Below are 230,686 nucleotides of genomic sequence, written 5' to 3' on the forward strand. Positions count from 1 at the left end.
ATCCGTTTGATGTTGCAGAAGCCCTGCGCGATGGCACCTTCCAGACACCGATCGGTACCGTCGAGTACGACAGCAAGGGCGATATGGAATCGTTTGAGTTTGTTGTCTACGAATGGCATTCAGATGGCAGCAAAACTCCGGTAAACTGAGCCGAAATCGTTAACAAACGGTAATCATGAGAACACCTTCTCACCGCGATCCGGGAGAAGGTGTTTTTCTAGGCTCCTGTTGATCCTGTAGTCAGAGCGCCCGGCACACCGGGGCCATGCCTGAATGCAGTGTAGGGAGCAGGCTATCGGAGTCCCACACAGATGCAAGATCTCCTTTATTTTATTCAGCAGCTCATTAACGGGCTGACGATCGGGAGCACCTACGCCCTGATCGCCATCGGTTACACGATGGTTTACGGCATCATCGGCATGATCAACTTTGCCCATGGTGAGATTTACATGATTGGCGCCTATACAGCGCTGATCGCCATTACCGGCCTCGCTGCCCTGGGGATAGCGTGGCTGCCACTGGTCCTGATCGTGGCCCTCATCTGCGCGATGTTGGTGTCCAGTTCCATGGGCTGGGCTGTGGAACGAGTGGCCTACCGGCCCGTGCGCGGAAAGCACCGTCTGATTCCGTTGATCTCGGCGATCGGCATGTCCATCTTTCTGCAGAACTATGTTCACCTTGCACAGGGCTCCCGTAACGTGGGCTTCCCTGCGCTGATTGAGGGCGGCTTTCAGTTTGGCGCCACGGATTCATTCCAGACCTCCATTTCCTACATGCAGATCACCATATTCATTACCACTCTGGTGTGCATGACGATTCTTTCCCTGTTCATATCCCGGTCGCGTATCGGTCGCGCCTGCCGCGCCGTTTCCCAGGACCTGGGGATGGCCAACCTGCTGGGCATCGACACCAACCGCATAATCTCGGCAACGTTTGTGATCGGTGCCGCGCTGGCTGCGGTTGCGGGCCTGTTGTTGGGGATGTATTACGGCTCCATTGACCCGCTGTTCGGATTTATTGCCGGGCTCAAGGCCTTTACGGCCGCCGTGCTTGGAGGCATCGGAAGTATCCCCGGGGCTATGCTCGGAGGACTCATTCTGGGCGTTGCCGAGAGCATGACCTCCGGTTATCTCAGTGGTGAGTACAAGGACGTGGTGTCCTTCGGGCTGCTGATTCTGATCCTGCTGTTCAAACCCACCGGCCTGCTTGGCAAACCGGAGGTTGAAAAGATCTGATGGCTGCTCATAACCTGAAACATGCGCTTTTCTGCGCTTTCATCACTTTGATCATCTCCTATCCGATTCTCGGTTTTGACCTGACGAGCAGAGGCACAACAGTCGTCCTGGAGGGTGTTAATACCACCACCAGCATTGGCGTACTGGCGGCCGTGATTATTGTGTTTCTGTTCCAGTATTTCCGCGACTCCGTTATGGGCTCGCTGCGCCAGCTACCGGCAATCAACCCGTTGGCGAACCGCGAACCCATGGAGCAAAGCAAGCGCCTGAAACTGGAATCCATCCTGCTTACGCTGATGATCATAGGGGCACTTATCTGGCCCTTTATTGCGTCCCGTGGCGCAGTTGACCTGGCAACGCTGGTACTGATCTATATCATGCTGGCCCTGGGCCTGAACGTGGTAGTGGGGCTGGCGGGCCTGCTGGATCTGGGCTATGTGGCTTTCTACGCTGTCGGTGCGTACACCTTCGCCCTGCTGTCCCAGTACTACGGCATTTCCTTCTGGTTCGCACTGCCCATCGGTGCCGGGCTTGCCGCCCTGTTCGGCTTGGTACTTGGCTTTCCGGTACTGCGATTGCGGGGCGACTACCTGGCGATCGTGACACTGGGCTTCGGTGAGATCATCCGTATCCTGCTGAACAATATGACCAGCCTGACCGGTGGCCCCAACGGCATTGGGGGCATTCCTGACCCGACGCTGTTCGGCATGGAATTCGGCCGCCGGGTAAAGGAAGAAGGCAACACGTCGTTTCATGAGACCTTCGGCATTGCCTATAGCGGTGAGCACAAGGTGATCTTTCTCTACTTGATCGCCCTGGTGCTGGCCGTGATCACGGCTATCGCCATCCGGCGCCTGATGCGCATGCCGGTGGGCCGCGCCTGGGAAGCACTGCGGGAAGATGAAATTGCCGCCAAGTCCCTGGGCCTGAGCCGCACCGCCGTAAAGTTGTCGGCATTTACGATTGGCGCCTTCTTTGCCGGCTTTGCAGGCACCGTGTTTGCCTCCAAGCAGGGTTTTATCAGCCCTGAGTCGTTCGTGTTCCTGGAGTCCGCCATTATTCTGGCGATTGTGGTCCTCGGTGGCATGGGGTCCCAGATGGGAGTCATCCTCGCCGCAATCGCGGTGACCATCCTGCCGGAACTGGCGCGGGAGTTCTCCGAGTACCGGATGCTCATATTCGGTGCCGCCATGGTGTTGATGATGGTCTGGCGCCCCCAGGGCCTGATGCCCATGCGACGCATCCACATCGAACTGAAACGGCAGGAGTGACGGGTAATGCTTGAAGTACAGAATCTGTCAATGCGCTTCGGCGGCCTCCTGGCGGTGGATCAGGTGTCGCTGGACGTACAGGAACATGAAATTGTGGCGATTATCGGCCCCAACGGGGCCGGTAAAACCACCGTCTTTAACTGCATGAGCGGGTTCTACAAGCCATCAGGTGGCAAGATCCTGTTCGAGGGTCGCGACATCCAGGGCAAACCGGATTACAAGATTTCCCGTCTTGGCCTGGTCAGAACCTTCCAGCATGTTCGGCTTTTCAGCCGCATGACGGTGGTGGAGAACCTCCTGGTGGCCCAGCATCGCCATCTCAACACCAACCTGCTCTCAGGTATTCTCAAGACACCGAACTACCGTGAGAAGGAGCAGAAATCTCTCGACCGGGCGGCCTACTGGCTGGACCGGGTGGGCCTGATGGATATGGCCAACCGGGACGCTGGCAACCTCGCCTATGGCCAGCAGCGACGGCTGGAAATTGCCCGCTGCATGGTCACCGAGCCCAAGCTGCTGATGCTGGACGAGCCGGCTGCCGGCCTCAACCCGGCCGAAACCAAGGACCTCAACCAATTGATCATCAGCCTGAAGGAAGACTACAACGTTTCCGTGGTGTTGATTGAGCATGACATGAGCCTGGTGATGGATATCTCCGACCGTATCAACGTGATCAACCAGGGCCGCCCCCTGGCCAGTGGTACGCCGGATGAGATTCGCCGGAATGACGATGTTATCAAAGCCTATCTGGGTGAGGCCTGAGGAATAACCATGCTTGTACTAGAAGATGTCCATACCCATTACGGCAAGATTGAGGCGCTCCATGGCGTCTCTGTAGAAGTAAAGAAAGGCGAAATTGTGTCCCTGATCGGCGCCAATGGCGCCGGCAAAACCACGCTCTTGATGACTGTCTGCGGTAACCCGCAGGCAACCTCCGGCCGCGTGCTTTTCCAGGGCCGCGAGATCACCCGGGACCTGACGTCGAATATCATGCGTTCAGGCATTGCCATTGTGCCCGAAGGCAGGCGTGTCTTTTCCGGCCTGACCGTGGAAGAAAACCTCCACATGGGCGGTTTTTTCAATACCAAGTCGGAAATCCGCAAAAGCCAGGAACACGTCTACGAGCTGTTTCCACGCCTGAAAGAGCGCGAGCACCAACGTGCCGGTACCATGTCTGGTGGTGAGCAGCAGATGCTGGCCATCGGACGGGCACTGATGAGCAAACCGAACATGATCATCCTGGACGAGCCCTCCCTGGGGCTGGCACCGCTGGTGATCAAACAGATCTTCGAGATCATCGGTAAGTTGAGGGAAGAAGGCATTACCGTCTTCCTGGTAGAGCAGAATGCTCACCAGGCCCTGAATCTGGCAGATCGGGGTTATGTTTTGGAAACCGGACGCATCCGCTTGCACGATACAGGGAAGAACCTGTTGGCCAACCCGGATGTTCAGAATGCCTACCTTGGTGGCTAAACAGAACAAGGCCTGATCATCAATCGGGCCTCTGGACGCAAAAAGCCGGAACATGGGAGCATGTTCCGGCTTTTTTGTACCACCTGGCATCAGCCAAACACTTACTGAACGCTCTTGATGGTGCCCTTGTAACCTTCAACGGTCACGTTGATGGTTCCGAATACCACATAGTCGTCCTTCTGGACGGTATAGCGCGGAGCGACAATGACGTCCGCACCAGATTCCTGAATCGCATTGTAGGCAGCAGCGGCCTTTACGGACTCAACCGGGTCAGGCAGTGCAAATGGCAGCGCGCTTCCACCGTTGCCACCGGCTGAATAGGCAACGCCATCGGCGTATTCGCTCTCGGCACCCAGGGTAAAGAACAGAACCTTGGTGGCAGAGGATTGACCGGTGATTTTCTCGCCTACTTCGATGTCGGCCTTGACGTCGGTAGACACGGCACCTGACAGGGGCAGGGAGGGAGCACTGGTGTTCAGTGAGCTACAGCCAGTCAGTGCGCCAGCGAAAATCAGGGATGATGCGACAAGAACTTTTTTCAAAACGTTATCTCCATGTGTTGTGTATCGGCCTTCATGGCCGCGCGCACTATACCCAAACCGCCCAGATATAACAAGAATGTTATTTTTGTTTATTTTTTAGACCATATAGAAATATGAACACGTGATCACACTTTGACTTTGTGGGCCAAATCAATCACTCAGCGAGTTTGTAATTTGCCTTCCTGATATATGAACTATACTCAGATTCAACGGTCGACCTGTCTCCACGGGAAATCAGTCAGGGCCGTTAGCGTGTCGCCTTCCGGGGACCCCTCAGGCGGAGGTGGCGCGTTTGCGACGACAGCTAAAACCAAACAAGGAGTGGATAATGAAAAAACTGATCGCAGGTGCACTGCTTATGGGTGCGTCTACCCTCGCTTTCGCCCAGCCCGGCTGTGGCGTTGGTGCCATGATCTGGAAAGGCCAGTCTGGCATTGCGCCCCACGTTCTGGCAGCAACCACCAACGGTACTTTCGGTAACCAGACCTTTGGTATGACCACCGGCACCCTCGGTTGTCAGACCAATCAGTCTGTTCAATCCATGGCCATGTACATGGAGAGCAACATTGATAAGGTAGCTCGTGACATGTCTCGCGGCTCGGGTGAAAACCTGGATACCCTTGCAGTGCTGCTGGGTGTTGACGAAACTGATCGAGACGCCTTCCGTAATGCCCTTCAGGACAACTTTGCAACCATCTTCCCGTCGTCTGACACTACGTCTGGCGAGGCGGTTGATGCGATCGTAGCCCTGCTGGAAAAGGATGAAACTCTAAGCAAGTATGTAGCTGCCTGATCCTTCAGTTCGAGAAAGGATTTTGCGCGCCAGGGACGGCGCACCGGTTTGCAGACCATCCACCCGACGTTTAACCCGGAATTGACTGACCATTCATGCGCACTTCGCTTCGGTTTGCGCTGGCCCTCCTCTGGCTGGCATCAGGTTTCAATGTACTCGCCGCACCGCTTCCCGACACTGGGAACCTCCATGAACACCCCGCCTGGCTGACACTGGTTCATTACCAGCCCGACCGTTTCGGTGACGACTATTCCAGCCAGGCAGACGATAACGATTTTTTTCTTGCTGAGAACGGTAAAAACTCCCCGAAGGCAGAGCTTGACGCCACACTGGCGGCCATCACCCGCCCCGGAGGTGGAGACGACCACGCCCGCTGCCGATTCCCGGCCAGAGATCGTTGGCTGCGGGAACAACTGGATCTGTCACAGCAACCGGCAGACTGTCCCGGTTACGACGAGTGGGTCGAAGAGCTCAATACTGAAACCGTGACACTGGTGTTTGCAGCCTCGTACCTGAATAGCCCGTCGTCGATGTTCGGCCACACCTTCCTTCGTCTCGACCCACCGCAGGAAGACGAGGAAACCAACCTTATCCTGGCCAACACCATTTCCTACGCAGCCGATGCTGCCGCCCATGACAGCGAGCTCCTCTTCGCCTACAAGGGTATCTTCGGCGGCTACCCGGGCATCACCTCCATCCAGCCCTACTACGAGAAGATTCGGCTTTACTCGGACATCGAGCATCGGGACCTGTGGGAATACCAGCTCAACCTGACCCAGCCGGAAGTGGACATGATGTTGGCCCATACCTGGGAGATCCGTGACCGGAATTTCGACTATTACTTCTTTGACGAGAACTGCGCCTACCGGTTGCTGGCCCTGATCGACGTAGCCCGCCCCGGCACCGACCTGCTGGATGAGGTCAGCACTCACGCCATACCTTCCGATACCGTGCGTTGGGTGGTGGACCGGGGACTGGTGGAAGATGTTTATTACCGCCCCTCAGCGGCCACCAGTGTCAGCCATCGCATTGATTCGCTGCCCGACGACCACCAGATACTGGCCGCCGCCATCGCCAACGGCTACGTGAACGCGGATGCCCCGGAAGTGCAGGCATTAAGTGATGAGCAACGGGCCCGGGTGCTGGACACCACCTATGACTATGTCCGTTACCAGAGCGAGGCAGACGGCTGGCCCCGGGAACATGCTGCCCCACTCTCCCACGACCTGTTGCGGGAACGCAGCCAGATCCGTGGTGTAGCCGCTCAGGACGGCGCCCCCGAACCTGCCATCCGGGACGACCAGGGGCACGACACCTTCCGCGGCAGCCTCAGCGGAGGCCGAATGGGCGACCGCAACTTCACTGAACTGACACTGCGCCCGGCCTACCATGACATACTAGACCCACCCGCCGGTTACCGTACCGGCGCCCAGCTTCAGTTCCTGCGCCTTGACGCGCGCCTGTATACCGACAATGACGAATTACAGATTGAGCAGCTGACCGGCGTTGAGATCCGCTCCCTCTCACCCCGCAACCAGTTCTTCTCGCCGCTTTCCTGGCAGGTGGGCTTCGGCGGCCGCCGTACAGATACCGGGACCAATCGTGTCTTTGCCCCCTACCTGGAAGGTGGCGCAGGAGGCAGCTGGCAACTGGCCACCGACACACAGGCCTTCGCCATTGCCACAGCCGACCTGGAAATCGACGACGACTTGCGCCGCGGCTACGATGCCGCCCCCGGCGCCGACCTTGGCATACTCCACCAGAACAACCAGTTCAGCCTTCTCGGGGGCGTGAAAACAAAGGCCTGGATCGTCAGCAGCCAGCATCGCCAGGACCAGGCCTACCTTGAGGGCAACTGGCACTTCGGGCGGGACTTCAGCCTGTTCGGAAAATTCAGCCGTGAAGACCACTACGACAGGTACCGCAGCACATGGCAACTCGGACTCCACGCGTACTTTTAAGCGCCCTGAGAACACTGGCCGGCATCATCGCCGCCCTCGCCCTGATACTTCAGACCGGCTGCAGCAGCGTGTTTTTCTACCCCGACGACGTCACCTACGTCACCCCGGACCGCCTGAACCTGGAATACGAAGACGTTTTCCTGGACACCCCGAACGGTGAAACCCTCCACGGCTGGTGGCTACCGGCAAAAAATGACCCCAAAGGTACCGTCTACTTCCTCCACGGCAATGCCCAGAACATCAGCAGCCACATCATGAACGTCGCCTGGCTGCCTGAGAGACGCTACAACGTCTTCCTGATCGACTACCGGGGATACGGCCGCTCAACCGGCGCACCGGACATAGAGGGCACCCTGCACGACGCAGAAGCCGGCCTGCGATGGCTGATCGATCAACCGGACGTCGAGAACCAACCCCTGTTCCTGCTGGGCCAGAGCCTTGGCGGCGCACTGGGAACCGCACTCGCCAGTGAATGGGTAACCCGGAACGAACAGCCACCCTTGGACGGCGTCATCCTCGACGGCACCTTCAACGGATTCCGCTCTATCGCTCGGGAAAAACTCGGCGATTTCTGGCTCACCTGGCCCTTCCAGATCCCCCTGAGCTGGACTATCACCGATGAATACGAAACCCACGAACGTATCGGCGACATCAGCCCGGTGCCAGTGATGGTGATTCACAGTAAACGGGACGGGATAATTCCGTTCCATCACGGTGAGCAGTTGTTTGAAGCGGCGAAGGAACCCAAACGTTTTTTAAGAACAGATACGGGCCACGGGGCCACGTTTGTGATTCCGGCGTATCAGGCGGCGGTTTTGGGATTCATGGATGCGAGTGGGGAGTAAAAAAATCCGGCGGCCAGCAAAAAGTCTGAAGAGTGCGCCGGGCAGGGCTATTCAAAACCGTGCGGAGCCATGGATGGCGGAGCCCGAGCCTACATGGACGTACTTGTTGGCGTGTTTTGAATAGCCCTGCCCGGCGTGCTCAGGCTACAGAACTTGCAGGCCTGAAAACAAAAAACCCGCCAGACTCCGAAGAGTGGCGGGTTTTTTACCGGGTTCAGCTTACAGCGCGGAAAGGTCCGTCGGCTGCTCACCTTCCTTCACTTCCTTCATGGACAGCTTGACCCGCCCACGGTTGTCCACATCCAGCACCTTCACCAGAACTTCCTGACCTTCGCTCAACTCGTCAGTCACGTTCTCGATGCGACGGTCAGAAATCTGGGAAATGTGTACCAGACCATCCTTGCCAGGCAGGATGTTAACGAAGGCACCAAAGTCCACAATGCGCTCAACGCGACCGCTATAGATAGCACCCACTTCGATTTCAGCAGTGATTTCCATCACCCGCTTCATCGCAGCATTGGCTGCATCCTGGTTGTCGGCGTAGATCTTCACGTTGCCATCGTCATCCAGATCGATGGAAGCACCGGTTTCGTCACAGATAGAACGGATGGTGGAACCACCCTTGCCGATGACGTCGCGGATTTTCTCGGGATTGATCTTGATGGTGGTAATGCTCGGCGCACGGCTTGAAAGCTCCTTGCGCGGCGCGGAAATCACCTTCGCCATTTCACCCAGGATGTGCAGACGGGCTGCGTTGGCCTGGTCGAGGGCGATTTCCATGATCTCGTCGGTGATGCCCTGGATCTTGATATCCATCTGCAGAGCAGTGATGCCTTCGGCGGTACCCGCTACCTTGAAGTCCATATCGCCGAGATGATCCTCGTCACCCAGGATGTCGGTCAGAACCGCGAACTGGTCGCCTTCCTTGACCAGACCCATGGCGATACCGGCAACCGGGGCCTTGATGGGTACACCCGCATCCATCAGTGCCAGGCTGGAACCACAGACAGACGCCATGGAGCTGGAACCGTTGGACTCGGTGATTTCGGAAACCGCACGGATAGTGTACGGGAACTCTTCCATTGTGGGCATAACCGCAGCCACACCACGCTTGGCGAGACGGCCGTGGCCGACTTCACGACGACCCGGTGTACCAACACGGCCGGCTTCGCCGACGGAGTACGGAGGGAAGTTGTAGTGGAACAGGAACGGATCCTTGCGCTCACCTTCCAGCGCATCGATGATCTGCATGTCACGGGCAGTGCCCAGCGTGGTCGTCACGATAGCCTGGGTCTCACCACGGGTGAACAGGGCCGAGCCGTGAGTGCTGGGCAGTACGCCGACTTCCACTTCGATCGGACGGACCGTCTTGTTGTCACGGCCGTCAATACGCGGCTTGCCGTCGATGACCTGCTTGCGAACGATGGTCTTCTCGACTTTGCCGAAGTATTTCTTGACGTCGTCCGCGGAAGGCTGGCCTTCCTCTTCGCCCGCCAGTTTCTCCACCAGAGCGGTCTTGATCTCGCCCAGGCGTGCATAGCGCTCCATCTTGTCGCGGATGCTGTAGGCTTCCTCGATGGCCGCGGCTGCTTCGGCGTTAACAGCATTCAGCAGCTCTGTGTTCTCCGGCTCAGGCTGCCAGTCCCAGCGCGGCTTGCCCACTTCAGCGGCAAGTTCCTTAATAGCGGTAATGGCACTCTGCATTTCCTGGTGGCCATACAACACGGCGCCCAGCATCTGATCTTCGACCAGGCCCTTGGCTTCGGACTCAACCATCAGAACTGCGTCTTCAGTACCGGCAACCACCATGTCCAGCAGGGAGGTTTCCAGTTCTTCGAACGTGGGGTTCAGGAAATAGCCGCGCTCGTTGGTGTAAGCCACCCGTGATGCGCCAATCGGTCCGTCAAACGGGATACCGGAGATAGCCAGCGCTGCAGAGGCAGCCAGCATGGCAGCAATATCCGGGTCCTGGTTCTTGCTGGATGACATCACCGTGGTGATCACCTGGGTCTCGTTCATGAACCCTTTGGGGAACAGCGGACGAATCGGGCGATCGATCAGGCGGGATGTCAGGGTTTCTTTCTCGGACGGACGGCCTTCACGCTTGAAGAAGCCACCGGGGATTTTGCCCACGGCGTAGGTCTTCTCGAAGTAGTTGACGGTCAGCGGAAAGAATGGCTGGCCAGGCTTGGCTTCTTTGGCAGCCACTACGGTGCCCAATACCGAAATGTCATCTACGGTAACCAGTACGGAGCCGGTAGCCTGACGTGCAATACGACCGGTCTCAATCGTGACGGTCTTGCCGCCGAGTTCAAACGATTTTTTTACGGGTGTGAGATTCACTGTAACTCCTGAATTCATCTTTTCAATTTGACTCAGACCATCCGCCCCTGCGGACAATCCGTTATAACTGCATCAAGGCCTGAACTGATGAACTGAAGAGCAACCCGTCTGAAAGCTAACAGGCTGTTGGAAACACCGGGCCGGAGCGCGCTTCGGAGGCCGGGGTTTTCAACAACCTGCTATCAATTTCAACTTTCCAATACGACAGGGAGTTTCTTCAGGCTTCACTGACAGACACGATGCAGGGGAGAAGCACAACCGGCGAGGCAAACGCCCCGCCGGCCGTTAAATACAACCGGGCCAATACTAGCGACGCAGGTTCAGACGCTGGATCAGTTCCAGATAGCGGTCTGCGTTCTTGCGCTTCAGGTAGTCCAGCAGCTTACGACGCTGGTTAACCATCCGGATAAGACCGCGGCGGGAATGGTGATCCTGCTTGTTGGTCTTGAAGTGATCCTGCAGCTTGTTGATGTTGTGGCTCAACAGTGCAACCTGCACTTCAGGAGAACCGGTATCGCCATCACCCTGCTGAAAATCCTTAACGATCTGTGCTTTCTCGTTGGCAGAAAGTGCCATAACTCACCTCTATTGTTGCGATGCTATCGAATTCGGCCGAACCATGCATCTCTACAGCCCGGCTAATCAGCTACAACCATTAAAAAACGGTTGTCAGCCACTCTTCACCAGACGGCGAGGCACCAGTTTGGTGACCTCCCCTTCCGGGAATCCTTCTGCCAGTCCTACGAAGCGCCCGTTGCCGTAGAGGCGAACGTAACCTTCGGCTGGCTGACCAGACATTCTAACCGGTTGTCCGTTCAATATCGATACCAGTGCGCTGCGTTCCAGTTCCTGCTCCGGGAACATGGACAGCGCGGCATCCGGGGCCACCAGCAGGCCATCCAGACTTTCGCCCTGTTCACGCATGGATTCCAGGGTGGTGACCTCAACAGCATCCGCCAGAGTGAACCCCGAAGCCATTGTGCGGCGCAGGGCCGTTACGTGGGCACCGCAGCCCAGGGCCTCACCGATATCTTCCACCAGCGAACGGATATAGGTGCCCTTTGTGCAACTGACCGCAATGTCGATCTCGGCCTCACGCACTTCCAGGAGTTTCAGTTCGTAGATAGTGACCGGGCGTGACGGGCGCTCCACTTCGATGCCTTCCCGTGCATACTCGTACAGCGGCCGGCCCTTGTGCTTGAGCGCGGAATACATGGAGGGAACCTGCTGGATTTCACCACGGAACTGGTCAAGGACCGGCTCCAGGGTTTCAGCATCCAGCCCGGCTGGTACCGGCTTTTCAGCCACCACCGCACCCTCACTGTCACCGGTTTCAGTGCGCACACCCAAACGCGCCGTAGCGATGTAAGCCTTATCGCTGTCCAGCATCATCTGGGAAAACTTTGTCGCTTCGCCGAAACACAGCGGCAACACCCCGGTAGCCAGCGGGTCCAGTGCGCCGGTATGGCCGGCCTTGGCCGCGCCAAACAGACGCTTCACCTGCTGGAGAATACCATTGGACGTAATATCCATCGGCTTGTCGATCACCAGGATACCGTTTACGTCACGGCCTTTACGGCGACGACTCAAACGTCTCGCTCCTGATCATCGGAAGAACGCTCGTCACCAGCTTCAGCATCCCGATCAACCGCAGGCTTGTCGCCAACAGCTTCGCGAATCAGGTTGTCCATGTGGCGGCTGTGCCCAAGCAGCGAGTCGAAGTGAAAACGCAGCTGGGGCGTCACCCGCAACTTCATGGCGCGGCCGATCTGCCCACGCAGAAAGCCGGAAGCCTTGTTCAGTACTGCCAGGGAGTCGCGCACTTCCGGCGACTCCTCGGTCAGCTCTTCGGTGGTGAGCAGGGACACGTAGATATCAGCGTAACCCAGGTCACGGCTTACCTTGACGGCATTGACCGTGACCATACCCACCCGCGGGTCTTTGACCTCCCGCTGGATGAGTTGGGCCAGCTCACGCTGCATCTGATCGCCAATGCGATCAATCCGGCTGAACTCTCTTGGCATCAGGCCCCCGTAGACTCAAGCTTGCGCTCGACGCGGACTCGGTCAAACACCTCAATCTGGTCGCCGACCTTCACATCGTATCCCTTAACACCGATACCGCATTCCATGCCGTTCCGGACTTCGGGTACGTCATCCTTGAAGCGACGCAGGGACTCCAGCTCGCCTTCGAAGATAACCACATTGTCACGCAGAACGCGGATCGGCTTGTTACGGTATACCGTGCCCTCAATCACCATGCAGCCGGCCACCTGACCAAACTTCGGTGAGCGGAAGACGTCACGCACATCGGCGATACCCACAATATCCTCGCGGAATTCCGGTGCAAGCATGCCGGTCAGGGCCGCTTTCACATCATCAATCAGGTTGTAGATGATGCTGTAGTAACGCAGATCCAGACCTTCCTGTTCCACCAGACGCTTGGAAGCCGTATCGGCACGCACGTTGAAGCCGAAGATGACCGCATTGGTTGCCATGGCCAGACTCACGTCTGTTTCGGCTATACCACCAACGCCTGAGGATACAATCTTGACCTGCACCTCGTCGTTACCCAGGTCCTGGAGAGATTTGGTGATAGCTTCGAGGGAACCACGAACGTCGGTCTTGAGAACCACGTTGAGGGTCTTGACCTCGTCCTTGCCCATATTCTCGAACAGGTTCTCCAGCTTGGCCGCCTGCTGTCTGTGCAGACGCTGCTCCCGCTCGCGGGCCTGGCGGAATTCCGCCAGTTCCTTCGCCTTCTTCTCGTCGGCGACAGCAAAGAACTCGTCGCCGGCGTTCGGCGTGCCGTTCAGACCGAGGATTTCCACCGGAATGGAGGGCCCGGCTTCCTTGACCTGCTTACCGGCTTCATCGGTCATGGCGCGAACCTTACCGAAGAAAGAACCGGCAACAACCATCTCGCCCTGACGCAGCGTTCCGTTCTGTACCAGCACGGTGGCTACAGAGCCACGACCGCGTTCCAGGCTGGACTCGACAACCACACCCTTGGCAGGTGCATCCGGAGAAGCTTCCAACTCAAGGATTTCGGCCTGGAGCAACAGCGCTTCAAGCAGATCATCAATACCATCGCCGGTGTGAGCGGATACCGGAATAAACTGGACGTCGCCGCCCCAGTCTTCCGGAATCACTTCCATACCAGCAAGTTCGGTCTTGATACGGTCAGGATCCGCTTCTTCCTTGTCCATCTTATTTATGGCAACAACAATGGGCACGCCGGCGGAGCGGGCGTGCTGTACCGCTTCCTTGGTCTGGGGCATCACGCCGTCATCGGCCGCCACCACCAGGATAACGATATCAGTACACTGGGCGCCGCGGGCACGCATGGCCGTGAAGGCGGCGTGACCAGGGGTATCCAGGAAAGAGACCATGCCGTGATCGGTTTCCACATGATAGGCGCCGATGTGTTGGGTAATACCACCGGACTCGCCTGACGCCACCTTGGTGCGACGGATATAGTCCAGAAGCGAGGTCTTGCCGTGGTCGACGTGACCCATCACGCTGACGACCGGGGCACGCTTGGTCTTTTGCTTGCCTTCGAAGGCAAATTCGCTCAGAACCTCTTCCTCGAACGCGTCCTCGCTGACCGTCTTGGCCTTGTGACCGAGCTCTTCGGTGACCAGAACTGCAGTTTCCTGATCCAGGGCCTGGTTGATGGTCGCCATTACCCCCATGCCCATCAGTTTCTTGATGACGTCGGCTGACTTGACGGCCATTCGCTGGGCAAGTTCACCCACGGTGATCGTCTCGGGAATATCGACTTCTCTTACCATTGGCTTGGTCGGCCTCTCGAAAGCGTGACGCTTCTCTTTGGGTTTCTTTTTCGCGCGAAGTGGCTTGCGCAGCGTGGTGTCTTCCTCTTCCTCATTAATAACAAGAGGTTCCTCAACCGGACGATTACGCGGGCCGCGATGCCCTGCAGACTTCTTCTTGGGCTTGCCCTCGTCCGGCTCGTCGCCGCGCTCACGGGCTTTTTCTTTCTTTTTCTTCGGCTTGCGATCCTTGCCTTCGCCCTCTTCAGGCGGCGGGATCGGCATATCTTCCGGCGCGGGAACCGGCTCCGGCTCGGCAGCCACTTCAGGCTGACCTTTTTCTTCCGGTTTCACTTCGTCCGACTCGCCCGACGACTCTACCGCGGGAGCCTCTGCAACCGGCGTTTCCGGCTTCGGCGTGTCCGCCGGCACAGCCTGCTCAGCCGTTACTGCAATTGTTTCTTCCGGGGCCGGGGCCGCAGCTGCCTGCTCGGCGGCCTCTTCCTGCTTGACCGCTTCCGGCTCCAGCTCGGCGCGTTTGATATACGTACGGCGCTTGCGAACCTCAACATTGACCGTTTTTGCACGGCCCGCTTTCAGCGTGGTTGTTGTCTTGCGCTTGAGAGTGATTTTATTCGGTTCCACTTCACTCTCACCGTGATTTTTTCTCAGATAGGTCAGCAACTGTTGCTTCTCATCGCTGGTGACAGAGTCCTCTTCGGAGCGGGCTTTCAGGCCAGCCTCCACGATCTGTCGCAGCAAACGATCCACGGGAGCGCCTACATCTGCGGCCAGTTGTTTTACCGTTACATCAGCCATACTGGTCCTCCTCCCGATTAAGCCTGGTCTTCAAACCAGGGGGCGCGTGCAGCCATAATCAACTGGCCGGCACGCTCTTCTTCCATACCTTCAATGTCGATCAGGTCATCAACCGACTGCTCTGCAAGATCTTCCATGGTACGGATACCCATACCGGCCAGCTTGAACGCCAGGCCCCGGTCCATCCCGTCCATTGCCAGAAGATCTTCTGCGGGTTCCGCGCCTTCAAGTGCCTCTTCGCTGGCCAGGGCCTGGTTCAGCAGGGCGTCCTTGGCGCGGCGACGCAATTCCGTGACAGTTTCTTCGTCGAACCCTTCAATTGCGAGCATCTCCTCCATGGGGATGTACGCCACTTCCTCAATAGAAGTAAACCCTTCCTCGATGAGAACGCCGGCAAACTCCTCGTCCACATCCAGATTGCCGGTAAAATGCTCCAGCAAGGTGTTGTATTCCTGTTCCTGACGCTGCCCGGCCTCTTCCTCGGTCATCACGTTCAGTGTCCAGCCTGTCAACTCGGTCGCCAGACGCACATTCTGCCCGTTACGGCCGATGGCCTGCGCCAGATTATCCTCGGCGACAGCCACTTCCATCGTGTGCCGGTCCTCGTCCATTACGATGGACGCTACTTCTGCAGGCGCCATGGCGTTGATAACCAGCTGCGCGGGATTGTCGTCCCAGAGCACGATATCAACACGCTCACCACCCAGCTCATTGGACACTGCCTGCACGCGCGAACCACGCATGCCGACACAGGCACCTACCGGGTCAATCCGGCGATCGTTGGTTTTCACCGCGATCTTGGCGCGGGAACCCGGGTCCCGTGCAGCACCACGGATTTCAATCAGTTCTTCGGCAATTTCCGGAACCTCGATACGGAACAACTCGATCAGCATCTGCGGATCGGTACGGCTCAGGATCAACTGCGGGCCGCGATGATCGGTGCGAATTTCCTGCAGCAGGGAACGAACCCGGTCACCCATGCGGAAAGTCTCGCGCGCAATCAGATGTTCCCGGGGCAGCAGGGCTTCAGCGTTGGCACCCAGATCCACGATGACGTTGTCCCGTGTCACTTTCTTTACGGTACCGGAAACCAGCTCACCCACCCGGTCACGGTAGCTGTCGACGATCTTGCTGCGCTCGGCTTCCCGCACTTTCTGGAAAATAATCTGTTTGGCTGCCTGGGCGCCAATACGTCCGAAAGCAACAGACTCCACTTTTTCTTCGTGAATATCGCCCGGCCGCAGGTTCTCGTCGATCTCCTCGGCTTCCTGCATGGTCAGCTCAGTGCCAAGAGCAGGAACGGCGTCGTTATCAACTACCAGCCAGCGGCGGAAAGTCTCGTATTCACCGGTGCGCCGATCAATGGACACCCGGATATCGGCTTCCTCGTCGTCATAACGTTTTTTGGCAGCGGTGGCGAGCGCCAGCTCGATTGCTTCAAAGATCACATCCTTCTCGACACCCTTTTCGTTCGAGACGGATTCAACCACCAGCAAGATCTCTTTACTCATTGGATTGCCCTGCCCTTAAAATAAACTTTGCGTCCACTGACTTATTCAAATGCCGGAACGATGTTGGCTTTCTCGATGCTATCGAATGGCAACAGGTACTCGTGATCATCTACAACCACGACAACGTCCTCGCCCTCAACACCCTTGATCAGGCCCTGAAACTTGCGACGCCCCTCGAATGCCATCCGTAATTTGATCTGGACCTGATGGCCGGCGAATGCCTCATACTGCTCCAGTCGGAACAACGGCCGATCCATGCCCGGAGAGGAAACCTCCAGGGTATATTCTGTCTGAATGGGGTCTTCCACATCCATCACGCCGCTCGCCTGGCGACTGACTTTTTCACAGTCTTCAATGCCGATGCCATTCTCGGCATCGTCAATAAATATTCTTAACAGGGAATGGTGTCCCTGGGAGCGGAATTCAATGCCCCAGAATTCGTAGCCCAGACCTTCCACAATCGGCCTGAGTATTTCTTCCAGCTGCTTCAACTTGGCTGACAAGGTTATTCGGTCTCCGTTACTCGTTTTTTCGACCCCAAAAACAAAAAAAGGGCTGTTGATCAGCCCTTTTTATGCACCAGGGCCTGATGCGCCAGGCCCCTTAATCAAAAAGCCCCTGACAATTTGGGGCCCTTTGTTGCAAGAACTCGCAGAGGATAACCAAAAACTGAAAACTCCCCTGCTGACAGACACCTGGCCTGCCTGGAACCGACTGGACAACCTGTGCCCGGAGCCTGCTCCAATATCCGCCGGAGTATAGAGACGCCGGCCTTACTGGTCAAGGACTGACCAAAAAAAACGGCCTGGTAATTCCAAGCCGTTTTTCTTCTAGTATGGTGCCCGGGGCCGGACTCGAACCGGCACGGCTTTCGCCACTACCCCCTCAAGATAGCGTGTCTACCAGTTTCACCACCCGGGCAACACTCTTACTCGAGCTCGGGGAGTTCATTTTCATCCCCGCGCCCGGCTTCGCCTTCATCTGCCGACTCACCCTCAGCATGCCCGGCATCGGAACGGGATTCCTGAACTACAGGAATACCTGCCTCCCCTGCCACTTCGGCACGCTGCTTGGCGAATACAGCCAGCGAAAAACTTGTTACAAAAAATACAATGGCGAGCAAGGTAGTCGCACGAACCAGAAAGCTGCTGCTACCTTCGCTACCGAATACCGTCTGGGAGGCGCCGCCACCAAACGCAGCGCCTGCATTGGCGCCCTTGCCGTGCTGAATCAGCACAAGACCCACCAGCGCCACCGCGATGACCACGTGGATAACGACAACCAGTGTTTCGACCCAATCCATAATGTCTCTCTAATAACCAGATGACTCGCGCCAATGGCTTTCGCGAATCTTTATCTTTCAGGATTTGCCCGGCATTGCCCGGCAAATACTCACAAAATCTTTTGCGTTTAACGATGCTCCGCCAATCAGGCCACCGTCGATGTCCGGCTGAGCAAAAAGTGCGGCCGCATTATCCGCTTTTACACTGCCGCCGTAAAGCAGGGATATCTCTTCTGCCGGAGCCCCGAGGGACTTCAACTCGGCCCTGACCGCAGCATGCATGGCCTGGGCATCTTCAGCGGTGGCAGTTTTCCCGGTCCCTATGGCCCATACCGGCTCATAGGCGATCACAACTTGCTGCCACTGCCCGGACCCGACATTCGCAACCGCTCCTCGAACCTGAGCCGCGACAACTTCCACGGCAGCACCGGCTTCGCGCTCCTCCAGGGTCTCGCCGACGCATATTACTGCATCCAACCCTGACGCCAATGCCCTGGCGACTTTGACCGCTACTTGTTCGTCGGTTTCGCCGAACAGTTGCCTGCGCTCTGAATGCCCCACAAGGGTAAAATCACATCCGGCATCCTTGGCCATCCCCGCGGATATTTCCCCGGTGTAGGCGCCTGAATCCCAGCAAGCAACATTCTGGAGGCCAACGGCAATCTCTCCGCCAGACTGCCTGATAACATCGCCAACAAACAGGGCGGGAGGAATAATAACAGCCTCCACACCATTATCAAGCGATGCCAGCTCTGACCAGACCTGGCCAACCAGACTACTCACAAGGTCTTTCGACCCGTTCATCTTCCAGTTTCCGGCGACGATCTTACGGCGCATAAAAAACCCCTGATTCGGCCCTGACTCGAGGGAGGGCGAACTATACAGCAGTCTTTTGCGGCAGACAACTGCACCCGGGCACAAAGTCAGGCCCGGGAATTCTCCACAACAACAGCAAGTTCCTCGGCAATCTTTACAATTTCCGACTCATCCTGCCCTTCGGTCATTACCCGGATCAGCGGCTCAGTACCGGAGGCCCGCAACAGCACCCGGCCACCACCGCCAAGACGCGCTTCGGCCGCTGTCACAGCGCTCACGATATCCTCGCGCCCCAGCGGATCAAAGCGCTTGTCTACCCGCACATTGATCATTTTCTGGGGCAACTTGCTCATACCCTCGCGAACCTCAGCCAGCGAAGTGCCGGCACGGCTGATCGCGAGGAGCACCTGCAACGCTGAAACGATGCCATCGCCTGTGCCGGTGCAGTCACGGATCACCATGTGGCCGGAACCTTCACCGCCCAGCAGCCAGCCCCGCTCGATCAGCCTTTCCATCACGTAACGGTCGCCCACCTTGGCGCGTTCGAAATCGATACCCTGCTCCCTCAGGGCCAGTTCAACGCCCAGATTGGTCATCAACGTGCCCACAACGCCGCCTTTTAGCGTACCGGCGGCATGGCGCTGGGTGGCAATCACGTACAGCAACTCATCGCCATCGACTTCCGAACCGTCGGAATCCACCATCAATACCCGGTCGCCGTCGCCATCAAAGGCGATTCCCAAGTCCGCCTTTTTCTCCAGGACGGTCTTGCTAAGGGTATCCAGGTGCGTCGAGCCGACATTGAGGTTGATGTTCAGCCCGTCCGGATCGGCGCCAACCACCGAAACTTTCGCGCCCAGTTCGCGGAACACCTTGGGGGCTACGTGATAGGTCGCCCCATGAGCACAATCCAGTACAATATGCAGGCCTTCAAGGGAAAATTCGTTTGGCACCGTGCTCTTGCAGAACTCCACGTAGCGACCCGGCGCATCATCCACGCGGAAAGCCTTGCCCAACTCCTTGGCATCACATACTTCAATCGGCCGGTCCAGCCAGCGTTCGATCTCGGCCTCAAGGGCATCATCGAGCTTGGTACCCTCAGGCGAAAAGAACTTGATGCCATTGTCGTGGTGCGGGTTGTGGGAAGCGCTGATTACAATGCCCGCGGAGGCTCGGAATGTGCGCGTCAGGTAGGCAATAGCCGGCGTTGGCATGGGGCCAAGCAGTTTCACATCCACCCCGGCCGCTGACAGGCCTGACTCCAGGGCAGATTCAAACATGTAGCCCGAAAGGCGGGTATCCTTGCCGATCAGTACACTGTTGCGCTGACCGTCACGCTTGAATGCCTGGCCTGCAGCCCAGCCCAGGTGCAGCATGAATTCCGGTGTAATCGGGTATTCACCCACACGGCCCCGTATACCATCCGTGCCGAAGTATTTTCTCTCACTCATCGCCCAGCTTCCTCCATTGCCATTACTACTTTAACGGCATCAACTGTTTCCCTGACATCATGGACACGGATAATCGACGCGCCCTTCATCGCAGCTATTGTCGCGGCAGCAAGGCTTGCGGGCAAGCGCTCGCTGACGTCACGACCGGTAATATGCCCCAGCATACTCTTGCGGGACATGCCCACCAGCACCGGATGCCCCAGCAGTTGCAGCTGCTCCAGCGAGGCCAGAAGCTGCAGATTATGCTGGGGGGATTTACCAAAACCAAAACCGGGATCCAGGATAATGTTCTCAGGCAGCACCCCGGCCTTCTCCACAACCCGCATTCGCTCGGTCAGAAACGAACTGACCTCTCGCCGTACATTGCGATAGCGCGGATCGACCTGCATGGTATCGGGCTCTCCCTGGATATGCATCACACAGACCGGAATCCCGGACCGGGCTACCGCCTCGGGCGCCCCTTCTCGCTGCAGCGCCCTGACGTCATTGATCATACCTGCGCCCAGCTTGGCCACCTCGGCCATCACCTGGGGTGAACTGGTATCCACCGAGACGATAACATCAAGTTCGCTGGTGATGGCCTCTACCACCGGGCAAACCCGCTCCAGCTCTTCTTCCACGGACACAGGTGTTGCCCCGGGCCGCGTGGATTCACCACCGACATCTATAAAAACCGCGCCGTGTTCCGCCATGTCGCGGGCCCTGGCCAGGGCGGCATCTACCTTGTTAAAACGACCGCCGTCGGAAAAGGAGTCCGGCGTCACGTTGAGTATGCCCATAACGTGGCAGCCGCACATATCCAGTATTCGGCCCGCGAAGTTCATTTGCATAAGCGACCTTTAGTGCGTCCTGCAAAAACAAACGCCGCCCCGGCCGGGGCGGCGTAATTGGATTAGTGATCGTTGCCGCGGCATTACGCCGGGTCAGTGTTCACCGGCCGGGCGGCCAACGCCGGGCTGACGCCCATCGTCAGCGCCTTTGGGAGCAGACTCCTGCTCCGGCTCATCGGCCGGTACGCCCCCGGATGGACCGCTATCACCCCAGCCTTTCGGCGGACGGGGCTCGCGCCCTTCCATTATGTCGTCAATCTGGTGACGATCAATGGTTTCGTACTTCATCAGGGCATCGGCCATCATGTCGAGCTTTTCGCGGTTATCGATCAGCAACTGACGCGCTTTCTCGTAGCAGCTGTCAATGATGTTGCGAACTTCCTCGTCAATCCGTTGCGCCGTTTCCGGAGAGTACACCGTTTGCGCCTGACCGGCGGAGCGGCCCAGGAATGGCTCTTCGCTATCCGTATCGTACTGCAGCGGGCCGAGCTTTTCAGACAGCCCCCAACGTGTAACCATGTTGCGAGCCAGGCTCGTTGCCCGCTCGATGTCGTTGGAAGCTCCGGTGGTGACACCATCGAAACCGAGAGTCAGCTCTTCGGCGATACGGCCACCGAACAGACTGCAGATAGAACTGATCAGGAAGCGCTTGCTGTGGCTGTACTTGTCCTCCTCCGGGAGGAACATGGTGACACCCAGTGCCCTGCCGCGGGGAATAATACTGACCTTATAAACCGGATCATGCTCAGGCACCAAACGCCCTACAATGGCGTGACCTGATTCGTGATAGGCGGTGTTACGCTTCTCTTTCTCGCTCATGACCATGGATTTGCGCTCGGCACCCATCATGATCTTGTCTTTGGCGAGCTCAAATTCTTCCATTGAAACCAGGCGCTGGTTGCGGCGGGCCGCGAACAGAGCTGCCTCGTTGACCAGGTTAGCCAGATCGGCACCAGAGAAGCCGGGTGTGCCACGGGCGATCAGCTTCGGCTCGACGCCATCAGATAGCGGCACTTTCTTCATGTGCACTTTCAGAATCTGTTCACGGCCGATAATATCCGGCAGACCAACCACCACCTGGCGGTCAAAGCGACCCGGGCGCAGCAGCGCCGGATCCAGAACGTCCGGACGGTTGGTGGCAGCAATTACGATTACGCCCTCATTGCCCTCAAAGCCGTCCATCTCAACCAGCAACTGGTTCAGGGTCTGCTCACGCTCGTCGTGACCACCACCCATGCCGGCACCACGATGGCGACCGACCGCATCAATCTCATCGATGAAGATAATACAGGGGCTCTGCTTCTTGGCCTGTTCAAACATGTCACGGACACGGGAAGCACCCACGCCCACGAACATTTCCACGAAGTCCGAACCGGAAATCGAGAAGAACGGTACCTTGGCCTCGCCGGCAATCGCTTTGGCCAGTAACGTCTTACCGGTACCCGGCTGCCCTACCATCAGTACGCCCTTGGGGATGCTGCCGCCAAGACGCTGGAACTTGCTGGGATCCCGCAGGAAATCCACCAGCTCCTTGACGTCTTCCTTGGCCTCATCCACACCGGCAACATCGCCGAAGGTAGTCTTGATCTGATCCTCGCTCATCAGGCGGGCCTTGCTCTTGCCAAAGGACATGGGCCCTTTGCCGCCGCCACCCCCTTGCATCTGTCGCATGAAGAATACGAACAGCGCGATAATAATGAGGATCGGGAAAGCAGCCACCAGCAACTGGGTCCAGAGGCTTTGGCGCTCTGGCTCCTTGCCGATAACTTCCACTTGGTTGGCCAGCAGATCGTCCATCAGCTTTTCATCAGCCAGCTGGGGCCTGATGGTCTGGAACTGGGATCCGTCACCACGGACACCCTGAACCTGCAAGCCGTCGATGGTTACCTGACGGACCTGCCCGTCCTGCACCATTTCCACGAACTGCGAATAATTGACCTGTTGGCCGCTGGTGGTGGGAGTGAAATTCTGAAACACCATCAGCAGTACGGCGGCTATAATAAGCCAGAGAACCAGATTTTTTGCCATATCGTTCAAGGATCATCACCTGTGAATTGAAGGATCGCCCCGTCAGGAGAAAGCCTTTTCTGACACCTTACACCAATTGTACGCCCGTCCACCAGAAACGGCCTATCCGTATCGACCACTGCCTGGGCATCAGTCCCACGGCCATTTCCGTTCTGCGGGCGGGTCAGCCCTTAAATCCTTTACACACCTGATAAATCTCCCTCGATCGTGCACGGGAGGAGTCAGGCTTCCTGCTGACCACGGTGGCAAAACTTTTACGCATTTCGGCCAGCAGAGTATCAAATCCCTCTCCCTGAAAGACCTTGGCGACAAACACGCCACCCGGCTTCAACACCTGCTGCGCCATATCCAGCGCCAGTTCCACCAGGCCCATGGCGTTAGGGATATCCACTGCCGCCATACCACTCATATTGGGTGCCATATCCGAAATTACAACGTCAGCCCGCCGGTCACCCATTAATTCCAGCAATTCATCCAGCACTGACTGTTCCGTAAAATCCCCATGGACAAACTCCACACCGGCCAGCGGGCTCATTTCCAGAATATCGCTGGCAATAACCACGCCCTTATCGCCAACCCGCTCCACAGCCACCTGTGACCAGCCACCAGGGGCCGCACCCAGATCCACAACAATCTGACCGGGCCGGAACAGCCGATCCTTTTCATCAAGCTCAATCAGCTTATAACTGGCACGGGAGCGATAACCGTCTTCCCGGGACTTTTTGACCCAGACGTCGTCGAAATGTTCCTTCAGCCAGCGATCACTGGTTTTCGAACGGGCCAAAACCTACCTCCGATAAACATTCTGCCTCTGCACCTGGATACGTGGTAACTGCCATTTCACCGGCCGGGCGATCTGTTACAATCCAGCAATTATACGGAATCGTCCGCTATTTCGCCGCTGACGATTTGTTAATTGCATCCATAAAGAGATTACATAATGAGTCTTTCGCCAGAACAGCGCCGGGAGTACCGGGGCATCGCCCACAACCTGAAGCCAGTCATCATTGTTGGCGACAAGGGCCTGACAGAAGGGCTTCAGGAAGAGCTTGAGCGCGCCCTGAACGATCACGAACTGATCAAGATCAAGGTAGCCAGCCAGGACCGGGAAGCCCGCCAGGAAGCGGTAGCCGCCCTGTGCGAGGCCTCAGGCGCCGAACTGGTACAGACCATCGGCAAGATAGCCGTCATCATGCGCCGGGCGAAGAAGCCCAACCCGAAGCTTTCCAACCTCCTGCGCCAGAAGCACTGAGCCACTGGAACCACAGGCAGACAAAGCAAAAAGCCGGCGGGGTCAGCCCCGCCGGCTTTTTTGTGCCCGAAGGCATCCCTGGCTTCAGATGTGTTCTACCTGCTCGATCTCGTACTCAACCGTCCCTGAGGGCACACGAATCGCCACCACGTCGCCCTCGCTCTTGCCCACCAGGGCCCGGGCAATGGGCGAGGAAATCGACAGCTTGCCGGCTTTGATATCAGCCTCGTCTTCACCAACGATCTGGTAGGTTACCTGCTCATCGGTATCCACGTTGAGCAGACGCACCGTAGTTCCGAAAATCACCTTGCCGGTGTTTTCGATGGTGTTGACGTCGATGACCTGAGCTGCGGACAGCTTGCCCTCGATTTCCTGGATGCGGCCTTCGATAAAGCTCTGCTGTTCGCGGGCCGCATGATATTCCGCGTTTTCTTTCAGGTCGCCGTGTTCACGGGCGTCGGAAATAGCAGCGATCACCCGGGGACGATCTTCGGACTTCAGTTTCTTAAGCTCGTCACGGAGGCGGATTTCACCCGCCTTTGTCATGGGTACTCTGTCAGCCATAGTCTTACTTTCCTGCGTGTAGATCCTGAAGACGGCGCACAGTGCGCTCAGGGCCAAACATGATTGCCCTGCAGAACGCTTCTCCGCCCGCCAGGGTCGTTGTATAGGTTACCTTGGACTGCAAGGCAGACTGGCGAATCTGGGCCGAATCTGAAATGGCCTTGCGCCCTTCGGTGGTGTTGATAATCAGTTGAACCTGACCATTCTTGATGGCATCCACAATGTGCGGACGCCCTTCCCGCACCTTGTTCACCCGGTCAACAGTAATACCGGCTTCTTTCAGAGCCTTGGCGGTACCGGTGGTGGCGATCACTTTGAACCCGGCGTCGACCAGATCCTGCGCCACTTTGGCGGCACCGGGCTTATCGACGTCACGAACTGACATAAAGGCCGTTCCTTTTATCGGCAGGCGCTCACCAGAGGCCAGAGCCGCCTTGGCAAAAGCTTCGTCAAAGCTGTCACCAATGCCCATTACCTCACCGGTAGATTTCATTTCCGGCCCCAGAATGGGGTCCACAGCCGGGAACTTGTTGAACGGGAATACCGATTCCTTGACGGAATAATAAGCCGGGACGATTTCCTGGGTGAAGCCCTGCTCGGCAAGTGATTTGCCAGCCATGACCCGCGCGGCCACCTTGGCCAGCGACACACCAATGGCCTTGGACACGAACGGCACAGTGCGGGAAGCCCTGGGATTCACTTCAATAACGTAAATCCGTCCGTCCTGCCAGGCCAACTGGACGTTCATCAGGCCAATGACCTCCAGTTCGATGGCCATCTTGCGCACAGCTTCGCGCATCTCGTCCTGCACGTCTTTCGGCAGCGTGTAAGGTGGCAGAGAACACGCGGAGTCACCGGAGTGAACGCCGGCCTGCTCGATATGCTGCATGATACCGCCGATGACCACATCCTTGCCGTCACTGATGGCATCAATATCCACCTCAATGGCCGCATTCAGGAAGTGGTCCAGCAATACCGGGCTGTCGTTGGAGACCAGTACCGCATTGCGCATGTAGCGGACCAGCTCTTCTTCGTCGTAAACGATCTCCATGGCACGACCACCCAATACGTAGGACGGGCGAACCACCAGTGGATAACCAATCTCACGGGCCGCCACGATGCCTTCCTCGTGGCTGCGCACAGTCGCGTTTTCCGGCTGAAGGAGACCAAGGCGGCCAATCATCTGCTGGAACCGCTCCCGATCTTCTGCGCGGTCAATGGCATCCGGGCTGGTACCGATAATGGGCACGCCGGCCGCCTCCAGGCCTCGGGCCAGTTTCAGCGGGGTCTGGCCGCCGTACTGGACGATTACACCCTTTGGTTTTTCGACATTGATGATTTCCAGCACGTCTTCCAGGGTGATCGGCTCAAAGTAGAGGCGGTCCGAGGTGTCGTAATCAGTAGACACCGTTTCCGGGTTGCAGTTGATCATGATGGTTTCGTAACCATCGTCACGCATCGCAAGCGCGGCATGAACACAACAGTAGTCGAATTCAATGCCCTGGCCGATGCGGTTGGGGCCGCCACCGATGACCACGATTTTCTCACGGTCAGAGGCATCCGCCTCACACTCTTCCTCATAGGACGAATACATATAGGCGGTAGAGGAGGCAAACTCTGCGGCACAGGTGTCCACCCGCTTGTACACCGGGCGGATGTTCATGTCATGCCGCAGCTTACGCAGGCTGGCCTCAGAAAGGCCCAGCAACGAAGCCAACCGAGCATCCGAGAAGCCCTTGCGCTTGAGGCGGAACAGGGTGTCGCGATCTATATCGGCCTTGCCTGCGGACTTGAGAGCGTTCTCCTCCTTGATCAGATCCTCGATCTGAACCAGGTACCACGGGTCCACGTGAGTGTTGCGGAACACATCGTCCACGGACATACCGGCACGGAAGGCATCACCGATGTACCACAGACGCTCGGCGCCCGGCACATTGAGCTCCTGAGTGAGCGTTTCCTGACCATCTGTGGTGCTCAGATCCACTTGCTCTTCAAAGCCGTCAGAACCCACCTCCAGGCCACGCATGGCTTTCTGGAGGGACTCCTGGAAGGTACGGCCAATTGCCATCACCTCACCCACGGACTTCATCTGGGTGGTCAGACGGGCATCCGCCTGAGGGAACTTTTCGAAGGTGAACCGCGGAATCTTGGTAACGACATAGTCGATACTGGGCTCGAAGGAGGCCGGCGTAACACCGCCGGTGATCTCGTTACGCAACTCATCCAGTGTATAACCCACCGCCAGCTTCGCCGCCACTTTGGCGATCGGGAAGCCGGTGGCTTTCGAAGCCAGCGCGGAAGAGCGGGAGACCCGGGGATTCATTTCAATGACCACGACGCGGCCGTTATCCGGGTTCACCCCGAACTGCACGTTGGAACCGCCGGTTTCCACACCGATTTCACGCAGCACCGCCAGCGAGGCGTTGCGCATGATCTGGTATTCCTTGTCGGTGAGGGTCTGGGCCGGCGCCACGGTAATGGAGTCGCCCGTGTGCACACCCATGGCATCGAAGTTCTCGATGGCGCAGACGATGATGCAGTTGTCGTTTTTGTCGCGGACAACTTCCATCTCGTATTCTTTCCAGCCAATCAGGGACTCGTCGATCAACAGCTCGTTGGTCGGCGACAGATCCAGACCACGGGTACAGATCTCCTCGAATTCATCACGGTTGTACGCGATACCGCCGCCCGATCCGCCCATGGTAAACGACGGGCGGATGATGCAGGGGAAACCGATATCGTCGGCCACTTCCCAGGCTTCCGCCATGGAATGGGCAATGGTGGCACGCGGGCATTCCAGGCCGATCTTTTTCATGGCCTTGTCGAAACGGTCGCGGTCCTCAGCCTTGTCGATGGTGTCAGCATTGGCGCCAATCATCTCAACGCCGTGCTTATCCAGCACGCCATGTTTTTCCAGATCCAGCGCGCAGTTCAGTGCAGTCTGGCCGCCCATGGTGGGCAACAGTGCATCCGGCTTCTCTTTTTCGATGATCTTCTCGACGGTTTTCCAGGTGATGGGCTCGATGTAAGTGGCATCGGCCATGACCGGGTCCGTCATGATGGTGGCCGGGTTAGAGTTAACCAGGATAACCCGGTACCCCTCTTCCCGAAGAGCCTTGCAGGCCTGGGCTCCAGAGTAGTCAAACTCGCACGCTTGGCCGATCACGATGGGGCCGGCACCCAGGATCAGAATGCTTTTAATGTCGGTACGCTTCGGCATTAACGTGCCTCCATCAGGCGAATAAATTCATCAAACAGCGGCGCCACGTCGTGGGGGCCCGGACTGGCTTCCGGATGGCCCTGAAAACTGAAGGCTGGCTTGTCGGTACGACGAATTCCCTGCAGGGAATCATCAAACAGGGATTTATGGGTGGCCTCCAGATTGTCTGGCAGGCTGGCCTCATCCACCGCGAAGCCGTGGTTCTGGCTGGTAATCATCACGGTACCATCTTTCAGGTTCTGGACGGGATGGTTGGCGCCGTGGTGGCCGTGCCCCATCTTGACGGACTTCGCACCACTGGCCAGAGCCAGTAACTGATGACCAAGGCAGATGCCGAATACCGGAATCTCGGTTTCCAGCACTTCGCGGATGGCGGTGATAGCGTAGTCACAGGGCTCCGGGTCCCCGGGGCCGTTGGACAGGAATATGCCGTCCGGATTCATCGCCAAGACTTCTGACGCCGGGGTCTGAGCCGGCACCACCGTGATATCGCAGCCCCGGCCGGCCAGCATGCGCAGGATGTTGAGCTTTACGCCGTAGTCCCAGGCGACGACCTTGAACTTCGATTCGGTGCGCTCACCGTAGCCACTTTCGATGCTCCACTCGCTCTGGCTCCAGGTCCAGGTTTTCTCTGAGGTCACTTCTTTTGCCAGGTCCATACCCTTCAGCCCGGGAAAGGCGTTGGCCAGTTCCAGTGCACGCTCGGCTGTTGCGTTCGTGCCCGCAACCACCGCGCCGTTCTGGGAACCCTTGTCCCTCAGAATACGGGTAAGACGGCGGGTATCGATATCGGCAATGCCAACGATGTTGTTGTCTCGCAGGTAATCCTGAAGCGAGCCGGTGCTCCGCCAGTTGCTCACCAGCAGAGGCAGATCGCGAATAATCAGGCCGGCAACCTGTACGCGATCGGATTCGATGTCTTCTTCGTTCACACCGGTGTTGCCGATGTGGGGGTAGGTGAGGGTTACAATCTGGCGGGAGTAGGACGGGTCGGTCAGGATTTCCTGGTAACCGGTCATAGCGGTGTTGAACACCACTTCTCCGCTGGTTTCCCCTTCAGCGCCAATGGCGGTGCCGCAAAACAGGCTTCCGTCTGCGAGTGCAAGGATGGCTGGTGTACTCAAGGCTTGTATCCTCATCGAGTGGCGTACAGGTTCGTCACGAACAGGAACGCAAGCGCAAATTCAGGTCGCAAAAAAGCGAGAGGGAGTTGAACTCCGTCCCGCTTTTTCTATAGAGCGTTGTCAAAGCTACGCTTGGTGCAGTTAAACCGCCCTATTGTAAGAAATCTGGGGCTTTGTGTCCATGCGAAATCTTGCTTGTCGCTATATGCAACACCGGCTATTGGCTGGAGCTCCTTCCCCGGGAAACGCTACGAGCACATCCTTGTGCGCTTGACTTCGGCCCTCCATGGCCGAAGACATTCCCGGGGAAGGAGCTCCAGCCAATAGCCTCAGAGTTTGCCTGCAACCTTACTTCAACCCCAACACATCCTGCATGTCATACAATCCGGCAGGCTTGCCTTCCAACCACAGTGCTGCCCGCATCGCCCCCTTGGCAAACGTCATTCGACTGCTCGCCTTATGGGTAATTTCGATGCGTTCACCCTCGGTGGCGAACATGACGGTGTGATCACCCACTACATCCCCGGCACGGATGGTTTCAAACCCGATTTCCTTGCGGGTACGCTCGCCGGTGAAACCTTCGCGGCCATAGACGGCGCATTCTTTCAGGTCACGACCCAGGGCATCAGCAACCACTTCACCCATGCGCAAAGCGGTACCGGACGGGGCGTCCTTCTTGTGGCGATGGTGGGCTTCTATGATTTCCACGTCGTAGTCGTCACCTAACGCAGCTGCGGCGGTGCGCAGCAGGTTGAGGGTGACGTTGACGCCTACGCTCATGTTGGGGGCGAAGACCACGGGAGCCTGTTCGGCGGCCAGGGCAAGCTGTTCTTTTTCGGCGTCGGTCAGGCCGGTGGTACCGATAACGATCATCTTGCCGTTGGCTTTACAAAACTCGACGTTCTCAAGAGTCAGATCCGGGAAGGTGAAGTCGACAAGTACATCAAAATCGCCTTTCACCTCAGCCAGGCTGCCCGCCATTTTGATGCCGGTTTTGCCGATGCCGGTCATTTCGCCGGCGTCCGCGCCTATGAGACTACTGTCTGGCTCGACAATGGCCGCGCCAAGCTGAAGACCTTCAGTGCCGTCAACGGCTTCGATCAGTACTTTGCCCATCCGTCCTGCGGCGCCGATGACGGCTACCCTTATGTCGCCCATGTCACCTGTCCTCAGAATTTCATTTCGTCGAAGAAACTTTTCACACCTTCAAACCAGGAGCTCTTCCGCGGTCCGTGCTGGTTACCACCGCCGCTATCCAGAGTTGCCTGGAATTCTTCCAACAACTCTTTCTGGCGCTTGGTGAGATTAACCGGTGTTTCTACCTGAACCCGACACAAAAGATCGCCGGACGGTCCGCCACGAACGGGGCTGACGCCTTTGTTACGCAGGCGGAACAGTTTTCCGGTCTGGGTTTCCGGTGGAATCTTCAGTTTCACGCGGCCATCAAGGGTGGGCACTTCCAGCTCGCCACCAAGGGCTGCGTCGACAATGCTGATGGGGACTTCGCAGTACAGGTTGCGGCCATCACGGGTGAAGATGGAGTGCTCGCGAACGGCAATCTGTACATACAGATCCCCGGGCGGACCGCCATCAACACCCATCTCGCCTTCGCCAGACAGACGAATGCGATCACCAGTGTCCACTCCTGGCGGCACCTTGACCGAGAGCGTTTTCTCTTCCTGAACACGGCCAGCGCCGTGACAGGTCTTGCACGGATTCTTGATAACCTTGCCAGAGCCGCGGCAGGTGGGACATGCCTGCTGCACCGTAAAGAAGCCCTGCTGCATGCGGACCTGACCCATACCGTTACAGGTGCCACAGGCTTCCGGGCGGGAACCTTTTTCCGCACCGCTGCCATCGCAGGTTTCGCACTCGGAATGACCGGGAATACGGATCTGAACGGTTTTGCCTTTCACGGCTTCTTCAAGATCCAGCTCCAGGGTGTAGCGCAGGTCCGCACCTCGGCTGGTGCGCCCCCGGCCACCGCCACCAAAGATGTCACCAAACACATCACCAAAAATGTCGGAGAAGCTGGCACCACCGCCGCCCCCGAATCCACCACCGGCCGAGCCATCCACGCCGGCGTGGCCAAACTGGTCGTAAGCCGCACGCTTGGAGGAATCCGACAGTATCTCGTAAGCCTCACTGGCTTCCTTGAACTTGTGATCGGCGTCCTCATCATCCGGATTCCGGTCAGGATGATACTTCATCGCGAGCTTGCGGTAGGCTCGCTTGATCTCTTTTTCATCCGCTTCCCGGGACAACCCGAGAATCTCGTAATAATCGCGCTTGGCCATGCTCTAAAACCCTGTTGGTAAAACGAGGAAAACGCGGGAGAGCTCCCGCGTTTTCCAACTGCCTGATGATCTTAAGTTTTATCGCTTGTCGTCATCTTTGACTTCTTCAAACTCGGCATCCACAGCGTCGTCGCTGGAGCCGGACTGAGCAGTTTCTTCGCCCCCGGCCTGCTGCGCCTGCTCTGCCTGTTCCGCGTACATCTTCTGGGCCATTTCAGAAGATGCTTCTGTCAGCTTCTGGGTCTTGGCCTCAATATCGTCCTTGTCGGATCCGGCCAGAGCTTCTTCCAGCTCCTTGATAGAGGCTTCAATAGACTCCTTCTCGCTGTCGGACACCTTGTCACCGGCATCGGCCAGGGTCTTGCGTACGGTGTGAACCATCGCGTCACCCTGGTTACGTGCCTGGACCAGCTCTTCGAACTTGCGGTCTTCGTCGGCATTGGCTTCCGCGTCGCGGACCATCTTCTCGATCTCGTCGTCATTCAGACCAGAAGACGCCTTAATCACGATGGACTGCTCCTTGCCGGTCGCCTTGTCTTTGGCCGACACATTCAGGATACCGTTGGCATCAATGTCGAAGGTGACTTCGATCTGCGGTGCGCCACGAGGTGCCGGCGGGATGTCGGCCAAGTCGAAACGGCCCAGTGACTTGTTCTGTGCAGCCTGCTTACGCTCACCCTGAACCACGTGAATAGTCACGGCAGTCTGGTTGTCATCCGCAGTGGAGAAGGTCTGCGACTTCTTGGTCGGGATCGTGGTGTTCTTGTCGATCAGCGGCGTAGCCACACCACCCATGGTTTCGATACCCAGGGTCAGCGGGGTTACGTCCAGAAGCAGAACGTCCTTCACGTCACCGGAAAGCACGGCCGCCTGGATGGCAGCACCCATGGCTACGGCTTCGTCCGGGTTCACGTCTTTACGCGCTTCCTTACCGAAGAAATTCTTCACCTTCTCCTGAACCATCGGCATGCGAGTCTGACCACCGACCAGGATTACCTCGTCGATTTCGCCGATCTTGGCACCGGAATCTTCCAACGCAGTGCGGCATGGAGCGAGACTGCGCTCAACCAGTTCTTCAACCAGTGACTCCAGTTTGGCGCGGGTCACTTTCACATTCATGTGCTTGGGACCGCTGGCATCTGCCGTAACGTATGGCAGGTTAACGTCGGTCTGCTGGCTGCTGGACAGCTCGATCTTGGCTTTCTCGGCCGCTTCTTTCAGACGCTGCATGGCCAGTGAGTCACCGCGCAGGTCAATGCCGCTGTCTTTCTTGAACTGATCGGCAAGGTATTCGATCAGCTTCATGTCGAAGTCTTCACCACCGAGGAAGGTGTCGCCGTTAGTGGCCAGCACTTCAAACTGGTGCTCACCGTCCACGTCGGCAATCTCGATGATGGAAATATCGAAGGTACCACCACCCAGGTCATAAACGGCCACGGTGCGATCGCCGCTCTTCTTGTCCAGCCCATAGGCCAAGGCAGCAGCGGTCGGCTCGTTGATGATCCGCTTCACATCCAGACCGGCGATCTTGCCGGCGTCTTTGGTGGCCTGACGCTGGCTGTCGTTAAAGTAGGCCGGTACGGTAATAACCGCTTCGGTTACTTTCTCGCCCAAGTAGTCTTCGGCGGTCTTCTTCATCTTCTTGATAATTTCCGCAGATACCTGCGGCGGCGCCATCTTCTCACCCTTCACTTCAACCCAGGCGTCGCCGTTGTCTGCCTTGGCGATCTTGTAGGGCACCATCTTGATGTCTTTCTGGACCACGTCGTCTTCGAAACGACGGCCGATCAGCCGCTTGATGGCGTACAGGGTGTTATTCGGGTTGGTAACCGCCTGACGCTTGGCAGACTGACCTACCAGCGTTTCACCGTCTTCGGTGTACGCAACGATAGACGGGGTGGTGCGATCACCCTCGGCGTTCTCGATAACCTTGACCTTGTCGCCATCCATGATGGCCACACAGGAGTTCGTGGTTCCCAGGTCGATACCAATAATCTTGCTCATGTAAACACTCCAATTCGATTGTTCAATTCAGTTCCGGCTACCTTTAAACCAGTACCGGCAAAGCTTTCGGGAAACCCGTTGCGCTGCCTGTTTACTGGCTATATTGGCGCGTTAATCTGCTTTTCAAGCCTGTTCGTCGATTTTTGGTGCATCCTCGGCCTTGGCAACCACCACCATCGCGGGGCGGACCAGCCGCTCATTCAACATGTAGCCTTTCTGTACTACGGCCACTACGCTGTTGGGCTCGGCGTTGGGCGCCGGCACCATGGACATCGCCTCGTGTTGCTGAGGGTCAAATGGTTCACCGATCGGATTGAGCTGCTCAACGTTGAACTTCCTGAGGCTGTTCATAAACAGGTTCAGGGTCATCTCGACCCCCTCCCGGATAGAAGCCACAAGCTCTCCGGAATCCTCATGCCCTTCAGTGCTTTCCACAGCCTTCTCGAGGCTGTCAGCAACCGGCAGCAGCTCCTTCACAAACTTCTCCAGCGCAAACTTATGCGCTTTCTCGACGTCAATTTCGGCGCGCCGGCGGACGTTCTGCATCTCGGCCTGGGAGCGCAACATCTGCTCCTGGAACTCCTGGGCCTGCGCCTTCAGTGCATCAACATCGCTTTCGGGAAAGCTCTCTTCGGCCTCCTCAGCGGCAGCTTTACCTTGGTCGGCCGTTTCAGTGGCAGCTTTACCCTGGTCGGCCGCTTCAGCGGCATACCTAAGCTCTTCCTCAGCCCGGTCGTAATGCTTCTCGTCAGCGCTCATGGCTACTCCTGCTTGGTCGTCTACGGCCCAATCAACGGCCGGTTAACTATTGCTCCCGGCCTTACCCAGCCAGGAAAATTGTGTTTGCGAACCGATATGGGGCCCTTAACAAATGTTTCAACCGTTGAGCACGCCATTCCTTCACAAATTCTCCAGCCGATGTTTGCAAACAGCAAAAACCCTGTATATATTCACAGTCACTGTATGTAATCACAGTATTCAGGAATCGAGCGGAGGATATCTGCATGCTCACACAGCTCACCGTCTCCAATTACGCTATTGCCGAGCGGGTTGAACTTCAGTTTGGAAAAGGCATGACAGCCCTTACCGGGGAAACCGGCGCGGGCAAGTCCATCGTACTGGATGCCCTGGGCCTGGCCATGGGGGGCCGTGCGGATGCCGGTGCCGTACGGCATGGTGCCAAACGCGCAGATATCACCGCCACCTTTGATGTCTCCGCAATCGCCGAAGCCAGGCAATGGCTGGAAGAACACGAGCTGGATGACGAGAACGAATGCATCCTGCGCCGGGTTATCAGCAAGGATGGCCGCTCCCGCGCCTACATCAATGGTCAGCCCTGCCCCCTCGCGCACCTGAAAGATCTGGGCAGCGCCCTGATGGACATCCACAGCCAGCACCAACACCAGTCACTGCTCCGTAAGGAAACCCACCGCAAACTGCTGGACGAATTTGCTGCTGCTGAAACCCTTGCGGACGAGACCAAAGAGGCCTGGAAAATCTGGCACAAAACTCACCAGCGGCTGACCGAGCGCCGGCAGAACGCGGACGAAGCCGAAGCCCGCCTGCAATTACTGCGGTACCAGGTGGAAGAACTTGACCGGCTGGCCCTGGAAGAAGGAGAGCAGGAGCTGCTGGAGAAGGAACAGGAACAGCTGAGCCACGCAGACGCCGTTCTGCATGGCAGCCACCAGGCCACCCTGCTGTGCACCGAAGATGACAATAGCGCCGCGAACCTTGTTCGGCAGGCGCTACAGCAACTGGAACAATTGCCGGTGGAAGTACCGGCATTGGCAGAAACCATCCAGATGCTGAATGAAGCCCAGATCCAGATTACCGAGGCCGGCGATAACCTGCGCCACTTCGTAGAAGATTACGACGCAGATCCCGCCAGGCTGACCGAAGTAGAGGAGCGCCTGAGCGCCATTTACCAGATGGCCCGTAAACACCGGATCGCTCCCGAGGCTCTGCCTGAATTCCACCAGACTCTCAGTGCAGAACTGGCCTCACTGGATGATGGCGAAGGCAGCGTTGAAAAGCTGGAAGCGGAACTGGAAGCACAGCTTGGCCAGTTCAACGAGCTGGCCAGACAACTGTCAGGAGCGCGCCAGCAGGGCGCCGCGAATCTGGACCAGCGGATTGCCGAAGAGCTGGCCCAGTTGAGCATGCCGGCCGTGCAGTTTGTCACCCACCTGAATCGCAACAAGGGCGACGAACCGGCACCCCATGGCCTGGAGGACATCGAATTCCTGGTCAGCGCCAACCCCGGTCAGCCAGCGCGACCCTTGGCCAAGGTAGCCTCGGGTGGCGAACTGTCGCGCATCAGTCTGGCTATCCAGGTAGTGGTTGCTCAAACCTCTACCACGCCCACCTTGGTATTCGACGAGGTTGATGTGGGCATTGGCGGGGGTACGGCGGAAGTGGTGGGGCGCTTACTGAGAAGCCTTGGCGACAACGGGCAGGTTCTGTGCGTAACGCATCTTGCCCAGGTAGCCGCCCAATGCCACCAGCACCTGTTCGTCAGTAAGTTTACGGAAGCTGACGCCACCTACTCGAAAATCGAATCGCTGGATGACAATGGCAGGGTAAGCGAAGTGGCGCGGATGCTGGGCGGGGTTGATATGACCGAACACACCATTGCCCACGCCCACGAAATGTTCACGAAGGGCCAGGCCACTCATCACTGAAGACATGCAGAAATCAGGCGCATTCCCCTCTCGATCCTGAGAGTTGTTGGGGCGGGTTAACACCCGCCCCTTTTTTAATTCGAATTCAGCCCTGGCCAGCTCCCGGCAATCAGGACTTGATAGGCTTTACGTACAGAATCAGGCTATGGTCGACGATCTCATAGCCGCGCTCCCTGGCAATCTTCTGTTGCCGCTCCTCGATAACTTCGTCGACGAACTCAATAACTTCACCGGTCTGCGTGCAGACCATATGGTCGTGGTGGTCGTCACCAGCCATCTCGAAGACCGCATGACCACCCTCGAAGTTATGGCGTAGAACCAGGCCCGCAGCCTCAAACTGGGTCAGCACCCGGTACACCGTCGCCAGGCCCACGTCATCGCCCTGTTCCAGCAGTTTTTTGTAGACATCCTCGGCACTGAGGTGATGTTCCTCGGAGTTTTCCAGAATATTGAAGATTTTCACTCTCGGAAGAGTGACTTTCAGCCCGACTTTTCGCAATTCGGTGTTTTCGGATGACATGTTACGATTCACTCTTTGGTGTGCTTCACGGCTTCCGGTATGATGGAGCCGCATGTTAACGGTCAGACCGTGTCACACCTGCCCCTGGCAGGCGATTTCAAGATAGAGGATTTCCCCCGGCGATGCAAAAGATCACAGCTCTCATTCTCACTCTCATCATGACTGGCTGTGCGTTCCCAGGCGTGTACAAGATAAATGTACAACAGGGAAACATACTCACTGACGAAGAGCTGACTTCACTGACCGAAGGCATGTCCCGCAGCCAGGTTCATTCCGTGCTGGGAACACCGCTGATGACCAATCCGGCCGATCCTTCCCGTGAATACTACGTTTACACGTTCCAGCGCCGCGGAGGCGACATCAAGGAACAGCGGGTTATTGTGTACTACGAAAACGAGCAGTATTCGTATTACGAAGCACAACTGCAGGATGAAACACCAGCGTACTGAGCCGGCCTCAAGCCTTCTTCTTTGCCCGGTTCAGCCGGGCCTGCTTGGGATCGATTTTCAGCGGCCGGTAGATCTCCACCCGGTCGCCATCCCGCAACTCATGATCAGACGGATTCTTGATCACCTTCCCAAAGATACCCATATCGTCCTTGTCCGGATCAATTTCCGGAAACACAGCGGCAATACCTGAACGCTTCACCGCCTCTACCGCAGATGTGCCCTGCTCCACCTGTAGATGGATGATTTCCTGTTTGTCTGGCCGGGCGAACGCTACTTCCACGTTGATCACGCCCCACCCCCTTTATAAAGCTCGTCTGCTCGCCGACAAAAAGCGTCCACCATTGTAGTGGCAGCCTGATTGAATACCGGCCCGAACGTCATCCGCGAAAGGGAGCCGGAAAACTCAAATTCCAGGGTGAGGATAACCTTGCAGGCATTGTCATCAAGAGATTTGAAGTGCCAGCGTCCACTCAGATTCCGAAACGGCCCGTCCACCAGATTCATTTCGATGGTATCCGGCATTAAAAGCTGGTTACGAGTGGTCAGACGATGGCGAATTCCACCCTTGGCGATATCCATGGAAGCCACGATCTGATTACCCGTCTCTTCATGAATTTCGGTGTCGGCGCACCAGGGGAGAAATTCGGGGTAACGGGCTACGTCGTTGACCAGGTGAAACATGCGGTCTGCCGGGTGCATAACCAGCGCGGTTTTATCGATCTGATGGGGCATTGGAGGCGAACGTCCTGCTTTTGCAAACTTTAATAGATGACACTGCGGGAGTCTTACCAGCGAAGTCAGCCTTGATCAGACGCTATGATAAAGGATCTCGCCGTCGTTGGGACCACCCTCGCCCCCATTTGCGCCATCCTCTTCACTGCCACCTTCCTTTTCCGAAGGCTCGGTGCCGTCCTCCTGATCAGCGTCGCTCTCCTTTTTTTCAGGGGTATCTGCCCCCTGTGCTTCCGGAGGAGCGGCCCCGGAGTCTTCCCCGCCCGCCGGCTCTCGAGCTATTGCCTCTGCCGGACCACACCAGAGCGCCACACTTCCACTATTGCACATAGCCGCCAGGGAGACAGCCGTGTATTGAATACCGATATATGCAACGACCAGGGGCAGCACCAGCCGCATTACCCAGAACCATATACCCCGGAACAGCCCGGGCGCCCTGCCCAGAATGGTGAAGGTCAGGTTACGGGTAAGGCACCAGCCGGTAAAAGCCGCCACCAGGACACTCACCAACGGAATCAACAGGCCACCGGTAGCCAGCTCCAGCCACCGGAAAACGGTTCCGCCAGCGAAACGGACTTCTGACCAGATATTGAAGGACAGCAAAGACCCGAGCCCGACCAGCCAGACCAGCACCCCCATCAAAAATACCGACCATCCCCGCGGAGCCCCTGTCCATTCACGAAACCACCCCACCACCGGCTCCAACAGGGCAAGCGAGGTGGTCCATACAATCATCACCACAACCAGGAACACGGTCGCAATCAGGAACTGACTGCCTGGCAGGTCCGATAGTGCCACCGGCAGCGAAAGGAAAAGCAGGCCAAAACCGCGCTCTCCTTCCATGGAGTGCCCTCCCGGCACCAGCGAATAGATCGCCAGGCCGGCAACAATGGCGATCAGGGTATCCATCAGGACCACTGCGACCACTGAGCGCTTCAGGTGCGTGCCAGCCGGCGTATAGGCACCAAACAGCGTCCACACCCCCATACCCAGCCCCAGCGTAAAAAACGCATGAAACAGGGCAGCCTGCAGGCTCTCCGTCGTTACATCATCAGGGTGGAAACTGAGCATGAAGTTGGACGCACTGCGAAACTCACCCGTCCATACTGCCAGGCCACAGAGCACCAGCAGCATCAGTAACATCGCCGGAGCCACTACCCGCACAGCGCGTTCAACTCCGTCAACAACACCCTGCATCGAGACCCAGATAACCAGCAGCAGGAAGAACCCGTGCCATGCCATGAAGATCCGATAGTCCTTCGGATCAGACACCAGCGCAGACAGCAGACCGGCTGCCTCCGCCTCCCCGGTACCCATAAAACGTCCCATGGCGCCATAAAACACGTATGCCAGGGCAATGGCACCAAAAACGGCGGTAAAGGAAAGCACCAGAAATGCAGCCAGAATGCCGAACCGGCCTGCCCAGACCCACCCACGGGAACACCGGGCTCTGCGCACATACCCATCCATAGCCAGCACCAGACCATGGCGGGAATGGCGCCCCATGGCCGACTCGGTGACCATCAGAGGCAGGGTTACCAGCACCAGACAGAGCAGATAGAGCAGAATGAACAGCCCGCCGCCATGGTTGCCGGCCAGATAGGGAAACTGCCATACATTAGCCAGACCAAAGGTCGCCCCTGTTGCAGCCCAGAAAAAGGTAGTTGGCCGGGTCCAGGACCCGATTGGAGTTTCGTATGGAGTAGGCATTCCATTCCCTGACGACATCTGAGGGGACATTGTAGCGGAGGAATTACGCCCCATACGACTATCAATGCAGCCAATCACGCCGATTTCGTGACCAGTCTGGCACTACTGAGCTACAATGCGCGCTTTTCCGGCATGAATACGCCCGGTAAATTCCTTGTCCGACTCCGGATCACCGATTCATGAGCAAGAAGAAACCCGGCGCGCCAAGCGCCACTATTGCCCTGAACAAAAAGGCAAAACACGAATACCACATCGAGGAACGCTTCGAGGCCGGTCTGGCACTGCTGGGCTGGGAAGTGAAATCCCTGCGGGCCGGTAAGGCGCAGCTGACCGATGCCTACGTACTGCTGAAGGACGGCGAAGCCTGGCTGCTCGGCTCCCACATCACACCGCTGATTACCGCGTCCACCCACGTGATTGCGGACCCGACCCGCACCCGCAAGCTGCTACTGCACGCCAAGGAAATCGGCAAGATCGTTGGCAAGGTGAACCAGGCGGGTTACACCTGCATTCCGCTGGCACTCTACTGGAAGAAGAACAAGGTAAAGTGCGAAATTGCCCTGGTGAAAGGCAAGAAGCTGTTCGACAAACGCGCCACCGAGAAAGAGCGGGACTGGAATCGCCAGAAACAGCGCATCCTGCGCGATACCAACCTCTGAGCACGAAGCCGCACATAACGCGAAATTTCTGACACCGGTCATGGGCGCGCCTGGCCGGTGTGTCGCATACTCACTCTCTTTGTTCAGATTTCCAACAGACCTATACTCGGAAATTCCGGTGCATGGCAGAGGGAGAGCTTATGTCACCTAAACAGACACCCATGTCCGCCGTTGACCACGCGTGGCTGAGAATGGACACGCCTCAGAATCACATGGTGATCTGCGGAGTGTGGATGCTTGACCGCCCCGTTTCCATGAGCCGCCTCAGGCACACGATTGAGGAGCGCTTCCTCTGCTTCGACCGCTTCCGGCAACGAGTTGTCGATGTTGGAGACCGGGCCTGCTGGCAGGATGACCCCCTGTTTGACCTGGATAACCACCTCCACCAGATCGCGCTGCCGGGCAAAGCTGATAAAGCCGAGCTACAGAAACTGGTCAGCGACCTAAACAGCACTTCTCTGGATTTTCGGCAGCCGCTCTGGCAAATGCATTACATCGACAATTATGAAGGTGGCAGCGCACTGTTGATTCGTGTCCACCATTGTATTGCCGACGGCATCTCGCTGGTTCGGGTCATGCTGTCACTGACTGATAAAACGCCAGAACCAAAACTCAGCAAAGTGGTGTCAAAGCGCCATTCAAGACCGCGCAAGCGATCCGCATTCCAGCAACTACTCCACCGCACGGTGGACAACCTCCAGACCGCCACAAACCAGGGGAGGCTGTTCATTCAGTCCGTTCGTGAAGAGCCTAATTACCCCCTTAAACTGGCCTCGACCGCCAGCGCCGTGGCCCTGGACATTATCAAACTCGGCCTGGCCCCCATTGAACCCAAAACCGGGTTGAAAGAACCTCTTTCCGGACGCAAACAGGTTGCCTGGGCAGACCCTCTGGAGCTGGCCGACGTAAAAGCCTGCGCCAAGGCACTGGGTGGCACCATTAATGATGTACTGCTGTGTACAGTCACCGGTGCTCTGCATCGGCATTTTGCAGCGCATCAGGAAGCCATCCCGGAATGCGGAATTCGCGTTGCCGTTCCTTTTAACTTGCGGCCTCTTGACCAACCCATCGAAACCCTCGGCAACAAGTTCGGACTGGTGTTGGTTACCCTGCCGGTGGAAGTCGAGGACCCAATCATGTGTTTCCGGCAGGTACAGGAGAATATGAACCGGCTTAAGCGGTCTTACCAGGCCCAGGTTACCTACAGCCTGCTGGATTTATTTGGCCGCGGCCCTGATGTTATTGAACGGCGGGCCCTGGACCTGCTAAGCAACAAAGCCTCCGCAGTACTGACCAACGTGCCTGGACCCAAATATGCCCTGTACCTGGCGGGCAGCAAGCTGACACAACCCATGTTCTGGGTGCCTCAGAGCGGCAATATCGGCATCGGCATGAGCATTCTCAGCTACGACGGCACTGTGCAGTTCGGCATTACCGTCGATAAAGCCATCCACGCCGACCCGGATGCAGTAATGAACTACTTCCTGCAAAGCTTTCAAGCTCTGAATCATGCGGCCCTTGCGGGCCGCCAGGGCGCCCCCAAACGCAGGAAAGAGAAAGTGGCGTAGGTACAACTACAGGCCAAAAGCACAAAACAACAACAAACAACCCTTGAAGTCCGGCAAATCGGACACATATACTGAGCATAAGGGGACGACATGGCTTCGACGCTGGTGGCGAACCCTTGGGTGCATGTCGAGATGGCAGCCAATCTCGTTAATCCAAAGCTGCAACGCAATAGTCGCAAACGACGAAAACTACGCACTAGCAGCGTAAGCTGCTAGTCGTCCTGACTGGGTCGCCCGTAGCCCAGAGCTACATCTCAGGACGTCATCGCTTACGGGATGCTCCGTTATCCAGAGTTCACTGGCTAACGGCTAAGATTCAAAGAACTCGGTTCTTGCACCCTGGCTCTCGGGTCGCTTGAACTTAAATCAATAGAGAGACGCTAAGCATGTAGATCTCAAGGCTGAGTACTGGCGGACGCGGGTTCAATTCCCGCCGTCTCCACCAACCAACCGAAAAGGCCCCTGAAACGGGGCCTTTTTTTATGCTTCATTTTGACGTTTTGACGCGCATACCATCCGCAGCAATCTCTTCACCCTCCCCCACCTTCTCCAAGCTCGCCGGTGACTTTATCGGCTCCACCAACAACGGTTCCCTGATGCTGGTTTTCAACAGGTTTTGGAGTGGATCTGTGTTTGTCAGGTGTGGGTCCAGCCACATATCGAAGTCTTCCGGTTTGAGCATCAGTGGAATGCTCTTCGGATGGATGTGGCTGAACCTGGGGTGTGGCGGCAGGGTGATGATGGTGTATGAGGGAACTATATCCCCCTCGAAATCCCAGAGTTCATACAGGCCTGCGAAGGCTATAGCACTCTTAACGGGATGGATGTTGTAGCACTGCTTATGCCCTTTCTCTCCGGCCCATTCGTGGAAACCGCTGGCCGGGATGATGGCCCTCTGGGAGTGAAACCGTTTTTTCCAGAGCGGACTGGTTCCCAGGCTTCCCGATCGGGCGTTGAAGGTGCTGTATTTTGGTGAGGGACGATAGCCGGAGCGATCTGGCTTGCGTTCTATTAGCAGTGACCAGAGAGCGTCTTGCAGCGTTCGCCCCTGATTGGTTTCGTAGACGATCTGGCCTTTGGCACCTGGTGCTATATTGAGTCGGGTTTGGGCGCGAATGGGGATGCCCAGTATTTCAAGGAGATCCTGGACCAGAGGGTCGTCGATAACGTTGTATCGGCCGCACATATTTCACCTCGACTATTCCTGGTCTCCTCAGTTAAGGCCTGCGCGCTTAAGAGCGCAAGAGGCATCGCGATAATTACCGCGTTGGTCTTTCGTTCAGTGCGCCCCTTACCACCAGCTAGCCCGGCTCCGCCCTCTCAATCGGCGGTTGCGCGAACGGCTGGACTGGCCAACCACTCATGTCCTTTCAGCATTCCATGCCAATAGAGAGTGGGCAGTTGCTTCGCTTTAAGCCACCAGGCCGCTTTCGTGGCTTTGGTGCCGTCGTTAATCCACTTTGGAAAGCTCGGCTGCAGAACACCGCCGTAACCGAATTCCGCCAGCACAATCTTGCCATTCTCCACCGTGAGGGGGCAGGAGCCATAGCCCAGGTACGCTGCGCGCAGCGGTTCATTACGCAGGCTGGCAATCAGGTTTTCAGCCACAACCGGTGCCTGCTTGCGAACCGCGGCGGCGGTTTTGGCATTGCCGGTACCGCTGACGTCACCTAGGCCGAAGATATCGGGATAGGTTTTGTGGCGCAGGGTGTCATCTTCCAGATCCAGCCAGCCGCCTTCGTTGGCCAACGCGGATTCCCGGATGAACCTGGGCGCGCGCTGGGGTGGCACCGCGTGCAGCATATCAAATTCCACTTCCCGCTCCTGGCTGCTGCCATCCCCATCGGTATTGCGGAACACGGCGGTTCTGGCAGGGCCGTTTACCGCCACCAGAGTACTCTGGAAATTCAGATCAATACCGTACTTTTCAATATAGGCTTCCAGCGCGGGCACGTAATCCGGGACCCCAAACAGCACCGCACCGGCATTGTGGAACTGGATATCCAGATCATTCAGCACACCATGCCTTAGCCAGTAGTCGGAAGACAGGTACATGGCTTTCTGGGGGGCACCGGCACACTTGATCGGCATGGGGGGCTGGCTGAACAGTGCGCGGCCTTGCTTGAGATTCTGCACCATCTCCCAGGTGTAACTGGCCATGCCTTCGCGATAGTTGGATGTGACGCCGTTCGAACCCAACGCCGTTTCAAGGCCCTCGATACCGCCCCAGTTGAGCTCCAGCCCCGGCGCCAGAACCAGCGCCTTGTAACCAATGGACGAGCCGTCATCCAGTTCCACCTGATGGAGATCCTGATTAACGGCGGTTACTCCCTTCTGATACCAGGACACAAAGCTGGGCATCACTTCTGACATGGCTTTGGAGGTCACTTCCGGCCGGAAAACGCCACCTCCGACCATCGTCCAGCCCGGCTGATAGTGGTGCCTTGTAGCCGGTTCGATGATGGCAATATCAAGATTCCGGTCCCTTTTTTGAATGCTGGCCGCGACCGAAATGCCAGCGGCGCCACCGCCGACGATCAATACCGTATGGGTTTTGAACTCGCCCCTGGGTGTTGTTGTGTTACTGATCATGCATCGAACCTCTTGTCTTTGTGTGGTGCTCATGACGCTTGAGATAAGTCAAAGCCTACCAAACAAACGGTTCTATCGTTAGATTTTTTATTTATATGCGAGCCCTGGTCACTGCTTCGCATTCATATAATTAGTCATTACCAATCAAGTTTTATTGTCCGATTGTTTTTAAGCATTACATGCATTGCCTTGGGCAATTGGAAAGATAAACCTAATAGCTATAACCTAATAACCATAGAGCAAAACCCAAGCGCTTTCAGACGAGGAGGACGCGCTCATGAACATTTTCCAGAATTCCCCTGCAACCAGACCAGGCACTCCTGATGTGGCGGGTTTTTTCGATCCCCGCACCTTCAGCGTTCAGTACGTGGTCAGCGACCCCGATACAAAACAATGTGTCATTATCGATCCGGTTCTGGACTACGACGAAAAATCCGGCGCCACAGCAACCCACCATGCGTATGAGTTGTTGGCGTACGTTCGCAGGCAGGGCTTTTCAGTGCAGTGGGTGCTGGACACACATCCCCACGCCGATCACTTCTCGGCGGCTCAGTATCTGAAGGAACAGACCGGCGCTCCAACGGCCATCGGCGGCTATGTGACCGGTGTTCAGGAGCTGTGGAAAGGTATCTATAACTGGCCGGACTTCCCCGCCGACGGGTCCCAGTGGGATCATCTGTTCCGTGCCGGCGATGAGTTCCGGGTGGGTGAACTGAAGGGCCGTGTAATGTTTTCCCCGGGCCACACCCTGGCCTCTGTCACCTATGTGATTGGTGATGCGGCATTCGTGCACGACACTATTTTCCAGCCGGATTTCGGAACCGCCCGTGCCGATTTCCCGGGTGGCGATGCCCATCAGTTGTGGGAGTCCATTCAGGGCATTCTCGCGCTGCCGGACGATACCCGCCTATTCACTGGCCACGATTACATGCCCGGTGGCCGCGAGCCCCAGTGGGAGAGCACTGTGCGGGAACAGAAGCAGGCCAACAAGCACCTGGCCGGCACCACGGAAGAACAGTATGTGCACCTGCGCAATGAGCGCGACAGCGAGTTGCCCATGCCCAAGCTGATTCTCCATGCCCTTCAGGTAAATACCCGGGGTGGGCGGCTGCCGGAACCTGAGGCCAACGGCAAGCGTTATCTGAAGATTCCTTTGAATGCCCTGGAGGGCGCTGCCTGGGAGTAATGATGTGCAGTAACCGGAAACAACCCCTTTTTGCCGGGCTTCATAGCCCGGCTTTTTTTTAGCCAGATCCGGATAAGGGGCGCGAAAGTGACTTTGTCACTGAAGAGGACGCTGAGGCCACGTAGTCTGGGCATGACATCTATCGATCAACTGAAGAAGGAGTCTTTGCCATGATCAAATCTTTCAAGGCCCTGGCGGCCGCCGCTCTGATTGCGCTTGTACCGATCAGCGTTCATGCTGATAACCACAAAGAGGCTATTGAAGAAGTACTGGTCATCCTCTCCAGCGATTCCCTGCAGACCCAGGGTATGGCCATGGTGTTATCCAATACCATGGCCGAGCAGGGTGCTAAAGTTAATGTACTGCTGTGTGATAAGGCGGGAGACCTGGCACTGAAATCCTATGAAGCGCCAGCGCTGAAACCAAAAGATCTCACGCCTGGCCAGATGCTTCGCGGATTGCTCAAGAAAGGCGGTGAAGCAAAAGTTTGTGCCTTGTACCTGCCCAACAGCGACAACGGCAAGGAAGACCTGATTGACGGTGTTGGTGTTGCGATGCCCCCGGAGATGACTGGACAGATGCTGAATCCGAAGATGCGAACATTCACATTCTGATCCTGCTTGTCGGAATGCCCGGGCAAACCACCCGGGCATTCCTCGTTTAATCAAGAGCCAGAGGTAACCAGATGACTGAGGTGCGCTCCTCCCGATTACAGAATTTTCCGATTTCCTGGTTCGCTGTGATCATGGGGATGAGCGGATTCAGCATTGCCTGGCACCAGGCGGAAGACTTACTGGGACTTTCTGTGAGTCCCAGCCCGATTCTGCTTGGGCTCACCATCACCGCATTTTTGGTGCTGCTACTGTGCTACCTGGCCAAGGCTGTTAAATATCCGGATCAGGTAAAAGCGGAGTTTACCCATCCCATTAAGCTCAACTTCTTCCCGACCATATCCATCGGCCTTATCCTGTTAAGTGTCGCGCTTCTGCCCTACAGTAACGGTCTCTCCCTGACCTGCTGGGCCATCGGGGCTGCATTGCACCTTTGCTTTACCCTTTATGTACTGTCGGCCTGGATACACCAGACCCACTTCGAGGTTGCTCACATCAACCCGGCCTGGTTTATCCCCATCGTTGGTAACATTCTGGTACCCATTGCGGGTGTCGGGCATGCCTCTCCCGAGATCTCCTGGTTTTTCTTCAGCATCGGGCTGGTTTTCTGGCTGGTGTTGCTGACCATTATTTTCTACCGGATGTTCTTTCACCAGCCACTGCCGGCCAAGTTGCTACCCACTCTGTTTATCCTGATCGCACCACCTGCTGCAGGCTTTGTTTCATGGTTCCAGCTGGTTGGCGAGATCAACGCGTTTGGCCGCGTGCTCTACTACGTTGCGATCTTCCTGACACTCATGCTGCTGACCCAGGTAACCCGATTCCTGCGGCTGGAGTTCTTCCTGTCGTGGTGGGCCTACTCGTTCCCGATGGCCGCCATCACTATTGCGACCTTCCTGATGTACGAACAGCTGCAGCTACCCTTTTTCAAATGGTTGGGTGTGGCTCTGCTGGCGTTACTGACGGTTCTGATTGCGGTTTTGATAAGCAAGACAGCCCAGGCCGTGCGGCACCGGGCGATCTGCATAGAGGACTAGCGGGAATCTTCCAGATCCTCATAACCCGTGACCATGGGTTTGATCAGGCTGGTCAGCTTCGGGCCCATGGTTGCCATGTACACATGGGCAATAATGAATATCAGCATCGCGAAGGCGGCTGCGGTATGAATCAAAGCTACCGTCTCCAGCGCCAGCACGCCCGAAAGTGTTGCCGGCCAGTCACTGTAGAACAGGTAAAGCAGACCGCTGAGCCAGATGACCGGTGTAATCATCAGCTTGAAAAACAAATAGGCCAGCCGTTGCAGCGGGTTGTGCTTGGCCCGCGTGGTTTTACGGTACGGATGCGCTTCACCGGTAAAGGTACCGATCAGGTAGTAGCGCATGACCGCGAACAATCCGTTTTTCGTGGGGATGTATTGTCGCCATTCTCCCGTGGTGATGTGCCAGAAAATGGCAAACAGCCACAGGATGATCAATGCCCAGGCGGCAAGGGTATGCAGCCGGGCTGCCTCTCCAAAGCCAAGCACCGAATAGCTGCCGTGAATCTCGAAACCGGTAAACAGCAGTGAGAATATCAGCAGTGCCTGGAACCAGTGCCAGAACCGCTCGAAACGCTTGTAGATCATTACCCGGCTCATGACGACTTCCTCCCCTTGAGCACAATCCTTGCCAGACCATGAAGCACCACGCCCGCCAGAGTCAGAGCCACCAGCAACCAGCCGACGCGATCCAGCCAGCGGTTACCGTTATGCCCCGGCATATAGATTCCTGGAAGACCCGCCAGGCGGCTGTTACTGGCATGGCAGGAGGCGCAATCCAGTGCCTGTTCCGCCGGTGGCACCATATGGGTGACAGGCCAGTGCATGGTGGTTTCGATGAAGTCGTAATTGCCGCTGAAAGGCATACCGGACATTTCGCTTCCCGCCATCAAGGCTTTTGGCCAACTGAAGTTGCTCCACAGTGACGTGTCGTCGGCGCCGAACACATGGGTAGCCAGCAGAGTTTCCCGTTCGGTGTCATAGGGCTGCTTGCCCTCCATCACCTTGAACGGCCAGATGCGCGAGCCGGGATCGTCCGGGCTCCCCTCTACCCGGTTGATGGCGACAGGCGGGTGCTCCACATCCAGCCGCTCGTCCACCAGGGTATATTTCACCGTGCCGTCGAACCAGGCGTAGGTGGGCACCACATTTTCCCCGTGGCGGAAGTTCCCTTTTTCACTCAGATAACTGGGGTGGCCGTGCTCATCGTACTCGGTAATCGGGCCCCCGTTTTCATCCAGCCTGCCGGCGGTGGACCAGTCCCACCAGGTCTTGGTGGGAACTCCGCCGCGGGCGAATTCCGGCACATGACAGGTCTGGCAGGCCAGGGTATCGACATGGTCGTTGAGTTTCTGTTGCGGATGGGGCGAATCGCCATGGCAGGACTGGCAACTGGCGCGGCTGAAATCCGTGTGCCCGGGCACATCAATGCCCAGGGTATCGGCGGCAGTGGCCTGGTATCGGCTACCGGCCACCTGATGGCCCCAGCTGGTGTGGCAGTCGGCACAGGCAAAATCCAACCCGTCTGGTGACATGTGAACATCCAGCGTCCGCGGTGGGTCCACCAGAGAGGAGTCCAGGTCTCCGTGTTTTACGCCATCACCGCCGCCACCATAGAAGTGACAGCTTCCACAGTTGGCGCGGCCACTGGCGCCGACGTTCTGCGCTATGTTTTCCAGGTCCGGCGGTTGAACCATTATCCCACTGCCCTTGGGCCATTCCCGGGGCTTGTCAGTGGGATAACCCGCCAGGGTGGGAAACTTCCAGTAATCACCGGTGGTGTCATGGCACACGAGGCAATCGACAGCGTTGTCTGCGGTGGGCGGTGGCTGCCCCATGTCTTGCCAGCCGTAACCCACATGGCATGAGGTACAACGTGGCTCATTAGTGATTGCCATTCCGCAAAAGCTGTTTATGACCTCGCTTTTGCCGAGCGTCTGCCCGGTTTCAGGGTGTTCATAGGTCCAGGTCCAGTGCGTGGTTTCCCGGATCTGTTCACCGGCCTCGGTATGACAGCCAAGGCAGGCTTCCGTGACGTCCCGGGCGTTCTGGAACGGCCCTTCTAGCGCCTCGAATTTGCTGTGATCAGCAGTGGCGGGCGGACGCTCGGCCCCAGAAACAGCAAAGCCGGAGCAAATCAATGCTCCGGCCAGCACTATTCGGGCACCAGGCCTGCCAAAACGAACCAGATATTTCCAGCCCGGTATTTTCACGTGTTCTCCTCCATGATCCCGGCCCCGGGACCACCAGAAGTATCGACAAACCCCCTGTTACTGCGGCTTCAGAGTCGTTAACCTACAGACCGCCATTATGGGCGATAAATTTTCTGTGGATTGAGTGTCATGGACCATGGCAGGCCCTCGTTCTGCCAGCCGTTGACGATTCTCATGCCTTTTTTCTTGCCGTCTTTGGCGCCACTGCCCTGGAAACCATGATCGATGTATTTCACGTTGGTGAAGCCACGCTCCAACAGATAATCAGCGCTTGGCTTCCCGCGGGTAGCCCCGGAGCGACACATGGTGATGATCAGGGCATCCTTGTCCAGGCCCTTTTCCTCCAGGGCCTTTTCCACATCAGCCACGAAATCCGGATTGGTGTTCATGGCAAACCGGCCCTTGTCGGCAAGAAACTCAGAGCGGTCGACCAGCTTGAAGGGAATGTTCTTGTCGATCACATCGGTATAGCCGATAAACATGATCTCCACCGGGTCCCGGACATCCACAAACAGAATCTCGTCACCCTGCTCCTGAACCATGTCATAGGTCTGCTGGGGTGTGAGAGAAAGGGCGTCCTCGGCGTGGGCATTGAAGCTGAGAACCAGTGCCAATAAAAAGCCGAACATTAAGCGTGTCATTTCATTTCTCCTGAATCGGACTTTCCCGACCGTTTATTCAACATACTCCCGAGATACAGGACTTCTCAAGCACGGTAATAAGCTTATAACCCCGAGCTTGACCCTGATCAAAAAGGCAAAGGGCGTGTGCCAACCGGCAGGCGCCCTTTGTATCCGTCAAACCAATCAGAGCCTGGTTGTGCGGAGGTAGGGACGGATCTCGTTCCAGCCATTAGGGAACAGGTCCTTGGCGTCCTCGTTGGAGATGGAGGGCGGAATGATCACGTCGTCACCCTTGCGCCAGTCGGCGGGCAGGGCACAGTTGTTCGCGTCGCCGGTCTGGAGCGCATCAATCACCCGCAGGATCTCATCGAAGTTCCGGCCCACAGCCATCGGATAGGTCATGGTCAGGCGGATCTTCTTGTTCGGGTCGATAATGAATACGCTGCGTACGGCTGCCGTCTCGCTCTCACCGGCATGAATCATCTCGTACAGCTCGGCCACTTTATGGTCGGCATCAGCGACGATCGGGAACTGCAGGTCGCAGTTCTGGGTATCGTTGACGTCTTCGATCCACTTGACGTGTTCTTCAACGGTGTCAGTGGACAAACCCAGCGGCTTCACGTTGCGGGCCTCAAATTCCTTCGCCAGTTGGGCGGTGCGGCCCATTTCGGTGGTGCACACCGGCGTGAAATCGGCCGGGTGGCTGAAGAAGAATACCCAGGAATCCCCTGCCCAGTCGTGGAAATTGATCTGGCCTGCGGTGCTGTCAATGGTAAAGTTCGGTGCGGTATCGCCAAGTCTTAAAGTCACGGTGAATCTCCTCGGGTTTTGCTGGTGGAGGCGGGGGTGCCCCTCAAGTCAGAATAACCATACCTTGTTTACTCTCACTTATGCATCATAGTTATATCTATAGATCAAATAGATTTATCAAATCACCTGTCACACCGTAAAGGCCCAATGAATCCATCGCAATGCGCTCCAGGTCGATCAGGGCAGGCCTGTGTCGCTATAATTCAAGGCGACCCGGATGGATTAGCGGTATACAGCATGTATAGAGACCACAATGAAGCGACGAATATGGAACAGCTTCTGGACCAGATCCGTGAGTCGACGACGGGAGCTGACCAGGTGACGGTGCGCGACATCCTCAATGGTGTGGGAGAACGCTCATTCGGGCCGGTCGTGTTGTTTGCAGGGCTGATTACCATCGCACCCTTGATCGGGGATATTCCGGGTGTTCCGACAATTCTGGGCCTGGTGGTTTTGCTGACACTCGGGCAACTGCTGTTCCAGAGGAATTCCATCTGGCTGCCATCCTGGATAGCGCGGCGCTCGGTTCCACAGGACAAACTACTGAAAGGGCTGGACTGGCTGCAAAAGCCGGCACGGTTTCTCGACAGGTGGACCGGCCCACGGCTGGTTTTTCTCGTTGACGGGCCGGGGCTCTATGTCATGGCGATCATTTGCATGGCCGTAGCCATGGGCATGCCCCTGATGGAGGTGGTGCCCTTCAGTGCCAATGGCGCTGGCGCAGCGCTCATAGCGTTCGGTCTGGCTATTGTGGCACGGGACGGAGTGCTGGCTATTCTGGCGACATCATTCACGCTGGTGACCGGTTGGGTCGTGGTCACCAGCCTCGCGGCTTAGCCCGCCGACTATTGGGCGCTGTCTTTCAGGTCTTCAAAAAACCTGTTGGTGCGCCCACTGATTTCATCCAGTTTGGCAGACCACGTTTGCTGGTAGCTGTTGAAGGACTCGTCACTCAACTGCGAAAAACGTGCGCCGGCCTCGGCCAGTGCCCGGGAGCTGTCGGCGAAAGCGTCAAAATCCGGTTCGTCGAGTCTGTTGCTGCTCTGGTTGAGGTCTGCAGCGGTTTGCTGCAAGGCACTCCGATCGCGGGCGGGGGCCTGTTGGTTCTCTTCCAGGGCTTCTTCGACGGACTTTTCAAGCTCTTCCATAAACTCCTGCAAGGCACGGCCATAGCTTTCGATGACCTGTTCGGCCTTGCGGCTTGCTTCGTCCGAGTAGGCGCGGAATTCGCGGGCCATTGCGTCCATCTGGAGGGTCAGGTCGTCAGAGGACTGGCTGAAGGTCGCCGACAGACGCTCACCCAGCCTGTTGATCTCACCCATCAGGCCATCCAGCGGTGACGGGTTCATGATGGCCTTTCCGGTACGATCATAATCGACCAGCCATTCACCGTTCTGTTGCACAAGATAGGTCATCACTTCCAGGCGCTCACCAGAAGCACCGTTCTCGGACGGAAGGCGGGTAACAATGGAGGCTTCGCGCTCTTCGATAATAACCCGTCCGAAGTCCGGCACGGTTTCAAACCAGTCGCGGCCATAACGGTCGAAGGCAGAGGGGTCGGCAAGCGTGGACAGATCGACGACGGCATCGGCGTCGTCTTCGGCCATGGCCTGCCAGAACTCCGCGGCCACTTCCTGGGGTGTTTCCGGTTTACTGCACCCGGCGGCAATAGCCATCACCAGCGACAGTAACGCCACCTTCAACCACGCGTAAGTCATCCAATCGCCCTCAACCTGATGTCAGTTCAGAGCGAATAATACTACATCGGCTACAGGTTGCAGGTCAGTTTTACCAATTCTTCATCAAACACGCGGCGGTTTTCACTGTAGTCCACAGGCACATTGATCAGGTGCACGCCGCCTGCAGCAAGGGCCTTCTTCAAGGTGGGCTGCAGGTCTTCGGTGCGCGCGATGTTATGGCCAGCGGCGCCATAGGCATCGGCGTACTTCACGAAATCCGGATTGTTGTAATCCAGCCCGAAATTCGCGAAGCCTTCCTGGGACTGTTTCCACTTGATCATGCCGTAGGCATTGTCGTTGATGATCAGTATGACCAGGTTGAGTTTCAGCCGCACGGCGGTTTCCAGTTCCTGGCTATTCATCATGAAACCGCCGTCGCCGCACACCGCCATGACTTTCAGGTGCGGGTACAGCATGGCAGCCATCATGGCACTGGGCAGACCGGCCCCCATGGAGGCCAGGGCGTTATCCAGCAACACGGTGTTGTTGTCGTATGCCGGATAATTGCGGGCAAACCAGAGTTTGTACATACCGTTGTCCAGCGCAATGATGCCATCCTCCGGCATGACCTGGCGTACGTCGTGAACAATGCGCTGGGGGATGACAGGGAAGCGGCTGTCATCAATTTTTTTCGCCAGATGGCTGTCCACAGAGGCTTTTACTTCCATAAACCGGCTGAAATCATGGGACGAGCATTGGCCGCATTGCTCCGCGAGGTATTCGACGCTGTTGGCGATATCCCCCACTACTTCGTGCTGCGGGAAGTAGACCGGGTCTACATCGGCCCCGCTGAAGTTCACGTGGATAACCTGCTTGCCGCCCGGCTGCATGAAGAAGGGCGGCTTCTCGACGACGTCATGCCCCACATTGATCACCAGGTCGGCGTGGTCGATGGCACAGTGCACGAAGTCGCCGGCAGAGAGCGCAGCGTTGCCCAGATAGCGGGGATGACGCTCGTCCACCACGCCCTTGCCCATCTGGGTGGTGAAAAACGGAATACCGGTGACATTCACCAGATGGATCAGTGCCTGGGACACCCGTTTCCGGTTAGCGCCGGCACCTATCATGATCAGGGGGTGCCTGGATTTTCTGATCATGTCGCAGGCGGTATCCAGGCTCTTGGTACTGGCCGACGGCCGGCGAGCGTCACTGGGCTCGAAGATATGGGTATCGGCGTCCGCCATTTCCGAGGCGATGTCCTCCGGCAGTTCCAGGTGAACTGCACCCGGGCGCTCTTCAGAAGCCAGGCGGAAGGCTTCCCGTACTTTCGCGGGAATGGTGTTGGCGTTGCTGATCTGGCGGGTGTATTTGGTGAGGGGACGCATGAGGTCCACCACATCCAGAATCTGGAATAACCCCTGTTTGGATGACTTGATGGGCTTCTGCCCGGAAATCATCATCATGGGCATACCGCCAAGCTGGGCGTAGGCAGCCGCCGTTACCAGGTTGGTGGCGCCGGGGCCGAGGGTCGACAGGCAAACACCCACCCGTCCGGTCAGCCGCCCATAGGTGGCGGCCATAAAACCGGCTGCCTGTTCGTGGCGGTTGAGTATCAGCTCAATGCTGGATTCGCGCAGGGCCTCCAGAAGGTCCAGGTTTTCCTCCCCCGGTACCGCGAAGATATAGCGAACACCTTCGTTTTCCAGGGCATGAACAAACAACTCTGCACCGTTGCGGCGGTTATCGGCCTGTGCGGTCATCCTCTCTCCTGTTCTGGATAGTGAGTCTGGAGTCACGCTCCCCGCAGCGGTTCAGCCTGGAGCGCGTCAGCCGGGAGCCTGTCACGGCCCCAGCTGCGGTGCACGCGGCCGATCACCCGTTCCAGCTCATCCTCGCCAACCTCTGCAGGCTCTCCCCGCTCAAGAGGGTCGAAGTGGAAAATGTACAGCCGTGATGCGAACTGTTCAAAAGGCAGGGAGGCCTCACCAAACCGCTCGCCTTTGCCCGCCGTGCTGACCACCACCTCGTCACCCCAGTTCTGCCCACTGTCGTTATTCGGGTTGAAGAAATACACCCGCATAATGTCGTCCGGGTCCAGGGTGACACGGAGTATGGTAATTGCGTGCCAGCCGATAAACCTGGCTGCACTGTCAGTAACTGCTACGCCAGCAGGCTGCGGGTGGATCAATGGCTGGTTGCCGTTGTAGTACGGGTGGTAGCTGGCGTAGAAATACCGCAGGAAGGTTTCCAGGTCCTCCAGTTGCCCCGTTGCCACGTCCACATTGATTCGAAACCCCCGCCCGGCCGACCAGCCATGGAATTCGGGGTTTACCCACTGGTGAGGGTCGCCCTGCCGGCCGATGCACATGCGGCCCATTTCCGCATAGATCCTGTCCAGATGTGGCACTACAACCAGCGATACCGGGTCCAGATCCAGTGTTACTTCCGAGGCAACGCCACCCTTGCTGGCTGCCGAGGAGACCGGCTGCCCCTCGAAGTGCATCATGATCTCGTTGTCCCGCGCGGCCCAGGCGACCATCTGCAGCAGGTAGTCCGGATCGTTGTAGGCCCACATGGACAAGGCACGGGCAGACTGACACGTCGGGTTATTGCCCTGCCCCACCCCAAGGGGCTGGCCCAGCATGTTCAGCACACCCTGTATCAGCCAGGCCTTGGGCTGGGGCTGGTATCCGTAGGCCAGCTGGATGCGGTCACGCGCCTCCGGACATATGGACAGGCGCGCCTGCCGCCAGAGCGCGGGGGCCAATGGCGGCTGGTAGAGAATGCCCCGTTCCAGCATCAGTGCCAGACCATAAAGGCCCTGCGCCGTTTCCGGATACACGCCTTCGCTGACCAGTTCGTTCACCAGGTCCTTGTAGCACAACAGACAGTCGCGGCCGGTACTGGACAGGCCCAGCGCTTCTGTCAGCATGGAATCCTGTTTTTCCAGAATGTAGCGCACAAATGCAGCGTGATAGGGCGACACCAGGCCGGTGTCATGCATGGAGCGGGCAAATCCGGTGGCCTCACTCTGCAGGGCACCCGAATCCATGGATTGCAGGCGCTCCTCGTAAACCGGGATACCCGGGTCTTCCCGGCAAGCCTGGGTTGGCCCATAAAGGCTTGAAATCAGGCGCTCTGCACCCTGGCCGGCGCCACCCAGGTCGACATTGGGGTCCACCCGGCACAGTGCAATCTGGGTAATCATCTGCCGCACACTGGTCACCTGGATGGGCCGTTGTTGCAGTATTCGCCAGATCTCCTCGATGAGCCGGTCGATCACATGCTCATAGCCGATCTGCTCGGCAACATGCTGCACGACCGCGCGACTGATCAGTGCAAGCTTGCCCTGCTCCCGCTCAGCCTCACCGGACTCACCAAACAGCATATTCAGGTTGATCGCCAGCACCTGGGTCAGGTAGTGGTGCGCCTGCTCTGCCGATACCGACTCATGCAGATAATCGCCATGAGCCACCGCCAGCAACCTCAGTTCACTGAGGGCTTCGATGATAACCGTATCGGCATGGGGGCTTTGCAGGGAGTAGGTTGTCAGCGAGGGCAAAAGAATGGAGGGGTCTGCCCAGTCGGTGCCCCAGAAAACGCCGGCTTTTTCAATTCGCTCGGCGCGCTCCTGGACCGCAAGGCAGCCCCCGGGCTGAAGCAGCACCCGGCGAACGATATCGAACAGCCGGGGCAGCTTGCCCGCCTTCGCGAAGCTACGGCTCTCCTCGAGAGCCGTGATTGCATCATCCAGTCGCTGCACCAGCTTATCGAAATTGACGACAGGTGCCGGATTTCCAGCGTCGGAGTTGCTCAAACTGTCTTCCTCAGAGTCTGGACCAGACCCGTTGTTGTTAATTCCTTGTGGAATTATACATAGAAATCCAGTTCTTCCTGATGTTTCAGCAAATCTCTCATCACATAGGGGTCTTCACCAAAGAAGTAAATCAGGCCCCAGTGTGTACCAAACGCGGTACGCTTGGTGACGGTTTCTTCCATCGGCGGTGTCAGTTCGTGAGACTCGAAATACTCGTGGTTCTCGGTCTCTTCCGGCATTTCCAGCTTACTGACAACACGGCGACGCGGATAGACGCCGAAACAGCCGGCATAGCCCGAGGCATCCACCACCTCTTTCGGGAAGAAGGCTTTCACTTCCTCGTCGGTGGTTTTCGGGTCAAAGGTCATGATCAATGCCTGGTAGGCATTGAAGCCATAGGCGCGCTCAAGCAGCTCGAATACTTTGAAACCCGGCGGCCGATACGCGACCTCACCAAAGTACATGGTGCTGTCGCTGGTCACGAAGTACTCCGGGTGAATAAACCCGAATTCGATGTCGAACGTCTTGATCAGTTTTTCGATCTCACGGGTAATCTGTTCACGATACTTCTCCAGATCCGGAGTAGCCGGTACAAATACAGAATAACCCAGAGTGACGTACTCGGAGATGTTCAGAAAGGCGACCTTGCCCTTGTGAATCCAGGCCTCAACCGCGAATTCCCACCCGTCCAGGTGCGACTCCATCAACACCGGGAACTCTTCGTCGGGGATGGTATCCACCTCATCAGGTGTGCGGATAACCCGGTGGCCCAGGCAACCGGCCTTGTCGAACGCCTTCAGGTGAATCGGGTCGTTGGGGTCACCGTCGAGTTTCAGCAGCGTCTGGTTTACGCGCTTTAGGAAGCGGATAACGTCTTCCCGATCATGGGCTTCCTCGAAAATACCCACCCGGATTCCGCCCAACTGGGCGCGGCGCTTCATCAACGCTTTGTCCCGCAGCAACAGGGACTGGCCAAACAGTTTGGGTTGGTCCATCAGTACCGAGTTGATGGCACCGGCCCATTCCACGGTTTCCTCGAATAGCGGGATCGCCACGTTCACGCCCATCTCTTTGAGTGTCTGGGCTATTTCAACAGAACGATCGTTCAGGCGCTCGAAATTCCATGGAATATAGGGAATGTCGTGTTCTTTGCAGTAGGCCTCGGCCCAATCGGGGGCGACGACGACATAACGGCGGTCAAACTTGTCCGCGGCTTCTATCGCGTTCAGGCTCCAGCCCAGGAGTGCAACATAACCTTTATTCGGATCGAACTTGTGCTCGCTCATATGCCTTCTCCTTTGGGTGTGTATTTATAACGTAACGATTTAGTTACAAATCGCAACCGAATCGCCCCCCTGAAACGCAAAAAGCGCTGACCGTACGGGCGGTTAAGCCAGTGCTGCCAGCGCTTCTGAGTTTTTTAGATCGTTTGGTAATATCACCCCAATTTCAGGGTTGAAAGGGTCCGCTCCCTCACTTTGTTGAGTAATTGCTCATCATCTACCAGCGACTGACCGTACGAAGGCACCAGGACTTTCATGCGCTCCTGCCATTCGGCTGTTTTCATTCGCTCCGGAAAACAACGTTCGATCACATCGATCATGGCATGGGCTGCCGTTGAAGCTCCGGGAGAAGCACCCAACAGGGCTGCCAGGCTGCCATCTTTCGCCGCGACAATCTCGGTGCCAAATTCCAGCTTACCGCCACCATCCGGAGACTTCTTGATGATCTGCACCCTCTGGCCGGCATCCTGCAAACGCCAGTCGTCTTCCTCTGCGTCCGGAAAATAGTTGCGCAGTGATGCCACGCGGTCACTGTGAGACTGAAATACTTCTCCTATGAGGTAGCGGGTCAGGTCCATGTTGGTCCGGCTCACAGACAGCATGGGAAACAGGTTGGTGGAGCTGACCGAACCGAACAGGTCAAACACCGAGCCCTGCTTCAGAAAACGCGTGGTGAAACCCGCGAAGGGGCCAAACAGCAAGGCCGGCTCACCATTGATGATGCGTGTATCCAGGTGCGGCACGGACATCGGCGGAGCGCCGATCGGCGCCTTTCCGTAAACCTTGGAGTGGTGTTGTTCAACGATTTCCGGCTTTTGACATACCAGCCACTGGCCACTGACCGGGAATCCGCCATAACCTTTGGATTCATCAATGTTGGACTTCTGCAGCATCGGCAATGCGCCACCACCAGCCCCCAGAAAGACAAACCCCGCCTCCAGCTTGGTCAGTTCACCGGTTTTCTGGTTCTTCACCCGCACCTTCCAGCGTCCGTTGTCCCGCTTGGCAAGGAAATGTACCGGGCTACTGAGCATCAGTTCGAAATTCGGCGTGCTCTGCAGGTGCTCCACCATGCTGCGGGTCAGGGAGCCGAAATCCACGTCCGAACCGTGGTTGATTCTGGTTGCGGCCACCTTCTGCATCGGATCACGGTTGTTCACTACCAATGGCATCCACTCTTCCAGATCCCGCGGGGATTCGGTGTATTCCATTTCACGGAACAGGTGGTGGGCACTGAGCTTTTCGTAACGACGCCTGAGAAATTTCACCCCGTCTTCGCCCCAGACAAAACTCTGGTGGGGTGTACGGTTGATGAAGGTTTTGGGCTCCGGCACTATGCCCTGCTCAACCATGTACGACCAGAACTGCAGCGAGACTTCGAACGACGCATTGATTTTCAGGGCGCGGTCGATCGTGACGTCGCCCTCTTCGGTTTCCGGCGTATAATTGAGTTCACAGTAGCCGGCGTGCCCGGTACCTGCGTTGTTCCATCCGTCGGTGCTTTCATGGGCCACGTGATCAAGACGCTCCACCATGACGATGTCCAGGGAAGGATCAAGCTGCCTGAGCATCATGCCGAGGGTAGCGCTCATGACGCCACCGCCGACCAGCACTACATCTGCCTGTCTAACGGCCATTGGTTATCACCCTAGCTAGTTTAAAAGCCTGTAGCCCATCCACGATCAGCAGAAGAACTTTCTGAATTTGTGGCGCGATTATCCCGTTTTTTCAACGGATAATAAATTGCGATTATCAATCGCAGGCCAAACGTATAAAATGCGCGCGCCCGGCGCCCATTCTTACGCCTGAGGTTGACGATATCACCGCCACTTTAGTCTCATACCGGGCGGCTTTCATTATCAGGACTACTTTATGTTACTGGCATTTGCAGCAATCATTGCTGGTCTGGTTCTTCTTGTGTGGAGTGCTGACCGGTTTATTGAAGGTGCGGCAGCAACCGCCAAACACCTTGGCATGCCATCTTTACTGATAGGCATGGTGATCATTGGCTTTGGCACCTCGGCGCCAGAGCTGGCGGTGTCTGCCATGGCTGCTCTGGATGGCAACCCGGGGCTGGCTCTGGGTAACGCCTATGGCTCGAATATCACCAATATTGCCGTAATCGTGGGCCTTACCGCCGTCATCGCGCCCATCGCCGTGCATTCACAGGTCATACGGAAAGAACTGCCGCTGCTGCTGATACTGACCCTTATCGCCGGCTACCAGTTGATCGATGGCGAACTGACCCGGCTTGATGGCTGGGTGCTTCTGGGGGTGTTTGCCATCGTAATGGGCTGGTCCATCTACCAGGGCATCCGGGGTAAAGGGGACTCGTTGACAGGCGAGACCGAGGCAGAGCTTGTCGCCCACCCGATGCCGCTGAAAATTGCACTGATCTGGCTGGCAGTTGGTCTGGTACTGCTACTGGTGAGCTCACGTATGTTGGTATGGGGAGCGGTATACATCGCCCAGAGCCTCGGCGTCAGCGACCTGATCATTGGCCTGACGATTGTCGCCATTGGCACCTCACTTCCGGAACTGGCGTCGGCTCTGGCTGCGGTAAAGAAAAACGAGCATGACCTGATACTCGGCAACATTGTCGGGTCGGGTATTTTCAACACCCTGGCTGTGGTCGGACTGGCTGCGAGCATCGAGCCGCTGACTGTGGACATGGAAGTGCTGTACCGCGACTGGACCCTGATGACAGCCCTCACCATCGGCCTTCTGGTGATGAGTTTTGGCTTTGCTGGTAAATCCAGGCTCATCACTCGGCCCGAAGGCCTAATACTTCTGCTGGTGTACGTTGGCTACGCCAGTTATCTGGTGTCTACCGTAATTCGCTGAGCCACGGCAAACCAGAACCGATCTGGTTTGCCCGCCAGCACGCTAGTCCTGGTTTTCCCGGAATACCATGGCAATGGAATTCAGGCAGTAACGCTGCCCTGTGGGTGGTGGCCCATCGGGAAAGACGTGCCCCAGATGGCTATCGCAGCGAGGACAGCGGATTTCTGTGCGGGTCATGCCCATGCTGCTGTCTTCAAGGTAGCGGATATGATCCGTATCGAAAGGCTGGAAGAAGCTGGGCCAGCCAGTGCCTGAATCAAACTTGGAATCCGAGCTGAACAACGGCAACTCACACAGCCGACAGTAATATACGCCCGGGTTCTTGTTATCCAGCAACGTGCCACAAAAGGGCCGTTCGGTGCCATGGTCCAGCAACACCCGGCGCTCTTCTTCCGAGAGGCCGGCAGCCTTCTCATTGATTTGTTCCGGTGTCAGCGGTGTCAGGTCGTAACCTGCAGCAGAAACGCCCATAGCAGCCTCCTCAGGCAATGTCATTGCCGGTATAACCGGGTTTGAGCCGGTCACCGAATGTGTCCACAAGCTTTTCCATCTTTGGCGCCGCAACTGCCATTATGTACGGCTGATAGGGATTGCGGGCCGCAAAGTTCTGGTGGTATGACTCGGCAGGGTAAAATGCCTCCAGTGGTTCCAGGCGGGTCACCACAGGGTCCTCGTAGATGCCGGCTGCATCCAGTTGACGGAGGTACGCTTCCGCCACCCGTTTCTGGTCTTCAGTCTCGTAGAAGATCGCGGAACGGTACTGAGTGCCCCGGTCGTTCCCCTGCCGATCAAGTTGAGTCGGATCGTGAGCCACTGACAGGAAGACCTTGAGGAGTTCCCCGAAGCTGACCGTTTGCGGATCATACCGCACGTCAACCACTTCCGCGTGGCCTGTCTGGCCACTGCAGACCGCCTCATAATTCGCCGTATCAGGGCTGCCGCCCGCATATCCTGACTCGACACCGGTAACACCATTCACCGCCAGGAAAACCGCCTCGACACACCAGAAACAGCCACCACCAAGCACGACGTGTTGCTCGCGGGACTCTCCCGGTGGCAAGTCGTGTTCTGGGTCGGGAAAACGGCTTTTCGGAACGTTCAGGCCCGGAATATTGCAGGATGTCGACATATCAGTGTCTGCCTCAGAGTCATTACCGTTTGTGCACTTACATTACGCTCAAGTGTGGCCTTAGTGATCCGGTTTATCTACCCCTGCAAAGCTGATCAGAAAAGCAGCAGCCCCACCAGAGCACTTCCGGGTGCCAGAATCCAGACGGGCACCCGCCAGACAGCCAGGCTCACCCAGGCCAGCAATACAAAAGCCAATGCGCCGGAACTATCTACGGCAGAAGTCCATACCGGATCATAAAGCGCTGCCAGCAACAATCCGACAACACCTGCATTCACGCCCGCGAGTGCAGCGCGGACCAGCTCATGCTTGCGAATATAGGACCACAATGGCAGACCGGCAAATACCAACAAGGTTCCAGGCAGAAAGACCGCAATAACTGCCACGACAGCACCGGCCAAACCATTTTCGATACCGCCAAGAAACGCCGAGAAGGAAAATAGCGGCCCCGGCATAGCCTGAGCCACCCCGTAACCGGCCAGAAAGGTGTCCGCCGGCATATTTCCAGTAGCAACAAAGCCTTCCTGCAGCCAGGGCAATACCACGTGGCCACCACCGAACACCAGTGCGCCGGCACGATAGAGTTCTGCCCAGACCCAGCCCAGGGAACCCTGGGCCATGGGAAGAAATGCCAAAACCAACAGCACAACAAACACCGCAAAGAAAACCATGGGACGGCGTGTCTGCACCGGTATGGTCAGCGCCTCCGCAGACTGCTTCTGCGGCAGTTTCAGTGCCGCACCAGCAACCCCGGCGATCAGCAGGGCCAGAATCTGCATCCAGGTTGCGCCCACGGTCAACAAAAGGACAGCCACCAACACTGCAATGGATAACCGGGGGCCGTCCGGGCACAGGTTCCGGCCCATCTGCCACACAGCCTGGGCCACAACCGCCACCACAAACAGTTTGAGACCGGTGACCCAGCCCCCAGCACCTGCGTCCGGCCAAAGGCCGAGCCCGAGGGCTAACAGTGTCATCAGCATGGCCGATGGCAATGTGAAACCAAGCCAGGCCGCTGCCGCGCCAGTGTAGCCTCGTTGCAGGAAGCCGATCGTCAGCCCCACCTGGCTGGAGGCAGGGCCGGGCAATAACTGGCACAGGGCCACCACTTCGCCATAGGCGGAATCCGACAACCAGCGACGGCGTTTTACAAATTCTTCATGGAAGAACCCCAGGTGAGCGGCCGGCCCCCCGAACGAGGTCAGGCCAAGCCGCAGAAACAGCAAAAATATGTGCCAGGCCGGTAACGCCCCGGCATATTCTTTTTTTGCGCTGACATCCCTGGACATGGAACTATCTGTGTTTAACAGCGTGAATTAAGATGAGGGAACATTATGACGTTCCGGTTGCATCACTCCCATACCCATCCATAATGAGGAGACGGGTTGACCGGATCGTGACAGAACCAATTTCAATAACCAACAGGATCGACAATGACCGCCCGGGCCCATACACCAGAAAATCAGGATGAGCTGCTGGAGTATCGGCTGAGCCTCCGGCTTGGTCCTGTTCACGCACGACAACGCCTGGGAATCGAACAGGAAGCAGAATCAAAGGTGTTCGGTCCTGACCGGCATTCCTTCCATCTCGAGAATATCACCTCCGCGCCCCGGTTTATCAGTACCTGCCTGAAACTGGCTGGGCTGTTCCGGCGTGGACAGGCCAACAGTCGCCGTCTGGACACGGTCCACAACCGCTTCCACATCGAGGGCCTTCCCGCCGCTTTCGAAGGTTACCGTATTCTACAACTGACCGACCTCCATGTGGACATGGACGAAGCCAATCTGGAGGCGGTGATTAACCGTATCGCGCCATTGGAGTACGACCTGTGCGTACTGACAGGTGACTACAGACGCCGGACCTGGGGGCCGATCGAGGACGCAATGGAAGGCATGGCAAAACTACGGGGAGCCATTCAGGGGAAGGCCTACGCCGTATTGGGAAATCACGACAGTGTGCGCATGGTGCCCGGCCTTGAAGACATGGGGTATCACCTGTTAATGAACGAGCACGCCATACTGCAACGAGGGGATGACAAACTGTATCTGGCTGGCGTGGATGATGCGCACTTCTACAAGGTCCACAACCTGCACAAGGCCGGCGACGAAATCCCCGCCGGCGGCATCAGCGTGTTGCTCAGCCACACCCCCGAAATCTGGCGGGAAGCGGCCCATGCCGGCTACGACGTTTTTCTGTGTGGCCATACCCATGGCGGACAGATCTGCCTGCCCGGCCGGATCCCCGTCACCCTGGACTCCGACTGTCCACGAGAACTGGGCCGGGGTTACTGGCGCCGTAACGGCATGCAGGGCTATACCTCCCCCGGCACCGGCACGTCGGTAGTCAATGTGCGCCTGAACTGCCCGCCCGAGGTCACCTTGCATACGCTTACAGGCGGGCCGGAGTAGCAATGCGTCTCAGTGGGGCTGATGACGAATGCCCAGCCGGAACAGCAGCGGTGACAGCACTATATTGGAGACGGTAAAAAGCACTACAACACCGAGGACAACCAGCCCACTCAACTCCAGCCAGTACCAGGCCAGAATCATCGGCAACAACGCCTCGGGAACCTGGTCCAGCCCCATGGCCCGGGCACTCGAAGCCAACCCGGCACGGCGCTTGGTAAAGCTGCTCATCATATCGCCGATCAGCCCCAGCAATCCGAACAACAAGCCAAATAGCAGTTCTATGCCGGTCACCAGGGCGAACAGGCCGCAGGCGAGCGTACCGGAAATAATACCTCGCCAGGTTTTGCTGGCCCCCAGCAACGGACGACCGTCCCGCCACAGCCTGCCCCCGTCAACGGGAGCAGACCAGCGTCGGCCGAGTATCCGCGCGGCAACCACCGGTGCCCCGTTCGCCAGCACCAGCATCACGAAGAGCTCGAGAAAGATCAGCAAACTGCTCAGCCTCTGTCAGATGTCGCCCGGGAACGTCGCCTTTTCAGGACACGCCGCCTTTGGTCAGTTTCAGCGGGTCCATCAACTCTTCCAGCCTGTCGCGGCCAAGACCACTGCGCTCTTCCGCAACGTCAATCACCGGCCGGCCGCTTTGATAGGCTTCCTTGGCAATATCAGAGGCAAGGCTGTAACCGATCTCGGGATTCAGCGCCGTTACCAGCACCGGATTCTTGCCAACTGCAGAGTTCAGATGCTCAACATTCACTGTGAAATCGCGGATAGCCTTCTCGCCGAGGATGGTGGAGGCGTTAGTCAGCAGTTCAATCATGTCCAGCAGGTTGGCGCCCACCAGGGGCAACATCACATTCAGCTGGAAGTTGCCGGATTGCCCCGCAATGGCAATGCTGCTGTCCATGCCCATAACCTGGGCACCCACCATGGCCACCGACTCCGGTATCACCGGGTTAACCTTTCCGGGCATGATGCTGCTGCCTGGCTGCAGCGCCGGCAGGCTGATTTCTGCCAGGCCATGGATAGGCCCGCTGTTCATCCAGCGCAGATCATTGGCAATTTTGGTGAGCACAATCGCCAGGCCCCTGAGCTGGGACGACAGCGCCACGGGCGCATCAACCGCACTCTGGCCGACAAACTTGTGCTCCAGCGAGTGGAAATGGTAGCTGGTGTTGGATTTCAGAAACTTGACGAACTGTTCCGGAAACTCGTGCAACGCGTTCACACCGGTGCCTACCGCGGTTCCACCCTGGGGAACCAGAAGCAAATCGTCAGCTGCAGCGGCCAGTCGCTTCTCTGTAGCCAGCAACTGCTCCCGCCAGGTTCGCAATTCCTGGCCCAGAGTGACCGGCATGGCATCCATCAGGTGGGTACGGCCGGTTTTGACCTGCTCTGAAAACATCGCCTCCCGCTCATAGATAATACCGCACAGATGGCTTAGTACCGGCAGCAGCCGTTCGTGAACACCGGTAAGTGCACTGATATGGATGGCAGTCGGGATGACGTCATTGGAGCTCTGGCTCATGTTGACGTGATCGTTGGGGTGGATTTCGACACCTTCCTGTGCCGCCAGCGCCGCGATCACCTCGTTCACATTCATATTGGTGCTGGTGCCAGACCCGGTCTGGTAACGATCAATGGGGAACTGGTCGGCGCAGTCGCCATTCAGTATGCGGTTGCCTGCCGCCACGATAGCGTCACGCACCTCGTTGTCCAGAAGCCCGAGGCTGGCATTGGCATCGGCGGCCGCCTGCTTTACCCGAACAACAGCGGCGATGAACGCCGGGGGCATCGGCAGGCCACTGACCGGGAAGTTTTCCACGGCTCTCTGGGTCTGGGCGCCCCACAGGGCCTCTTCGGGAACACGGACTTCGCCCAGGCTGTCTTTTTCCGTCCTGAATATGGTCATGACACTCTCCTTATGAACCAGACTAGACTATTCGTTGATCGGGGACTTCAACCTCACATGGTCGCAAATGCCGGTAACCTGATCAAAATTCAGAATCAGCGTGTGGACCGTATTGGTGTAGGTGTCGTGAAGGTAAAACTTGAAACGATGCTGCTTTTCTCCCTGCAGGTAGCCGTCATACTCCCGTACGAGCTCTCGTACGTCGCCCCCCTCATCCCTGGACCAGGTGGCATTGAACGGTCCAAGTACAGCGCCACCGGAGAGGCAAACGGTCACTTCGTGGTTGGTAAGGGCATTTTCGGGAACAGACATAACTCTCTCTCCTGACAAAACAAGCGTTGACAGAATAGAGTGTAGACCGTCATTTCCGATCGGGGTTCAGAGATGTGGCCAGGCTGGTTACCAGGGCCCTCAGGCGGTTGGGCTTAACCGGCTTGTTAAGAATGGGCAGATATTGGGAAGTGATCAGACGCCGGGTATCATCACTGCGGTCGGCGGTAATGACCGCAGCGGGAATATCCCGGTCAAAGTGCCGCCGAACCGCATAAATCGCTTCACATCCTGTGAGATTGTTATCCAGGTGGAAATCCGCAAGGATGATGTCGGCGTCGTGGCCCTGGTCAATGGCTTCGGTCGCGCTTCCCGCGGTCGCCACCCGGCACCCCCAACGTTCCAGTACCGCCCGCATGCTTTCCCGCACCGGCTCTTCATTATCGATTACCAGAACACGCAGCCGATCAAAGGAGAGGGTGGCGGGTACCGGCACTTCCGTTTTACGTTGCCCGGCCGGCGCTTCCAGAACAGTGCTCACAGGCAGCAGGACGCTGAAACAGGAGCCCTTTCCATAGCTGGACTCCACCCGGATGTCGCAACCAAGCACTCTCGCCATGCGATCAACAATCGCCAATCCCAGGCCAACGCCCTGACGGCCGCCCCCTTTGGGCAATATCTGGTGGAACTCCCGGAAAATGTCCTCGAGCTTTTCCTGTTCGATTCCCACACCCGTGTCCCACACTCCGATTTCCAGGTTTGGGCCCCGCTTGCGGGCAGCAAACAGGATCCCGCCCTCGGTGGTGTAACGAAAGGCGTTGCTCAACAGGTTCCTGAGAATACGTGTCAGCATTCGCGGATCGGTGCAGACGCTGCCGGCGCCTGCCCGCAGTCGAAAATTCAGGTCTGCGTTCTCGGCCAGGGGCTCGAATTCCTGGGCCAGGCCACGCATCAGTTCACCAATGTCTGTGTGGACATAATCCGGCTGCATGGCTTTCTGATCCAGCTTGGAGATGTCCAGCAGATCCGCCAGCAGGTCTTCGGCGCTTTCCAGTGAGCGCTGGACCCGGTGCACCAGCCGGTTTTCGTCCTCCGGCAGGTTACTGTCCATCAGGGCGGAGACCAGCAAGCGGGCGGCATTCAGGGGCTGGAGCAGGTCGTGGCTGGCCGCCGCCAGATACTTGTCCTTGCTTTCATTGGCCTGCCGCGCGGCATCTATCGCGACCACCAGCTCCTGCTCTACTTTTTCCCGCTGCTCAATCTGGTAGCGCAAGACCACGTTGGCGTTCTGCAGTTCGTCGGTGCGTTCCTCGACCCGGCGTTCCAGATCGGCATTAAGCTGGCGCAGCTTTTCCCTGGCCTGATGGCGTTCGGTTATGTCTGCAACAAATGCTTCCACCACTTCCGGACCAAGATCGGGGCGCCTCAGCAACGTAATGGCAACATGCACGGGTGTGTTGTCAGAGCGCCTTAACCTGGTTTCCCTGGCGCTGAGGCTGCCGTGGTCCAGCAACTCCTGACGGATATCATCAAAATCCCCGGAACTGCAGAACAGCTGTTCCCGCAGACGGATGACACGCGCAATCAGGTCTTCGGCACTGTCATAACCGCAAATACGGGCCATCGCAGGATTGGCAGCTACAAAGCCGCCCCGGAGGTTGGCCTGAAAGATACCGTGCAGGGCATTTTCGAAGAGCCATTTGTACCGGTTGCGCTCCTTCTCAAGTTCCTCTATCCGATCCTGGAGCGCCGGGTAATAGTTCTTGCGCACCGACTGGCTGCCTAGACCCAGCAGGTCACCAATATCGTATTCGGCGTCACTGGAATCAGAGGGCTTCTTCATAAACAACTTCGACATCGCGGCGCGAGGACTTGCGAGGGTTGGTCAGGATGCAGGGATCCTGCAGAGCGAAACCGGACAGATAGGGAATATCGGATGTAGTCACGCCCAGCTTTGCCAGCTTGGCTTCCAGCCCAACCGTGCGCTTCAGGGTGATGATCCGCTCCATCAGGCGCTGTTTGATCACCGGTTTCGACATGCCGCGGGTATCAATATCCATGGCCTCGGCGACCCGTTTGAAGCGGTCCTCGGCAGAGGTGTAGTTGTAGGCCACCACGTGTTCCAACAGTAACGCGTTACAAAGTCCGTGGGGCAAATCAAGGAAGCCACCCAGGCTGTGGGACATTGCATGGACGGCTCCCAGAATGGCATTCGAAAACGCCAGCCCGGCCTGCATGGACGCCAGCATGATCTGCTCCCGCAGATGGACGTCAGCGGTGTTGCGCACCAGCGGTTCCAGATTGCGGTTAATCAGTCGGATTGCCTCCAGTGCGTTGGTGTCGGTAAGCGGCCCGCTTCCGGTGGAGACGAAAGCCTCGATGGCATGCACCAGGGCATCGACACCGGTGCACGCAGTCAGGTAGGCGTCCATGGTTTCCGTCACTTCCGGGTCAATCAACGACACATCCGGCACCACTGCCTTGCTGATAATAGAGAATTTGAAGCGCCGATTGGGGTCGGAAATGATCGCAAACTGGGACACATCAGCGGATGTACCGGCCGTAGTCGGAATCAGGATCATCGGTGGAGACGGCGAGGTGATGGTATCGACACCCTCGAACTCAAGGATATTCCGGCCGTGGGCGCTGACAATACCGATACCCTTGGCGCAATCCATGGGGCTGCCACCACCAATGGCGACGATCACGTCACACTCGCTGGACCGGTATAGCTCCGCGCCTGCCATCACTTCATCCACTTTGGGATTGGGCGACACCCCGGTAAACACGGTAACGCGAATGCCCGCTGCCACCAGGATATCCACGATTTCCGCAACCCAGCCGGCTTTTTCCACGCCGGGGTCTGACACCAGGAACACATGGCGGGCGCCGAAGTTGCTGGCAAAGTTGGCCACCGCCTTGCGTGAGCCGGCACCAAAGACGATCTCGGGGGAAACAAACTTGCGCAGAGCAGATATGTCGTAGCTCATGAGCCTTCTCTTCAGCGATGCTGTCTGTTGTTGTTATATCAAGTTCAAGTTTACCTGAACTGCTCACCGCCATCATCGCACTTTCGGCCATACTTCTGATAGAACGCCAGCAGGTTCTCCAGCAACGAGATCTGATTGTCCCGGTGGCGGAAACCATGCCCTTCTTCCTCGAACCACCAGAGCTCAACGCACTGCCGGTTTTGCTCAAGCACACGTACCATGGCCCGGGTCTGTTCCGGCACCACCACCCTGTCCTGCCCGCCCTGGAAAAAGATCATTGGCCGGCGAATCCGATGGGCCTGCAGTATAGGTGTACGCGCCTGCCAGCGTTCGGGAAAATCCCGCGGGGACCCCAGCAGCCAGTCCAGGTAGCCCGACTCAAAGCGGTGTGTCACCTCCCGCAGGTGGGCAGGATCGCTCACCCCGAACAGACTGGCCCCGGCCCGGAAGCGCGCACTGCGGGTCATGGCCATCAGTGCGGTATATCCTCCGGAGCTACGGCCCTGGATAAACAACCGACTGGCATCAGCCTGGGCAGTGGCCACCAGATGATCTGCCGCCCGTTCCATATCCTCCACGTCAGCCCGGCCCCAGTGGCCGGCCAGTGCCAGACGGAAATCCCGGCCGAACCCCGCGCTGCCGCGATAATTGACCTCCGCTACGGCAAACCCGTGATGGCACCAGAACTGGATCTGGGGATTGAATACCGGCCATGCAGTCGATGTGGGGCCACCATGGGCGATCAGGATTAATGGCGGAGGCTCTGCTTCCGACCAGCCCTCGATGGGCGGGTACCAGAACCCTGTTACCTCGTCATGCACATCCTTCGATGGCGGAATCTGAAAGATGTCAGGGGTGACGATGGGTGAATCAGGGAACGGGGCTTCGCCCCCGGCCAGCGTGCGGGCATGGCCGGTTTGAAGATTCACTGCCAGTACTGAATCGAGCCGGGAAGCCGAGCGGGCGATGCAATAAAGCTTGTCGTCGAAGGCCGTAAGGTGGCGAAAGTCGGTGTAGCCCGTGGCGACCCTAACCGCTGGGGAGTCAGCAGACAGCGTTAGCCATAGCTCCCCCCTTCCGGAAACGTAGCGCACCCGGGCCCAGCCTCCCTGCCCCAGCGGCCAGTGATGACGCTCACCCAACTGCCAGGGAGCACTGGCGTGATCCGCAGCTGTCGCGTCGAGACAGGTCCATCTGAACTGTCCTGTTGTGAGTGACACCAGCCAGGGCTGCCACCAGCCTTCGTGATCTGACAGCACGTGCAGCACCTCGCCATCGAACACAGGCTGCTGGACGCTGCCGCCTGTGGGCGTCGGCAAACAACGAGCCCCGACCAGTGTGCCATCGACATCCACATCCGCCGTCCACAAAACAGAACTCACCCACGGCATGTCCGGCAGCGACCAGGATACCCACGCAATGCGCGCACTACTGGCGGATATTGCCGGGGCGCTGTAAAAATCCTCACTCTCATGCAGACGCAGAACTTTGTTGTCGCCCTGTACGGCCACCAGTTGCTGGCGCCCCGCACTTTCTCTTACCGCCAGAACACGGTGATGGGCGTCATCCCACACCAGTCCGCCGAAGCTGGCATCCGGGTCCCGGGTCAAGGCGTCGGAGGCCCCTGTGCGCGGGTCAATTCGGTGGATCTGCTGCCCTGAAGCGGCCACCGCAAACAGGGCGTCCGGCCCGGCACATAATGCACCGCCACCGTAACCATTAACCTCGCTGCGAAGACCGAACTCCGGGCGCGTTACCGGGTGAGCGGCCTCTCCGTTTACCTTTCTGAGCAGGTTGTTGCCGGTGGCAGGGTCAAACTCCAGCCAGAAAACACCCGCCCGGGAGACAGTCAGCGCTCCCCGCTGGACAAACGCAGTAGAGGCCTGCTCTGCAGAAAGCGGCGAGAAGATATTTTCGTCTGGCGTATCAGCCCCGGAAGAACAACCGGGAGTTGTCGGCGTTGCGATAGGTCAGCTCCTCCAGCCCGGCGGTGGCGTGGTCCGCCGCCTTGCGGGCGGCGAGGATGCGGTCGTGGTGGGGCGATTTGCCGCATACCGGGTCGGCGTTGTCGGCATTGCCGGTCAGCAGGTAGGCCTGGCAGCGGCAGCCGCCGAAGTCCTTGTCCTTTTCATCGCAGGAACGGCAGGGCTCCGGCATCCAGCTATCGCCCCGGTAATGGTTGAAGCCCGGGCTGTCGTACCAGATGGAGTGTAGCGAGGATTCGCGGATATTGGGAAATTCGATGGGCAGCAGCCTTGCGCTATGGCAGGGCAAGGCGGTGCCATCCGGGGCCACGGTCAGGAACAGGCTGCCCCAGCCGTTCATACAGGCCTTGGGGCGTTCTTCGTAATAATCCGGGGTGACAAAGATCAGCTTCATAGCCGAGCCGCTGGACGTGAGGCGTTTGCGGTAACTGTTCACTTCCGCTTCGGCCTTCTCAAGTTGCGCCTTGGACGGCATCAGCCCTTCCCGGTTTTCAAAAGCCCAGCCGTAATACTGGCAGGTGGCCAGTTCCACATAATCCGCACCCAGCCGTTCGCAGAGGCTGATAATATCCTCCATCTGGTGGATGTTGTGGCGGTGGATGACGAAGTTGAGCACCATGGGATAGCCCGCTTCTTTCACCGCCCGAGCCATGGCCAGCTTCTGGTCATAAGCCTTGCGGGAACCGGCAACCGCGTTGTTCAGCTCCGGGTCCGAAGCCTGGAAACTCACCTGAATGTGGTCCAGCCCGGCATCCCGGAAGGCGTTCACCTTGGTTGCCGTCAGTCCAAGCCCCGAGGTGATCAGGTTAGTGTAGTACCCCAGTTGCCGTGCCTCGGCAATCAGTTCGGGCAGGTCCTGACGCACCAGCGGCTCGCCACCGGAGAAGCCCAACTGGGCCGCGCCCATCTCACGCCCCTGGCGCAGTACCCGCACCCACTCCTCGGTGGTCAGTTCCTGCTGAGTCTGGGCAAAATCCAGGGGGTTGGAGCAGTAGGGGCACTGCAGCGGACATCGGTAGGTCAGCTCCGCCAGCAGCCACAGTGGCGGGCCGATACCGGGGCGATCACCGGCAGGCATGGCGTGGTGGCCGCTCACGTGAACAGTATCCAGTGTTGCTGTTCGGCATCTTTGAGGAAGTCGCTGACGTCCTCCGACAGAGAGCCTGCATCGGGAAACTGCTGCTCCAGGAGTGCCACGATGTCTGCCACATTGCGTTGACCGTCCACCTCTTTGAGCACGGCGCCGGCGCTGTCATTCAACCGCACCATCCCCTCCGGATACAGCAAGACATATGCATTTTGGGCAGGCTCCCACTGAAAGCGGAAACCCGGGCGCAGTTTCGGTATCCGCTTCATGCCCACCGCCATCACAGCCCCCGGTGCCACACTGGCTGGTCGGTGACGGTATGATACGGTGGCGTCTGGTGCTGATAAGCCATAGTCAGGGCATCCAACATCGACCATAAGATATCCAGTTTGAATTGCAGAATTTCCAGCGCACGGGCCTGCTGTGCCGCTGTCGTGAAATGATCCAGCGTAATGCTGAGGCCGTGCTCTACATCCCGGCGGGCCTCTGCCAGCCGCTTGCGGAAATAGGAGTAACCGTCGGCCTTGATCCAGGGATAATGCTGCGGCCAGCTGTCCAGTCGGGACTGGTGAATCTCCGGCGCGAACAGTTCCGTCAGTGACGAACAGGCCGCTTCCTGCCAGGTAGCCCGTCGGGCGAAGTTCAGGTAGGCGTCCACCGCAAAGCGCACACCGGGCAGCACATGGCGCTGGTCGATCACTTCCTCGCGGGTAAGTCCTACCGCTTCCGCCAGGCAGAGCCAGGCTTCGATACCGCCCTCGTCGTCACTGTGGCCATCATGGTCGAGAACCCGCTGCAACCATAACCTGCGCACGGCCGCATCCGGGCAGTTGGCCATGATGGCGGCGTCCTTGCGGGGAATGTTGATCTGGTAGTAGTAACGATTGGCCACCCAGCCACGGATCTGCTCCGGCGTACAGTCACCGCCATACATGGCTTTATGGTACGGATGGTGTATGTGGTAATACCGGCCTTTGGCCCGCAGGGCCTGCTCGAAATCCTGCCGGTTCATCACCGGGGTTGCGATAGCATTCATGAGTGCACCGCCCTATCCAGGTGCATTCCGTCGAAGGACACTTCGATACCGTGCTTTGCCAGCACAGCCCGTTCCGGCGAGTCCTCGTTCAGAATGGGGTTGGTGTTGTTGATGTGGATCAGAATCTTCCGCTTTGCCGGCATGGTATCGAGCACGTCGATCATGCCACCGGGGCCACTCTGGGCCAGGTGCCCCATTTCCTGGCCGGTACGGGTGCCCACTTCGCAACGCAGCATTTCATCGTCGTGCCACACGGTACCGTCCACCAGCAGGGTGTCGGCCTTACGCATCCATTGCAGAATCTGCTTATCGGGCTGACCCAGCCCCGGAGCGTACATTACGGTTTCACCACTGCGGGTGTCTTCGATAAACAGCCCAATGTTGTCACCGGGATGCGGGTTGTTCCGGCGTGGCGAATACGGTGGCGCGTTACTGAGCAGCGGAATGGCCGTCAGACGCAGAGAGGGTGCGCAGGGTATGGTAAAGGACTGCTGATCGGTGCACGGCACTTCACGCCATTGCGGGCCACCGTTCCAGTGCTGAAGCATGCGGAATAGTGGAAACCCGCTGCTGAGATCTTCATGCACCTGCCCGGTACACCACACGTCCAGTGGCAGGCCCTCCCGCAGCATCAGCAAGCCGGTGGTGTGATCCACCTGGCTGTCTATCAACAGCACCGCCCCGATACCGGTGTCCCGCAAGGCACGGGCCGGCTGCATGGCGTCGAAAGAGGCCAGTTGGGCACGGATATCCGGGGAGGCGTTGCAAAGAATCCAGCTGACACCGTCCTCGCTGATGGCGATGGACGACTGGGTACGGGCTCTGGCGTTCAGAGTTCCCTTGCGGAAACCATCACAATTGGCGCAGTTGCAGTTCCACTGGGGGAAGCCACCTCCGGCTGCGGAACCAAGGATACGAATCTGCATGGTGGGAACTCCGGAAGCAAAACGGCCAGCGCGTATCGGCTGGCCATCCTATTTAACGGTTGGCGAAGTACATGGTGACTTCGAAACCGATCCGCAGGTCTTCATAAGCTGGTTTGGTCCACATGATGCTTTCCTCTTGTGATGATTGTTGTGGCATTCAGGATCCGTTAGCCGGCTTTCCGGTAACTCACACTCAATCCTACCCAGTCTAAGGAGGAGCAAATATGGTACTTTGGCACTGATTTTCGACTGGTGCGGGGGCAGCAATTCATCCTTTCGGACCATCTTTAAAAGTGCAGCAGCTAAAACAAAAAAAGGCCCTGGGAAGGGCCAAAGCAATGGCAGGAAAACCCACGTACCCCCAGCCAGTCACCGGGGAAGAAAATGCACATCCTTATGCGGACTCGCTACCGGGCCTGTGTGGAGAGGCCCGGGCACAACAGTCATTGGTTTGCCAGGCTCAGAAGAAGCCAAGCGGGTTGATGTCGTAGCTGACCAGCAAGTTCTTGGTCTGCTGGTAATGATCCAGCGCCATCTTGTGATTCTCACGGCCAACACCGGACTTCTTGTAACCACCAAAAGCTGCGTGGGCAGGATACTGGTGGTAGCAGTTGGTCCATACACGGCCCGCCTGGATGGCACGGCCCATGCGATAGGCTCGGTTGATGTCACGGGTCCACAGGCCGGCCCCAAGACCAAACTCGGTGTCGTTGGCAATAGCCAGGGCTTCTTCTTCGTCCTTGAAGGTGGTCACACCCACCACCGGGCCGAAGATTTCTTCCTGGAACACACGCATGTCGTTCTTGCCTTTCAGCAGCGTAGGCTGAACATAGAAGCCGTTGTTGTACTCGCCTTCCATCTCTTCGCGGCCACCACCGGTCAGCACTTCCGCACCTTCCTGTTTGCCGATTTCCAGATAGGACATGATCTTGTCGAACTGTTCTTTACTGGCCTGGGCACCTACCTGCACATCGGTATCCAGCGGATTACCACGCTTGATAGCCTTGGTGCGTTCAATAACCTTGGCCATGAATTCGTCGTACATGTCTTCCTGGATCAGGGCGCGGGATGGACATGTGCACACCTCACCCTGGTTGAAGAATGCCAGTACCAGGCCTTCCACGCACTTGTCGATGAATTCCGGCTCGGCCTGCATGACATCGGAGAAGTAGATGTTGGGGGACTTGCCGCCCAGCTCCACTGTGGAGGGAATGATGTTCTCGGCGGCACACTTGAGGATATGGGCACCCACAGGGGTTGAGCCGGTAAACGCAATCTTGGCGATGCGCTTGCTGGTGGCCAGTGCCTGACCGGCTTCGATGCCATAACCGTTGACGATGTTGACCACGCCCGGTGGCAACAGGTCGCCAATAAGGTCCATCAGGATCAGGATACTGGCTGGCGTCTGCTCGGCAGGCTTCATCACGGTGCAGTTACCCGCCGCCAGACAGGGCGCCAGTTTCCAGACCGCCATCAACAGCGGGAAGTTCCAGGGGATGATCTGGCCCACAACGCCCAGGGGCTCGTTGTAATGATACGCCACGGTGTTGTTGTCGATGGCACTGGAGGTGTCTTCCTGGGCACGGATACACCCGGCGAAATAGCGGAAGTGATCCACTGCCAGCGGCAGGTCGGCGTTAACAGTTTCACGCACTGCCTTACCGTTGTCCCAGGTTTCAGCAACCGCGAGCATCTCGATGTTCTGCTCAATGCGGTCGGCAATTTTCAGCAGAATGTTGGAACGCTCGGTGGTAGACGTTTTGCCCCAGGCCGGCGCGGCCTTATGGGCGGCGTCCAGCGCCAGCTCGATATCTTCGGCAGTGGAACGCGGAATCTCACAGATCACGTCACCGGTAACCGGGGTGATGTTTTCAAAATACTGGCCCTTGGCGGGAGCGACCCACTCACCACCAATAAAATTTTCATAACGGGGTTTGAAGGAGACGACGGAGCCTTCCTTTCCTGGTTGTGCGTAGATCATGGTCTCGACCTCTTGTTGTGTTTGTCGAAGGGCAACGCGGCCTTTCGCGTTTACCCAATCAATGTAGACCCCAGCGCCGGATAGGTGAATGATTCGATGGAGGTGAAAAACTCGTTCCTTAGTAGTAGATGACATCAAAGCCGCGCCACTACTGGCCAAACCTCCCTGATTAAATTCTGCACCGTAAAATCCCTCACTGGCGCACAGAAACAGTGCGTATGCCCTGACAGGAAGCAAGCATGTTTAGCCGCCAACATAAAACATCAACGAAACCAGACGGTTAATAATTGGCATAGTCTCTGCAGTACCCGTATTACGCAGCGAGAAGTCGGTTACTGAAACCACCATCAAAGCGCGACAATCTGACAAATAGTTCAACTAGGGTTCCGGCCTGTTCCTCGTAGTGATGCAAAGCGAGACAAAACAGGTGACTGGTCCGAGAGTTGACGACCTTTTCCAAGGTTACACGGCGGGACAAAAGCCCGGGAGGATCGTTCAGTGACTGACGTCTCTCGTTTCTTTGAACCCCGTACCAGAAGGAAAAGGCGATGCTCGACTCTCTCAATAGCACAGCCCCCCTATACGACGATCTGATTCCCGGCGGATCCCACTGGTCTTTCATCATGCGCCGTGGCCATGTGCTGCGTCTGATTGATGAAACCGGCGGCGCCAACGTCGGCATGTTGATGTACAACCCCGAGAATCCTCTCGAGCGGTACAACATGCCGGACACCCTGAAAAACCAGCATACCTTCAAGCTTACCCGGGGCCATGTACTGCTTTCGGATATGGGCCGGGTGTTTGCCTCCATCGTGCGTGACGACATGGGCTGGCACGATACCGTTGGCGGCACCTGCAATGCCGAACTTGTCGAGAAGCGGTGGGGTAAAAAGACCTATCAGCAAGCCCACAACCACTACCATCGAAACGGGTTCAGCAGCTTTCTGAATGAGCTGGCCAAGTATGGCCTGGGCAAGAAAGACCTGACTGCCAACCTGAACTGGTTCAGCAAGGTAAAGACTGATGACGAGGGCAACATGTCTCTTGTCAGCGATGCGTCCCACGCCGGCGCCACCGTTGACCTGCGTTTCGAGATGGACACCATTGTGGTGCTCCACACCTGCCCGCACCCGATGAACCCGGCCAGCGAGTATCCTAGCCATCCCGTGAGGTACCAGCTTTTCAGGGCCACTCCCGTTACCGATGCCGATCCTTGCAAGCTCTCGTCACCGGAGGCCACTCGCGCCTTTGCCAACACCGCCCTGTATCACCTGTTCCAGTAACGGAGGCCGGACATGATCAAGCAAAGCACATTGAAACCCGACAACGCCGCCTCCCGCGAAATCGTGCCGGCAGGCGAGTATTTCCTGAAAGTGGTGAAGGCCGGCGAGACCGTCCGCATCCTGGATCTGGAAGGCAACCAGGCCGCCGACACCCTGTTCTACAACGCCCACAACCCCACCGAGCGTTACAGCGCCGTGGACACCATCCGCGAGCAAGGCAACGTGTACCTGACCGCCGGCTCCAGGCTGATGTCGTCGGAAAATAACGTGATGCTGGAGATCACTGCCGATACCTGCGGTCGCCACGACACCCTGGGTGGCGCCTGCGCGGCAGAAAGCAACACCACCCGTTATGCCCTTGAGAAAAAATGCATGCACGCCTGCCGGGACAGCTGGCTGGTGGCGGTGACCGAGAATGAAGAGCTGGGCATGACGAAGCGGGACATCACCCACAACATCAACTTCTTTATGAACGTGCCGGTCACCGCTGACGGCGGTTTGACCTTCGCCGATGGCATTTCCGATGCCGGCAAATACGTGGAGCTGGAGGCGAAGATGGACGTGCTGGTGATGATCTCCAACTGCCCGCAGCTGAATAACCCGTGCAACGGCTGGAACCCCACACCGATCGAGGTGCTGGTATGGAACTGAGCGGCACTCTCAACACTTTCAACACGATCGACAAAGTCCTGATCGCCAATCGCGGGGCCATTGCCTGCCGGGTGATCCGTACCCTGCGCGAGATGGACATCACTTCTGTGGCGGTCTACGCCGAAGCCGACGCAGACTCGTTGCATGTGCGACAGGCCGACGAATCTTACTCCCTGGGTGAGGGCTCAGCCGCAGCCACCTACCTGGATCAGGACAAGCTGTTCGAGATAGTCCGCAAAAGCGGGGCAGGCGCCATCCATCCGGGCTATGGCTTTCTCAGCGAGAACGCGGATTTTGCCCGCCGCTGCGATGCCGAAGGTGTGGTGTTTCTTGGCCCCACACCGGAACAGATGGAACAGTTCGGTCTCAAACACACCGCCCGGGCCCTGGCCGAGGAAGCTGGCGTACCACTGTTACCCGGCACCGGCCTGCTGACGGGTCTGGACGAAGCGATACAGGCAGCTGAGTCAATCGGCTATCCGGTAATGCTGAAAAGCACTGCCGGCGGTGGTGGCATTGGCATGTCCCGCTGTTACAGCGCCGAGGATCTGGGCAAGACCTTCGAATCGGTGCAGCGGCTGAGCCAGAACAACTTCAGCAACGATGGCGTGTTTCTCGAGAAATTCGTGGAGCATGCCCGCCATATTGAAGTGCAGCTTTTCGGCGACGGCAAAGGCCGCGTCGCTGCCCTGGGCGAGCGGGATTGTTCCGCCCAGCGCCGCAACCAGAAGGTCATTGAAGAAGCGCCCGCACCGGGTCTGACCGACGATGTGCGCACCCGCATGCATGCCACCGCCCGCCAGCTGGGTGAAAGCATCGCCTACCGCAGTGCCGGCACCGTGGAATTCATCTACGACCCGGACACCACCGAGTTCTACTTCCTGGAAGTAAATACCCGCTTACAGGTGGAGCACGGCGTGACTGAAAAGGTTTACGGCGTGGACCTGGTGCGCTGGATGGTGGAACTCGGGGCCGGCACCCTGCCGGATCTGAAAGGGCTGAGTGACAACCTCACTGCTTCCGGACATGCCATTCAGGCGCGGATCTATGCCGAGGATCCCAACAAGGATTTCCAGCCCGGGGCCGGCCTGCTCACCAACGTGGCATGGCCGGACGAAGACGGCCTTCGCATCGACACCTGGATTCAGCCCGGCACGGAAGTGTCGCCCCTGTACGACCCTATGCTCGCCAAAGTGATTGTGCACCAGCCCGATCGGGAATCGGCCCGTCAGCGGCTGATGCAAGCCCTCAACGACAGCCAGCTCTATGGCATCGAGACCAACCTCAAGTACGTGCGCCAGGTGCTGGATGACCCGCGTTTCGTGGAAGGCCGCCTGTTCACCCACACCCTCAATGAATTCGATTACCAGCCAGCCACCGTGGACGTGCTCAGTGGCGGCACGATGACCACCATCCAGGATTACCCCGGGCGGATCGGCTATTGGGACATCGGTGTGCCGCCCTCCGGCCCTTTCGACAGCTACTCGTTCCGGCTCGGTAACCGGCTGCTGGGCAACCCGGAAAAAGCACCGGGCCTGGAAATCACCCTCAAGGGGCCGGTGCTCAGCTTTAATCGGGCCACCCAGATTGTGCTCACCGGCGCACCGCTGAACGCCACCCTGAACGATGAGCCGGTGGGTTTCTGGCAGGTGATTGACGTGCCCGCCGGCGCCACCCTGAAGCTCGGCGCCACCACCGGCGATGGTGCCCGGGCCTATGTGCTGTTCGGTGGTGGACTGGACTGCCCGGAATACCTCACCTCCTGCAGCACGTTTACCCTGGGGCAGTTCGGGGGCCACTGCGGCCGCGCTCTACGGGCCGGGGATGTGCTGGCGTTGGGCGACGCCAGACCGGTTACTGCCACTACCCTGCCCAACGAACTGAAACCGGCCATTGGCAGAACCTGGAAGCTCCACGTGACCTATGGCCCCCACGGGGCGCCGGACTATTTCACCGGTCAGGACATCGATACTTTCTTCGCCAGCGAATGGGAGATCCACTACAACTCCAGCCGCACCGGCGTTCGACTGATTGGCCCGAAACCGGAATGGGCCCGCAGTGATGGCGGCGAGGCCGGCATGCACCCTTCCAACATTCACGACAACGCTTATGCGGTAGGCACCGTGGATTTCACTGGTGATATGCCGGTGATTCTCGGCCCCGATGGCCCCAGTCTTGGGGGCTTCGTCTGCCCGGTCACAGTCATCAGCGCCGATCTCTGGAAACTGGGCCAGCTCAAAGCCGGTGACAAGGTGCGGTTTGTACCGGTCAGCCAGGATCAGGCGGTTGCCCTGCGGGAAGCGCTGGACGACTCCGTGGCGACGCTGACGCCTGCCACCGCCCGTATCACGCCCATCAAACCGGAAACCCCGATTCTTGATTCGCTCAGCAACACAGAACATGAAACCCGCGTGGTCTACCGTGCCGCCGGCGACAACTACGTGCTGGTGGAATACGGCCCCATGGAACTGGATATCCGCCTGCGCTTCCGCGCCCACGCCCTGATGCTGTGGCTGCGGGAACGGAACCACGACGCCATTCTGGAACTGACACCGGGCATTCGCTCCCTGCAGATGCATTACGACAGCCAGAAGCTCAGCCAGCGCACCCTGCTGGACCTGCTGATCAGTGCCGAAAAGGAACTTGAAAAGCAGCCCGAATGGGACGTGCCAGCACGCATCGTACACCTGCCCCTGTCCTGGGACGATGAGGCCTGCCAGACCGCCATTGCCAAATACATGCAGTCGGTGCGCAAGGACGCCCCCTGGTGCCCGAGCAACCTGGAATTCATCCGTCGCATCAACGGGCTGGACAGCATCGAAGAGGTGAAAAAGATCGTCTTCGACGCGAGCTATCTGGTAATGGGCCTTGGTGACGTCTACCTCGGCGCCCCGGTGGCCACGCCGCTCGACCCCCGCCACCGGCTGGTCACCACCAAGTACAACCCTGCCCGCACCTGGACCGCGGAAAACTCCGTGGGCATCGGCGGCGCCTATCTGTGCATCTATGGCATGGAAGGCCCAGGCGGCTACCAGTTTGTCGGTCGCACCCTGCAGATGTGGAACCGTTACCGCACCACCGACTTCTTCGAGCCAGGCAAGCCCTGGCTGCTGAGGTTCTTCGACCAGGTGCGTTTCTACGAGGTGAGCGCGGAAGAGCTGCAGCAGATTCGTCGGGACTTTCCCAACGGTGACTACCCGATCAAGGTCGAGCAAACCCGCTTCAACCTGAAGGACTACGAGCGGTTTCTTTCGGAAAACAACGATGAGATCCAGACCTTCACTGATAAACGAAAGCAGGCTTTCGATGAGGAGCTGCAGCGCTGGATCGAATCCGGCCAGATCAATTTCAGTTCCGAAGCGCTCATCCAGGACACCGGTGACGATGACATCGCCAACCTACCTGACGGCCAGCACGCAGTGGAAAGCCACGTGGCAGGCAACCTTTGGGAATGCCTGGTGAAACCAGGCGACACCATCGAGGCCCAGCGACCGGTGGCGGTGATTGAGTCCATGAAAATGGAAATAGAACTTCTCAGCCCGGTTACCGGCCGCGTGGTGGATGTGCGCCGGGAAGCGGGCCAGGCGGTTTCACCGGGCACCCCGGTGGTGATCGTGGAAGAGATCAGCCAATGATTGCCAACAATCCTGATACCAAAAATCCAAATCTACCAACACGGGCACGGCCCGAGGAGAGACACCATGAAAACATCTGACCTGAGCAAACGTCTGGCAGCCGGCCTGCTAACCGCCTCCCTGTCCATGGGCGCACTCGCCGAGGAAAAAGATGCCTTCAGCATTGCCTGGACTATCTACGCCGGCTGGGTGCCCTGGCAGTACGCCGAAGACAGCGGCATCATGAAAAAGTGGGCGGACAAGTACGATATTGAAGTGGATATCGTGCAGGTGAACGACTACATCGAATCCATCAACCAGTACACCGCCGGCCAGTTCGATGGCGTGGTGGCCACCAGCATGGACGGCCTGTCGATTCCGGCAGCGTCAGGCCTGGATACCACCGCGCTGATCGTGGGCGACTATTCCAACGCCAACGACGGACTGGTCTCGAAAGACGCAGAGTCCATCGAGGATCTGGAGGGCGAAACCGTGCACCTGGTTGAGCTGTCGGTATCCCATTACCTGCTGGTGCGGGCGCTCGACACCGTTGGTCTGGAAGAACGGGATATCAGCGTGGTGAACATTTCCGACGCCGATCTGGTCTCTGCCTTCCAAACCGACGATGTGCGCCATGTGGCCACCTGGAACCCGCTGCTGACGGAAGTGTCTGCCATGCCGGGTACCACACCGCTGTTTGATTCCAGCCAGATTCCCGGCCACATCAAGGACCTGACACTGGTAAACACCGAGACTCTGGAAGACAATCCGAAACTGGGCAAGGCTTTGGTGGGCGCCTGGTATGAAACCATGAGCATCCTCAAGTCTGACAGCGAGGAGGGCCAGGAAGCCCGAGCTATGCTGGGCGAGATCTCCGGCACGGACCAGAAAGGTTATGAAATGCAGCTGGCGGGTATGAAGATGTTCTGGGAGCCGGCCAATTCGGTGGAGTTCATCCGCAGTGACGAGGCCCGGGAGGCGATGGACAGCGTTCGCCAGTTCTCGTTCGACAAGGGCTTGCTTGGCCAGGGTGCCCAGAGTCCAGACTTTGTCGGCATCGAATTCCCCGATGGTTCCGTTATGGGTGACTCGGACAATGTGAAGCTTCGGTTTAACGACAGCTACATGCAGATGGCTGCTGACGAAGAGATCTGAGTCTGGTCATTGCTTGCCTTGATGGATAGCTGAGGGCACGATTACTCGTGCCCTTTTTTGTTGGCTTTGGAGCATGGTTGGGGGCGGATGGTCTCTCCAAAACACGCTCCTTCGGCACATCCGTGTGACGCTTGGACTCCGCCATCCATGGCTCCGTACAGTTTTGGAGAGACCATCCGCCCCCAACCCCGAACGCAAGTGCAAACCGGAGAGAATTCTACCAATGCGTCGTACCAAGGAAGATGCTGAGAAGACCCGCCAGACAGTTCTGGAAGCTGCGTTAACACTGTTCAGTCGGGATGGTTATTCCCTCACTACGCTGAGCCGTATTGCCAAAGAAGCTGGTTGCAGCCGTGGGCCGATTTACTGGCATTTTCAGAATAAGGATGACCTCTACGAAGCGGTACTAGCCTATTCCCAGGAACCGTTGGAAGCGTTGGTAGCTGAATGCGCAGGTATGCGGGAGACGCCAATTGCGGCAATGGACCGGTTTATCGAACAATGGCTGGGTTTGCTGGCTAATAACAGGCAATACCGACAGTCCTTCGAGATTCTGTTGAACAAGACCGAACTGACCGATGCCATGAGCCGCACGCTGAAGCGGGAGCGGGCGCTGACGAAGTCGATTATCGGGTTGTTCCGGGATTTGGTGGGGCAGGCGGTTGAGCAAGGTTTGATCACAACGGAAGAAGACCCCAAAGACCTGGGCTTGCTAAGTTACACCTATTTAATGGGCATTACCCAGACGTGGCTGTTTGCGCCAAAACTGTTTTCACTTAAACGGGAAACCCCGTTTTTTCAGCGGCAGTTCTGGGCATTGCTCGGGAAGAAGTAGCGAAAGAGAGCGTTGCAGGCAACTGCATGGTAGCGCTGGCGGATGTGAACCCTTTCAGGGGATGTCGAAAACAGGGATGTTTTCGTCAAGCGTACACGGACGTATTCACAGCGTGCCCCTGAAAGGGTTCCCATCCGCCGGCGCGGTCGGCAAACACAGGCATTAATGGATCAGATGCTCAGAACATCTTCAGATAACGCTCCACCTCCCACTCAGACACGTGGTTCTGATAGCTCTCCCACTCTCCTTTCTTGTACTCCACAAAGCTGTTGAACATTGCCTCGCCAAACACCTCTTTGGCCAGCGGATCTGTCTCGAAAGCCTCCACCGCCTCACCCAGGTTACGCGGCAGGTATTCAATGCCGCGCTCGGCGATTTCCGCGTCGCTGTAGTTGTACATGTTTTCGTGGTGGGGAGCGCCCGCATCGAGGCCCTCACGGATGCCTTCCAGGCCGGCGGCCAGGATCAGGGCGCTGCCGAGGTAGGGGTTGCAGGCGATATCGGCGGCGCGGCACTCAATGCGGCCGCCCATACCGGGGATGCGGATCATGTTGGTGCGATTGTTGGAGCCGTAGCACATGAACACGGGTGCCCAGGTAGAGCCAGACATGCTGCCCTGGCGCACCAGACGCTTATAGCTGTTAACCGTCGGGGCAATCACCGCACTGATGGCCGCACCATGTTTCAACACACCGGCCGTGAAATGGTAGGCGATCTTGCTGATGCCACAGTCATGCAGGTCATCGCCGTCAGGCTCGAACAGGTTCTTGCCGGTTTTGATGTCTGCCAAAGACATATTGTAGTGGGCGCCGCTGCCGGTTCGGTCACCAAATGGTTTGGGCATGAAACTGGCAAAGGCCCCGTGCTTGCGGGCGATTTCGTTGGCCATCATGCGGAAGAACACCAGGCGGTCGGCCATGGTCAGACCGTCGGCGTACTTGAAGTCGGTTTCGAACTGGCCGTTGGCGTCTTCGTGGTCGAAGGAATAGACATCCCACCCCAGTTCATTCATGGCGTCCACCAACTCATCCACAATGGGCAGGTTATCCATCAGAGTGCGTGGGTCGTAGCAGGGCTTGCCCAGGTTGTCGCGATCACTCAGCGGGGCGAAACCACCATCCTCGGTCTCACGGAGCAGGAAGAACTCCGTTTCAATGCCCAGATTGAAGCGGTAGCCCATGCCCGCAGCCGAATCCAGTTGGCGACGGAAAATATTGCGGGAACAGGCTTCAAATGGTTTTCCGTTGAGGTAGAGGTTTCCAGGAAACCACGCTAGCTTTCGGTTCCAGGGGCAGATGGCGACGCCACCGGCATCCGGCATCGCTGCCACTTCGTCGTCGGAGATGTCCTGGGGAACGCCGTCCAGGGCAGCCCCGGTGTATAACTCGGAGCCTTCCATCATCTGGCCAAGGTGGGCAACGGGTACAAACTTGCCTTTGCTGATGCCATGAATATCCACGTAACTGGCCATGGCGTACTTGACGCCGGCATCTTCGAGCTTCTGTTTCAGGGCCTGGGTATTGGTCAGGTCAGTCATCTTGTTTCCTCTTTTCTGGCACGTTTCTTTCTACAGCTTTGCCATTCAACATACATGCCAGCGTGTATGTATAATTTCGCAGCAAGGGTTTCTGAGCCTGAAGACGGCATGAGCAGAGGGGCTATAAATGAATGATAAACAATGGCTTGAAGATGATTTTGAAGCAGGAGACCTGCTCCTTTCGAGCGGGGCAACACTGAACTCGGCTCGCCTGCATTACCATCAGATCGGGAAGTTGAATGCACCAAAAGACAACCTCATCCTGCTGCCCACGTACTATGGTGGTGCAGCCGCAGGCAATCATCCCTGGGTTGGCAGTGATAGCCCGCTGAATCCGGACAAATACTGCATTGTCATTCCCTCAATGCTGGGGGCAGGGGAATCTTCATCTCCATCGAATACCCAGGGCCAACAGGCCGGGCCCGGTTTTCCTGAGATCAGTCTTTACGACAATGTGATGCTGCAGAAGCTGCTCGTGGACGAAGTCTTCGGTGGCGCCGGCATTGCCCTGGTGATGGGGTGGTCCATGGGCGGCATGCAGGCGCTGCAATGGGGTTGCCTGTTTCCTGAGCAGGTTCGGGGAGTGCTGGCCACCTGCTGCACGGCCCGCTGCTACCCCCACAACCAGGTTTTTCTGGAGGGTGTTAAAGCCGCCCTCACCTGCGACCAGAACTTCCAGGAAGGCCATTACCAGAGTCCACCACGGCGCGGGCTCAGGGCATTTGGCCGGGTATACGCGGGCTGGGCTTATTCCCAGGCGTTCTTCCGTAGCGAGCTCTGGCGATGCCTGGGATTCGATTCCAGCGAGGCTCTGTTGCGCTTCTGGGAGGATGACCATTTGGGCCAGGATGCCAATAACCTGCTGTCGGCGCTGAGCACTTGGCAGCGTGGCGACATCAGTGACAACCCAATGTTTGAGGGCGACTACCAGACCGCACTCGCTTCGCTCACCATGCCGACCCGGGTGATGCCAGGCAGCACCGACCTCTACTTCACAGTTGAGGATGCCCTGCAGGATGCCCGGCAAATGCCGGGAGCAACCTTTGACCCCCTGACTTCTGATTGGGGGCATATTGCCGGTGGCCCCGGGAGGGAGACCCAAAGTCACCAGAAGATTCTTGGCGCTGCACAATCGCTTCTCAGCACGAAGGGCCCATGACTGTGCACCCACACCTGCCATGCACATTAATGGTGCGTCGTTTCGCTCCCGATCAGTCCGGATCGCCCCAATTATGCCCCTTTTACGAAGCTGGCACGCCACCTGCACTGATCCGGACAGACGAGTTTAATAACCCCGATCCGTTCACAGCAACACCGCAAACCACGCGGCGAACACAGCGGACAAAATGGGTGACTAGGGTTCCGGTCCGGGCATGCATGTAGAAGGTGCGCGGATGACTGGTCCGAGAGTCACCGACCTCTGGGAGGTTACACGGCGGGACAAAAGCCCGGGAGACTGAATCGCAAGGGAGGCTGTTGCCCGCGATGAACGTGCCGTGTTGTGTGACCAGAGGAGACAACCTATGCGAATGATCAACCGCCACCCAGGACGGGTTTCCGCCACTCTGCTCGGCCTGCTGCCCTTTCTGTTGATCATGCTGATCTACAGCCTTGCGTCCCAGGAGCGCCTGGCGGAGAACCCCAACGACAAACTGTTGCCCGGCCTGGAACAGATGACAGCGGCGGTCGATCGCATGGCCTTTCAGGAAGACCGGCGCAGCGGTGACTATCTGATGTGGCAGGATACAACCGCCAGCCTGCAGCGCCTGGGCATCGGAGTGACTATCGCCGCGTCTCTGGCATTGGTGATCGGCATCCTGAATGGCGCCCTGCCCCTGATCCGTGCCAACCTCGCGCCACTGGTATCGGCACTCTCCATGGTTCCTCCCCTGGCGATATTACCCATCCTGTTTATCGTATTCGGCCTTGGAGAGCTCTCCAAGGTCATGCTGATTGTGATCGGCACGGCACCGATCATGATGCGCGATGTGGCGCAGCGGGTGCGGGAGTTGCCCGGTGAGCAGCTGATCAAGATCCAGACCCTCGGGGCCAATACCTGGCAGGTCATTACCCGCATGGTGCTGCCTCAGGTACTACCCCGCCTGATCGACTCCGTGCGCCTCAGCCTGGGCCCGGCCTGGCTGTTCCTGATCGCCGCGGAAGCCATCGCCTCCACCGAAGGCCTGGGTTACCGAATCTTCCTGGTGCGGCGCTATCTCGCCATGGATGTGATCCTGCCCTATGTCATCTGGATTACCATTCTTGCCATCGTTATCGACCAGTGTCTGCGGCTGGCCAACCGCAGGCTGTTCCCTTGGTACAACGCAGGAGGCCACTGATGAGCTTTATAACAGTTAATAACCTCTGGAAAGAATATGGCGATCTGGTGGTACTGGAAAACCTGAACCTGAGCGTGAAACAGGGCGAATTCTGTACTCTGGTAGGAGCTTCAGGATGCGGTAAATCCACCTTCCTGAAAATGCTCCTGGGGCAGGAAACACCGAGCCGTGGCCAGTTACTGCTTGAGGGCGAAGCCTTTCCAGGGGAGCCCGACCGCAACCGGGGCATCGTGTTCCAGCGCTACTCGGTCTTCCCGCACCTGACCGTGCGCCAGAATGTGCTGATGGCCCTGGAGCTGGAGCAGAAGCCGTGGCTTGGCAAGCTTTTTGGCCGCGCCCGGCGCTCAGCTCTGGAAAAGGTGGACGCGATGCTGACATCGGTTGGTCTGGAGGCCTCCGCCAACAAGTGGCCCCACGAACTTTCTGGCGGCATGCAACAACGCCTGGCCATTGCCCAGTCCCTGATCATGCGCCCGCGAGTATTGCTGCTGGACGAACCCTTTGGCGCGCTCGACCCGGGTATCCGCAAGGACATGCACGATCTGCTGCTTAAGCTTTGGCGGGAGACGGGCACCACTATTTTCATGGTTACCCATGATCTCAAGGAAGGCTTCTACCTGGGCACCCGGTTATTGGTGTTCGACAAGGTTCGGCGGGACCCACATGACCCCGAAGCCTTTGGCGCGACAATCACCTACGACCTGCCCATTGGCCAGGCCGACAGCAAACTGTTCGAGGACATCAACGAGTCGGTTGCCGAGACTGCCCGCCATCAGGCAGCCTGATCAACCAGGGAACAGCTCCAACAAAAAAGGGGCTGCCCAAAGGCAGCCCCGAAAACCCCGATAAAAACGGGTACTACACTCGCTCAGTTACTGGCAACCCGATCGCTCGGCAGCCTGAAGGTCCAGACTGTTCCACCCTGGTTGAAGTCCTTGACCACCCTGGCCACTTCACCACCCCAGAGAGGCACCGCCCCGCCCCAACCCGTGGAGATGGACACGTACTGTTCCCCGTCCATTTCCCAGGTCACGGGCGTACCCACAACACCGGTACCGGTATTGAACTTGTAGAGCTCTTCACCGGTTTTTGCGTCAAACGCTTTCAGGTAGCCTTCCGGCGTGCCGGTAAAGACCAGGTTGCCTGCTGTTGCCAGCACCCCACCCCACAGCGGAGCCGGGTTGTTGTAGCGCCAGACTTCTTCACCGGTCTTCGGATCCATGGCGCGCAGAACACCAATGAATTCATCATTTGCCGGCTTGATGGTAAAACCGGCACCCAGGTAGGCGGCACCTTTCTTGTAGGAAACCGGCTCGTTCCAGATATCCATGGACCATTCGTTGGAAGGCACATAGAACAGGCCAGTGTCCTTGCTGTAGGCCATGGGCATCCAGTTCTTGCCACCCAGGAAGGCCGGGAAGGCCACAACCGTTTCACCTTTTTCGCCGTCGGCATCCGCCGGATTACCCGGGCGACCGTTCTCGGTGTTGTAGATGGGGCTGCCATCGTCATTCAGGCCTTCGGCCCAGGTGATCTTGTCAACAAACGGAAAGCCGCGGATAAAGTCGCCGTTCTCACGGTTCAGCACGTAGAAGAAGCCGTTACGGTCCGCAGTAGCAGCGGCCTTGACGGTCTTGCCGTTATCTTCGTAATCAAACGAGATCAGCTCGTTGACACCGTCGTAATCCCAGCCATCGTTGGGCGTGGTCTGGAAGTGCCACTTGATGCTGCCATCATCCGGGTCAATGGCCACGCGAGAGGAGGAGAACAGGTTGTCACCAGGGCGCAGGTGCGAATTCCATGGTGCCGGGTTACCGGTGCCGAAGAACAGCGAGTCGGTATCGGGATCATAGGTGCCACCCAGCCATGTCGCTGCGCCACCGGTTTTCCACATGTCGCCAGGCCAGGTCTTGCCGGCTTCGCCACCGGAGATACCGTTTTCAATTTCCTTGCCGTCCTTGTAGACGTAACCCATGTGGCCTTCCACCGTCGGCCGCATCCACAACAGGTCGCCGGTGTTCGGGTCGCGGGCTTCAACCTTGCCGACAATGCCAAATTCGCCGCCGGACACACCAGTAATCAGCTTGCCCTTGACGATCAGCGGGGCTGCCGTCATGGAATAGCCAGCCTGGTAATCGGCCACTTTCTTGATCCAGACAACCTTGCCGGTGTCCTTGTTCAGGGCCACAAGCTTGGCGTCCAGGGTACCGAAGATGACTTTGTCGTCGTACAGAGCGGCGCCACGGTTGACTACGTCACAACAGGGCATGATGCCATCCGGCAGGCGAGCGTCGTACTGCCAGATTTCTTCGCCGGTACGCGCCTCAATGGCGTAGATACGGGAGTAGGAGGCAGTCACGTACATGACGCCGTCCTTGACCAGCGGCTGAGACTCCTGGCCCCGCTGCTTCTCGCCACCAAATGAGAACGCCCATGCTGGCTGCAGATACTGGACGTTGTCTGTGTTAAGGGCCGTCATCGGGCTGAAACGCTGGCCCTGAACGCCCATACCATAGCTTACGATGTCATCCACAGTGTCCTGGTCATTCAGGATGTCTTCATCGGTGACCGCATGGGCCCCCAGGGATACAGCCAGCGCCAGGGCACTCGCAGTAAACTGTTTACCGAACGAATTCGATCTCATGGTTGCGCTCTCCAAAGTCTCTTGTTGTCAGTATTTCCAGTGAACCGGGAATTCTTCCCGCCTCTAAACCCCATTCTTGGCCTCACACGCAATCCCAACAATTAATCGCCAGAACAGGTTTTCTCATCACTTGGTAGTAAGACCCCCACAAAAAAAGCCCGCACTTGGCGGGCTCAGCGGGCCGTAACGGTTTATTCCCCGCTCTCTTCGGGGCCAAGAATTTCGTCGTAATATCCGGGGCGACTGTAGGAAAGCCCATGGGTGGCATAGAGCTCGACCATTTCTCCGGATCTGACCATGCCATCTACAATAGCCCCGATGGCATAGCCTAGGGCCCTGTGGGTATGGCGCACCGCCAGGCCTACGTCCCACACCTGTTTGGTCATGCCGGGAAAGCCATTCCCTGCCTTGGTGAAACCCTTGCCCTCATGGGCCCCTAGTTGGTGTTCGATTTCCGCGCGCATACCCATAACGCCGGCAATCTCGCCCTGCTCCATGGCATCGAACGCTACACTGACGTTCTTATAATGATGAACCTGGTTTCTCAGCCGGCCACCAAACGCGGACGTCAGATAGGTGGCCGGAAGCGTATCGATCTCTACACCGATCGGGTGGTACTGAAACACCGCAACGGTTTCAACGCCGTCCAGGCGGTTTGTATCAAAGGCAATCTGCCAGCGCTCCTGCTGATAGGGGCCGAAAAACACCACCTGTTCGTTGATCATCTCGCCGGTGGAATCCCGCATATACTTGAAGGTGCTGTCGTAGGGCACGCGCATCATAATGTCCGCAATGCGGGTTTTTGCCAGGTAATGCCCCTTCCAGATATGGTTACGCAGGTCGTCCCCCAGGTTTTCATCCGGAATAATCCAGTAAGGGCGAAACTCCACACCCAGACCCTCCGCGATACGTCGGCCGAGGTCAGCATCCACACCACGAACCTCCCCGTCCTCCTCGTAGGAGTAGGGTGGGAAATCTTTATACATGCCGACATTCAGATAACCTGAATCCTGCACAATATCCAGGGTCCGGTCCGGAATCAGGCTGCGGGATTGTTGAGCCTGCACCTGGCTGATTCCCACAAGCAAAAGCACCAGCATCAAGGCATGACAAGCTGACTTCATAAACTCACCTCCCGGAAATTCCAACCTTGAAGAACGCACCTCGCCCTTTATTCAGGCTGGGAAACCGATTCAATGTAGGTCTTGATAGCCCAGATGGCAGTCTGATCCAGATTTTCCTTGAACGACGGCATGCCCCGCCCGGTGCCGTTCATGACACGACCGATAAAGTATTCGTCATCCCATTCGGTCAATTCCCTCAGGTCAGGAGTCAGCCCGCCGGACATGGCTTCAATGCCGTGACAGACGGCGCAATTACCTGCGTAACCGCTCTTACCTACCTTGACGGCCTCGGTATGCTTATCGCTGTGCTCATTCCCTTCTCTGAATGGATTTTCCGTCAGCGCTTCCTTGCCAAGATTGGGTAAGTCCCCGGTGTCCACTTCCTGAGGCGTAACGTCCCCATGAGACATGGCGAAACCTGCACTCGCCAGCAGGCCGGCGGCAACCAGGGCCTTTAATGAAAAAGAAACTGACATGTTGTTATACCTCTGTTTTGAATCCCCGTGCGCTGGCTGTTTGTTGTAAATGCATTGCCAGCTACCTCATCCAAGTCTAGGAACACGCCATAGCGATCAGAATGCCACTTTGGCGCCTTCGTTCTAGTTCCTTGGTAGTAGGTTCAAGAGGCATTACCGCAAGAGGGCCAGAAGAATAGTTCTTTAGTACCGCCAGTTTCCTACTTTCTGAATATTTCGACGGCTATCTCCGTTCTCTAAGCTGGAGGCAAGAACAAAAATACATACACAGAGGACGGCACAATGGGTTTCAAAGGCAGGCTACTGATAACCTCGGTGTTCTGTAGCTGGCTACTGGCACCGGCTTCAGCAGCAGCTCTCGACGTGAAGGTCGGCTACATCCACTGGCTGCCCGACCAGGGGCCCGTGCTCTCCAATGTCACCCCCGAACCGGAAGATGCCGGCCTTCGGGGCGCTGAGCTGGGCATCGCCGATAACAACGCCACGGGCAAATTCCTCGACCAGAACTATGCCCTGGAGTCCGTCATGGCCAGCGATGAAGAGGGCGCTATGGCCGCTCTCGAAGAGATGCTGAAGAACGGCATTGATCTGCTTGTGACTCGCGTTCCTGCGGATACACTGCAGGCAATGGCAAAGCGGGCGGGCGACAAGGCACTGCTGTTCAACGCCGGTGCCTCTGATGATGCTCTGCGAATCGGCGAGTGTCAGCCCAACGTCCTGCACACCATCCCCTCCTACGCCATGCTGACCGATGCCCTTGCCCAGTGGCTTAACATGCGGCGCTGGAAGGAAGTGTTCCTGATTACCGGCCCCACTGACCAGGACAAAGCCTGGGCCGATGCCTTCCGCCGCGCCAGCAAACGCTTTGGCCTGGAAATAGTTGCGGACAAGCCCTGGACCTTCGATTCAGATTTGCGTCGCACTGCCTCAAAGGAGCTGCCCGCGTTCACCCAGGCCAGCGATTACGACGCCGTGGTGGTCGCCGATGTGCGTGGTGACTTCGGCGAATACGTGCCCTTCAACACCTGGCTGCCGCGCCCGGTGGTGGGCACCCAGGGCATGGGCCCGGAAGCCTGGCACCGGGTGGTTGAGGCCTGGGGCGCTGCGCAGCTGCAGAACCGTTTCCGGGAACTGGCGGATCGTGACATGTACAGCGAGGATTATGCCGCCTGGGCCGCCATCCGCTCCATTGGCACCACAGTGACCGGGCTCAGTGAAGCGGGTCACTCAAACATCCGCGAGTACTTGTTTTCCGACGATTTCCAGCTCGCGGCCTTCAAGGGCCGCAAGCTGACTTACCGCCCATGGAACGGCCAGCTCCGCCAGCCAATCCCACTGGTTCATCCGCAGGGCCTAGTTGCGACACCGCCACTGGAAGGCTTCTTACACCGTGATTCCGAACTGGACACCCTTGGCTACGACAGGCCGGAGAGCGACTGCCGGATCAATTGACCCTACTGAAAAACAAGAAGGAACACTGACCATGAAAAATACCTTCAAGATTGCAACGCTGGCGGCCGCCATCGGGCTTTCCGGCCAGGCGCTGGCAAGCCTGGCCTATGTGTCTAACGAGAAGGACAACACTCTCTCGATAATCGACACCGCCACCCAGGAAGTGGTGGATACCATTGATGTCGGGGCCCGACCAAGAGGCATCCTGCTATCCAAAGATCACACCAAACTGTATATCTGCGCCAGTGATGACGACACCGTTCAGGTACTGGACCTCGCCACCCGCAAGATCATCGACACCCTGCCCTCCGGCGAGGACCCCGAGCAGTTTGCCCTGCACCCCAACAACCGCCACCTCTACATCGCCAATGAAGACGATGCCATCGTCACCGTGGTGGATGTGGAAACCAAGGACGTTCTGGCCCAGATTGATGTCGGCGTGGAACCTGAGGGCATGGCCGTCAGCCCGGACGGCAAGTGGGCGGTGAACACCAGCGAAACCTCCAGCATGCTGCACTGGATCAACACCGAAACCTTCGAGATCGAGAAGAACACCGTGGTGGGCCAGCGCCCGCGCCACGTCGAGTTCAACAAAGACAGCAAGATTGCCTGGGCCTCAGCGGAGATCGGCGGCACTGTGCACATCTTCGATGTGGATACCATTGAAGAGATCAAGCAGATCGATTTCAAGATCAAGGGTGTGCCCCAGGATCGGGTGCAGCCGGTTGGCATCGAGCTCACCTCTGATGGCAAGTACGCTTTTGTGGCTCTCGGCCCCTCCAACCACGTCGCAGTGGTTGATGCCCAGACCTACGAAGTCCTGGATTACCTGCTGGTGGGCGCAAGGGTCTGGCAGCTGGATCTGGATAAGGACGAGAAGTTTCTCTACACCACCAACGGCGTATCCAGTGACGTATCCGTCATCGATGTCGAAGGCCTGAAGGTGATCAAATCCATCAAGGTGGGCCGCTTCCCATGGGGTGTGGTCATCGATCCCACTTCATGACCATTGAAGCCCGCAACCTCAGCTTTCGCTACGGCGACAAGCCAGTGCTCAGGGAGGTCAGCTTCGCGCTAACCTCTGGCGGTTTTCATGCGCTGCTGGGCCCCAACGGCGCCGGCAAGTCCACGCTGTTCGGGTTACTGACGCGGCTACTCGCCCTGCAGCAGGGGGATGTGCTGATGGCCGGGCAGTCTTTGAAGAAACAACCCGCCGGGGCCATGCGCCAGATCGGCGTGGTGTTCCAGCAGAATGCCCTGGACCTGGACCTGACCGTACGCCAGAACCTGCTCTATCACGCCGCGCTTCATGGCCTTTCACACAAAGAGGCCCGGCTGCGGGGCGACCGGGAGCTGACACGTTTCCAACTGCTTGAACGGGCGAACGAACCGGTGCGAAAACTCAACGGCGGCCACCGCCGGCGGGTGGAGATCGCCCGCGCCCTGCTCCACGAACCTTCCCTGTTGCTGCTGGATGAACCCACGGTCGGGCTGGATGTGGCCAGCCGCCGGGGGCTCAACGATCATGTACGCATGCTCTGTGAAGCCGATGGCCTGACGGTGCTCTGGGCCACGCACCTGATCGAAGAGGTGCGTCCGGAAGACCGGGTGCTGATCCTCCATGAAGGAAAACTGCTGGCCGACGGCGCGGGGAATGACATCTGCGAAGCCGAAGGCACCCGTGACCTGGCGGAAACCTTTCACACCCTGACAGGAGCCGGCTGATATGAAAGCGGCCCATTACTGGCACTGCTTCGTGGGTATCCAGACCCGGGAATGGCTGCGCTTCTGGCAGCAACGTACCCGCTTCGCCAGCGCGCTGGTGCGACCGCTGCTATGGCTGGTGGTGTTTGCCGCCGGCTTCCGGGCGGTGCTGGGCATTTCCATTATTCCGCCCTACCAGACCTACATCACCTATGAGACCTACATCGCCCCCGGGCTGTGCGGAATGATCATCCTGTTTAACAGCATGCAGGGAGCCCTCTCCATGGTGTACGACCGGGAACTGGGCAGTATGCGGGTATTGCTGATGAGCCCGCTGCCGCGGCCCTTTCTACTGGTGACGAAGTTGCTGGCGATGGGCGCAGTGTCGGTGGGGCAGGTGTATGTATTCCTGGTGCTGGCGTTGCTGGTAGATGTGGAACCGCCACTGTGGGGCTATCTCGCAGTACTGCCCGCCCTTATCCTGACCAGTCTGATGCTCGGCGCCCTGGGCCTGCTGATTGCCACCTGGATCAAACAGCTGGAGAACTTTGCCGGGGTAATGAACTTTGTCATCTTCCCGATGTTCTTTATGTCATCCGCCCTGTATCCGCTATGGCGTATGAACGAAGCCAGCCCCTGGCTCTACTGGATCTGCCAGTTCAACCCATTTACCCATGCGGTGGAGGCCATCCGGTTTTCGCTCTATCTGGAGTGGAACCCGATGGCCTTTGGCCTCACCGCTGGTGTGACTATCGTTCTTGCATTACTGGCCACAGCCGGGTTCCGGCCCCAGCGGACGAAGATACTGGGGACCAACCCCGCCTGACCGGGGTGTCCTCAGCAGGCGGGTAGCCGCTCTCTCTTGTAGTGAGTGGTTGGCAAACTACCAACCATCCGTTGGTATGCCGTGTTCTTCTAGGTAGTCGCCATGCTCCGCCAGGTAGTTTCGGGTTCCCACCTCGAAATCGTCCGGATCACCCGGGACCTCAGTCGCCTTCATGCGCATGACTTCTACCTCGTTGCCGATCTGGTTCATAATCCAGACCACCACCGTACCTCCGGGGGCCAGGCCAACAGCCATGGTGTGACGAGGTCCTGACCTAACATCCACTTGGGTCTTATAAATTGCCGGCTTTCGCATTCGCTCTTGTAGATCAGGCGGCACTTCGATCAATTTGGAGTAGTACTTCTGCTCAGCGAACGAAAACCAGTGAATGAGGATCAATTCCGGAAAAGGGTCAAGCCTGTGGCGCGAGCCACTTGGGCCGCGCGGACCTTTCCAGCAACAACTTACATAACCGACAGGCGCACGCCAGCTCCGCTCCCCGGTCTTCTCAAGGAACATGTTTATACCCCAAATATCATAGTGCTCAGGGGCTACTATTTTTATACCCCAAGGGATTTCCTCCTTTGGCGAGGTAGCGCACCCGCTGACAAGTAACGCTAAAACAGCAATAGCCAATACTCTGCGAATCATCATTCCCCCTCCTTCTGAGGATATACGAGGCGCTTCCGGGAAGACGCGGGCGCATTAGGAAACACCACGCCTAACTTTGCAGGCCATTCCGCTATCTGGGCCTCAATGCTGTTGTAGTTTGCCGAGTGATGAATATAGCGCTGGAGCAATACGTCCAGGTCTTTGGCGCCGAGAGAGGGCGCATCATTGCCTTCGGAAACCTGCTCCCGGATTTGCGAAAAGATCGGTTCCAGTTCTTCGGGCAGGCTATTGCCAGCTTTCCTCGTGTCAACGTCTCTTAGCGGTACGTTGTTGCTCGTGGCCATATGATGCATCAACATCATAGCCACTCGAGAATACTCTCCACGAACCTGTCGCAGCATCCGCAACACCAGCTCTATCCGGCCATCCGGTGCCGGATGATCATAGCGCTGGGTAACAATATCCAGTCGTGCGGGACCTTCAGAACCCAGATCCCTCGGCCATGCCTGCAATTGATCCGACTGCCTGACCTGCAGATTATAGGGACCGATCCAACCCTGGGCCGCTACCTGTTGCCGCTGGGCATTGAGGTTATCCCATTGCGCAGTTTTTTCCGGCCACCGCATGCGATTCCGAGGCACTTCCAGCATAGGGCTTAGTAGTACTTCCTCCCTCTGGCTGTCGCCATACCCACCACCAATATCGGAATGGACACCCGGCAGAGTGATCTCCCGAAAGTTGGCTGGAAGGGAGCCGTCTTGGCTTCTTACACTGTTAAGTGCAAAGTTTTCACGGTGCTCATGGGCCGCGGTTAGATGCACCACTTTGCCAACCTTACCCGGCTCCAGATAGAGCTTAACGGGGTGGTTTCGGTCGTTGTGAGCAAACAGGTCACCAGCCGCCGGATTAACTACGGCGGCGACAGAGTCAAATAATCCCACGAAGCGGATCTCCACCTGCGCTGGCCAGAGGATACCGTTCTCCACAAATCGCCTGCCCAGTAGACCATCCTCTCCCTGGTTGATCTCGTGGACCGCATGGCGTGCCGCCGCAGCTCCTCGACTGAAGCCGAAAAGGTCAACGGTCAACTTGTCAATAACCTGACCTTGCATGTCCTCTTGCACCAAAAAAATCAGCTCAGAAAAGGCATAATTAACCTGCTGGATGATGCCCGCCTCACCCATACCTGTGGCTGCGCCATACCATTTATCGCTATCTCCAGTTTTTGTCCCCGCGCCTGGGGCGTAGACCTGTCGCTGGTAGATTATCTTTTCGTTGAACTCAACCTCGCCCTCTATGTACAGGTCTCGCAGCTTCGCCACATTGGTAACTGCATTCGCATAACTGCCGCCCATCAACATCGAGAGGCGCCACTCACACTCCTCCCGACCAATCTCGTCATTTTCGTAGGGTGCCAGGCAATCCTGCTCCAACTGTTCCGCAAAAGACCGAACATTGGCGGCGTTGTTCATGGTTCCGTCAGTGAATATCCCCACTTCCAGGTGTACTTTGCGAGAGGAGGTTTCGGCAGAATCTCTTTGATTTTCAGTGCCAGGTGCAGCCTTCAGCGGAGCCACCGAGACGGCTGCCCCAAGGGGCAAGCTCAGGCGGTGATCCGCCGGTCCACTTTGCGACGCCTGCTCGGACCGCTCCCACTGGCGGTAGTTTGCCGAAAACAGGCCCACCCCCAACCCACCAATGCCATGGGGATGATACTGCCGCAGTTTTTCCGGGGTAATGTCGCAAGCATTGAGTTCTTCAACGGCCTTTCTGATTCCGTAGGGGGAACTGATTCCGCTACCGTTTATCCGCCAGCGACCGCCAGCAGGCAGGCTCTCGTCCGTCTGCCAGGCAACCATGGGCGATAAGGGTCGGTCCGAACCGGTATGAACAAGCATCAGCCGACAGTCGGCGACTGCCTGGTAAACGATATCAGCCAGGTGGTTGCGGTCACTGGAACCAGCACGAATCGTCGATGCCACGTTTGAGGGGACGATACTGCCATCGGCTTGCACAAGACGCCTGGCCATACTGGCGCTAATAAAGGGGGATTCAATACGGGGAAGGTGGTAGGCCTTCAAGTCCCAGACCGGGACCAGGTCCATAAAGCCCATCGTCAGCACTCCTTGTTGACGGTAAGAGACAAGCCGGCCATGTTAGCCGATGTTTTGCATACGCAACAATTCGAGTGTCACGATTCTGCAATCAAACCAGACCAAACCCCTCTGGATCTCGCAGCTTGCCAAGGAGGGCGTTGAGCAGCCGAGGCTCTCCAACCACATCATCCCACTGCAATTGGGCCGGCTTGCCATCCAGATACCACAACCGATTGGCCAGAATTTCCGCATCCCCACCGTCGTGCGTCACGCAGATCATCGCCATGCCCGGATTGGCGTCGAGAAGCCCGGCTATCAGCACTTTCAATTCACCGGCCATTACCGGATCAAGCGAGGCAAAAGGCTCGTCCAGCAGTAACAAGTCGGGTTTTACAGCGAGGCAACGCGCAAGCGCAGCTCTCCGCGCCATCCCCAGGGAAAGCTGGTCCGGCAGGTAATGGCCATATCCCTCCAGCCCTACACTGGCAAGATGGACTTCCGCTTCCCGGGGCGTGGCACCGGCCAACTGGAGGTTGGCGCTCAGTGTGCGCCAGGGCAGCAGTCGATGCTCCTGGAACAGGTAACCCACCTTCAGTTTTTCTTGACCAATAATGGCTTCCGCCGGAATGGTTTTATCAAGCCCCGCAATCGCATTCAGCAGAGTCGTTTTACCAATACCAGACGGCCCCAGCAGACAGATTCGATCCCCCCGCTCGATGGTCGCAAACACCTCCCCCAGCACCGGTTGACCATAGCTGCGCCCTGCGATCCGCAATTCAAGCATGGGTAGCCTCCGGCTGGCGCCAGCGGCTGGAACGATGTTCAAGAGGCTGGAGGATGATCAGCTCGATGAGCTGGACCACGGCAATAAATGTCAGGCTGTAGGCGAGAATGGCGGCTACGTCGAATATCTGGAAAGCCAGGTGCAGCTGGAAGCCAATGCCATCCGAGCGGCCCAGCAACTCCACCACCAGCACGATTTTCCAGATCAGGGCGAGCCCGCCGCGAGTGGCGGCCATCAAATAGGGAAAGAGTTGCGGCACCCATACGTCACGAAAGCGCTGCCAGCGGGTGAAGTCGTAAACTGTTGCCATTTCTTCGAGCCGGTAATCGAGGCTTCGCGCGCCCTCACGGACGGTCACCGCTACATTGGGCACCTTGTTGATCACCACGGCCATCACCGCAGCCACTTCCACCAGGCCGAACCAGACGTACATCAGGATGATGGTAACCAGCGCCGGCAGGTTGAGCAGCAGCACCAGCATGGGGTCAAACAATGCATTGGCGGTTTTTGAGCGGCCCATGACAACACCTATCGCAGTACCAAGAAGCATGGACAGGATAAACGCCACGATAACGCGACCGAGAGTGGCACTCAGATGATGCCAGAGTTCGCCAGAGGCAGATTCCCGGATAAGGGTATCGAGAACGTGGAGAGGTGTGGGTAACAAAGGGGTTTTGAGGAACGAGGCAACCAGCGCCCAGAGCAGGACAAACGACGGCAGGACCACCCAGTAGCTCCAGACCGGCGGGCGGCTGGAAAGGTTGCTCACAGCGGCCTCCGGTGGAACAGGTCCGCCGTCATCAGCCTGTTCGCATCGGCACCGGTGAGTTCGAGTAGCCGATGCAGATCGGCAATCCGCTGATCAGTCTGGGGTGCAGGGGTACCGGCAATAAAACCCTCACGCAGGGCTTCAAACACTCCGTCTTCCGGGTTGCCCATTCTTGGCCGCAACCGCTGCCAGTGTGATTCGTCTTGCGCCAGTTCCGCCTTCGCCTGATGCAGGGAAGCTGCAAAGCGATCAATCAGTGGGCTATGCTCTTGGGCCCAATCCGCCGGGAACACATAGCCCAACACGGGCAGGGCCCGGTCCAGATCCAGGGCGGTCAGCAAGTCTGCCATGCCAAAGGCGGAGCGCCAGCCTCCCTCCCCTCTCAGGCGGGCGGCAAAATGCCAGTAGGTAACAATCACGTCCACCTGCTTCCGTTTCAGGGCCTGGCTCAGTAGTGGCGGGGCCGCGAACTGGACGTCGGCGGATAGATTCAGGCTGATGCCCTGTTGGTCAGCCACTTTCTGAAGCAGTATCCAGCCCTTGCTGTCGGGGCCGCCCGCAACGCCAATGCGCTTGCCGGCAAGATCGGACACGGAGTGAATGTCAGAGCCCTCTGGTACCACGATGTCGCCAATCCGGGATGAGAAGGGCACATACCGGTAGGGCGTTCCCGCCTGGAAACGTGCCTGCGCCCACAGCAGGTCAGCGACAGCACCGTTTACCGATCCGCTGGTCACGGCCAGGCGGGAAGCAGGAAGATTGGCCACCAGCTTCAGTTCGAGGCGATAGCCGTTTTTCTGGTCCAGCCCCTGGTGCAGTATGTGGTCCAGTTCCCAGTGTGCAGTGCCGAATTGCAACACGCTGACGGACAGCACTGGCAGTGGCGCCGGGGCTCTGTCACTGGCGTGGGCGAAGCCTGCCAGCAGAAAGACGAACAACAGGGCCGACACTGCCAGCAGGACGGAGCGCGCGCTGGCAGCGACTAGCTCGGGAACAGACGTTGTTATTGGTTGTAGGTTCATCCTTCCACGATACGAAGCCCGCCGCCGTGCAAGAATAGTACTTTGGTGCCTGTTTTTTGGTGCGATGGTCGCATTCAACCTGAGGCGCAGATAGCGTGTAATGAAACCATCACAATAATAACCAGAGGATGGATTCCGATTCCGGAGATTCTTTGAACAGGAGGCCGCTATGCTTAATGAGCTCGATGCCGCACTCTCTTCCGAAAAGCGTTATCATGCATCGGAAACAACCCCACATAACGACAATAAACCGGTGGAGCCATCGATGGAACCCGCCTACAAGATCCTGATCGCCGACGATCACCCGCTTTTCCGTGAAGCCATCAGCAGCGTGATCTCATCAGGCTTCAGCGGCAGTGAAATCATCGAAACGGCGGACCTGGACAGTGCCCTGGAGATTACCCGCGAGAATGACGATCTCGATCTTATCCTGCTGGATCTGAACATGCCCGGCATGCATGGCCTGAACGGTCTGATATCCCTGCGTAACGAGGCCCCCACCATTCCGGTGGTGATTGTGTCTGCGGAGGAAGACAAACAGGTGGTGCTCCAGGCCATCACCTACGGCGCCTGCGGATTCATTACCAAATCGTCGCCCCGCGCCCAGATGACTGAAGCCATCCAGCAGATCCTCAACGGCAACGTCTACCTGCCCTCGGATATCATCCGTACCGGTAAGGAAAGCACCAGCAATCGCCGCAGTCGCCACGAGGACAACCCGATTTCACCGGAACTGCTGAACTCCCTCACCCGCCGCCAGTTGCTGGTGCTGGAACGCATGTCCAAGGGCGAGTCCAACAAGCAGATTGCCTACAACCTGAACATCGCCGAGACCACGGTGAAAGCCCATGTGTCGGCGATATTGCGCAAGCTCGGGGTTCATAACCGGGTGCAGGCGATTCTATCCGCCAGTGATGTGGATTTCAGTCAGTATCTGAAGCGGTAGGAGGTCACCCCCTCAGCAGGTGATTCAACGCACTCCGCAACTTCAACGGTTTGACCGGCTTGTTCATCAGCACATACCCCAACTCACGAATATGCTGCTTCAACTCGTTGGTGTAATTGGCGGTAATCATCACCACAGGTGCAGGGCAATGCCGGCGACCGTTGATATTGGCTACAACGTCCACGCCGTTCTCGTCGTTATCCAGGTGGTAGTCCGCCAGAATCAGGTCCACCGGGCTTTCGGCCGGGTCCAGCTGGCGTTCCAGATCTTCCAGGGAAACGGCAGAAATCACCTGGCAATCCCAGCCTTCCAGCAGCGTCTGCATTCCCTGGCAGATGGCGTGATCGTTATCAATGACCCAGATTCTGGCGCCACCCAGGCCGCTGTGGGTTGAAACAGCCCGCTCACTATCCGGCGTCGGTCGTTTGGGCAGTAACTTCCCTGTCGGCACCTTTACACTGAAGACCGAGCCTTTGCCCTCCACCGAAGACACCGTCACTTCGTGGCCCAGCATTCGGGAAATCTTGTCCACTATCGCCAGTCCCAGGCCGAGCCCCTTGTCCGGTTGCGCTCCGGCAGGGCGGATGCGTTTGAACTCCTGGAATATCTCGGTGAGTTTGTCCGCCGGAATACCCGGCCCGGTGTCCCACACTTGCAGCAGTATATGATCAGCACGCCGGCGACAGCCCAACAGGATTCGCCCTTCACCGGTGTAACGGATGGCATTGGTCAGGAAGTTACGGAGAATTCGCGCCAGCAACTGCGAATCGGACTCCACGATCGCTGATGAAGCCACAAAGTCGAGCGTCAGCCCTTCTGCCATGGCCATCTGACGAAACTCCCGCGCAATATTGTTGAGCAGATCCCGCAGGTCAAACGCCATTATATCCGGCTTGATCACGCCGGCGTCCAGCTTGGAAATATCCACCAGGGTGCCCAGCAGGTTTTCCACATCGTCCAGGGACGTACTGACCGAGCGAACAAGCCCCTCAGCCTTGGGGCCGAACGAGTGTTCCAGCAAGGCACTGGTGAACAGACGGGCAGCGTTCAGAGGCTGCAACAGGTCGTGGCTCACTGCAGCCAGGAACTTCGTCTTGGAAAGATTCGCACGCTCGGCATCCATCTTGGCATCCCGCAGCCTGGCCTCTACCGCCGCCCGTTCGTCTATTTCCTGCCGCAGCTGGTTGTTCAGCCCGGTCAGTGCCGCAGTGCGCTCCTTTACCCGCCGCTCCAGGTCGTCGTAGGCCTGCTCCAGCGCCAGGGCGGTTTTGCGGCGCTCTGTGATATCCCGGATCAGCACAAAGAAACCAGTCACCTGGCCTTCCGTGTCCACATTGGGCACGTACGCACGGAGCATGTAGCGTGACTCCCCGGTGTCGTTGGTTTCCTCGAACTCAAAATTGACGCTGCTGCCCTCCAGAACTTTCTCGACGTGGGGCAGAAGCCGCTGATAAAGCTCAGACTGGTGAACCTCCTGCAGGTGCTTGCCCAGCGGGGATTCGCCTTGTCGGACGTACCAGGCTTCGTAGACCTTATTACAGAACTGCACGGTCATGTCGGCGCCGACATAGGCAATCAGCGCAGGTACATGATCGGTAACCACCCGTATCCAGCGCTCACTTTCCTCGAGCGCCTTGATGCGGCGCGCCATTTCGCTGTTCTTGACGTCGGTGATATCCGAATAAAGTACCACCAGGCCCCCTTCCCGGGTCGGCCGTTCGGTCATCTGGACCCACCGATCATTGGCCAGAAGGAAAACCACACCCTCTGACGAGGCGTTGACATGCTCTTCCACAACCAGCCCGGACCTGATTGCCTGCTCCTTCACTTCAGCGATGGAGGCACCAGTGGGCGGCACTTCCACACCAGAGTGTTGCCAGTAGCTGCGGAACCGGCTATTACACTGAACCAGGCGGTGCTGATGATCAAAGAGAACAAAGCCGTCGGCGATGCTTTCGATGGCATCCACCAGGCGCTGGCGGGTTGTTTCAGCCTCTTCACGGGCACGACTCAGGGCCTTGTTGCTGCCCTTGAGCTCGTCCATGGTCTGGTTGAGGGCTTCAGTACGTTCGCGCACCTGCTCCGCCAGCACCACCGAATGCTCGAACACCGCATAGGGCTCCGGCTTATGAGCTGAACCGGATTCCACCCGCACAATCAGGGCATCCCGGATTTTCCGCAGGCGTTCGTTCTCCGCCTCCAGTTCAGCAATACGCTGCTCCCTGCTGCTTTCAGCGTCAGCCTCAGTTATGACCGTATCCGACATCAGGCTGGCCAATCACCACCCCCGTGAACGTTTGATTTATGTGCATACCATCGAACTGCTCACCATAGGTATTGAAGCCGATGACCTTGTGGTGCCGTAGGAACCCAGACACCTCATCCGCCACACCGGTCAGTTCCGCCTCCAGGCGTCGTAGGAAACAGTCACAACCGATGGTGACCAGGGGTGGCCCCACCACTCGCTCAGAGGCTTCAATCTGGGTGCGTACACTGTCCAGCAATGACCCGGGCTCCATGGCCGTCATGACAATGCCGGTTTCCACAGCACAGTAGAACGTCAGGCTCTTGTCGGCATTCACCCGCTGCACCGAGCGGACAAAGTAATGGCCACCAATCCGTACCCCCATGGGCCGCAGTGCAAAAACCTTACGGTCCAGTTCTTCTACGCTCACACCTACTGCCCGGGCATAGGCTTCCGCTGCCGGCTCCGCATTCAACTCATAAACCGTGCGGCTCTTGGCATCAGCATCGGTGACCACCAGCTTTTCGCTTCGGGCCTCCATGTGGTGAGTGGAAAACACCCGGAAATCCAGCGGCGTGTTCACCAGCATCACAGTGGCTGCACCGGTGTGAAACCGGCCATCGAAGAAAACGTGGGTATTGGCCAGGCGCTCATCGTCCCCGGCCGAGCCGCCAAACTGGGGAATGGTGCCCAGGGCGGCATTAAGAGTAGCCAACACCAGTTCTTCGCGGCTCGACAATCCGTCCAGGAGGGTGATAGCAAACGTGTTGCCCTTTATGGGCGCCAGGCGAGCATCCCGGCAGGTGGCCAGAAGACCATCGATCACGCTTTGAGCGTCCTGTAGGGTAAAGCTGTCCAGTTCACTGATCAGCGCATAATCGATCGAAAAGTAACGACGATCAAACCCTATGGCAGTAATGCAGCCCCGGCCATAACCCTCCGGGGTGATTTCACCGGCGGACGTACAACCGCTGACCCGGATCCCCGAAAACACCTGCTCCAGCGCCATACCCAGGCGTTCAAGATCGTATTCAGCAGAGCAAAAAAACAGGACACAACCAAGATGATCGTGGCTGAGCTGGCTGGCAAGGTAAGTGGCCGCCAGCATGGGGTCACGTGCGTCGGAACTGGCTACCCTGACTGCAGGCAACGTGGTGGCTGGCTTCATGAAGGCGCGCTCCGCAACCGTATGGCTTTGTACCGATTCTACGGCTTCTGCAAACGGAGCCAATGCGACTTCAGTGCTTTTAATGGGTGCGCCAAAATGATCGTAAGCCATTGATTTAATAACCTCCCTGATCAATGCCTGTCAGCGCTGCCGGTTTGCAGGGAAGCAAACCGGCACTTTAGTCTTAGAAGTGGCCTCCGCACGCCAGGAATCCGTCCCAGCGTTTGAGAGAGACTACCCCATCAAATGACGCTTAGAACGTGATGACAGCACCCAGCGCCAGGGTATCGAATTCTGCGGCATCACCACCGGTGGACTTTACGGTCTGCTCAAACATGTTGTATTCGCCCACCAGCTTGAAGTTGCTGTTCACGTCATGAAATACCGCAAAGGAGGTGTTTTCGGTCTCAAAATCGCCCTGATCAGAGTCTGTTTCGCCATAGGAGACCACGAAACGATTGGCGCCCAGAGTGTAGGAACCCTGCACCAGATACCCGTCAGCATCCTCTTCCGATGCAAGGGCCGCATCTGTAATCAATACCGGAACATCACCTTCGGAAGTAAAGCCCGATGCGGTTAGCGAAAGACCCGCCACCGAGGCTTTGAGACCGTAGCCCACGCCCTGGCTGTCCACTTCAGTGGTCGCATTCTCTGAACTCTGATGACGGCCGTTGACCCAACCGGTCAGCGCGACGCCACCAAGATCGGCAGCATAGGTCAGCTCCGCTTCAAAACGGGGTGCCGACTGCTCGGACTGCGCACCCGGCGTGGTATCGGCAGGTTCAAAAATACCCGCAGCGACCTTCAGGCCACCCATATCCGGAGTCCGGTAGGTGATCTGCGCAGAGGGATTCGGATAGGGGTAACCGGTACGGATATTGCCGAAAGAAACACCGGTTGCCGCGCCCGGGGAACCGAAGCCCATGAGAATTTCGTCCAGGAAAATATTGGACCGGGCATACAAACCAAAATCCTTACCAATCAGAACCTGGCCGAACGACCCGTCCACGGTGGCGTAGAGCTGGCGTACGTCGATCGCGGTGTCGGTGGGTGACTGCAGGCTGTCGTTGATGGTGGACCAGAAAGAAGACCTGCCACCCAGGGTAAGATCACCCATCTCTTTGCTGAAGTTGAAACCGATGGTGTTGGGCAGGAAACCCATCTTGACGTCCGAATTGCGTACGTCATTCAGCTTGTCGTCACGGTTCACATAGAACGCGTTGAAATAGCCGTCCACCGAGAAGCTGGTACCGTCTTCGCTGTAAACTTCGATCGCTGCATTGGCGCCTGCGCTGGCCCCCATGGCGGCAGCCATTGCTAAAGCGAGCCCTGACTTTCTGAAATTGTTGTTGTTCATATTTCCCCCGGTTTTTGTTGAATCTGGGTGTGGAGCAACGGGTGATGACCCGTGCCTCAGGCGTACTCTCTCGCCTGAATTCAATGGTCGATGAAGCAGCGGGAGTGGGAAATGCGCCAAGGGGGCAGGTTTTCTGATCTTTTAGGAGGCTGTGAAAACAGAACTTTGGGATTACTACCTGTCAGGAAGGGAAGAGATCGAGCTCTTGCAGGCAGTCGTCCAGGAACCTTTCGGGGTGGGCCAGAACGGCCTCGTCAGCCACGACACCGAACTGGACCTGGCCGGCGTAGCTGACAATGCTGACTCCAAGCCCGATATCGCCGGCCTGGGGTACCCAGAACATCTGTTCCAGGATGCGGCAACCAGCCAGGTAGCGTTCATCCCGTGTACCCGGCACGTTCGACACCACCGCGCTGGCCTTGCGGTAAAACAGGTCTGCTACGGGCTGGCGCCAGGCTTCAGGAATAAGCGAGGCACTGCCGGTCAGTGCCCAGGAGAGGCCCGGTTGCCAGCTTTTCTTGAGTTTTCGGGTTTCATGCTTGATGCGAAAAAGCCGTTCCAGCGAACTCTCACCATCCACGGGCAAAGGCACGAAAACGGTGCCGAAGTAATTACCCAATGTGCCGGGTTCCGGCTTGACGTCCTCCGGCAGGCGGCTGCGGATATCCACCGGCACTGCGGCGTGTAGCACCGCTTCATCCATGTCGGTGTCATCGGCCACAAGCCGCTTGCGGACGGCTGAAGCCACACAACTGAGCAGCACATCGTTGATGGTAACGCCGGTAACTCGTGCGATGTAGCGGAAGCGCTCAAGTGACACCGGAGGCGACCAGCGGCACTGGCGCCGCCCCAGCAGCGACCGTTTCAGGGACGAAGCCGTATCCTCCGGTTCAACCAGGAACTGGCTGAGTTCGTTCACCAGTTTCAGGCTTTTCCAGGTCGCCCGTTCCAGAGCGTTGCGGCCCGCGGTGCCGCCATTGCCGGGGATGCCCCCTTCCTGTGCCACCTCGAGTTCTGGGGTCTCACTGGCAGCCAGTTCGCGCAACCAGGCGTTGGCCGCACGCCCCCACCGCCCCATATCTGCCTGTTCCGGCGCGCCATAAAGCACAGGTGCCTGCTGTGGTGAGGGTGGGCAAAGGCGCTCGAAAATACCCAGTAACGAGAGCCCGTCGGCGTAACAGTGGTGCATTCGCAGCAACAGGGCAGCGCCGCCATCGGTATCCGGTAGCAGCCAGAACTTCCAGAGGGGCCGGTAGTCTGGCAGGGGCTGGTTCAGGCGGGCAGATACCCAGTCCTGTAGTGCCTGAGGGTCAAACTCCCCATGCACTACTTCTAGATGATGGTGTAGCGAGAACACCGGGTCCTCTTCCCACCACCAGGCCGGGGCGCGGCGCACGGGCATGAAGCGAAAACGGGCCCAGGCCAGCCAGTAGATCTGAAGGAACTCCTGGAAACGCGCTTCCGTCAGCCCTTCCACCCGCAGCATGACGGTGATGGTCATGGGGTTTTCCGGGCGCTCCAGGGCCAGCCATGCTGAATCCACAGGCAACAGCAGATGCGATTCCTTTTGACTCAAACCTGACTGTCCCCGGGTAAATTCAGCAAGAAATGGTTAAACGACCCTGCATTGTGCCAGACAAGCACTGACGGCTCCATATAAGGGCAGGCTCCAGGTGATTACAAAACGTTACACTGCTACAACCTATCACTTCTATACTGGGAATAAGGATTAATGAAATGGTTATGAGGCACCCGACGTGCCTTTACGCCCCCTTAGACAAACGTCTATTGGCCGCAACTGGGCGTAAAAATGGTAACCAGTGCCAATATATGTCGCAGCATAAAGCGGTACAACTGAATTACCAGCACCGATCGAGACCAACAACAGGCAAACACCGGGTGCTGGAGGAGAGCAGTTATGAAAGCGAGCCACGTACGCAAACTGATCAAACCCATTGAGAGCGCCTATTCCGAGATGTTCTCGGGCCGCGTCTACCGTGTGGGCACCGGGGCGGTCTCCGTCCGCAACCACAGCGGCAAGGCGGAGCAGACTGTTATTGGCGTACACGGCTTTCTGGAAAACCACTGTTACTTCACCCAGGCCTACGAGGCGCCCACTACCGAACTGATCCTGCTCACCTGCAGCAACTACCATATTCCGGTCAATGGCGTAACACCCGAATCACCGGACTGGGAAGTGCCCATCAAGTACCTGGATGGGACTGTCGAGTACGACGCCTGCATTCTCAACCAGGCGCTGGCAAATCTGCCAGCGACCGATAACATTCGCGTACACGGCCACTCCCGCGGCGGAGCAGTCATCCTTGAGGCCATCCAGCAATGGCCGGAACTGTACGAAAATGTCGAAGTGGTCCTGGAAGCGCCGGTACTGCCCGATGGCCGGCTTTCCGCCCTGGTAACAGCCATCCTGGAACCGGTGAGTCACGGTATGTGGCCCTGGCTGATCCGCCTGATCAACAGCGCGCCGTCGTCCGCTTATGGCCAGACCTTTTTCGGCAAGATGAATCCCCGCAAGAAGCAGCTACTGGCCAAACTGTTCTCCGCCACCAAGGACCACCTGACCATCGTCCGCAACATTGAGGACCTCATGGCGTGGATGGAGCGCACAGACGCCAGTGTCTATAGCAAGATCCGCTATGGCACCTTCCTGATTCCCGCAGTGGATCGCATCCTTGATCGCCAGGCCATGCTGGCCAGTGCGCGCCAGAGCCCGACCACCATGCGTATCGTTGAAACCGAGGCCCCCAGCCACTTCATCATCCTCGACAGCAAGGAATGGGTACCCGGGTTTGAGACCCTGCCCACCGCAGCCCAGGGCTGAGGTTGCTGCACAAAGGCTTTGGCTCCGCTAAACTGGCCCGCTTCCAATCCAGGTTCAGTGGAGCGTCACCCCCATGTATCGAGAGCGCCTTGTCGCCACCAGCGTCCAGTCCGACAGCGCCCGCCGCTTACAGCAAATATTGCTGGACTACCATGATTTTCGCCAGCACAAGGTCGCCCACCCTCTGCTGGAACACACGTTCCTGATCGCCGACTGGCAGGCGGAACGGCTGAAGGCCACTCACGAGGACCTGTACCGGCACCCCGGTTACCACACCGGCCTCGAATTCCTGCTCACCGACCTGTACGCACCTGCCGGCATGACCCGGCGCGACGACAACATCGACCGGGTCTTCCCGAAAATGGTGAAGTGGTTGCCGGACAATCTGCTGGATACCTTTGCCGGACTGGTGGAGCTGAACCTGATCACCCAGCAACTGGACCTGGAGCTGGCGGAACTCTGCCATAACCATGGCCTCGCCCCTGCGTCTCTGAGCACGGACGACTATTGCCGGCTCTTTCGCTCCAGCCAACGCCTGGAGCAACGTGAACGCCAGATTACCCTGGTGGCAAAGGTTGGACGGCAACTGGATCGATACGTCCGCAACCGAACCCTCGGCTGGTTGCTGACCATGAGCCGTACACCTGCGGAAATGGCGGACCTGAGTGACCTGCACAGTTTCCTGCATCGGGGCTATTCTGCTTTCCGCAAAATGGACGATGTGGAACGACTGATCGACCGCCTGGTTACGCGGGAGAGAAAGGTGCTGGAGAACATCCTGAAGGGTCACCCGGAGCCTTTCGACCTACCGCGCGACCTTTAAGGGCACCCGCCCAGTTCAAACCTTCAGTATCTGATCCAGCTGGGAATGGATCTCCTGCTCAATGCGGGATTTGAACGGCCGCAACATCATCCCCAGCTCCAGATGAACATGGAGGTCGGTGTCGGTAATGTTCAGATGGCCCTTCACGCCGCTGCGCTTGAACCTGAGATGATCCCCTTCCCATTGATAATTTACATCGAACTGCTTCGACAGATCCTCGGCCAGGGTTTCCGCCGCCTGACGGGCATGATCTTTATCAAGGGAATGGGCGCGATGGACATCGATAACAGACATGGATCGGGTTTCTCCGCAAATTAAGGGACGTTTTACAGTGTAAGGCGGCATTAAACTTGTAGCCACCCCCGCAGGCGTTAGAATACGGGGTTCAGATTCTGACAGGATATTGCCATGAGCGAGCAACAACCGTCTGCAAACCAGCCGCAGCCAGAGGCGCCAAAAGACGACGTCACCCACTTTGGCTTCCGCAACGTGCCGAAAAGCCAGAAGGCGGGCCAGGTAGCGGAAGTGTTCCACTCTGTGGCGGGCAAGTACGACCTGATGAACGACCTCATGTCCATGGGGATTCACCGCCTCTGGAAGCGTTTCACCATCGAACTCTCCGGCGTGCGCAAGGGCCACCAGGTGCTCGACATTGCCGGTGGCACCGGCGACCTGACCATGAAATTCTCTGATCTGGTTGGCCCCGCCGGTAAGGTAGTGCTCGCCGACATAAACGCCTCCATGCTGCAGGTTGGTCGCGGCCGGTTAACGGACCGCGGCTACGCCGGCAACATTGAATACGTCCAGGCGGATGCCGAACACCTGCCGTTCCCGGACAACAGCTTCAATGCTGTCAGTATTGCCTTCGGTCTGCGCAACGTGACGGACAAGGACCAGGCACTGCGGGACATGACCCGTGTGCTGAAACCGGGCGGCAAGGTAATGGTGCTGGAGTTCTCCAAACCCACCAACCCTTTACTCAGCAAGGCCTATGACGTTTACTCGTTTAACGCCCTGCCGCTGATGGGCCAGCTGATCGCCGGCGATTCCAACAGTTATCAATACCTGGCCGAGTCCATCCGCATGCACCCGGATCAGGACACCCTGAAAACCATGATGGAAGAAGCCGGCCTCGTGAACTGCAAGTACTACAACATGACCGGTGGCGTGGTCGCCCTGCACGTGGGAATCAAGCCCTGATGTTTCCCGGCCCTACCCTGATGTCCGCCATTACTGCCATCATCGAGAACGCCCTCAACCGCGCTCTCGAACTGGACCCGGCCGGAAAACAGGCGCTGATGTCGGCGCTCACAGGGCCGGTACAGTTTTCCCTTGAATCCCTTGACCTCACGCTGGTGCTGCAACAGGCGGCGGGACGGGTCCAGGTGGCCAGCCAGCCTGCGGAATCGCCGGCGCTGGTGCTGTCCGGGCGCCCGGTGGCTTTCGCAGCCCTGGCAACCGGTGATGACCGGGTATTCAGCGAAGGACGCATTCAGGTGACGGGCGACACCGCACTGGCGCACCAGTTCCAGCGTGCCATCGACCAGCTCGACCCCGATTGGGAAGCTGCCATGGCAGCCCATATTGGCGATGTGCCCGCGCACTTTATTGGCCAGCGCCTTCGTGGAGCTGTGCGCTGGAGCCGGCAGGCCTTTGGCTCCCTGAATGCCAACATTGAAGAATACATTCACGAGGAAAGCCGCAGCCTGCCCGGGCGCCGGGAGCTGGAAGCCACCTTCACCGATATCGACCACCTGAACCTGCAGACAGAACGTCTGGAAGCCAGGGTCGAGCGGCTGGAAAAGTCCAATCAAAAAGACCGACCGGAGACGCCGTGACGCGCCTGCAACGCCTGTTCCGCATTGCCTGGGTCTTCTGCCGCTACCGGCTGGATACCTTCTTGCCCCTGGCGGAGCTGCCACTACCGCTGAAGCTGTTCTTCCTGCTGGCCCCCTGGCATCTGTTTCCGAACCCGAAGCTCGACAGGGGAGATCGCCTGCGACTGGCCTTTGAGGAACTGGGGCCGGTTTTCGTGAAGTTTGGCCAGATTCTCTCAACTCGCCGGGACCTGCTTCCGGACGATATGGCACTCTCCCTCAAGAACCTGCAGGATCGGGTCCCCCCTTTTCCCGGTGAAGTGGCCCAGAGCATTATAGAGAAGTCACTCGGCGCGCCGGTGGCAGAGCTGTTTGCGGAGTTTTCCCGGGAGCCCATGGCCTCCGCCTCGGTGGCTCAGGTGCATGCCGCCACCTTGCGGGATGGCCGGGAGGTCGTCGTCAAGGTCATACGCCCCGGCATTGAACGGGTTATCCGCCAGGACCTGGCGCTTCTGTATATGATGGCCCGCCTGCTCGAGCGCTACTGGTCCGAAGGCCGGCGGCTGCATCCGGTGGAAGTGGTGGCGGATTACGATTCCACCATTCACGACGAACTGGACCAGCAGCGAGAAGCTGCCAATGCCAGCCAGTTGCGTCGCAACTTCGAGAACTCCTCGCTCATATACATTCCCTCCATCGACTGGGATTACACCCGCAAGTCGGTGCTGGTGATGGAGCGTATTCACGGTATCCCCATCGCCGATATTCCGGCCCTCAGGGAAGCCGGTGTGGACCTGAAAGTGCTGGCGGAAAAAGGCGTTGAAATTTTCTTCACACAGGTTTTCCGCGACAGTTTCTTCCACGCCGACATGCACCCGGGCAATATTTTCGTGGACGTGAGCAACCCGGCGGACCCAAAATACATCGCCATTGATTTCGGCATCGTCGGCACCCTCGCCCCGGATGACCAGAGCTACCTGGCTCGCAACCTGCTGGCGTTTTTCCGCCGTGACTACCGCCAGGTGGCGGAGTTACACATTCAGTCCGGCTGGGTGCCGCCGGATACCCGGGTCAATGAATTCGAGGCTGCCATACGCACCGTCTGCGAGCCGATTTTTGAAAAGCCGCTGAAGGACATTTCCTTTGGCCACTTCCTGTTGCGGCTGTTCCAGACCGCCCGACGCTTCAATATGGAGGTGCAGCCACAACTGGTTCTGCTACAGAAAACCCTGCTGAATGTGGAAGGCCTGGGGCGCCAGCTCTATCCGGACCTGGACCTGTGGAGCACGGCACAACCTTTCCTGGAAACCTGGATGCGCAAGCGCATCGGTCCGTCAGGGTTGATCAAGTCACTGCAGTCACATCTGCCGGCCTGGCTTGAACAGTCACCCGAGATGCCCCAGCTGGTTCACGATGCTCTGGTCCAGCTGCGCAAATCGGGCTCCAACGAGCAGTCCAGCCACGCTACACTGGAACTCATTCGCGAGAACCGTGCCCGTGCCGACCGCCGCTGGCGCAGAGGGCTGGCGGCAGCGGCCCTGGCGGGGGTCGCCTGGCTGAGCATCGACCACGACCTCGCTGCCCTCGCCCAGACCATGCCGGCCCATGGCTGGGCACTGTTGGCCGCAGCTACCTGGCTGATTGCCGGCGGCAGACGAAAAAACTGAGGGAAGTCATATAAATGCAAGAATCACAAGCTACAGTCGAAACGCCTGAATGGTTAAACGACATCCGCTGGAATGCGGATGGACTGGTGCCGGCCATTGCCCAGGATGCCACCACGGGCGATATCCTGATGATGGCCTGGATGAACGCCGAGTCCCTCAGGCTAACGGCCGAGGAAGGCCAGGCGGTGTATTGGTCCCGGTCACGGGGAAAGTTGTGGCGCAAGGGTGAAACGTCCGGCCACCAGCAGCTGGTGGCGGAGATCCGCCTGGACTGCGATGACGATGTCATTCTTCTCAAGGTGGAACAGAAAGGCGGTATCGCCTGTCACACGGGACGTCGTAGCTGTTTCTATCGCCGGTTGGAAAACGGCGAGTGGGCAAGTGTGGACCCGGTACTCCGTGATCCCGCCGCAATATATGGCAACAAGCAGGGAGATAGCAGCAATGAGTGACGTTCTGGAACAACTGGCACAGGTGCTGGAAGCCCGCAAGGATGCCGACCCGGAAACCTCCTACGTTGCCAGCCTGCACCAGAAAGGGCTCAACAAGATTCTGGAGAAAGTAGGGGAAGAATGCACCGAGACACTGCTTGCCGCCAAGGATGCGGAGCAGTCCGGCGAAACCCGGGATGTGGTGTACGAAACCGCAGACCTGTGGTTTCACAGCATGGTTATGCTGTCGCGGCTTGGACTGGGGCCAAAAGATGTCCTGGACGAGCTGGCCAGCCGCTTTGACCTGTCAGGCCTGGAAGAAAAAGCCTCCCGGGGACAATAACCTGGCCACTCACCTGGCCAGTACCGGTGATACCTCTGAAGAGGGTTTCCGGATGCCCCCGGATGTGGCGTACAATCAACGGTAACAGAAACATTGAAACGAGGGTCCCGTCATGGGCATCAGTATCTGGCAACTCCTAATCGTACTCGGCATTGTTATTCTTTTGTTCGGAACCAAGAAACTCCGCAACATCGGTAGCGACCTGGGCGGTGCCATTCGTGGCTTCAAGAAATCCATGAACGACGAGGACAAAAAGGACGAAAACCAGGACGCTATTGAAGAGAATGCCGACGCCAGGCCCCATGAGGCCAGCGCCGAAGAAAAGCCACGGGACAAGTCCCACAGCTGAGACTGGCTGAATGTTTGATATCGGCTTTGTCGAGCTGCTGATCTGCGGCATCATCGCGTTACTGGTCCTCGGCCCCGAGCGCCTGCCTACTGCTGCGCGGGCGGCTGGGCGCTGGATTGGTGGCGCGCGGCGCATGGTCAGTCAGTTTTCCTCGGAGCTTGACCGCCAGCTGAAAGCGGAAGAGCTGCGGGAAGAATTGCGCAAAGCAGGCGATGTCGGCCTGGAGGATGTCCAGAAATCGGTCCGTGGCGCTCTGGATGAGGCCAGGAAGTACGAGCATCTGGTTCTCTCGGACGACGAGAAACCCAGGCACCGGCCCGCACCCGCCACCCGGCGCGTCACCGAACCAGCAAAACCAGAGATTGAGCCAAAGGAAGATCCGGCCTCAGCCAATACCTCCGCTTCCGCGGATGAAGACACCCAGAAACAACAGGGCAGCACGCCGGAACATCGTTCATGACTACCCAGCCAGACGGCAGAAACACACAGGGCACCGACGAAGCCCAACCGGAAATGCCGCTGATAGAGCATTTGCTGGAACTGCGTAATCGCCTGCTGAAAATGGTTCTGGCGGTGATCATCTGTTTCGCCATCATCTACCCGTTCGCCAATGAACTCTACCTGCTGATATCACAGCCCCTGCGGGATCTGCTGCCGGTCGGGCAGACCATGATCGCCACGGACATTACATCGCCTTTCTTCGCACCGCTGAAGCTCGCTCTGGTACTGGCCGTGTTTGCGGCAATACCGGTGATTCTCTACCAGCTGTGGAGTTTCATCGCCCCGGGGCTTTACGCCCATGAGAAGAAACTGGCATTTCCGCTGCTGTTCACGTCGGTGATACTGTTCTATATGGGTGCGTCTTTCGCCTATTTCGTGGTGTTTCCGCTGGTATTCGGCTTTTTCACCGCTATCGGCCCGGAAGGCATCGTTGAGTTACCGGATATCGCCAGCTACCTGAATTTCGTGCTGAAGATGTTTTTTGCCTTCGGCGTTGCCTTCGAGATACCCATTGCCACCATCCTGCTGATCCTTACCGGCGCCACCACGCCCGAAGACCTGGCGGCGAAACGCCCTTATATTGTGGTGGGCTGCTTCGTGATCGGCATGCTGCTGACCCCGCCGGACATCATCTCCCAGACGCTGCTGGCCGTGCCCATGTGGCTGCTGTTCGAGCTGGGCATTCTGTTTGGCCGTCTGGCCAGGCGCGAAGTGAAGGACCCGGACGCCTCGGAAGCCTCCGGCGAATGAATCTGGCGTTACTGTTCGCAGAGGACTTTACCGCTGATAACCGGGCGGTGCTGACCGGGCGCCGGCTGGCCCACCTGAATTCTGTACTGAAGGCTGCCGAGGGGGATCTGGTGCCGGTGGGCCTGGTAAACGGCGATATCGGCACCGGCCGCGTGTTGCAGCTCACCGACACCGTGGCAACTCTTCAGGTAGAGCTGGCCGAACCACCGCCCCCGCCACTCCCCCTGACCCTGGTTCTGGCGATGCCAAGGCCGAAAATGTTTCGCCGGGTGTTGCAGACCTGCGCCTCGCTCGGCGCCAAGGACATCTGGCTGATCAACAGCTACAAGGTGGAAAAAAGCTTCTGGCAGACGCCCTGGCTGTCAGAAGAAAACCTGCGGGAGAACATGACCCTTGGCCTGGAGCAGGCGCGGGATACTATTATGCCCCGGGTTCACATCCGTAAGCTGTTCAAGCCGTTCGTGGAAGATGAGCTGCCGGCGTTGCTGAAAAACACCCGCGCACTGGTGGCCCATCCCGGTACCGACACCCCCTGCCCGGCTCATATCAATGAGCCGGCTACCCTGTGCATCGGCCCGGAAGGAGGCTTCATTCCCTACGAAGTGGAGAAGCTGGTTGAGGCTGGCTGCGAAGCGGTACACCTCGGCAGGCGTATTCTGAGAGTGGAAACAGCGGTACCGGTGCTGATCAGCCGTCTGTTCGACGCCTGTGGCTAGGTCAGGCTCAACGCTCCTTCCAGAACTTCACAGCAGGCGTGATCACCGCCACCAGCACAGCGCCCACCACAACACCGAACAGTCCGTCAGCAATAACAGGCACTATGGCCTGGGCATATCCACCAAAGCCCTCGGCAAAGCGATGAATGGCATCATACACTGGAGGCAAGCCGTGGGTCAGAATGCCACCGCCTACCAGAAACATGGCGATGGTGCCTAATACAGACAGGGTTTTCATCATCCATGGCGCCAGCCAGAGAATACCCTCGCCCACCCGCTGAGCGACCGCGCTTTCTTTTTTGCTCAGGTACAGGCCACCATCATCCAGTTTCACAATACCCGCCACCAGGCCGTAGACGCCGACGGTTACCATTACGGCCACTACCGTCAGCACCAGAAACTGTGTGCCGAAAGCCTGGCTACTGACGGTGCCCAGGGTGATTGCAATAATTTCAGCGGAAAGAATAAAGTCTGTACGAATGGCGCCCTTGATCTTGTCTTTTTCAACAGACTTCAGGTCTGCATCAGGATCTTTCAGGGCTTCGTGCAGTTCGGCTTTATGTTTCTCAACCTCCTGCTTGTGCAGGAATCGGTGGGCGAGTTTCTCAAAGCCCTCAAAGCACAGGAAGGCGCCGCCCAACATCAACAGGGGGACAACCAGCCAGGGCACAAAGAAACTGATGGCCAGCGCCCCGGGGACCAGGATGGCCTTGTTGATCATGGAACCCTTGGCCACTGCCCAAACCACGGGCAGTTCCCGGGCAGGCTTCACACCGGTCACCTGCTGGGCATTAAGCGCAAGGTCATCTCCCAGCACGCCTGCGGTTTTCTTGGTGGCGGCCTTGGTCATCAACGCAACGTCATCCAGAACCGTTGCAATGTCATCAATCAATACGAGCAGACTGCTGCCAGCCATAGTTCATTCCTTTGTGGTTAAACTGCTCCGGTGATAACCGTGCAATCCCTTATCAGGTGTCCAATCCCATGGCCTCAGCCGCAATGCGGTTCTTGATGGGGCCAAGCTGGTTCAGCCAGTGCATTCCGGTATTGCGCAGCCAACGCACGGAGAGCTCATCGCGGCCAAACAGCTGCTTGAAACCCTCCATGGCCGCCATCATCGTGAGGTTTTCACCTTTCCGGCGACGCTGGTAACGAGCCAGCACCAGATCATTGTCAGGGTCGATGCCCGCCTTTCTTGCCCGCAGCAGCTCATCCAGCAAGGCCCGCACATCGCCATAACCCAGATTGGCCCCCTGCCCCGCAAGGGGATGGATGGTATGGGCCGCGTCGCCCACCAACGCAAATCCGCTGGCGATGTAATCCTTGGCGTGGCGCTGGCGCAGCGGGAACGCGTAACGGCGCGAGACCACCTCAACCGATCCCAGTTCGCGCTCAATGGCGATTTCAAGCTCCGCCCTGAAGGCGTCGTCATCCAGCGCCATCAGGCGTCGCGCTTCTTCGGTATCCTGAGACCACACAATCGAGCAGAAATGCTCGTCACCGGATTCTGTCAGCAACGGCAGGAACGCCAGCGGTCCGGTGGGAGAAAACCGTTGCCAGGCGGTAAACTGGTGGCTTTGAGCGGTTCGTGCCGTGCACACAATCGCCTGCTGGCCATAATCCCATTCCCGGGTTGGTAACCCCACCCACTGGCGCAGACGGGAATGGGCGCCATCGGCGGCCACCACCAGACTCGCTGTCAACGTACGGCCATCCTCAAGATGAATGCCGCGTTCGCTACCGCCCTGCCACCAGCCGGTTACCTTGACGCCATCGATCAGCTCAACACTGCTGGAATCGAGGGCTGTAAACAGCGCCCGCACAATGCGACGATTCTCGATGATGGTGCCCAATGCCGGAGCCCTGAGTTCGGCAGCTTCAAACTGAATACGGCCGGTGCCGTCTCCGTCCCACACGGTCATCGTCTGGTAAGGGCAATGGCGACCGGCGGTGATGTCGGACCAAACGTCCAGCTGTTGGAGCAGGCGCTGACTGGCGACTGAAATGGCGCTGACCCGGGGATCAAAACCGTCCACATCTGAGGCTGGCGCTGATTCCTGCAGCAATGTCTTGCGGTCGCTCCCTTCCACCAGCCCGACTTTCCAACCCTGCCGTGACAGCCCCAGCGCCAGGGCGGAACCGACCATGCCCCCGCCAACCACCAGGATATTGAAGTGCGTCTGATCACTCATGATTGTTGCGTTCCGTCGAGGCGTTTCCGGGCGCGCGGATTTCGGCACGGCGACCGCCCAGGCCCATGGCCTGGCGGGCAAACCAGCGTTTTGCGCCAGGTAAAAGATCCAGCCCCATCAGGCCGGCATCGCGGGCGGTGGTCACCAAAGGCAAGTGAGTACCGAACAGCTGTATCAGGGAATCAGAAAACCGGACCGTCTGCTGCCAGTCCTGGCGATGGCGGTTCTGATAGCCCTTCAGTACTGGCAGACTGCCCAGGGCCTGTCCCCGCTCAGTTGCCACCCGGAACTGCTCCACCAGGGCCATAAGCCCGCGCAGGGCGAGGTTAAAGCCCTGCCCCGCCACCGGATGCAGGGTATGGGCTGCATTGCCCACCAATACAACGCCAGGGCGAACGGACTCATCCACGGTTTTCAGGGTCAGCGGGTAATGGCTGCACTCACCGATGCGAGTGAACCGCCCCAGCCGCCAACCAAACCGTTGTTGCAGGCGGCGGCACTTGTCCTCATCACTGAGGTCTAGCAGATCATCAAGGGCTTCGCTGTCCAGTGTCCATACCAGGGCCGCCATATTTCCCGCGCGTGTGGGGGAACCGTGGGGCAGCAGTGCCATGGGGCCGGCATCGGTAAAACGCTCGTAGGCGGTGTAGTCGTGGCTGTTGGCCGTGGTGACATTGGCAATCAGGGCATACTGGTCGTAGGCTTGCTCATCCACCCGGAAACCGAGCTTTTCCCTCAGCCCGGATCGACCGCCGTCGGCCACTACCAGGCATTGTGCGGTCAGCTCGCGTCCGCCCTCTTTCGAATCCAGCGTGACCCTGACACCCTCTGGCAAAGGTTGCATGCCTGTCACTTCTGCAGGAGCTTCCCATACCACGCTGGTCTGAAGCAGTTCCCGCATCAAACACAAGCCCATCCAGCGGTTGTCTGCCACGTAGCCCAGAGCTTCCTGATGATGGTCCGCTGCATTAAGCCGGGTGGCACCAAAGTGGCCACGGTCCGACACATGGATATGGCGAATGGGGGTGGCATGCTCCGAAAGCCGTTGCCATAGCCCGAGCTCCTCGAAAATCAGCCGCGAGCCCCAGGCCAGTGCTGTGGATCGGGCGTCATAGCTGGGCTGATAACTGTCCGGCAACGCCTCAGGCGACAATGGAAACGTTTCCACCACTGTTACCCGCAGTTGCGGCAGGACTCGCGCCAGCGCCAGTGCCAACGTAGCGCCAGCCAGCCCCCCGCCGGCGATGATGATATCGGTATCATGCTGTTTCACGGTCAGTCGGCCATTAGCGCTTCAATCTCGGGGATGGTTTTGGGAACAGTATCGGTCAGTACCCGGCAGCCTTCTTTCGTCACAACCACATCATCTTCGATACGGATGCCGATGCCGCGCCATTTTTCATCCACGTCGGTGTTGTCCGGTGCAACGTAAAGCCCCGGCTCAACCGTCAGCGCCATACCCGGTTCCAGCTGACGCCAGGCATCGCCTACCTTGTAATCCCCTACGTCGTGCACGTCCATCCCCAGCCAGTGACCGGTGCGGTGCATGAAGAAGGGCTTGAACGCCTGCTCCTCGATGGCCTGCTCCACGGTGGTGTCTTTCAGCAGGCCGAGATCAATCAACCCCTGGGTGAGCACTTTCAGTGCGGCCTGATGAGGATGGTCCCAGTGATTGCCGGGACGCACTTCATCGATAGCCGCGTACTGGGCTGCCAGTACCACCTCGTAAAGGGCCCTCTGTTCATCACTGAACTTGCCACTGACCGGGAAGGTGCGGGTAATATCGGAGGCGTAGCACTCCAGCTCGCACCCGGCATCGATCAGTACCAGGTCGCCTTCCTTCAGCGGGGCACTGTTTTCTATGTAATGCAGGATGCAGGCGTTCTGGCCGCCGCCAACGATGGATGGGTAAGCCGTAGAGCGGGCCCCGTTTTCCATGAAGGTGTGGATCAGCTCTGCCTCAAGGTTGTACTCGAAACCGCCCCTGCGGGCGCGTTTCATGGCCCGCTTGTGGGCCTCGCAACTGATTTCACCCGCCCTGGCCATCACTTTTATTTCTGCCGCACTCTTGTAGAGTCGCAAGTCATGAAGCAGGTGTTCCAGGGCAACAAACTCGCCGGGAGGGTGGGCGCCCGAGCGGACCTTGCTGCGGATAACCTTGACCCAGTCCATAACCTTGGCGTCAAAGTTGTGGTCTTTGCCCAGCGGGTAATAAACCCGGCTGCGGCCTTCAATCATGCCCGGCAGGATGTCATCAATATCGGAGACCGGGAAGGCGTCGTCGAGGCCGAAGGTTTCAATGGCGCCTTCGGGGCCGGCCAGGAAACCGTCCCACAGTTCTTTCTCGGGGTTGCGCTCCTTGCAGAACAGCACCGACTCGCCATGCTCGCGGCCCGGAATCAGCACCAGAACCGCATCCGGCTCATCAAACCCGGTCAGGTAATGAAAATCGCTATCCTGCCGGAACGGATGCAGCACATCCCGGTTGCGCACCCGCTCAGGTGCAGCGGGCAGAATGGCAATGCTGTCCGAGGCCATCCGCTCCATCAGCCGGCGACGACGATCGTTGAATTCCTTGACGGGTATCAGTGAGGCCATGGTCTCTCCCACAATTCGTAGCGTTCTCAGTGCAGTGTTGGCGTTTTCGGCGACGGCTTTTCGGGCGGATTGAACTCGGTAAATACCGCCAGCGCACCCAGCCGTACGTATTCCACAATCTCCATCAACTGTTGTTCGCTTTCGTCATCCGGCTCATCATCGTCAGCGACCTGGCTGATAGCCACCATATCTTCAATCAGCTCGCGAATTTCATCCGGTGCTTCCCCCAGGGATTCGCCGGCTGAAAGGGCCATCCCTTCCAGAAAACCTCTCACCCAGGAGGTCAACGCTTCCAGGCGTTGCTCAATGGCGTAGTCGTCATCGGGCAGCAATGGTTGAAAGCTCATATCGGTGGCTTTCATAAGCTCCAGAGTCTGGTCGTAGGCCGAGGCCATGAACTCGCGGAGCTCGTCTGACTCATCCGTTGCGGTGACAGGCAGACCCATGTGCTCACAGACCATTGCCAGCCACTCTCCTTCATCTATACGCGAGCCGGCCGCCAGTCGGCCACAAAGAGCACCATGAAGTTCCGAGGGGTGGCTGAAGGCCTTGTGCACAGTGAACACGTTTGCCCAGCGCTCGAAGGCCACAGCACGGGCATTGGAGGTGTCGGTTTCGGACATGAATCGGGACGATCCTGTATCAATGAATGAAGGCCCTATCCTAGCATTCAGGCCGTATTAAGGCACTTGCCCTCTTGATTCCCGGCGTGGATAGCGTAAATTATGTTATAACATATCACTATATCGTCGGAGTGCCTTTGATGTCCGTGCAGATGCCCACCCCCCGCAGAGAAAGATCAAACTGGCCGCAGCCATATCTGGCGCTGGGCTACTTGCTTGCAGCCTGCAGCCTCCCTGGTTATGGCTATGCCGCTGATAATCCAGATGCCCACGAACATGGCCATGCCCGGCTGCAGATTGCAGTTGAGAACAACAGCATTGACCTGATGTTCACTTCCCCCGCTTATAACCTGGCAGGATTCGAACACGAAGCTCGCACGGATGAGGAAAAAAGGCGCCTATCTAAAATCAATCATTGGCTGAACAACACCCCTCTAGTGGATACGGAAGCTGCCAGTTGCCGGGTAACCGCTGCTGTCGTTGAACTTGGCGGAGAGACCGACCACGACGATCATGGCCATCACGAAGAGCACCGTCATGAGGAGCACCATAATGAAGAACACCATCACGACCACGAGGAGGGCCATGAGAAAGCAGCCCATCGTGAGTACGATGTGTCGCAACAACTGCAGTGTGATGACCTGGGTGCGGGGCTGACGCTGACTTCCGCGTTGTTGGAGGAATTCGGCAATCTGGAGGAGCTCGCCGTCGAATGGGTGACCCAGTCCGGGCAGGGCAGTGCCCGGCTCACATCAGTCAACCGGGCGTTCACGATCAACAACTGATCAGTAGTCGCCCTCGTCTTCGTAGGGCGTTACGCTTTCCGCAATAATGGAATAGGACGAAGAGGCAACATCGTTCTCGGTTTTCTCGATTTGCAACGTGCCCTCAATCCAAACCGGATCGTACAAGGCTTCAAGTTTGAAGCCTTCCTTGTATTTGACATGGATAATCTGGTTCGGGGGCGGGGGCGGCACATGAATACAGGCGCCGTAATAAGGCACCAGGAAAAATTCGAGAATGCGCATATCCTGGGTGGTTTTCAACGGCACCACGAAGCCGGGAATACGGCCGGACCTGCCTTCCATTTCCGGGACTACACGGCCGGTCATGATTTCGTCCGGCAATGCGGCAGGGCCATCACCTTCGTGGGTGACTTCCGGCATATTTTCAAGCAGATTGAGATCCTCCGCCGGCATCAGTTCGAGCCAGTCAATCTCCGCTGCGGCTTCTTTCGCACTGGCCGTGGTGACGATACTCAGCGCCGTAGCGAACACCAGAGCGGCTAGTACAGACAGCGGAACCGCAAGTCGCTTACGCTGTCCATCAGTCTTCAAATTATGAACCATGAAATGGAATACTCCCGAGACAATGCAGGAATCATACACCGGATGACCAATGCCTGACATGACCAGCAAGACAGACTTGCCGCCCGATAGTTCCGCAACCACCCGGCAGGTACTTCATCTCAGCAACCTGACCTTTCACTGGGATCAGACCCAGGCCCCACTGAGCTACCCGGACATCACGCTGAACACCGGTGAGCATCTGTTTGTTCGCGGGCCCAGTGGCAGCGGCAAGAGCACACTCCTGAGCCTGATGGGCGGTCTGATTGTACCGGCTTCGGGCACGCTGAGCTTGCTGGGTACAGAGCTGACCCGCCTGACAAGTGGTCAACGGGACCGCTTCAGGGCCGATCACATGGGCGTGATTTTCCAGCAGTTCAACCTGGTTCCCTACCTGACAACCCTCGACAACGTAATGCTGCCCTGCCGGCTTTCCTGCAAGCGTCGCAACCGCGCCTTGCCCACACCCGAGAAAGAAGCGGAATCCCTGCTGACCGCCCTTGGCATTCCCCCGGTTCACTGGAAGCGCAGAGTGACCGGCCTGAGCGTTGGCCAGCAGCAACGGGTGGCCGCAGCACGGGCACTTACCGGTGGCCCTGAACTGATTCTGGCGGATGAGCCCACCTCCGCCCTGGACAGCGACAACCGCGACCGCTTTATCGAACTGCTACTCGGGCTGGCGGCGGAAAAACACTCATCCGTGGTCTTTGTCAGCCATGACCAGAGCCTGGCAGGGCTATTTGATTACCAGCTCTCCCTGGAGGTGACCCAATGAATCTCCGGCTGGCATTCTCCCTGGCAATGGCAAGTCTCTGGTACCGGCGCAAGGTGCTGGCCCTGGTCACCCTTACCCTGACGCTGAGCATCACCCTTCTGCTGGGCGTTCAATATCTGCGCACCGAGGTCAAACAGTCCTTTACCAACACCATCTCGGGTACCGACCTGATCGTGGGCGCCCGCAGCGGCCAGCTGAACCTGCTGCTGTACACCATTTTTCACATCGGCGATGCCACCAATAACATTCGCTGGAGCACCTACCAGAAACTGCAGGACGACCAACGCATCAACTGGCTGGTGCCCATTTCCCTGGGTGACAGTTATCGCGGACACCGGGTGGTCGGAACCAACGAGGAGTTTCCGAAGTATTTCCGTTATGGTCGCGACCAGCGCCCTGAACTGCAGGAAGGCTCGTGGTTCAGCGAGGTGTTCGAAGTAGTACTTGGGGCTCAGGTCGCACGCAAGCATGGTCACCAGCTGGGGGACGACATCATCCTTTCGCATGGGGGCGGACGAACCAGTTTCTCAAATCACAAGGACACCCCGTTCACCGTCACCGGTGTGCTCGCCCCTACCGGCACGCCGGTGGACCAGGCAGTTTATGTCAGCCTGGAAGGACTGGAAGCCATCCACATCGGATGGGAATCGGGTGTCGCCATCCCCGGCCGCACAGTAACTCCCGAACAGGCTTTGGAGCGGGACCTGACGCCAGACAGCATTACTGCGGCACTGGTCGGCATCGAACGCAAGGTGCTGACATTCCAGGTGCAGCGCGAAATCAACGAATTCCGCGATGAACCGCTTTCCGCTGTTCTGCCGGGCGTGGCACTCAGCGAACTATGGCGAATCATGGGGCAGTTCGAGAACGCCCTGCTGGGCATTACCGGTTTTGTGGTGGTTACCAGCCTGATCGGGCTTATTGCAGTATTGCTGACACTTCAGGTGCAGCGGCGCCAGGAAGTTGCCATACTCCGGGCCACCGGCGCCTCCCCCATGCTGATTGCGACTCTTCACGTGATCGAGTGCGTGGTTCTGGCGGTCTCAGCCTGCGTCATTGCCGTGTTCGCCGGCGCTGCCTGTATTTCCGGGCTCAGCCCCTGGCTGCTGGAAACCTGGGGCGTCCAGATTGGCTTGCGGCCGCTCAATGGGATGGAGTGGCTGATGATTGCCAGTGTTCCCTTCGCTGCATTTGTTGTAGGGCTGATTCCCGCCCTCCAGGCGTGGCGCGGGAGCCGCAAACAAGGGCTGGGGCATGTGATGCCGGAGTGACGGACGTCACGCATAACGGGCTATGACATCCCTGTAAATTGACCAGCTTGCAGTCCACACTTATAGTTAGTTCACTTCTTTGATACAGGCGTTGGACGACTCATGGAACAGTCCGAACTACAGGCATTGGCGGACAAACTCGACAGACTGATCGAACACTGTCGCAAACTGGAGCGTGACAACGCGATGCTGCGCGAGCTGCAGGACGACTGGAACCGCGAGCGGGCGCAGCTTATGCACAAGAATGATCTTGCCAAAAACAAGATCGAAGCCATGATAGGACGCCTCCGGGCCCTGGAGCACCACTGATGCCACAGCAGCCGACAACCGTCGAAGTCAAGATTCTCGACAAGGAATACCTGGTCGCCTGCCCTGAGGAAGAGCAGGACGCCCTCTTACAGGCCGCCAGACACCTGGACGTAAAAATGCGGGAAATCCGCTCCAGCGGAAAAGTCTTCGGCACCGAGCGCATCGCGGTAATGGCAGCGCTGAACATCACCCATGATTTGCTGGAACGGGACACCATGTCCAGCGCCGCCAGCTCGATTCTCAGTGCCATGGACGAGAAACTGGATACCGCGCTGGGTGAAACCTCCGGTAACTAAGCATTACACACGGATCCGAATCAGGTGTTGCAATCAGCCCCGCCAATGCCCGTATAATGAGAATAACTTCCTGGGCTGTTCGCTGGTCGGATTCGTCCTCGAGCCGATGCGCACTACCCAGGTGGCTACTCTAGGGCATTGTGAGCACGTCCCCTCACGGGGAAAGCCTAATATGTCACAGCGGCCACCGACCTTGAACTTTGGGTTCAAGGGCCACATCCGATAACGGCAGCCCGGGAAGCTTATTTTGACCAACGTTATCTCCCCCCACCCTTTTGAAGATCACCCGGATTCACGCTCACGCAGTAAACTCCGCAAGACTCTCAGGCAAAAACGAAGGGCTCTTTCTGCGGAAGAACAACAGATTGCGGCCGACCAGCTCGCCCTGAACCTGTTGCGACACCCCGATCTCTACCGTGCACGCCATGTGGCAATCTACCTGCCCAACGACGGAGAAATCGACCCCCGGATCTATGCCCACATCGCCCGCCAACGCGGCGTCCGGTTCTATCTTCCGGTTTTGCACCCGGTTCATCACGGCAGACTGGTTTTCAGCCGCTTCACTGACAACACAAGGCTCACAGCCAACCGATTTGGCATCCCGGAACCGGCCTTCCAAAACGGGCTAAAACGGCCACCCTGGGCGCTGGATGCGGTTCTGTTTCCATTGGTAGGTTTCGATGAATTCGGAGGCAGGCTTGGAATGGGTGGAGGTTTTTATGACCGCACCTTCGCGTTCACACGCATACGGCCACGGCTGGCGCCCAAGCTCATCGGGCTGGCCCACGAATGTCAGAAGGTATCGGAGTTACCGCTGGAGCCTTGGGATATTCCGCTGCACAGCGTGGTTACCGACAGGGGATATTACCGGGTGAGAGCCGGAAAACAGGCTTGAGGCAATTCAGTCCCGGACAGCAGGAACCATAACTATTTCGCTGCCATCAGCACTGTAAGTGGCCTTTGGCTCATCCTGGGAAGCCTGAAGCGAGGTGAAGCCGGTAATCACTAGACCAACAGCAAAAATCAGCACAATCGACCGAATAATATCGGGCTTGCGGGCCATGGTGAGGATCTCCGGTATTCGAAAGGGTAAAATCTATCTAAATCAGGTGACTATTCTTGTTTTCAAGAATTAGACGAAAGACTAACACCTATCCCGTATTTTACAATTTTTCACAGGTTAAAATTTTGTAAGAATAGAGTTAGCCTGCCAGATTGGGTGCGGGAGGCCGTCCAAAACACGCTCAAGCACATCCCTGTGGCGCTTGAGCTCCGCCATCCATGGCTCCGCACAGTTTTGGACGGCCTCCCGCACCCAATCCTAATCCGCGTTATTCAGACCTGTTATTACCTGCGCCCAAAAACAACTGGTAAGCCTCGTTATCAGTCATGTTTTCGTAGCGGAAACCGACCTTGTCGAGCATCTTCTCGAAGTCTTTTACCTCGTCATCTTCCACCTGAGCTCCAAGCAGCACACGGCTGTAGGCCGCACCGTGGTTGCGGTAGTGGAACATGGAGATATTCCAGCGGGTGCCCAGTGACATCAGGAATTTTAGCAAGGCGCCTGGGCGTTCCGGAAACTCAAACTGGAACACCTTTTCGTTGGTAATGGTCGGGGCATGGCCGCCCACCATATGACGGATATGCTGTTTCGCCAGGTCACTGTCGGTCAGGTCGATCACCGAATAGCCGGTTTCCCGGAGGTCCTGAATCAGCTCTTCGCGGCCGTGGCCGCCGGCCTGGATCTGGATGCCGACGAAGATGGTGGCATTGGTGGCATCCGCGTAGCGGTAGTTGAACTCGGTGATGCTGCGCTTGTGCAGGGCGTTGATAAAGGTCTTGAACGCGCCCGGCTTCTCCGGAATGGTCACCGCGAGAATAGCTTCGCGCTTCTCGCCAACTTCCGTGCGCTCGGAGATATATCTCAGGCGGTCGAAGTTCATGTTGGCGCCGCTCAGGGTGGCGATCAGGTTTTCGTTCTCGATCTGCTCCCTCTCGACGTACTTCTTGATGCCAGCTACACCCAGCGCCCCGGCCGGTTCAGCGATGGAACGGGTGTCCTCGAACACGTCCTTGATGGCGGCGCAGATTTCGTCGGTGGAGACGGTGATCACTTCGTCCACGTAGTCCTTGCAGATTTCCCACGGGTACTTGCCGATCTGCTTGACGGCGACGCCATCAGCGAAAATGCCGACTTCATCCAGCACTACCCGCTTGCCGGCTTTCATGGCGGCCTGCAGGCAGTTGGAGTCTTCCGGTTCAACGCCGATCACCTTGATTTCAGGTCTCAGGTACTTGATGTAGGCAGCCATGCCGGCAATCAGCCCGCCGCCGCCAACACAGATAAAGATGGCATGGATAGGCTTGCTGAACTGCCACATGATTTCCATGGCCACTGTGCCCTGCCCGGCGATAACGTCGGGGTCGTCGTAAGGCGGAATGTAGGTGTAGCCGTGCTTCTGGATCAGTTCCTGGGCGTGGGCGGCGGCTTCGTCAAAGGCATCGCCTTTGAGCACCACTTTGGCGCCGTGGTCCCGTACCGAGCGCACCTTGATTTCCGGGGTGGTCTGGGGCATCACGATCACGGCCTTGATACCCAGCTTCTTCGCAGCCAGGGCCACACCCTGGGCATGGTTGCCGGCGGAGGCACAAATCACGCCCTTGGCTTTTTGCTCCTCCGAGAGCTGCGCAATGCGGTTATAGGCGCCACGAATCTTGAAAGAAAATACCGGCTGAAGGTCTTCGCGCTTGAGCATAATGTTGTTACCAAAGCGCTTGGAGAGGCTGCGGGCCTCAGTCAGCGGGGTCTCGATGGCCACGTCGTAGACACGGGCATCAAGAATTTTCTTTATGTAGCGTTGCGGCATGGTTCCGTCCGGAGGTTGATGTTTCGTTGGGAAAACGAACAGTGTAGAAACTTTGCCGGGGTTCCGTCTATAAGCAGGCCGCCCGGAAGAGCTATAATGACAGCCACTGTGACCATTTCCCGCAAAAACCGGAGTTCCTTCGATGAATCAGGACGAACTGAAGAAAGCCGTCGCCCAGGCTGCGCTGGACTACATCAAGCCCCATCTGGACCAGGACAGCATTATCGGCGTGGGCACCGGGAGCACTGCCAACTGCTTTATCGACCTGCTTGCGAGCATTCGGAACGACTTTGACGGTGCTGTCGCCAGTTCCGACGCCACGGCAGAGAGGCTGAAGAGTCACGGCATTCCGGTGTATGACCTGAACAGTGCCGCGCCGCTTGAGTTTTATGTAGATGGCGCCGACGAGACCAATGAGCACCTGGAGCTCATCAAGGGCGGCGGTGGTGCCCTCACCCGCGAGAAAATTGTGGCGGCGGTATCCAAGACGTTTATCTGTATCGCCGACGAGTCCAAGAAGGTGGACATCCTGGGCGAGTTTCCGCTTCCGGTGGAAGTGGTGCCCATGGCTCGCAGCTATGTTGGCCGCGAAATTGTGAAGCTGGGCGGCGATCCGGTTTACCGTGAGGGTTTCATTACGGACAACGGCAATATCATTATCGATATCCATAACCTGGATATTTCCCGGCCGCTTCAGATTGAGGAGAAGCTGAACAATATCGTGGGCATTGTTACCAACGGGCTGTTTGCTCGTCGGCCTGCGGATTTGTTGTTGCTCGGTACCAAGGATGGCGTCAAGAGTATTTCCCGCGAGGACGGGTGACTTACCGGGAGGACTGTGAACTCGGGGGAAGCCGCAAGGAGGTGGGCTCATCAGGGGCACGCTGTGAATACGTCCATGTACGCTCGACAAAAACATCCATGTTTTTGACGTCCCCTGATGAGCCCACCTCCTTGCGGCCCAAACTCTTTTCGGGTCTTCATTGAACCAAGCGCTTGCTTGGTTTTTTGATTTGAGTGAGACTGCTCCTATGATTTCCGATCACAGGGAGGCTTACCGTGTCCGATTATTTCAATGATACCCATGAGCAGGTTCGTCAGACTGCGCGCAAATTTGTTACCACGCATGTTCTGCCTCACATAGACGACTGGGAGGAAGCGGGCGAGTTTCCCCGGGAACTTTATAAACAGGCTGGAGATGCAGGGCTTCTTGGGGTTGGGTTCCCGGAAAGTCTCGGCGGCATTGGCGAAGACGATGTGTTTATGAAGGTCGCCGTTTCAGAGGAACTGATGCGCTCCACCTCTGGCGGCCTGGTGGCCGGGCTTGGATCGTTGGATATCGGCCTCCCGCCAGTAGCGAAATGGGCGCGACCAGAAGTGAAGGAGTCGATCGTACCGCCGGTGCTGCGCGGCGAGAAGATCGCAGCACTGGCGATCACCGAACCCGGTGGTGGTTCCGATGTGGCGAGCCTCAAGACGAAGGCAGTGAGGGACGGCGATCATTACATCGTCAACGGTAGCAAGACTTTTATCACCAGCGGCATTCGTGCCGATCACTACACAGTTGCGGTGCGCACCGGGGGCGAAGGTCACGGGGGTGTCAGCCTGCTGCTCATAGACCGCGACACGCCGGGCTTCTCTACGGGCAAGAAACTTCGCAAAATGGGCTGGTGGGCCAGTGATACGGCCGAATTGTTTTTCGAAGACTGCCGGGTTCCCGCCAACCGTCTGATCGGCGCAGAAAACGCCGGGTTCATTGCCATCATGAGCAATTTTCTGGCGGAGCGCCTGAGCCTGTCGATTATGGCGTACATGACCGCCGAAATAGCCCTGGAAGCGGCCATGGCCTGGGCCGGGCATCGGGAGGCCTTTGGTCGCCCGGTCAAAGGCTTCCAGGTAACGCGCCATAAACTGGTGGACATGGCTACCCAGGTGGATGTGGCGCGGGAATACACCTATCGCTGTGCTGCACTTATGCAGGCTGGCAAGAACCCGATCAAACAGGTGGCGATGGCGAAAAACTTTGCGGTGGAGGTCTGCGAAAAGGTCACCCGCGAAGCGGTACAGATTCATGGCGGTATGGGGTTTATGCGGGAGTCGGTTGTTGAGCGGTTGTACCGCGATGCGAAGATACTGTCGATCGGTGGTGGCACCGACGAGATCATGAAGGAACTGATAGCCAAGCAGATGAGGCTGTAGCAAGACCAACGTTTAGTTTCGATTCACACCATAGTCCCGTATAATTGCGCCCACTTTTTCCACGCAGTTAAACGCACTTCAGGAAGGATCGCTCATGAACTTTGACAATATCCCGGTTGGCAAGAACCCACCAGAAGACATCTACGTTGCCATCGAAATCCCGGCGAACAGCTCGCCGGTCAAGTACGAGCTGGACAAGGACATGGGCGCGCTGCTGGTAGACCGCTTCATGGCCACTCCCATGTTCTATCCGGCCAACTACGGCTTTATCCCCCACACTCTGGCCGACGATGGCGACCCCATTGATGTGCTGGTAGTCACCCCCTACCCGGTGCAGGCAGGTTCGGTTATTCGCTGCCGTCCCGTTGGCGTGCTGAACATGGAAGACGAAGCCGGCGGCGACGCCAAGCTGGTGGCGGTTCCCCACGACAAACTGACCACTTCCTACCACAATGTGAAGGAAATTGACGATCTGCCGGAACTGCTGCGGGACCAGATCCACCACTTCTTCGAGAACTACAAGACTCTCGAGCCGGGCAAGTGGGTCAAGGTTCAGGGCTGGGGCAATGCCGCCGAGGCCAAGAAAGCCATTGAAGCCGCCGTTAATGCTTACAAGGGCTGACACAAACCCTTTCAGGCGAACATAAAAAAACCGGGCTCAAATGGCCCGGTTTTTTTATGTCATCAGGTTTCCCGTCATCAGCCCCGGGTCAGCAAGTCGCGCATGTCGCTGATTGCAGCACTGGCGCGTGATAGATACGCCGCCATAGTCAGGGAATGGTTGGCCAGCACACCAAAACCGCTGCCGTTCAGAATCACCGGACTCCACATTTCTCCCTGGGTACCTTCCAGTTCGATAATGATCTGCTTGGCGCTGGCCAGAGCATTCTTGTCGCTCAGCACCTTGCGGAAGTCCACCTCGATGGCGCGGAAGATGTGCAACAGGGCCCAGGCACTGCCCCTGGCTTCATAAAACACATCGTCTATTTCGGTCCATGGAGTTTTGACATCCTCGCCCGTTACATCTTCGGAAAGAGGATCGTCCGGATTAATGTTGGACACGGAATCAGACACCGAGGCCTTGCCGACACTTTCCCCCAGGGTACGGGAGAGACTGCCCAGCCGGGTTTCCAGATCCCCCAGCCAGTTGGCCAGGTTGTCGGCCCTCGCGAAGAACTGGGCATCAGGCCGCTCAGGGCGCGACAGGCGGTCGAGATAGCTGTACAGCGCCTTGATACCCCGGCGGTATTCCGCCTCGGTGGATGGGAGCGCCCAGCTGCCGCTATCGAAGTGCAACTGCGGTTCGGCGATAACCAGGTCCCGATCTTCAGCAGACTGGCTCTGGGAACGACTGATGTCCCTGCGCATGGCGCGGGAGAAGTCGCGAAGCTGCACCAGCACACCAAATTCCCAGTTGGGCATGTTGTCCAGCCAGAGCCCCGGCGGTGCAACATCGTTGGTGATATAGCCTCCAGGCTTGTCGAGCAACGTCTCTGCCACACGAATCATGGTCACTGTGGTCGCGAAACCAGTAACGGGCTCACGTTGCATATCGCCGGCAACTTTCCGTGTATGCTCCCGAACCGAGAACACATCCGGCTCGCTGCTCCAGATCATCCCCAGCACCAGGGCAACCAGCAAATAGACGACAAGGACAGCCAGGATGAATTTGCCGACAACCCCGCCACCGCCGGAAAAATCCCGGAAGTCGTCTTTGCGATCACTGAAGTACCGTCTGATTTTTCCTGACATTGGTTGTTTTTTCCCCTGATCTGTCGTTGTATCTGGCCTGCCCACCCGGGAGCTTCAGTTACCATGACGCATGGGCGGGCCATATGCAATTTGCGGCGGCGATGCCGCCTTACTGTCCCGCCTCGAATGGGCGACCCAGATGATACCCCATTGCGCCATCAATACCGATGCCGCCCAGCGCCGAGTACTCACTCTCCGTCTCCACACCGGTAACATACACCCTCACGCCCCTGCTGCGCGCTATGGTGGCCACGGATTCAAGATAGAACCGATTGTCTTCGTGCGTGTCGATGTCGTGGATGAAGCTGCTATCAATACGCAGAGCCTGGAATCTCAGATTTCTCAGGTAACTGAAGGGTACGCCGCCAACCCCGAAGCGGTCGACGATCACCGGCACTTCCAGGCGGTTCAGGGCACGGACCAGAAGCCCAACCTGAACACGGTGATGGTGCACAGCCTGTTCGGACACGCCAATCTGCAACCGCTGGCGTTCCGGCCCCGCCTTCGCCAATTCCTCCAGAAGCGCCTTCCGGAAGCCCTCGCTGGTCACCGACACCACGCCCAGCGTCATTGCCAGTCGCTCATCCGGCTGCTCCCGCAACAACGCGAGCGAGCGTGTCAGAACCCAACGGTCTATATCAGGGGTCAGACCAAACCGCTCTGCCATGGGCACAAAGATGTTTGCCTTCACCCAGCCATCGGGCGTCTTCATGCGGGAGAATACCTGATGGAACAGTACGCTGCCGTCGTCCTTGCGAACCATTGGCTGCAGCCAGAGCGACAACCAGCCATCCCGGACAGCCTGCTTGATGATCGCACGCCAGGTCTCACTGTTGTAGTGTTCAAGCCGGTCGGTATCTGCGGCGTGGCACGCGGAGGCCTCTTCCGCCTGGGCCTGACGAAGCGCCTCGTCGGCAGCGGCCATCAGGTCACGAACCTTCTGATTCCCCGCAGCCTGGGCAATACCCGCGTGAATAGAAACGCCGCTCTGCGCCGAGAAATCTGCATAGATGCCGTCGAGTTCGTCCAACAACTGGCGACACCATATGACACCGTCGGCCCGGGAAACGCCGGGCAGAAAGACCGCAAACCCGGCACCACTCAGCCGCCCGGCAAAGGAGTCACTGTGACGGCGGGTAAAAACGCTAAGGGCGTCACCAATGCGGACGAGCAGGCGATCCGCCTCTTCGCGGCCATAGCTCTGGTTATATTGGGCAAAACCCGCCAACTGGAGCAGAAACAGAACGCCTGGCGCGGCGCGCTCCTCGGATTCCACCTCCACCTTGAGCCTTTGCTCGAAGGCGCGGCGGCTGGCCAGCCCGGTCACACTGTCTTCGTTATTGACCTTGCGCAGATGCTGAATGAGCTTGGCCTGACCCTCGAACAACTGGCCAAGATCATCCGCCATCTGGTTCATGGCACGGGTAACCTGATTAAGCTCACGGGTAGATGTGATATCCACCCTGCGGCGGAAATCACGCCGTCCTAGGGCCCTGGCCTGTATTTCCACAGCCCTGAGCGGCCGCAGCAGGCGTGTCATCATCCAGAACAGGCCTACCAGGCCGGCTCCGGCGACCAGCACAGAACCGGCCACCGTACCGAGAGTCACCCTCCAAAGATCCTCATAGGCCCGGCCGGGATGGCTGACCACCCTGACCTTACCCAGTCGGCTCCAGCCTCGCACCACCTCCGCCTCCCCGGTGGGCAGGGGCAAGTCGGCCAGAGAGACAAACCAGCCTGGTGCACGGACGTCATTAAGGGTGGCCTCCCTGCCGGCAATTTCCTCGCCTTCGTTATCGAGGTAAACCACGGACAGGTAACGACCACTGTCAAACACGGCGTCAACCAGGGACGAAGCGGCCACAGGATCGCGACCGTCGATAGCATTGGAAAGGGAAAGACCGATAGCGGTGGCGCCATCCTGGGAGTGCCCGCGAAGCTGATCGGTCATGTAATCCCGGAAACGATCGAAGCTCACACTCACTGCAGCGACCAGTAACAGCAGCAGCAGCCCGCCGGTAAACAGCAAAAGCAGGCTGCGCAGGGTGATCACTCCCCGCTGCCGGGCAAATTGTACTGTTTTCTGCATCCGTGCCATAAGAGGCAACCCCTGCCTGGAAGAACGGTTACCGGGGAACTGATGTGACCTGAACCGCATAGTTGACAAACATTTACATAGAGTCACCTACGCCGACAACATTAAACACTATAGACTCTGCAAAACGACTAATGTTGAAAATATCTGCCTGTAATGGAGACGGGCGGCCAGGAACGAAAAAATACAGGCCGGAGCACAATGAACGACGAAAGCCAGAAAGACAAACTCAGGCAGCATTTTGCCCGCCGGGTCACAACCCAGGCGCGCGTTGTCCTGGATACTTGGCAGAAAGTCCACGAAGATATCAGCGAGTCTGCCGCGTTCAGGGCTGACTTTGCCAGAGCGGCCGACAAGCTGGTTCGCTACGCCAAACGATTCGAAATGGCGAGCCATGCTGAGTCAGGGCAGAAAGTGTTCGAGCTTATTAGCGAGTGGCCCGAAGGCGAGGCCCTGCCAGAGGGCCTTGACCGCAAACTGCAGGATGCCATTGAACAGCTCTCCCGGTGCACCCTCCGGCGCACAGACCAGACCGCCAGCGAAGCTCCCCAGCAGTACCGTCGCACCCCGGTCTATATAGCGCTGTCGAGCGAGGAAATGGCCGGCCGGCTCATTCGCCAGCTCGAGTTTTTCGGTTTCCGCGCGTCCGCATTCCACACGTCGGAAAAACTCATAGAAGCCTGCGCCCTCCACAAGCCAGAAACCATCCTGATGGACGTCAACTACGGCGGCGAACCACTCAGTGGCATTGCCACGATCGAGCGACTGCAGGAGCGTCACGACACCCCCATTCCCATTATTTTCATGAGCGATGAGGATGGCACCATTGAAACCCGGTTGCGGGCTTCCCGCTGTGGTGGCGAGGAGTTTTTCTATCCGGCCGTAGACCCGGGCCAGCTGATCGAGAAGATCGAAACGTACACACACGGCAACACGGTAGAACCCTACAAGGTACTGGTGCTGGATGACTCTCGCGCCCAGGCCAAGTTCATGGAAACGGTGCTCAAAAAAGCCGGCATGAATGCCCATATCATCACCAACCCCATGGACATCATCCACGCACTGGAATCTTTCTCACCAGAGATCATTATTCTGGACATGTACATGCCCGGCTGCACCGGCATGGAGATTGCGCGGGTCATTCGCCAGCAGGACCGCTTCCACAGCGTCCCCATCATTTACCTGTCTGCCGAGGAGGATGTCAGCAAGCAACTCCATGCCATGAGCCTGGGAGGTGACGACTTCCTCACCAAACCTATCGATCCGAAACACCTGATTGCCACCATCCATAACCGGGGCCGGCGGGCCCGCTCGTTGCTGGCATTGATGATCCGCGACAGCCTGACCGGCCTGTTCAACCACACCCACACCCTGCATCTGCTGGATCAGGAGATCGTGAAGTGCCGACAGAAAGACCAGCCGCTCTGCTTTGCGATGATCGACATTGATTACTTCAAAAAAGTGAATGACACCTTCGGGCACCCCATTGGCGACCGTGTGCTCCGCAGCCTGTCCATGTTCCTCAAGCAGCGCCTGCGCAAGACCGATCACATAGGCCGGTATGGGGGCGAGGAATTCGCCATCATCCTTCCGGACACCCGGGAAAGCGATGCCCGCAACGTACTGAATGAAATCCGTGAACGCTTCTCTGAACTGCTTCAGCCCGCGGGCGACCGTGAGTTCAACGTCACTTTCAGTTGCGGTGTTGCCGCCTGGAAAGGCGACACGTCCCAGGCGTTGTGTGAACGGGCAGACAGGGCGCTTTACCGCTCGAAGGAGCAGGGACGGAACTGCGTTACGGCTGCCGGCGACTAAGCCCTTCCAGCTCAGTCGTCATGTTCGACGGTGAGAAAAACAGCGGTCTGGTTCAACAGTTGATACGCCACCTCGCCAAAGGTGATCGGCCCCGTCAGCTGCGCTGTTTTCCTGCCCTCGAGACCGGAATGAAGGTAGTTCAGGATGCAATTGCAGCCAAATACCAGATTACCCGGGTAGGTAGGCATCGCAGCCATAAACTTGGCGGGATAATCAGCCACCGGCCTGGCGAAGTGGTAACGGACACCTTCAAACACTGGCGCATAGAGTTTTACCCTGCCTTGCGCTTCGTCTACTGACTGAATACTCACATTGACCATCGTCCCACAGTAGTCCGCCACCAGGGGCAGCCTATGGTCGCTTTCATGGGCGGTAATAACGTCCGCCAGGTTGCCAACCGCACCGTCCACACTGCACTCACTGAGAGAGTCGCTGGTAGCCCCGAATGTCAGCTCCGGCCCAAACCCGGGTTCGAACAGGTTGACCGCATGCACCACGGCTGAACTGCCCTCAGGAAGCCGCGCGTGCAGTACCACTGCCTTATCGGTATGGAGCTCCCCACTCCGCCCATCAATGACCGCTGCGCTGCTTTGCCCCAGTTCATCAAGGTGGACACCTGAAACCCACCCCACAATTGGTTTGATGAACATATCGGGGAAGTCTGGTGCGTGGTGAGCGTAAACTTCCAGCACCGGACTTCCTGCCGGCAGGATAATGATCGAGTACCCATTCTCAGGCGCATCTTCCAGTACATTCGCGAGGGTATCCTTGCCATAACTGGCAACCGATACCTCCTCAGTATCCAGGCACTGTACGAAAACCGCGTCCCTCCGGCACTGGCCACCATCAGCGGTCATGAAATACGGCGTGGTGCCACCGATCCACAGCCCCCGGGGCAATTGGCCGAGAAGCGACGCCTCACCGGCGATCGTTAGCGCCATTCCCCGTTCAATCAGTTCCGCGGCACCTGCCACAGACATCAGCCCTCCGTTTGCCCGGGTGTTCATGATTCAGCTCCTGCCTGGCTACCGCGCCTCATCTCCAGCAACTGGGATATTTCATGGTCGAGCTGCTTTTCATGCTTGATGAAGAATCGGCGCACCGTATTAACCCTCATGATTTTCGCGTCGTTGCTGGACAGTGCCGGAAACTCCTGACGGCACCGTGCCAGCAGCAATCGAAGCCCCAGCAAATGAATGTCTATGGCTTCTTCCGATTCCAGCAGGCGAAACCAGACCGGGTCACCGGTTGGCGGAATCTGGCGTGGCGAAGACTCATTCGTGCCCTGATCCAGCAGCTTGCCTTCTTCACTCAACTGTCCTTCACCGATCGCATGACGTATCTGCCAGGCCAGGTAGACATCTATTTCCAGCAGATTGCAGACCTGTCGATAGCCCAGCCCGGCCCTCAGGCATTCGACGACACGCTGCGCCAGGCCGTGGGTAAAGTCGCTGTCTACCTGACCCAGAAATGGCGATTCCGGACGCTGTTCCGGATCATCCGGGAGCGTCGCGTGAATGAAGGTCTTGAAGGCGCCGACGTTGGCGTGGCGCCACCGCATTTTGGGACGTCCAAAGGAAGGCCGGCCAAACCAGGACTTGCCAGCCACCAGATAGGCATGGAGCTCCCTGGCCTGAACATCGACCTTCACCCGGTCAACATTCCACGGCTCCTCCAGTTGCAGTAATTTTCGGCAGATCTCGGTATCTCGCATGACTCCTCCCTGGGCGTGCAGGCCTCTGAGTTCACCATTGTGTGCCGCCTGGCGCAGCTTCGACAGGCCACCATGGCGTTGATCAGGTTGAACTTAGGGAGTAAATCCGGCGTACCGGAGAGGTATAACTCCGGCCGTGTTCGCATACGGCAAAAACCGAACATGAAACCAACGTCTTATAGCGCTCTCTCTTATCGTTCACGACAATGGGCGGGCAGTAGGAAAAGATCGCGCTCTTGTTGCCAAGATACTTTTCGACACAAAGCGGAATGTCAAAAAGTGTTGATCTGAAGGCCTCAAGCACGCACCATTGACTGAAAATGTCGCTAAAGTCGGCGATCCTGTAAATAAGTCAGCAAGGCAGATGCAATCATGGCGACTATACTCGTCCTCCATGGACCCAACCTGAACATGCTCGGAACCCGCGAGCCGGAGGTCTATGGCCAAGAGACACTGGCCGACATTGATGAACGATTACACCGGAAAGCCGCCGAAAGTGGCCATCACCTGCTACATTTACAGTCAAACGCGGAATATGAGCTGATTGAGCGGATTCATGAAGCCAGATCGGAAGGGGTGGATTTTATCATTATCAACCCGGCGGCATTCACTCACACCAGTGTTGCACTGCGGGATGCCATGCTGGCATCGGGCATTTCGTTTATTGAAGTACATCTTTCCAACGTGCATGCGCGGGAAGCTTTCCGCCATCACTCCTATTTTTCTGATATCGCCGAAGGCGTTATCTGCGGGCTGGGCAGCCAGGGGTACGACCTCGCACTCGAAGCTGCCCTGCAACGAATTCATCGATAGAACTGATTAAACGGGATCGGACTGACTATGGACATTCGCAAGATCAAGAAACTTATCGAGCTGCTGGAGGAATCCGACGTCGAGGAGCTGGAAATTCACGAGGGTGATGATTCCGTTCGCATTTCTCGCCGTCGTGAACAATTGGCTGCGCCGCAGTACATGGCCCAGTACCCATCTCCGGCACCCCAACCCGCGGCGTACCCGCAGCCGTCCACACAGGCCACCGATGAGCCCGCCAAGTCTGCGGAGCCCTCCGGCCATGCTGTGAAGTCGCCGATGGTGGGCACCTTCTACCGTTCGCCCTCGCCCACGGCCAAGTCGTTCGTGGAAGTCGGGCAGTCCGTGAAGGCCGGTGATGTGGTGTGCATTGTGGAAGCCATGAAGATGATGAACCAGATTGAGGCGGACAAGAGCGGTACCATCGCCGAGATCCTGGTAGAGAACGGGCAGCCGGTCGAATTCGACCAGCCACTGATCATCATTTCCTGAACCCGGTGATACCCTCATGGCTATGTTAGAAAAAGTTCTGATCGCAAACCGCGGCGAGATCGCCCTGCGCATCCTGCGAGCCTGCAAGGAGCTGGGCATCAAGACCGTCGCTGTCCACTCGCAGATTGACCGCGAGCTGATGCATGTGCGCCTGGCGGATGAATCTGTCTGCATCGGCCCCAACAGCGCTACTGAAAGCTACCTGAACATCCCAGCGATTATCAGTGCGGCAGAAGTGACGGATTCCGTCGGCATTCATCCCGGTTATGGCTTCCTGGCGGAGAACGCGGACTTTGCCGAACAGGTTGAGAAAAGCGGATTTCGCTTCATCGGCCCCAGGGCTGAAACCATTCGCCTGATGGGCAACAAGGTCTCGGCCATCAATTCCATGATCGAAGCCGGCGTTCCCACTGTTCCGGGCTCCGACGGCCCGATCACCGATGATGACGAGCGCACTCTGGAAGTGGCGAGGCGAATCGGCTACCCGGTGATCATCAAGGCAGCATCCGGTGGCGGTGGCCGTGGCATGCAGGTCGTCCACTCCGAAGCAGCGCTGCTGAAAAGCGTGCAGATCACACAGAGCGAAGCCAAGAATACCTTTGGCGATGCCACGGTGTATCTCGAAAAATACCTGGAGCGGCCCCGCCACGTGGAGGTTCAGGTACTGGCAGACACCCACGGCAACGTGATTCACCTGGGAGACCGGGACTGCTCCATGCAGCGCCGGCACCAGAAGGTTCTGGAAGAAGCGCCTGCGCCCAACATTGATCCGGAAGCCAGGGAAGTTACCCTGAAAGCCTGTGTCGATGCCTGTAAGAAAATCGGCTATGTGGGAGCGGGCACGTTCGAGTTCCTGTACCAGGACGGTGCGTTCTACTTCATCGAGATGAATACCCGGGTTCAGGTGGAGCACCCTGTGTCGGAGATGGTGACCGGCGTGGACATCGTTCGTGAGCAGTTGCGCATTGCCAGCGGCCTGCCTCTGCAATACACCCAGGACGACATCAAGATTTCCGGCCACGCGCTGGAATGCCGCATCAACGCCGAAGACCCGAAAACCTTCGTGCCCAGCCCGGGCACGGTCAAGCACTTCCATGCCCCTGGAGGCAACGGCATCCGGGTAGACTCGCACCTCTACAGCGGCTACACCGTACCACCGTTCTACGACTCCATGGTGGCCAAGCTGATCACCTGGGGTGATGATCGGGAAATTGCCCGTCGCCGCATGAAGAACGCGCTGGACGAACTGCTTGTCGAGGGCATCAAGACCAATCAGGCGCTACACCGGAAACTGATACGCGATGGTGGCTTCAAACAGGTAGACTTCACCATTCACTACCTGGAAAAGCTGATACGGGACTGACCCGTACAGTTGACTCGTCTACCCGACAGGACACCAACATGCCCTGGATACAATTACAGATCCCTGCTGATCCCGACAACGCGGATCAGCTTGAGGATCTGCTTATGGAGATGGGCGCCGAAGCCGTCTCCATGGAAGATGCCGCCGACCAGCCACTTTATGAGCCCGACCCCGGCACGACTCCGCTATGGCACCAGACCAACGTGACCGGACTGTTCGGCTCGGAACGGGACATCGAAGAGCTTTGCGCCGCGGTCAAGGATGCCTGGCACCAGCAGACACAACAATCACTGCCAGACATCGACGTCACCCTGGTGGAAGACAAGGACTGGGAACGGGAGTGGATGGAGGACTTCAAGCCACTCCGTTTCGGCGAGCGACTATGGATCGTGCCCAGCTGGCACGACGCTCCCGATCCTCACGCGGCCAATCTGCTGCTGGATCCGGGGCTGGCCTTTGGCACTGGCACCCACCCCACCACGGCCCTTTGCCTGGAATGGCTGGACGGCCACGACGTTTCCTCATGTCAGGTGATCGACTACGGTTGTGGCTCGGGCATTCTCGGCCTTGCCGCCCTGTTGCTTGGTGCTGACCACGTCATCGGCGTGGACACCGATCCCCAGGCACTGGAAGCCAGCCGCGAGAATGCACGCCGCAACCGGGTTGAAGAAGACCGGCTTGATCTGTTCCTGCCTGCGGATGAACCCGACGCGATGGCAGATATCATGCTGGCCAACATTCTTGCCCAGCCCCTGATCGGCCTGGCACCCAGGCTGGCTGCGATGATCAGGCCCGGTGGCGATATCGTGTTATCCGGCATACTCTCCAACCAGGCCAGGGAAGTCATGGAAGCTTACGAACCCTGGTTTGTCATGGACGAACCGGAACAGCGTGAAGAGTGGATACGGCTCACAGGACGGCGCAACGAGAGGTGACGGAAACGGCTGAACCTACTAAACTCCGTGACTCGTAGCGACGTCGCTTACAGGAATGAAGCATGACCCAAAGCAGCCTGCAGACACGATGCCCGAAATGCGAAACCCGCTTTCGGGTAACCGACGCCCAGCTTAGCGTAGCCGGCGGCAAAGTGCGCTGCGGCAACTGCATGGCGGTGTTCAATGCGGTGGAACACCAGGTCAAAGGTGGTACATCCGGCGCAGAAACCACGCCCCCTTCCCCAGTTGCAGAAAAACAGGCGCCCCAATCAGAACAGAACTTCACCGCAGATGACGACCTGATTTTCGCCGATAATCCGGAAGAAGATGCCGCTGAAGGCCCCTACGCCGGTACCAAACTGACGTTTTCCGATGACGAACTGAGCGACAGTTTCCGTACCGTCAATGAAGCCAGGACCGGCAGCTTCGAGAGCGAAGACGACGACAACCAGGAAACAATAGACGAAAGCTGGGCGGAGGCGATGCTCTCCGACGATACCCCGGCGCGCAAACCCGAGCCTGCCCCACAGCCAGTTGAGGACCAGCCAGAGAAGCAGCCTGAGGAGCCGCCAGAGCCTCAGATATCGGGTTTTTCAGCCGAGAAGAAGGAAGAAGAACCCACGGAAGAGCACACACCATCGCAGCCCCACCCTGCCAAGGCGCCCCCAGAACGGGAAGAACTGAGCCTGAAACAGGCCGACGAGCCAGAAGAATTCTTCGTTGACGAACCCATGACTGCGGCAAGCTCCCCGTACACCAATCTTCGCAGAGAACCTGTTTCCGTTGGTGGCAACGGCGGCGGGCGCCTCAGAACAGCGCTCTGGACTCTGGTGGTGCTGGCCCTGATCGGCGCTCTGGTGGCACAGGTCACCTGGTTCCAGTTTGATCGCCTTTCTTCAATTCCTGAACTGCGCCCCTTCTATGAGAAAGGCTGCGAGATCGCTGGTTGCGAGCTGAAGCCCCTGGTGAATGTTGACGCCATCCAGAGCCGCAAACTGGTGGTCAGAACAAACCCCGACAACCGCAGCCAGTTGGTAGTCGATGCCGTCATCATCAACCGGGCAGCCTTCGAACAACCTTTTCCGGCCATAGCCCTGACCTTCTCGAACCTGAATGGTGATGTGGTTGCCCAGAGCGTCTTCACACCGGACGAATACCTTGCGGGGGAAGGCCGGGAACTGGAGGCCATGCCAACGGATACGCCGGTCAGAATCGTCATTAATATCCGCGACCCGGGCAGAGATGCGGTGAACTACAATATCGCCTTTCGCGCCAATTCCGAGTAAGCAAGTCCTCACTTGCCAAAGAGTGGGGACCGCCATCGAATTGCCTGAAAGTCAACCAGAAAGAACGAAAAATAATCAACTTTTTCATGACTTCGCCCCTTCAATAGCATCTCTCCCGGCGGTATCATTACCGCCCTCCGGATCATAATCGGTTACTTATTGAGCAACCATTCAGATCCGGCGTTCGCTTAACCCGCTGCGACACGGACTCAGACCATGCTGCCAACGGCAAAAATCGGGCCGTACACCCTGCCCAACCCGTTGATCGTTGCGCCCATGGCCGGTGTAACTGATCGCCCCTTTCGCCTGCTCTGTCGGCGTATGGGTGCCGGGCTGGCAGTCTCTGAAATGGTCATTGCGGACAGCAAACTCTGGAAAACACGCAAGTCACGAACACGGATGAACCATCAGGGTGAGCCCGAACCCCGGTCGGTGCAGATTGCCGGCGGCGACCCTGACATGCTGGCCAATGCCGCCAGACTGAATGCCGAGTTTGGCGCTCAGATCATCGATATCAATATGGGCTGCCCGGCCAAGAAGGTGTGCAACAAGGCCGCCGGCTCCGCGCTGATGAAGGATGAAGCGTTGGTGCGGGAGATTCTGGAAGCCGTTGTGGCCGCAGTGGACATACCGGTAACCCTGAAGATGCGAACCGGATGGGACCGGGAGCACCGGAACGCACCACTGATTGCCCGTATGGCGGAAGATGCCGGTATTCAGGCCCTGGCAATCCATGGACGCACCCGTGCGGATGCGTACAAGGGCGAGGCGGAGTACGACACCATCGCCGAGGTTAAATCCCGGGTCGGAATTCCGGTGTTTGCCAACGGTGATATCACCTCGCCGGAGCAGGCGAGGCATGTACTGAGCCACACCGGTGCCGATGGCTTGCTGATTGGGCGCGGCGCCCAGGGCAGGCCCTGGATTTTCCGGGAGATTCTGCATTTTCTGGAAACCGGCAGGCATCTGGCAGAACCTCCGATAGACGAGGTGGAACAGGTGCTCAGCGAACACCTTGAAGCGCTGCACGGCTTTTATGGCGAACTCATGGGCGTACGCATCGCCCGTAAACATGTGGGCTGGTACCTGCAGTCCCACGACGAAGACAAACGATTCCGCAAACGCTTCAACGCCATCGACTGCGCGCTGGAGCAGAAAGACAGCATTCAACAGTACTTTGCAGGCTTACGAAATGGAGAGGTATTCGCAGCATGACGGCTGAGACTTTGGTTAATGACAATCTGACAGCACCCGCCAACGATGACATTCATCAGTTGCAGACGGTGAACAGCAGCGGCAACACCGTTACTCTGCGTGACAGCGTGGAAGTTGCCCTGAAAAACTATTTCGCGCAGCTTGATGGCGCCCCGGTTACCGAGGTCTACCAGCTGGTGCTGTCCGAAGTAGAGGCACCGCTGCTGGAGCAGGTGATGAAGTACACCCGTAACAACCAGACCAAGGCGTCGACCATGCTCGGCCTGAACCGCGGTACCCTGCGCAAGAAGCTTAAGCAGTACGGTCTGCTATAATCCAGCTACCCGATTGAAACGAGGGCCTCCCGGACAACATTCGCGAGGCCTTCATTCGTTCATACCCAGCAGAAAAAAGTGACCCATGGCAAATCAGGCTAATACCCCCGTCCGTCGCGCGCTGATCAGCGTGTCCGATAAAACCGGCATCGTAGAATTTGGTCGGGCATTGACCGATCGCGGCATCGAACTGCTCTCCACCGGCGGCACCTTCCGGTTGTTGAAAGAAAACCAGGTCCCTGTCACCGAGGTCAGTGACCATACTGGCTTCCCGGAGATGATGGATGGTCGCGTCAAAACCCTCCACCCGAAAATCCATGGCGGCATTCTGGGCCGGCGCGGCACTGATGACGCGGTGATGGCAGAGCACGGCATTGCCCCTATCGACATGGTCATTGTGAACCTCTATCCCTTTGAAGAAACCGTAGCGAAACCCGATTGCGACCTGGCAACGGCGATTGAAAACATCGATATCGGCGGGCCCACCATGGTTCGTGCAGCGGCAAAGAACCACAATGATGTCGCTATTGTGGTGAACACGGCGGATTACAGCCGGGTATTGAAAGAGCTGGAGTCCAACGATGGCCAACTGACCCACAAGACCCGTTTCGACCTCGCTGTGAAGGCCTTCGAACATACTGCCGGCTACGACGGCGCGATTGCTAATTACCTCGGTGGACGCACCGCCGACAACGACAACGCGGATTTCCCCCGCACCTTCAACAGCCAGTTCGTGAAGGTTCAGGACATGCGCTATGGCGAAAACCCGCACCAGCGAGCAGCTTTCTACACCGAGCGGCATCCCCGCGAAGCCTGTATTGCCACCGCCAAACAGCTACAGGGCAAGGAACTGTCCTACAACAACGTGGCGGATACCGATGCGGCCCTTGAGTGCGTCAAGCCGTTCGCCGACCCCGCCTGCGTTATCGTAAAGCACGCCAATCCCTGCGGTGTGGCCATTGGCGCGGATATCCGTCAGGCCTATGATCTGGCCTTTGCCACTGACCCGACATCAGCCTTCGGCGGGATCATTGCCTTCAACCGTGAGCTGGACGCGGAAACCGCAAAAGCCATTATCGACCGCCAGTTCGTGGAAGTAATCATCGCCCCGACCGTAGCGCCGGAAGCACTGGAACTTGTGGCTGCCAAAAAGAACGTGCGCCTGCTGGCCTGCGGCGAATTCGATGGCGAGCGCGCCAGATCCATGGATTACAAACGCGTAACCGGCGGTCTGCTGGTGCAGGACCGGGATCTGGGTATGGTCGCCATGGAAGACGTGAAGGTCGTTACCGAGCGCCAGCCGTCCGAGCAGGAACTGAATGACCTGCTGTTCGCCTGGGAAGTAGCCAAGTATGTGAAATCCAATGCCATCGTGTATGCCAGGGCCGGCCGCACCATTGGTGTAGGCGCTGGCCAGATGAGCCGGGTCTACAGCGCAAAAATTGCCGGCATCAAGGCCGCCGACGAAGGCCTTGAGGTGAAGGGCTCGGTCATGGCTTCCGATGCGTTCTTCCCGTTCCGGGATGGCATCGACGCCGCCGCTGAAGCGGGCATCACTGCCGTGATCCAGCCAGGTGGTTCCATGCGCGATCAGGAAGTGATCGACGCGGCGAATGAACATGGCATTGCCATGGTCTTTACCGGTATGCGTCATTTCAGGCACTAATCCGACAGACAGGAACCGACCATGAACATTCTAGTTATAGGCTCCGGCGGCCGCGAACACGCCCTCGCCTGGAAAGCCGCCCAGTCCCCGGATGCAGACCGGGTGTTTGTCGCACCTGGCAATGCCGGCACCGCTCGCGAGCCAGGCCTGGAAAACATCAACATCGACGTGATGGACCTCAAGGGCCTGGCGGATTTTGCCGCCGCCAACAACGTTGGGCTTACGATTGTAGGGCCGGAGGCCCCCCTGGTGGCCGGCATTGTGGACCTGTTTGAGGAGCGTGGCCTGAGGGTGTTCGGCCCCAGTGCCGGCGCAGCTCAACTGGAGGGTTCCAAGGCCTTCACCAAGGACTTCCTGGAACGTCAGAAAATTCCCACAGCGGCTTACGGCAACTTCACGGATGTCGATGAGGCACTGGAGTACGTGCGCAAGCAAGGTGCCCCTATCGTCGTCAAAGCCGACGGCCTGGCCGCCGGTAAGGGCGTCATCGTAGCGATGACCCTGGAGGAGGCAGAGGACGCCATTCGCGATATGCTGGCCGGAAATGCATTTGGTGATGCGGGCAGCCGGGTGGTCGTCGAAGAGTTCCTGGAAGGCGAGGAAGCCAGCTTCATCGTGATGGTAGATGGTAAGCACGTGTTGCCAATGGCCACCTCCCAGGACCACAAGCGCGTAGGCGACGGTGATACCGGTCCCAATACCGGCGGCATGGGCGCCTACTCTCCGGCCCCTGTCGTCACCGCAGATGTCCACAAGCGCATCATGGATGAAGTCATCTATCCGACGGTTCGCGGCATGGCCGCAGAAGGCCATCCTTATAAAGGCTTTCTCTACGCCGGCCTGATGATCGACGCGCAGGGCGCCCCCAAGGTGATCGAGTTCAACTGCCGCTTTGGTGATCCGGAAACCCAGCCCATCATGCTGAGGATGAAATCCGATCTGGTTGAGCTCTGCGGCGCAGCTATCGATGGCAAACTCGACCAGTGCAGCTCAGACTGGGACGACCGCCCGGCCGTCGGTATTGTGCTGGCAGCGGGTGGCTATCCCGGCAGCTACAACAAGGGAGATGCTATTACCGGGCTTCCCGAGGCGGAATCCGACGGTGAGAAAGTATTCCATGCGGGTACCCGGCTTAACGGCGAGCAGGTTCTTACCAACGGTGGCCGCGTACTTTGCGCAACAGCGCTCGGAACGACCGTTACTGAAGCCCAGCAGCGCGCCTACAGGGTCGCCGCCGGCATCCAGTGGGAAGGGGCTTTCTTCCGTAAGGACATAGCCTATCGGGCTATCGCCCGGGAAAGCTCTGGCAGAACCTGATGCCAGAACAACCCTAGAAAAAGCCCGGTCTCGCCGGGCTTTTTTGATCAATGAACGCAGGCAGCGAGTCAGGTAACCAGAATACGCTCAAGCGCCTCGCGAATACGCTCGGGAAGCGCAACCGCGCGATCCTGTTCACGGTCAACAAACACGTGGACCACCTCACCTAGCGCCACCGGGTCCGCCTCGTCGTTCCTGAACAGCCCCAGCTCGTAGGTTACCGAGCTGTTTCCAATCCTGACCACCCTGAGCCCGGCGTCCAGGGCATCCGGATAGGCCACCGGTTTTTTGAACTGACAGCTGGAACTGACCACGTATCCCACCACCGGCGAATTATTGATATCCAGCCCACCAACCTCAATCAGGTACCGGTTAATGGTTGTATCAAAGTAGGAGTAGTAGGTCACGTTGTTCACGTGGCCGTAGATATCGTTATCCATCCATCGGGTAGTGATGGGGTACAGAACACCAAATTCATGTCGTTGCACAGACTTCTCCGTTACCAGCTTCGTTGCACCAAGACCTACTCGAACAGCACCACCTGACGGACGGCTTTGCCGGAAGCCAGTTTCTCAAACCCTTCATTGATCTCATTCAGCGTCAGGGTATCGCTAAGCAATTTATCCACCGGCAGCTTGCCCTGACGGAACAGGGTGACATAGCGGGCAAGATCACGAACGGGCACACAACTGCCCACATAGCTGCCCTTCAGGGTGCGCTCCTCTGCCACCAGACTCACCTGCTGGATGGACACTTTCTTTTCAGGATGTGCAAGGCCGCCGGTGACCGTGGTGCCGCCACGGCGAGTGATCTGATAGGCAAATTCCAGCGCCTTTTCAGATCCGGCCATCTCGATTGCACAATCAACCCCGCCATTGGTCAGTGCCCTGACTTTTTCGACGCAGCCCTCCTCCCTTGAGTTGAAAGCGTGGGTGGCGCCGAGCTCTCTGGCCAGGGCCAGTTTGCTGTCATCCAGATCAATGGCAATCACCTCGCCGGCGCCGGCCACCAGGGCTCCCAGCACACTATTCAGCCCGACACCACCCAGGCCGATGACGGCGACGGTCTGGCCGGCCTTGATATCGGCGGAGTTGATCGCCGCACCCACGCCGGTCAATACCGCGCAACCAAACAGGGCCGCGTGGTGAAAAGGCAGATCGGCATCAACCTTGACCAGCGAATCCCGCGAAACTACCGCGTGGTCTGCAAACGCAGAGACCCCGAGATGGTGGTTGATCGGGGTGCCGTCCGCCCGATGAAGCCGATGCTCACCACTGACCAGGGTACCGGCGTTATTGGTTTTTGCGGCCGGCTCGCACAGGGCCGGACGTCCTTCTGCGCAAGGTGCGCAGTGGCCACAGCTGGGTACGAACACTGCAACCACATGATCCCCCGGCTTCAGGTCGCGAACGCCGTTGCCAACAGCCTGAACGATGCCTGCGGCTTCGTGGCCCAGAGCCATAGGTACCGGCCGGGGGCGGTTTCCATCAATAACTGAGAGATCGGAATGACAAAGGCCCGCGGCTTTGATCTGCACCAGCACTTCATTGTCACCGGGTGGAGACAGTTCCAGCTCTTCAATTACCAGGGGGCGGGTCTCCTGGTATGGACGTTGCGCCCCGATGGCTCGCAAAACTGCGGCTCTAATTTTCATAACGACAACCTCATGATGGTTACTGAGAAACGCTAAATAGAGTAGATGCTTTGATGCGTTTCACAAAGCGGCCCAGCGGGATCCTTGACCGGGTCCGTTTTTGGGGTAGTGTAAGCGCTTTCGCAAACAGACGTTTGAAACCCGTCCGCAAGGAGCACGCCCTGAATGAAAACAAGTCCCGCTCTACCCGTTATTGTGCTGCTGATGAGCACACTGCTGATCAGCGCCTGTTCCCGCCAGACCCTTTATGACAACGCTATCGGCTGGGAGCGTTCCGGAGCAGGTCTTGAAATGTCTCGTATTCAGGTGGACGACATGACCATAGCGTACCTGAGCAATGAAGAGCCAGTGGAGGGGGAAACCATCGTGCTCGTCCACGGGTTTGGCGCCAACAAGGACAACTGGACCCGGCTGGCGCGGGAGCTGACCGATGAATTCAACGTCTACGCCATTGACCTGCCTGGTCATGGCGACAGCAGCAAGGCCCTGGACCTGGGTTACCGATTCGAGGATCAGGTGGCACACCTGTCGGAAATCCTTGCAGCACTGGGTATTGAGCAGGCCCATATGATGGGGAATTCCATGGGCGGTGCCATTACTGCACTTTATGCAGCCACCTATCCGGACCAGATTCAGTCTGCGGTGTTGTTCGACCCGGCCGGAATCTTCGAATACGACAGCGAACTGGTAGCCCTCGTGGTGGAAGGCGACAACCCCCTTATCCCTTCAAAGGAAGGGGATTTCAGGCGCCTGGTTGACTTTGCCCTGGAGAAAAAACCCTTTGTGCCCTGGCCCATCTACGACGTGATGGAAGAAAAGGCCATCGCCAACCGTGAGATCAACCAGGTGATCTTCGCTGCCATCCGCGATACCGGCTACGAGCCGGATTTCCGCAATGCCATTACCCGTATCGATGCGCCCGTTCTGGTTATCTGGGGTAAGGAAGACCGGGTTATCAACTACCGCAATGCAGATGTGTTTATTGAACAGATACCCGATGCCCGGAAGGTACTTCTCGAAGGTGTCGGGCATGCACCCATGGTGGAGGTGCCGGAGGAATCAGCTCAACTCTTCCGTGAGTTTCTGGCAGAAACGAGGTAGCCTTTCCCTAGCCCTGACTTTCAACCGTGAAGTAGTCCATGCCTGAAGCCATCTGGATATCATTTGCCTTTGCCCTGGGCCTGCTGGTCAAGGCCATCGGCCTGCCCCCGCTGGTAGGCTACCTTGCCGCCGGGTTTGTGCTCAGTGGCATTTCCGCCGCCACCGACATCGCCGTTGAGGCCACCGATGTACTTGCGCATATCGCCCACTTGGGCGTGCTGCTGCTTCTGTTTACTGTCGGCCTGAAGCTGAAACTCCGTTCCATTGTCAGCGCTGAGGTTATTGGCGGAAGCTTGCTGCACTTCGGTATCACCTGTGTAGTCTTCACTCCCGGTCTTTACCTGCTCATGGATCTGGACTGGCAAACGGCCTTCATACTGGCCATTGCCCTCTCTTTTTCCAGCACGGTGCTGGCCGCGAAGGTACTGGAAACCAAACGGGAGCTGCGGGCCTTTCATGGCCGCGTCGCCATCGGCATCCTGATCATGCAGGACTTGCTCGCGCTGGTAGTGATGAGCCTTGCCGCTGGCCAGACGCCTTCCCAGTGGGCGTTGATCGTATTTGGCCTGCCGCTGCTAAGGCCCTTGCTGTTCAGGCTATTAGACGCCAGTGGCCACGATGAGCTACTGGTTCTGCTGGGGTTGTTGCTGGCCCTTGTGGTCGGAGGCCTTGGCTTCGAGGCGGTAGGGCTGAGCTCGGAACTGGGCGCCCTGGTGTTCGGTGCCATGTTGGCCAATCATCCCCGCTCCCAGGAACTCGCCAAGTCTCTCTGGAGTGTAAAGGAAGTTTTCCTGGTAGGCTTTTTCCTGCAAATCGGTATTGGCGGCCTCCCGGATGGAGAGGCATTGGTGTTTGCTGCAGTCGCCGCAATCGTTCTGCCGCTAAAAGGGCTGCTGTTTTTTTTGCTGCTGTTACTGTTCCGGCTGCGTGCCCGAAGCGGCTTCCTCAGCGCCCTATCGTTGACCAATTACAGTGAGTTCGGCCTGATTGTCGCCAGTGTTGCACTACCTGAATGGCTTATTCCCCTGGCGATTACGGTGTCCTTGTCTTTCGTGATTTCCGCCCCGGTTAACCGCTATGCTCACGCTCTGTATGAACGTTGGTCTGGTACTCTGGTAAAGTTTGAAAGCCAGACCCATCATCCGGATGAGCAGCCCATTTCTCTCGGCGACACCAAGGTTCTGGTCATGGGCATGGGGAGAACCGGCACGGCTGCTTACGACTGGTTGCGGGAATCAGAATCTGAGGTAATAGGGCTGGACTCAGACCCGGCAAAAACACAGAAACACCAGGCAGAAGGTCGTAATGTGGTATTTGCTGACGCCGAAGATAATACCTTCTGGCAGGGATTGCATATGCCTGAAGTGGAGGCAGTCATCCTTGCCATGAATGACATCGAGGGTAAACTGATCGCGGCCCGGATGCTGCGCCGCAGAGGGTTTACCGGCTACGTGGTCGCCCACACCATGTATGCCGATGAAGCCAAAAAAATCCGGGAGGCAGGCGCCGACGAAGCCTATCTCACCATGAGCGAAACCGGTGTGGCACTGGCGAGCCACATCCGGGATCACCGGCCTGCCCTACCACCACAAACTGCGGGAACATCCTGATGCATGAGCCCATGGGCTCCAACGAACACACGATGACGCAGATGACTTCACTGCATGAAGAGCGTCTGAATTTCGTGTTCCGCACATTAAAGGCGACAGGCGCGACGCGGGTGCTGGACCTGGGCTGCGGCTCGGGCTCGCTGCTCTACCGCCTGCTGGCCGATCGTCAGTTCGAGACGGTTACCGGGCTGGAGGACTCCGGCATTTCCCTGCGCCAGGCCCGGTCAGTACTGGCAGACTACCTTAACGAAGAGCCTGCCAGAGTCCACCTGATCCGGGGGTCCTACGCTGAAAGCAATGCGGCTCTGGCAGGCTATGATGCGGCGGCAATGGTCGAAACCATTGAGCATGTCCACCCGGAGCAGCTTTCACGGGTTGAGAGGGCTGTGTTCGGGGAATACCGCCCGGGCTGCCTGTTCATGACCACTCCGAACCGGGAGTACAACCCGCTGTTCGATCTGGCGCCGGGAGAGTTCCGCGAGGAAGACCACAAGTTCGAATGGGACCGGCTCAAGTTCCAGCGCTGGGCCCGGGGCGTAGCCGACCGCAATGGCTACGAGGTTCGTTTCGGTGGCATCGGCGAGTTTGTTCCCGATATCGGTCACCCCTCCCAGACCGCCTTTTTCACTCGCAGGGATTGATCGCCACCATCTCAACGATCCACCACCCTGGCGTTAGCGAATTCTGCGCCAGGCGCTCAGTTCAGCGATGGTATGCTGGAACTTTCGCCGGGTTTCCCGGATCACAAACGGCACATCCTGTGGCGGCTGTATTTCTTCAAAGTGGTGAGACAGTATTTCCCGCATGCCAGCAAGCACCGTTCGCGGCTCGCCGTTACGCTCAAAACCGCCTATCCAGTTACCGCGGGGCGTAAACTCCTCCATCAAGGTGTAGGGAGAGCTGACGACCAATGTGCCACCCTCGGCGAGACGCTGATGAATATCCGCGAGGAATGCGCCGGGGTCCTGCAGCCGGTCTATCAGGTTACCGGCGAAAATCAGGTCATAGTCCCGATACTCTTCCCCAAGGTGGCAGGCGTCACCTGTGGCAAAAGAGACGCGCTCGGCGGCCCTCGCCAGGCCATGTTCTTCAAGACTTATGGTGATTCGCGTTCCCAGTTCGCCTTCGTCCCGGCGAAAATAATCGATCTCTCCGTCTTGCCGGAGGTTGTGCGCCGCATCTACGAAGCGTCGGGACAAATCCACGCCCACCACTTGCTCAAACACCCTGCCGAGCTCGAAGGTCGTACGGCCAACAGCACACCCCAGGTCCAGAGCCTTGCGCTTCTCCCGGCCGGCCATCAGTTCCTGGCAGATGCCGGCACAACGGGCCGGATAATTGCCAACCCCGAAGTAACTCTCCCCGAAGTGGAATCCCAGATACTGACCGAGCAGTTCGTCGGTTTCATACACGTTCATGGCTGATCCTCAGCGGTTATCCGGTCCGGCTTGCGGGAGCGCACAGGTGCGGAACCCGGTGTAGACATCATTTCTCTGCGGCAGATAGGCCTGGCGATAGGTTCCACGGATGAGGTTTGGCGAGGTAGCGCAACTGCCACCACGGGTAACCTTGTGATCCCCGAACTGCAGCGTCGACATAAAGGGATACACATCAATCCGGAAGCCGTCGTAAGGGAAAAACTGGCTACTGGTCCACTCCCAGATACCGCCGATCATCTGGCGGCACCCGAAGGTGCTGTCACCGGCCGGAAAATCCCGGACCGGGTTCCGCGCCATGGCCCGGCCACCCATATCAGCATGCTGCGACCCTACCGGATCGTTGCCCCAGGGGAAGCGTCTGAACGGCTCACCCATCCGGTTACCCAGAGCAGCTACCTCCCATTCATATTCGGTCGGCAAGCGCCGCCCTGCCCAGTTGCACCAGGCTTCTGCTTCCCAATAGGAGATATGGCACGCCGGCGCATCGGGATTCAGTGGTTGCCATCGATCGAAAAACCGCTCCTGCCATTGGGCGTCGTGCCAGCGCCAGTAAAGCGGGTGCTTCGGAGTATGCAAAACAGGTTCAGAGCGACCGTGAACGAGGGAGATATCGGTTTCGGTCTGCAGCCATTTACGGCCACCAAACGACCAGAATTCCGGCCGCTGGTAGCCCCCGTCTTCCACAAATGCCAGAAACTCTGCATTAGAGACTGGCAAACGGGAAATGGCGAACGACTCCAGCTCCACTTCAAACCCTGGCTTCTCGTTATCGAAGGCAAAGTCCGACGTCGCATAGTCCCCGGATTCGCCGGGCATGCCAATCCGCCACTTGCCGGCCGGTATCACTGCATCTCCGCCGATCAGGTCTCCGGGAGCAATCCGTTCATCGGTGTAATCCGGGGCGGGCGGGTAACCCACGGTCTGCCGGCACCAGATCAGGGACTCAATGTGCATGTTCTGGTGGAAGATGGCATAGCGATAGAGATAAAGCTCTTGATCGGTAAGCGGTTTGTCGCGGATTCTCCCGGCCACGCGGTCATAGATGGTATCGAAATACGCCAGTGTTTCCTCTCGCCCGGGAAACAGGTCCCGGCACCAGCGATCGCGGTGGTCCACGTGGAAGGAGTCCCAGAGATCATCCATGGCAGGGTTGTAACTGGGCGTGCCATCCAGCAGGTTGAACACAAACACTTCATAGAAGAAGGCCGCGTGGCCCATTTCCCACAACGGCGGATTGACCCCCGGGTGGTAGGGCACGTCCAGCCTTTCCTCCGGCAACGACGTTATCAACGCCCGGGTTCTTTGCCGGGCGGTTTCCAGTTCTGCCAACAGGATTGTCTTGTCCAAGCTAGTCTTCTCCAAATACGCCGGTGTCGGCAACCGCCTTACCAACCTGCCGGAATGCTTTTTCCGAGGCTGCCAGGTCTGCAGTGTGGCGGCCACATGCGGCGATGATGACGCCTGGGTGGTCCTTTACAGTAGCCAGGCCTATGTTACAGGCTCTTCTGTGCTGCGTGCCGGTTTTGTGGGCAAACCTGACATGCTCAGGCAGACCAGCCTTGACGCGGTTATCACCCGTTTCAATCCTCTCCAACACCGACAACAGATAGTCGCGACTGCTCTTGCCAAGCACCTGGTTCTTGGCCAGGGCCTCAAACAGAATACTGAAATCATCCAGCCTGCCAGAGTTAAGACCTGAGCCATAGTAGCTATCAAATGCGGAATCCAGATCCGACAACAGGAACTCGTCCGGCGTTACGCCCAGCACTTTGGCCAGAGCCTGGACACGGTTGCGTCCGGTACCCGCCTTCTTGATAGCAAACATGTCAGCACTGGAAAGACCCATCGCCCCCTCGTGAAAATGGCTGTAGGCGTGGCGGCGAACATCTGCCAGCGTAGTTACCTTTCCGATTCCACCGTCGGTGTTCACGGCTACCAGTTCATTGACGGCCTCCATGCCCACCAACCGGATCAACACATCCGTTGCGGTGTTGTCGCTGTGAATCAGCATCTGCTCAAGCAGGTATTGCACCGTGACCTTGTCACCGGGAGACTTCCAGTTGGTTTCGCCCGCTCCGTCCACGAAGTCAGTCGGTTCCAGCGTTACTGTGGTGCCCAGCGTCATGTCTTTACGATCAATCGTCTCCATGACAGCCATTGCAACCGGTACCTTGACGGTGGAGGCCAGGTACCAGGGCTCGTCTGCCCGCAGACTTGCTTTCTCATCATTCTTGAGGTTATGGACAAACACTCCGAGTTCACCGGGGTAGTCTTCGTCTATCTCACCCAAACGCTGTTCAAGATCTGTTTTCCAATCTGCTGAAACGGATACCGCAAACACCGATAGCAGTAGCGCCAGGATAGTCACGACCCAGGGCGGGGTTCTCATCGAACAGTGCGCGTCCACGCAGTCAGTTTGATCCATAAGGCAGTTCCGATGACCAGTCCGAAAGTAAGTGTAAGGGCATACTCGTAGGAGATACTTTGCCAGTATCCGAGCAGGTAACGGAAGACCACAAAGATGACGGAAATGTGAAATATGAACGCGGCCTTGGCGTCAGTACCGATAATGGTCACTGGCTTCAACACTCGCGCCAGAGTACCTCCACCAGCGATAGCCAGGCCGAGTATCGCCAGGGCGCCGGCCATGCTGAACACCATGAAGGTAAATTCAGGTGGGTGCTTGCCATCATTCATGGCAATGGCATACAGCGTATCGTGAAGGTCCGGTAAACCCACCCAGAGAAACACACCGAACAGCAGGATAGACAACCCTGCCAAGCCTCCGGCAAGGGTCATCCGCCGTTTCAGGTGTGAATGGCAGAAGAGGACAAGCTCACCTACCAGCAGCCCCAGCAGGATCAGCGGCCCGCGCGACAGTTGGCCCCAGGTATACAGTTCATCGTGCTCGACCAGGATCGCCCGTACGGAGGCGTTGCCCCAGAAATCAAAACGTGCGGCCAGCAGCTCGGCGATCACTACCAGCAGAACCGGGCTCAAAACCCGCAGCCACAGTGGCATACGGACCCACAATGATAGGAAGAACGGCACCCACATCAGTGCAATGGCATAAAACCCAAGTATTTCAACAAAAGAAGGGAATGTCTGGTACAGCAAGGCATCAATGACCTGTTCCGGCTCGGCGATCTGGAACATCTCCACTACAGTGAGCACCTTGTACCAGAAGAAAATGATAACGCCGTTCATTAGCAGTTTGAGCCGCTTCCGCGGCCAGGAATCTTTGCCCACATGGGGCAGGAATGCTACCGCCAGGGCGATGCCGAATACCATGATGAACAGGGTGGAAGAGAACTTGGTAAGAGCATGAATCGGCACCATGCCCCAGTCCGGGATCTGCTCGAAATCAAGCAGGCCCTTGACGCCGTGACTCAGGATCATAAGCGTGACGGCGACACCCCTGGCGAAGTCGATGGCCTCAACCCGGCCATCCACAGAGGTTACCGACGGTTTGCGACGCCACCAATGGTTTCCGTTCCCTGCTAATGCCACATTAACTCCCTACCTTCGGCGGGCAGCCATTGCCCACCGTTCTCCATGTACGTTCACACTCCGCCGGTTGGATGATTCCACGGCCGCTTTTTCGGTTGCCAGCCTATCCCCATACCAGCAGAATCATTGGCACTGCGACAACGGTCACCAGTATTGACAACGGCAGCCCCAGCTTCCAGTAGTCACCGAACTGGTAACCACCAGGTTCCAACACCAATGCATTGGACTGGTGACCGATTGGCGTCAGGAATGCACAGGAGGCACCAACGGCAACCGCCATCAGCACCGCGTCGGACGCCATACCCAGTTCCGCCGACAGGCTAAGAGCAATAGGTGCAACCAGTATGGCAGCCGCTGCATTGTTTACCACATTCGACAGCAGCATGGTGCCCACCAGCACCATGGCCAACACCCCTGACGGGGCAAGGCCGCCACCGAATGCCAGCATCTGGCCGGCAATCAGCTCGGCGCCACCAGTGGTTTCCAGTGCCTGCCCGACCGGGATCATTGCCGCCAGCAGCACAATCACCGACCAGTCGATGGCCTTGTAGGCACCTGGCGCGTCTATCAGTTTTGTCAGAACCATGGCAACAGCTCCGGCTACCAACGCTACAGGTGCTGACAGCCAGCCACTGACAATAGCAATGATACTGGCGATAAAAACGCTACTGGCAAGCATGGTTTTCCGAGGTGAGCCCAGGCGGAGACCCCGCTCTGCCAGGGGCAGGCAACCAAGGCTGGCGAGTGTGCTGGTCAGAGTGTCTTCACTGCCCTGAACCAGCAGGATGTCCCCCGCGTTAAAGCGAATATCACCCAGACGCCGCTTGAGCCGCTGCCCCTGCCTGGCGACAGCGACAATATTGATGCCATGCCTCTCCCGCAGATTGAGTCGGTTTGCAGTTTGACCGACCAGGGACGACTCAGGGCTGATAACAGCTTCTGTCAGTTGAACATCACCTTCCTTGAGATCCTTCTTACGGTCTTCAGCGTTTTGTTCGCCCTCTTCGTTCTCCGGCTCTTCATTTTCACGGCTGCCCAGCTCCAACCCGGTATTATCCAGGAACGCCTGCAGGCTCTCGGTATCCGATTCCACCAGCAGCAGGTCGTTCTCTTTCAACACCCTGTACGTGGACGGCGCTAACTGGCGTTTATCGTCGCGGATCAACGCCAGCACCACCACGTCCTTGTCTTCACCACTATCCGACAACAGGTTGTGCAAAGTAGCGCCGGCGTAGGACGAACCTTCGGGAATCTTGAGTTCGGTCAGATAGTCGCCTACGCTGAAGAGCTTGTCATCCTCCCCGCTGTCTTTACCTCGCTTCGGCGTCAGGCGCCACCCCACCAGTGTTATAAAGGCAATACCGGCAAGCGTGATGGCTATACCCACCGGGGCAAAATCAAACAATCCGAACGAGCTTGCGCCTTCGCGATAACTGGCGATGATGATATTCGGAGGGGTGCCTATCAAAGTCATGGTGCCGCCAAGCAGCGAGCCAAATGCCAGCGGCATCAGCAGCAGTGAGGGAGAGCGCCCCGACTCCCTGGACATCCACACCGCCACCGGCATCAACAGCGCCAGAGCGCCCACGTTGTTAATAAACCCGGAACACAGTGCCACCACGCCGGTGAGGGTAAGGATTTGCAGTGTCGGACGGTGGCCCACTTTGCCCAGCAATCGGGCAATATTATCCACCACACCACCGTTCACCAGGCCCTGGCTGACCACAAGAACCGCCGCCACCGTGACAACGGCCGGGTGCCCAAACCCCGCAAACAATGCCTCAGTGGGGAGCAGCCCGGCAATGGCAATGGCCAGCAACGCCAGCATGGCAACCACATCAAACCGCAACCGGTTCCATACGAACAGCGCCAGCGTGGCTGCCAGGACTGCGAATACAACTCCCTGCTCTGTGGTCAATTGCCGCTCCTCCGGTTCGTCATAGTGACGGTTTTCTGCCGTTTCAAACTACGCTATTTGAGTCCATCGTCACGTATATTTCATGAATTTCTGGTAACTTTCACCGTGAGGGCGCACCTGTGCATGCACGAACGCAGTCTTCGCAAATTCTCACAGTCACGGGTGACATAAGCACCTCATCAGGGAACAACAGGTTTAAGGGAAGTCATGACCAAGGAACTTTACACGGAACTCTACCAGATAACGTTTGCAGGACAGACACTCGAAGGTTTCAATGACGCGGAAGTGAGGGACAATATCAAAGCCCTGTTCCGGATATCCGACGAGCGCACAGCAAGCCTTTTCTCCGGCACCCGCACCACCCTGAAATCAGGCCTCAGCCATGACGAGGCGCTGATTTACCACGAACGATTGACCAAAGCCGGCGCCGCCGTACAGATTTCAGCACAACCCCGGGCAGCAGTCACTAAAGCGGGGGCTGACGCAAACACCCCACCACCGGCCTCAACCGATACCCGCCAATCACAACCCGGCGCGGCGGGGCCAATGCAGGAAGCGCCGTTTGAATTTACCGGCAGCGGTCGCGAGTACTTCGGCATATGGATCGTCAATATTCTGCTCACCATTGTTACCCTGGGCATATACTCCGCCTGGGCTACGGTGCGGAACAACCAATATTTCTATGGCAACACTCGCATGGACGGGGCCAGTTTCCAGTACCTGGCCAGCCCCATCACCATTCTCAAGGGCCGCCTTATTGCACTGGCGGTACTGGTGGCCTACGTGGTGCTTTCGGAAATGTACGTTGAAGCGGCTGTCGTCTTCGCCATTGCCTTTATCCCCCTGGTGCCCTGGATCATGGTCCGCTCTCTGAGATTCAAGGCCATTAACAGCGCCTACCGCAACATCCGCTTCGATTTCCAGGGCAGATACGGCGCGGCTTTTATGGTGACCTTTGTGTGGCCGGTGTTGAACATGCTGACCCTGTTGCTGCTCACCCCGCTGGTGATGAAGAAAACCCACGAGTTCATCGCCAACGGCAGCCGCTATGGCACCACCGAATTCCAGCTGAAAGCCGATACGGGCGCATACTACCGCTTCTTCGGCAAAGGACTGCTTATTGCCATCGGCTTCGGTGTTACTGCCTTTCTGGCCATGCAGCATGTCGGTTTCACTCTCGGCTCCATTATTGCGGTGGTCGGCTACCTGACCCTGTTTGGCTACTTCATGGCTGGCATTGCCAACCTTTTCCTCAGCGCCGTTCATCTTGACAGCCATGAATTTGAGTCACGGCTACAGCCCGTGCAGATGACCTGGATTTACCTGTCCAACAGCTTCCTCGTGGTGATCACCCTGGGGCTCTTCACGCCCTGGGCCAAGGTGCGGATGGCGCGGTACCGTGCCGCCTGCACGGCCATGATGGTACGCGGCGACCTGAACCACTTTGTGGCGGCGGAGAAGAATCGTACCAGCGCGCTGGGTCAGGAACTGGGGGATGCCTTTGATGTCGACTTCGCAGCAATCTGAAGTCACCATCGAAGGCCAGTTCTATTCCGGCAGGGATTCCCGAAGGCGGAGCGCGGTACTGCGCTCCGCCGGCAGCGTCGTCATTCTGGACGCTGGCGATACCCGCCTGCAGCTCTCATCTGCTGACGTGGAGATAGCACCACGGATTGGCAATACTCCACGCTATCTTTACCTCCCTGAAGACGGTGTTTTCGAAACGGAAGACAACGACGGAGTGGACCAGCTTGGCCGGCAGACCCGCCATGGTCGCGGCCATCGCCTGCTGCACAAGCTGGAAAACCATCTGGGTTTAATTCTGGTTGCGGTGGTAGTGACTATCGCGACCACCGGCGCGGCCTTTGTCTGGGGTGTGCCCTGGGCAGCCCAGGCCGTGGCGCATGCGCTTCCGGCTTCCATTGCAGAACAGGTGGGCGAATCCACACTCAGTACCCTGGACAGTACCTGGCTGGAGCCCTCCGGTCTTCCGGAGGAGCGCCAGCAAGCGTTGCAGACGCATTTCCAACCCTTCCTGGTGCCGGTTGAGGGTCAGGATATCAACGTTATTTTCCGGTCCTCCCCAGCGATCGGCGCCAATGCCATGGCACTGCCAGACGGTACGCTGATCTTCACTGACGATCTGGTGAACCTGGCCGAAGACGACCATGAGCTTACCGCCATACTCGCCCATGAAATCGGCCACGTGGCCCATCGCCATGGCATGAAGGGAATGGTGCAATCTTCCCTCACCTTCTGGCTTATCGTGATGATGACCGGCGACCTGTCTGCCTTTTCTGATGCTACCGTGGTGGTGCCCGCCGTGTTAATGAGCTTGTCCTACTCCCGAGACATGGAGCGCGAGGCGGACACCTATGCCCTGGAAACCTTGAAAGAGAACGGCATAGACCCGAGCCATTTTGCCAATATCATGGAGCGGCTGATGACCTCCCGTAGCGAGGAAGAAGCCTTGGAGACGGACGAAGAAACCAGCCGATGGCAGGCGCTTGAGGACATGTTGTCGAGCCACCCGGTGACCGGGGAGCGGATCGAACGCTTTAAACAGAGCCCCTGAGCGGTATAGTAGCGATACATCCATCAAGGGGAGACAATTCCATGCCACACAGAGCCGCCAGACCGGTTTCGACCTCCGCCATCGGCAAACACGTCTACAAGGTCTTCCCGAATGACATGAACTCCCATGAGACGGTGTTCGGGGGCATGATCATGGCAAAGTGTGATCGTCTCGCCCTGGTGGTCGCCGAGCGTCATTCCGGGCATGTCTGTGTGACCGCCGCCGTCGATTCAATTCATTTCCGCGCCCCTGCGAAGGGCAACGACACCCTGCTGTTCAACCTTGCCCTCAACCGCAGCTGGGGGTCGTCGATGGAAATCGGGGCACGGGTGGAAGCCGAAAACAGCTACACCGGCGAATGCGGGCACATACTGTCGGCATTCTTCACCTTTGTGGCATTGGACGAGAACGATAAACCCATTGATGTGCCCGCGGTAACACCGGAAACCGAGGAGCAGAAACGCCGCTTTGCGAATGCAGAAATCCGCCGAAAGGGCCGGCTGGAAACCCGCAAGAAGCTGAGCGAACGCTGAACAAATTGTGTCGGCATATTTTACAGAGTCTGTTTTGCGACACAGCTCTCATTTCCTAACCTGCTGAAACAACCCCAAGTAAAAAAACTGGCACATAATCTGAATAACAATTCAGAGAATTTTCGACCTGTTTACCCGCCGTTTGCGGCCGCAGGCCAGTGACTGGATCAAGCCATTCCAGCCTTCCAGGAGTCCAATAAACGTTTAGCAGTCCGTTTTCCCGGCCCGAGCTCAAGGAGAGTCGCATGAAGGAAAAACGACCGCTCGTTTGGCTGTCAGCCGAACACTCCGGATTCTCCACTCAAGCGGCGGAGCTGCGGGAGTGGCGGCTGACCCCCATAACTATTGATGCCGAGCTACGTCAGGGCGCTATCCCTGGCAAAAATGCCTGGGTTGGGGTATTCGATGCCAGCGAACTTTCCGGCAGCCAACTGGCCGTTGCAAGCAGCTGGCTGGAAGCGCTCGGGGTCGAGCACTGGGTTGCCATTCTAAAGCCGGGGCAGATTGATCATCCGGAAATCTGCGGGCTCATCAACCGGTATTGCGAGGATTACCACACCTTACCGCTCCAGCCTGACCGGCTCCAGGGGATACTTGGCCATCTGTGGGGCATGTCCGAACTCCATGCAAGAGCATCAGGCTACACACCTCTCAGTTATCATGATGTCGCCCTGGAAGGCGAATCCCCTGCTATCAGCCAGACAAGGGAACTGCTTTGCAAGTTCGCACACACCGAAGAACCTGTGCTGATCTACGGTGAAAATGGCACCGGTAAGGAAACCGCCGCTAAATTCATTCATAACAACTCGGTGCGAAAGCACAAACCTCTGGTCGTCATCAACTGCGCAGCCCTGCCGCCTTCCCTCACGCAGAACGAACTGTTCGGTCATGAAAAAGGCTCGTTCACCAACGCCATGAGTGCCCAGAAGGGCAGAATTGAAAGCGCCGACGGCGGCACACTGCTACTCGTCGGCGTAGATGAACTCTCCGGTGAGCAGCAATCTGCCATTCTGCGCTTTCTCCAGGAAGGTCAGATCGAACGCATTGGCGGTCGTCGCCCCATAGAAGTGAACGCCCGCCTGATCGCCACCAGCTCCAGCCCTCTGGAACAGCTGGTCAACTCCGGCCGCTTTCGCAGTGATGTATTTTACCGGCTCGGAAGCCTGCATGTGCTTTTACCCCCTCTGAGGGATCGCAAGGAAGACATTCTTCTGCTGGCAAACCGGATACTCTCGGCAGCCCCCTCGTCCGCAGGGCCCAGACGCCTGGCTGACACTACAACAATCTGCCTCGCCGAGCACCGCTGGCCGGGCAACCTCAGAGAACTCCAGAACCGGATTCGTCAGGCCATGCTGCTCGGGGAGGGGCCTGTAATCAAACCGGCTGATATGGGATTCGGGCAGACACCCTCAAACGATCAAAGCCAGACCCAGGAATTGTCGCTGGATGCCTTCCGTTCACAGGCAGATCGCCGGGCGATCTCCGTAAGCCTGGCACTGGCTCAGAATAATATTTCCGCCGCGGCCCGACTGCTCAATATTTCGAGAGTCTCGTTCTACCGGTTGATGGATAAGCATCAGGTCCTCCACAGAACCTCCGTCTCGCCTTCGAAGAGAGACTAAAGGAGATTTTCCATGGCTTCAAAGATGTTCTGGCTCTTCCCCCTGTTAACGGTAGCCACACCACTCCTTACAGGGGTTGCGCAGGCGGACAACCACACAGATAGCGCAGCGATAACAGCGCCCGAGGAGGAGCACGACCCGTCGACCGACATCGCCTCGATTACCGCGGACCGGGGCATCGTTACCCGGCCGGGCCGGTTCACGATTGAGCCGTCTTTTTCTCATGCCCACAGCAACTCAACGGCGGTGGCGGTGGAAGGCTATACGGTAATACCCGCCCTGCTCATCGGGCTGATCAATATTTCGGAAATCCAGCGAGATATTTTTGTGGGCGCAATGTCCCTGAAGTACGGCTTCACCAGTAAACTTGAGGCAGCGGTTCGTGTGCCCTACCTCAGCATCAATGAAGACCTGAGAGAGCGCGACGTGTTCCAGGGCACACCGGTAGATACACTGCGCGAATCTTCAGGCGAGGGCCTGGGCGACGTTGAACTCTCGGCCCGCTATCAGTTAACCGACGGGCTGGGTGGCTGGCCGTACGTTATTGGCGCGATGCGGGTAAAAGCGCCAACCGGAGAGGGCCCATACGACGTGGATCAGAGAATCATCCGGGACAATCAGGGCAACCCGATAGGTATTGAACTGGAGAATCGCCCGACCGGTTCCGGTTTCTGGTCATTCGAACCGGGATTTTCGTTTATCTACCCGACGGACCCGGCCGTGTTGTTCGGAAACCTGAGTTATGTCTGGACCCTTGAAGAGGACCAGGGCGTCGAAAATGGCGGTACGGTTGACCCAGGTGACATCGTGCGCTTCGGCTTCGGGATGGGATTTGCTTTCAACGACCGCACTTCTTTTAGTCTGGGCTATGACCATTCAATCATCCGGAAAACAACGTTCGAAAGGAACAACGATCTGTTTGCATCCAACTTTGACCGCATTCAGATCGGGTCACTGTCCTTCGGCTTGTCGCAGCGGCTGACTCAGTCCACAAGCCTGAGCCTGACTGTGAGCGTCGGGGTCACGGAAAACGCACCCAACAGCGAGATCACCCTGAAGCTCCCTATCAGCCTGTAAGGAGGGCGTGAAGGAGAAAGTAGGGTCAGCGACCCAGCAACTGAACCAGTTGGTCACTGAATCTCGCCGGCAACTGATTTCCGGCGCCCAGGTTGTTCAGCTCAATATTCAGTTGGTGCATGTTCTGTATCACCGTGCTGTCGAGGTTGTTCTGAACCACCGTCATCCAGCCGCCCGGCCCTGCCATATTACTCGATACTCGCGCACCGCCACTTCGGTTCGCGCTGATAACCTCGACGACGGTTTCCAACTGGTGGTCAACCAAACGGTCGTTCACGGTCTGGTTCAGATTGGGAATGGTCAGACGATTGATGACCAGTGTGTCACCGTTAATTCCCACCACCTGCTCCAGACCGATGCTGATCTCCAGGCTATCCGTCAGGAAGCCCCCGCGGTACTCAGACAGCTGCGGATCACTCAGGGGTTCGACCCCAAGCGCCAGTTCTGCCTGGACACCCGGCGAAAGCGCTGCAAATGCGCTAACCACTATAGCGACCGCGTGCGTACGGACCATCATGATCATCACCATTCCCTTGAGGAGGGCCAGTAGGGCAATGTGTGGCCCAGGGAAGGACCGCCCAGGCCTTTTTGTAGCGGCGCCCTGGCTACCTGGGGCCAATGTCCATCGCCCAGAAAGCCGTCTCGCCCCCGGTCAAGATGGCTGCGAATAATGAAGGCTGTGCCGTTCCAGTACTCGCTGAACTGTGCGTAAGAATAAATCTTCAGACCCCGTGCCGGGTCTCCAATCAGGACTTCGTCGTCACTGATCCCCTTGATCAGGACAAAATGCCGGAAGCCCTCAATGTTCAGCAGCACAATCATCGGTAAGCGCACTTTCTCCCTCAGGCCGGTCAACGGCATGCGAAAACCATCGGCCTGGTACCCCCGGGACTCCAGATAGTTCTTCATATCAAGCATGGAAAAACCATGCTGGCGCACCTTCTTCTCGTCTGCCCGCGCGAGCATGTCGATGAAGACATCGTGCTCTGTGACCTGGTCTTCGTAGTGAAAGGACAATAACGAAGCGACCGCCGCTGAGCCGCAACTGAAGTCGTATTGCTGGCGCATGACGCTGTCAAACCGCCGGTTCTCGAAACTGTTCACGTTGAGCCGGATATCACCACCAATCCCCGGCACCGTTACCGAGCCCACCGGGCCGGCAAAGGCAGTGGACCATAGCAGCCCGGCACTCGCGCAGATTGCAACAAGAACCTTCGTGGCCATGGCCCACCTCCGTCAGTGGTTAAGCAGTATGTTGATCTGGGTACTGTCCTGAATGACTACCTGGTTACCGGTGTTCTGGATAACCGTGGCAACTCCGCTCATGTTGCCGAACGCGTTGTCGGAAATACTGTTATCACCTGTGACAACATTTCCCGACAACAGGTTATCGGACACATTGGCATTTTGCTGGTTATCGTTAATCTGCCACTGCATCGGAACGCCCTGGCGACCGCTTGAGTCCGCCAGCTGATCCGCCGATAACGGGGTGGCATCCATCCACTCCTCGGCCGATACCAATCCCGTTGCCCCGAGCATTAACGCCAGCAAGGCAGCCTTCAGTTTCCATCTGATGACGCAACCCATGGCAGTTCTCCCGGAATAACCAGGCCGCACCCGAAAAAGATGCGGCCGGGATTCCTTACTCGGTGCCACCCGCACCGCTACCGGTGGACAGGTTGGACATTACACTGACATTCGCCTGTGTAACGCTGCCATTGCCTGCATTCTGGGCAAATGCCCCGACACCCGTGTAGTTCGCAGAGCCACCAGAAATTTCGTTGGTGTTACGAACCTCGGTGTAAGAGCCATCACCGTTGACAGTACCGTACGTGGTTGCAGTACCAGTCACGCTGCCGTCCAGATCGGCGTTGTTCAGGAACACATCCAGGTCCAGAGCCAGTGAGTTATCGGAATTGTCGGAGTTATCCGAGTTATCCGAATTATCAGACGAATCGTTGCCGCTGTCAGCGATCTTGAACGAATCACTCACATCGGTGCTGTTGTCTGAATTATCCGAATTGTCCGAATTGTCGCTGTTATCGGAATTATCACTGTTGTCAGAATTGTCGGAATTGTCCGAGTTGTCATTGCCGCTGTCAGCAATCTTGAACGAGTCGGCAACGTCGGTGCTATTGTCCGAATTGTCCGAATTATCGGAGTTGTCCGTATTATCCGAATTGTCATTGCCGCTGTCGGCGATCTTGAAAGAGTCCGCCACGTCGGTACTGTTATCGGAGTTATCGGAATTGTCCGAGTTGTTGGTGTTATCAGAGTTGTCATTACCGGAATCGGTATTGCCGGACTGGTCGTTGTTGGCTGTGGAGGTATTGTCCGCGTTAGTATTCGGATCGCCGTCTCCGCCCTGATCGGCATAGGCCAAACCGGTAATACCCAGACTCATTGCAATGGCAGCTGCTAGCAAATTTTTCCTGGTATTCATAGTGTCGCTTCCTTTTCGATTATTGGCTTCTGGAGGGATCCGACTAAAACCGCTAGCCTTCGGTAAGCCAAGGTTCAGACCCGCCAGGGATGTAGAGCGATTCCCGTGCCAAGACTCACAAAAAACCTACAACTTTCTGTTTACAAAAGACTTTCTAGTCACAAAGGAAACCGGGGGGCATTCAGTAAAACCTGGAACTGTTTCATGGATGAAACAGAAGCAGCGGGAAAACAGGCGAGAATAAACGTTTATTAATTAAATTCAGAAACTTGGGCAATAATGCCGATGTAAAAAAAGCAAAACCCCACACAGGGTGGGGTTTTGGACTCTGAAGCCGGCCTGTCGGCCCGCTTCAGTGACAACCGAACCGTTCTTTAGAACTGGTTCATGGTGTTGTCTTTGCCACCAGCCTTCAGGGCTGCGTCACCTGCGAAGAACTCTTTGTGGTCATCGCCGATGTTGGAACCGGCCATGTCCTGGTGCTTCACTGTGGCGATACCCTGACGGATTTCCTTGCGCTGAACACCTGCAACGTAGGCCAGCATGCCTTCGTCGCCGAAGTAACCCTTGGCCAGGTTGTCGGTAGACAGGGCCGCGGTGTGGTACGTCGGCAGGGTGATCAGGTGGTGGAAGATACCGGCTTCACGGGCACCGTCACGCTGGAAGTTCGCAGTCCACTCGTCGGCCAGCTTGCCGAGCTCGGTTTCGTCGTACTTGGCATTCATCAGGTCGGCACGCTCGTAAGCGGAGACGTCCTTGCCTTCTTCCTTCCAGGCATCGAATACCTGCTGACGGAAGTTCAGTGTCCAGTTGAACGACGGGCTGTTGTTGTAAACCAGCTTGGCGTCGGGCACCACTTCCTTGATGCGGTTAACCATGGCAGCGATCTGACCAACGTGAGGCTTCTCGGTTTCGATCCACAGCAGGTCCGCACCATTCTGCAGGCTGGTGATACAGTCCAGAACTACACGGTCTTCGCCAGTGCCCGGCTTGAACTGGAACAGACCGGAAGGCAGACGCTTGGGCTTCATCAGCTTGCCGTTAGCCTTGATCACCACGTCGCCGTTGTTGATGTCTTCCGGCTTTTCGATGTAGTCGCCGTCGAGGAAGCTGTTGTACTGGTCGCCCAGGTCACCCGGCTCTTCAGTTACGGCCAGCTTCTGGGTCAGGCCAGCACCCAGAGAGTCGGTACGGGCAACGATAACGCCGTCGTCCACACCCAGCTCCAGGAATGCCAGACGAACAGCGTTGATCTTGGACAGGAAGTCGGCGTGGGGAACGGTTACCTTACCGTCCTGGTGACCACACTGCTTCTCATCAGATACCTGGTTTTCGATCTGGATGCAGCAGGCACCGGCTTCGATCATCTGCTTGGCCAGCAGGTAGGTCGCTTCGGCGTTACCGAAACCAGCGTCGATGTCGGCAATGATCGGCACGATGTGAGTTTCGTGGTTATCGATCTGCTTGATCAGCTCATCAGCCTTGGCATTGTCGCCAGCCTGCTGGGCTTCTTCCAGAGCGCGGAACAGGTGGTTCAGTTCCCAGGCGTCCGCCTGACGCAGGAAGGTGTACAGCTCTTCGATCAGGCCGGAAACAGCCGTCTTCTCGTGCATGGACTGGTCAGGCAGCGGACCGAATTCGGAACGCAGGGCAGCAACCATCCAGCCAGACAGGTACAGGTAACGACGCTTGGTGCTACCGAAGTGCTTCTTGATGGAGATCATCTTCTGCTGGCCGATAAAACCGTGCCAGCAACCCAGGGACTGGGTGTACTGGGAAGTATCTTTATCGTAGTTCGCCATGTCTTCGCGCATGATTTTCGCGGTGTACTTGGCGATGTCCAGGCCAGTCTTGAATTTGTTCTGGGCGCGCATGCGAGCCGCGTGCTCAGGCTTGATGGCATTCCAGGTGGGGTTCTGCTTCAGAATGGAAGCAATGGCGTCAACGTCATTTGCGTATGGCATGATCTCAGTCCTGTCTTTAAGGTTTGAGGTGCTCTTTTATGAAGTATAAAAGCAACTTCAGTGAGCCAGCGTCCGTTCAAAAAACAACCAGCCCGCTGACATTGACGGTTACTTTAGTGGGTTTGATTTTATAATTGAAATTTATATTATCTATACTCGGCATTTTTTAAGTGAATACTGATAAACATCAAACTTGAGTTGCATCACGCAGGCATCCGCCGCGGGTGCTACCATGCAGAATCCGGCAGCAAACCGCTTCAGATCACGACACAGGTAACAGGCCCCGGTGTTTTATATAAAGGCTTTTGGCCACGCCCTTCTGCACGCTCTGAAAAACCTCCTCCCAATTGTCGTGGTTGTGGTGTTTTTCCAGCTTGTGGTGCTACAACAGGTCCCGGAAAACACCCTCGGCATGGCCTTTGGCCTGCTGGTTGTGGCCGTTGGCGTCGCGCTTTTCCTTCAGGGGCTGGAGCTGAGTATTTTCCCGGTGGGAAAAAGCCTTTCCAATCAGTTTGCCCGCCGTGGCTCCTTGCCTATTCTTCTCACGTTCGGGTTTGCCCTGGGGTTTTCCGCCGTGGTGGCAGAACCGGCCCTGATTGCAGTGGCACAACAAGCACAGGAGATCAGCGGCGGGAGGATTGATGCCCTTACCCTGAGGCTGCTCGTGGCGACGTCGGTGGGCTTCGTGGTTGCCCTGGGTGTATTCAGAACGATCATGGGCTACCCGCTGCACTGGTTCATGATTACAGGGTACATTACCGTCGTGATTGTCACCTGGTTTGCGCCTGAGGAAATCGTCGGCCTGGCGTATGACTCCGGCGGCGTCACCACCAACGTGGTGACGGTCCCTCTGGTCGCCGCCCTGGGAATAGGTCTTGCGGCGTCGATTCGTGGCCGCAATCCGCTCACCGATGGTTTCGGGCTGGTGGCTCTCGCGGTAATGGTGCCCATGATAACGGTTCAGTTATACGGCATTCTGGTCTATTCGGGGGAGCAGCCGGAGGGCGAGTTACTGATAAACACCGACAATGAGCCCTCTCCCACCTACGGTCCCGTGAAGATGCTGCTCGAGCTGGCCGAGATGGTGCGGGACGTGTTGCCCATTATCCTTACCATCCTTGTTTTCCAGTATCTGGTATTGCGACGGGGCCTGAGCAACCCCCGCAAGATTCTCTTTGGTTTTGCGCTGGTCGTACTGGGCCTCTATGCATTTGTGGTCGGTCTGAAACTGGGGCTGTTTCCCATCGGCACCAGCATGGCAGAACAACTGATCAGCCTCGACGGGTTCCTGTTCATCTATTTGTTCGCGTTCATGATCGGGTTCGCAACTACCATGGCGGAGCCGGCACTAATTGCGATAGGGCAACAGGCAGAGGAAGCGGCTGCCGGCACCCTTAACGGCAATGCGATTCGCCTGTTCGTCGCCCTGGGGGTGGCCATCGGAATCACCGTCGGTGTTCACCGGATCATTGTCGGTGACTCTATCCACTACTACATCATGGGGGGGTACCTGGTGGTGATACTGCTGACCGCCATTGCCCCGCGCTATATCATTGCACTGGCCTATGATCTTGGTGGGGTGACAACATCCGAGGTTACCGTACCCCTGGTCACAGCGCTTGGCATTGGCCTTGCCGGAAATATCGAGGGGCGGAGTGTCCTCATCGACGGCTTCGGATTGATTGCCTTTGCCTCGATTTTCCCCATCATCACAGTAATGGCCTATGCCATTATCGGTGACTACATAGCTGCACGAAGGAAACTGTCCATATGAAATTCTCTGTACTCGTCGCTATCGTGCCGGAAGATCAGGAACAGGACTGCATTGACGCAGCCCGGGATCTTGGAGCTGGCGGCGTCACAGTCCTCGCCGGACGCGGTATCAGCAATACCGCCAGGAAAACCTTTTTTGGCCTGACCTACGATGGCAGCCAGAGTGTGCTGTTGATGGTGCTGGAAAAGGGCCTTTCACTCGATATTCTGAAAGCCATCCAGCATATCCTGATGCCGGAGAAAAATGACTCCCAGGGGCTGGTGTTCACCTTGCCACTGGAACACCTCGGAGGGATCGACCTGTCACAGGTGGAAAAGTTCGAGCAACACGTAAAAGACTCACTGTAATGGGAGAGCCGGTATGAAACTGGTCAAGGATGTGATGATTCGGGACACCATCAATGTATCCCCGTTTGCCAGCCTCCGTGACGCCTTGTCGCTGATGAAAAGGCACGAGGTGAAATCGCTGGTGGTGGAAAAACAGAATGAACACGATGCCTATGGCCTGATTACCTACACCAATGTACTCAAGACGGTGATTGCCGAGGATGGCGATATTGATCTGCTCAATGTGTACGACGCCTGCGCCAAACCGGTGATCAGTGTTGGTGAACACCTGGGCATCCGCTACGCCGCCAGCCTGATGAGCCAGCATCGAGTGAAGCGTCTGCTGGTCATCAGAGATAACGATCTGGTGGGATTCATTACCATGGACGATATTATGGCCGCGCTGCTGGACACCATTGATTAAATCGGGGCGGAATCACGAATTACACAGCACGATCAACCGGTCTGACGCATTCAGATCAAGGTATTCATCCCTTGCTGGATTGAGGGTCACATGGTGGCCACGCGCATTGGCGTGAGCACGCCAGACACCCAGCGCCACTTCACCCTTGGCAGCTACGACTTTCTCCAATACCTGAAAGTCTGCACTGGCTGGTAGCGGGTAATCATGGGGGTCGCGGAACTGAATCTCGGCCCCGCCCACGGTAAACAGGTCATCCAGCACCACCCGCAACTCCCGCCGCAACGCCACCTGCGCAAGAACATGGCTGACGATCATCGGGCTGATCATCATTTCACTCTGGTGACCGGCAAGCAGGTGACGGTTGTCGGGGTCGCTCAGCTCCATGATCAGCTGGGGCCTCTGCCCTCCCTCACTTAACAGGTCTTCCAACTGAAGATAGCCCACCATCGCCCGGGCATCCGCTTCCTCACCGGAAGCGAGGCGATCACTGCTGACAAGCATGATGGAATCATAGTTCAGTGGGCCCACTCGCCTGAGTTCACCTTCCACCATGTAATCCGCCTCGATGTGGCGACAGAGCACATCCAGTTGCTCGCCCATGTACCGTTCGATTTCCTGCTGGCGCTCAGAGGCAGGTACCACCGAAACAATGTCCACCTCAAACCGCATACGGTGGTAGCTGGAGAACTCGCTGATCAGGCTGGGCACGCGCCGGTTCCACCCCAGCACCAGAACCCGGTGTGCTCGTTCAGAAAATGTCACTGAACGGACAACGGGCTGCCCACGATTGATCACCTGCAGCGCCGTGGCCCTGGCATCGGGCTCAGTTTCAGCGTAGTCCCGCGCCAGCATTACAACCCGGTCTTCAGCGGCGATCAGCGTGTCAGAGGCGGTTGGCATCTGCACAATCCAGCCCCTGTCATCCGGTTTGAGGAGGCCCAGGACGATAGCCTTGGGCCGCTGGGAGGCCAGCTCTGCGAGCGTCAGCCCCGCCACGGTCTCGCCCCCCCGGATATAGATTTCGCACCCCTCTCCGGCGGTGAGCAGCTCATTATAGATTTCTGACAGCCCCGGGTGCAGGATGTTCTGGACCATCAGCCTGCTGATCGTCGCGTCCCCGGCAACCACCTCCACCTCACCGGGGTAGGCACGCTCAATGACGGGATGTTTGCGTATGTCCTGAATTTCGGCCACGACAAACGGCAACGGCGCACCCAGGTGCCGTGCCTGCGCCGCGATGGAGAGCAGTGCCTTGACCGTTTCCACATCCGACGTCACCAGACTGCCAGCCTCATGGGCCGCACTTGGCACAATAACAGCGGAGGCATCCAGACAGGCCACCCGTTGCAGTGCGTCCGGCTGTATGGCCGCACCGGACCGGAGAATCACCTGTCGCGCCTTGCGGCCAATACCGGGCTCGGTGCGTAATTCGTGAACCTGCGCCGCGGACGCCGTTTCCGAGAGCACAACCAGGCGCAACCGGCTGGTATCGTGTTTTTCCAGGAAGCGTCGCATACGGCCCGAGGACCCCAGAAGTTCTACCAGCAGAGGCAGGGTCTGGCTGGTCCAGCCCAGGACCACAATATGGTTTCTCAGAGTGACCGGCGTCAGCCCCCGCTCGAGATCCGTCATCTTGGCAATAAGCCAGCGGGTCAGAATAGCCACCAGGGTACCCATGAAGACCACATAGCCGCTGATGGTCAGTATCGTGGACACCAGCCGCTGCCAGTTGCCTACATCGTCCCCCAGGTAGCCCGGATCTGTCAGCCGCAGAAAGGCCCACCAGATGGCGTCGCCCACGTCCTCGAACGGCGCACCAAACGGAATAACCAGCAGGCCGCCAATAAGGGAAATCATGCCGATGAAGATACCCACTACCAACAGCTGAAAACCGGCACCTTTGACAAGCTGTCGTTCTACAATGAATTTGACACGGTCGACAAAACGAAAGGGGAGCATGATCATCCTTTTGAGCGGGCCCGAAATGTCCGTAGCATAGCCTATTAGGTAAGCCGGAGATGGGTAAAAATGTGTGCAGCACCAACAATCTGACCGGGAACTGCGATGCGTACCAGCCTGATGATCACTATTGGCATTACTCTTCTAATGCCAGCGACGTTGGCGGCCGAACTCAATCACCTGCCACAACCGTGGCGGCAAGACGCTGTTGTTCTCGGGGCCGAAACAACGGCCAATGAAGAACGTTACCTCCATGAACTGTCTTATGCGCACAGCCAGCCTGCCCCTTCCGTTATTGATAATGGCATACGTGGCACCGGGGGCAGCGTCGGCAGCCGGCGCCTCTATCTGGATTTCCGCTTCCGACAGGATTATGGCTTTAACCAGGATCGACAGGGGTTTCTGCTGGATATCCAGCGCAGTGAAGACTTTGACGGCATCTACGAGCGCCAGCTGGTGGGGTTTCGTCACCAGTTAACTGACGCTACCCAGGTATGGCTTCAGGGCGACGTATTTGCCGACAAATCCCGCTCAGATGTATATCTCAGCGGCCGGCACACATTTTCCAATGGGGCCTGGCTCCACGCCAGCTGGATATTGCCGGATCTCTACTTTAACGATAAAACCAACAGCGACGATGCCTTTGTGGATTCTGCGCAAAGCTACTTCCTGCAATGGCACCGTCCAGCGGGGCAGCATCAGCAAAGTGGCACCACGGCTTCTCTCACTTATTCCCCTCCGTCGACCTTTGACAGCCGAAGGGAAGGCCTCGTGGTGGAAAACGAAACCATACGGGGCGCCCTGACTCACCGGAACCGCTTCGGCCACTGGGGGCTTCGGCTGACCCTGAGCGGAGAACATACCCGCCGGCATTACGACCTGGACGAGCTCGCAGCCCCCATCCCGACCAGCCGCGACCATGTAAAGCTTGAGGCGAAAGCAGTCTACCACCGCTACCGCCTGCAACCCGGTCTCGGCGTTCATTATTTCTATCTGAGGGAGCAAGGGTATACCGGGCGCAATCTTGATGATATCGAGGACCTGCGTCGGAAGGAGCCAACATTGTCCGGGCACTTCAGTGTGGCGCTGGCGCCGGCCGTTACCCTGAAACCTGCGATCTACCTGAGCTTTCCGGATATAGATCAGATGGATTCGGGCAGCGATGAGGAAGACTACCGGGCGTTTACCGGCAAACTTGCATTACCTTTCGAGATTCTGCTGTCCCGGGAAGAAGGGGCGATTCTGACGCTGGCACCTACCGTCTATCTGCATAAGGCCGCCTTTGGTGGCGGCAATCTGCAACTGCACTGGCCTATGTAGGGGCGAGGCGACTTTCCCTTCTAACCGCTTCATCAAGGGTGGGATAGAACCGGACCACGCCTTCCTCCGGTTTGACACCGGCCCTGGCCAGCGTTCGCAACGGCTGGAACTGGAGATCCGCGATGACCACCTGGGTTCCGTCGGCCCGACAGGTACCGATCAGTTTGTTCAGTGCAGACAACCCTCCGGCGTCCAGTATCGTCACTCCGTCCATGTAGAGAATAAAACCGCGGGCGCTGGCAGACAGTTGCGCCAGTTCCCCGAAGATCCGGTCCGCGGCGGCGAAGAAGAGCGGGCCGTTGATTTTGAACACCTGCCAGCCGTCAGGAAGGCTGGCTCCGGCCATTCGTTTGCTGTCGGTGATGTCTGTCACCCTCGTCATCTGGGCCATTTCGCGCATGAACAGCACCGCCGCCAGCAGTATCCCGGTGGTGATGGCGATGACCATATCCAGCAGGACGGTCAGCGAGAAACAGGTAACGAAGACCAGGATATCGCTGCGTGGGGCAGTCTTCAGCAGGTGGAGTGACTTGGGGGCTTCGCTCATATTCCACGCCACCATCACCAGCAATGCCGCCATTGCCGCCATCGGCAGGTAGGCCAGCAGTGGCGCCAGCGACACCAGGGCCATCAGAACAACCAGCGCGTGCACCATGCCCGACACCGGCGACTCGGCGCCCGCACGATAGTTAGCCGCCGAGCGTGCAATGGCGGCGGTTGCCGTAATACCCCCAAAAAACGGCGTGATCACATTACCGATGCCCTGCCCCAGCAATTCACTGTTGGCACTGTGCCGCTTGCCGGTCATACCGTCCAGAACCACGGCACACAGCAGCGATTCAATAGCCCCCAACATGGCAATGGCAAAAGCGGCCGGCAACAAATCCCGGACCATAGTCCAACTGATTCCCAGGGGCTGACCACTGGCGTCCGGGCGATTCCAGGGCCATGCAAACTCCGGCAGGAAAGGCGGAATACCTGCCCCGATGGACCCATCCGCCAGCAGGTAACTGAACCGCGAGCCAATGGTGTCTATTGCCGTACCATTGGCGTTCAGCGCCATCGCCATGAGACTGCCAATGATCACTGCCGGCAGATGCGGCGGTACCGGTGTTTTAAAACGGGGCCATAGCAGCATTACCGCCAGCGTGGCCAGCGCCACAAGCATGGTCATGACATCCAGCCCGGGCAAGGCCTGACCAACCGCCGCCAGTTTGTCCCAGTAATGCTCGGGCATCTGCTCGATACCCAGCCCGAAAAAGTCCTTCACCTGCAGCGTAGCGATCACCACGGCAATGCCGCCGGTAAACCCGAGAGTGACTGCTTCGGGGATGTATTCAATGAAGCGCCCCAGGCGCATGAATGCCATGATAAGCAACAACACACCGGACATCAGCGAAGCCAGTAGCAATCCACCGAGGCCGTAGGTCTGGGCAATGGGATAGAGGATCACCACGAAGGCGGCGGTGGGGCCGGAAATACTGAAACGGCTGCCACCGGTTAACGCGATTACAAACCCGGCAATGAATGCTGTGTAGAGCCCGTACTGGGGCGGCACGCCGCTGGCAATGGCCAGCGCCATCGCCAGGGGAATGGCAATAATACCCACCGTGACGCCTGCCATAACATCGCGGCCAAGGCGTCTGGTGCTATAGCGCTCGTCGATACACGCCTCACGGAACGCGTGGGCAAGCCGGAGAGAGAACAGATGGGCACGATGCGGCATTAAATATCCCGAACAATAAATCAGAAAAACAAAAGGCTGACAGCCAACCGGGTTTCGTGATCGTATAGGCAATTATGACGACATATTCGCACACTCTCGTGACGCTCGCCTGCCTGCTGTTGGCAGGTTGTGCCGCATTGCCCGACAGCACCCCGAACGCGGTACCGCCACAATCCCAGTACGATTCTATCATTGTCGATGACAACGGCAGGTTGCTCTCCATCAACCAGCTGGCAAAGGAGCTGGCACCGGCGGATGTGGTGGTGATTGGCGAGTATCACGGCCATCATGGCGCCCACCTGCTGCAATTGCTGGTGCAGTCAGCGCTCTACCAGCACCGCCCCCGTCAGGTATTAAGCATGGAACAGTTCACCCTGGAGGATCAGCGGGAGCTGGACCGTTATCTCGCCGGGCAGTCCGGTGAGGAAGAGCTGATTGCCGATACCGGTGCCTGGCCCAATTATAAGGCTTCCTACCGCCCCCTTATCGAGTTCTCGAAAAACCGGAACGTCCCCGTGGTGGCCGCCAACGCACCTGCCGAGCTTGTCCGCTGCATCGGTCGCAATGGTAAAACCTACCTTGAGGGACTCGATGCCGGGCAGCGCCGGGAGCTGCCGGAGGCGCCATTTACAGACACCGCAGACTATCGCAGCAAGTTTTTCGACACGCTCGGTGGAGGTCACGGCCAGGCCGATAACAGCACACGTCTCGAAAACAGCTACAAGGCTCAGTTACTGCGGGATAATACAATGGCGGACCGGGTGATCAGGGCGCTTGCGGAGTTTCCCGGCCACCAGATCATTCACCTGACCGGTACTTTCCATTCGGAGGATCGCCTGGGTATGGTCGCGGTGCTGGAACAGAAACGCCCGGATCTCGACGTGGTTGTTATCAGCCCTGTGTTCTGGCGTTCGGCTGACACTCTCGACAGCCTTCTGGAAGCTCATCAGGGAAAGGGCGATTTTCTCTATTTCCTGGAACCGCTGCCGGAAGAGTACAAGGACAACGAGCGCCATCGCGATGCCATCATGGAGCAATTCCGCAACGCGGCTGAACTTTCCTGTGACTGAGAAGGTACAGGCGCTGGCAGTTACGCGGTTTTTTTCCCGCCGGCTCGAATCACAATAGCGATGCCACCGAGAATGGCGACCCCCGCGATAACCAGCCTCAGGGTCAGCGGCTCACTCAATAACAACACGCCACCAATGGCCGCTATCACTGGCACGCTGAGCTGAACGGTGGCTGCAGAGGTTGGGTGCAGCAATGGTAACGCCATGTACCAGATGGCATACCCCATGCCAGAGGCGATCGCCCCGGAAGCAACTGCATAGCCCAGGCCCGCCATATCAATCGTGGCACTGGCCATCATAACGAGGCTCAACGCCAGCGCCATGGGCACTGCGCGGACAAAGTTACCGGTGGTGACGGCGGTAGGCTCACCGGCACCTTTTGCCCGCAAGGAGTAGACACCCCATGCAATACCGGCACTGATCATCAGCAGGGAACTGAACAACGGCGGCGCGGTAAGGCCGGGGAGCAACAGCCCCACCAGACCGGAAAAAGCCACCGCAAAACCCACCCACTGCCAAAGATGCGGGCGGTTTCCCTGCACAATGCCAATGCAGATCATGGTGGCCTGAACCGCACCAAAGAGCAGCAAGGCACCCATGGCCGCGGACAAACCTCCATAGGCATATGAGAAAGCGGCGGCATAGGCAAACAGGGCCAGCGCGGAACCCCACGAACCCTGTTTCACCGGGGCGCGATTGCCACGCACACTCAGCAACAGCCATAGCATCAAGGCACCGGACACCAGGCGCACGCTGGTAAAGGTGGCAGCGTCAATATCGGTATCGCGCAAGGCTGCACGGCACAGCAGTGAATTGCCGGCAAAGGCAGTCATGGCGACGGTGGTCAACAACAAGGTACGCAATCGAGACAAGACAGCACTCCCGGAAGACAGCTAAAGACTTCTCCAGTGTAGGTGCTGCCGGGAAAACTGCTTATCACTCAATGGTCGATAACAGACAGCTACTAAAGACCTGTTCGTCAGACACGCTAAACAATACGAAACGCACCCGCTTTACATTCTCCAGCTGCGGAAGGACCTGCTTTACCGTGGCCAGGGCCACCTCGGCCGCACCTTCCACCGGATAACCAAAAGCCCCTGCTGATAGCGCCGGGAACGCGACAGATTCAATGCCTTTACTGTCCGCCAACTCCAGTGAATTGCGGTAACATTCTGCCAGCCAGTAATCAGAGGGCTCATCAACGCCGTACACCGGCCCCAGGCAGTGAATGACAAACTGGTTCGGCAGGTTATGGGCGCCGGAGATAACAGCCTCGCCGGGCCGTATCGGCGCCATGGAGCGACATTCCTGCGCCAGCCCGAGGCCTGCTGCAGAATGGAGTGCACCGGCGACACCGCCACCGGGCATCAGTTGTGCGTTGGCCGCGTTGACCACCGCCTCGATATCGTCCTGACTTGTAATGTCACCGCGTACGCATTCTACGGTTTTTCCGTTCAGTTCAATCTCTGCCATGGGAGTCTCCCCAGCCATTACCTCAACGGCGCCGCTTGAGTGACCGGTTGATAACGATCGTTTCCGGCTCGTTGTGGCCCGAGATCGCGGCCAGCGCCCGGTCCAGCGTCGCTTCGGCAATGGCCTCATGTTTTTGTGGTAACGAGTGAACCTTGACCGGCAGAAAATCCAGCAACCGGTCATCTCCGAAGGTAGCCATTCGAAGCGACTCCGGCAAGCCGCCCGGCTGTTCCAGAAGAACGTCGAGGACCCCCTGCAACAATGTATAAGAGGCGGTAATCAGCGCATCCGGCAAGCCTTGTTCTGACAGCACCTGCCGCATCAGTCCGGCGCCGGAGGCCCGGTCGTAGTGATCGCCGCTGTAGACCGACCACGTTCCACTGCGGTTTCGCGCCACGTCCTCAAAGCCCTCGCGGCGCTCACGGGTCATCGCCAGAGCTGGCACGGCATCCAGCCAGACCACCGTTCCGGTCCCTGGCTCCAGCACGGAACGGGTCAGCACAGAGGCGCCCTTGCGGTTGTCGCTGACAATGCAACTGATCACACCGGGCGACTGGGCCCGGTCCACCGCAATCACCGGCAAGTCATCCTCTTGCAGCTGCTGATAGAAAGGATCATCCGGGGCCAGGGCGCTGGCGACGATCAACGCATCGCACCGCCTGGCTTTCAGGGCACGAGCCAGCTCTTTTTCGGTATCCGGATCGTCTCCCGAGCCGGCGATCAACAACTGGTACCCCCGGGCGCGGGCGCCCTGCTCCAGAAGCTTTGCGAGGCGGGCATAACTGGCGTTCTCCAGGTCCGGCAGGATAAAACCGAGGGTACGACTTGCGCCACCACGAAGGGCAGCAGCCTGGGTATCAATCTGGAAATGATTATCCCGCGCCACCTCCAGCACCTTGTCGATGGTCTGCTGTTTGATTCGGCGGGCCGGCCCCTGGCCATTGATGACATAGCTGGCCGTGGTACGGGATACCCCGGCCAGGCGGGCAAGTTCTGCAAGTGTCATGGGGCCATTTCCTCCTGGTCACAGATTGCTTGATTTCTGATCAGATCTGTTTCATGATTCATTTTATGGTTGCTGACACGATTCAGCAACCCGGATTTTACTGGCAATGGCAGACATCGAGTGCCCATGCCAGCACTACACCACAACAACAAGGCGAGGCTAACCCCCATGCTGACGCTCACAGCCAACGATATCCGCCTGGGTTGCACGGCAACCGACTGGCAGGATGCCCTGAAACAGGCAAGCCTGGACCTGCAGGATACAGGCCGCACCACGCCCGACTACCATGCCGGCATGCTGGCAAGGGAGCAACAGTCTTCAACGGTGCTTGGCAACGGCATCGCCATTCCCCATGGCACTCCGGAAAGCCGCGACGCGGTCACCAGTACCGGAATCCGGGTGCTGCAGTTTCCCGCCGGGATCACCTGGCACGACAACGCCACCGTGTATGTGCTGGTCGCCATCGCAGCCCAGTCTGACGAACATCTGGACATATTGCGCCACCTGACCCGCGTGCTGGACAAACCGGGCCTTTCCCGGAAGCTGGCTGAAGCCGACGACCCCGCCGCTCTGGCAGCCCTGTTGTCCCGGGAGCCGGTGGTACCGAAATGCGACGCTCAGACTCTGTGCCTGGGTGTGAACACCCACGCCACCAGCGAACTTGCCATGAGTGCCGCCGCCCGGCTCCAGGGCCTTGGCTGCGTAGACGCTGCCTTCATGAAAGAGATCGTCAGCCAGCCACCGGTGGGTCTGGGCCAGGGTTTCTGGCTGGTACATCACAGCATCGGCAGCCACCGCCCGGCACTGGCACTGGCAACGCCAAAGGAAGCCACCAACGAACTTGCTGGCGTTTTCTGCCTGGCTGGTCAGGGCGACGATTGCCGCGAATTACTGGAGCGTATTGATAACTTCCTGGCCCAGAACACACCTCTGGAAAACCATTCCGTCGATGCCGTTCTCTCGAGGCTTTCCGGCGAGCAGGCCAATGCCGTCAGTGAGCGGGTCAGGCTCCTGAACATTCACGGCCTTCACGCCCGGCCCGCCAAACAACTGGTCCAGGAAGCCCGGCTGCACAACGCCGATATCCGCATCCGCCTGGAAGAAGGCGACGGCAATTCCGTTTCCGCCACCAGCCTCACGCGCATTATCGGCCTCGGCGCACGCCGTGGTCAGACCCTGGTGATCTCTGCCACCGGGGATGAAGCAGAACAGGCCGTAAAAGCCGTTTGTCAGGCTGTGACCGATGGGCTTGGTGAGACAGTATCCCCACTGCGGCACCAGGAAAGCCAGCCGCAGCCATCAGAACCAATTCCGCAACCGCTGGAGGATGACGAGGCCCTGAGAGCCGTGGCAGCCTCACCGGGACTCGCCCTGGCCCCTGCCTTTGTGATGCGCCAGCCCACCCTGGATTATCCCGCACGCGCCAGCAATGCTGATGAACAGATCACTCGCCTCGGCCGCGCTATCGACGAAGCCGATGGACAACTGCGTACGTTGATTCGCCAGGCCGAAGGCGGGGAAGTGGCGCCGATCCTGTCGGTGCACGTGGAAATGCTGCAGGATGACGACCTTTATCAGGCTGCCCTGGAAGCCATCAACGAAGGCGCCTCCGCCGAGGCCGGCTGGTGGCAGGCCATTGACACCGCGGTTCGGGCCCAGGAAGCGCTGGCCGACCGGCTGCTTGCAGAACGCGCAGCGGACCTGCGGGATGTCGGCCGTCGCGTACTGGCAAATCTCTGCGGTGTTGCCATGCCCACGCCGCCGGACGAGCCTTATGTGCTGGTGGCAGACGACCTTGGCCCCTCCGATGTGGCCAGGCTGGATACCCAGCGGGTTCGCGGTCTGGTTACGGCCCGTGGCGGTGCCACCTCCCACAGTGCAATCCTGGCCCGCGCATTGGGCCTGCCAGCGGTAGTCGGCGCCGGCACTCGCATCCTGACCATCACCAATGGCACCGACCTTGTGGTTGACGGCGAGCGTGGGTGTCTGGTGCCCAATCCCGGCCGCGAGCGCCGTGAACGGATCAACCGCCGCCTGGATCAGCTCGCCCGCCTGCAGGCACAGGCTCACGAATGCCGGAACGAGCCCGCTACCACCACCGATGGCCACACCATCGACGTTTGTGCCAACCTGGGCAATACCGCTCACACCCCGGATGCGGTGGATCGGGGCGCCGATGGTATTGGCCTGCTGCGCACCGAGTTCATTTTCATGGAACATCCGGAAGCACCTGACCTGGACACCCAGGTGAAGGAATACCGTCACGCTTTCGGTGCCCTCAACGGCCTGCCACTGGTGGCGCGCACACTTGATGTGGGTGGTGACAAGCCGCTGGATTACTGGCCCCTGCCCCACGAGGACAACCCTTTCCTGGGCCTGCGGGGCATTCGCCTGTCACTGACCCGACCGGAAATCCTGGAAACCCAGATACGCGCCCTGCTGACTGCCGCCGATAACCGCCCGCTGCGAATCATGTTTCCCATGGTCAAGGATCTGGAGGAGTTCCGCGCGGCCAAGGCCATCGTCGAGCGGGTCCGTGCCGAGATCCCCTGCCAGGGCCTGCAGGTGGGCGTGATGATCGAGATTCCTTCCTGTGCCCTGCTGGCCCACACCCTGGCGCCGGAAGTAGACTTCTTTTCCGTGGGCACCAACGACCTGACCCAGTACACCCTGGCCATCGATCGCGGCCACGGTCAGCTCTCAGCGCAATCCGATGGCCTGCATCCCTCGGTACTGCGACTGATCCGCATGACGGTGGAAGCCGCCCACGCCCACCAACGCTGGGTAGGTGTCTGTGGCGAACTGGCTTCGGACCCACAGGCCATTCCGGTACTGCTTGGCCTGGATGTGGACGAGCTGTCGGTCACCAGCCGGCGAGTGCCGCTGGTGAAGGCGTGTATTCGCGGGTTGAGCCGGGAACAGGCGCGGGAACAGGCGAAACTGGCACTGGGCAAAGCCACCGCAGCCGAGGTGCGAGACGCCCTGGAGGCTTTGTAATGGCCCGCGTGCTTACCATCACACTGAATCCTGCGCTGGATCTGAACGTCGAAACCGCCAGGGTACATCTGGGCAGTGTGAACCGTACCCGCACCTCACGGCTGGATGCCGCCGGCAAAGGCATCAATCTGGGCCGCGTGCTGTCCCGCCTTGGCCACATCGTGACCCTGTCCGGCTTACTGGGTGAATTCAACGCGGCACCCTTCGAACATCTTTTCGCCTCAGAGCGTCTTGAAGACCGTTTTATCCGTGTGCCTGGCCATAACCGTATCAATGTAAAGATCGCAGAAGATGGCGGTCGGATGACAGATCTGAATGGTATGGGCATCGTTGCTCCGCCTGATGCGCTCGATCATCTGACCTCCCGTCTTGGTGGCCTGGTGGGCGAATACGACGCTGTCATCATTGCGGGCAGCCTGCCCGGCGGCTTTGTGCCCGACGACCTCACGGAGCTGGTCACCCTGGCCCGGGCAGCCAAGGTTCCGGTCTGGCTGGATACCAGCGGCCCGGCTCTGAAAGCCGGGCTCCTGGCCTTGCCAGATGGCATCAAGCCCAATGTGGATGAACTGGCCGAATGGGTCGGTGAGCCACTGGACACCCTTGAAGCCATCATGGAGGCCGCCCGTTTGCTTCAGGATCACGGTATTGCCAACGTCGTGGTCTCCATGGGCGAGAAGGGCGTGCTTTGGCTGTCGCCTCAGGGCACCTGGCAGAGCTTACCGCCTGAGGTTACGGTTATCAGCACGGTCTGTGCCGGCGATACCCTGCTCGCCGGCATGATCCACGGCCTGCTCGAAAAGCATCCTCCTGAACAGGTTCTCTCCATGGCCACCGCGCTTTCCGCGGAATGCGTGCGCCATGCAGGTGTTGGCAACCCGCAGGCCAACGATTTCTCCGGTCTCGTACAGCAAACCCGCGTCACCCCCTGGCCCGGGCACAACAACAATGGGGATATGCCCTTATGAAATTGATCATCGTCACCGCCTGCCCCCAGGGCGTTGCCACCAGCTTCCTGGCGGCCCGGGCTTTGGAGCGAGCGGCTCACAACAAAGGCTGGCAAGCCACTACCGACATCCGCAATTCACAGCAACCGACATCCACCTTGTCTGATGAGGTTATCGCCAACGCTGATCTGGTGATCGCCGCCACCGGCACGCCAACGGACCTGAGCGCCTACATTGGCAAACGTGTTTATCAGATTCCGGTGACAGCCGCCCTGCCCGACCCGGCAGGAGTGCTGGATCAGGCCGAACAACAGGCGGAGCCCTACCAGCTCCTGGAACCCCAACCGATTGAAGCTCCCGCCCCGGGTTCCGCTGGCAAGCGTATTGTCGCGGTGACCGCCTGCCCCACCGGTGTTGCCCACACCTTTATGGCAGCAGAGGCCCTGACTGGCGCTGCCATGGCTGCAGGCCACCAGATACGCGTGGAAACCCAGGGCTCGGTGGGCGCCCAGGATCCGCTCACCGCTGAGGAAATCGAGGCTGCGGATGTGGTGATACTGGCCTGCGATATCGAAGTGGACCCCAGCCGCTTTGCCGGCAAACCGCTGTGGCGCACCTCCACCGGCAACGCCCTTAAGAAGCCTGGCGCCACCATTGAAGACGCCATTGCCAATGCCGTAGTTGAGGAAGGTCAGAAGAAAAAGGAATCTGCCGGCGGTGAGAAACGCGGCCCCTACAAGCACCTGTTGACCGGTGTTTCCTTCATGCTGCCTATGGTGGTGGCAGGCGGCCTGCTGATCGCCCTGTCGTTCGTCTTCGGCATTGATGCCTTCGAAGAGGAAGGGACACTCGCCGCGGCGTTGATGCAGATTGGTGGTGGCACTGCCTTCCAGCTGATGATCCCGCTTCTGGCGGGCTATATCGCCTGGTCCATCGCCGACCGTCCGGGTCTTGCGCCTGGCATGATTGGCGGCTACCTCGCTGGAACTCTCGGGGCCGGCTTCCTGGGAGGCATCATCGCCGGTTTCCTGGCCGGCTATGTGGCCCGTTTCATCAGCCAGAAGCTGCCCATGCCCGAGAGCATCGAGTCCCTCAAACCCATCCTGATCATTCCGCTTCTGGCCAGCCTGGTGACTGGCCTGGGCATGATCTACGTGATTGGTGAACCTGCAGCGGCCCTGATGGTCGCACTGACCGGCTTCCTTGAAGGTATGGGCACCACCAACGCCATCCTCCTGGGCGGCATACTGGGTGCGATGATGTGCTTCGACCTCGGCGGGCCGGTGAACAAGGCTGCCTACACGTTCGGGGTGGGCCTGCTGTCGGAAGGCAGCGGGGGCTCAGCGCCCATGGCAGCAATAATGGCCGCCGGCATGGTGCCGGCCATCGGCATGGGAGTAGCCAGCTTTGTGGCCCGGGCCAAATTTGCCGAGGCCGAGCGACAAGCCGGGCGGGCCTCCTTCATACTTGGGCTGTGCTTCATCTCCGAAGGTGCAATACCCTTTATGGCCAAGGACCCGCTGCGGGTGATTCCAGTGTGCATGGTGGGCGGCGCCATCACCGGCGCGCTGTCGATGCTGTTCGCCGTGAAGCTGATGGCACCCCACGGCGGTCTGTTTGTGCTCGCCATCCCGAACGCCGTGAGCACGGTACTGCCATACGTGGCGGCTATTGCCATCGGATCGCTGGTAATCGGGTTTGGCTATGCCATGCTCAAGACCGGGAAGGCTGAGGTGGCTACGACAACCTGAACCTCTCGTGCGCGGGGGTGCTTGACGCCCCCGGCATTTACGGCGATCTTGTCTGCCCGCTCCACACACAAGGATGCCGTCATGAAATTCCTGCCCACCCTGATTCTGGCGATTGCTGCCATCATCTCCGCCTCGCTCATTGCCGATGGCCTGACAGGGCTGCGTACTGGCGACCGTTTTGTGACCGTAAAGGGCGTTGCAGAACGGGAGGTGCAAGCGGACCTGGCGCTCTGGCCCCTGCGCTTCGTGGCCACGGGCGACAGCCTGGATGAGGCCCGGGAGCAAGCAAGCAAGAGCCGCGAAAGCATCATGGCGTTTCTCGAACTGCAGGCCATTGATACCACAGCGGTAGAATTGCAGCGCCTGGATGTGACGGATACCCGTGCCAACCCTTACCAGAACGGCGGCAACGATCAGAAATTCATCATCAACCAGACCCTGATGGTGCGCAGTGACAACATTGATCGTATCCGCCAGGCCGCGCAGTCCGTCAGTGAACTGGTGGACTCCGGCGTTATTCTGTCATCCGATTACGGCCCCGGCGGGCCCACTTACCTGTTCAACAGGCTGAACGACATCAAACCGGAGATGATTGCCGAGGCAACTGCCGCCGCCCGAGAGGCCGCCGCGCAATTTGCCAGGGACGCAAAAACCGAACTGGGAGACTTACGCCGCGCAAACCAGGGTGTGTTTCAGATTCTGGCGCGTGATCAGGCACCAGGTGTGAGCGAAGGCCAGCAACCGGTCAAGACAGTCCGGGTGGTGACTACCGTTGAGTACTACCTGAAATGACCATTCCGGATCATTGTGTCTGTACCATTTCATCCGTGACCTGATACTCCCCGGCCAGCCAACGCAGGATTTCCCTGGCTGCCGGGTGGTCAAAGCGAGAGTAGGTCTCGGTCATGGCCTGGCGGCGCTCACTACTGATTCTGGAAAGCCCCGCGTCCTGCAACACGAGGAGGTCCGCCGTTATCTGCTGCGCAAGTTCCTTACCCAGCACCTCTTCAGCGGCCCTCAGGAACGCCTGGCCATACTGATATCCCGGGCCCTGCTTATAGCTTTGCGCAAGAGTGATGGCGGGGATGGTGGTCAGCGTTGGCTGCAACGCGGGATTGATAGCATGGCCCGCAAGATACTCTTTGTTGGCCGCCGGCCTTCCGGTGAATGCGCGCAGATGCAGGTGGCGGGACATCCGGTCGCCATCGTTCACCGGGTAGTTGTCCCACAGCACCGGCTTGCGCCCCAGCGACTCAGACACGCGCTGGAGATGGCCGGGGGATATTTCCCGGGAACAGACTTCCTCGCCGGTCCACAATACCCGCACCGACGGATCCAGTGCGTTGCCCAGATCCTCGAGATAGTACGCCGGGCGGTCACCAAACACCCGATCGAGCACCGGGTCGTCGGAATAATAGCTCGGACAGACGGTCAATTGTTCGGCACCGCTCCGCTCTGCCACCCAATGAACAATATCCGCCTGGCGAGCAGCCAGCTCCGGCGTATCGCTACGCATGTCGTCAAACAGAAGGGCCAGCTCCTGAACACGGATGTCATCCAGCAATGCCAGCTTCGCGGCCAGCGCCTCTTTGGCCGCGTCGTTGAAATCATTGAATACCTCGAACGGGCTCAGGCCGACACCGAACCGAACGCCATGCTTGCGACAGAAACGGGAGAAATCGGCCATTTCTACCGCGGCTTCCTGCGGGAAGGGCTCGTGCCACCGCCGGCGCAGGAACGCATCGGCCTTGGGTGCATAGAGGTAAAATCGGTAACCGTGGGGTTCCAGCGCATGAACAAGCTGTTTCCGTTCCTGCCAGCTCCACAATGGCCCGTAGAACCCCTCAATAATTCCAAGCTCAACACTCATGGTTCTCTCCAGCACTTCTCCCCCACCCCTGCACCTTCCGGCACCTTCCATCACCCTGCAGCAGTTGCGGGCAGGTTAACGCATTTTAAGTCGCCAGCAAGGCAACCGTATAACTGGCCGGTTATGTAACACCACGAGGCAGGCTACTATAGCCTGAAATCATAAGGAATCGTGATTATGGCTGAATCCTCACCACGGCTGTCGGCACTGGACGCACTTCGGGGCATTGCAGCCCTCGGCGTTGTACTGTTTCACTACCTGCCCTATTACGATGAACTCTACGGTCACACATTCACAGCCTGGTCCGGTCTGGATTTTGGTCGCTATGGTGTACACCTGTTTTTCATCCTCAGCGGATTCGTAATTTTCATGACGCTTGAACGAACCCGCACCGCGGGCTGGTTTGGGCTGGCCCGGGCGTTCCGCTTGATGCCCGCCCTGTGGGCAGGCATCGCCATGACCTTTATTGCCGTCCACATGATGGGGCCGGAGGATCGCCCCGTCAGTCTGGGCAGTGCGCTACTGAATGCCACCCTGCTTCACGAATACCTGGAATTTCCCCATGTGGACGGGGCTTACTGGAGCCTTGTGGTCGAGGCCACTTTCTACTGCTGGATTGCGTTGCTTTTCTACGGGCTGAAGGATTGGCGCCGTATTCGTCTTGCATTGTCGGTCTGGGTACTCGTCAGCTACGCTGGCGTGATCTGGTGGCACGCCATTCCGGACGCTATCGAGTTTCTGGTCAAGGAGCTGTTGTTTGTAAAGTATGCTCCGCTGTTTATCAGCGGCATGTTGATCTACCGCTGGCATCGATACGGTCGTCCGGCGAAAGGCGAGCTTATTCTGCTGGCACTGGCGGTGGGTCACTCCCTGCTCGCCTATAAACCGCCTTTCAGCCTGTTCGTGCTCGGTTGCTATGGGGTATTTGCGCTGGCGGTGGCAGGCTATCTCAATATACTGGCCAACAGACCCCTGCTATGGCTGGGCAGCTTGTCCTATGCGTTGTACCTGGTGCACCAGAACATCGGATATGGCGTTATCGGCTGGAGTTACAGTGCCGGAATTCCCGGGTGGGCTGGCGTCGCGTTGGCGCTCAGCGTGTCTCTGGCTCTTGCCTGTCTCATCCACTACGCCGTCGAAAAACCGGCGCTGGCCTGGTTCCGCAGCATTCGCAAACAGGCGTCTGTCCGGCCAGCCCCGCTGCCGGTTCGCACTCTGCCATGAGCCAGTGCGCCAACACCGACAACCTGGGCTAGACTGTAGCCAGCGCATATCCATCTGATTATCTGACAAGCAGGAGTCCCGCAATGGAAATAAGAACCTTCGAAGACCTGATTATGTGGGCCCGCGAGCTCCATACCAATCTTTCGCAATGCCTGTCGGAGTGCGCCACCAAAAACCCGAACGAACGTGCTCAGGCGCTCTTGACCTACCTCGCTGGCCACGAATCCGAACTGGCGCGCATTACCGCCGAATTCGAAAAGCAGGCCGACCCCAAGGCGCTGAAAACACGGGTCTACGATTACCTGAACAACGAGCACAAACGCATCAAGGCCCACCAGAACTGCGATGGCCATTACGCCAACCTCGACTTTGACGGCATTGAGCGGGAAGTATTCGCATTCCATGACCAGCTGATCGACCTTTATGACAGCCTGGCAGGCAAGGCAGAAATCCCGGAGGCGAAAGAACTGGTTGAATCCATGCACGCGATGGAAGAACACGAAGCCATGAGGCTGGCCAGTCAGATTGGAAGGATGAATGACCTCTGACGTCATGACGTAACGAAAACTGGAAATTGCGCAGCATGCAGAGTACTGTATATATAAACAGTACTCCGGATTTACCATGAAGACTCGCGCAACACCGCTGAACCCGAAGAACCGCTTCCAGCCCATCGTAACTGACCGCGAATGGGACGATGGCTGGTATCAGGACCCGGCTGACGAAACCTGTCCTGACTCCATGGCGACCGAAGTCACTGACGAACAGGTACGCTCGATAATCAGCCGGAACCAGTCCCCGGATATACCATTTGACCAGTCCATAAACCCCTACAGGGGTTGCGAGCATGCCTGTATTTACTGCTTTGCCAGGCCTACTCACGCCTATTGGGACATGTCTCCGGGGCTGGACTTTGAAACCCGGCTGATTGCCAAGCCCAACGCCGCTGAGCAACTTCGCCGGGAGCTCGACAAACCCGGTTACAAGGTCTCCCCCATCGCTCTGGGCGTAAACACGGATGCCTACCAGCCAATTGAAAAACATCGCAAGATCACACGCGCCATCCTTGAGGTACTCGCGGAGTACCGCCATCCGGTATCGATTATCACCAAGGGCGCGCTTGTCCTCCGTGACCTGGACCTGTTATCGGAACTCGCGAGCCAGGGCCTGTGCTCCGTGCGGGTGAGTCTGACCACCCTGGACAACACCCTGAAACGTCAGATGGAGCCACGGACGGCAGCGCCAGCCACTCGCCTCAAGATCATCCGTGAACTGGCTGCTGCCGGCGTACCAACGGGCATCATCCTTGGGCCCGTTATTCCGTTCGTCAACGATCATGAAATCGAGAGTATTCTTGGGGCAGCAGCCGAGGCTGGGGCGGAACGGGCAAGCTGGATCATGCTGCGCCTGCCCCTGGAACTGGACGAGCTGTTTCAGGATTGGTTACAACGACATTTTCCAGACCGCGCCAGCCACGTCATGAACCGCATTCGTGATTTGCGCGGCGGCAAAAGTTACGATTCCGGATTTGGTCGCCGGATGACTGGGACGGGCCCCTATGCGGATCTGGTCCGCCAGCGCTTTGCAAAACGCGCCAGACAACTTGGCCTGAACCTTCATGACGCCGAGCCACTCAGGAGGGATCTGTTCAGACGTCCGGCTGGTGAACAGATTGGATTGTTCTGAATAGGTAAGACCTATGTCGTAGAGACACCGGTTTTTCGTTCCGTTTCTGAACGTTTATTGCTAACTTGAACTAGAGTAAAGGGTTACTCATCCCGATAACGGGAGAGGCTCTCAATACAACAATGACAAAAGAGGCTAGAAGAGCAATGAAGATCCGTTCTGTTCTATCCGCAGCTGTGCTGGCTGTAGCAACTACCCTTGCTGCCACACAGGCGCTCGCTCAAGATACTTTCACCCTCCGCCTGGCTGAGACTTGGGGCCCGAACTTTCCAATTTTCGGTGACACCACCAAAAACTTTGCCGAGCGCGTCGAGAAAATGTCCGACGGCCGGCTCAAGGTCCGCATTGATTCCGCCAACAAACACAAGGCCCCACTGGGTGTGTTTGACATGGTAAAGGCCGGTCAGTACGACATGGGGCACTCCGCCTCCTACTACTGGAAAGGCAAAGTACCCAACACACTGTTTTTCACCAGCATGCCTTTCGGCATGAACGCCATGGAACAATACGCCTGGTTTTACCACGGCGGTGGCATGGAGCTGATGCAGGAAGTGTATGAGCCCCACAACATGCTGTCCTTCCCTGGTGGCAACACCGGCGTGCAGATGGGCGGCTGGTTCCGTAAAGAAATCAAGTCTCTGGATGACCTGGATGGCCTGAAAATGCGTATCCCGGGCTTCGCGGGTGAAGTCTTCGCGGAAGTCGGCGTTAACCCGACCAACATCGCCCCGGGCGAGCTGTACACGGCTCTGGAGCGTAATACCATTGATGCGGTTGAATGGGTAGGCCCTGCGCTGGACCTGCGCCTCGGCTTCCAGCAGATTGCTGATTACTACTACACCGGTTGGCATGAGCCTGCCACAGAGCTGCAGTTCCTGGTTAACAAGAAGGTGTGGGAGAAGCTTCCCGCCGACCTGCAGGAAATCATGCGCATAGCCATGCGTACTGCCTCCTACGACATGCTGGTTCATTCCCAGCACGCCAACGCCGAGGCCTGGGCCAACATCAAGGAAGAATATCCGAACGTGCAGATCAAGCAGTTCCCGCAGGACATCTTCCAGGCCATGTACAAAGCCAACGAGAAACTTCTTGATGAGGCAGCCAACGAGAACGAGCAGGCGGCACGCATCGTGAAGTCCCAGGAGGAATACCTGGAGAAGAGTCGCGCCTATACGAACATTTCAGAGCGCGCCTACCTCAACACGATGGATGAAGTCGAGTAACATATCGGCTGTAACGGAGCCGGGATCGCTCTAGAGGTGGTCCCGGTTTTTGTCGTTTATAGCAAATGAAAATCGCTGGTTTAGCCGGCAAAGGACAATCAATGCGTTGGATTATCAAGCTGGACGAGGGCCTGGCCTACCTGTCCACGTTCTGCGGCTGGGTGGCTTGTGCCGCAATGATACTGATGGCGGGCAATGTGTTTTTCGATGTGGTTGCCCGTTATGTTTTTAACGATGTTTCGATCGGCATGCAGGAAATGGAGTGGCACCTGTACTCGGTGGTCTTTCTGCTTGGTATTCCCTATGCCCTTCGTACCGACGGACATGTTCGGGTTGACGTTTTTTACGCCCGCTGGAGCGACAAGACCAAGGCATGGATCAACCTCGTCGGGGCGATCATTTTCGTCATACCTTTCTCATATCTGATCTGGAATTATGGCTACGAATTCGCCATCGAGTCCTACCGTATGGGCGAAGGCAGCGGCGATCCGGGGGGCCTGCCTCATCGCTGGATCATCAAGAGCGTGATTCCTGTTTCTGCGGTATTTACCGCCATTGCCGGGCTCAATATGGCAACACACGCCCTACGGGTCATGTCAGGTGAAAAAACCTACGAAGCGAAACACGGCGCGGAGGGTCTGGCATGATTGGCATGATTATGTTTGGCGTTGCCCTGCTGATGCTGATGGTGGGCTTCCCGGTTGCCTTTACATTTGGTGGTGTGGCGCTGTTCTTCGGAGTCTTTGCAGAAGGCATGGATCTTTTCGCGTTCATGCCCTACCGCATCATGAGCGTCATGCAGAACACCACGCTTATGGCCGTTCCACTGTTTATTTTCATGGGCGTTGTTCTCCAACGCACCAAACTGGCAGCGCAGTTACTGACGTCGATGGGGCGCCTGTTTGGCGGGCTGCCCGGAGGCCTGGCCATTTCCACCATTCTGGTTGGCGCGCTGCTTGCGGCCTCTACCGGCGTGGTGGGCGCCAGCGTGGTTGCCATGGGCCTGATCTCGTTGCCCGTCATGCTGGCCCACGGTTACGACAAGCGGCTGGCCACAGGCACAATCTGCGGTGCCGGTACCCTGGGCCAGATCGTTCCACCGTCCATCATACTGATTATCCTCGGTGATGTGCTGGGGTTACCGGTTGGGGACCTGTTCAAGGCAGCTGTGATTCCCGGCGTCGTTCTTATCGGGCTATATGTCGTTTACATTCTTGTTCTCACCCGTTTCAAGCCGGAAACTGCCCCGCCAATGCCGGATGACAGCGGCCTGTCACGTGGGAAGGAGATTCAGGCGGCACTGCTTGCCATCATCCCGCCGCTGGCGCTGATTGTGGTTGTACTGGGTTCCATCTTCGCCGGCATCGCCACCCCCACGGAGTCGTCAGCCCTCGGTGGCGTGGGCGCCGTGGTTCTGGCGCTCATCTACCGCCAGTTTTCCTTCCAGATGGTCTGGGACGCTTCCAAGGATACGGTCAAGGTCACCGCCATGGTGTTTGCCATCCTCATTGGTGCAACGGCATTCTCGATGGTGTTCAGCTACACCGGTGGCGACTACCTGCTGGAAGAGTGGATGCTTGCGCTTCCCGGTGAAAAGTGGGGGTTCATCATCCTCGCCATGCTGGTCATCCTGGTGTTGGGCTTTTTCATCGACTTTGTGGAAATTTCCTTCATCATCGTGCCCATTCTGGCGCCGGTGGCGGAAGCACTCGGTATCAACATGCTCTGGTTTGCCATCCTGATCGCCATGAACCTGCAGACCAGCTTCCTGACCCCCCCGTTCGGGTTCAGTCTGTTCTATCTTAAAGGGGTGTCACCACCCACGGTGCAAACCACCGACATATATAAAGGGGTCTTACCTTTTATACTGATGCAGATACTGGTTCTGGCCCTCATTGTCATATTCCCCGAATGGTTTGGCATGAGTTCATCCTACTGACAGCAATAGTAGTACCGGGGCCATCCGGCCCCGGTACATCGTCATTTTACCCTCCCCTATTGGCCCCATAGCCGCCTTCAATTTTCCCTGGATATGACAAACAGCGCTTGTTTTCTATACTGAATGGGAATAGGCGAATCTCAGCTGTGATATCGGGACACGCCCTGATGCTGAATCACTGTCGGCTGCAACAATGTCGAACTCAGTCCGTGATTAACCAGCTATAAAAGGGAGGCAAGGATTCATGAATGAAAGCACCGCGCGGAAAGCGACCGAGGCCACTGACGACCGGCATGAACATAAGCCGCATGTGCTGACGCTGCCGCTGGAAGGCCAGCAGGCAGACAGAGAGCCCCACAGCTATGAGCGCTGGCTGGTGGCCAAGCTGATGAGCATGGCTGGCTCTCCCCCGGTGCGGTTTCAGTTATGGAATGATGAACTCATTGAGCCCGAGAAGGGACAGGCGCGCTTCACCCTGAGGCTGGCCGACCCCAAAGCTTTATTTGCCCTGGTTACAAACCCGAACCTCGCCTTCGGCGACCTCTACGCTGCCGGAAGGCTGCAGGTGGACGGCGATCTGCCGGACTTGATGGAAGCGCTATACCGCGCTGTTCATCAGGCCAGAGAGCAATGGCCCAAGTGGCTGGAAGCGCTGTGGCGCAATCACAGCCCTCGCTCAACGGGTGTTTCTGAGGCCAAGGAGAATATTCACCACCACTATGACCTCGGCAACGAGTTCTACCGCCTCTGGCTGGACGAGGCAGAGATGCAGTACACCTGCGCTTACTATGAAAGCCAGGACCTGACACTGGAACAGGCTCAACTGGCGAAACTGGAACACGTATGCCGCAAGTTACGTCTGAAACCGGGTATGACAGTGGTCGAAGCCGGCTGCGGATGGGGCGGCCTGGCCCGCTATATGGCCCGCAATTATGGCGTGAAAGTACACTCCTACAATATCTCGACGGAACAGCTGGCTTATGCCCGGGAAGAAGCGGAGCGCCAGCAGTTGGACCACCTGATCGACTACGTCGAGGACGACTACCGCAATATCAGTGGCCAATACGATGCCTTCGTCTCTATTGGCATGCTGGAGCATGTGGGCAAAGAAAACTATCAGGCGCTTTCGGCACTCATCCGCCGCTCTCTCAAGCCGGGCGGCATGGCATTGCTGCACAGTATTGGCCGCAATCGGCCCATGTTGATGAACGCCTGGATCGAGAAGCGTATTTTTCCGGGCGCATACCCACCCAGTATCTCCGAATTCATGGAAATCTGTGAGGGTGGCGGCTTCTCGGTACTGGATGTCGAGAACCTGCGGCTGCACTACGCCCAGACTCTGACTCACTGGATGGAGCGTTTCCGGAACAGCAGGGGTAAGGTAACGGACATGTACGACGAACATTTTGCCAGGGCCTGGGAAATGTACCTGGCTGGCTCCATTGCCGCTTTCCGGGCGGGCGCCCTGCAGCTGTTTCAGGTGGTCTTCACCCACGGCGAGAACAACGAACTCCCCCGAACCCGACAAGACCTCTACACTTTCCCTGCCGCTCCGGAGGCCCGGTAATGGAGTATTATGACCTGATCATCGTCGGCGCCGGGCCTGCCGGATCAACACTGGCCTATGCACTCAGGGACAGCGGCAAGAGAGTCCTGGTTATCGATAAACAGGATTTCCCCCGGGACAAAACCTGTGCCGGCTGGGTTACACCGGCAGTCATGAAAAGTCTCGACATTGATATCGCCGCCTATGGAGCCCGGCACACCCTTCAACCCATACGAAAATTCCGCATCGGTATGATGGGGCAGCCCGCTGTGGTCAATGACCATGATGATGTTGTCAGCTACGGTATCCGCCGTTGTGAGTTCGACGCCTATCTGCTGGACCGGGTTACGGCGCCGAAACAGCTGAACACGCCGGTCAAGTCCATCGTGCGCAGCGACGGCAACTGGGTGGTTAACGATACCTGGGAGGCACCGCTGATTGTGGGCGCCGGAGGCCATTTTTGCCCTGTCGCAAAGTTGCTTGGCGATGGGCCAGGCAGCCATGAGACTGTGGTGGCCGCCAAAGAAGTGGAATTCGAAATGACACCGGCTCAAGCGGAGGTTTGCGAAGCCCGTGGCGACACTCCCGAACTCTGGTTCTGCCGCGATCTGAAGGGCTACGCCTGGGTGTTCCGTAAAGGGAACTTTCTCAACATCGGTCTTGGAAGGGAGGATAACCACAAGCTCAGCGAACACCTGAATGCCTTTGTGGACGAAATGAAAACAGAAGGCCGTATACCGGCTGATTTGCCCGGCAGGTTCAAGGGCCATGCCTATCTGTTGTACGCCCATGCAGAAAGACCCCTGGCAGACGACGGCCTGTTACTGATCGGAGATTCCGCTGGCCTGGCCTACACCCAGAGCGGCGAAGGCATCCGCCCGGCTATTGAGTCAGCCCTGATAGCAGCGGATATTATCCGCGACAGGGAAGATTATTCCGCCCAGTCCCTGCAACCTTACGGTGAAGCCATAGCACACCGTTTCGGCAACCGGGCAATTGCGCGAGACCAGGGTTGGCAGGTACCGGACTGGGTAAAAATGCCTCTGGCCAGCACCCTGATGCGATCCCACTGGTTTACCCGAAAGGTCGTCACCGAGAAATGGTTCCTCCATCAGGAGGTGCCGCCGCTTGAATCCGTGGTGACCGATAACTGACCTGAAAAAAAGATGGCGACCCTCAGGTCGCCATCTTTCGCAGGATTATGGGTTAGAAGCGGACTGACTTACTGACCCAGATAGCTGCGGTACATCCAGACGGTTTTTTCCTGCTGGGAAATGTAGTCGCTCATCAGTGCCACAGTACCCTCGTCGTCTGCATCACCGGCCAGGTGAAGCAACTCGCGCTGCTTGCCAATCAGTTTGGCAAAGCTCTCAACAATGTTCTCCACCGCATCCTTGCCATCGGCAACGTCTTTACGCTCAGGCACTTCTGACTTTTCAATGTATGTGCTGTACGCGTGTGCTGGACGATGACCAAGCGTGAGCACCCGCTCCGCAATCTCATCAATTTTCAGCAGCAGGTCGTCGTAGAGCTCCTCGAACTTGGCGTGCAGCTCGAAAAAATTGTCGCCTTTGATATTCCAGTGATAACCGCGCACGTTCATGTAGAAAATCTGGTAGTTGGACAGCAGATCGTTCAGTGAATTCGCCAGTTGTTGAGTCTTTTCAGTATCCAGACCGATAAAATTCTTGCTCATAACGTGTCTCCTTGACTGTTATCCGAATGTGATGGTTAAAACAATAACGAGATGCCAGCGATAGGTAAAGGAAAATGAAGCAATCCATCCTATAGCCAATAGCAATAGCTCACTTCACCGGATGATAGTAAAGAACTATAGATTTTCTTCAGATAATTAATTTTTAAATGGTTATCAGTTGCGATTAAATGTATTCGTAGTCACTCAACAGGCAGAGCCGATCATGAGTACCCTGAAAATGTTTGTTCATAACCATGGAACCAAGGGTGACAACTCCCTGTTAAAAACGATCACCTTTGCGATGACCCACTTCACCGTGGCGTTTGCTGTTGCCTACCTGCTGACCGGCGATATCTTTATAGGCAGTCTGATTGCCATGGTTGAACCGGCCATTAACACGGTTGCCTATTTCTTCCATGAGAAGATATGGGCCCGCAAACAGCAGATTGCAAGGGGGGCCGACAAGAACGCTCCTGGCCCGGTTGCCAGGAGCTTCTGAAACCGGCTCTCACTGAGGTTAGCCACCGGGTCCGCAATCGAGGCACTGCTCAACAGGCCGAGGCCCGATATCAAGGTTGCGGTTGAGATCCCGTAGGGCTGTCCTGAGCCCCTCTTCGATGACCGGATGGTAAAATGGCATTTCGAGCATTTCACTCACCGTCATGCGCTTCTGCGCAGCCCAGGCCAGCAGGTGGCCGATATGTTCTGCGGCGGGGCCAAACATCTCCGCGCCAAGAAACAGGCCGCTGCCTCTTTCGCCGTATAAATGTAACAACCCCCTGTTGGCACCAATAACGCGGCTACGACCCTGCCCTTCAAATGACAACTTGCCGACGGCGTAACTGCCCTTGCACCGTTCCTCGACTTCCTTGAGAGTCATGCCCACAGTGGCAATCTGCGGGTCGGTAAACACAATACCCAGCGGTACCCGCCGCAGTCCTGCCCTCACGTCCGGGTAACGGCCCGCATTATCGCCGGCAATGCGCCCCTCATCAGCTGCTTCATGCAGTAACGGTGTATCATTGTTGGCATCGCCCGCAATGAATATGTGACTATCTCCGCACTGAAGTGTGTATGGGTCGAACAAGGGTGAGCCCCGGTCATCCTGGGCAATATCGGCATTCTGAATGTCCAGCCCATCCACGTTCGGGCGCCGCCCCGTAGCCGCCAACAGGTAGTCAAAGGTTTCCGTAGTATCACCACGATCCTGATCCGCAAACCGGATACGGACACCTTCGTCTGTCCTTTCCACTGACTGCACGTCGGAATCTGCATCCAGGGCAAACTCCTCATTGAAAGACGCCAGCGCGCATTTCCGAATGGTATCCTCCTGAAGCGGACCAACCCCACCACTGACGCCAAACATCCGCACCCGAACGCCCAGCCGGCTCAGCGCCTGCCCCAGCTCCAGACCAATAATGCCGGGGCCGAATACCGCCACCGATTGCGGCAGATCCTCCCACTCAAACACGTCATCGCTCACCACCAGTCGATCCTCCGCGTCCTTGAGAAAACCGGGGATATTCGGCCGGGAGCCGGTTGCGATAACCACCCGCCCGGCTTCAACTTCCAGGTTATCTCCGACCACCATTCGGTGAGGTGACAGAAACCGGGCGTGACCGCGGATACGATGCGCCTCGGGAAACCCCTCAACGGCTTCCACTACAAAATTGACGAAACGGTCCCGTTCTTTCCGCACCCTGGCCAAAACCGCCTTGCCATCAATGTGGATCTCACCGGCGTGCACGCCGAACATCGGCGCCTTTTGCAGGTGATGGGCACTGTCTGCTGCTGCAATCAACAGCTTGCTGGGCATACAGCCCACCCTGGCACAGGTGGTCCCATAGGGGCCGCCCTCAATCATCACAACATTATCTGTGTGCTTGCGGGCGGCACGGTAAGCACCCATGCCGGCCGTGCCCGCTCCGATAATCGCGACATCTACCTTGCGTTTTTCCATGTCAACAACTCCTGGCCGTCGGAATGTTTCACTTGCCTGAGTATAGAGGGGATATCCGGTAATGGTTCAGTTCCTGACCGGAACACTTTGCGCATCTGTGCAGGACTTTTTGTTCCTGACCTTCTAGACTGACATCCTGCCCCGGAATTCCCCCAGGAGACAACAGGCATGCAAATTTACTGGCCGGAGTTCGTTACCGTTGCCCTCGTTCACTTCCTCGCCGTTGCCAGCCCCGGCCCGGACTTTGCCGTGATGCTCCGCCAGGCCCTTTGCCAGAGCCGTCGCAACGCCCTGCTTACCGCCTTTGGCATCGGCACGGGCATACTCGTCCACGTCGGTTATTCTCTGCTGGGCATCGGCCTGATCATCCAGCAATCCCTGGTATTATTCAGTATTCTCAAGGTTGTCGGAGCGCTGTACCTCACCTGGATTGCAATCCAGTGCCTGCGTTCGAAAGCCGGCGGTATTCATGTGGAGACTGCAAATAGTGAGCGACAATCCGGCCTGGCAGCCTATCGGCTGGGTTTTCTGACTAATACGCTGAATCCGAAAGCAACCCTGTTCTTCGTTTCGTTATTTTCGGTGATTATCAGCCCGGGCACACCGATTGCCATCCAGTCTGCCTACGGCATCTATATGGCGGTGGCGACAGGACTGTGGTTTGTGGCAGTAGCGGTGTTCTTCACGCTGCCCCAGATTCGCAAGGGGTTTAACCGCTTCGGCTACTGGCTGGACCGCCTGATGGGAGGCGTCTTACTGTTGCTCGCCGGGCAGTTGCTGTTTTCAACGGTTTCCGGAGAAGGAAGCATTCAGGGTAAAGAGTGACCTGAGATGCTCAGGCCAAACCGACCAGGCCCGGGGCGCCGGTTTGTAGGCCTCTTCCAGAACCGTGGAGCGCCAGGGATGGCGCGACCGAGCCCTACAGGGACGTATTTACGGGCGTGTTCTGGAAGAGGCCTACAGACCGGCGCATGCACCAGAGTCTGATTCACAGGCTACGCAACAGCTCTTCCGTCTGCTTCCAGCTGATGCAGGGGTCCGTCAGCGAGCAGCCGTAGAGCAAATCGTCGCTGTCATTCTGGCGCCCTTCTTCAAGAAAACTTTCCAACATCAAGCCAACGATATTCTGGTTGCCAGACCGCTTCTGGGCGATCACTTCCCTGGCAATCTCCAGTTGCCGCGCTGACTGCTTCTGGGCATTGTCATGGCTGCAATCAACCATAACCGAAGCAGAAACGCCGGCCGTAAATAAAGCTTCTGTTGACGCCCTGATACTTTCCTCATCGTAATTAGTAATGCCCCGCCCACCACGCAATACAAGGTGAGTATCGGGATTGCCTTGTGTTGTAATCATCGCCGGAGCGCCATTGCTGCCCACACCGAACCGGTGATGAGGATGGGCCGCTGATTTCATGGCATTGATCGCCACGCCGATACTGCCGTCGGTGCCGTTCTTGAAACCCGTTGGCATTGGCAGGCCGCTGACCAGCTCCCGGTGGACCTGGGACTCTGTGGTGCGGGCGCCAATGGCGGTCCAGCTGACGAGGTCGCCAAGGTAGTCCATGGCAAACGGGCTGAGGGCTTCCGTGGCCAGGGGCAGGCCCATGTCTGACAGGTTAAGGAGCAGGCGACGCGAACGCAGCAGGCCTTCGTTAAGGTCACCGGTACCGGTGCGTTCGGGATCGTAGAGCAGGCCTTTCCAGCCGACGGTTGTACGGGGCTTTTCGAGGTAGGCTCGCATTGTAATCAGGAAACGATCACTGACATCGTCCGCCAGCTTTTTCAGCTTTTCGCCATACTCCAGTGCTGCCACTTCGTCATGTATGGAACAAGGCCCGATAACCACCAGCGTTCTCGGGTCCTCACCGTGCAAAACTCGGCGTATGGCCTCCCTATGCTGGTCTATCTGCGCCTGCACCTTGTTGGAAAGCGGCAGGCTGGCGCGAAGGTCCGCCGGTGTCGGCAGCAGAACCTCCCCGCTTGTGCCCTCCACCCGGCGCGGCCGGTCGGCTTCGTGCACTGTCTCGATATTCAGCGACATGTTCATGGTCAGTGTTCCCGTTTCCCTGTATCAGAATCAAAAAAGCCCCGGCTGGGCTACCAGTCGGGGCTTTTTGAGTCCGGTGGCAGCCTGGGTTTCTGCCGGGCTGCCTTCCTCGTTGTTCGGTCGATGAAGATCTTACGGGCGGCCCGGGCTCTGGCTAAAATAGCCATAACCAAACCACCAGAAAAACACAGCAGCGACCGCAGCTGCCGGTTTTTCACCGAAAGCTTGCAGAACATTCAATTGACAGGTCGCGTGTGTCGTCTTCATGCTTTCCAATATATATCCCCTGTTTCCGGCTTTGCAACCCGTAAATCGGTTTTTGTGGTTTTTCCGGTCAAACCTGTCGCGGAGTTTTCAATGCACATTCACATTGCCCGGCCTGCCAAGACTTATCTTGTCCCAATAATGGCGCTTCTGTTGTTGCTGTTTTCCGGAACCATCGCTGCGGCACCTGAAGCCCGCACTTATGAGATGAGCCAACGTTCCGCCGAGGATGTGGCCCTGCAAATTCGCGAACTCTACCCCGATGGTCAGATCTCCATCACTGCTCGCGGGCAGCAGATGGTGGTACGCGGCGAGCCTTCAGTGCTGGATGAGATTGGCATGTTGGTGGAAACCATGGACGTTGCACCGGTGCAGATGCGCATTACGGTCCGCTCCCGCAATAACGTCGACAGTAAAAGTGGCGGCGTAGGGGTTTCCGGCAACAACAACCGGGTGAACGTCCAGGCTGAACGTAAGGTTACCACCACGCGACGCCATCAGGAACGCACCCTCGTGGTTCAGGATGGCCAGTCGGCTCACATTACCTCCGGACAGGTTCGCACGGTGCCGGTTGCCATTCGTGGCGGGCGGAACCCGGCGGCTTTTCTTGACCAGGTGGAAACCCGCAGCGGCTTTCTGGTGAGTCCACAGGTTATTTCCGACCAGGCCATCGAACTGAATATCGTCTCTTTCGAGGAAGATCCTGAGGGCGACCTACCCGGCTATGAAACCGAAGCACTAATGACGATCCGCAGGGTAGAACCAGGCGAATGGATCGAGCTTGGCAGTACTCGCGAGCGAAGGGTCGGTGAACAGTCCGGAATTACTTACCAGACCGGTGGTAACAGCCAGCAGAACCAGACATTTGAAGTAAGAGTGGAAGTTTATTGACGGTGATCAGGCCTGGGGTTTGAGCAACACAGTTTTGGCCTCGTTGATTTTGGCGGCCAGGTAATCGTTACCACCCCGGTCGGGATGTAACTTCTGCATCAGCCGCCGGTGTGCCTGAATGACGTCCTCGCGGGTACAATCTGGCGTCACCCCCAGTACCTCACACGCTTCTCTGAGCGACATGTTACCGGAACTGCTCTGCGCCTGCTGACGTCCCCCGTTGCTTTCGTTTCGACTCTCGCTGGCCGCACCTCCGTCCTGGCCAAAAACGCGGCGGACCATGGGCGCAAACCTGAGTAAGGCGGGTAGCTTTCTCAGTAAGGGCAACATGGCGGCAACCGCGGCCGTCAGCACATGAACCCGGCCGGTCAGCACCATGAAAAGAAGCAGGGCCCCGCCTGCGACCAACAGAATCTTCCAGGTGGCCGCTTTTTTCTTTTCAGGGGTTAACGCCCCCCACTGTTTCAGTACAATGAATGCGCCAGCCGTCAGGGCAATACCAAGAATCCAGTGCATTCGATAATCCTTATTGGTACTTCGGTCGTAATTCTGCCATTGCCGGCCCCCTGGGATCAGCGCAGTAATTGTACGCACATTTACTGACAAATCGGTGACAATGCCCCCAACCGTTGTATAGGATGCTATTCTTTACGGTTTTCCCATGTTGTCTCATTGACCACCATCTTTCTGTTCGCCGGACATACCGGCCGCCAGAGCCGATGGCCAGAGCCTACGAAACTGACACGATCACCTGCAACAGACATACGACCCAGGATCTGAACTATGCGCACTGCCTCCCGCTTCCTGATTGTAATCGTTTTTCTCGGCGTCGTACTTGGCGGCATTTTTGGCTATAAGTTCTACCAGTTCAGCCAGATGGAAAAGCAGTTTTCCCAACCGCAACCGCCTGCACAGATTTCTGCAAGCACCGCAAAGGCTGAAAAGTGGACACCGGAGCTCAAGGCTGTTGGCAGTGTTGAGGCGATCAACGGCATTGAAGTGGCCAACGAAGTACCTGGCGTTGTTGAGACTATCAGCTTCGAGTCTGGTGATACCGTTGAAAAGGGCGATATTCTGATCCGGCTTGATGCCGCCATCGACGAGGCCGCTCTGCGTACACGCCGGGCAGAAGCCCAACTGGCTGAGCAGGAGTTCAAAAGGGTCTCTGATCTTCTGCCGAAGCGGGCCGTGTCCCAGTCCCAGTATGATGAAGCCAAGGCCAACTTCGATGCCGCCAGGGCTCGTGTCAACGAAGCCGAAGCCCAGTTGAGCAAGAAGGTCATCCGTGCGCCTTTCGACGGCAAACTCGGCCTGCGCCTGATTGACCAGGGAGAGTATATCGGTACTGGCACTCCCATTGTGGAAATCAACATGCTCCATCCGATCTACGTGGATTACACGCTTTCCGAGAAAGACCTGCCCAGGGTTGACCGTGATTATGATGTGGTTGCAACGGTCGCCGCGGTTCCTGACCGCACCTTCGAGGGCAAGGTCAGCGCCATCAACACCTCGGTTAATCCCGAAACCCGTACCGTTCGCATCCGTGCCACACTGGACAACGAGGACAACCTGCTGCGCCCCGGTATGTTTGCAACAATTGCTACCCGCCAGCCGGAAGATCGGGAGGTTGTTACCGTGCCTCGCACCGCTATTTCCTACAACACCTACGGCGACTTCGTCTTCGTTGTGGAAGAGAACGACGATGGCGACCTGATTGTAAATCGCCGCACGGTGCAGACCGGTGATACCCGTGACGGGCGCGTCGCCGTAACCGATGGACTGGAAGAGGGTGAACGGGTGGTCTCCAAAGGCCTGCTGAGATTACGCGCGGGACAGAAAGTCGAAGTCCAGGAAGAGAGCGGCAAGCCGGCGGAGGCGTCCGAGTAATGCGTTTCACCGATATATTCGTTCAGCGCCCCGTCCTTGCCACGGTGGTCAGCCTGCTCATCCTGCTGTTGGGTGCACGGGCGGCCATGGAAATGGAAATACGCCAGTATCCGGAGCTGGAAAGCACGACCGTCACCATTACCACGGCCTATCCCGGCGCGAGTTCCGACCTGGTAAAAGGGTTTATTACCACTCCCCTGCAACAGGCCATCGCGGAAGCCAGCGGCATTGATTACCTGACTTCCACCAGTTCGCAGGGCCAGTCCACCATCGAAGCCAAGATGGTGCTGAACTATGACGCCAACGCAGCACTGGCCGAAATTCAGGCCAAGGTTGCCAGCCAGCGCAACGTGCTTCCGGCGGATGCACAGGACCCGGTCATCACCTCCACCACCGGTGACTCTACGGCCCTGATGTACATTGCCTTCTACAGCGATGAGCTGAAGGTTCCACAGATCACCGACTATCTCACACGGGTAGTCCAGCCCAAGCTCCAGGCGCTTTCTGGCGTGGGCAAGGCCGACTTGCTCGGTCGCAAGTTTGCCTTGCGGGTGTGGCTTGATCCGGAGCGACTCTCAGCGGTAGACATGACGCCCCGCGAAGTTGTCGACGTGCTGCTGAGGAATAACTATCAGGCCGCCGTGGGCAATACGGAAGGCAAGTACACCAAAATCAGCATGACCAGCGACACCGATGTCGGTGATCCCGAGCAATTCAAGGATCTGGTTGTGAAGGAGTCCGACGGCTCCCTGATACGCCTGCGCGACATCGCCCGGGTCGAGCTGGGCTCGGAAACCTACGACCAGCTTGCGCTTTACAAGGGCCAGCCGGCCACCTACGTGGCCATCGAGCTTTCTCCCGGAGCCAATCCGCTTACCGTTGCCGAGAAGGTGAAAGACGAGCTGCCGGGCATTGAAAGCCAGCTGCCTTCGGGTCTCGACGTTCGCCTGGCCTATGACGCCTCCGACTTTATCGACAACTCCATCAAAGAAGTGATCAAGACCCTCCTGGAGGCAATGGTTATCGTTCTGGTGGTGGTTTTTCTCTGCCTCGGGTCCGTCCGCGCCGCTGTGGTGCCCTCTGTTGCGGTTCCCCTGTCCCTGATCGGTGGCGCATTTGTCATGCTGATGATGGGTTTCTCACTCAACCTGCTGACGTTGCTTTCCATGGTTCTTGCCATCGGCCTCGTGGTGGACGACGCCATCATCATGGTGGAGAACGTTCACCGTCACATTGAGGAAGGGGAATCCCGTTTCGATGCGGCGATCAACGGCGCACGGGAAATGGCCACGCCCATCATCGCGATGACCACCACGCTGGTAGCCGTCTACGCGCCAATCGGGTTCATGGGCGGCCTTGTCGGCTCCCTGTTCACAGAGTTTGCCTTCACCCTGGCGGGTACGGTTGTGATTTCGGGCATCGTGGCACTGACGCTGTCCCCCATGCTTTCGGGCAAGATTCTTAAACCCCACGGCAATCCGGGCCGGTTTGAACAACTGGTTGAGCGTAGTTTCAATGGGCTTGCTAACGGATACAAGCGCGCACTCAGCTCACTGATGGACACCAAATCGGTGGTTATCTTCTTCGCCATTGTGGTGCTGGGTTCCATCTATTTCATGGTCGCGATGAGTCAGAACGAGCTGGCACCTACCGAAGACCAGGGCATCCTGTTCTATCAGGGAACCGCCGCCCAGACATCGACCCTGGATTACCTGCAGGAACACGGCGACGAAGTGCAACAGCGGATGTCGACAGTGCCGGGATACAACGAAGACTTCATGATCCTCGGCATTACCGCCCCCAACGCCGTATTCGGCGGTTTCAAGATGAAGCCATGGGGCGACCGTGACATCAGCCAGTTCGAAGCCCAGCCACTGCTGGATCAAGAATTGAAGAATGTGACCGGCCTGGAAACTGCGGTATTCCCACGCCCCTCCCTGCCGGGTTCCGGCGGTGGTCTGCCGTTCCAGTTCGTCATCACCACCGGTGAGAGTTACGAGCGCCTGAACGACATTGCCGATGAGCTCCAGGGCAAGGCGATGGAAAGCGGTAACTTCATGTTCCTGCAGAAATCCATCGATTTCGATCGCCCGGTTACCCAGGTGAAGGTTGACCGGGACCGGGTAGCAGATCTGGGCCTTTCCATGCAGGACGTTGGCCAGGCCATGTCCAGCATGCTCGGCGGCGGATACATCAACCGATTCAGCATGCAGGGTCGCTCCTACCAGGTCATTCCCCAGGTGGACCAGGAATTCCGCATGGATGAGCAGGCACTGAATGATTACTACATTCGTGCCGACAGCGGCCAGCTGGTTCCGCTATCCAGCGTTATCAGCTTCGAGAAGGCGGTAGAACCCTCCCAGAGGACCCAGTTCAACCAGCTTAACTCGCTGACACTGCAAGGTGTGATAACCCCGGGGGTAACCGTTGGCGACGCCATGGCCTTTATGGAAAACGCCGCTGGGGAGAGTTTCCCCCAGGGCTTCTCTTATGATTACACCGGTGAGTCGCGGCAATTTGCCAACCAGGGCAGCGCACTGATGGTGACCTTCTTCCTGTCACTGCTGGTGATCTATCTGGTGCTGGCGGCGCAGTTCGAAAGCTGGCGTGATCCGTTCATCATCCTGGTTTCCGTTCCCATGTCTGTCGCCGGTGCCATGGCGTTCATCGTGCTCGGTTTCGCCAGCATGAACATCTATACCCAGGTAGGCCTGATCACCCTGATCGGGGTGGTGTCGAAGAACGGCATACTGATCGTGGAGTTTGCCAACCAGCTTCAGGTCGACAGAGGGCTGAACAAACGCGAGGCCGTTATCGAGGCCGCAGCCATACGTTTGCGCCCCATCATCATGACGTCACTGGCGCTGATCTTTGCCATGGTACCTCTGCTGATTGCCGTTGGCCCCGGTGCCGAAAGCCGGTTTGCCATCGGTCTGACCATCAGCACCGGCCTTGGCATCGGTACCCTGTTCACCATTTTCGTCCTGCCAGCGTTCTACATACTTCTGGGCCGTGACCATCACGGCTCGGCTGCGGCCGAATACGGAAATGGTGATAACGGAACCAGAGCTCCGGCACAGTGACGCTCGGAACGCTTTTCTGGCTCTTTGTGGCCGGCTTCGCCACCTGGTATTGGTGGCGGGCCAAGGCCATAAAGGACTTTGTGCTCCAGGCAGCCAGAAACTATTGCAAGAAGATGGATGTGATGCTGCTGGATGATGCGGTCTATCTTCGCGGCCTCTGGTTCAAGCGAGACGACAACGGCAGCCTGCGTGTGTGGCGCCGATTTCTGTTCGACTTCACCTCAACCGGCGAAGAACGCTATAACGGCCGCATCATCATGCTCGGCCAGCGCATTGTTCATATGGAGCTGGAGCCTCACCGTTTCGGGCCCGACCTGTAAACCGCTCCAGCTCCCCTCTCCCGCAAACCACGACATATTACCTCCCCCAAATGGGCGATTCTTACTCGCCCCGTAATCGCAAATAATCCGCAACGCATTGGCGACAAAGGCTGCCGGATCCGGTAGCCGATTCACAAAAACAACAGGAGTCAACCATGCGTAAACTCATCACTTTCGCAGTGATCATGAGCTGTGCCGTGCTTGCCGCACCCACACTCAGCCATGCCAGCTACACCCAGACAAAGCATCCCATTGTTCTGGTTCACGGTGTCACCGGTTTCAACACTATCGGTGGACTGATCAACTACTTCCACAACATTCCGTGGAACCTCGAGCGCAGTGGCGCGAGAGTGTATTCAGCCAGTGTTTCGTTTGTTAACAGCAGCGAACAACGAGGCCAGCAGCTTGCCAACTATATCAACGGTCTGGGCCAGTCCAAGGTCAATATCATGGCTCACAGTCAGGGCGCACCGACATCCCGTGTTACCGCCTCGCTGATCCCCCACAAAATCGCCTCTGTTACCTCCATCAACGGGGTGAACAAAGGCTCCAGGGTGGCCGATGTTGTTCGCGGCATCCTTCCACCGGGCAGCCATGTTGAAGGTGGCGCTGACGCCATTGCCAACGCACTGGGTGATCTGGTCAATGCCCTGTCGGATTCTGACAACCCCCAGGACGGGCTGGCTGCACTGGAAACGCTGACCACCCGCGGAACGACACAGCTCAATGACGCGCTGGGCTGGAAAGGGGTCAACCGCTGGTCCTGTGCCGGTACCAATGAGGATATCTGGATCAACGGTAACAAAATCAAGTTCTTTTCCTGGACCGGCACCTCAGTCTGGACCAACTGGACAGACATCACCGACCCATTCCTGGGCGTCACCGCACTGGCTTTCGGAAATGAGGCTAACGACGGCCTGGTAGGCGAGTGCGCCACGAAGATGGGCAATGTGATCGGCACCCATTACGACATGAACCACGTGGACGCCATTAATCACCTGTTTGGCGCCCGTTCCTGGAGGACCAGCCCGGTTTCCCTCTATCGCAGCCACGCCAATCGCCTGAAGAATCGCGGTCTATAATCGCCAGCGTTTCTCCTTGAGCTGACACCTCACCGGACCGGCGCTGCCGGCTCCGGTGATTCCTGTATTAGCCACGGCTGGATATCTGACATGCCCAGTAACAGAGCCCTGAAAAAAATAGCCTTTCTCTCCCTCATCGCAGTCATACCGGTATTTGTATTCAGCATCTGGTCACTGACTGGGAAGCCAGAGGACAAAGCAGAAAACACCCACACTCTGGCCTCCGAGACCGCGGCCACCCCGGCACCGGAAACGACCGGAGCTGCCGGTAAAACTGACATTGCAGAACAAAAAGCGACGCCCGACACCTACAGCACCCCGGCGAGTCTCGGCGACCAGCCATTCGCCAGCTCGCTTGCCGGTACGCACATCGACGGCAGCCTGAAGGCCGACAGCAATGGCAACCTGATTGTTAATCTTGAAACCAGGGACTTTTTCGATTATTTCCTCAATACCGTGGGCGAGGTTTCCCCTGAGAAATCCCTGGCGGAAATCGAGAGGCTGGCCCGGGAAAGTCTCCCTCCACAGGCAGCCGAGCAGGCCCTCGCCCTGCTTGATCAGTACCTGAGCTACAAGGAAAGCGCACTGACCCTCGGCAGCCAGAATCTCGACCCCGGCCGGCAACATGACCCCCGGTATCAGCTGGAGATGCTGAAAAGCGCACTGACCGACCTGAAGCAGCTGAGGCGGAACTCCTTCGACCCCAACACTCATGATGCCTTTTTCGGGCTGGAAGAAGCCTACGGTGAGTACACCCTGGCCAGCCTGGATATCCAGCAAAGAACCGATCTTTCCCCGGAAGCCAAAGCCACGCTGCAGGAATGGCATCGCCAGCAACTCCCTGACGTTATTCGCCGTACAGAAACCCGCATGATGGCTGATGGCGAACGGTACCAGCAGCGCCAGAAGGCTCTGGCCGATGCCAGTTCCCCGCAAGACGCCGGCGAACAGCTCAGGGACATGGGGGTAGACCCGGCGCAAACCGCGGAGGTGGTGGCCTACCTGGAAGAGAGGGAGCAGTTTGAACAGCGCTTCGAGCAGTATCGTCGGGAGCTTGCCAGCCTGGACCAGTCCGGCGTTACCCGGGAGGACCGGGCCGCCATGGAAACCCGCCTGTTGCAACAGCACTTCGAGGACGAACAGTCCCGGACCTGGGCGAAGCTACGGGCGCTGGAAACGCAATCACCGTAATGTGCACTACTGCCATTCACAACGACCCGGCGGCGTTAAACTGAGAAAAATAATAACCCCGCCGGACATCCATCCATGAATATTGATCAGTTGCGAGAGCAACGATACCCCGGGTTCCGGAGGTTGCGATTCGAACCCGAACTGGAGCGCTGCTATCGGAAAATCCGCAACGAAGGCATACGAGAACGGGCCCGCCCCGTTTCTGCGGCGGCCCTCCTGTTATTCCTGGTTTACGCCCTTCTCGACGCTATGATGTTGCCACCATCCATCGCCGGGGAAACCATGGCCGTGAGGCTGTTGATAACCTGCCCCGTCATTGCCGGCGTGTGGTGGCTCTCGTGGCGGAATCTCACACCCGGCACCTTTGTCACCCTCTATGGCATTGCCTACCTGATTGGCGGCCTGAGCGTGGTCGCCATCATTGGTATCGCACGGCTCGCTCACCACCCCTTGCCCTACGAGGGCATCCTGCTGATGCTGATGTTCGGCTATTTCGTGATGGGAATACCGTTCTGCACCGTATCGCTCCTTTCCATGCTGGTGATTGCAGCCTATCTGGCGGTTGAGGTGGCTACTGGCATGACTGTCCGCCAGTTGCTCATCAACGGGTTCTTCATTATCACGGCCAATATCATCGGGATGGTGGGCTCCTGGCTCAGCGAACAACGGCAACGCGCCCACTTTCTCGATCGCCAGTTACTGGAAGCCTCCAGACACCAGGCCGAACTGGAGAGCCAGCGCAAAACCCACCTGATCACCGTTGCCAGCCATGACCTCCGCCAGCCACTGAACATCATCAGCCTGGTACTGGAGAATCTTACCGCCAACGGCCTGCCAGAACAGCAGGCCAGACTGGTGTCGCGCCTCAAACACTCAGTCAACCACTTCAATAACCTGCTGGCTTCGGTACTTGATATATCGCGACTTCAGGAGGGCATGATCAAGCCTGAGCCCAAAGAATTGTCCCCCCTGGAGGTCATGCGGCAGATCGCGGCAACCTGCACGGAACAGGCTCAGCGCCAGGGCATCGCACTCGATATTGAAACACCGAAACAGCCTGCGGGTGTGATGGCCGATCCGGAACTATTGCACCGTGTGCTGCAGAATCTGGTGGTCAATGCGCTGGATCACAGCAATTCCAACAGGATCTCTCTCTGCTCAATCCACAGGGGCAGGCGCTTGATCTTTGAAGTAAAAGACAACGGCAAGGGTATGGATCAGGCAACGCTTGGCCAGATCTTTGCGCCCTTTTACCGCAACAGCAAGCGCCACGATCCCGGGCTTGGCCTGGGGCTGGCCATTGTTCAGGAGCTCACCGGACTGATGGAGGGGACCTGTGAAGTGACATCACAACCGGGACGTGGTGCCTGCTTCCGGATCAGCCTGCCCGCCACCCGGGCACCGGCAACAAGCACGACGCCGCACACCGGAAACAGTGGCCACAGCCTGCAGGAGCATTGCCTGGTTGTGGTTGAAGATCACCACGAGGCAAGGCATTGGGTGTGCCAGACACTTGAGGCATGGGGCTACCGGGCCCAGGGGTTCGCTACAGCGGAACAGGCTGTCACGCAGTGGCCGGCGCATCCCGACACCCTTCTTATCAGCGATGTCCATCTGCCAGGCATGTCCGGCCACAGCCTGTTCAATACATTGCAGCAACAACACTCAGTTGCCGGAGGCATACTGATGACCGCCAACACTGCCCACCCTCAGGGGTACGATGCTGCCCTGCGGCTATGGGTGTTGCACAAGCCCCTGATACCAATGCGTCTGCGAGCAGCTATTGTGCAGCTGACCCGCACCGAAAGCTGACTTCAAATCAGCCCAAGTGCCCGTGCCTGGGCAACGCACTCTGTTCTGTTATGGGCATCCAGGTGGGCAAAGATGGCCTTGAGGTGGGTTTTCACCGTGTGTTCTGTCAGGTTCAGCACCTGACAGATTCGCTTGTTAGGCAACCCTTCCGCCAGCAAAACCAGCACTTCCAGCTGCCGTGGCGTCAGCGTCTCCGCACTGTGTGCGGGCATTTGCAGGGATGGGTAAAAAAGCTGACCCGTGCTGACCCGGCGTATCATCCGGACCAGGGAGTGGCGATCGGCCGATTTGGGAAGGAATCCCACCGCCCCTGCCGATTTCGCAGCCCGTACCGAGGTCTCATCTTCGCGACTGGAAATCACCACGACCGGTACAGGAAGCCCGATACCCTCCAGCTCGGCAAAAAGTGACAGGCCAGCCTCTCCCTGAAGAGTCAGGTCCAGCAGTACAAGTGAGGTTTCCGGATGCCGGCGCAGATCCTCGACGGCGTCAGCAACCGAGGCGACGCAAATCGCATCATTCACCAGTTTCTCCTGTTCGAGAATGGCGGTAAGCCCGAACAGAAAGAAGGGGTGATCGTCCACAATAAGAACCCGGGGCAGTAGCGGGTCGCCCCCGGCGAAAGATGTTCCGCAAGCGGCTTTTTCAGCCATTCGGGTATTCATTGATATCTCCGCACCATTACTGTTTTTGTTACTGCGGCCACGGTCACTATACGAAGAAATCCGGCAACCAACCGTTTGCTGCTTAACAGTTTGTGACAGTATTATGTGGGTCTGCGATGATCGGATCGTTTTTTCGGCTCGTGCAGGGAGAGCAACTGGCCGTTATACTGTCTTGCTCGAACACCTTGCACTGTTGCGGATTCAAACGCTGATGTCTTTTCGTTTACCTGTATTGCTATTATCAGTGTTGCTGCCGGCGCTCACCCTTGCGGACCCCCATGTACTGAGAGTGGTCACCTCCGACTACCCGCCCTATGAATACCTGGAGGAGGGTCAAGTCAGAGGCACCCACACCGATATCGTCCGCCAGGTGTTTTCCTCCATGGGGTATTTTCCTGACATCCGTTTACTGCCGTGGGCGCGGGCAGAAGCGAGTACCCGGGCAGGCACCTCCGACATGATCTATTCGCTGACCGCCTCCCGGGACAGGGAGCGCCATTATTACTTCACGGACCCCCTGAGTGAGGCCCGCGATGTTTTTTTTAAGCTGGAAGGTCGTGATCTTCAGTGGCAGGAACTGGATGACCTGGCCGGGTTGCGAATCGGGCTTTCAGCCGCCTACAGCTATGCACCGGAGTTCATGAAGTGGCTGGCCGCGGGTAATGCGAGGGTGGTCCAGATCAGCCAGGAGTCTCCTGAACTGACCGGGCTCCGAATGATTGCCCGGGGGCGTATCGACCTCTTTATCTGCGAAGAATCGGTTTGCAGCTATCTTCTCGAAAAACACCTTCCCGAGCACCCGGAGCTGTCCAAGGTTACTGCCATACCCACCACGGTGGGAACCAGGCGCGGCTTCAGGGCCGCCTTTTCTCGCCAGCATCCTCGTGGTGAAGCGTTACGGGATGAATTCAATCAGGCGCTGAACGATCTCCGGTCCAGTGATTCGTACTGAGACTACCCCACCCCTGCGGCAATCACCTACCAGAGAAAGCGCACAGATTCGTAAAGGTTTCCTATACTGCGGTTGATGCCATCCAATCACACAACAGAACGGAACCATGGATATCCAGACAGACCACCGCTACGCCATCAACCTTAATGTGCGGGGCATACAGCCCTCAGCCACCCTGCGTATCAACGAGCTCAGCAACCAGCTCCGAGCCGAGGGCCGGGATATCGTCAAACTGGGGCTCGGCCAGTCGCCGTTTCCGGTACCGGAGCGGGTCGTCGAGGCTCTGCGTGAACACGCCCACGAGAAAGACTACCTGCCGGTAAAGGGACTGAAGGCCCTGCGGGAAGCGATCGCCGGTTACATCAACCGCAGTGAGCGCATGCGTTGCATCTGGGAGGATGTGCTGATCGGGCCGGGCTCCAAGGAGCTTCTGTTCATGCTGCAACTGGCCTATTACGGTGACCTGCTGATTCCGCGACCGAGCTGGGTTTCCTACGCCCCCCAGGCCCGGATCATCGGCCGTTCGGTTCACTGGCTGCCGACCCATGCAGAGAACAACTGGCAGCTGACGGCGGAAGAACTCGATATCATCTGCCGCGACGACCCTTCCCGCCCGCGCATCTTGATTCTGAACTACCCGTCCAACCCGACAGGTTGCACCTATACCGATGATCAACTGCTGGCCATCGCCAATGTGGCGCGAAAGTACAAACTGATCCTGCTGTCGGACGAGATCTACGGCGAGGTGCACTTTGAGGGCAAACACAAGTCAATTGCCCGCTACTATCCCGAGGGCACTATCATCAGTACCGGCTTGAGCAAATGGGCGGGGGCGGGTGGCTGGCGCCTGGGCACCTTTATCTTCCCGCCAGAATTACGGCCGCTGCAGGACGCCATGGCCATCATCGCCAGCGAAACCTATACCGCTACCAGCGCACCCATCCAGCACGCAGCTATTGCCGCGTTCACCGGTGGCGATGATCTGGAAGAGTACCTGAAGCAGTCACGCCGGGTATTGAAGGTAGTGGGTGAATACCTGCATCGCCGGCTGATCTCCATGGGAGCTGTGGTACAGAAACCCGAGGGAGCCTTCTACCTGTTTCCGGATTTCTCCGGTTTCCGCGATGCCCTGGCACGACGTGATATCAAGACCAGCCAGGCACTCTGTCAGTCTTTACTGGAAGATACCGGGGTCGCCATTCTGCCGGCGAGCGATTTTGGCTTTGCTCCGGACCACCTCGCTGCCCGCCTGGCGTTTGTGGACTTTGACGGGGCCGAGGCTCTGAAACTGGCTGGCGAGGATTACGCCGACCAGGAACTGGAGGACGACTTCGTCAACCAGGCTTGCCCGCGACTGGTGAAAGCGATGGACAGAATGGAGCAGTGGCTGACCGGACTGTAACCGGATCGTGTTAGACTGGCGCCTTCATTTGTTGATCGGAGGGCGCCATCTTGTCTGACCCCGAAACCATTGACACCATTGCTGATTTTGCCGAAGAACTGGCCCTGAGAGCAGGCAGACTGGTCAAACGCGAGCGTGACGAAAACACCCTGCGCACGGATTACAAACAGCAGACGGAACTGGTCACCCACGCTGACGTGATGGCGGACGAGATGATCACCGGTGCGATTCGCGAACGCTTCCCCGAGCACCGCATTCTTTCCGAAGAAACCATGCCCGACCTTACCCAGGCGGAAGAGCTGGACACTCCGTTGTGGATAATCGACCCCATCGACGGCACCGTAAACTACGCTTATGGTCACCCCCAGGTCGCGATTTCTATCGCTTATGCCGAAAAAGGACGGGTTCAGGTGGGCGTTGTGCATGCACCGTTTGCCGGCGAAACCTTCCGCGCCGTTCGTGGCAGTGGCGCCACGTTGAACGGCAGCCCGATTCAACACAGCGCAGCCGCCGTGCCCAGGGATTCCCTGTTCGCCACGGGTTTCCCCTACACCAAGGACAGTCTGGAACCCCTGCTACGCCGGCTGGACGCCATGATTCACCGGTGCCGGGATCTGCGTCGCATCGGCTCCGCCGCACTGGATATCTGCTGGGTGGCCTGTGGTCGGCTGGACATCTACTACGAAAACGTCAGCCCCTGGGATTTTGCCGCTGCACGGCTGATTGCTCTGGAAGCAGGTGCCACGGCGGGGCATTTCAGTGAAGTGCCGGATGGTTACCCGGCTGACCTGTGGGGCAGGGATATTCTGATATCCGCGCCAGCCGTCTGGGAGCCGGTGCGGGAGATTCTGCGCAAGGCATCAGGGTACGATTGATGGACCTACGCGTTACCGCGGGTCAGGGGTTGTGCCACCCCAGACCGCCTCAGACACCAGCCCCCAGGCCTCCTCAAAGTCACTGGAAGGCAAACGGGAAAACGAAGACCGGATAAACCGCTGCACCCTGCCCTCAACAAACACCAGAACAAAATCCGCGCCCCGGGCAGAACTGGTTCTCGGCCGCAGCCCCTGGCGAATCTCACCTTCCTTCAGTGCCTGCCGCACCTGGGTTTCCAGCCGCTCGAAAAACTGCGAGGCGCGCTTGCGCAGGACGTCATTTTCACCCATCAGCGCATCGCCGGTCAGAACCGTGCACAATCCGGGATTACGCTCGGCAAACACCAGGACCAGGTGCACCAGTTGCTGAAGGCGAACCCGAACGTCTTCCTGTTCCTGAAGGATCACCTGGCAACGGGAAAACACAGCTTCTTCAGCAAACTCGATAAGAGCCTCGAACATTTTCCGTTTACTGGGGAAATGGCGGTACAACGCCGCCTCGGTCACCCCCACGGATTTGGCTAAGCCAGCGGTAGTAATGCGAGCCCCGGGATCTTTTTCCAGAAGTTCAACTAGGGCATGGAGAATCGCTTCGCGACGACTTGTTTTTTGTTCTGTCATAACAGGACTACAACGCTCTGTTTATCTGCAGAATTTGGGTACAGGCGAGCGCGTCCATTCGGGACCGTAAAAAACAGGGATGTTTTTTACGAGCCTACAGGGACGTATTCACGGCGTGTCCCGAATGGACGCGCTCGCCTGTACTGGCACCATCAGTTGAAATTCTGGACCAAATCAGAAGAAAGTACCATCAATGGGAGACGACGCACTGGCATAGAGCTTCTTCGGCATCCGGCCTGCCAGGTAGGCGTCACGTCCGGACTCTATTGCCAGGCGCATGGCTTTGGCCATGCGAATCGGATCCTGCGCCAGGGCGATGGCCGTATTCATCAGTACGCCGTCACAACCCAGTTCCATGGCCAGCGTCGCATCAGAGGCAGTACCCACACCGGCATCCACCAGCACCGGTACATTGGCGTTTTCAGCGATCAGGCGGATGTTGTAACGGTTCTGGATACCCAGTCCGGAGCCGATGGGTGCGCCCAGGGGCATGATGGCGATGCAGCCCATTTCTTCCAGGCGTTTGGCCAGCAAGGGGTCGTCAGAGCAGTACACCATCACCTTGAAACCGTCCCGGATCAGCTCTTCGGCCGCCACCAGCGTTTCGGTCATGTTGGGGTACAACGTTTTCTCTTCACCCAGCACTTCCAGTTTGACCAGGTCATGGCCGTCCAGCAGCTCCCGCGCCAGCTTGCAGGTTCGCACGGCATCCCTGGCGGTGTAACAGCCGGCAGTGTTCGGCAGCATGGTGTACCGGTCGGGCGAGACGACATCCAGCAAATTCGGCTCATCCGGGTTTTGGCCGAGGTTGGTGCGGCGTACGGCAAAGGTGACGATCTCGGCGCCGCTGGCTTCAATAGCGTGGCCAGTCTCCATCATGTCGCGGTACTTGCCAGTGCCCACCAGCAGGCGGGACTGATAGACCTGCCCGGCAATTTCCAGTGGCTTGTCTTCGGGAAGGGGTCTTTCGGAACTCTCACTCATGCTGAACACCTGAACCTGTCATTGAAATCGGGAATAAAAAAATAACCAGCCTCAACCGCCGCCAATGGCGTGGACCACCTCTACCCTGTCGCCGTTGCTGAGAGTGAATTCGGTGTGCTGGCTGCGTGGAACAATGTCCTCGTTCACTTCCACCGCCAGGCGCTTACCCGCCAGGGCCAACCGATCAATCAATACCGCCACCGTAGCTTCATCCGGAAGCTCCATGGCGTCACCATTTACCTGAACCTGCATAACCGTACCTGCATAACGTCTGTCTTTAACGTCTGAATCCCGAGATGGCCACCAGTATCCAGCCCACCATAAAGCTGATACCGCCAACCGGTGTCACCGGCCCGACCCAGCGAATGTCCGTGAGCACCAGAAGGTACAGGCTGCCGCTGAACAGCAGGATACCGGCAACAAAGAAACCCGCGGCAATACCCAACAGGTGCCGTGACAAGCCCACCATTGGAAGCATCGACACCAGGATCAGTGCCAGTGAGTGGTATACCTGATATGTGACGGCAGTCTGAAAAACTTCAAGGCCGCGATCACCGAGGACACCCCGCAGACCATGGGCACCGAAAGCACCGGCCATAACCGCCACCAGAGCAAACAGGGCGCCGCAGACCAGGACCGGGCGCAAAGGTTCTACGCTCTTAACAGTCACAATGGATCTTTTCCCCGGTATCCAGGTTCATCAACGTCAGAACACCACCCCAGACGCAGCCAGTGTCCAGCCCGATAAATCGTTCACTGTCAGTCTGGCCCTCCAGTGCCGCCCAGTGACCAAACACCACACGCACATCATCCTGACGCGGGAAACGAAACCATGGGGCAAATCCCTGTGGAGCAGAGTCCGCGGACTCCTTGGCTGCAAGCTCCAGCGTTCCGTCTTCCGCAATAAAGCGCATGCGGGTGAAATAATTGGTGATGATACGCCAACGGTCCATTCCGCTGAGCTGTGGGTCCCAGCGTTCGGGATGGTTGCCGTACATCTCGGCAAAATAAATTTTTGCCTCGGGCCCGCGAATCACCTCTTCTACTTCCCGGGCGTAACGAACTGCCTCATTCACCGACCATATATGGGGTAAGCCGGCATGAACCATTACGAAGTTCCGGTCAGCGTCGTGGATACACAGATTTTGCTGGCGCAGCCAGTGGAACAGGTGCTCATGGTCCGGCGCCTCTAGAATATCCGAGAGCGTGTCCTTGTTCTTGAGAGCATGTCCACCCAGCGCCACGGCCAGCAGGTGCAGGTCATGGTTACCGAGCACCACCACCGCAGAACTGCCCAGGCTTTCGATGTAACGCAGGGTCTCCAGGGACGACGGGCCACGGTTGATCAGGTCACCAGCCACCCACAGCCTGTCCCGGGAAGGAGAAAAATCCACCTTGGCAAGGACATCCAGAAGGCGTTCGTAGCAACCCTGAATATCGCCAATGGCGTAGTCAGTCATGGTTTACCTCGTCGGCACTGGGGCTTTCGGGTTTACTGTCCGCCAGCAGGTCGGCAATGGCCACATACTCCGCCAGGCCCAGGTTTTCCGGGCGTAGCCCATCGTTAATGCCAATGCTATTGAGCTGTTCTACCGACACCATGCCGGCCAGGGCCTTGCGCAAGGTTTTGCGGCGGGCGCTGAAGGCAGTACGCACGACCGCCTGCAACAGTTTGTAGTCCTTGGCCGGGTGCGGCAATGTCTTGTGAGGCACCAGGCGGACAATGGCGGAATCCACTTTCGGTGCCGGGCGGAAGGCTCCCGGTCCCACTTCAAACAGTGGCTGCACGCGGCAGAAATACTGGGCCATGATACCCAGCCGACCGTAATTATTGTCCCCGGGAACTGCCGCCAGCCGCTGCACCACTTCTTTCTGCAGCATGAAGTGCATGTCCTGCACCACGCCGGAGTGGCCGAGCAGGTGGAAAATCAGTGGCGTGGAAATATTATACGGCAGGTTACCGATGATTCTCAGGGGCTTGTCCTGCACCAGTTCTCCAAAGTCGAACTTTAGCGCATCCGCCTGGTGGATCCGTAAGTTGGGGTAGTTAAAAAACTTGGTTCTGAGCACCGGAATCAGATCCCGGTCCAGCTCCACTACCTGGAGATCAGGGTTTATGGCGAGCATTTCTTCGGTCAGCGCCCCAAGGCCCGGGCCGATTTCCACCAGCGCGTCGTCCGGCTTGGGATTGATGGCGCGGATGATGCGCTCAATCACACCGGGATCGTGGAGGAAGTTCTGGCCGAAGCGCTTTCTGGCCTGATGGCCGTGTTTGTTGCTCACTGGCTATTTACTCTTTTTTGCGGATTGTGCCATCTGTGCGCCTACGCGGATCGCCGTATGGAGGCTGCCTGCATCGGCTCTTCCGGTACCGGCGAGATCAAGAGCGGTGCCGTGGTCGACAGACGTGCGGACAACGGGCAGGCCGAGGGTAATGTTGACGGCCCGGCCGAAGCCCTGGAATTTGAGTACCGGCAGCCCCTGATCATGGTACATGGCCAGCACTGCATCAGCGTGATCAAGCCAGTGGGGAGTGAACAGGGTGTCCGCCGGTAATGGCCCCGTCAGATTGATGCCTTCCCGGCGGAGTGCATCCAGGGTGGGTTCTATTACGTCGATCTCCTCCCGGCCCAGATGCCCTCCTTCACCGGCATGGGGATTAAGTCCCGCAACGAGGATTCTGGGGTGCTCGACACCGAAAAACCTGCGCAGGTCACCCTCGAGGATGCGGGTAACCTGAGTCAGACGCTCCGCCGTGATGGCTGCAGAAACGTCTTTGAGCGGAAGATGGGTGGTAACCAGTGCTACCCGCAGTTCCTCGGTGGCCAGCATCATGACGACGCGTTCCACGCCACAGAGTTCCTGCAGGAATTCGGTGTGGCCGCTGAAGGCAATACCGGCGTCATTGATGACACCCTTGTGGACCGGCGCCGTCACCATGCCATCGAACGTGCCCTCAAGGCAGCCCCGGGCAGCTATGCGCAGAGTTTCCACAACATAGGCACTGTTGGCCGGATCAAGCTGGCCGGCAGCGGTGCTGGCCAGGCCGTCAACATGGAGTACTGAAAGCCGGCCCGGCGCAGTCGCTGCCGGACTGCCGGGCTGCCAGTCATACAGTTCCACCTCCAGCCCGAGCAATTGGGCCCTGGCTTGCAACAGGTGCTTGCAGGCCACCACCACGATCCCTGGCTGGCGTTCACTCAGGGCCAGTTGCAGGCAGAGTTCCGGGCCAATGCCCGCCGGCTCGCCTGCGGTCAGTGCAAGGGTGACCGGGTGCTTCATGATTCGCTGGTGTCTCCGGATTCGTCGTTCTTGAACTCGATAAAGGCTTCGTCGCGGATTTCCCGCAGCCAGTTCTGCAGCTCGGTATCAAACTTGCGACGGTAGATCGCCTGCCGTGCCTCGGATTCCCGGATATCACCACTGACATCCTGCTGGCGGCGATCCTGAACTTGCAGAATGTGCCAGCCGAACTGCGACCTGAAGGGTCCTTCAAATTCACCAACATCGGCCGCCATCATCGCCTGCTCGAACTCTGGCACCATCTGGCCCGGGCTTACCCAGCCCAGGTTACCGCCATCAGAACCGGACACAGGGTCATCAGAGTATTCCCGCGCCAGCGTGCCGAAATCTGCACCGTTCTGCAGTTGCTCATAAATGTCCCGGATTGCTTCTTCGGCCTGGCTCTCAGAGACCGTTTCAGAAGTGCGCACCAGAATATGCCGAACCATGGCCTGCTCGATCACCTGGGCCTGCTCGCCGCCACGGCGATCCATGACCATGACCAGGTGAAAACCACTGTTATTCTGCAGAACCGGAGAAACCGTGCCGGGTTCCAGATCCGGCACCACGTCGGCAATCAGTGCCGGCAACCGGTTCTCCGCGCGCCATCCCATATTGCCACCATCAAGGGCATTGCTGGCATCGGATTCAGCCACAGCAACTTCGCGGAAATCCCTGCCGGCGGCAATTTCCTCACGCAGGGTCTCTACTTCCTTGCGAACAGCACTGACTTCTTCCTCGTCGTTGAAATCGTCCACCTCAATAAGGATATGCGCCAGTTCGTACTCCACATTACTTCGGCCCTGGCCTGCCGTGGCAGCGAGATAATTCTCTACTTCCCGGTCGGTTACCCGCACCCGATTGCCAACCTGACGCTGCTGGACCCGGCTGGTGATCATTTCATTGCGGATCTGTTCGCGGGCTTCGCGGTAGGTAACGCCTTCCTCACCCAGCTGTTGCTCAAACTGTTCCAGCGTCATGTTATTGCGCCGGGCAATGGAAGCCATGGTCTCGTTAAGCTCATTATCACTGATACGCATACCGGCCCTGTCGGCCATCTGCAACTGGATCGATTCAGTAATCAGCTGTTCCAGCACCCGCTCCTCAAGAACGTCACGGGGCGGGAGGCCGGTCCCCTGGGCGCTCAACCGGCCCACAATTGTGTTGATCCGCGCTTCCAGCTGGGATTGTAGAATGACATCGTCATTGACCACCGCAACCACCTGGTCAAGCAGTTTGCGTTCGGCCTGCACGGTTGCAGACAGGGCCACAACCATCAGTACCAATAGTATTCGTGCACAATGGCGAAGGTTCGCCTTCATAGTCACCTCTGTATGGAAAAATACTGCCTGTCGCCGGGCACACTATACCCGGACTTCTCAGCACTCAGCGACCGCCGAACCGGCGACGTTCTCGTTCATCAAAGCCGTAAATGGCTTCGGATATTTCATCAGACGAACCGCCGCTGCCGCCCAACCCCTTGAGCTGGATCTGGAACAGCATGCGGCTTTCAAGTTCCTGGTCGTCCGTCAGATAGTTCTGGTGCACCAGCTGGACACTCCAGCAACAGTTGTTGTATTCCAGCCCGGCCAGTGACCCGACGGTACGATCGAGCTGGGAATCGTAAACCCAGCGGCCGATCAGACTAACACGGTCTGAGACAGGAAAAACGCCCCCGATATCCGACTGTTCGAATTCGTTTCGGCGATAGGTATGGCCCACGCTTGCCAGATAGCGATACTCAGGGGAGTGAAAGATCAACTGGCTGCGGCCTTCTTCGGTTTTGTGGGTATCCGGCTCCCACAGGCCGGAGGTACGGATTTCCAACCCATCCACCGGCCGCAGAATCATCTCACCGGCCAGCGGTGAATCACTGGCGTCCGACCCGCCCTGCCCGGCCAGGGTCACTTCCCGGTCGTCATAGTAGTGTACCTGGCCGATGCTAAACCGCGCCCGCTCGGCCCCCGTCAGGAGGTCGTTGAAGCGACTGGTCAGTGCAACCGTGAGCTGGTTGGTGTCACCAACCCGGTCACCACCGCTGAAACGGTTGCGCTGGAACAGTTGGTCAAAACTGAACGAACGGATCGTGGTATCGAAATCCGGGATGAAGGTCTGGTCCGCGTCTGCGTCCGCCCAGGCGTAATAGAGACGAGGCTCCAGGGTCTGGTTGTACGGTATGTCAAACACGCTGGACTGGCGGTCAAAGTAAAGCCCCGAGTCCCATTCCGCTACCGGCACGGTACGATCAAACCCAGGATCACGCTGATTGTAGTCTTCCAGTTCGTAACGGGTGTAATCCACGCTGACCGACGGCCGCGCGTAACCCCAGAGCGCCCGCATTGGAAGTGCCACCTCGGGTATGGCCCTGGCGCGCTGGCCGTTGGCACGATCCAGCCCGGTCAGGTCGGCATTGTCGCGATAGAAATAGGTGTACTGGCTTTCCAGTGACAGTTCGGCAGGGCCGGCATCGACGACGGCACCGTATATAACTTCGGGCAATTGCGAATAGGGAACGTTTTCATCAGCGATGAAATCACTGATGGTCTGGTAACCGCTGAGGTAGGTTTCGAAATACTGTGATGAATCCCGATAGCGCACCCCACCACGCCGTTGCAGATGGGTCGCGCGATTAATCTCCAGAGTACGGTTCAGATCGCTCAGATACTCGTCATCGCTGACCACCGAATAGTCGCCATAACCACTCCATCCGCCTCCGAGAGCCGCCTGGGTGCTGAAATCCAGCCCCCAGCGCTCGCCATCCTCGCCGGGAAATTCCCGCTCAAACTCGGTGTCGTTGCCGGCATAGCCCACCTGGAGAACTGACTCCCCCAGGCTGCTCAGATAACGTCCCTCGACCTCGGTAAACAACCCGCGGCCGTGAATGTACTGGGGCGTCAGGGTCGCGTCGTAATGAGGCGCGAGATTCAGATAATACGGCACCGAAAGGAACGCCCCGCTGCCCGCATTGGAGGTACCAAACGACGGATAGAGAAACCCGCTCTTGCGGCGATCATCAATGGGGAAACTGGCGTAGGGCCAGTAAAACACCGGAATATCGCTGAGCTCAAGACGGACATGCTTCGCCGTACCTACGCCCTCGCCCTGATCGAGATGGATATCAGAGGCCACAATTGCCCAGTCGTTACTGTCAGGGGCGCAGGTGGTCAACGAGCCCTGGCGGATTTGCACCTGGTCTTCCGCCGTACGGGACAGCTGCCCGGCAGACCCCCGCATTTCCGGGCCATGCAGAAGGAAGGTGGCAGTATTGATATCTACCCTGCCGCTGTTTACATCGTAGTCCGCCCGCTCGCCGGTCAGCAAAAATCCCTCGCCACGGCTGGTCAGCGGCCCTTCAATAGCCACAGAGCCCGACGACTGACTGTACCGCGCCTCTGACCCTGTCACCCTGAAACCGGCCTGCTGCAGACGAACGTCCCCGCGAAGATAAAGCTCGTTGTCGATCTCGTACCTGGCATTGAGGCCACTCGCCTGCAAGGGCCCCCGGCCGTTGCCGGCCGTTGCTTCTGCATCCACTTCCACCGGCACAACAGAGGGGAGGTAGCCTCCTTCACAGAAGTCCGGCAAAGAGTCGCGAACCTCGTCCGGCAGTTGGTCCCTGGACCGCCAGTCGATTTCCGCCGCAGACCGCGATGACTGACCCCATGCAGCGGGAGACACTGCCAGCGCAAGACAGCCCGCCACCACAGCTGCGGCACACCCAGCGCCGTGCCGCAACCGGTGTGGCAGTGTTCGCAGCTTCCCTGATGAGGCTGGCACGATGAGAAGGTTCCTGTCCTGAATGGGTTTGCAACTGTCGCAGACAATTTAACAGCGGCCTAGTTTACACGCCGCCCTTTGCCTTGTTAACGGAAACCGGCCATTGCTGCAAAACCGTTTTACCGTCTCTATACTGATCTGCTAACTTCCTGCCATGAGCCGGAACGTTTGAACTTCAACCATTTATGAGCCAGGAAACCAGCCAATCCATGGATACCCGCCTGACAATGCTCACCCAGTGGGTCAGAAACCTTCCCGGTTTTGACCAGGCAACGCCACAGCCAGTCTCAGGAGATGCGAGCTTCCGGCGTTATTTCCGGGTCAGCGGCGATCCTCATGGTACCGGATCCCAACATTACATCGTGATGGATGCCCCTCCGGAGCACGAAGACTGCAGGCCGTTTGTCGCCATCGCCCAGTACTGGCGCAGCCTGGACATTGCCGTGCCCGCCGTGATTGAAGAGGACTTGACCCGGGGCTTTCTGTTGCTGGAAGACTTCGGTGACCAGCTGATGCTCAGCGCGCTGAATACCGGTAATGCCGACAGGCTTTATGGTGCCGCCATGGCGGAGCTGGTGCGCCTCCAGAGCGCTGGCGATACGCCGGACTACCCGCTGCCGCCCTACGACACCGCCCTGTTGGACCGCGAGATGGCGCTCTTTCCAGACTGGCTGCTGACTCAAAAGCTGGGGCTGACACTCGGCAATGGGGAAAAGGCACTGCTGGATACCACCTTCGCTTTTCTGCGGGAAAGTGCGCTGGCCCAACCTGAAGTGGCGGTGCACAGGGACTATCATTCCCGCAATCTTCTGGTTCGACCAGATACCGACAGGCCTGGCGTGATCGACTTCCAGGATGCCGTGCGGGGCCCGGTGACCTATGACCTGGTCTCCCTGCTGAAAGACTGTTACATCCGCTGGCCGGAGGAGCGTATCAGCCGGTGGACCGAGCAGTTTCGTGTCCTGAGCGCCGATGCCGGCTATCACAAGGCGGATCAGGCAACCTTCCGCCAATGGATGGAGCTCATGGGCATGCAACGGCATCTGAAAGCCGCCGGTATTTTCGCCAGGCTGGCCATCCGTGATGGCAAGACTGGATTTCTCAAGGACGTTCCCCGTACTGTAGGCTACCTGGTCGAGGCCAGCAGCCGGCAGGCCGCTCTGCGCCACTTCCACGAGTGGCTGACCGACACCGTGGTGCCCGCCGTGGAACAACAGATCGGCCCCGTGGGGACGTCCGGCCTGTGAAAGCCATGATCCTGGCGGCCGGCAAGGGCGAGCGCATGCGGCCGCTGACGCTGACAACCCCGAAGCCGCTCCTCCCCGCCGGAGACAGGCCATTGATAGTGCATCACCTGGAACGGCTGAAGGCAGCAGGATTCCGGCACCTGGTAATCAACCATGCCTGGCTCGGTATGCAGATCGAAGATGAACTGGGGAATGGCGACACCTTCGGCGTATCCATCGAATACTCAAGGGAAAGCGAGCCTTTGGAAACCGCCGGCGGCATAGTCCAGGCCCTGCCAATGTTGACCAGTAGTGGGGAGGAATGGTTTGCTGTGCTCAATGGCGACATCTGGTGTGACTTCGACCTGACACTGCTGGCCCCGCCCCAAGATGCCGACGCCCTGCTGATAATGACGGATAATCCGCAGCACAACCCGGCCGGCGATTTCTGCCTCCGTCCGGACGGAACAGTGGCAGAGAACGGGGCGGAAATGCTCACCTTCACGGGTATCAGCCTGCTCAGTCGGCGCCTGTTTGACGGAATGCCGCCAGGCCCCGCGAAGCTGGCCCCGATACTGCGTGAGGCCATGAACCGCAAGCGCGTCAGGGGCCTCCACCACCGCGGCCAATGGATGGACATCGGCACCCCGGAACGGCTCCGGGAACTGGACCGAAAACTCAAGGGAGACGAAAGCTGAGCCATGACCTCCGACTCCAGGGATAGTAACCTTCCGGCGCGCATGGAAGCCGAGTTCAGTGAACTGCTCGGAGAACTGGCTGCCTGTGGCCATCAGGCCAACGAGCTGTTGATCAGAACCCGCCTGCCGCGCTGGTGCCGCCGCAGCCTGTTCTTCTTCCTGGGCTACATTGCCAAATCACAGGGGCGAGTGACAGAGAAAGACGTGGGCTTTGCTGAAGCGCTGATGAAGGCCCTGAAGCTGTCGCCGCGCCAGCGCCGAAAAGCCATCCGCTATTTTCGCAGAGGCAAGACAGCTGAGCGCATTCCTGCGACGAAGGCCCTTGGGCTCAAGCTTACCCACCGCATCTGGCCCTCTCCTTCACTACGCGTTGCCATCTGCCTGTGCCACGCGGCCCAATTGCAGGGTCGCCCGGCGAAATCCAGGCGCTATCGCTGCGAGGATGCCATCGACCAGATGGGGCTTCCGACCCAGGTCAGTGACGATATTCTCGAGAGCTACGCCTGCAAGGTCTGGATCACCGAACCGGACGTTCAACCTCGCCCTTCCACCTTCGAGCAGGCGTGCCAGCTTCTTGGGGTCACTCGCCGGGATTCGCGGGAAATCATCAAACGGGCCTACCGCAAAAAAGTATCGGAGTGTCATCCGGACAAACTGGCGCAGCAGGATCTCAGTCCCGCAGAGCTGGCCAAAGCCAAGGACCGGTTGCTGAGATATCAGCAGGCGTGGGAGTTAATCAATCGGCGCCTGTCTGCGTAAATTACGGGTTTTGAAATAAGAGCCAGGCTTGCTAAACTCCGACCACTGCATAACCATTACTCAATGACAGGCCCACGGATCAGCGGCCTGAGCGACCCATCGAAAAGGAGCATTCCCATGGGCAAGAAACTCGTTCTCCTCGGAGACATCGGAACCGACCACAACGGTTTTCCCCCAACACCCGTCATTACCGGCAGCGCCACCGTTCTTATCGATGGCAAACCCGTGGCACGCCTTGGCGACCAATTGGCCATGCACTCCAAGCCCAAGCATCCACCACACCCCCGCGCCATTGCAGCCGGCAGCCCCTCGGTAATGATTGAGGGCAAACCCGCAGCGCTGACGGGGGATGCCATCAGTTGTGGAGGTGTGGTTATCGGCTCGTCCACCGCCGTGGGCGGTTAAGCTGGTTCTATTGACCAGAGGCCAGCCAGGCTGAAAGACGATTGGCCAGCGCGGGTGCATTCCGGGGCAGCGGACGCTCCGCCATCGCAACCGGTTGGCGGGTATAGGTGGAAATTCCCTCTCGTCGGAATGCCGCTTCCCGCTGTTTCGGGGTTGTGAATCCCGCCCAGTCCATCCTCTCTGGTACGCGGGAGCTGTGAAGCTCCAGCACCCGGATTTGCCCGGCACCTGAGACCCATTCCGTCAGAGCAGCCGAATCACCCGGATAGAAAACGGGAGCAATCCAGATCTGCGCTGACACCTCCCCGCTGTCAGCAGCCCCGGCCATCCGTGCCACATGGCCCGCCGCCAGACCAACACCAGCGACGGCAACGCGTTCATAACCCCGGTCCGCAAGGTTCTTCACAGCCATAGACAGGGCTTTCTGGATCCGGGTTCGATACTGATCCTCCAGCTCTTCCACATCGACACTGTCCATCACGTCAATCATCACCGACCCGGTGTTATCGGCATCCTCGTTGTTGCCATTGGCGGCACTTTCCCCGGACACCTCCGGAACGGGTACCCCACGCTGCTGGTAGGCCTGTTGGAGTGCATAGGGGGGCGGCTCCAGCCCCAGCGTCAGCACCGCCCACCCGGCTCGCGTCATAGGCTGTCGCAGGGCCCCTGCGAGCCCGGAGGCCGCAGACTGGCCTTCATCACCAAGAATCACCAGGGCACCCTTTGCAGGCGTATCAATTTCCGGTTCAAACAGCGCCAGCACCCGGTCCTCATCCGGTGGTTCCAGCCATACCGCAGCGTCTGGCCACTTTGCGGCGATGGCGTGCGCATCCAGACCCGTTGATATCATCGCCCGCCTGGCCTCGGCCCCCGAGGCGTTCGCTGGCTCGCCCTGCGATTCAGCGGCCTCCTGGGCCAGGGCAGTCGGCGCACTAACCAATACACCAATGGCGAGGATGCTCAATAACTGCATAGCCGGACGTTCAAACCATTTGCTCACAGGCTTCACCCATTGTGTGCGAAAAATCACCATCAAGCTGGTAGACTAGCAGTTTTTGCGGCCCAGCAGAGTTTTGCAGAGGGAACCGCTGTTCGCGCTATCATCGATACCATTATCAAACCGTTCAAGAGAGCCGTGATGAACCCTTACCAGATTGCCCCGTCCATCCTGTCTGCCGATTTTGCCCGACTGGGCGAGGAAGTCGATAATGTCCTGGCCGCCGGTGCTGATATTGTGCATTTCGATGTCATGGACAACCACTATGTCCCCAACCTGACCATAGGGCCAATGGTCTGCGAGGCTCTGCGCAAGCACGGCGTTACCGCCCCCATCGATGTGCATCTGATGGTGTCACCGGTAGACGACCTGATCCGCATGTTTATCGATGCCGGTGCCAGCTACATTACCTTTCATCCGGAAGCGTCCAATCACATCGACCGCTCCCTGCAACTGATCCGCGAGGGTGGCTGCAAGGCCGGCCTGGTGTTCAACCCGGCCACCCCGCTGCACTACGTTGACCACGTCATGGACAAGCTGGACATGATCCTGCTGATGTCCGTGAACCCCGGCTTTGGTGGCCAGAAGTTCATCCCCGGCACCCTCGACAAGCTGCGCGAAGCCCGCAAGCGCATTGATGCCAGCGGCCGCAATATCCGCCTGGAAATCGACGGCGGCGTGAAAACCGACAACATCCGCGAAATCGCCGAGGCCGGCGCCGATACCTTTGTAGCCGGCTCCGCCATCTTCAACACCGATGACTACAAGGCCACTATAGACAGCATGCGAGCGGAACTGGAGCTTGCCCGACAGAGCCTGAAACAATGAGCCTGGCGGGGTTGTTCAGCCAACGCTGGCCAGGGGTTGCCCTGTTCGACCTGGACGGCACCCTGGTAGACAGCGCGCCCGACCTGGCGGCCGCCATCGATTCAATGCTGGAGCAACTGGGGCGCCGCAAGGCCGGCATCGATAATGTGCGCCAGTGGGTTGGCAATGGCGCCAGCATCCTGGTGCGCCGCTCTCTCGCGGGTCGGGTGGACTGGGAGCCGGCCAGTACCAAGGACGATGCGCTGTTCAACGATGCCCTGGCCATGTTCTACCACGCCTACGAAAACCTGAACGGCCAGCACTCCGTGCTCTACGAGGGCGTCGAAGAGTGCCTTGCCCGGCTGGCAGAGTATGGGTGCCGCATGGGCATCGTCACCAATAAACCGGAACAGTTCGTGGCACCGCTGCTGGAGCAGATGGGCATCGAGCACTGGTTCGACATCAGTATCGGCGGCGACACCCTGCCGGTGCGCAAGCCGGACCCGCAGCCGCTGATCCATGCCATGACCGAACTGGGCGGCACCCGCGGTACCACGGTCATGATAGGTGACTCGGTCACCGACATCAGCGCCGCCCTGGCGGCAGGCATCCCCTCGGTGGCAGTACGGTATGGCTACAACTACGGGGCACCGGTGGATTCGCTGGGAGCAGATGCAGTTGTTGATTCCCTGGCCCAGCTTTTGTAATCTCACAGGATATTGAATTTGAAACCTTCTATTCGGGAGATTCCTGCCGTGCAGGGACTGAGTCTGATCACAGCGCGAGGCATACTGACAACCCGCGCAACACGATGGTGGCGATGGCGTACCGGCTGAATGCCGCCCGAAAAACCACCATACAGATCAGATTTCAGGAATCGTTACCATGACACCCGAGCAATTTGCCGAGCTCGCCGAGGCCGGCTTTAATCGTATCCCTGTATACCGCGAAGTCCTCGCCGACCTGGACACGCCCCTTAGCACCTATTTCAAACTGGC

General features: G+C 57.9%; 216 protein-coding genes, 1 tRNA gene, 2 other RNA genes and 2 riboswitches (2 of these 221 running past the window's edge). Of the genes, 108 read left to right on the top strand and 111 right to left on the bottom strand.

Annotated features, from left to right (window positions below):
* The 5 genes from FO268_RS04295 to FO268_RS04315 form a co-directional block, all read left to right on the top strand.
* A protein-coding gene (locus FO268_RS04295) for a branched-chain amino acid ABC transporter substrate-binding protein (RefSeq protein WP_150990081.1) crosses the window boundary here: on the top strand, positions 1-149 show its final stretch. The gene continues 964 nt to the left of window position 1, outside the view; 149 of the gene's 1,113 nt are visible here — the last part of the coding sequence; its start codon lies off the left edge, out of view; the stop codon is at positions 147-149.
* Between the two features lie 162 nt (positions 150-311).
* The gene (gene livH, locus FO268_RS04300; protein ID WP_150990084.1) at positions 312-1,235 is read left to right on the top strand and encodes a high-affinity branched-chain amino acid ABC transporter permease LivH; all 924 of its coding nucleotides are present in this window, start codon (positions 312-314) and stop codon (positions 1,233-1,235) included.
* Positions 1,235-2,506 (top strand): high-affinity branched-chain amino acid ABC transporter permease LivM, encoded by a 1,272-nt coding sequence (locus FO268_RS04305; RefSeq protein ID WP_150990087.1) that lies wholly within the window; start codon positions 1,235-1,237, stop codon positions 2,504-2,506. The genes livH and FO268_RS04305 overlap by 1 nt, the downstream gene beginning before the upstream one ends.
* A 6-nt stretch (positions 2,507-2,512) precedes the next feature.
* Entirely contained in the window at positions 2,513-3,268 is a 756-nt protein-coding gene (gene livG / locus FO268_RS04310; protein WP_150990092.1) for a high-affinity branched-chain amino acid ABC transporter ATP-binding protein LivG, read from the top strand.
* Between the two features lie 9 nt (positions 3,269-3,277).
* The gene (locus FO268_RS04315) at positions 3,278-3,979 is read left to right on the top strand and encodes an ABC transporter ATP-binding protein (RefSeq protein ID WP_150990096.1); all 702 of its coding nucleotides are present in this window, start codon (positions 3,278-3,280) and stop codon (positions 3,977-3,979) included.
* 101 nt (positions 3,980-4,080) lie between these two features.
* On the opposite strand, the gene FO268_RS04320 is transcribed toward FO268_RS04315, so the two are convergent.
* Entirely contained in the window at positions 4,081-4,521 is a 441-nt protein-coding gene (locus FO268_RS04320; protein ID WP_150990099.1) for a hypothetical protein, read from the bottom strand.
* Positions 4,522-4,849: 328 nt separating this feature from the next.
* Between FO268_RS04320 and FO268_RS04325 the strand changes: the two genes are divergently transcribed.
* From FO268_RS04325 to FO268_RS04335, 3 genes are all read left to right on the top strand, one after another.
* Entirely contained in the window at positions 4,850-5,314 is a 465-nt protein-coding gene (locus FO268_RS04325; protein ID WP_150990102.1) for a DUF3015 domain-containing protein, read from the top strand.
* Positions 5,315-5,409: 95 nt separating this feature from the next.
* A complete protein-coding gene (locus FO268_RS04330; RefSeq protein ID WP_150990105.1) occupies positions 5,410-7,275 on the top strand; it encodes an Lnb N-terminal periplasmic domain-containing protein in 1,866 nt (621 codons plus the stop codon).
* Positions 7,245-8,120: an alpha/beta hydrolase gene (locus FO268_RS04335; RefSeq protein WP_150990108.1), complete on the top strand. Its 876-nt coding sequence runs from the start codon at positions 7,245-7,247 to the stop codon at positions 8,118-8,120. Before FO268_RS04330 ends, FO268_RS04335 begins: the two co-directional genes overlap by 31 nt.
* Positions 8,121-8,339: 219 nt before the next feature.
* On the opposite strand, the gene pnp is transcribed toward FO268_RS04335, so the two are convergent.
* The 14 genes from pnp to rlmE all read right to left on the bottom strand — a co-directional run bounded on the left by pnp (position 8,340) and on the right by rlmE (position 23,756).
* A complete protein-coding gene (gene pnp, locus FO268_RS04340) occupies positions 8,340-10,463 on the bottom strand; it encodes a polyribonucleotide nucleotidyltransferase (RefSeq protein ID WP_150990111.1) in 2,124 nt (707 codons plus the stop codon).
* Positions 10,464-10,769: 306 nt separating this feature from the next.
* Positions 10,770-11,039, bottom strand: coding sequence for a 30S ribosomal protein S15 (gene rpsO / locus FO268_RS04345; protein WP_137435803.1), 270 nt, complete (start codon positions 11,037-11,039; stop codon positions 10,770-10,772).
* A 93-nt stretch (positions 11,040-11,132) separates the two neighbouring features.
* Positions 11,133-12,053, bottom strand: coding sequence for a tRNA pseudouridine(55) synthase TruB (gene truB / locus FO268_RS04350; RefSeq protein ID WP_150990114.1), 921 nt, complete (start codon positions 12,051-12,053; stop codon positions 11,133-11,135).
* A complete protein-coding gene (gene rbfA, locus FO268_RS04355) occupies positions 12,050-12,487 on the bottom strand; it encodes a 30S ribosome-binding factor RbfA (protein WP_150990117.1) in 438 nt (145 codons plus the stop codon). The genes truB and rbfA overlap by 4 nt, the downstream gene beginning before the upstream one ends.
* Positions 12,487-15,054 (bottom strand): translation initiation factor IF-2, encoded by a 2,568-nt coding sequence (gene infB, locus FO268_RS04360; RefSeq protein ID WP_150990120.1) that lies wholly within the window; start codon positions 15,052-15,054, stop codon positions 12,487-12,489. The genes rbfA and infB overlap by 1 nt, the downstream gene beginning before the upstream one ends.
* A gap of 17 nt (positions 15,055-15,071) precedes the next feature.
* The gene (nusA, locus tag FO268_RS04365) at positions 15,072-16,565 is read right to left on the bottom strand and encodes a transcription termination factor NusA (protein WP_150990123.1); all 1,494 of its coding nucleotides are present in this window, start codon (positions 16,563-16,565) and stop codon (positions 15,072-15,074) included.
* A 41-nt stretch (positions 16,566-16,606) separates the two neighbouring features.
* Positions 16,607-17,068, bottom strand: a complete 462-nt coding sequence (rimP, locus tag FO268_RS04370; protein ID WP_150990125.1) for a ribosome maturation factor RimP — start codon at positions 17,066-17,068, stop codon at positions 16,607-16,609.
* Positions 17,069-17,401: 333 nt separating this feature from the next.
* A tRNA-Leu gene (locus tag FO268_RS04375) sits at positions 17,402-17,486 on the bottom strand.
* A 7-nt stretch (positions 17,487-17,493) separates the two neighbouring features.
* A complete protein-coding gene (secG, locus tag FO268_RS04380) occupies positions 17,494-17,868 on the bottom strand; it encodes a preprotein translocase subunit SecG (protein ID WP_150990128.1) in 375 nt (124 codons plus the stop codon).
* A 57-nt stretch (positions 17,869-17,925) separates the two neighbouring features.
* Complete coding sequence (tpiA, locus tag FO268_RS04385; protein WP_150990132.1) at positions 17,926-18,684, bottom strand: triose-phosphate isomerase; 759 nt, start codon at positions 18,682-18,684, stop codon at positions 17,926-17,928.
* 86 nt (positions 18,685-18,770) lie between these two features.
* Positions 18,771-20,114 (bottom strand): phosphoglucosamine mutase, encoded by a 1,344-nt coding sequence (glmM, locus tag FO268_RS04390; RefSeq protein ID WP_150990135.1) that lies wholly within the window; start codon positions 20,112-20,114, stop codon positions 18,771-18,773.
* Complete coding sequence (folP, locus tag FO268_RS04395) at positions 20,111-20,944, bottom strand: dihydropteroate synthase (protein WP_150990139.1); 834 nt, start codon at positions 20,942-20,944, stop codon at positions 20,111-20,113. The genes glmM and folP overlap by 4 nt, the downstream gene beginning before the upstream one ends.
* 93 nt (positions 20,945-21,037) lie before the next feature.
* The gene (ftsH, locus tag FO268_RS04400; protein ID WP_263645053.1) at positions 21,038-22,981 is read right to left on the bottom strand and encodes an ATP-dependent zinc metalloprotease FtsH; all 1,944 of its coding nucleotides are present in this window, start codon (positions 22,979-22,981) and stop codon (positions 21,038-21,040) included.
* Between the two features lie 154 nt (positions 22,982-23,135).
* Positions 23,136-23,756: a 23S rRNA (uridine(2552)-2'-O)-methyltransferase RlmE gene (gene rlmE / locus FO268_RS04405; RefSeq protein ID WP_150990143.1), complete on the bottom strand. Its 621-nt coding sequence runs from the start codon at positions 23,754-23,756 to the stop codon at positions 23,136-23,138.
* A gap of 156 nt (positions 23,757-23,912) precedes the next feature.
* Here rlmE and yhbY point away from each other — a divergent pair, with 156 nt between their 5' ends.
* Positions 23,913-24,224, top strand: a complete 312-nt coding sequence (gene yhbY / locus FO268_RS04410) for a ribosome assembly RNA-binding protein YhbY (RefSeq protein ID WP_137437277.1) — start codon at positions 23,913-23,915, stop codon at positions 24,222-24,224.
* Positions 24,225-24,308: 84 nt separating this feature from the next.
* Here yhbY and greA read toward each other — a convergent pair whose 3' ends face one another.
* The 7 genes from greA to grpE form a co-directional block, all read right to left on the bottom strand.
* Positions 24,309-24,788, bottom strand: a complete 480-nt coding sequence (gene greA, locus FO268_RS04415) for a transcription elongation factor GreA (protein ID WP_150990146.1) — start codon at positions 24,786-24,788, stop codon at positions 24,309-24,311.
* Positions 24,789-24,792: 4 nt separating this feature from the next.
* On the bottom strand, positions 24,793-28,008 hold the full coding sequence (gene carB, locus FO268_RS04420) for a carbamoyl-phosphate synthase large subunit (protein WP_150990149.1): 3,216 nt from the start codon (positions 28,006-28,008) through the stop codon (positions 24,793-24,795).
* Complete coding sequence (carA, locus tag FO268_RS04425; protein WP_150990152.1) at positions 28,008-29,132, bottom strand: glutamine-hydrolyzing carbamoyl-phosphate synthase small subunit; 1,125 nt, start codon at positions 29,130-29,132, stop codon at positions 28,008-28,010. The genes carB and carA overlap by 1 nt, the downstream gene beginning before the upstream one ends.
* A 348-nt stretch (positions 29,133-29,480) precedes the next feature.
* Complete coding sequence (gene dapB, locus FO268_RS04430; RefSeq protein WP_227716222.1) at positions 29,481-30,290, bottom strand: 4-hydroxy-tetrahydrodipicolinate reductase; 810 nt, start codon at positions 30,288-30,290, stop codon at positions 29,481-29,483.
* Positions 30,291-30,301: 11 nt separating this feature from the next.
* Positions 30,302-31,429 (bottom strand): molecular chaperone DnaJ, encoded by a 1,128-nt coding sequence (gene dnaJ, locus FO268_RS04435; RefSeq protein WP_150990155.1) that lies wholly within the window; start codon positions 31,427-31,429, stop codon positions 30,302-30,304.
* A 78-nt stretch (positions 31,430-31,507) separates the two neighbouring features.
* A complete protein-coding gene (gene dnaK / locus FO268_RS04440; protein WP_150990159.1) occupies positions 31,508-33,433 on the bottom strand; it encodes a molecular chaperone DnaK in 1,926 nt (641 codons plus the stop codon).
* Positions 33,434-33,556: 123 nt separating this feature from the next.
* Positions 33,557-34,192 carry a nucleotide exchange factor GrpE gene (gene grpE, locus FO268_RS04445; protein WP_150990163.1) on the bottom strand — a complete coding sequence of 212 codons (636 nt, stop codon included), beginning with the start codon at positions 34,190-34,192 and terminating at the stop codon, positions 33,557-33,559.
* A gap of 245 nt (positions 34,193-34,437) precedes the next feature.
* Here grpE and recN point away from each other — a divergent pair, with 245 nt between their 5' ends.
* Complete coding sequence (gene recN / locus FO268_RS04450; RefSeq protein WP_150990166.1) at positions 34,438-36,117, top strand: DNA repair protein RecN; 1,680 nt, start codon at positions 34,438-34,440, stop codon at positions 36,115-36,117.
* A 109-nt stretch (positions 36,118-36,226) separates the two neighbouring features.
* Here recN and fur read toward each other — a convergent pair whose 3' ends face one another.
* The gene (fur, locus tag FO268_RS04455; RefSeq protein WP_150990169.1) at positions 36,227-36,637 is read right to left on the bottom strand and encodes a ferric iron uptake transcriptional regulator; all 411 of its coding nucleotides are present in this window, start codon (positions 36,635-36,637) and stop codon (positions 36,227-36,229) included.
* Positions 36,638-36,759: 122 nt separating this feature from the next.
* On the opposite strand from fur, the gene FO268_RS04460 reads away from it, so the two are divergent.
* On the top strand, positions 36,760-37,086 hold the full coding sequence (locus FO268_RS04460; protein ID WP_150990172.1) for an outer membrane protein assembly factor BamE: 327 nt from the start codon (positions 36,760-36,762) through the stop codon (positions 37,084-37,086).
* A gap of 7 nt (positions 37,087-37,093) precedes the next feature.
* On the opposite strand, the gene FO268_RS04465 is transcribed toward FO268_RS04460, so the two are convergent.
* From FO268_RS04465 to FO268_RS04475, 3 genes are all read right to left on the bottom strand, one after another.
* On the bottom strand, positions 37,094-37,372 hold the full coding sequence (locus tag FO268_RS04465; RefSeq protein ID WP_150991653.1) for an RnfH family protein: 279 nt from the start codon (positions 37,370-37,372) through the stop codon (positions 37,094-37,096).
* A complete protein-coding gene (locus FO268_RS04470; RefSeq protein ID WP_150990175.1) occupies positions 37,372-37,818 on the bottom strand; it encodes a type II toxin-antitoxin system RatA family toxin in 447 nt (148 codons plus the stop codon). Before FO268_RS04470 ends, FO268_RS04465 begins: the two co-directional genes overlap by 1 nt.
* A gap of 75 nt (positions 37,819-37,893) precedes the next feature.
* A complete protein-coding gene (locus FO268_RS04475; RefSeq protein ID WP_150990178.1) occupies positions 37,894-39,528 on the bottom strand; it encodes a sodium-dependent transporter in 1,635 nt (544 codons plus the stop codon).
* Positions 39,529-39,707: 179 nt separating this feature from the next.
* Here FO268_RS04475 and smpB point away from each other — a divergent pair, with 179 nt between their 5' ends.
* From smpB to ssrA, 3 genes are all read left to right on the top strand, one after another.
* On the top strand, positions 39,708-40,187 hold the full coding sequence (gene smpB, locus FO268_RS04480; protein ID WP_137435843.1) for an SsrA-binding protein SmpB: 480 nt from the start codon (positions 39,708-39,710) through the stop codon (positions 40,185-40,187).
* A 140-nt stretch (positions 40,188-40,327) separates the two neighbouring features.
* The gene (locus FO268_RS04485) at positions 40,328-41,755 is read left to right on the top strand and encodes a WS/DGAT/MGAT family O-acyltransferase (protein ID WP_150990180.1); all 1,428 of its coding nucleotides are present in this window, start codon (positions 40,328-40,330) and stop codon (positions 41,753-41,755) included.
* Positions 41,756-41,836: 81 nt separating this feature from the next.
* Positions 41,837-42,200, top strand: a transfer-messenger RNA (tmRNA) gene (gene ssrA, locus FO268_RS04490).
* 42 nt (positions 42,201-42,242) lie between these two features.
* Here ssrA and FO268_RS04495 read toward each other — a convergent pair.
* Both FO268_RS04495 and FO268_RS04500 read right to left on the bottom strand, forming a co-directional pair.
* On the bottom strand, positions 42,243-42,941 hold the full coding sequence (locus FO268_RS04495) for an SOS response-associated peptidase (RefSeq protein WP_150990183.1): 699 nt from the start codon (positions 42,939-42,941) through the stop codon (positions 42,243-42,245).
* 134 nt (positions 42,942-43,075) lie between these two features.
* Entirely contained in the window at positions 43,076-44,347 is a 1,272-nt protein-coding gene (locus tag FO268_RS04500; protein WP_150990186.1) for an NAD(P)/FAD-dependent oxidoreductase, read from the bottom strand.
* Between the two features lie 277 nt (positions 44,348-44,624).
* Between FO268_RS04500 and FO268_RS04505 the strand changes: the two genes are divergently transcribed.
* From FO268_RS04505 to FO268_RS04515, 3 genes are all read left to right on the top strand, one after another.
* Entirely contained in the window at positions 44,625-45,533 is a 909-nt protein-coding gene (locus FO268_RS04505) for an MBL fold metallo-hydrolase (RefSeq protein ID WP_150990189.1), read from the top strand.
* Positions 45,534-45,703: 170 nt separating this feature from the next.
* Positions 45,704-46,147 carry a hypothetical protein gene (locus tag FO268_RS04510; protein ID WP_150990192.1) on the top strand — a complete coding sequence of 148 codons (444 nt, stop codon included), beginning with the start codon at positions 45,704-45,706 and terminating at the stop codon, positions 46,145-46,147.
* A 71-nt stretch (positions 46,148-46,218) separates the two neighbouring features.
* Complete coding sequence (locus FO268_RS04515; RefSeq protein ID WP_150990195.1) at positions 46,219-47,181, top strand: SLAC1 anion channel family protein; 963 nt, start codon at positions 46,219-46,221, stop codon at positions 47,179-47,181.
* On the opposite strand, the gene FO268_RS04520 is transcribed toward FO268_RS04515, so the two are convergent.
* The 4 genes from FO268_RS04520 to FO268_RS04535 all read right to left on the bottom strand — a co-directional run bounded on the left by FO268_RS04520 (position 47,178) and on the right by FO268_RS04535 (position 50,826).
* Positions 47,178-47,780, bottom strand: a complete 603-nt coding sequence (locus tag FO268_RS04520) for a cytochrome b/b6 domain-containing protein (protein ID WP_150990198.1) — start codon at positions 47,778-47,780, stop codon at positions 47,178-47,180. The genes FO268_RS04515 and FO268_RS04520 overlap by 4 nt on opposite strands.
* Complete coding sequence (locus FO268_RS04525) at positions 47,777-49,393, bottom strand: tetrathionate reductase family octaheme c-type cytochrome (RefSeq protein ID WP_225316498.1); 1,617 nt, start codon at positions 49,391-49,393, stop codon at positions 47,777-47,779. The genes FO268_RS04520 and FO268_RS04525 overlap by 4 nt, the downstream gene beginning before the upstream one ends.
* A 95-nt stretch (positions 49,394-49,488) precedes the next feature.
* The gene (locus FO268_RS04530) at positions 49,489-50,034 is read right to left on the bottom strand and encodes a rhodanese-like domain-containing protein (RefSeq protein WP_150990201.1); all 546 of its coding nucleotides are present in this window, start codon (positions 50,032-50,034) and stop codon (positions 49,489-49,491) included.
* A gap of 165 nt (positions 50,035-50,199) precedes the next feature.
* Entirely contained in the window at positions 50,200-50,826 is a 627-nt protein-coding gene (locus tag FO268_RS04535) for a peroxiredoxin (protein ID WP_150990204.1), read from the bottom strand.
* A gap of 237 nt (positions 50,827-51,063) precedes the next feature.
* Here FO268_RS04535 and FO268_RS04540 point away from each other — a divergent pair, with 237 nt between their 5' ends.
* Positions 51,064-51,663 (top strand): exopolysaccharide biosynthesis protein, encoded by a 600-nt coding sequence (locus FO268_RS04540; RefSeq protein WP_150990207.1) that lies wholly within the window; start codon positions 51,064-51,066, stop codon positions 51,661-51,663.
* Between the two features lie 8 nt (positions 51,664-51,671).
* On the opposite strand, the gene FO268_RS04545 is transcribed toward FO268_RS04540, so the two are convergent.
* The 5 genes from FO268_RS04545 to mqo form a co-directional block, all read right to left on the bottom strand.
* Positions 51,672-52,544 (bottom strand): hypothetical protein, encoded by an 873-nt coding sequence (locus FO268_RS04545; RefSeq protein WP_150990209.1) that lies wholly within the window; start codon positions 52,542-52,544, stop codon positions 51,672-51,674.
* Between the two features lie 50 nt (positions 52,545-52,594).
* Positions 52,595-54,265 carry an acetolactate synthase large subunit gene (locus FO268_RS04550; protein WP_150990211.1) on the bottom strand — a complete coding sequence of 557 codons (1,671 nt, stop codon included), beginning with the start codon at positions 54,263-54,265 and terminating at the stop codon, positions 52,595-52,597.
* A 32-nt stretch (positions 54,266-54,297) separates the two neighbouring features.
* Entirely contained in the window at positions 54,298-56,322 is a 2,025-nt protein-coding gene (locus FO268_RS04555; RefSeq protein WP_150990213.1) for a hypothetical protein, read from the bottom strand.
* Positions 56,323-56,375: 53 nt separating this feature from the next.
* Entirely contained in the window at positions 56,376-57,608 is a 1,233-nt protein-coding gene (locus FO268_RS04560; RefSeq protein ID WP_150990215.1) for an ATP-grasp domain-containing protein, read from the bottom strand.
* A gap of 152 nt (positions 57,609-57,760) precedes the next feature.
* A complete protein-coding gene (gene mqo, locus FO268_RS04565) occupies positions 57,761-59,242 on the bottom strand; it encodes a malate dehydrogenase (quinone) (RefSeq protein WP_150990217.1) in 1,482 nt (493 codons plus the stop codon).
* Between the two features lie 235 nt (positions 59,243-59,477).
* Here mqo and FO268_RS04570 point away from each other — a divergent pair, with 235 nt between their 5' ends.
* Entirely contained in the window at positions 59,478-60,449 is a 972-nt protein-coding gene (locus FO268_RS04570; RefSeq protein ID WP_191966830.1) for a calcium/sodium antiporter, read from the top strand.
* Between the two features lie 42 nt (positions 60,450-60,491).
* Here FO268_RS04570 and msrB read toward each other — a convergent pair whose 3' ends face one another.
* The 3 genes from msrB to chrA form a co-directional block, all read right to left on the bottom strand.
* Positions 60,492-60,920 (bottom strand): peptide-methionine (R)-S-oxide reductase MsrB, encoded by a 429-nt coding sequence (gene msrB / locus FO268_RS04575; RefSeq protein WP_150990219.1) that lies wholly within the window; start codon positions 60,918-60,920, stop codon positions 60,492-60,494.
* A gap of 10 nt (positions 60,921-60,930) precedes the next feature.
* Positions 60,931-61,578 carry a peptide-methionine (S)-S-oxide reductase MsrA gene (gene msrA, locus FO268_RS04580; protein ID WP_150990221.1) on the bottom strand — a complete coding sequence of 216 codons (648 nt, stop codon included), beginning with the start codon at positions 61,576-61,578 and terminating at the stop codon, positions 60,931-60,933.
* A 95-nt stretch (positions 61,579-61,673) separates the two neighbouring features.
* Entirely contained in the window at positions 61,674-62,867 is a 1,194-nt protein-coding gene (gene chrA, locus FO268_RS04585) for a chromate efflux transporter (RefSeq protein WP_150990223.1), read from the bottom strand.
* Positions 62,868-63,011: 144 nt separating this feature from the next.
* Here chrA and FO268_RS04590 point away from each other — a divergent pair, with 144 nt between their 5' ends.
* A complete protein-coding gene (locus tag FO268_RS04590; protein ID WP_150990225.1) occupies positions 63,012-63,986 on the top strand; it encodes a metallophosphoesterase in 975 nt (324 codons plus the stop codon).
* A 9-nt stretch (positions 63,987-63,995) separates the two neighbouring features.
* Here the strand turns inward: FO268_RS04590 and FO268_RS04595 are convergent, their stop codons facing one another.
* From FO268_RS04595 to exaC, 12 genes are all read right to left on the bottom strand, one after another.
* Positions 63,996-64,478, bottom strand: a complete 483-nt coding sequence (locus FO268_RS04595) for a CDP-archaeol synthase (protein ID WP_150990227.1) — start codon at positions 64,476-64,478, stop codon at positions 63,996-63,998.
* A gap of 43 nt (positions 64,479-64,521) precedes the next feature.
* Complete coding sequence (locus tag FO268_RS04600; RefSeq protein WP_150990229.1) at positions 64,522-65,898, bottom strand: class II fumarate hydratase; 1,377 nt, start codon at positions 65,896-65,898, stop codon at positions 64,522-64,524.
* Positions 65,899-65,925: 27 nt separating this feature from the next.
* The gene (locus tag FO268_RS04605; RefSeq protein ID WP_150990231.1) at positions 65,926-66,210 is read right to left on the bottom strand and encodes a hypothetical protein; all 285 of its coding nucleotides are present in this window, start codon (positions 66,208-66,210) and stop codon (positions 65,926-65,928) included.
* Positions 66,211-66,259: 49 nt separating this feature from the next.
* Positions 66,260-68,011 carry a PAS domain-containing hybrid sensor histidine kinase/response regulator gene (locus tag FO268_RS04610; RefSeq protein WP_150990233.1) on the bottom strand — a complete coding sequence of 584 codons (1,752 nt, stop codon included), beginning with the start codon at positions 68,009-68,011 and terminating at the stop codon, positions 66,260-66,262.
* Positions 67,995-69,158 carry an alcohol dehydrogenase-like regulatory protein ErcA gene (gene ercA / locus FO268_RS04615; protein ID WP_150990235.1) on the bottom strand — a complete coding sequence of 388 codons (1,164 nt, stop codon included), beginning with the start codon at positions 69,156-69,158 and terminating at the stop codon, positions 67,995-67,997. Before ercA ends, FO268_RS04610 begins: the two co-directional genes overlap by 17 nt.
* 50 nt (positions 69,159-69,208) lie before the next feature.
* Positions 69,209-70,828: an alpha/beta hydrolase family protein gene (locus tag FO268_RS04620; protein WP_225316499.1), complete on the bottom strand. Its 1,620-nt coding sequence runs from the start codon at positions 70,826-70,828 to the stop codon at positions 69,209-69,211.
* A gap of 256 nt (positions 70,829-71,084) precedes the next feature.
* Complete coding sequence (pqqE, locus tag FO268_RS04625) at positions 71,085-72,221, bottom strand: pyrroloquinoline quinone biosynthesis protein PqqE (RefSeq protein ID WP_150991662.1); 1,137 nt, start codon at positions 72,219-72,221, stop codon at positions 71,085-71,087.
* A 14-nt stretch (positions 72,222-72,235) separates the two neighbouring features.
* Positions 72,236-72,514, bottom strand: coding sequence for a pyrroloquinoline quinone biosynthesis peptide chaperone PqqD (pqqD, locus tag FO268_RS04630; protein ID WP_404802908.1), 279 nt, complete (start codon positions 72,512-72,514; stop codon positions 72,236-72,238).
* Positions 72,511-73,266 (bottom strand): pyrroloquinoline-quinone synthase PqqC, encoded by a 756-nt coding sequence (gene pqqC, locus FO268_RS04635; RefSeq protein WP_150990239.1) that lies wholly within the window; start codon positions 73,264-73,266, stop codon positions 72,511-72,513. The genes pqqD and pqqC overlap by 4 nt, the downstream gene beginning before the upstream one ends.
* Positions 73,263-74,192, bottom strand: coding sequence for a pyrroloquinoline quinone biosynthesis protein PqqB (pqqB, locus tag FO268_RS04640; protein ID WP_150990241.1), 930 nt, complete (start codon positions 74,190-74,192; stop codon positions 73,263-73,265). Before pqqB ends, pqqC begins: the two co-directional genes overlap by 4 nt.
* Before the next feature lie 52 nt (positions 74,193-74,244).
* Positions 74,245-74,316 carry a pyrroloquinoline quinone precursor peptide PqqA gene (gene pqqA / locus FO268_RS04645; protein ID WP_007153157.1) on the bottom strand — a complete coding sequence of 24 codons (72 nt, stop codon included), beginning with the start codon at positions 74,314-74,316 and terminating at the stop codon, positions 74,245-74,247.
* Between the two features lie 336 nt (positions 74,317-74,652).
* Positions 74,653-76,173 carry an acetaldehyde dehydrogenase ExaC gene (gene exaC / locus FO268_RS04650; protein ID WP_150990242.1) on the bottom strand — a complete coding sequence of 507 codons (1,521 nt, stop codon included), beginning with the start codon at positions 76,171-76,173 and terminating at the stop codon, positions 74,653-74,655.
* A 367-nt stretch (positions 76,174-76,540) separates the two neighbouring features.
* Positions 76,541-76,664, top strand: a riboswitch (guanidine-I (ykkC/yxkD leader).
* Between the two features lie 57 nt (positions 76,665-76,721).
* Here exaC and FO268_RS04655 point away from each other — a divergent pair.
* The 5 genes from FO268_RS04655 (at position 76,722) to FO268_RS04675 (ending at position 83,711) form a co-directional block, all read left to right on the top strand.
* Positions 76,722-77,456: an urea amidolyase associated protein UAAP1 gene (locus tag FO268_RS04655; protein WP_150990244.1), complete on the top strand. Its 735-nt coding sequence runs from the start codon at positions 76,722-76,724 to the stop codon at positions 77,454-77,456.
* Between the two features lie 12 nt (positions 77,457-77,468).
* Entirely contained in the window at positions 77,469-78,107 is a 639-nt protein-coding gene (locus FO268_RS04660) for an urea amidolyase associated protein UAAP2 (RefSeq protein WP_150990247.1), read from the top strand.
* On the top strand, positions 78,098-81,742 hold the full coding sequence (uca, locus tag FO268_RS04665; RefSeq protein ID WP_150990249.1) for an urea carboxylase: 3,645 nt from the start codon (positions 78,098-78,100) through the stop codon (positions 81,740-81,742). Before FO268_RS04660 ends, uca begins: the two co-directional genes overlap by 10 nt.
* A gap of 66 nt (positions 81,743-81,808) precedes the next feature.
* The gene (locus tag FO268_RS04670; RefSeq protein ID WP_150990251.1) at positions 81,809-82,876 is read left to right on the top strand and encodes a putative urea ABC transporter substrate-binding protein; all 1,068 of its coding nucleotides are present in this window, start codon (positions 81,809-81,811) and stop codon (positions 82,874-82,876) included.
* A gap of 223 nt (positions 82,877-83,099) precedes the next feature.
* The gene (locus tag FO268_RS04675; protein ID WP_150990253.1) at positions 83,100-83,711 is read left to right on the top strand and encodes a TetR family transcriptional regulator; all 612 of its coding nucleotides are present in this window, start codon (positions 83,100-83,102) and stop codon (positions 83,709-83,711) included.
* A 178-nt stretch (positions 83,712-83,889) separates the two neighbouring features.
* Here the strand turns inward: FO268_RS04675 and glnT are convergent, their stop codons facing one another.
* The gene (gene glnT / locus FO268_RS04680) at positions 83,890-85,248 is read right to left on the bottom strand and encodes a type III glutamate--ammonia ligase (protein ID WP_150990255.1); all 1,359 of its coding nucleotides are present in this window, start codon (positions 85,246-85,248) and stop codon (positions 83,890-83,892) included.
* A gap of 127 nt (positions 85,249-85,375) precedes the next feature.
* On the opposite strand from glnT, the gene FO268_RS04685 reads away from it, so the two are divergent.
* The 3 genes from FO268_RS04685 to FO268_RS04695 all read left to right on the top strand — a co-directional run bounded on the left by FO268_RS04685 (position 85,376) and on the right by FO268_RS04695 (position 88,372).
* Complete coding sequence (locus FO268_RS04685; protein ID WP_150990257.1) at positions 85,376-86,407, top strand: alpha/beta fold hydrolase; 1,032 nt, start codon at positions 85,376-85,378, stop codon at positions 86,405-86,407.
* Between the two features lie 184 nt (positions 86,408-86,591).
* A riboswitch (guanidine-I (ykkC/yxkD leader) is annotated at positions 86,592-86,705 on the top strand.
* A 66-nt stretch (positions 86,706-86,771) separates the two neighbouring features.
* Positions 86,772-87,587: an ABC transporter permease gene (locus FO268_RS04690; RefSeq protein ID WP_150990259.1), complete on the top strand. Its 816-nt coding sequence runs from the start codon at positions 86,772-86,774 to the stop codon at positions 87,585-87,587.
* Complete coding sequence (locus FO268_RS04695; protein WP_150990260.1) at positions 87,587-88,372, top strand: ABC transporter ATP-binding protein; 786 nt, start codon at positions 87,587-87,589, stop codon at positions 88,370-88,372. The genes FO268_RS04690 and FO268_RS04695 overlap by 1 nt, the downstream gene beginning before the upstream one ends.
* Positions 88,373-88,455: 83 nt before the next feature.
* Here the strand turns inward: FO268_RS04695 and FO268_RS04700 are convergent, their stop codons facing one another.
* The 3 genes from FO268_RS04700 to pedF form a co-directional block, all read right to left on the bottom strand.
* On the bottom strand, positions 88,456-90,231 hold the full coding sequence (locus FO268_RS04700; RefSeq protein WP_150990262.1) for a PQQ-dependent methanol/ethanol family dehydrogenase: 1,776 nt from the start codon (positions 90,229-90,231) through the stop codon (positions 88,456-88,458).
* Positions 90,232-90,422: 191 nt separating this feature from the next.
* The gene (locus FO268_RS04705) at positions 90,423-91,355 is read right to left on the bottom strand and encodes a substrate-binding periplasmic protein (RefSeq protein WP_150990264.1); all 933 of its coding nucleotides are present in this window, start codon (positions 91,353-91,355) and stop codon (positions 90,423-90,425) included.
* 47 nt (positions 91,356-91,402) lie between these two features.
* On the bottom strand, positions 91,403-91,831 hold the full coding sequence (gene pedF, locus FO268_RS04710; protein WP_150990266.1) for a cytochrome c-550 PedF: 429 nt from the start codon (positions 91,829-91,831) through the stop codon (positions 91,403-91,405).
* Positions 91,832-92,113: 282 nt separating this feature from the next.
* Here pedF and FO268_RS04715 point away from each other — a divergent pair, with 282 nt between their 5' ends.
* From FO268_RS04715 to FO268_RS04730, 4 genes are read left to right on the top strand one after another with little or no spacing between them, the layout of a single operon-like run.
* Positions 92,114-93,283, top strand: coding sequence for an ABC transporter substrate-binding protein (locus FO268_RS04715; protein ID WP_150990268.1), 1,170 nt, complete (start codon positions 92,114-92,116; stop codon positions 93,281-93,283).
* Positions 93,284-93,314: 31 nt separating this feature from the next.
* Complete coding sequence (locus FO268_RS04720) at positions 93,315-94,289, top strand: YVTN family beta-propeller repeat protein (protein WP_150990270.1); 975 nt, start codon at positions 93,315-93,317, stop codon at positions 94,287-94,289.
* On the top strand, positions 94,286-95,008 hold the full coding sequence (locus tag FO268_RS04725; RefSeq protein WP_150991665.1) for an ABC transporter ATP-binding protein: 723 nt from the start codon (positions 94,286-94,288) through the stop codon (positions 95,006-95,008). Before FO268_RS04720 ends, FO268_RS04725 begins: the two co-directional genes overlap by 4 nt.
* A gap of 1 nt (position 95,009) precedes the next feature.
* Positions 95,010-95,813: an ABC transporter permease gene (locus tag FO268_RS04730; protein WP_150990272.1), complete on the top strand. Its 804-nt coding sequence runs from the start codon at positions 95,010-95,012 to the stop codon at positions 95,811-95,813.
* A gap of 57 nt (positions 95,814-95,870) precedes the next feature.
* Here FO268_RS04730 and FO268_RS04735 read toward each other — a convergent pair whose 3' ends face one another.
* The 5 genes from FO268_RS04735 to FO268_RS04755 all read right to left on the bottom strand — a co-directional run bounded on the left by FO268_RS04735 (position 95,871) and on the right by FO268_RS04755 (position 101,096).
* The gene (locus FO268_RS04735; protein WP_318527287.1) at positions 95,871-96,467 is read right to left on the bottom strand and encodes a DUF2931 family protein; all 597 of its coding nucleotides are present in this window, start codon (positions 96,465-96,467) and stop codon (positions 95,871-95,873) included.
* The gene (locus tag FO268_RS04740; RefSeq protein WP_150990274.1) at positions 96,464-98,539 is read right to left on the bottom strand and encodes a T6SS phospholipase effector Tle1-like catalytic domain-containing protein; all 2,076 of its coding nucleotides are present in this window, start codon (positions 98,537-98,539) and stop codon (positions 96,464-96,466) included. The genes FO268_RS04735 and FO268_RS04740 overlap by 4 nt, the downstream gene beginning before the upstream one ends.
* A 91-nt stretch (positions 98,540-98,630) precedes the next feature.
* The gene (locus tag FO268_RS04745; protein ID WP_150990276.1) at positions 98,631-99,305 is read right to left on the bottom strand and encodes an ATP-binding cassette domain-containing protein; all 675 of its coding nucleotides are present in this window, start codon (positions 99,303-99,305) and stop codon (positions 98,631-98,633) included.
* The gene (locus FO268_RS04750) at positions 99,298-100,074 is read right to left on the bottom strand and encodes an ABC transporter permease (protein WP_150990278.1); all 777 of its coding nucleotides are present in this window, start codon (positions 100,072-100,074) and stop codon (positions 99,298-99,300) included. The genes FO268_RS04745 and FO268_RS04750 overlap by 8 nt, the downstream gene beginning before the upstream one ends.
* Complete coding sequence (locus tag FO268_RS04755) at positions 100,071-101,096, bottom strand: ABC transporter substrate-binding protein (RefSeq protein ID WP_150990280.1); 1,026 nt, start codon at positions 101,094-101,096, stop codon at positions 100,071-100,073. Before FO268_RS04755 ends, FO268_RS04750 begins: the two co-directional genes overlap by 4 nt.
* Positions 101,097-101,361: 265 nt before the next feature.
* Between FO268_RS04755 and FO268_RS04760 the strand changes: the two genes are divergently transcribed.
* On the top strand, positions 101,362-102,042 hold the full coding sequence (locus FO268_RS04760) for a response regulator (RefSeq protein ID WP_150991671.1): 681 nt from the start codon (positions 101,362-101,364) through the stop codon (positions 102,040-102,042).
* A gap of 4 nt (positions 102,043-102,046) precedes the next feature.
* Here FO268_RS04760 and FO268_RS04765 read toward each other — a convergent pair whose 3' ends face one another.
* From FO268_RS04765 to FO268_RS04780, 4 genes are all read right to left on the bottom strand, one after another.
* Positions 102,047-104,308: a PAS domain-containing hybrid sensor histidine kinase/response regulator gene (locus tag FO268_RS04765; protein WP_150991674.1), complete on the bottom strand. Its 2,262-nt coding sequence runs from the start codon at positions 104,306-104,308 to the stop codon at positions 102,047-102,049.
* Positions 104,286-105,455 carry a nitric oxide-sensing protein NosP gene (gene nosP / locus FO268_RS04770; protein ID WP_150991678.1) on the bottom strand — a complete coding sequence of 390 codons (1,170 nt, stop codon included), beginning with the start codon at positions 105,453-105,455 and terminating at the stop codon, positions 104,286-104,288. Before nosP ends, FO268_RS04765 begins: the two co-directional genes overlap by 23 nt.
* A 253-nt stretch (positions 105,456-105,708) precedes the next feature.
* Positions 105,709-106,812, bottom strand: a complete 1,104-nt coding sequence (locus FO268_RS04775; protein ID WP_150990282.1) for a porin — start codon at positions 106,810-106,812, stop codon at positions 105,709-105,711.
* 181 nt (positions 106,813-106,993) lie between these two features.
* Positions 106,994-108,388, bottom strand: a complete 1,395-nt coding sequence (locus tag FO268_RS04780) for a WS/DGAT domain-containing protein (protein ID WP_150990284.1) — start codon at positions 108,386-108,388, stop codon at positions 106,994-106,996.
* A gap of 342 nt (positions 108,389-108,730) precedes the next feature.
* On the opposite strand from FO268_RS04780, the gene FO268_RS04785 reads away from it, so the two are divergent.
* Positions 108,731-109,654, top strand: coding sequence for an alpha/beta hydrolase (locus FO268_RS04785; protein ID WP_150990286.1), 924 nt, complete (start codon positions 108,731-108,733; stop codon positions 109,652-109,654).
* Positions 109,655-109,727: 73 nt separating this feature from the next.
* The gene (locus FO268_RS04790) at positions 109,728-110,477 is read left to right on the top strand and encodes an FFLEELY motif protein (protein WP_150990288.1); all 750 of its coding nucleotides are present in this window, start codon (positions 109,728-109,730) and stop codon (positions 110,475-110,477) included.
* Positions 110,478-110,492: 15 nt separating this feature from the next.
* Here the strand turns inward: FO268_RS04790 and FO268_RS04795 are convergent, their stop codons facing one another.
* A complete protein-coding gene (locus FO268_RS04795; RefSeq protein ID WP_150990290.1) occupies positions 110,493-110,771 on the bottom strand; it encodes a polyhydroxyalkanoic acid system family protein in 279 nt (92 codons plus the stop codon).
* A gap of 114 nt (positions 110,772-110,885) precedes the next feature.
* Between FO268_RS04795 and ubiE the strand changes: the two genes are divergently transcribed.
* The 9 genes from ubiE (at position 110,886) to FO268_RS04840 (ending at position 117,051) form a co-directional block, all read left to right on the top strand.
* Positions 110,886-111,677 carry a bifunctional demethylmenaquinone methyltransferase/2-methoxy-6-polyprenyl-1,4-benzoquinol methylase UbiE gene (ubiE, locus tag FO268_RS04800; protein ID WP_150990292.1) on the top strand — a complete coding sequence of 264 codons (792 nt, stop codon included), beginning with the start codon at positions 110,886-110,888 and terminating at the stop codon, positions 111,675-111,677.
* Positions 111,677-112,315, top strand: a complete 639-nt coding sequence (locus FO268_RS04805; RefSeq protein WP_150990293.1) for a ubiquinone biosynthesis accessory factor UbiJ — start codon at positions 111,677-111,679, stop codon at positions 112,313-112,315. Before ubiE ends, FO268_RS04805 begins: the two co-directional genes overlap by 1 nt.
* Positions 112,312-113,961 (top strand): ubiquinone biosynthesis regulatory protein kinase UbiB, encoded by a 1,650-nt coding sequence (gene ubiB, locus FO268_RS04810; protein ID WP_150990295.1) that lies wholly within the window; start codon positions 112,312-112,314, stop codon positions 113,959-113,961. Before FO268_RS04805 ends, ubiB begins: the two co-directional genes overlap by 4 nt.
* 14 nt (positions 113,962-113,975) lie before the next feature.
* Positions 113,976-114,413 (top strand): phosphoribosyl-AMP cyclohydrolase, encoded by a 438-nt coding sequence (gene hisI / locus FO268_RS04815; protein ID WP_150990297.1) that lies wholly within the window; start codon positions 113,976-113,978, stop codon positions 114,411-114,413.
* Positions 114,406-114,735 carry a phosphoribosyl-ATP diphosphatase gene (locus tag FO268_RS04820; RefSeq protein ID WP_150990299.1) on the top strand — a complete coding sequence of 110 codons (330 nt, stop codon included), beginning with the start codon at positions 114,406-114,408 and terminating at the stop codon, positions 114,733-114,735. The genes hisI and FO268_RS04820 overlap by 8 nt, the downstream gene beginning before the upstream one ends.
* Positions 114,736-114,847: 112 nt before the next feature.
* A complete protein-coding gene (tatA, locus tag FO268_RS04825) occupies positions 114,848-115,084 on the top strand; it encodes a Sec-independent protein translocase subunit TatA (RefSeq protein ID WP_150990301.1) in 237 nt (78 codons plus the stop codon).
* 10 nt (positions 115,085-115,094) lie between these two features.
* On the top strand, positions 115,095-115,544 hold the full coding sequence (gene tatB / locus FO268_RS04830) for a Sec-independent protein translocase protein TatB (protein ID WP_150990303.1): 450 nt from the start codon (positions 115,095-115,097) through the stop codon (positions 115,542-115,544).
* A complete protein-coding gene (gene tatC, locus FO268_RS04835) occupies positions 115,541-116,335 on the top strand; it encodes a twin-arginine translocase subunit TatC (RefSeq protein WP_150990305.1) in 795 nt (264 codons plus the stop codon). Before tatB ends, tatC begins: the two co-directional genes overlap by 4 nt.
* Positions 116,332-117,051, top strand: a complete 720-nt coding sequence (locus FO268_RS04840) for a 16S rRNA (uracil(1498)-N(3))-methyltransferase (RefSeq protein ID WP_150990307.1) — start codon at positions 116,332-116,334, stop codon at positions 117,049-117,051. The genes tatC and FO268_RS04840 overlap by 4 nt, the downstream gene beginning before the upstream one ends.
* Before the next feature lie 7 nt (positions 117,052-117,058).
* Here the strand turns inward: FO268_RS04840 and FO268_RS04845 are convergent, their stop codons facing one another.
* Genes FO268_RS04845 through FO268_RS04865 form a run of 5 tightly spaced genes read right to left on the bottom strand, consistent with a single transcriptional unit; the run spans position 117,059 to position 122,464 of the window.
* Entirely contained in the window at positions 117,059-117,967 is a 909-nt protein-coding gene (locus tag FO268_RS04845; protein WP_150990309.1) for a DUF808 domain-containing protein, read from the bottom strand.
* Between the two features lie 52 nt (positions 117,968-118,019).
* Entirely contained in the window at positions 118,020-119,243 is a 1,224-nt protein-coding gene (locus FO268_RS04850; RefSeq protein ID WP_150990310.1) for a UbiH/UbiF/VisC/COQ6 family ubiquinone biosynthesis hydroxylase, read from the bottom strand.
* Entirely contained in the window at positions 119,236-120,516 is a 1,281-nt protein-coding gene (gene ubiH, locus FO268_RS04855; RefSeq protein ID WP_150990312.1) for a 2-octaprenyl-6-methoxyphenyl hydroxylase, read from the bottom strand. The genes FO268_RS04850 and ubiH overlap by 8 nt, the downstream gene beginning before the upstream one ends.
* A 2-nt stretch (positions 120,517-120,518) precedes the next feature.
* Positions 120,519-121,841, bottom strand: a complete 1,323-nt coding sequence (pepP, locus tag FO268_RS04860; RefSeq protein ID WP_150990314.1) for a Xaa-Pro aminopeptidase — start codon at positions 121,839-121,841, stop codon at positions 120,519-120,521.
* A gap of 26 nt (positions 121,842-121,867) precedes the next feature.
* Positions 121,868-122,464: a UPF0149 family protein gene (locus tag FO268_RS04865; protein WP_150990316.1), complete on the bottom strand. Its 597-nt coding sequence runs from the start codon at positions 122,462-122,464 to the stop codon at positions 121,868-121,870.
* 140 nt (positions 122,465-122,604) lie between these two features.
* Between FO268_RS04865 and FO268_RS04870 the strand changes: the two genes are divergently transcribed.
* Positions 122,605-123,249, top strand: a complete 645-nt coding sequence (locus FO268_RS04870) for a ZrgA family zinc uptake protein (RefSeq protein WP_150990318.1) — start codon at positions 122,605-122,607, stop codon at positions 123,247-123,249.
* Here FO268_RS04870 and FO268_RS04875 read toward each other — a convergent pair whose 3' ends face one another.
* On the bottom strand, positions 123,250-123,663 hold the full coding sequence (locus FO268_RS04875; RefSeq protein ID WP_225316540.1) for a DUF3299 domain-containing protein: 414 nt from the start codon (positions 123,661-123,663) through the stop codon (positions 123,250-123,252).
* Between the two features lie 199 nt (positions 123,664-123,862).
* Here FO268_RS04875 and FO268_RS04880 point away from each other — a divergent pair, with 199 nt between their 5' ends.
* From FO268_RS04880 to FO268_RS04905, 6 genes are all read left to right on the top strand, one after another.
* Positions 123,863-124,585, top strand: a complete 723-nt coding sequence (locus FO268_RS04880) for an ABC transporter ATP-binding protein (RefSeq protein ID WP_150990322.1) — start codon at positions 123,863-123,865, stop codon at positions 124,583-124,585.
* Positions 124,582-125,856, top strand: coding sequence for an ABC transporter permease (locus FO268_RS04885; RefSeq protein WP_150990324.1), 1,275 nt, complete (start codon positions 124,582-124,584; stop codon positions 125,854-125,856). Before FO268_RS04880 ends, FO268_RS04885 begins: the two co-directional genes overlap by 4 nt.
* Positions 125,857-125,958: 102 nt before the next feature.
* Positions 125,959-126,165 (top strand): TIGR02449 family protein, encoded by a 207-nt coding sequence (locus tag FO268_RS04890; protein ID WP_007153200.1) that lies wholly within the window; start codon positions 125,959-125,961, stop codon positions 126,163-126,165.
* A complete protein-coding gene (locus FO268_RS04895) occupies positions 126,165-126,461 on the top strand; it encodes a cell division protein ZapA (protein ID WP_150990326.1) in 297 nt (98 codons plus the stop codon). The genes FO268_RS04890 and FO268_RS04895 overlap by 1 nt, the downstream gene beginning before the upstream one ends.
* Before the next feature lie 64 nt (positions 126,462-126,525).
* Positions 126,526-126,705: non-coding RNA, 6S RNA (ssrS, locus tag FO268_RS04900), on the top strand.
* A gap of 3 nt (positions 126,706-126,708) precedes the next feature.
* Positions 126,709-127,356 (top strand): 5-formyltetrahydrofolate cyclo-ligase, encoded by a 648-nt coding sequence (locus FO268_RS04905; protein ID WP_191966834.1) that lies wholly within the window; start codon positions 126,709-126,711, stop codon positions 127,354-127,356.
* Between the two features lie 6 nt (positions 127,357-127,362).
* Here FO268_RS04905 and FO268_RS22805 read toward each other — a convergent pair whose 3' ends face one another.
* Positions 127,363-127,524, bottom strand: coding sequence for a hypothetical protein (locus FO268_RS22805; RefSeq protein WP_191966837.1), 162 nt, complete (start codon positions 127,522-127,524; stop codon positions 127,363-127,365).
* Between the two features lie 268 nt (positions 127,525-127,792).
* Complete coding sequence (gene ilvA / locus FO268_RS04910; RefSeq protein ID WP_150990330.1) at positions 127,793-129,328, bottom strand: threonine ammonia-lyase, biosynthetic; 1,536 nt, start codon at positions 129,326-129,328, stop codon at positions 127,793-127,795.
* Between the two features lie 142 nt (positions 129,329-129,470).
* On the opposite strand from ilvA, the gene rpiA reads away from it, so the two are divergent.
* From rpiA to ppa, 3 genes are all read left to right on the top strand, one after another.
* Positions 129,471-130,151 (top strand): ribose-5-phosphate isomerase RpiA, encoded by a 681-nt coding sequence (gene rpiA, locus FO268_RS04915; RefSeq protein WP_150990332.1) that lies wholly within the window; start codon positions 129,471-129,473, stop codon positions 130,149-130,151.
* Between the two features lie 236 nt (positions 130,152-130,387).
* A complete protein-coding gene (locus tag FO268_RS04920; protein ID WP_150990334.1) occupies positions 130,388-131,527 on the top strand; it encodes an acyl-CoA dehydrogenase family protein in 1,140 nt (379 codons plus the stop codon).
* 94 nt (positions 131,528-131,621) lie between these two features.
* A complete protein-coding gene (ppa, locus tag FO268_RS04925; protein WP_150990336.1) occupies positions 131,622-132,149 on the top strand; it encodes an inorganic diphosphatase in 528 nt (175 codons plus the stop codon).
* Positions 132,150-132,226: 77 nt separating this feature from the next.
* Here the strand turns inward: ppa and FO268_RS04930 are convergent, their stop codons facing one another.
* On the bottom strand, positions 132,227-133,279 hold the full coding sequence (locus FO268_RS04930) for a DUF2333 family protein (protein ID WP_150990338.1): 1,053 nt from the start codon (positions 133,277-133,279) through the stop codon (positions 132,227-132,229).
* A gap of 109 nt (positions 133,280-133,388) precedes the next feature.
* A complete protein-coding gene (locus tag FO268_RS04935; RefSeq protein ID WP_150990340.1) occupies positions 133,389-135,377 on the bottom strand; it encodes an EAL domain-containing protein in 1,989 nt (662 codons plus the stop codon).
* A gap of 198 nt (positions 135,378-135,575) precedes the next feature.
* Here FO268_RS04935 and FO268_RS04940 point away from each other — a divergent pair, with 198 nt between their 5' ends.
* Entirely contained in the window at positions 135,576-137,189 is a 1,614-nt protein-coding gene (locus FO268_RS04940; RefSeq protein WP_150990342.1) for a diguanylate cyclase, read from the top strand.
* Positions 137,190-137,200: 11 nt separating this feature from the next.
* Here the strand turns inward: FO268_RS04940 and FO268_RS04945 are convergent, their stop codons facing one another.
* Positions 137,201-138,196 carry a DUF6976 family protein gene (locus FO268_RS04945; RefSeq protein WP_150990344.1) on the bottom strand — a complete coding sequence of 332 codons (996 nt, stop codon included), beginning with the start codon at positions 138,194-138,196 and terminating at the stop codon, positions 137,201-137,203.
* Positions 138,193-138,903 carry a hypothetical protein gene (locus tag FO268_RS04950; protein WP_150990346.1) on the bottom strand — a complete coding sequence of 237 codons (711 nt, stop codon included), beginning with the start codon at positions 138,901-138,903 and terminating at the stop codon, positions 138,193-138,195. Before FO268_RS04950 ends, FO268_RS04945 begins: the two co-directional genes overlap by 4 nt.
* Positions 138,904-139,275: 372 nt before the next feature.
* Here FO268_RS04950 and aroQ point away from each other — a divergent pair, with 372 nt between their 5' ends.
* The 9 genes from aroQ to purD all read left to right on the top strand — a co-directional run bounded on the left by aroQ (position 139,276) and on the right by purD (position 148,301).
* Positions 139,276-139,716, top strand: a complete 441-nt coding sequence (gene aroQ, locus FO268_RS04955) for a type II 3-dehydroquinate dehydratase (protein WP_150990348.1) — start codon at positions 139,276-139,278, stop codon at positions 139,714-139,716.
* Between the two features lie 27 nt (positions 139,717-139,743).
* Complete coding sequence (accB, locus tag FO268_RS04960; protein WP_150990349.1) at positions 139,744-140,205, top strand: acetyl-CoA carboxylase biotin carboxyl carrier protein; 462 nt, start codon at positions 139,744-139,746, stop codon at positions 140,203-140,205.
* Between the two features lie 16 nt (positions 140,206-140,221).
* On the top strand, positions 140,222-141,568 hold the full coding sequence (gene accC / locus FO268_RS04965) for an acetyl-CoA carboxylase biotin carboxylase subunit (RefSeq protein WP_150990351.1): 1,347 nt from the start codon (positions 140,222-140,224) through the stop codon (positions 141,566-141,568).
* Between the two features lie 38 nt (positions 141,569-141,606).
* Positions 141,607-142,503: a 50S ribosomal protein L11 methyltransferase gene (gene prmA, locus FO268_RS04970; RefSeq protein ID WP_150990353.1), complete on the top strand. Its 897-nt coding sequence runs from the start codon at positions 141,607-141,609 to the stop codon at positions 142,501-142,503.
* Positions 142,504-142,565: 62 nt separating this feature from the next.
* Entirely contained in the window at positions 142,566-143,789 is a 1,224-nt protein-coding gene (locus FO268_RS04975; RefSeq protein WP_150990355.1) for a DUF3426 domain-containing protein, read from the top strand.
* A 216-nt stretch (positions 143,790-144,005) separates the two neighbouring features.
* Positions 144,006-145,004, top strand: coding sequence for a tRNA dihydrouridine synthase DusB (gene dusB, locus FO268_RS04980; protein ID WP_150990357.1), 999 nt, complete (start codon positions 144,006-144,008; stop codon positions 145,002-145,004).
* Positions 145,001-145,318: a DNA-binding transcriptional regulator Fis gene (fis, locus tag FO268_RS04985; protein ID WP_137436028.1), complete on the top strand. Its 318-nt coding sequence runs from the start codon at positions 145,001-145,003 to the stop codon at positions 145,316-145,318. The genes dusB and fis overlap by 4 nt, the downstream gene beginning before the upstream one ends.
* A gap of 85 nt (positions 145,319-145,403) precedes the next feature.
* Entirely contained in the window at positions 145,404-146,984 is a 1,581-nt protein-coding gene (gene purH, locus FO268_RS04990) for a bifunctional phosphoribosylaminoimidazolecarboxamide formyltransferase/IMP cyclohydrolase (RefSeq protein WP_150990359.1), read from the top strand.
* Positions 146,985-147,005: 21 nt separating this feature from the next.
* Positions 147,006-148,301 (top strand): phosphoribosylamine--glycine ligase, encoded by a 1,296-nt coding sequence (purD, locus tag FO268_RS04995; RefSeq protein WP_150990361.1) that lies wholly within the window; start codon positions 147,006-147,008, stop codon positions 148,299-148,301.
* Positions 148,302-148,369: 68 nt separating this feature from the next.
* On the opposite strand, the gene FO268_RS05000 is transcribed toward purD, so the two are convergent.
* Together FO268_RS05000 and FO268_RS05005 are read right to left on the bottom strand one after the other, a co-directional pair.
* On the bottom strand, positions 148,370-148,789 hold the full coding sequence (locus tag FO268_RS05000) for an acyl-CoA thioesterase (RefSeq protein ID WP_150990363.1): 420 nt from the start codon (positions 148,787-148,789) through the stop codon (positions 148,370-148,372).
* Positions 148,790-148,824: 35 nt separating this feature from the next.
* On the bottom strand, positions 148,825-149,955 hold the full coding sequence (locus tag FO268_RS05005) for a zinc-dependent alcohol dehydrogenase family protein (protein WP_150990364.1): 1,131 nt from the start codon (positions 149,953-149,955) through the stop codon (positions 148,825-148,827).
* Between the two features lie 165 nt (positions 149,956-150,120).
* Here FO268_RS05005 and FO268_RS05010 point away from each other — a divergent pair, with 165 nt between their 5' ends.
* Genes FO268_RS05010 through FO268_RS05020 form a run of 3 tightly spaced genes read left to right on the top strand, consistent with a single transcriptional unit; the run spans position 150,121 to position 153,307 of the window.
* The gene (locus FO268_RS05010; protein WP_150990366.1) at positions 150,121-151,056 is read left to right on the top strand and encodes an alpha/beta fold hydrolase; all 936 of its coding nucleotides are present in this window, start codon (positions 150,121-150,123) and stop codon (positions 151,054-151,056) included.
* Between the two features lie 38 nt (positions 151,057-151,094).
* Positions 151,095-152,666, top strand: coding sequence for a cation:proton antiporter family protein (locus FO268_RS05015; protein ID WP_150990368.1), 1,572 nt, complete (start codon positions 151,095-151,097; stop codon positions 152,664-152,666).
* Positions 152,666-153,307, top strand: coding sequence for a methyltransferase domain-containing protein (locus FO268_RS05020; RefSeq protein WP_150990370.1), 642 nt, complete (start codon positions 152,666-152,668; stop codon positions 153,305-153,307). Before FO268_RS05015 ends, FO268_RS05020 begins: the two co-directional genes overlap by 1 nt.
* Positions 153,308-153,340: 33 nt before the next feature.
* On the opposite strand, the gene FO268_RS05025 is transcribed toward FO268_RS05020, so the two are convergent.
* The 5 genes from FO268_RS05025 to FO268_RS05045 form a co-directional block, all read right to left on the bottom strand.
* Entirely contained in the window at positions 153,341-154,084 is a 744-nt protein-coding gene (locus tag FO268_RS05025) for a putative 4-mercaptohistidine N1-methyltransferase (RefSeq protein WP_150990373.1), read from the bottom strand.
* A gap of 9 nt (positions 154,085-154,093) precedes the next feature.
* Complete coding sequence (gene senA, locus FO268_RS05030) at positions 154,094-155,452, bottom strand: selenoneine synthase SenA (protein ID WP_150990374.1); 1,359 nt, start codon at positions 155,450-155,452, stop codon at positions 154,094-154,096.
* Between the two features lies 1 nt (position 155,453).
* Positions 155,454-156,530, bottom strand: coding sequence for a serine hydrolase (locus tag FO268_RS05035; RefSeq protein ID WP_150990377.1), 1,077 nt, complete (start codon positions 156,528-156,530; stop codon positions 155,454-155,456).
* Positions 156,491-157,615 carry a heparan-alpha-glucosaminide N-acetyltransferase domain-containing protein gene (locus FO268_RS05040; RefSeq protein WP_202336537.1) on the bottom strand — a complete coding sequence of 375 codons (1,125 nt, stop codon included), beginning with the start codon at positions 157,613-157,615 and terminating at the stop codon, positions 156,491-156,493. Before FO268_RS05040 ends, FO268_RS05035 begins: the two co-directional genes overlap by 40 nt.
* A gap of 103 nt (positions 157,616-157,718) precedes the next feature.
* A complete protein-coding gene (locus FO268_RS05045; protein WP_150990378.1) occupies positions 157,719-159,533 on the bottom strand; it encodes an SLC13 family permease in 1,815 nt (604 codons plus the stop codon).
* A 207-nt stretch (positions 159,534-159,740) separates the two neighbouring features.
* Here FO268_RS05045 and FO268_RS05050 point away from each other — a divergent pair, with 207 nt between their 5' ends.
* From FO268_RS05050 to FO268_RS05070, 5 genes are all read left to right on the top strand, one after another.
* The gene (locus FO268_RS05050; RefSeq protein ID WP_150990380.1) at positions 159,741-161,060 is read left to right on the top strand and encodes a YjgN family protein; all 1,320 of its coding nucleotides are present in this window, start codon (positions 159,741-159,743) and stop codon (positions 161,058-161,060) included.
* Positions 161,038-162,108 (top strand): M48 family metallopeptidase, encoded by a 1,071-nt coding sequence (locus FO268_RS05055; protein ID WP_225316500.1) that lies wholly within the window; start codon positions 161,038-161,040, stop codon positions 162,106-162,108. The genes FO268_RS05050 and FO268_RS05055 overlap by 23 nt, the downstream gene beginning before the upstream one ends.
* Positions 162,109-162,149: 41 nt before the next feature.
* A complete protein-coding gene (locus FO268_RS05060) occupies positions 162,150-162,641 on the top strand; it encodes an acyl-CoA thioesterase (RefSeq protein WP_150990384.1) in 492 nt (163 codons plus the stop codon).
* A gap of 245 nt (positions 162,642-162,886) precedes the next feature.
* Entirely contained in the window at positions 162,887-164,263 is a 1,377-nt protein-coding gene (locus FO268_RS05065) for a sigma-54 dependent transcriptional regulator (RefSeq protein WP_150990386.1), read from the top strand.
* 12 nt (positions 164,264-164,275) lie between these two features.
* Positions 164,276-165,340, top strand: a complete 1,065-nt coding sequence (locus FO268_RS05070) for a transporter (protein WP_191966839.1) — start codon at positions 164,276-164,278, stop codon at positions 165,338-165,340.
* 25 nt (positions 165,341-165,365) lie between these two features.
* Here FO268_RS05070 and FO268_RS05075 read toward each other — a convergent pair whose 3' ends face one another.
* From FO268_RS05075 to FO268_RS05095, 5 genes are all read right to left on the bottom strand, one after another.
* Positions 165,366-165,857 carry a hypothetical protein gene (locus FO268_RS05075; RefSeq protein WP_225316501.1) on the bottom strand — a complete coding sequence of 164 codons (492 nt, stop codon included), beginning with the start codon at positions 165,855-165,857 and terminating at the stop codon, positions 165,366-165,368.
* A 5-nt stretch (positions 165,858-165,862) separates the two neighbouring features.
* Positions 165,863-166,564 (bottom strand): C39 family peptidase, encoded by a 702-nt coding sequence (locus FO268_RS05080; protein WP_150990388.1) that lies wholly within the window; start codon positions 166,562-166,564, stop codon positions 165,863-165,865.
* Positions 166,565-166,576: 12 nt separating this feature from the next.
* The gene (locus FO268_RS05085; RefSeq protein WP_150990390.1) at positions 166,577-166,927 is read right to left on the bottom strand and encodes a hypothetical protein; all 351 of its coding nucleotides are present in this window, start codon (positions 166,925-166,927) and stop codon (positions 166,577-166,579) included.
* A 55-nt stretch (positions 166,928-166,982) separates the two neighbouring features.
* Complete coding sequence (locus tag FO268_RS05090; protein ID WP_150990391.1) at positions 166,983-167,783, bottom strand: dentin sialophosphoprotein; 801 nt, start codon at positions 167,781-167,783, stop codon at positions 166,983-166,985.
* 374 nt (positions 167,784-168,157) lie between these two features.
* Positions 168,158-169,747 (bottom strand): isocitrate lyase, encoded by a 1,590-nt coding sequence (locus tag FO268_RS05095; protein WP_150990393.1) that lies wholly within the window; start codon positions 169,745-169,747, stop codon positions 168,158-168,160.
* A gap of 286 nt (positions 169,748-170,033) precedes the next feature.
* Here FO268_RS05095 and FO268_RS23200 point away from each other — a divergent pair, with 286 nt between their 5' ends.
* From FO268_RS23200 to FO268_RS05110, 3 genes are read left to right on the top strand one after another with little or no spacing between them, the layout of a single operon-like run.
* A complete protein-coding gene (locus tag FO268_RS23200; RefSeq protein ID WP_150990395.1) occupies positions 170,034-171,521 on the top strand; it encodes a DUF1538 domain-containing protein in 1,488 nt (495 codons plus the stop codon).
* Positions 171,518-171,868 (top strand): transcriptional regulator, encoded by a 351-nt coding sequence (locus tag FO268_RS05105; RefSeq protein ID WP_150990397.1) that lies wholly within the window; start codon positions 171,518-171,520, stop codon positions 171,866-171,868. The genes FO268_RS23200 and FO268_RS05105 overlap by 4 nt, the downstream gene beginning before the upstream one ends.
* 13 nt (positions 171,869-171,881) lie before the next feature.
* Positions 171,882-172,271 carry a CBS domain-containing protein gene (locus tag FO268_RS05110; protein WP_150990399.1) on the top strand — a complete coding sequence of 130 codons (390 nt, stop codon included), beginning with the start codon at positions 171,882-171,884 and terminating at the stop codon, positions 172,269-172,271.
* Between the two features lie 12 nt (positions 172,272-172,283).
* Here the strand turns inward: FO268_RS05110 and FO268_RS05115 are convergent, their stop codons facing one another.
* Entirely contained in the window at positions 172,284-174,230 is a 1,947-nt protein-coding gene (locus FO268_RS05115; RefSeq protein ID WP_150990401.1) for a CASTOR/POLLUX-related putative ion channel, read from the bottom strand.
* 105 nt (positions 174,231-174,335) lie between these two features.
* On the opposite strand from FO268_RS05115, the gene FO268_RS05120 reads away from it, so the two are divergent.
* On the top strand, positions 174,336-175,550 hold the full coding sequence (locus tag FO268_RS05120) for a hypothetical protein (protein ID WP_150990403.1): 1,215 nt from the start codon (positions 174,336-174,338) through the stop codon (positions 175,548-175,550).
* Here FO268_RS05120 and dauA read toward each other — a convergent pair.
* On the bottom strand, positions 175,543-177,276 hold the full coding sequence (gene dauA / locus FO268_RS05125) for a C4-dicarboxylic acid transporter DauA (RefSeq protein WP_150990405.1): 1,734 nt from the start codon (positions 177,274-177,276) through the stop codon (positions 175,543-175,545). The genes FO268_RS05120 and dauA overlap by 8 nt on opposite strands.
* Before the next feature lie 74 nt (positions 177,277-177,350).
* Here dauA and FO268_RS05130 point away from each other — a divergent pair, with 74 nt between their 5' ends.
* Positions 177,351-178,346 carry a ChaN family lipoprotein gene (locus FO268_RS05130; RefSeq protein ID WP_150990407.1) on the top strand — a complete coding sequence of 332 codons (996 nt, stop codon included), beginning with the start codon at positions 177,351-177,353 and terminating at the stop codon, positions 178,344-178,346.
* Positions 178,347-178,366: 20 nt separating this feature from the next.
* Here the strand turns inward: FO268_RS05130 and FO268_RS05135 are convergent, their stop codons facing one another.
* The 3 genes from FO268_RS05135 to cra all read right to left on the bottom strand — a co-directional run bounded on the left by FO268_RS05135 (position 178,367) and on the right by cra (position 180,825).
* Positions 178,367-179,218, bottom strand: a complete 852-nt coding sequence (locus FO268_RS05135) for a DMT family transporter (protein ID WP_150990408.1) — start codon at positions 179,216-179,218, stop codon at positions 178,367-178,369.
* 64 nt (positions 179,219-179,282) lie between these two features.
* Entirely contained in the window at positions 179,283-179,819 is a 537-nt protein-coding gene (locus FO268_RS05140) for a macro domain-containing protein (protein WP_150990410.1), read from the bottom strand.
* 22 nt (positions 179,820-179,841) lie between these two features.
* Positions 179,842-180,825, bottom strand: coding sequence for a catabolite repressor/activator (gene cra, locus FO268_RS05145; protein WP_150990412.1), 984 nt, complete (start codon positions 180,823-180,825; stop codon positions 179,842-179,844).
* Between the two features lie 168 nt (positions 180,826-180,993).
* Between cra and ptsP the strand changes: the two genes are divergently transcribed.
* The 4 genes from ptsP (at position 180,994) to FO268_RS05165 (ending at position 187,309) form a co-directional block, all read left to right on the top strand.
* Positions 180,994-183,822 carry a phosphoenolpyruvate--protein phosphotransferase gene (ptsP, locus tag FO268_RS05150; RefSeq protein ID WP_150990414.1) on the top strand — a complete coding sequence of 943 codons (2,829 nt, stop codon included), beginning with the start codon at positions 180,994-180,996 and terminating at the stop codon, positions 183,820-183,822.
* A complete protein-coding gene (gene pfkB, locus FO268_RS05155; protein WP_150990416.1) occupies positions 183,822-184,787 on the top strand; it encodes a 1-phosphofructokinase in 966 nt (321 codons plus the stop codon). Before ptsP ends, pfkB begins: the two co-directional genes overlap by 1 nt.
* On the top strand, positions 184,784-186,517 hold the full coding sequence (locus FO268_RS05160; RefSeq protein ID WP_150990418.1) for a PTS fructose-like transporter subunit IIB: 1,734 nt from the start codon (positions 184,784-184,786) through the stop codon (positions 186,515-186,517). The genes pfkB and FO268_RS05160 overlap by 4 nt, the downstream gene beginning before the upstream one ends.
* Positions 186,518-186,598: 81 nt before the next feature.
* Entirely contained in the window at positions 186,599-187,309 is a 711-nt protein-coding gene (locus tag FO268_RS05165) for an SIMPL domain-containing protein (RefSeq protein WP_150990420.1), read from the top strand.
* A gap of 10 nt (positions 187,310-187,319) precedes the next feature.
* On the opposite strand, the gene FO268_RS05170 is transcribed toward FO268_RS05165, so the two are convergent.
* A complete protein-coding gene (locus FO268_RS05170) occupies positions 187,320-188,387 on the bottom strand; it encodes a beta-N-acetylglucosaminidase domain-containing protein (RefSeq protein ID WP_150990422.1) in 1,068 nt (355 codons plus the stop codon).
* A gap of 177 nt (positions 188,388-188,564) precedes the next feature.
* On the opposite strand from FO268_RS05170, the gene FO268_RS05175 reads away from it, so the two are divergent.
* The 8 genes from FO268_RS05175 (at position 188,565) to FO268_RS05210 (ending at position 197,159) form a co-directional block, all read left to right on the top strand.
* Positions 188,565-189,611: an acyltransferase family protein gene (locus FO268_RS05175; protein ID WP_150990424.1), complete on the top strand. Its 1,047-nt coding sequence runs from the start codon at positions 188,565-188,567 to the stop codon at positions 189,609-189,611.
* 83 nt (positions 189,612-189,694) lie between these two features.
* A complete protein-coding gene (locus FO268_RS05180) occupies positions 189,695-190,159 on the top strand; it encodes an ATPase (protein ID WP_150990426.1) in 465 nt (154 codons plus the stop codon).
* 76 nt (positions 190,160-190,235) lie between these two features.
* The gene (locus tag FO268_RS05185) at positions 190,236-191,297 is read left to right on the top strand and encodes a PA0069 family radical SAM protein (RefSeq protein WP_150990427.1); all 1,062 of its coding nucleotides are present in this window, start codon (positions 190,236-190,238) and stop codon (positions 191,295-191,297) included.
* Positions 191,298-191,443: 146 nt separating this feature from the next.
* On the top strand, positions 191,444-192,520 hold the full coding sequence (locus tag FO268_RS05190; protein ID WP_150990429.1) for a TRAP transporter substrate-binding protein: 1,077 nt from the start codon (positions 191,444-191,446) through the stop codon (positions 192,518-192,520).
* 101 nt (positions 192,521-192,621) lie between these two features.
* Complete coding sequence (locus FO268_RS05195) at positions 192,622-193,167, top strand: TRAP transporter small permease subunit (RefSeq protein WP_150990431.1); 546 nt, start codon at positions 192,622-192,624, stop codon at positions 193,165-193,167.
* On the top strand, positions 193,164-194,459 hold the full coding sequence (locus FO268_RS05200) for a TRAP transporter large permease (protein WP_150990432.1): 1,296 nt from the start codon (positions 193,164-193,166) through the stop codon (positions 194,457-194,459). Before FO268_RS05195 ends, FO268_RS05200 begins: the two co-directional genes overlap by 4 nt.
* Positions 194,460-194,703: 244 nt before the next feature.
* Positions 194,704-196,026: a class I SAM-dependent methyltransferase gene (locus FO268_RS05205; protein WP_150990434.1), complete on the top strand. Its 1,323-nt coding sequence runs from the start codon at positions 194,704-194,706 to the stop codon at positions 196,024-196,026.
* Positions 196,026-197,159 carry an NAD(P)/FAD-dependent oxidoreductase gene (locus FO268_RS05210; protein ID WP_150990436.1) on the top strand — a complete coding sequence of 378 codons (1,134 nt, stop codon included), beginning with the start codon at positions 196,026-196,028 and terminating at the stop codon, positions 197,157-197,159. The genes FO268_RS05205 and FO268_RS05210 overlap by 1 nt, the downstream gene beginning before the upstream one ends.
* Before the next feature lie 68 nt (positions 197,160-197,227).
* Here FO268_RS05210 and FO268_RS05215 read toward each other — a convergent pair whose 3' ends face one another.
* Positions 197,228-197,701: a Dps family protein gene (locus FO268_RS05215; protein ID WP_150990438.1), complete on the bottom strand. Its 474-nt coding sequence runs from the start codon at positions 197,699-197,701 to the stop codon at positions 197,228-197,230.
* 223 nt (positions 197,702-197,924) lie between these two features.
* Between FO268_RS05215 and FO268_RS05220 the strand changes: the two genes are divergently transcribed.
* Complete coding sequence (locus FO268_RS05220; protein WP_202336538.1) at positions 197,925-198,200, top strand: DUF2061 domain-containing protein; 276 nt, start codon at positions 197,925-197,927, stop codon at positions 198,198-198,200.
* A gap of 18 nt (positions 198,201-198,218) precedes the next feature.
* Here FO268_RS05220 and FO268_RS05225 read toward each other — a convergent pair whose 3' ends face one another.
* Positions 198,219-199,661: a dihydrolipoyl dehydrogenase gene (locus FO268_RS05225; protein ID WP_150990440.1), complete on the bottom strand. Its 1,443-nt coding sequence runs from the start codon at positions 199,659-199,661 to the stop codon at positions 198,219-198,221.
* Between the two features lie 168 nt (positions 199,662-199,829).
* Between FO268_RS05225 and FO268_RS05230 the strand changes: the two genes are divergently transcribed.
* Positions 199,830-200,486, top strand: coding sequence for a LysE family translocator (locus FO268_RS05230; protein ID WP_150990442.1), 657 nt, complete (start codon positions 199,830-199,832; stop codon positions 200,484-200,486).
* 163 nt (positions 200,487-200,649) lie between these two features.
* Here the strand turns inward: FO268_RS05230 and FO268_RS05235 are convergent, their stop codons facing one another.
* A complete protein-coding gene (locus FO268_RS05235; protein WP_150990444.1) occupies positions 200,650-201,708 on the bottom strand; it encodes a 3-deoxy-7-phosphoheptulonate synthase in 1,059 nt (352 codons plus the stop codon).
* Between the two features lie 357 nt (positions 201,709-202,065).
* On the opposite strand from FO268_RS05235, the gene FO268_RS05240 reads away from it, so the two are divergent.
* A complete protein-coding gene (locus tag FO268_RS05240) occupies positions 202,066-202,863 on the top strand; it encodes a secretin N-terminal domain-containing protein (protein ID WP_191966841.1) in 798 nt (265 codons plus the stop codon).
* 6 nt (positions 202,864-202,869) lie between these two features.
* Here the strand turns inward: FO268_RS05240 and FO268_RS05245 are convergent, their stop codons facing one another.
* Entirely contained in the window at positions 202,870-203,379 is a 510-nt protein-coding gene (locus FO268_RS05245) for a DnaJ domain-containing protein (protein ID WP_150990446.1), read from the bottom strand.
* A gap of 267 nt (positions 203,380-203,646) precedes the next feature.
* Here FO268_RS05245 and FO268_RS05250 point away from each other — a divergent pair, with 267 nt between their 5' ends.
* From FO268_RS05250 to FO268_RS05275, 6 genes are all read left to right on the top strand, one after another.
* A complete protein-coding gene (locus tag FO268_RS05250; protein ID WP_150990448.1) occupies positions 203,647-204,750 on the top strand; it encodes an efflux RND transporter periplasmic adaptor subunit in 1,104 nt (367 codons plus the stop codon).
* The gene (locus tag FO268_RS05255) at positions 204,750-207,833 is read left to right on the top strand and encodes an efflux RND transporter permease subunit (protein WP_150990450.1); all 3,084 of its coding nucleotides are present in this window, start codon (positions 204,750-204,752) and stop codon (positions 207,831-207,833) included. The genes FO268_RS05250 and FO268_RS05255 overlap by 1 nt, the downstream gene beginning before the upstream one ends.
* On the top strand, positions 207,830-208,153 hold the full coding sequence (locus tag FO268_RS05260; RefSeq protein WP_150990452.1) for a DUF3301 domain-containing protein: 324 nt from the start codon (positions 207,830-207,832) through the stop codon (positions 208,151-208,153). Before FO268_RS05255 ends, FO268_RS05260 begins: the two co-directional genes overlap by 4 nt.
* A gap of 155 nt (positions 208,154-208,308) precedes the next feature.
* Complete coding sequence (locus FO268_RS05265; RefSeq protein ID WP_150990454.1) at positions 208,309-209,235, top strand: esterase/lipase family protein; 927 nt, start codon at positions 208,309-208,311, stop codon at positions 209,233-209,235.
* A gap of 90 nt (positions 209,236-209,325) precedes the next feature.
* Complete coding sequence (locus FO268_RS05270; protein ID WP_150990456.1) at positions 209,326-210,426, top strand: lipase secretion chaperone; 1,101 nt, start codon at positions 209,326-209,328, stop codon at positions 210,424-210,426.
* Between the two features lie 75 nt (positions 210,427-210,501).
* Positions 210,502-212,238, top strand: coding sequence for a hybrid sensor histidine kinase/response regulator (locus FO268_RS05275; RefSeq protein ID WP_150990458.1), 1,737 nt, complete (start codon positions 210,502-210,504; stop codon positions 212,236-212,238).
* Between the two features lie 2 nt (positions 212,239-212,240).
* On the opposite strand, the gene FO268_RS05280 is transcribed toward FO268_RS05275, so the two are convergent.
* On the bottom strand, positions 212,241-212,903 hold the full coding sequence (locus FO268_RS05280) for a response regulator transcription factor (protein ID WP_150990461.1): 663 nt from the start codon (positions 212,901-212,903) through the stop codon (positions 212,241-212,243).
* 211 nt (positions 212,904-213,114) lie between these two features.
* Here FO268_RS05280 and FO268_RS05285 point away from each other — a divergent pair, with 211 nt between their 5' ends.
* The 3 genes from FO268_RS05285 (at position 213,115) to FO268_RS05295 (ending at position 216,132) form a co-directional block, all read left to right on the top strand.
* Positions 213,115-213,855, top strand: coding sequence for a substrate-binding periplasmic protein (locus FO268_RS05285; RefSeq protein WP_191966843.1), 741 nt, complete (start codon positions 213,115-213,117; stop codon positions 213,853-213,855).
* Between the two features lie 106 nt (positions 213,856-213,961).
* A complete protein-coding gene (locus FO268_RS05290; RefSeq protein ID WP_150990465.1) occupies positions 213,962-215,257 on the top strand; it encodes a pyridoxal phosphate-dependent aminotransferase in 1,296 nt (431 codons plus the stop codon).
* 50 nt (positions 215,258-215,307) lie between these two features.
* The gene (locus tag FO268_RS05295; protein WP_150990467.1) at positions 215,308-216,132 is read left to right on the top strand and encodes an inositol monophosphatase family protein; all 825 of its coding nucleotides are present in this window, start codon (positions 215,308-215,310) and stop codon (positions 216,130-216,132) included.
* Positions 216,133-216,144: 12 nt separating this feature from the next.
* On the opposite strand, the gene slmA is transcribed toward FO268_RS05295, so the two are convergent.
* From slmA to FO268_RS05340, 9 genes are all read right to left on the bottom strand, one after another.
* A complete protein-coding gene (gene slmA / locus FO268_RS05300; RefSeq protein ID WP_150990469.1) occupies positions 216,145-216,753 on the bottom strand; it encodes a nucleoid occlusion factor SlmA in 609 nt (202 codons plus the stop codon).
* 174 nt (positions 216,754-216,927) lie between these two features.
* Entirely contained in the window at positions 216,928-217,737 is an 810-nt protein-coding gene (locus FO268_RS05305) for a thiazole synthase (protein ID WP_150990471.1), read from the bottom strand.
* A gap of 51 nt (positions 217,738-217,788) precedes the next feature.
* Positions 217,789-217,989 (bottom strand): sulfur carrier protein ThiS, encoded by a 201-nt coding sequence (gene thiS, locus FO268_RS05310; RefSeq protein ID WP_150990473.1) that lies wholly within the window; start codon positions 217,987-217,989, stop codon positions 217,789-217,791.
* A gap of 25 nt (positions 217,990-218,014) precedes the next feature.
* Positions 218,015-218,335, bottom strand: coding sequence for a DUF423 domain-containing protein (locus FO268_RS05315; RefSeq protein WP_150991696.1), 321 nt, complete (start codon positions 218,333-218,335; stop codon positions 218,015-218,017).
* 61 nt (positions 218,336-218,396) lie between these two features.
* Positions 218,397-219,197 (bottom strand): symmetrical bis(5'-nucleosyl)-tetraphosphatase, encoded by an 801-nt coding sequence (locus tag FO268_RS05320; RefSeq protein WP_150990475.1) that lies wholly within the window; start codon positions 219,195-219,197, stop codon positions 218,397-218,399.
* The gene (gene rsmA, locus FO268_RS05325; protein ID WP_150990477.1) at positions 219,190-220,020 is read right to left on the bottom strand and encodes a 16S rRNA (adenine(1518)-N(6)/adenine(1519)-N(6))-dimethyltransferase RsmA; all 831 of its coding nucleotides are present in this window, start codon (positions 220,018-220,020) and stop codon (positions 219,190-219,192) included. Before rsmA ends, FO268_RS05320 begins: the two co-directional genes overlap by 8 nt.
* A gap of 3 nt (positions 220,021-220,023) precedes the next feature.
* On the bottom strand, positions 220,024-221,019 hold the full coding sequence (gene pdxA / locus FO268_RS05330) for a 4-hydroxythreonine-4-phosphate dehydrogenase PdxA (protein WP_150990479.1): 996 nt from the start codon (positions 221,017-221,019) through the stop codon (positions 220,024-220,026).
* The gene (locus tag FO268_RS05335) at positions 221,016-222,341 is read right to left on the bottom strand and encodes a peptidylprolyl isomerase (RefSeq protein WP_150990481.1); all 1,326 of its coding nucleotides are present in this window, start codon (positions 222,339-222,341) and stop codon (positions 221,016-221,018) included. Before FO268_RS05335 ends, pdxA begins: the two co-directional genes overlap by 4 nt.
* A gap of 64 nt (positions 222,342-222,405) precedes the next feature.
* Complete coding sequence (locus FO268_RS05340; protein WP_449806501.1) at positions 222,406-224,796, bottom strand: LPS-assembly protein LptD; 2,391 nt, start codon at positions 224,794-224,796, stop codon at positions 222,406-222,408.
* A gap of 209 nt (positions 224,797-225,005) precedes the next feature.
* On the opposite strand from FO268_RS05340, the gene FO268_RS05345 reads away from it, so the two are divergent.
* From FO268_RS05345 to FO268_RS05360, 4 genes are all read left to right on the top strand, one after another.
* Positions 225,006-226,043, top strand: coding sequence for an aminoglycoside phosphotransferase family protein (locus FO268_RS05345; RefSeq protein WP_150990483.1), 1,038 nt, complete (start codon positions 225,006-225,008; stop codon positions 226,041-226,043).
* The gene (murU, locus tag FO268_RS05350; RefSeq protein WP_150990485.1) at positions 226,040-226,720 is read left to right on the top strand and encodes an N-acetylmuramate alpha-1-phosphate uridylyltransferase MurU; all 681 of its coding nucleotides are present in this window, start codon (positions 226,040-226,042) and stop codon (positions 226,718-226,720) included. The genes FO268_RS05345 and murU overlap by 4 nt, the downstream gene beginning before the upstream one ends.
* A gap of 3 nt (positions 226,721-226,723) precedes the next feature.
* On the top strand, positions 226,724-227,479 hold the full coding sequence (locus FO268_RS05355; protein ID WP_150990487.1) for a DnaJ domain-containing protein: 756 nt from the start codon (positions 226,724-226,726) through the stop codon (positions 227,477-227,479).
* Between the two features lie 117 nt (positions 227,480-227,596).
* Positions 227,597-227,884: a type VI secretion system PAAR protein gene (locus FO268_RS05360; protein ID WP_150990489.1), complete on the top strand. Its 288-nt coding sequence runs from the start codon at positions 227,597-227,599 to the stop codon at positions 227,882-227,884.
* 7 nt (positions 227,885-227,891) lie between these two features.
* Here FO268_RS05360 and FO268_RS05365 read toward each other — a convergent pair whose 3' ends face one another.
* A complete protein-coding gene (locus tag FO268_RS05365; RefSeq protein ID WP_191966845.1) occupies positions 227,892-228,884 on the bottom strand; it encodes a DUF3530 family protein in 993 nt (330 codons plus the stop codon).
* Between the two features lie 138 nt (positions 228,885-229,022).
* Between FO268_RS05365 and rpe the strand changes: the two genes are divergently transcribed.
* From rpe to trpE, 3 genes are all read left to right on the top strand, one after another.
* Positions 229,023-229,709 (top strand): ribulose-phosphate 3-epimerase, encoded by a 687-nt coding sequence (rpe, locus tag FO268_RS05370; RefSeq protein ID WP_150990493.1) that lies wholly within the window; start codon positions 229,023-229,025, stop codon positions 229,707-229,709.
* Positions 229,706-230,395 (top strand): phosphoglycolate phosphatase, encoded by a 690-nt coding sequence (locus FO268_RS05375; protein WP_150990495.1) that lies wholly within the window; start codon positions 229,706-229,708, stop codon positions 230,393-230,395. Before rpe ends, FO268_RS05375 begins: the two co-directional genes overlap by 4 nt.
* Before the next feature lie 178 nt (positions 230,396-230,573).
* A protein-coding gene (trpE, locus tag FO268_RS05380) for an anthranilate synthase component I (protein ID WP_150990497.1) crosses the window boundary here: on the top strand, positions 230,574-230,686 show its 5' portion. It continues 1,375 nt past the right edge of the window; only the first 113 of its 1,488 coding nucleotides appear in the window; the start codon lies at positions 230,574-230,576; its stop codon lies off the right edge, out of view.

Source organism: Marinobacter denitrificans, assembly GCF_008795955.1.
Taxonomy (GTDB): Bacteria; Pseudomonadota; Gammaproteobacteria; order Pseudomonadales; family Oleiphilaceae; genus Marinobacter; species Marinobacter denitrificans.

What these genes read in the sequence shown, in the direction of transcription:
- dnaJ (WP_150990155.1), bottom strand. Translation starts at nt 31,429, where the DNA reads ATGGCCAAGCGCGATTATTACGAGATTCTCGGGTTGTCCCGGGAAGCG.
- FO268_RS04945 (WP_150990344.1), bottom strand. Translation starts at nt 138,196, where the DNA reads ATGAACACCCGGGCAAACGGAGGGCTGATGTCTGTGGCAGGTGCCGCG.
- livG (WP_150990092.1), top strand. Translation starts at nt 2,513, where the DNA reads ATGCTTGAAGTACAGAATCTGTCAATGCGCTTCGGCGGCCTCCTGGCG.
- FO268_RS05235 (WP_150990444.1), bottom strand. Translation starts at nt 201,708, where the DNA reads ATGAACATGTCGCTGAATATCGAGACAGTGCACGAAGCCGACCGGCCG.
- folP (WP_150990139.1), bottom strand. Translation starts at nt 20,944, where the DNA reads ATGCAAATGAACTTCGCGGGCCGAATACTGGATATGTGCGGCTGCCAC.
- exaC (WP_150990242.1), bottom strand. Translation starts at nt 76,173, where the DNA reads ATGATCTACGCACAACCAGGAAAGGAAGGCTCCGTCGTCTCCTTCAAA.
- yhbY (WP_137437277.1), top strand. Translation starts at nt 23,913, where the DNA reads ATGAGTCTTTCGCCAGAACAGCGCCGGGAGTACCGGGGCATCGCCCAC.
- FO268_RS04325 (WP_150990102.1), top strand. Translation starts at nt 4,850, where the DNA reads ATGAAAAAACTGATCGCAGGTGCACTGCTTATGGGTGCGTCTACCCTC.
- FO268_RS04715 (WP_150990268.1), top strand. Translation starts at nt 92,114, where the DNA reads ATGGGTTTCAAAGGCAGGCTACTGATAACCTCGGTGTTCTGTAGCTGG.
- FO268_RS04755 (WP_150990280.1), bottom strand. Translation starts at nt 101,096, where the DNA reads ATGAACCTACAACCAATAACAACGTCTGTTCCCGAGCTAGTCGCTGCC.
- FO268_RS05355 (WP_150990487.1), top strand. Translation starts at nt 226,724, where the DNA reads ATGACCTCCGACTCCAGGGATAGTAACCTTCCGGCGCGCATGGAAGCC.
- FO268_RS04875 (WP_225316540.1), bottom strand. Translation starts at nt 123,663, where the DNA reads ATGCCGGCGGAGGATCTCAATCTGCTTGAAAATATGCCGGAAGTCACC.
- msrB (WP_150990219.1), bottom strand. Translation starts at nt 60,920, where the DNA reads ATGGGCGTTTCTGCTGCAGGTTACGACCTGACACCGCTGACACCGGAA.
- tatB (WP_150990303.1), top strand. Translation starts at nt 115,095, where the DNA reads ATGTTTGATATCGGCTTTGTCGAGCTGCTGATCTGCGGCATCATCGCG.
- FO268_RS05065 (WP_150990386.1), top strand. Translation starts at nt 162,887, where the DNA reads ATGAAGGAAAAACGACCGCTCGTTTGGCTGTCAGCCGAACACTCCGGA.
- FO268_RS05285 (WP_191966843.1), top strand. Translation starts at nt 213,115, where the DNA reads ATGTCTTTTCGTTTACCTGTATTGCTATTATCAGTGTTGCTGCCGGCG.
- tpiA (WP_150990132.1), bottom strand. Translation starts at nt 18,684, where the DNA reads ATGCGCCGTAAGATCGTCGCCGGAAACTGGAAGATGAACGGGTCGAAA.
- rpiA (WP_150990332.1), top strand. Translation starts at nt 129,471, where the DNA reads ATGAATCAGGACGAACTGAAGAAAGCCGTCGCCCAGGCTGCGCTGGAC.
- FO268_RS04940 (WP_150990342.1), top strand. Translation starts at nt 135,576, where the DNA reads ATGAACGACGAAAGCCAGAAAGACAAACTCAGGCAGCATTTTGCCCGC.
- FO268_RS05115 (WP_150990401.1), bottom strand. Translation starts at nt 174,230, where the DNA reads ATGCTCCCCTTTCGTTTTGTCGACCGTGTCAAATTCATTGTAGAACGA.
- ppa (WP_150990336.1), top strand. Translation starts at nt 131,622, where the DNA reads ATGAACTTTGACAATATCCCGGTTGGCAAGAACCCACCAGAAGACATC.
- uca (WP_150990249.1), top strand. Translation starts at nt 78,098, where the DNA reads ATGGAACTGAGCGGCACTCTCAACACTTTCAACACGATCGACAAAGTC.
- recN (WP_150990166.1), top strand. Translation starts at nt 34,438, where the DNA reads ATGCTCACACAGCTCACCGTCTCCAATTACGCTATTGCCGAGCGGGTT.
- hisI (WP_150990297.1), top strand. Translation starts at nt 113,976, where the DNA reads ATGCAAGAATCACAAGCTACAGTCGAAACGCCTGAATGGTTAAACGAC.
- infB (WP_150990120.1), bottom strand. Translation starts at nt 15,054, where the DNA reads ATGGCTGATGTAACGGTAAAACAACTGGCCGCAGATGTAGGCGCTCCC.
- FO268_RS04785 (WP_150990286.1), top strand. Translation starts at nt 108,731, where the DNA reads ATGAAAGCGAGCCACGTACGCAAACTGATCAAACCCATTGAGAGCGCC.
- FO268_RS05020 (WP_150990370.1), top strand. Translation starts at nt 152,666, where the DNA reads ATGCATGAGCCCATGGGCTCCAACGAACACACGATGACGCAGATGACT.
- FO268_RS05140 (WP_150990410.1), bottom strand. Translation starts at nt 179,819, where the DNA reads ATGGCAGAGATTGAACTGAACGGAAAAACCGTAGAATGCGTACGCGGT.
- pqqB (WP_150990241.1), bottom strand. Translation starts at nt 74,192, where the DNA reads ATGCAGATTCGTATCCTTGGTTCCGCAGCCGGAGGTGGCTTCCCCCAG.
- thiS (WP_150990473.1), bottom strand. Translation starts at nt 217,989, where the DNA reads ATGCAGGTTCAGGTAAATGGTGACGCCATGGAGCTTCCGGATGAAGCT.
- dusB (WP_150990357.1), top strand. Translation starts at nt 144,006, where the DNA reads ATGCTGCCAACGGCAAAAATCGGGCCGTACACCCTGCCCAACCCGTTG.
- FO268_RS05270 (WP_150990456.1), top strand. Translation starts at nt 209,326, where the DNA reads ATGCCCAGTAACAGAGCCCTGAAAAAAATAGCCTTTCTCTCCCTCATC.
- FO268_RS04765 (WP_150991674.1), bottom strand. Translation starts at nt 104,308, where the DNA reads ATGTCGGATACGGTCATAACTGAGGCTGACGCTGAAAGCAGCAGGGAG.
- FO268_RS04725 (WP_150991665.1), top strand. Translation starts at nt 94,286, where the DNA reads ATGACCATTGAAGCCCGCAACCTCAGCTTTCGCTACGGCGACAAGCCA.
- glmM (WP_150990135.1), bottom strand. Translation starts at nt 20,114, where the DNA reads ATGAGTGAGAGAAAATACTTCGGCACGGATGGTATACGGGGCCGTGTG.
- pepP (WP_150990314.1), bottom strand. Translation starts at nt 121,841, where the DNA reads ATGGCCTCACTGATACCCGTCAAGGAATTCAACGATCGTCGTCGCCGG.
- FO268_RS04570 (WP_191966830.1), top strand. Translation starts at nt 59,478, where the DNA reads ATGTTACTGGCATTTGCAGCAATCATTGCTGGTCTGGTTCTTCTTGTG.
- FO268_RS04975 (WP_150990355.1), top strand. Translation starts at nt 142,566, where the DNA reads ATGACCCAAAGCAGCCTGCAGACACGATGCCCGAAATGCGAAACCCGC.
- greA (WP_150990146.1), bottom strand. Translation starts at nt 24,788, where the DNA reads ATGGCTGACAGAGTACCCATGACAAAGGCGGGTGAAATCCGCCTCCGT.
- FO268_RS04805 (WP_150990293.1), top strand. Translation starts at nt 111,677, where the DNA reads ATGTTTCCCGGCCCTACCCTGATGTCCGCCATTACTGCCATCATCGAG.
- rpsO (WP_137435803.1), bottom strand. Translation starts at nt 11,039, where the DNA reads ATGGCACTTTCTGCCAACGAGAAAGCACAGATCGTTAAGGATTTTCAG.
- accB (WP_150990349.1), top strand. Translation starts at nt 139,744, where the DNA reads ATGGACATTCGCAAGATCAAGAAACTTATCGAGCTGCTGGAGGAATCC.
- FO268_RS04790 (WP_150990288.1), top strand. Translation starts at nt 109,728, where the DNA reads ATGTATCGAGAGCGCCTTGTCGCCACCAGCGTCCAGTCCGACAGCGCC.
- FO268_RS05010 (WP_150990366.1), top strand. Translation starts at nt 150,121, where the DNA reads ATGAAAACAAGTCCCGCTCTACCCGTTATTGTGCTGCTGATGAGCACA.
- FO268_RS04610 (WP_150990233.1), bottom strand. Translation starts at nt 68,011, where the DNA reads ATGAAGAAGCCCTCTGATTCCAGTGACGCCGAATACGATATTGGTGAC.
- FO268_RS04675 (WP_150990253.1), top strand. Translation starts at nt 83,100, where the DNA reads ATGCGTCGTACCAAGGAAGATGCTGAGAAGACCCGCCAGACAGTTCTG.
- FO268_RS04935 (WP_150990340.1), bottom strand. Translation starts at nt 135,377, where the DNA reads ATGGCACGGATGCAGAAAACAGTACAATTTGCCCGGCAGCGGGGAGTG.
- FO268_RS05305 (WP_150990471.1), bottom strand. Translation starts at nt 217,737, where the DNA reads ATGAGTGAGAGTTCCGAAAGACCCCTTCCCGAAGACAAGCCACTGGAA.
- dauA (WP_150990405.1), bottom strand. Translation starts at nt 177,276, where the DNA reads ATGCCGCATCGTGCCCATCTGTTCTCTCTCCGGCTTGCCCACGCGTTC.
- FO268_RS04335 (WP_150990108.1), top strand. Translation starts at nt 7,245, where the DNA reads ATGGCAACTCGGACTCCACGCGTACTTTTAAGCGCCCTGAGAACACTG.
- nusA (WP_150990123.1), bottom strand. Translation starts at nt 16,565, where the DNA reads ATGAGTAAAGAGATCTTGCTGGTGGTTGAATCCGTCTCGAACGAAAAG.
- FO268_RS05085 (WP_150990390.1), bottom strand. Translation starts at nt 166,927, where the DNA reads ATGGGTTGCGTCATCAGATGGAAACTGAAGGCTGCCTTGCTGGCGTTA.
- FO268_RS05280 (WP_150990461.1), bottom strand. Translation starts at nt 212,903, where the DNA reads ATGAATACCCGAATGGCTGAAAAAGCCGCTTGCGGAACATCTTTCGCC.
- purH (WP_150990359.1), top strand. Translation starts at nt 145,404, where the DNA reads ATGGCAAATCAGGCTAATACCCCCGTCCGTCGCGCGCTGATCAGCGTG.
- FO268_RS04950 (WP_150990346.1), bottom strand. Translation starts at nt 138,903, where the DNA reads ATGCGAGATACCGAGATCTGCCGAAAATTACTGCAACTGGAGGAGCCG.
- FO268_RS05200 (WP_150990432.1), top strand. Translation starts at nt 193,164, where the DNA reads ATGATTGGCATGATTATGTTTGGCGTTGCCCTGCTGATGCTGATGGTG.
- dapB (WP_227716222.1), bottom strand. Translation starts at nt 30,290, where the DNA reads ATGGGCGACATAAGGGTAGCCGTCATCGGCGCCGCAGGACGGATGGGC.
- FO268_RS05180 (WP_150990426.1), top strand. Translation starts at nt 189,695, where the DNA reads ATGGAAATAAGAACCTTCGAAGACCTGATTATGTGGGCCCGCGAGCTC.
- rbfA (WP_150990117.1), bottom strand. Translation starts at nt 12,487, where the DNA reads ATGCCAAGAGAGTTCAGCCGGATTGATCGCATTGGCGATCAGATGCAG.
- FO268_RS04655 (WP_150990244.1), top strand. Translation starts at nt 76,722, where the DNA reads ATGCTCGACTCTCTCAATAGCACAGCCCCCCTATACGACGATCTGATT.
- FO268_RS04705 (WP_150990264.1), bottom strand. Translation starts at nt 91,355, where the DNA reads ATGAAGTCAGCTTGTCATGCCTTGATGCTGGTGCTTTTGCTTGTGGGA.
- FO268_RS04895 (WP_150990326.1), top strand. Translation starts at nt 126,165, where the DNA reads ATGCCACAGCAGCCGACAACCGTCGAAGTCAAGATTCTCGACAAGGAA.
- accC (WP_150990351.1), top strand. Translation starts at nt 140,222, where the DNA reads ATGGCTATGTTAGAAAAAGTTCTGATCGCAAACCGCGGCGAGATCGCC.
- FO268_RS22805 (WP_191966837.1), bottom strand. Translation starts at nt 127,524, where the DNA reads ATGGCCCGCAAGCCCGATATTATTCGGTCGATTGTGCTGATTTTTGCT.
- FO268_RS04820 (WP_150990299.1), top strand. Translation starts at nt 114,406, where the DNA reads ATGAGTGACGTTCTGGAACAACTGGCACAGGTGCTGGAAGCCCGCAAG.
- FO268_RS05160 (WP_150990418.1), top strand. Translation starts at nt 184,784, where the DNA reads ATGAAATTGATCATCGTCACCGCCTGCCCCCAGGGCGTTGCCACCAGC.
- FO268_RS04540 (WP_150990207.1), top strand. Translation starts at nt 51,064, where the DNA reads ATGTATAGAGACCACAATGAAGCGACGAATATGGAACAGCTTCTGGAC.
- pqqC (WP_150990239.1), bottom strand. Translation starts at nt 73,266, where the DNA reads ATGAATGCTATCGCAACCCCGGTGATGAACCGGCAGGATTTCGAGCAG.
- FO268_RS05265 (WP_150990454.1), top strand. Translation starts at nt 208,309, where the DNA reads ATGCGTAAACTCATCACTTTCGCAGTGATCATGAGCTGTGCCGTGCTT.
- secG (WP_150990128.1), bottom strand. Translation starts at nt 17,868, where the DNA reads ATGGATTGGGTCGAAACACTGGTTGTCGTTATCCACGTGGTCATCGCG.
- FO268_RS05095 (WP_150990393.1), bottom strand. Translation starts at nt 169,747, where the DNA reads ATGCCATACGCAAATGACGTTGACGCCATTGCTTCCATTCTGAAGCAG.
- FO268_RS05360 (WP_150990489.1), top strand. Translation starts at nt 227,597, where the DNA reads ATGGGCAAGAAACTCGTTCTCCTCGGAGACATCGGAACCGACCACAAC.
- FO268_RS04865 (WP_150990316.1), bottom strand. Translation starts at nt 122,464, where the DNA reads ATGTCCGAAACCGACACCTCCAATGCCCGTGCTGTGGCCTTCGAGCGC.
- FO268_RS04330 (WP_150990105.1), top strand. Translation starts at nt 5,410, where the DNA reads ATGCGCACTTCGCTTCGGTTTGCGCTGGCCCTCCTCTGGCTGGCATCA.
- FO268_RS05165 (WP_150990420.1), top strand. Translation starts at nt 186,599, where the DNA reads ATGAAATTCCTGCCCACCCTGATTCTGGCGATTGCTGCCATCATCTCC.
- pdxA (WP_150990479.1), bottom strand. Translation starts at nt 221,019, where the DNA reads ATGAAGCACCCGGTCACCCTTGCACTGACCGCAGGCGAGCCGGCGGGC.
- FO268_RS04845 (WP_150990309.1), bottom strand. Translation starts at nt 117,967, where the DNA reads ATGGCTGGCAGCAGTCTGCTCGTATTGATTGATGACATTGCAACGGTT.
- FO268_RS04470 (WP_150990175.1), bottom strand. Translation starts at nt 37,818, where the DNA reads ATGCCCCATCAGATCGATAAAACCGCGCTGGTTATGCACCCGGCAGAC.
- glnT (WP_150990255.1), bottom strand. Translation starts at nt 85,248, where the DNA reads ATGACTGACCTGACCAATACCCAGGCCCTGAAACAGAAGCTCGAAGAT.
- FO268_RS05015 (WP_150990368.1), top strand. Translation starts at nt 151,095, where the DNA reads ATGCCTGAAGCCATCTGGATATCATTTGCCTTTGCCCTGGGCCTGCTG.
- FO268_RS05170 (WP_150990422.1), bottom strand. Translation starts at nt 188,387, where the DNA reads ATGAGTGTTGAGCTTGGAATTATTGAGGGGTTCTACGGGCCATTGTGG.
- cra (WP_150990412.1), bottom strand. Translation starts at nt 180,825, where the DNA reads ATGACACTTGCAGAACTTGCCCGCCTGGCCGGGGTATCCCGTACCACG.
- FO268_RS04695 (WP_150990260.1), top strand. Translation starts at nt 87,587, where the DNA reads ATGAGCTTTATAACAGTTAATAACCTCTGGAAAGAATATGGCGATCTG.
- FO268_RS04700 (WP_150990262.1), bottom strand. Translation starts at nt 90,231, where the DNA reads ATGAGATCGAATTCGTTCGGTAAACAGTTTACTGCGAGTGCCCTGGCG.
- FO268_RS04530 (WP_150990201.1), bottom strand. Translation starts at nt 50,034, where the DNA reads ATGACACGCTTAATGTTCGGCTTTTTATTGGCACTGGTTCTCAGCTTC.
- FO268_RS04485 (WP_150990180.1), top strand. Translation starts at nt 40,328, where the DNA reads ATGTCACCTAAACAGACACCCATGTCCGCCGTTGACCACGCGTGGCTG.
- FO268_RS04930 (WP_150990338.1), bottom strand. Translation starts at nt 133,279, where the DNA reads ATGTCAGGAAAAATCAGACGGTACTTCAGTGATCGCAAAGACGACTTC.
- FO268_RS04740 (WP_150990274.1), bottom strand. Translation starts at nt 98,539, where the DNA reads ATGGGCTTTATGGACCTGGTCCCGGTCTGGGACTTGAAGGCCTACCAC.
- pedF (WP_150990266.1), bottom strand. Translation starts at nt 91,831, where the DNA reads ATGTCAGTTTCTTTTTCATTAAAGGCCCTGGTTGCCGCCGGCCTGCTG.
- FO268_RS04690 (WP_150990259.1), top strand. Translation starts at nt 86,772, where the DNA reads ATGCGAATGATCAACCGCCACCCAGGACGGGTTTCCGCCACTCTGCTC.
- mqo (WP_150990217.1), bottom strand. Translation starts at nt 59,242, where the DNA reads ATGGCCGTTAGACAGGCAGATGTAGTGCTGGTCGGCGGTGGCGTCATG.
- FO268_RS04505 (WP_150990189.1), top strand. Translation starts at nt 44,625, where the DNA reads ATGAACATTTTCCAGAATTCCCCTGCAACCAGACCAGGCACTCCTGAT.
- nosP (WP_150991678.1), bottom strand. Translation starts at nt 105,455, where the DNA reads ATGAAGCCAGCCACCACGTTGCCTGCAGTCAGGGTAGCCAGTTCCGAC.
- FO268_RS05250 (WP_150990448.1), top strand. Translation starts at nt 203,647, where the DNA reads ATGCGCACTGCCTCCCGCTTCCTGATTGTAATCGTTTTTCTCGGCGTC.
- FO268_RS04720 (WP_150990270.1), top strand. Translation starts at nt 93,315, where the DNA reads ATGAAAAATACCTTCAAGATTGCAACGCTGGCGGCCGCCATCGGGCTT.
- FO268_RS04500 (WP_150990186.1), bottom strand. Translation starts at nt 44,347, where the DNA reads ATGATCAGTAACACAACAACACCCAGGGGCGAGTTCAAAACCCATACG.
- FO268_RS04305 (WP_150990087.1), top strand. Translation starts at nt 1,235, where the DNA reads ATGGCTGCTCATAACCTGAAACATGCGCTTTTCTGCGCTTTCATCACT.
- FO268_RS04775 (WP_150990282.1), bottom strand. Translation starts at nt 106,812, where the DNA reads ATGAACAACAACAATTTCAGAAAGTCAGGGCTCGCTTTAGCAATGGCT.
- FO268_RS04560 (WP_150990215.1), bottom strand. Translation starts at nt 57,608, where the DNA reads ATGAGCGAGCACAAGTTCGATCCGAATAAAGGTTATGTTGCACTCCTG.
- FO268_RS04885 (WP_150990324.1), top strand. Translation starts at nt 124,582, where the DNA reads ATGAATCTCCGGCTGGCATTCTCCCTGGCAATGGCAAGTCTCTGGTAC.
- dnaK (WP_150990159.1), bottom strand. Translation starts at nt 33,433, where the DNA reads ATGAGCAAGATTATTGGTATCGACCTGGGAACCACGAACTCCTGTGTG.
- FO268_RS05335 (WP_150990481.1), bottom strand. Translation starts at nt 222,341, where the DNA reads ATGAAGGCGAACCTTCGCCATTGTGCACGAATACTATTGGTACTGATG.
- fis (WP_137436028.1), top strand. Translation starts at nt 145,001, where the DNA reads ATGACGGCTGAGACTTTGGTTAATGACAATCTGACAGCACCCGCCAAC.
- FO268_RS05245 (WP_150990446.1), bottom strand. Translation starts at nt 203,379, where the DNA reads ATGCACTGGATTCTTGGTATTGCCCTGACGGCTGGCGCATTCATTGTA.
- FO268_RS05105 (WP_150990397.1), top strand. Translation starts at nt 171,518, where the DNA reads ATGAAATTCTCTGTACTCGTCGCTATCGTGCCGGAAGATCAGGAACAG.
- slmA (WP_150990469.1), bottom strand. Translation starts at nt 216,753, where the DNA reads ATGACAGAACAAAAAACAAGTCGTCGCGAAGCGATTCTCCATGCCCTA.
- livH (WP_150990084.1), top strand. Translation starts at nt 312, where the DNA reads ATGCAAGATCTCCTTTATTTTATTCAGCAGCTCATTAACGGGCTGACG.
- FO268_RS04510 (WP_150990192.1), top strand. Translation starts at nt 45,704, where the DNA reads ATGATCAAATCTTTCAAGGCCCTGGCGGCCGCCGCTCTGATTGCGCTT.
- FO268_RS05195 (WP_150990431.1), top strand. Translation starts at nt 192,622, where the DNA reads ATGCGTTGGATTATCAAGCTGGACGAGGGCCTGGCCTACCTGTCCACG.
- ilvA (WP_150990330.1), bottom strand. Translation starts at nt 129,328, where the DNA reads ATGCCGCAACGCTACATAAAGAAAATTCTTGATGCCCGTGTCTACGAC.
- FO268_RS05230 (WP_150990442.1), top strand. Translation starts at nt 199,830, where the DNA reads ATGCAAATTTACTGGCCGGAGTTCGTTACCGTTGCCCTCGTTCACTTC.
- fur (WP_150990169.1), bottom strand. Translation starts at nt 36,637, where the DNA reads ATGTCATCCGAAAACACCGAATTGCGAAAAGTCGGGCTGAAAGTCACT.
- rpe (WP_150990493.1), top strand. Translation starts at nt 229,023, where the DNA reads ATGAACCCTTACCAGATTGCCCCGTCCATCCTGTCTGCCGATTTTGCC.
- FO268_RS04520 (WP_150990198.1), bottom strand. Translation starts at nt 47,780, where the DNA reads ATGAGCCGGGTAATGATCTACAAGCGTTTCGAGCGGTTCTGGCACTGG.
- FO268_RS05375 (WP_150990495.1), top strand. Translation starts at nt 229,706, where the DNA reads ATGAGCCTGGCGGGGTTGTTCAGCCAACGCTGGCCAGGGGTTGCCCTG.
- FO268_RS05130 (WP_150990407.1), top strand. Translation starts at nt 177,351, where the DNA reads ATGACGACATATTCGCACACTCTCGTGACGCTCGCCTGCCTGCTGTTG.
- FO268_RS04475 (WP_150990178.1), bottom strand. Translation starts at nt 39,528, where the DNA reads ATGCCTACTCCATACGAAACTCCAATCGGGTCCTGGACCCGGCCAACT.
- aroQ (WP_150990348.1), top strand. Translation starts at nt 139,276, where the DNA reads ATGGCGACTATACTCGTCCTCCATGGACCCAACCTGAACATGCTCGGA.
- FO268_RS05220 (WP_202336538.1), top strand. Translation starts at nt 197,925, where the DNA reads ATGAGTACCCTGAAAATGTTTGTTCATAACCATGGAACCAAGGGTGAC.
- FO268_RS04730 (WP_150990272.1), top strand. Translation starts at nt 95,010, where the DNA reads ATGAAAGCGGCCCATTACTGGCACTGCTTCGTGGGTATCCAGACCCGG.
- smpB (WP_137435843.1), top strand. Translation starts at nt 39,708, where the DNA reads ATGAGCAAGAAGAAACCCGGCGCGCCAAGCGCCACTATTGCCCTGAAC.
- FO268_RS04840 (WP_150990307.1), top strand. Translation starts at nt 116,332, where the DNA reads ATGAATCTGGCGTTACTGTTCGCAGAGGACTTTACCGCTGATAACCGG.
- FO268_RS05275 (WP_150990458.1), top strand. Translation starts at nt 210,502, where the DNA reads ATGAATATTGATCAGTTGCGAGAGCAACGATACCCCGGGTTCCGGAGG.
- FO268_RS04660 (WP_150990247.1), top strand. Translation starts at nt 77,469, where the DNA reads ATGATCAAGCAAAGCACATTGAAACCCGACAACGCCGCCTCCCGCGAA.
- FO268_RS05225 (WP_150990440.1), bottom strand. Translation starts at nt 199,661, where the DNA reads ATGGAAAAACGCAAGGTAGATGTCGCGATTATCGGAGCGGGCACGGCC.
- FO268_RS04850 (WP_150990310.1), bottom strand. Translation starts at nt 119,243, where the DNA reads ATGAGTGATCAGACGCACTTCAATATCCTGGTGGTTGGCGGGGGCATG.
- FO268_RS05070 (WP_191966839.1), top strand. Translation starts at nt 164,276, where the DNA reads ATGGCTTCAAAGATGTTCTGGCTCTTCCCCCTGTTAACGGTAGCCACA.
- FO268_RS05055 (WP_225316500.1), top strand. Translation starts at nt 161,038, where the DNA reads ATGTCGACTTCGCAGCAATCTGAAGTCACCATCGAAGGCCAGTTCTAT.
- purD (WP_150990361.1), top strand. Translation starts at nt 147,006, where the DNA reads ATGAACATTCTAGTTATAGGCTCCGGCGGCCGCGAACACGCCCTCGCC.
- FO268_RS04495 (WP_150990183.1), bottom strand. Translation starts at nt 42,941, where the DNA reads ATGTGCGGCCGATACAACGTTATCGACGACCCTCTGGTCCAGGATCTC.
- FO268_RS04670 (WP_150990251.1), top strand. Translation starts at nt 81,809, where the DNA reads ATGAAAACATCTGACCTGAGCAAACGTCTGGCAGCCGGCCTGCTAACC.
- FO268_RS05075 (WP_225316501.1), bottom strand. Translation starts at nt 165,857, where the DNA reads ATGATGGTCCGTACGCACGCGGTCGCTATAGTGGTTAGCGCATTTGCA.
- FO268_RS04590 (WP_150990225.1), top strand. Translation starts at nt 63,012, where the DNA reads ATGACCGCCCGGGCCCATACACCAGAAAATCAGGATGAGCTGCTGGAG.
- FO268_RS05315 (WP_150991696.1), bottom strand. Translation starts at nt 218,335, where the DNA reads ATGGCCGGTGCTTTCGGTGCCCATGGTCTGCGGGGTGTCCTCGGTGAT.
- FO268_RS04550 (WP_150990211.1), bottom strand. Translation starts at nt 54,265, where the DNA reads ATGACCGCACAGGCCGATAACCGCCGCAACGGTGCAGAGTTGTTTGTT.
- FO268_RS05345 (WP_150990483.1), top strand. Translation starts at nt 225,006, where the DNA reads ATGGATACCCGCCTGACAATGCTCACCCAGTGGGTCAGAAACCTTCCC.
- FO268_RS05190 (WP_150990429.1), top strand. Translation starts at nt 191,444, where the DNA reads ATGAAGATCCGTTCTGTTCTATCCGCAGCTGTGCTGGCTGTAGCAACT.
- tatA (WP_150990301.1), top strand. Translation starts at nt 114,848, where the DNA reads ATGGGCATCAGTATCTGGCAACTCCTAATCGTACTCGGCATTGTTATT.
- FO268_RS05120 (WP_150990403.1), top strand. Translation starts at nt 174,336, where the DNA reads ATGCGTACCAGCCTGATGATCACTATTGGCATTACTCTTCTAATGCCA.
- FO268_RS05025 (WP_150990373.1), bottom strand. Translation starts at nt 154,084, where the DNA reads ATGAACGTGTATGAAACCGACGAACTGCTCGGTCAGTATCTGGGATTC.
- FO268_RS04745 (WP_150990276.1), bottom strand. Translation starts at nt 99,305, where the DNA reads ATGCTTGAATTGCGGATCGCAGGGCGCAGCTATGGTCAACCGGTGCTG.
- FO268_RS05175 (WP_150990424.1), top strand. Translation starts at nt 188,565, where the DNA reads ATGGCTGAATCCTCACCACGGCTGTCGGCACTGGACGCACTTCGGGGC.
- FO268_RS04795 (WP_150990290.1), bottom strand. Translation starts at nt 110,771, where the DNA reads ATGTCTGTTATCGATGTCCATCGCGCCCATTCCCTTGATAAAGATCAT.
- FO268_RS05205 (WP_150990434.1), top strand. Translation starts at nt 194,704, where the DNA reads ATGAATGAAAGCACCGCGCGGAAAGCGACCGAGGCCACTGACGACCGG.
- FO268_RS04870 (WP_150990318.1), top strand. Translation starts at nt 122,605, where the DNA reads ATGTCCGTGCAGATGCCCACCCCCCGCAGAGAAAGATCAAACTGGCCG.
- FO268_RS04735 (WP_318527287.1), bottom strand. Translation starts at nt 96,467, where the DNA reads ATGATGATTCGCAGAGTATTGGCTATTGCTGTTTTAGCGTTACTTGTC.
- ercA (WP_150990235.1), bottom strand. Translation starts at nt 69,158, where the DNA reads ATGAGCTACGACATATCTGCTCTGCGCAAGTTTGTTTCCCCCGAGATC.
- FO268_RS04605 (WP_150990231.1), bottom strand. Translation starts at nt 66,210, where the DNA reads ATGTCTGTTCCCGAAAATGCCCTTACCAACCACGAAGTGACCGTTTGC.
- FO268_RS05255 (WP_150990450.1), top strand. Translation starts at nt 204,750, where the DNA reads ATGCGTTTCACCGATATATTCGTTCAGCGCCCCGTCCTTGCCACGGTG.
- FO268_RS05240 (WP_191966841.1), top strand. Translation starts at nt 202,066, where the DNA reads ATGCACATTCACATTGCCCGGCCTGCCAAGACTTATCTTGTCCCAATA.
- FO268_RS05185 (WP_150990427.1), top strand. Translation starts at nt 190,236, where the DNA reads ATGAAGACTCGCGCAACACCGCTGAACCCGAAGAACCGCTTCCAGCCC.
- pqqE (WP_150991662.1), bottom strand. Translation starts at nt 72,221, where the DNA reads ATGCCTGCCGGTGATCGCCCCGGTATCGGCCCGCCACTGTGGCTGCTG.
- tatC (WP_150990305.1), top strand. Translation starts at nt 115,541, where the DNA reads ATGACTACCCAGCCAGACGGCAGAAACACACAGGGCACCGACGAAGCC.
- FO268_RS04315 (WP_150990096.1), top strand. Translation starts at nt 3,278, where the DNA reads ATGCTTGTACTAGAAGATGTCCATACCCATTACGGCAAGATTGAGGCG.
- FO268_RS05090 (WP_150990391.1), bottom strand. Translation starts at nt 167,783, where the DNA reads ATGAATACCAGGAAAAATTTGCTAGCAGCTGCCATTGCAATGAGTCTG.
- FO268_RS05215 (WP_150990438.1), bottom strand. Translation starts at nt 197,701, where the DNA reads ATGAGCAAGAATTTTATCGGTCTGGATACTGAAAAGACTCAACAACTG.
- ptsP (WP_150990414.1), top strand. Translation starts at nt 180,994, where the DNA reads ATGCTGACGCTCACAGCCAACGATATCCGCCTGGGTTGCACGGCAACC.
- FO268_RS04600 (WP_150990229.1), bottom strand. Translation starts at nt 65,898, where the DNA reads ATGACCATATTCAGGACGGAAAAAGACAGCCTGGGCGAAGTCCGTGTT.
- FO268_RS05320 (WP_150990475.1), bottom strand. Translation starts at nt 219,197, where the DNA reads ATGACTGACTACGCCATTGGCGATATTCAGGGTTGCTACGAACGCCTT.
- FO268_RS04545 (WP_150990209.1), bottom strand. Translation starts at nt 52,544, where the DNA reads ATGACTTACGCGTGGTTGAAGGTGGCGTTACTGTCGCTGGTGATGGCT.
- FO268_RS04515 (WP_150990195.1), top strand. Translation starts at nt 46,219, where the DNA reads ATGACTGAGGTGCGCTCCTCCCGATTACAGAATTTTCCGATTTCCTGG.
- FO268_RS05210 (WP_150990436.1), top strand. Translation starts at nt 196,026, where the DNA reads ATGGAGTATTATGACCTGATCATCGTCGGCGCCGGGCCTGCCGGATCA.
- FO268_RS05060 (WP_150990384.1), top strand. Translation starts at nt 162,150, where the DNA reads ATGCCACACAGAGCCGCCAGACCGGTTTCGACCTCCGCCATCGGCAAA.
- pfkB (WP_150990416.1), top strand. Translation starts at nt 183,822, where the DNA reads ATGGCCCGCGTGCTTACCATCACACTGAATCCTGCGCTGGATCTGAAC.
- FO268_RS05110 (WP_150990399.1), top strand. Translation starts at nt 171,882, where the DNA reads ATGAAACTGGTCAAGGATGTGATGATTCGGGACACCATCAATGTATCC.
- chrA (WP_150990223.1), bottom strand. Translation starts at nt 62,867, where the DNA reads ATGTCCAGGGATGTCAGCGCAAAAAAAGAATATGCCGGGGCGTTACCG.
- grpE (WP_150990163.1), bottom strand. Translation starts at nt 34,192, where the DNA reads ATGAGCGCTGACGAGAAGCATTACGACCGGGCTGAGGAAGAGCTTAGG.
- FO268_RS05005 (WP_150990364.1), bottom strand. Translation starts at nt 149,955, where the DNA reads ATGAAAATTAGAGCCGCAGTTTTGCGAGCCATCGGGGCGCAACGTCCA.
- FO268_RS04880 (WP_150990322.1), top strand. Translation starts at nt 123,863, where the DNA reads ATGCCTGACATGACCAGCAAGACAGACTTGCCGCCCGATAGTTCCGCA.
- FO268_RS04890 (WP_007153200.1), top strand. Translation starts at nt 125,959, where the DNA reads ATGGAACAGTCCGAACTACAGGCATTGGCGGACAAACTCGACAGACTG.
- FO268_RS04685 (WP_150990257.1), top strand. Translation starts at nt 85,376, where the DNA reads ATGAATGATAAACAATGGCTTGAAGATGATTTTGAAGCAGGAGACCTG.
- carB (WP_150990149.1), bottom strand. Translation starts at nt 28,008, where the DNA reads ATGCCGAAGCGTACCGACATTAAAAGCATTCTGATCCTGGGTGCCGGC.
- FO268_RS05050 (WP_150990380.1), top strand. Translation starts at nt 159,741, where the DNA reads ATGACCAAGGAACTTTACACGGAACTCTACCAGATAACGTTTGCAGGA.
- FO268_RS05290 (WP_150990465.1), top strand. Translation starts at nt 213,962, where the DNA reads ATGGATATCCAGACAGACCACCGCTACGCCATCAACCTTAATGTGCGG.
- ubiE (WP_150990292.1), top strand. Translation starts at nt 110,886, where the DNA reads ATGAGCGAGCAACAACCGTCTGCAAACCAGCCGCAGCCAGAGGCGCCA.
- FO268_RS04460 (WP_150990172.1), top strand. Translation starts at nt 36,760, where the DNA reads ATGCAAAAGATCACAGCTCTCATTCTCACTCTCATCATGACTGGCTGT.
- FO268_RS05080 (WP_150990388.1), bottom strand. Translation starts at nt 166,564, where the DNA reads ATGGCCACGAAGGTTCTTGTTGCAATCTGCGCGAGTGCCGGGCTGCTA.
- msrA (WP_150990221.1), bottom strand. Translation starts at nt 61,578, where the DNA reads ATGTCGACATCCTGCAATATTCCGGGCCTGAACGTTCCGAAAAGCCGT.
- prmA (WP_150990353.1), top strand. Translation starts at nt 141,607, where the DNA reads ATGCCCTGGATACAATTACAGATCCCTGCTGATCCCGACAACGCGGAT.
- FO268_RS05035 (WP_150990377.1), bottom strand. Translation starts at nt 156,530, where the DNA reads ATGGATCAAACTGACTGCGTGGACGCGCACTGTTCGATGAGAACCCCG.
- FO268_RS04760 (WP_150991671.1), top strand. Translation starts at nt 101,362, where the DNA reads ATGGAACCCGCCTACAAGATCCTGATCGCCGACGATCACCCGCTTTTC.